The sequence below is a fragment of the Telluria sp. PB2R4 genome, from assembly GCF_059685695.1.
Window position 1 is genome coordinate 1 of sequence record NZ_JCASIC010000001.1, and the last position, 230686, is coordinate 230686.

Annotated in this window: 202 protein-coding genes, 1 tRNA gene, 4 pseudogenes and 3 riboswitches (1 of these 210 cut by a window edge); of the genes and pseudogenes, 124 read left to right on the forward strand and 83 right to left on the reverse strand. The window is 65.3% G+C overall.

Features of this window, described 5'->3' with window-relative positions; all coding sequences use genetic code 11:
* The 11 genes and pseudogenes from AC56LU_RS00005 to pncB form a co-directional block, all read left to right on the forward strand.
* Positions 1-272: pseudogene (locus AC56LU_RS00005) on the forward strand (hypothetical protein); the annotation flags it as partial.
* Positions 269-715, forward strand: coding sequence for a DUF3305 domain-containing protein (locus AC56LU_RS00010; protein WP_497173538.1), 447 nt, complete (start codon positions 269-271; stop codon positions 713-715). The pseudogene AC56LU_RS00005 and the gene AC56LU_RS00010, both read left to right, overlap by 4 nt.
* 11 nt (positions 716-726) lie before the next feature.
* On the forward strand, positions 727-1296 hold the full coding sequence (locus tag AC56LU_RS00015; RefSeq protein ID WP_497173539.1) for a DUF3306 domain-containing protein: 570 nt from the start codon (positions 727-729) through the stop codon (positions 1294-1296).
* Positions 1293-2969 (forward strand): 4Fe-4S binding protein, encoded by a 1677-nt coding sequence (locus AC56LU_RS00020; protein WP_497173540.1) that lies wholly within the window; start codon positions 1293-1295, stop codon positions 2967-2969. The genes AC56LU_RS00015 and AC56LU_RS00020 overlap by 4 nt, the downstream gene beginning before the upstream one ends.
* Before the next feature lie 93 nt (positions 2970-3062).
* On the forward strand, positions 3063-4766 hold the full coding sequence (locus tag AC56LU_RS00025) for an AMP-binding protein (protein WP_497173541.1): 1704 nt from the start codon (positions 3063-3065) through the stop codon (positions 4764-4766).
* A gap of 85 nt (positions 4767-4851) precedes the next feature.
* Complete coding sequence (locus AC56LU_RS00030; protein WP_497173542.1) at positions 4852-5055, forward strand: hypothetical protein; 204 nt, start codon at positions 4852-4854, stop codon at positions 5053-5055.
* Positions 5056-5215: 160 nt separating this feature from the next.
* Positions 5216-5731 (forward strand): GreA/GreB family elongation factor, encoded by a 516-nt coding sequence (locus tag AC56LU_RS00035; protein WP_497173543.1) that lies wholly within the window; start codon positions 5216-5218, stop codon positions 5729-5731.
* A complete protein-coding gene (locus AC56LU_RS00040; protein ID WP_497173544.1) occupies positions 5718-5930 on the forward strand; it encodes a hypothetical protein in 213 nt (70 codons plus the stop codon). Before AC56LU_RS00035 ends, AC56LU_RS00040 begins: the two co-directional genes overlap by 14 nt.
* A 33-nt stretch (positions 5931-5963) precedes the next feature.
* Positions 5964-6629: a universal stress protein gene (locus tag AC56LU_RS00045; protein ID WP_497173545.1), complete on the forward strand. Its 666-nt coding sequence runs from the start codon at positions 5964-5966 to the stop codon at positions 6627-6629.
* Between the two features lie 90 nt (positions 6630-6719).
* Entirely contained in the window at positions 6720-7268 is a 549-nt protein-coding gene (locus AC56LU_RS00050) for an SET domain-containing protein (protein ID WP_497173546.1), read from the forward strand.
* Positions 7269-7277: 9 nt separating this feature from the next.
* Entirely contained in the window at positions 7278-8471 is a 1194-nt protein-coding gene (gene pncB / locus AC56LU_RS00055; protein ID WP_497173547.1) for a nicotinate phosphoribosyltransferase, read from the forward strand.
* 11 nt (positions 8472-8482) lie between these two features.
* On the opposite strand, the gene AC56LU_RS00060 is transcribed toward pncB, so the two are convergent.
* A complete protein-coding gene (locus tag AC56LU_RS00060) occupies positions 8483-10069 on the reverse strand; it encodes a methyl-accepting chemotaxis protein (RefSeq protein ID WP_497173548.1) in 1587 nt (528 codons plus the stop codon).
* A 202-nt stretch (positions 10070-10271) separates the two neighbouring features.
* Here AC56LU_RS00060 and AC56LU_RS00065 point away from each other — a divergent pair, with 202 nt between their 5' ends.
* Both AC56LU_RS00065 and AC56LU_RS00070 read left to right on the forward strand, forming a co-directional pair.
* The gene (locus AC56LU_RS00065) at positions 10272-11021 is read left to right on the forward strand and encodes a GAF domain-containing protein (RefSeq protein WP_497173549.1); all 750 of its coding nucleotides are present in this window, start codon (positions 10272-10274) and stop codon (positions 11019-11021) included.
* An 84-nt stretch (positions 11022-11105) separates the two neighbouring features.
* Positions 11106-11522 (forward strand): DUF4019 domain-containing protein, encoded by a 417-nt coding sequence (locus AC56LU_RS00070; RefSeq protein WP_497173550.1) that lies wholly within the window; start codon positions 11106-11108, stop codon positions 11520-11522.
* Between the two features lie 2 nt (positions 11523-11524).
* Here AC56LU_RS00070 and AC56LU_RS00075 read toward each other — a convergent pair whose 3' ends face one another.
* From AC56LU_RS00075 to AC56LU_RS00085, 3 genes are all read right to left on the reverse strand, one after another.
* Positions 11525-12589 (reverse strand): L-dopachrome tautomerase-related protein, encoded by a 1065-nt coding sequence (locus AC56LU_RS00075; RefSeq protein WP_497173551.1) that lies wholly within the window; start codon positions 12587-12589, stop codon positions 11525-11527.
* A 20-nt stretch (positions 12590-12609) separates the two neighbouring features.
* Positions 12610-13803: a DNA topoisomerase IB gene (locus tag AC56LU_RS00080; protein ID WP_497173552.1), complete on the reverse strand. Its 1194-nt coding sequence runs from the start codon at positions 13801-13803 to the stop codon at positions 12610-12612.
* 88 nt (positions 13804-13891) lie between these two features.
* The gene (locus AC56LU_RS00085) at positions 13892-16117 is read right to left on the reverse strand and encodes a hybrid sensor histidine kinase/response regulator (RefSeq protein WP_497173553.1); all 2226 of its coding nucleotides are present in this window, start codon (positions 16115-16117) and stop codon (positions 13892-13894) included.
* A gap of 198 nt (positions 16118-16315) precedes the next feature.
* Here AC56LU_RS00085 and AC56LU_RS00090 point away from each other — a divergent pair, with 198 nt between their 5' ends.
* From AC56LU_RS00090 to AC56LU_RS00110, 5 genes are read left to right on the forward strand one after another with little or no spacing between them, the layout of a single operon-like run.
* Positions 16316-18700, forward strand: coding sequence for a bifunctional salicylyl-CoA 5-hydroxylase/oxidoreductase (locus AC56LU_RS00090; RefSeq protein WP_497173554.1), 2385 nt, complete (start codon positions 16316-16318; stop codon positions 18698-18700).
* 30 nt (positions 18701-18730) lie between these two features.
* Positions 18731-19585: an enoyl-CoA hydratase family protein gene (locus AC56LU_RS00095; protein WP_497173555.1), complete on the forward strand. Its 855-nt coding sequence runs from the start codon at positions 18731-18733 to the stop codon at positions 19583-19585.
* Position 19586: 1 nt separating this feature from the next.
* Complete coding sequence (locus AC56LU_RS00100) at positions 19587-20753, forward strand: acyl-CoA dehydrogenase family protein (RefSeq protein WP_497173556.1); 1167 nt, start codon at positions 19587-19589, stop codon at positions 20751-20753.
* Complete coding sequence (locus tag AC56LU_RS00105) at positions 20753-21145, forward strand: RidA family protein (RefSeq protein WP_497174193.1); 393 nt, start codon at positions 20753-20755, stop codon at positions 21143-21145. The genes AC56LU_RS00100 and AC56LU_RS00105 overlap by 1 nt, the downstream gene beginning before the upstream one ends.
* 20 nt (positions 21146-21165) lie before the next feature.
* The gene (locus AC56LU_RS00110) at positions 21166-21312 is read left to right on the forward strand and encodes a hypothetical protein (RefSeq protein WP_497173557.1); all 147 of its coding nucleotides are present in this window, start codon (positions 21166-21168) and stop codon (positions 21310-21312) included.
* Positions 21313-21318: 6 nt separating this feature from the next.
* Here the strand turns inward: AC56LU_RS00110 and AC56LU_RS00115 are convergent, their stop codons facing one another.
* Positions 21319-21846 carry a hypothetical protein gene (locus AC56LU_RS00115; protein ID WP_497173558.1) on the reverse strand — a complete coding sequence of 176 codons (528 nt, stop codon included), beginning with the start codon at positions 21844-21846 and terminating at the stop codon, positions 21319-21321.
* A 223-nt stretch (positions 21847-22069) separates the two neighbouring features.
* Positions 22070-22300, reverse strand: coding sequence for a hypothetical protein (locus tag AC56LU_RS00120; protein WP_497173559.1), 231 nt, complete (start codon positions 22298-22300; stop codon positions 22070-22072).
* Between the two features lie 23 nt (positions 22301-22323).
* Between AC56LU_RS00120 and AC56LU_RS00125 the strand changes: the two genes are divergently transcribed.
* Positions 22324-22536, forward strand: a complete 213-nt coding sequence (locus tag AC56LU_RS00125; protein WP_497173560.1) for a hypothetical protein — start codon at positions 22324-22326, stop codon at positions 22534-22536.
* An 81-nt stretch (positions 22537-22617) separates the two neighbouring features.
* The gene (locus AC56LU_RS00130) at positions 22618-22941 is read left to right on the forward strand and encodes a hypothetical protein (RefSeq protein WP_497173561.1); all 324 of its coding nucleotides are present in this window, start codon (positions 22618-22620) and stop codon (positions 22939-22941) included.
* Positions 22942-22977: 36 nt separating this feature from the next.
* Here the strand turns inward: AC56LU_RS00130 and AC56LU_RS00135 are convergent, their stop codons facing one another.
* Together AC56LU_RS00135 and AC56LU_RS00140 are read right to left on the reverse strand one after the other, a co-directional pair.
* Positions 22978-25209, reverse strand: a complete 2232-nt coding sequence (locus tag AC56LU_RS00135; protein WP_497173562.1) for a xanthine dehydrogenase family protein molybdopterin-binding subunit — start codon at positions 25207-25209, stop codon at positions 22978-22980.
* Complete coding sequence (locus AC56LU_RS00140; protein WP_497173563.1) at positions 25206-25697, reverse strand: (2Fe-2S)-binding protein; 492 nt, start codon at positions 25695-25697, stop codon at positions 25206-25208. The genes AC56LU_RS00135 and AC56LU_RS00140 overlap by 4 nt, the downstream gene beginning before the upstream one ends.
* Positions 25698-25870: 173 nt before the next feature.
* Between AC56LU_RS00140 and AC56LU_RS00145 the strand changes: the two genes are divergently transcribed.
* Positions 25871-27856: a diguanylate cyclase domain-containing protein gene (locus tag AC56LU_RS00145; RefSeq protein ID WP_497173564.1), complete on the forward strand. Its 1986-nt coding sequence runs from the start codon at positions 25871-25873 to the stop codon at positions 27854-27856.
* Positions 27857-27862: 6 nt separating this feature from the next.
* On the opposite strand, the gene AC56LU_RS00150 is transcribed toward AC56LU_RS00145, so the two are convergent.
* The 8 genes from AC56LU_RS00150 to AC56LU_RS00185 form a co-directional block, all read right to left on the reverse strand.
* Positions 27863-29230, reverse strand: a complete 1368-nt coding sequence (locus AC56LU_RS00150; protein WP_497173565.1) for an erythromycin esterase family protein — start codon at positions 29228-29230, stop codon at positions 27863-27865.
* A 27-nt stretch (positions 29231-29257) separates the two neighbouring features.
* Positions 29258-30136 (reverse strand): hypothetical protein, encoded by an 879-nt coding sequence (locus AC56LU_RS00155; RefSeq protein WP_497173566.1) that lies wholly within the window; start codon positions 30134-30136, stop codon positions 29258-29260.
* Positions 30133-30834 (reverse strand): phosphoribosyltransferase, encoded by a 702-nt coding sequence (locus AC56LU_RS00160; protein WP_497173567.1) that lies wholly within the window; start codon positions 30832-30834, stop codon positions 30133-30135. The genes AC56LU_RS00155 and AC56LU_RS00160 overlap by 4 nt, the downstream gene beginning before the upstream one ends.
* Positions 30835-30988: 154 nt before the next feature.
* On the reverse strand, positions 30989-31459 hold the full coding sequence (locus AC56LU_RS00165; RefSeq protein WP_497173568.1) for an Hsp20/alpha crystallin family protein: 471 nt from the start codon (positions 31457-31459) through the stop codon (positions 30989-30991).
* Between the two features lie 129 nt (positions 31460-31588).
* Entirely contained in the window at positions 31589-32431 is an 843-nt protein-coding gene (fghA, locus tag AC56LU_RS00170) for an S-formylglutathione hydrolase (RefSeq protein ID WP_497173569.1), read from the reverse strand.
* Between the two features lie 70 nt (positions 32432-32501).
* On the reverse strand, positions 32502-33092 hold the full coding sequence (locus AC56LU_RS00175; RefSeq protein WP_497173570.1) for a chromate transporter: 591 nt from the start codon (positions 33090-33092) through the stop codon (positions 32502-32504).
* Complete coding sequence (locus tag AC56LU_RS00180) at positions 33089-33670, reverse strand: chromate transporter (RefSeq protein WP_497173571.1); 582 nt, start codon at positions 33668-33670, stop codon at positions 33089-33091. The genes AC56LU_RS00175 and AC56LU_RS00180 overlap by 4 nt, the downstream gene beginning before the upstream one ends.
* A gap of 51 nt (positions 33671-33721) precedes the next feature.
* On the reverse strand, positions 33722-33898 hold the full coding sequence (locus AC56LU_RS00185) for a hypothetical protein (RefSeq protein ID WP_497173572.1): 177 nt from the start codon (positions 33896-33898) through the stop codon (positions 33722-33724).
* A gap of 200 nt (positions 33899-34098) precedes the next feature.
* Between AC56LU_RS00185 and AC56LU_RS00190 the strand changes: the two genes are divergently transcribed.
* Both AC56LU_RS00190 and AC56LU_RS00195 read left to right on the forward strand, forming a co-directional pair.
* Entirely contained in the window at positions 34099-34332 is a 234-nt protein-coding gene (locus tag AC56LU_RS00190) for a hypothetical protein (protein ID WP_497173573.1), read from the forward strand.
* 403 nt (positions 34333-34735) lie between these two features.
* Complete coding sequence (locus AC56LU_RS00195; RefSeq protein WP_497173574.1) at positions 34736-36820, forward strand: ATP-dependent helicase; 2085 nt, start codon at positions 34736-34738, stop codon at positions 36818-36820.
* Positions 36821-37126: 306 nt separating this feature from the next.
* Here the strand turns inward: AC56LU_RS00195 and AC56LU_RS00200 are convergent, their stop codons facing one another.
* Positions 37127-37771, reverse strand: coding sequence for a phosphohydrolase (locus AC56LU_RS00200; RefSeq protein ID WP_497173575.1), 645 nt, complete (start codon positions 37769-37771; stop codon positions 37127-37129).
* 121 nt (positions 37772-37892) lie between these two features.
* On the opposite strand from AC56LU_RS00200, the gene glpD reads away from it, so the two are divergent.
* Together glpD and AC56LU_RS00210 are read left to right on the forward strand one after the other, a co-directional pair.
* Complete coding sequence (gene glpD, locus AC56LU_RS00205) at positions 37893-39461, forward strand: glycerol-3-phosphate dehydrogenase (RefSeq protein ID WP_497173576.1); 1569 nt, start codon at positions 37893-37895, stop codon at positions 39459-39461.
* Between the two features lie 54 nt (positions 39462-39515).
* Positions 39516-40130 carry a glutathione S-transferase family protein gene (locus AC56LU_RS00210; RefSeq protein ID WP_497173577.1) on the forward strand — a complete coding sequence of 205 codons (615 nt, stop codon included), beginning with the start codon at positions 39516-39518 and terminating at the stop codon, positions 40128-40130.
* A 117-nt stretch (positions 40131-40247) separates the two neighbouring features.
* Here the strand turns inward: AC56LU_RS00210 and AC56LU_RS00215 are convergent, their stop codons facing one another.
* A complete protein-coding gene (locus AC56LU_RS00215; protein WP_497173578.1) occupies positions 40248-41111 on the reverse strand; it encodes a CheR family methyltransferase in 864 nt (287 codons plus the stop codon).
* Positions 41099-46006 (reverse strand): HAMP domain-containing protein, encoded by a 4908-nt coding sequence (locus AC56LU_RS00220; RefSeq protein WP_497173579.1) that lies wholly within the window; start codon positions 46004-46006, stop codon positions 41099-41101. The genes AC56LU_RS00215 and AC56LU_RS00220 overlap by 13 nt, the downstream gene beginning before the upstream one ends.
* 374 nt (positions 46007-46380) lie before the next feature.
* Between AC56LU_RS00220 and AC56LU_RS00225 the strand changes: the two genes are divergently transcribed.
* Complete coding sequence (locus AC56LU_RS00225; RefSeq protein WP_497173580.1) at positions 46381-47097, forward strand: autoinducer binding domain-containing protein; 717 nt, start codon at positions 46381-46383, stop codon at positions 47095-47097.
* On the opposite strand, the gene AC56LU_RS00230 is transcribed toward AC56LU_RS00225, so the two are convergent.
* A complete protein-coding gene (locus AC56LU_RS00230; RefSeq protein ID WP_497173581.1) occupies positions 47072-47344 on the reverse strand; it encodes a helix-turn-helix domain-containing protein in 273 nt (90 codons plus the stop codon). The genes AC56LU_RS00225 and AC56LU_RS00230 overlap by 26 nt on opposite strands.
* Positions 47345-47501: 157 nt before the next feature.
* On the opposite strand from AC56LU_RS00230, the gene AC56LU_RS00235 reads away from it, so the two are divergent.
* The gene (locus AC56LU_RS00235) at positions 47502-48095 is read left to right on the forward strand and encodes an acyl-homoserine-lactone synthase (RefSeq protein ID WP_497173582.1); all 594 of its coding nucleotides are present in this window, start codon (positions 47502-47504) and stop codon (positions 48093-48095) included.
* On the opposite strand, the gene AC56LU_RS00240 is transcribed toward AC56LU_RS00235, so the two are convergent.
* Entirely contained in the window at positions 48092-50182 is a 2091-nt protein-coding gene (locus AC56LU_RS00240) for a prolyl oligopeptidase family serine peptidase (RefSeq protein WP_497173583.1), read from the reverse strand. The two genes, AC56LU_RS00235 and AC56LU_RS00240, sit on opposite strands and share 4 nt — an antisense overlap.
* A gap of 91 nt (positions 50183-50273) precedes the next feature.
* Here AC56LU_RS00240 and AC56LU_RS00245 point away from each other — a divergent pair, with 91 nt between their 5' ends.
* From AC56LU_RS00245 to AC56LU_RS00265, 5 genes are all read left to right on the forward strand, one after another.
* On the forward strand, positions 50274-53327 hold the full coding sequence (locus tag AC56LU_RS00245) for a CHASE domain-containing protein (protein WP_497173584.1): 3054 nt from the start codon (positions 50274-50276) through the stop codon (positions 53325-53327).
* A gap of 105 nt (positions 53328-53432) precedes the next feature.
* Positions 53433-56882, forward strand: a complete 3450-nt coding sequence (recC, locus tag AC56LU_RS00250) for an exodeoxyribonuclease V subunit gamma (RefSeq protein ID WP_497173585.1) — start codon at positions 53433-53435, stop codon at positions 56880-56882.
* A complete protein-coding gene (gene recB, locus AC56LU_RS00255; RefSeq protein ID WP_497173586.1) occupies positions 56879-60544 on the forward strand; it encodes an exodeoxyribonuclease V subunit beta in 3666 nt (1221 codons plus the stop codon). Before recC ends, recB begins: the two co-directional genes overlap by 4 nt.
* Positions 60545-60548: 4 nt before the next feature.
* Positions 60549-62507, forward strand: a complete 1959-nt coding sequence (gene recD, locus AC56LU_RS00260) for an exodeoxyribonuclease V subunit alpha (RefSeq protein ID WP_497173587.1) — start codon at positions 60549-60551, stop codon at positions 62505-62507.
* Positions 62508-62715: 208 nt separating this feature from the next.
* Positions 62716-63840 carry an RDD family protein gene (locus AC56LU_RS00265; protein ID WP_497173588.1) on the forward strand — a complete coding sequence of 375 codons (1125 nt, stop codon included), beginning with the start codon at positions 62716-62718 and terminating at the stop codon, positions 63838-63840.
* 185 nt (positions 63841-64025) lie between these two features.
* On the opposite strand, the gene AC56LU_RS00270 is transcribed toward AC56LU_RS00265, so the two are convergent.
* Together AC56LU_RS00270 and AC56LU_RS00275 are read right to left on the reverse strand one after the other, a co-directional pair.
* Entirely contained in the window at positions 64026-64994 is a 969-nt protein-coding gene (locus AC56LU_RS00270) for a serine hydrolase (RefSeq protein WP_497173589.1), read from the reverse strand.
* A gap of 335 nt (positions 64995-65329) precedes the next feature.
* Entirely contained in the window at positions 65330-66340 is a 1011-nt protein-coding gene (locus AC56LU_RS00275; protein ID WP_497173590.1) for a sulfate ABC transporter substrate-binding protein, read from the reverse strand.
* A 226-nt stretch (positions 66341-66566) separates the two neighbouring features.
* Here AC56LU_RS00275 and AC56LU_RS00280 point away from each other — a divergent pair, with 226 nt between their 5' ends.
* From AC56LU_RS00280 to AC56LU_RS00315, 8 genes are all read left to right on the forward strand, one after another.
* Positions 66567-67103: a GNAT family N-acetyltransferase gene (locus AC56LU_RS00280; protein ID WP_497173591.1), complete on the forward strand. Its 537-nt coding sequence runs from the start codon at positions 66567-66569 to the stop codon at positions 67101-67103.
* 99 nt (positions 67104-67202) lie between these two features.
* The gene (locus AC56LU_RS00285; RefSeq protein ID WP_497173592.1) at positions 67203-67838 is read left to right on the forward strand and encodes a YcbK family protein; all 636 of its coding nucleotides are present in this window, start codon (positions 67203-67205) and stop codon (positions 67836-67838) included.
* A gap of 115 nt (positions 67839-67953) precedes the next feature.
* Entirely contained in the window at positions 67954-68235 is a 282-nt protein-coding gene (locus tag AC56LU_RS00290; protein WP_497173593.1) for a DUF378 domain-containing protein, read from the forward strand.
* 5 nt (positions 68236-68240) lie between these two features.
* Positions 68241-68717, forward strand: a complete 477-nt coding sequence (locus AC56LU_RS00295; protein WP_497173594.1) for a metallophosphoesterase family protein — start codon at positions 68241-68243, stop codon at positions 68715-68717.
* Positions 68718-68764: 47 nt separating this feature from the next.
* On the forward strand, positions 68765-69442 hold the full coding sequence (locus AC56LU_RS00300; protein ID WP_497173595.1) for a class I SAM-dependent methyltransferase: 678 nt from the start codon (positions 68765-68767) through the stop codon (positions 69440-69442).
* A gap of 51 nt (positions 69443-69493) precedes the next feature.
* Positions 69494-69904 (forward strand): hypothetical protein, encoded by a 411-nt coding sequence (locus tag AC56LU_RS00305; protein ID WP_497173596.1) that lies wholly within the window; start codon positions 69494-69496, stop codon positions 69902-69904.
* A 71-nt stretch (positions 69905-69975) separates the two neighbouring features.
* Positions 69976-70794 carry a transporter substrate-binding domain-containing protein gene (locus AC56LU_RS00310; protein WP_497173597.1) on the forward strand — a complete coding sequence of 273 codons (819 nt, stop codon included), beginning with the start codon at positions 69976-69978 and terminating at the stop codon, positions 70792-70794.
* A gap of 15 nt (positions 70795-70809) precedes the next feature.
* On the forward strand, positions 70810-71475 hold the full coding sequence (locus AC56LU_RS00315; protein ID WP_497173598.1) for an amino acid ABC transporter permease: 666 nt from the start codon (positions 70810-70812) through the stop codon (positions 71473-71475).
* A gap of 38 nt (positions 71476-71513) precedes the next feature.
* Here the strand turns inward: AC56LU_RS00315 and AC56LU_RS00320 are convergent, their stop codons facing one another.
* The 6 genes from AC56LU_RS00320 to AC56LU_RS00345 all read right to left on the reverse strand — a co-directional run bounded on the left by AC56LU_RS00320 (position 71514) and on the right by AC56LU_RS00345 (position 77407).
* Positions 71514-73094 carry a L,D-transpeptidase family protein gene (locus AC56LU_RS00320; protein WP_497173599.1) on the reverse strand — a complete coding sequence of 527 codons (1581 nt, stop codon included), beginning with the start codon at positions 73092-73094 and terminating at the stop codon, positions 71514-71516.
* Positions 73095-73395: 301 nt separating this feature from the next.
* Positions 73396-73734: a hypothetical protein gene (locus AC56LU_RS00325; protein WP_497173600.1), complete on the reverse strand. Its 339-nt coding sequence runs from the start codon at positions 73732-73734 to the stop codon at positions 73396-73398.
* Positions 73735-73944: 210 nt separating this feature from the next.
* The gene (locus AC56LU_RS00330; protein WP_497173601.1) at positions 73945-74376 is read right to left on the reverse strand and encodes a hypothetical protein; all 432 of its coding nucleotides are present in this window, start codon (positions 74374-74376) and stop codon (positions 73945-73947) included.
* A gap of 135 nt (positions 74377-74511) precedes the next feature.
* A complete protein-coding gene (locus tag AC56LU_RS00335) occupies positions 74512-74700 on the reverse strand; it encodes a hypothetical protein (protein WP_497173602.1) in 189 nt (62 codons plus the stop codon).
* A gap of 66 nt (positions 74701-74766) precedes the next feature.
* Complete coding sequence (locus AC56LU_RS00340; RefSeq protein ID WP_497173603.1) at positions 74767-75720, reverse strand: alpha/beta hydrolase fold domain-containing protein; 954 nt, start codon at positions 75718-75720, stop codon at positions 74767-74769.
* A gap of 10 nt (positions 75721-75730) precedes the next feature.
* Complete coding sequence (locus AC56LU_RS00345) at positions 75731-77407, reverse strand: electron transfer flavoprotein-ubiquinone oxidoreductase (RefSeq protein ID WP_497173604.1); 1677 nt, start codon at positions 77405-77407, stop codon at positions 75731-75733.
* A gap of 161 nt (positions 77408-77568) precedes the next feature.
* Here AC56LU_RS00345 and AC56LU_RS00350 point away from each other — a divergent pair, with 161 nt between their 5' ends.
* The 3 genes from AC56LU_RS00350 to AC56LU_RS00360 all read left to right on the forward strand — a co-directional run bounded on the left by AC56LU_RS00350 (position 77569) and on the right by AC56LU_RS00360 (position 80355).
* Positions 77569-78345 carry an SDR family oxidoreductase gene (locus AC56LU_RS00350; RefSeq protein ID WP_497173605.1) on the forward strand — a complete coding sequence of 259 codons (777 nt, stop codon included), beginning with the start codon at positions 77569-77571 and terminating at the stop codon, positions 78343-78345.
* A 73-nt stretch (positions 78346-78418) separates the two neighbouring features.
* On the forward strand, positions 78419-78817 hold the full coding sequence (locus AC56LU_RS00355) for an acyl-CoA thioesterase (protein WP_497173606.1): 399 nt from the start codon (positions 78419-78421) through the stop codon (positions 78815-78817).
* On the forward strand, positions 78814-80355 hold the full coding sequence (locus AC56LU_RS00360) for an HAL/PAL/TAL family ammonia-lyase (protein ID WP_497173607.1): 1542 nt from the start codon (positions 78814-78816) through the stop codon (positions 80353-80355). The genes AC56LU_RS00355 and AC56LU_RS00360 overlap by 4 nt, the downstream gene beginning before the upstream one ends.
* A gap of 2 nt (positions 80356-80357) precedes the next feature.
* On the opposite strand, the gene AC56LU_RS00365 is transcribed toward AC56LU_RS00360, so the two are convergent.
* Positions 80358-80915 (reverse strand): LuxR C-terminal-related transcriptional regulator, encoded by a 558-nt coding sequence (locus AC56LU_RS00365; RefSeq protein WP_497173608.1) that lies wholly within the window; start codon positions 80913-80915, stop codon positions 80358-80360.
* A 141-nt stretch (positions 80916-81056) separates the two neighbouring features.
* On the opposite strand from AC56LU_RS00365, the gene AC56LU_RS00370 reads away from it, so the two are divergent.
* Positions 81057-81752, forward strand: a complete 696-nt coding sequence (locus AC56LU_RS00370; RefSeq protein ID WP_497173609.1) for a CoA transferase subunit A — start codon at positions 81057-81059, stop codon at positions 81750-81752.
* Positions 81753-81784: 32 nt separating this feature from the next.
* Entirely contained in the window at positions 81785-82435 is a 651-nt protein-coding gene (locus tag AC56LU_RS00375) for a 3-oxoacid CoA-transferase subunit B (protein ID WP_497173610.1), read from the forward strand.
* A 71-nt stretch (positions 82436-82506) separates the two neighbouring features.
* Here AC56LU_RS00375 and AC56LU_RS00380 read toward each other — a convergent pair whose 3' ends face one another.
* From AC56LU_RS00380 to AC56LU_RS00400, 5 genes are all read right to left on the reverse strand, one after another.
* The gene (locus tag AC56LU_RS00380; protein WP_497173611.1) at positions 82507-83547 is read right to left on the reverse strand and encodes a S41 family peptidase; all 1041 of its coding nucleotides are present in this window, start codon (positions 83545-83547) and stop codon (positions 82507-82509) included.
* Positions 83548-83801: 254 nt separating this feature from the next.
* Positions 83802-85064: a M56 family metallopeptidase gene (locus AC56LU_RS00385; protein WP_497173612.1), complete on the reverse strand. Its 1263-nt coding sequence runs from the start codon at positions 85062-85064 to the stop codon at positions 83802-83804.
* Positions 85061-85471, reverse strand: a complete 411-nt coding sequence (locus AC56LU_RS00390; protein WP_497173613.1) for a BlaI/MecI/CopY family transcriptional regulator — start codon at positions 85469-85471, stop codon at positions 85061-85063. Before AC56LU_RS00390 ends, AC56LU_RS00385 begins: the two co-directional genes overlap by 4 nt.
* Positions 85472-85620: 149 nt before the next feature.
* Positions 85621-86922, reverse strand: a complete 1302-nt coding sequence (locus AC56LU_RS00395; protein WP_497173614.1) for a dicarboxylate/amino acid:cation symporter — start codon at positions 86920-86922, stop codon at positions 85621-85623.
* Between the two features lie 181 nt (positions 86923-87103).
* Positions 87104-87397 (reverse strand): hypothetical protein, encoded by a 294-nt coding sequence (locus AC56LU_RS00400; protein ID WP_497173615.1) that lies wholly within the window; start codon positions 87395-87397, stop codon positions 87104-87106.
* 204 nt (positions 87398-87601) lie between these two features.
* Here AC56LU_RS00400 and AC56LU_RS00405 point away from each other — a divergent pair, with 204 nt between their 5' ends.
* On the forward strand, positions 87602-88885 hold the full coding sequence (locus AC56LU_RS00405; protein WP_497173616.1) for a hypothetical protein: 1284 nt from the start codon (positions 87602-87604) through the stop codon (positions 88883-88885).
* Between the two features lie 19 nt (positions 88886-88904).
* Here AC56LU_RS00405 and AC56LU_RS00410 read toward each other — a convergent pair whose 3' ends face one another.
* Both AC56LU_RS00410 and AC56LU_RS00415 read right to left on the reverse strand, forming a co-directional pair.
* Positions 88905-89285 (reverse strand): hypothetical protein, encoded by a 381-nt coding sequence (locus AC56LU_RS00410; protein WP_497173617.1) that lies wholly within the window; start codon positions 89283-89285, stop codon positions 88905-88907.
* Between the two features lie 7 nt (positions 89286-89292).
* Positions 89293-90087, reverse strand: coding sequence for a 3-hydroxybutyrate dehydrogenase (locus tag AC56LU_RS00415; protein WP_497173618.1), 795 nt, complete (start codon positions 90085-90087; stop codon positions 89293-89295).
* 138 nt (positions 90088-90225) lie between these two features.
* Between AC56LU_RS00415 and AC56LU_RS00420 the strand changes: the two genes are divergently transcribed.
* The 6 genes from AC56LU_RS00420 to AC56LU_RS00445 are packed head-to-tail and all read left to right on the forward strand — an operon-like array spanning position 90226 to position 96172.
* The gene (locus tag AC56LU_RS00420) at positions 90226-91104 is read left to right on the forward strand and encodes an alpha/beta fold hydrolase (RefSeq protein WP_497173619.1); all 879 of its coding nucleotides are present in this window, start codon (positions 90226-90228) and stop codon (positions 91102-91104) included.
* 32 nt (positions 91105-91136) lie between these two features.
* Positions 91137-91487, forward strand: a complete 351-nt coding sequence (locus tag AC56LU_RS00425) for a RidA family protein (RefSeq protein ID WP_497173620.1) — start codon at positions 91137-91139, stop codon at positions 91485-91487.
* A gap of 14 nt (positions 91488-91501) precedes the next feature.
* A complete protein-coding gene (locus tag AC56LU_RS00430; RefSeq protein ID WP_497173621.1) occupies positions 91502-93754 on the forward strand; it encodes a RelA/SpoT family protein in 2253 nt (750 codons plus the stop codon).
* A 14-nt stretch (positions 93755-93768) separates the two neighbouring features.
* Entirely contained in the window at positions 93769-94575 is an 807-nt protein-coding gene (locus AC56LU_RS00435; protein WP_497173622.1) for an MlaE family ABC transporter permease, read from the forward strand.
* A 17-nt stretch (positions 94576-94592) separates the two neighbouring features.
* Positions 94593-95540: an MlaD family protein gene (locus tag AC56LU_RS00440; protein ID WP_497173623.1), complete on the forward strand. Its 948-nt coding sequence runs from the start codon at positions 94593-94595 to the stop codon at positions 95538-95540.
* Positions 95537-96172, forward strand: coding sequence for a hypothetical protein (locus AC56LU_RS00445; protein ID WP_497173624.1), 636 nt, complete (start codon positions 95537-95539; stop codon positions 96170-96172). The genes AC56LU_RS00440 and AC56LU_RS00445 overlap by 4 nt, the downstream gene beginning before the upstream one ends.
* Here the strand turns inward: AC56LU_RS00445 and AC56LU_RS00450 are convergent.
* Together AC56LU_RS00450 and AC56LU_RS00455 are read right to left on the reverse strand one after the other, a co-directional pair.
* Complete coding sequence (locus tag AC56LU_RS00450) at positions 96169-97125, reverse strand: NAD(P)/FAD-dependent oxidoreductase (RefSeq protein WP_497173625.1); 957 nt, start codon at positions 97123-97125, stop codon at positions 96169-96171. The genes AC56LU_RS00445 and AC56LU_RS00450 overlap by 4 nt on opposite strands.
* An 80-nt stretch (positions 97126-97205) precedes the next feature.
* Complete coding sequence (locus AC56LU_RS00455; protein ID WP_497173626.1) at positions 97206-98135, reverse strand: cation diffusion facilitator family transporter; 930 nt, start codon at positions 98133-98135, stop codon at positions 97206-97208.
* Between the two features lie 134 nt (positions 98136-98269).
* On the opposite strand from AC56LU_RS00455, the gene AC56LU_RS00460 reads away from it, so the two are divergent.
* From AC56LU_RS00460 to AC56LU_RS00510, 11 genes are all read left to right on the forward strand, one after another.
* A tRNA-Val gene (locus AC56LU_RS00460) sits at positions 98270-98346 on the forward strand.
* A 212-nt stretch (positions 98347-98558) separates the two neighbouring features.
* Positions 98559-100469: a threonine--tRNA ligase gene (gene thrS, locus AC56LU_RS00465; protein ID WP_497173627.1), complete on the forward strand. Its 1911-nt coding sequence runs from the start codon at positions 98559-98561 to the stop codon at positions 100467-100469.
* Between the two features lie 67 nt (positions 100470-100536).
* Entirely contained in the window at positions 100537-101058 is a 522-nt protein-coding gene (gene infC / locus AC56LU_RS00470) for a translation initiation factor IF-3 (protein WP_497174194.1), read from the forward strand.
* Positions 101059-101352: 294 nt separating this feature from the next.
* Entirely contained in the window at positions 101353-101550 is a 198-nt protein-coding gene (rpmI, locus tag AC56LU_RS00475) for a 50S ribosomal protein L35 (protein ID WP_026354218.1), read from the forward strand.
* 30 nt (positions 101551-101580) lie between these two features.
* The gene (rplT, locus tag AC56LU_RS00480; protein ID WP_497173628.1) at positions 101581-101940 is read left to right on the forward strand and encodes a 50S ribosomal protein L20; all 360 of its coding nucleotides are present in this window, start codon (positions 101581-101583) and stop codon (positions 101938-101940) included.
* 129 nt (positions 101941-102069) lie between these two features.
* Positions 102070-103086 (forward strand): phenylalanine--tRNA ligase subunit alpha, encoded by a 1017-nt coding sequence (gene pheS / locus AC56LU_RS00485; protein WP_497173629.1) that lies wholly within the window; start codon positions 102070-102072, stop codon positions 103084-103086.
* A 168-nt stretch (positions 103087-103254) separates the two neighbouring features.
* The gene (gene pheT, locus AC56LU_RS00490; RefSeq protein ID WP_497173630.1) at positions 103255-105681 is read left to right on the forward strand and encodes a phenylalanine--tRNA ligase subunit beta; all 2427 of its coding nucleotides are present in this window, start codon (positions 103255-103257) and stop codon (positions 105679-105681) included.
* Positions 105682-105848: 167 nt separating this feature from the next.
* The gene (locus AC56LU_RS00495) at positions 105849-106193 is read left to right on the forward strand and encodes an integration host factor subunit alpha (protein ID WP_497174195.1); all 345 of its coding nucleotides are present in this window, start codon (positions 105849-105851) and stop codon (positions 106191-106193) included.
* A gap of 18 nt (positions 106194-106211) precedes the next feature.
* Positions 106212-106628 carry a MerR family transcriptional regulator gene (locus AC56LU_RS00500; RefSeq protein WP_497173631.1) on the forward strand — a complete coding sequence of 139 codons (417 nt, stop codon included), beginning with the start codon at positions 106212-106214 and terminating at the stop codon, positions 106626-106628.
* Between the two features lie 199 nt (positions 106629-106827).
* A complete protein-coding gene (locus AC56LU_RS00505; protein ID WP_091873377.1) occupies positions 106828-107460 on the forward strand; it encodes a response regulator in 633 nt (210 codons plus the stop codon).
* A gap of 273 nt (positions 107461-107733) precedes the next feature.
* On the forward strand, positions 107734-109275 hold the full coding sequence (locus AC56LU_RS00510; RefSeq protein ID WP_497173632.1) for a CHASE3 domain-containing protein: 1542 nt from the start codon (positions 107734-107736) through the stop codon (positions 109273-109275).
* Here the strand turns inward: AC56LU_RS00510 and AC56LU_RS00515 are convergent.
* Positions 109272-110072: a Crp/Fnr family transcriptional regulator gene (locus AC56LU_RS00515; protein WP_497173633.1), complete on the reverse strand. Its 801-nt coding sequence runs from the start codon at positions 110070-110072 to the stop codon at positions 109272-109274. The genes AC56LU_RS00510 and AC56LU_RS00515 overlap by 4 nt on opposite strands.
* Positions 110073-110333: 261 nt before the next feature.
* Between AC56LU_RS00515 and AC56LU_RS00520 the strand changes: the two genes are divergently transcribed.
* Positions 110334-111029, forward strand: a complete 696-nt coding sequence (locus AC56LU_RS00520) for a response regulator transcription factor (protein ID WP_497173634.1) — start codon at positions 110334-110336, stop codon at positions 111027-111029.
* A 37-nt stretch (positions 111030-111066) separates the two neighbouring features.
* A complete protein-coding gene (locus AC56LU_RS00525; protein WP_497173635.1) occupies positions 111067-112452 on the forward strand; it encodes a sensor histidine kinase in 1386 nt (461 codons plus the stop codon).
* Here the strand turns inward: AC56LU_RS00525 and AC56LU_RS00530 are convergent.
* From AC56LU_RS00530 to AC56LU_RS00555, 6 genes are read right to left on the reverse strand one after another with little or no spacing between them, the layout of a single operon-like run.
* Positions 112431-115796, reverse strand: coding sequence for a pilus assembly protein (locus AC56LU_RS00530; protein ID WP_497173636.1), 3366 nt, complete (start codon positions 115794-115796; stop codon positions 112431-112433). The two genes, AC56LU_RS00525 and AC56LU_RS00530, sit on opposite strands and share 22 nt — an antisense overlap.
* A gap of 16 nt (positions 115797-115812) precedes the next feature.
* Positions 115813-116400 (reverse strand): pilus assembly PilX family protein, encoded by a 588-nt coding sequence (locus AC56LU_RS00535; protein ID WP_497173637.1) that lies wholly within the window; start codon positions 116398-116400, stop codon positions 115813-115815.
* A complete protein-coding gene (locus tag AC56LU_RS00540) occupies positions 116397-117485 on the reverse strand; it encodes a PilW family protein (protein ID WP_497173638.1) in 1089 nt (362 codons plus the stop codon). Before AC56LU_RS00540 ends, AC56LU_RS00535 begins: the two co-directional genes overlap by 4 nt.
* 20 nt (positions 117486-117505) lie before the next feature.
* Positions 117506-118093, reverse strand: a complete 588-nt coding sequence (pilV, locus tag AC56LU_RS00545) for a type IV pilus modification protein PilV (protein WP_497173639.1) — start codon at positions 118091-118093, stop codon at positions 117506-117508.
* Positions 118094-118098: 5 nt separating this feature from the next.
* On the reverse strand, positions 118099-118572 hold the full coding sequence (locus AC56LU_RS00550) for a GspH/FimT family pseudopilin (RefSeq protein WP_497173640.1): 474 nt from the start codon (positions 118570-118572) through the stop codon (positions 118099-118101).
* On the reverse strand, positions 118566-118967 hold the full coding sequence (locus AC56LU_RS00555) for a type IV pilin protein (protein WP_497173641.1): 402 nt from the start codon (positions 118965-118967) through the stop codon (positions 118566-118568). The genes AC56LU_RS00550 and AC56LU_RS00555 overlap by 7 nt, the downstream gene beginning before the upstream one ends.
* A 163-nt stretch (positions 118968-119130) precedes the next feature.
* Here AC56LU_RS00555 and AC56LU_RS00560 point away from each other — a divergent pair, with 163 nt between their 5' ends.
* A complete protein-coding gene (locus AC56LU_RS00560) occupies positions 119131-120795 on the forward strand; it encodes a peptide chain release factor 3 (protein WP_497173642.1) in 1665 nt (554 codons plus the stop codon).
* A 45-nt stretch (positions 120796-120840) separates the two neighbouring features.
* Here the strand turns inward: AC56LU_RS00560 and AC56LU_RS00565 are convergent, their stop codons facing one another.
* Entirely contained in the window at positions 120841-121539 is a 699-nt protein-coding gene (locus tag AC56LU_RS00565) for an outer membrane beta-barrel protein (RefSeq protein WP_497173643.1), read from the reverse strand.
* Positions 121540-121765: 226 nt separating this feature from the next.
* On the opposite strand from AC56LU_RS00565, the gene AC56LU_RS00570 reads away from it, so the two are divergent.
* Positions 121766-123493 (forward strand): methyl-accepting chemotaxis protein, encoded by a 1728-nt coding sequence (locus tag AC56LU_RS00570; RefSeq protein WP_497173644.1) that lies wholly within the window; start codon positions 121766-121768, stop codon positions 123491-123493.
* Positions 123494-123514: 21 nt separating this feature from the next.
* Here the strand turns inward: AC56LU_RS00570 and gcvP are convergent, their stop codons facing one another.
* From gcvP to gcvT, 3 genes are all read right to left on the reverse strand, one after another.
* The gene (gene gcvP, locus AC56LU_RS00575) at positions 123515-126406 is read right to left on the reverse strand and encodes an aminomethyl-transferring glycine dehydrogenase (RefSeq protein WP_497173645.1); all 2892 of its coding nucleotides are present in this window, start codon (positions 126404-126406) and stop codon (positions 123515-123517) included.
* A gap of 81 nt (positions 126407-126487) precedes the next feature.
* On the reverse strand, positions 126488-126868 hold the full coding sequence (gene gcvH / locus AC56LU_RS00580; protein ID WP_497173646.1) for a glycine cleavage system protein GcvH: 381 nt from the start codon (positions 126866-126868) through the stop codon (positions 126488-126490).
* 64 nt (positions 126869-126932) lie between these two features.
* Positions 126933-128051: a glycine cleavage system aminomethyltransferase GcvT gene (gcvT, locus tag AC56LU_RS00585; protein ID WP_497173647.1), complete on the reverse strand. Its 1119-nt coding sequence runs from the start codon at positions 128049-128051 to the stop codon at positions 126933-126935.
* Between the two features lie 61 nt (positions 128052-128112).
* Positions 128113-128213: riboswitch (glycine riboswitch) on the reverse strand.
* Between the two features lie 19 nt (positions 128214-128232).
* Positions 128233-128319: riboswitch (glycine riboswitch) on the reverse strand.
* A gap of 167 nt (positions 128320-128486) precedes the next feature.
* Here gcvT and AC56LU_RS00590 point away from each other — a divergent pair.
* On the forward strand, positions 128487-129059 hold the full coding sequence (locus tag AC56LU_RS00590; protein ID WP_497173648.1) for an ATP-dependent Clp protease proteolytic subunit: 573 nt from the start codon (positions 128487-128489) through the stop codon (positions 129057-129059).
* Positions 129060-129135: 76 nt separating this feature from the next.
* Here AC56LU_RS00590 and AC56LU_RS00595 read toward each other — a convergent pair whose 3' ends face one another.
* Positions 129136-129342, reverse strand: coding sequence for a hypothetical protein (locus tag AC56LU_RS00595; RefSeq protein ID WP_497173649.1), 207 nt, complete (start codon positions 129340-129342; stop codon positions 129136-129138).
* Positions 129343-129593: 251 nt separating this feature from the next.
* Here AC56LU_RS00595 and AC56LU_RS00600 point away from each other — a divergent pair, with 251 nt between their 5' ends.
* The 7 genes from AC56LU_RS00600 (at position 129594) to AC56LU_RS00630 (ending at position 141086) form a co-directional block, all read left to right on the forward strand.
* A complete protein-coding gene (locus AC56LU_RS00600; RefSeq protein WP_497173650.1) occupies positions 129594-131915 on the forward strand; it encodes a DUF1631 family protein in 2322 nt (773 codons plus the stop codon).
* Positions 131916-132036: 121 nt separating this feature from the next.
* Entirely contained in the window at positions 132037-135561 is a 3525-nt protein-coding gene (smc, locus tag AC56LU_RS00605; protein ID WP_497173651.1) for a chromosome segregation protein SMC, read from the forward strand.
* The gene (locus tag AC56LU_RS00610; protein WP_497173652.1) at positions 135558-136787 is read left to right on the forward strand and encodes a cell division protein ZipA C-terminal FtsZ-binding domain-containing protein; all 1230 of its coding nucleotides are present in this window, start codon (positions 135558-135560) and stop codon (positions 136785-136787) included. Before smc ends, AC56LU_RS00610 begins: the two co-directional genes overlap by 4 nt.
* A gap of 7 nt (positions 136788-136794) precedes the next feature.
* Positions 136795-139146 carry an NAD-dependent DNA ligase LigA gene (gene ligA, locus AC56LU_RS00615; RefSeq protein WP_497173653.1) on the forward strand — a complete coding sequence of 784 codons (2352 nt, stop codon included), beginning with the start codon at positions 136795-136797 and terminating at the stop codon, positions 139144-139146.
* A gap of 16 nt (positions 139147-139162) precedes the next feature.
* A complete protein-coding gene (gene galU / locus AC56LU_RS00620) occupies positions 139163-140053 on the forward strand; it encodes a UTP--glucose-1-phosphate uridylyltransferase GalU (protein WP_497173654.1) in 891 nt (296 codons plus the stop codon).
* 11 nt (positions 140054-140064) lie between these two features.
* Positions 140065-140598, forward strand: a complete 534-nt coding sequence (def, locus tag AC56LU_RS00625; RefSeq protein ID WP_497174196.1) for a peptide deformylase — start codon at positions 140065-140067, stop codon at positions 140596-140598.
* Positions 140598-141086, forward strand: coding sequence for a hypothetical protein (locus AC56LU_RS00630; RefSeq protein WP_497173655.1), 489 nt, complete (start codon positions 140598-140600; stop codon positions 141084-141086). Before def ends, AC56LU_RS00630 begins: the two co-directional genes overlap by 1 nt.
* A 113-nt stretch (positions 141087-141199) precedes the next feature.
* Here AC56LU_RS00630 and AC56LU_RS00635 read toward each other — a convergent pair whose 3' ends face one another.
* The gene (locus AC56LU_RS00635) at positions 141200-142957 is read right to left on the reverse strand and encodes a DUF885 domain-containing protein (RefSeq protein WP_497173656.1); all 1758 of its coding nucleotides are present in this window, start codon (positions 142955-142957) and stop codon (positions 141200-141202) included.
* A gap of 225 nt (positions 142958-143182) precedes the next feature.
* Between AC56LU_RS00635 and AC56LU_RS00640 the strand changes: the two genes are divergently transcribed.
* The 3 genes from AC56LU_RS00640 to AC56LU_RS00650 are packed head-to-tail and all read left to right on the forward strand — an operon-like array spanning position 143183 to position 146471.
* Positions 143183-143596 (forward strand): hypothetical protein, encoded by a 414-nt coding sequence (locus AC56LU_RS00640; RefSeq protein ID WP_497173657.1) that lies wholly within the window; start codon positions 143183-143185, stop codon positions 143594-143596.
* A complete protein-coding gene (locus tag AC56LU_RS00645) occupies positions 143597-145066 on the forward strand; it encodes an ATPase domain-containing protein (protein WP_497173658.1) in 1470 nt (489 codons plus the stop codon).
* Positions 145067-145121: 55 nt separating this feature from the next.
* Positions 145122-146471 (forward strand): hybrid sensor histidine kinase/response regulator, encoded by a 1350-nt coding sequence (locus tag AC56LU_RS00650; protein WP_497173659.1) that lies wholly within the window; start codon positions 145122-145124, stop codon positions 146469-146471.
* 5 nt (positions 146472-146476) lie between these two features.
* Here the strand turns inward: AC56LU_RS00650 and AC56LU_RS00655 are convergent, their stop codons facing one another.
* Entirely contained in the window at positions 146477-147688 is a 1212-nt protein-coding gene (locus tag AC56LU_RS00655) for a pyridoxal phosphate-dependent aminotransferase (protein ID WP_497173660.1), read from the reverse strand.
* Between the two features lie 148 nt (positions 147689-147836).
* Entirely contained in the window at positions 147837-149351 is a 1515-nt protein-coding gene (locus AC56LU_RS00660) for a peptide MFS transporter (RefSeq protein ID WP_497173661.1), read from the reverse strand.
* 191 nt (positions 149352-149542) lie between these two features.
* Between AC56LU_RS00660 and AC56LU_RS00665 the strand changes: the two genes are divergently transcribed.
* Positions 149543-150469: an amidohydrolase family protein gene (locus AC56LU_RS00665; RefSeq protein ID WP_497173662.1), complete on the forward strand. Its 927-nt coding sequence runs from the start codon at positions 149543-149545 to the stop codon at positions 150467-150469.
* Between the two features lie 104 nt (positions 150470-150573).
* On the forward strand, positions 150574-152967 hold the full coding sequence (locus AC56LU_RS00670) for a glycoside hydrolase family 31 protein (RefSeq protein ID WP_497173663.1): 2394 nt from the start codon (positions 150574-150576) through the stop codon (positions 152965-152967).
* A 13-nt stretch (positions 152968-152980) separates the two neighbouring features.
* Here the strand turns inward: AC56LU_RS00670 and AC56LU_RS00675 are convergent, their stop codons facing one another.
* Together AC56LU_RS00675 and xth are read right to left on the reverse strand one after the other, a co-directional pair.
* Positions 152981-153616: a LysE family translocator gene (locus AC56LU_RS00675; RefSeq protein WP_497173664.1), complete on the reverse strand. Its 636-nt coding sequence runs from the start codon at positions 153614-153616 to the stop codon at positions 152981-152983.
* 4 nt (positions 153617-153620) lie between these two features.
* Positions 153621-154424, reverse strand: coding sequence for an exodeoxyribonuclease III (xth, locus tag AC56LU_RS00680; protein WP_497173665.1), 804 nt, complete (start codon positions 154422-154424; stop codon positions 153621-153623).
* A gap of 185 nt (positions 154425-154609) precedes the next feature.
* On the opposite strand from xth, the gene AC56LU_RS00685 reads away from it, so the two are divergent.
* From AC56LU_RS00685 to AC56LU_RS00700, 4 genes are read left to right on the forward strand one after another with little or no spacing between them, the layout of a single operon-like run.
* The gene (locus AC56LU_RS00685; protein WP_497173666.1) at positions 154610-155440 is read left to right on the forward strand and encodes an ABC transporter substrate-binding protein; all 831 of its coding nucleotides are present in this window, start codon (positions 154610-154612) and stop codon (positions 155438-155440) included.
* A gap of 3 nt (positions 155441-155443) precedes the next feature.
* On the forward strand, positions 155444-156139 hold the full coding sequence (locus AC56LU_RS00690) for an amino acid ABC transporter permease (protein ID WP_497173667.1): 696 nt from the start codon (positions 155444-155446) through the stop codon (positions 156137-156139).
* 24 nt (positions 156140-156163) lie between these two features.
* Complete coding sequence (locus AC56LU_RS00695) at positions 156164-156859, forward strand: amino acid ABC transporter permease (RefSeq protein ID WP_497174197.1); 696 nt, start codon at positions 156164-156166, stop codon at positions 156857-156859.
* A 19-nt stretch (positions 156860-156878) separates the two neighbouring features.
* Positions 156879-157619, forward strand: coding sequence for an amino acid ABC transporter ATP-binding protein (locus AC56LU_RS00700; RefSeq protein ID WP_497173668.1), 741 nt, complete (start codon positions 156879-156881; stop codon positions 157617-157619).
* Positions 157620-157628: 9 nt separating this feature from the next.
* Here the strand turns inward: AC56LU_RS00700 and AC56LU_RS00705 are convergent, their stop codons facing one another.
* A complete protein-coding gene (locus AC56LU_RS00705; protein ID WP_497173669.1) occupies positions 157629-158174 on the reverse strand; it encodes a DUF488 domain-containing protein in 546 nt (181 codons plus the stop codon).
* A 145-nt stretch (positions 158175-158319) separates the two neighbouring features.
* Here AC56LU_RS00705 and AC56LU_RS00710 point away from each other — a divergent pair, with 145 nt between their 5' ends.
* The 4 genes from AC56LU_RS00710 to AC56LU_RS00725 all read left to right on the forward strand — a co-directional run bounded on the left by AC56LU_RS00710 (position 158320) and on the right by AC56LU_RS00725 (position 161464).
* On the forward strand, positions 158320-158667 hold the full coding sequence (locus AC56LU_RS00710) for a GFA family protein (protein ID WP_497173670.1): 348 nt from the start codon (positions 158320-158322) through the stop codon (positions 158665-158667).
* Between the two features lie 2 nt (positions 158668-158669).
* Complete coding sequence (locus AC56LU_RS00715) at positions 158670-158969, forward strand: hypothetical protein (protein WP_497173671.1); 300 nt, start codon at positions 158670-158672, stop codon at positions 158967-158969.
* 85 nt (positions 158970-159054) lie between these two features.
* Positions 159055-159303 (forward strand): hypothetical protein, encoded by a 249-nt coding sequence (locus tag AC56LU_RS00720; RefSeq protein ID WP_497173672.1) that lies wholly within the window; start codon positions 159055-159057, stop codon positions 159301-159303.
* 209 nt (positions 159304-159512) lie between these two features.
* Positions 159513-159601: riboswitch (cyclic di-GMP riboswitch) on the forward strand.
* An 81-nt stretch (positions 159602-159682) separates the two neighbouring features.
* Positions 159683-161464, forward strand: a complete 1782-nt coding sequence (locus AC56LU_RS00725; protein WP_497173673.1) for a S8 family serine peptidase — start codon at positions 159683-159685, stop codon at positions 161462-161464.
* 63 nt (positions 161465-161527) lie between these two features.
* On the opposite strand, the gene AC56LU_RS00730 is transcribed toward AC56LU_RS00725, so the two are convergent.
* The 4 genes from AC56LU_RS00730 to map form a co-directional block, all read right to left on the reverse strand.
* Positions 161528-162139: a PEP-CTERM sorting domain-containing protein gene (locus tag AC56LU_RS00730; protein ID WP_497173674.1), complete on the reverse strand. Its 612-nt coding sequence runs from the start codon at positions 162137-162139 to the stop codon at positions 161528-161530.
* A 140-nt stretch (positions 162140-162279) separates the two neighbouring features.
* Positions 162280-163026 carry a pseudouridine synthase gene (locus AC56LU_RS00735; protein ID WP_497173675.1) on the reverse strand — a complete coding sequence of 249 codons (747 nt, stop codon included), beginning with the start codon at positions 163024-163026 and terminating at the stop codon, positions 162280-162282.
* A gap of 21 nt (positions 163027-163047) precedes the next feature.
* Positions 163048-165642 (reverse strand): [protein-PII] uridylyltransferase, encoded by a 2595-nt coding sequence (locus tag AC56LU_RS00740; protein ID WP_497173676.1) that lies wholly within the window; start codon positions 165640-165642, stop codon positions 163048-163050.
* 16 nt (positions 165643-165658) lie between these two features.
* On the reverse strand, positions 165659-166495 hold the full coding sequence (gene map, locus AC56LU_RS00745; RefSeq protein ID WP_497173677.1) for a type I methionyl aminopeptidase: 837 nt from the start codon (positions 166493-166495) through the stop codon (positions 165659-165661).
* 234 nt (positions 166496-166729) lie between these two features.
* On the opposite strand from map, the gene rpsB reads away from it, so the two are divergent.
* From rpsB to AC56LU_RS00830, 17 genes are all read left to right on the forward strand, one after another.
* Complete coding sequence (gene rpsB / locus AC56LU_RS00750) at positions 166730-167482, forward strand: 30S ribosomal protein S2 (RefSeq protein WP_497173678.1); 753 nt, start codon at positions 166730-166732, stop codon at positions 167480-167482.
* A gap of 153 nt (positions 167483-167635) precedes the next feature.
* Positions 167636-168541, forward strand: coding sequence for a translation elongation factor Ts (gene tsf, locus AC56LU_RS00755; protein WP_497173679.1), 906 nt, complete (start codon positions 167636-167638; stop codon positions 168539-168541).
* Between the two features lie 140 nt (positions 168542-168681).
* Entirely contained in the window at positions 168682-169398 is a 717-nt protein-coding gene (pyrH, locus tag AC56LU_RS00760; RefSeq protein WP_497173680.1) for a UMP kinase, read from the forward strand.
* An 83-nt stretch (positions 169399-169481) separates the two neighbouring features.
* Positions 169482-170042 (forward strand): ribosome recycling factor, encoded by a 561-nt coding sequence (frr, locus tag AC56LU_RS00765; protein ID WP_497173681.1) that lies wholly within the window; start codon positions 169482-169484, stop codon positions 170040-170042.
* Between the two features lie 143 nt (positions 170043-170185).
* Positions 170186-170950: a polyprenyl diphosphate synthase gene (uppS, locus tag AC56LU_RS00770; RefSeq protein ID WP_497173682.1), complete on the forward strand. Its 765-nt coding sequence runs from the start codon at positions 170186-170188 to the stop codon at positions 170948-170950.
* Between the two features lie 21 nt (positions 170951-170971).
* Positions 170972-171802, forward strand: a complete 831-nt coding sequence (locus AC56LU_RS00775) for a phosphatidate cytidylyltransferase (protein WP_497173683.1) — start codon at positions 170972-170974, stop codon at positions 171800-171802.
* Positions 171803-171826: 24 nt separating this feature from the next.
* On the forward strand, positions 171827-173008 hold the full coding sequence (gene ispC, locus AC56LU_RS00780) for a 1-deoxy-D-xylulose-5-phosphate reductoisomerase (RefSeq protein ID WP_497173684.1): 1182 nt from the start codon (positions 171827-171829) through the stop codon (positions 173006-173008).
* Positions 173009-173011: 3 nt separating this feature from the next.
* Positions 173012-174352 (forward strand): RIP metalloprotease RseP, encoded by a 1341-nt coding sequence (gene rseP / locus AC56LU_RS00785; RefSeq protein WP_497173685.1) that lies wholly within the window; start codon positions 173012-173014, stop codon positions 174350-174352.
* 76 nt (positions 174353-174428) lie between these two features.
* Positions 174429-176765, forward strand: a complete 2337-nt coding sequence (bamA, locus tag AC56LU_RS00790) for an outer membrane protein assembly factor BamA (RefSeq protein ID WP_497173686.1) — start codon at positions 174429-174431, stop codon at positions 176763-176765.
* 22 nt (positions 176766-176787) lie between these two features.
* Complete coding sequence (locus AC56LU_RS00795) at positions 176788-177318, forward strand: OmpH/Skp family outer membrane protein (protein ID WP_497173687.1); 531 nt, start codon at positions 176788-176790, stop codon at positions 177316-177318.
* 45 nt (positions 177319-177363) lie between these two features.
* On the forward strand, positions 177364-178437 hold the full coding sequence (lpxD, locus tag AC56LU_RS00800; RefSeq protein WP_497173688.1) for a UDP-3-O-(3-hydroxymyristoyl)glucosamine N-acyltransferase: 1074 nt from the start codon (positions 177364-177366) through the stop codon (positions 178435-178437).
* A complete protein-coding gene (gene fabZ, locus AC56LU_RS00805; protein WP_497173689.1) occupies positions 178434-178931 on the forward strand; it encodes a 3-hydroxyacyl-ACP dehydratase FabZ in 498 nt (165 codons plus the stop codon). The genes lpxD and fabZ overlap by 4 nt, the downstream gene beginning before the upstream one ends.
* Position 178932: 1 nt before the next feature.
* The gene (gene lpxA, locus AC56LU_RS00810) at positions 178933-179721 is read left to right on the forward strand and encodes an acyl-ACP--UDP-N-acetylglucosamine O-acyltransferase (protein ID WP_497173690.1); all 789 of its coding nucleotides are present in this window, start codon (positions 178933-178935) and stop codon (positions 179719-179721) included.
* Between the two features lies 1 nt (position 179722).
* Positions 179723-180880, forward strand: coding sequence for a lipid-A-disaccharide synthase (lpxB, locus tag AC56LU_RS00815; RefSeq protein ID WP_497174198.1), 1158 nt, complete (start codon positions 179723-179725; stop codon positions 180878-180880).
* A 22-nt stretch (positions 180881-180902) separates the two neighbouring features.
* Positions 180903-181550, forward strand: coding sequence for a ribonuclease HII (gene rnhB, locus AC56LU_RS00820; RefSeq protein ID WP_497173691.1), 648 nt, complete (start codon positions 180903-180905; stop codon positions 181548-181550).
* 24 nt (positions 181551-181574) lie between these two features.
* The gene (locus AC56LU_RS00825) at positions 181575-182360 is read left to right on the forward strand and encodes a TrmH family RNA methyltransferase (protein ID WP_497173692.1); all 786 of its coding nucleotides are present in this window, start codon (positions 181575-181577) and stop codon (positions 182358-182360) included.
* Positions 182361-182411: 51 nt separating this feature from the next.
* Positions 182412-183626: an EAL domain-containing response regulator gene (locus AC56LU_RS00830; RefSeq protein ID WP_497173693.1), complete on the forward strand. Its 1215-nt coding sequence runs from the start codon at positions 182412-182414 to the stop codon at positions 183624-183626.
* A 429-nt stretch (positions 183627-184055) separates the two neighbouring features.
* On the opposite strand, the gene AC56LU_RS00835 is transcribed toward AC56LU_RS00830, so the two are convergent.
* The 3 genes from AC56LU_RS00835 to ppsR all read right to left on the reverse strand — a co-directional run bounded on the left by AC56LU_RS00835 (position 184056) and on the right by ppsR (position 187631).
* A complete protein-coding gene (locus AC56LU_RS00835) occupies positions 184056-186095 on the reverse strand; it encodes a putative bifunctional diguanylate cyclase/phosphodiesterase (protein WP_497173694.1) in 2040 nt (679 codons plus the stop codon).
* A complete protein-coding gene (locus tag AC56LU_RS00840; protein ID WP_497173695.1) occupies positions 186092-186631 on the reverse strand; it encodes a heme NO-binding domain-containing protein in 540 nt (179 codons plus the stop codon). The genes AC56LU_RS00835 and AC56LU_RS00840 overlap by 4 nt, the downstream gene beginning before the upstream one ends.
* 151 nt (positions 186632-186782) lie before the next feature.
* The gene (gene ppsR / locus AC56LU_RS00845; RefSeq protein WP_497173696.1) at positions 186783-187631 is read right to left on the reverse strand and encodes a posphoenolpyruvate synthetase regulatory kinase/phosphorylase PpsR; all 849 of its coding nucleotides are present in this window, start codon (positions 187629-187631) and stop codon (positions 186783-186785) included.
* A gap of 182 nt (positions 187632-187813) precedes the next feature.
* On the opposite strand from ppsR, the gene ppsA reads away from it, so the two are divergent.
* The 4 genes from ppsA (at position 187814) to AC56LU_RS00865 (ending at position 192640) form a co-directional block, all read left to right on the forward strand.
* Positions 187814-190258 (forward strand): phosphoenolpyruvate synthase, encoded by a 2445-nt coding sequence (ppsA, locus tag AC56LU_RS00850; protein WP_497173697.1) that lies wholly within the window; start codon positions 187814-187816, stop codon positions 190256-190258.
* Between the two features lie 196 nt (positions 190259-190454).
* Positions 190455-190877, forward strand: coding sequence for an NfeD family protein (locus AC56LU_RS00855; protein WP_497173698.1), 423 nt, complete (start codon positions 190455-190457; stop codon positions 190875-190877).
* Between the two features lie 39 nt (positions 190878-190916).
* The gene (locus AC56LU_RS00860) at positions 190917-191837 is read left to right on the forward strand and encodes an SPFH domain-containing protein (protein ID WP_497173699.1); all 921 of its coding nucleotides are present in this window, start codon (positions 190917-190919) and stop codon (positions 191835-191837) included.
* Positions 191834-192640: an SDR family oxidoreductase gene (locus tag AC56LU_RS00865; RefSeq protein WP_497173700.1), complete on the forward strand. Its 807-nt coding sequence runs from the start codon at positions 191834-191836 to the stop codon at positions 192638-192640. Before AC56LU_RS00860 ends, AC56LU_RS00865 begins: the two co-directional genes overlap by 4 nt.
* A gap of 1 nt (position 192641) precedes the next feature.
* Here the strand turns inward: AC56LU_RS00865 and AC56LU_RS00870 are convergent, their stop codons facing one another.
* On the reverse strand, positions 192642-194780 hold the full coding sequence (locus AC56LU_RS00870) for a TonB-dependent receptor (protein ID WP_497173701.1): 2139 nt from the start codon (positions 194778-194780) through the stop codon (positions 192642-192644).
* Between the two features lie 112 nt (positions 194781-194892).
* Between AC56LU_RS00870 and AC56LU_RS00875 the strand changes: the two genes are divergently transcribed.
* The 3 genes from AC56LU_RS00875 (at position 194893) to AC56LU_RS00885 (ending at position 197810) form a co-directional block, all read left to right on the forward strand.
* Entirely contained in the window at positions 194893-196068 is a 1176-nt protein-coding gene (locus AC56LU_RS00875; protein ID WP_497173702.1) for a PepSY-associated TM helix domain-containing protein, read from the forward strand.
* On the forward strand, positions 196065-196247 hold the full coding sequence (locus tag AC56LU_RS00880) for a hypothetical protein (protein ID WP_497173703.1): 183 nt from the start codon (positions 196065-196067) through the stop codon (positions 196245-196247). Before AC56LU_RS00875 ends, AC56LU_RS00880 begins: the two co-directional genes overlap by 4 nt.
* Positions 196248-196346: 99 nt before the next feature.
* Positions 196347-197810, forward strand: a complete 1464-nt coding sequence (locus tag AC56LU_RS00885; protein WP_497173704.1) for a Ppx/GppA phosphatase family protein — start codon at positions 196347-196349, stop codon at positions 197808-197810.
* 129 nt (positions 197811-197939) lie between these two features.
* Here AC56LU_RS00885 and AC56LU_RS00890 read toward each other — a convergent pair whose 3' ends face one another.
* Positions 197940-198428: a SixA phosphatase family protein gene (locus AC56LU_RS00890; RefSeq protein WP_497173705.1), complete on the reverse strand. Its 489-nt coding sequence runs from the start codon at positions 198426-198428 to the stop codon at positions 197940-197942.
* Positions 198394-200550: a polyphosphate kinase 1 gene (gene ppk1, locus AC56LU_RS00895; RefSeq protein ID WP_497173706.1), complete on the reverse strand. Its 2157-nt coding sequence runs from the start codon at positions 200548-200550 to the stop codon at positions 198394-198396. The genes AC56LU_RS00890 and ppk1 overlap by 35 nt, the downstream gene beginning before the upstream one ends.
* 158 nt (positions 200551-200708) lie before the next feature.
* On the opposite strand from ppk1, the gene lepB reads away from it, so the two are divergent.
* Positions 200709-201374 (forward strand): signal peptidase I, encoded by a 666-nt coding sequence (gene lepB, locus AC56LU_RS00900; RefSeq protein WP_497173707.1) that lies wholly within the window; start codon positions 200709-200711, stop codon positions 201372-201374.
* A 92-nt stretch (positions 201375-201466) separates the two neighbouring features.
* The gene (locus AC56LU_RS00905) at positions 201467-202648 is read left to right on the forward strand and encodes a multidrug effflux MFS transporter (RefSeq protein WP_497173708.1); all 1182 of its coding nucleotides are present in this window, start codon (positions 201467-201469) and stop codon (positions 202646-202648) included.
* 1 nt (position 202649) lies between these two features.
* Here AC56LU_RS00905 and smpB read toward each other — a convergent pair whose 3' ends face one another.
* Positions 202650-203099, reverse strand: coding sequence for an SsrA-binding protein SmpB (gene smpB, locus AC56LU_RS00910; RefSeq protein WP_497173709.1), 450 nt, complete (start codon positions 203097-203099; stop codon positions 202650-202652).
* Between the two features lie 108 nt (positions 203100-203207).
* Between smpB and AC56LU_RS00915 the strand changes: the two genes are divergently transcribed.
* From AC56LU_RS00915 to AC56LU_RS00925, 3 genes are read left to right on the forward strand one after another with little or no spacing between them, the layout of a single operon-like run.
* Positions 203208-203639, forward strand: coding sequence for a type II toxin-antitoxin system RatA family toxin (locus AC56LU_RS00915; RefSeq protein WP_497173710.1), 432 nt, complete (start codon positions 203208-203210; stop codon positions 203637-203639).
* Positions 203632-203943 (forward strand): RnfH family protein, encoded by a 312-nt coding sequence (locus AC56LU_RS00920; protein ID WP_497173711.1) that lies wholly within the window; start codon positions 203632-203634, stop codon positions 203941-203943. Before AC56LU_RS00915 ends, AC56LU_RS00920 begins: the two co-directional genes overlap by 8 nt.
* Positions 203944-203973: 30 nt before the next feature.
* Positions 203974-205173, forward strand: a complete 1200-nt coding sequence (locus tag AC56LU_RS00925) for a GGDEF domain-containing protein (RefSeq protein ID WP_497173712.1) — start codon at positions 203974-203976, stop codon at positions 205171-205173.
* On the opposite strand, the gene AC56LU_RS00930 is transcribed toward AC56LU_RS00925, so the two are convergent.
* Positions 205170-205688, reverse strand: coding sequence for a DUF4124 domain-containing protein (locus AC56LU_RS00930; RefSeq protein WP_497173713.1), 519 nt, complete (start codon positions 205686-205688; stop codon positions 205170-205172). The genes AC56LU_RS00925 and AC56LU_RS00930 overlap by 4 nt on opposite strands.
* Before the next feature lie 159 nt (positions 205689-205847).
* Between AC56LU_RS00930 and guaB the strand changes: the two genes are divergently transcribed.
* The 3 genes from guaB (at position 205848) to AC56LU_RS00945 (ending at position 209347) form a co-directional block, all read left to right on the forward strand.
* The gene (gene guaB / locus AC56LU_RS00935; protein WP_497173714.1) at positions 205848-207308 is read left to right on the forward strand and encodes an IMP dehydrogenase; all 1461 of its coding nucleotides are present in this window, start codon (positions 205848-205850) and stop codon (positions 207306-207308) included.
* 99 nt (positions 207309-207407) lie between these two features.
* Positions 207408-209018, forward strand: a complete 1611-nt coding sequence (guaA, locus tag AC56LU_RS00940) for a glutamine-hydrolyzing GMP synthase (protein ID WP_497173715.1) — start codon at positions 207408-207410, stop codon at positions 209016-209018.
* A 137-nt stretch (positions 209019-209155) separates the two neighbouring features.
* The gene (locus AC56LU_RS00945; protein ID WP_497173716.1) at positions 209156-209347 is read left to right on the forward strand and encodes a hypothetical protein; all 192 of its coding nucleotides are present in this window, start codon (positions 209156-209158) and stop codon (positions 209345-209347) included.
* 672 nt (positions 209348-210019) lie between these two features.
* On the opposite strand, the gene AC56LU_RS00950 is transcribed toward AC56LU_RS00945, so the two are convergent.
* The 8 genes from AC56LU_RS00950 to AC56LU_RS00985 all read right to left on the reverse strand — a co-directional run bounded on the left by AC56LU_RS00950 (position 210020) and on the right by AC56LU_RS00985 (position 220423).
* On the reverse strand, positions 210020-210448 hold the full coding sequence (locus AC56LU_RS00950) for a Fis family transcriptional regulator (RefSeq protein WP_497173717.1): 429 nt from the start codon (positions 210446-210448) through the stop codon (positions 210020-210022).
* Positions 210449-210570: 122 nt separating this feature from the next.
* Positions 210571-211257 carry an MBL fold metallo-hydrolase gene (locus AC56LU_RS00955; RefSeq protein WP_497173718.1) on the reverse strand — a complete coding sequence of 229 codons (687 nt, stop codon included), beginning with the start codon at positions 211255-211257 and terminating at the stop codon, positions 210571-210573.
* A gap of 14 nt (positions 211258-211271) precedes the next feature.
* The gene (locus AC56LU_RS00960; RefSeq protein ID WP_497173719.1) at positions 211272-212066 is read right to left on the reverse strand and encodes a sulfite exporter TauE/SafE family protein; all 795 of its coding nucleotides are present in this window, start codon (positions 212064-212066) and stop codon (positions 211272-211274) included.
* A 6-nt stretch (positions 212067-212072) separates the two neighbouring features.
* Positions 212073-214949 (reverse strand): insulinase family protein, encoded by a 2877-nt coding sequence (locus tag AC56LU_RS00965; RefSeq protein WP_497173720.1) that lies wholly within the window; start codon positions 214947-214949, stop codon positions 212073-212075.
* Positions 214950-215003: 54 nt separating this feature from the next.
* Positions 215004-215870 (reverse strand): hypothetical protein, encoded by an 867-nt coding sequence (locus AC56LU_RS00970; RefSeq protein ID WP_497173721.1) that lies wholly within the window; start codon positions 215868-215870, stop codon positions 215004-215006.
* Complete coding sequence (trxA, locus tag AC56LU_RS00975; RefSeq protein WP_497173722.1) at positions 215870-216193, reverse strand: thioredoxin; 324 nt, start codon at positions 216191-216193, stop codon at positions 215870-215872. The genes AC56LU_RS00970 and trxA overlap by 1 nt, the downstream gene beginning before the upstream one ends.
* Positions 216194-216293: 100 nt before the next feature.
* Positions 216294-218021, reverse strand: coding sequence for an ABC transporter ATP-binding protein/permease (locus AC56LU_RS00980; RefSeq protein ID WP_497173723.1), 1728 nt, complete (start codon positions 218019-218021; stop codon positions 216294-216296).
* Positions 218022-218047: 26 nt separating this feature from the next.
* Entirely contained in the window at positions 218048-220423 is a 2376-nt protein-coding gene (locus tag AC56LU_RS00985; protein ID WP_497173724.1) for a TonB-dependent siderophore receptor, read from the reverse strand.
* Between the two features lie 161 nt (positions 220424-220584).
* Between AC56LU_RS00985 and AC56LU_RS00990 the strand changes: the two genes are divergently transcribed.
* The 4 genes from AC56LU_RS00990 (at position 220585) to AC56LU_RS01005 (ending at position 227101) form a co-directional block, all read left to right on the forward strand.
* Positions 220585-222066: an aminotransferase-like domain-containing protein gene (locus tag AC56LU_RS00990; RefSeq protein ID WP_497173725.1), complete on the forward strand. Its 1482-nt coding sequence runs from the start codon at positions 220585-220587 to the stop codon at positions 222064-222066.
* 528 nt (positions 222067-222594) lie between these two features.
* The gene (locus tag AC56LU_RS00995; RefSeq protein WP_497174199.1) at positions 222595-224097 is read left to right on the forward strand and encodes a leucyl aminopeptidase; all 1503 of its coding nucleotides are present in this window, start codon (positions 222595-222597) and stop codon (positions 224095-224097) included.
* A 12-nt stretch (positions 224098-224109) separates the two neighbouring features.
* Positions 224110-225087: a thioredoxin-disulfide reductase gene (gene trxB, locus AC56LU_RS01000; protein WP_497173726.1), complete on the forward strand. Its 978-nt coding sequence runs from the start codon at positions 224110-224112 to the stop codon at positions 225085-225087.
* A 55-nt stretch (positions 225088-225142) separates the two neighbouring features.
* Positions 225143-227101, forward strand: a complete 1959-nt coding sequence (locus tag AC56LU_RS01005; RefSeq protein WP_497173727.1) for an aminotransferase class V-fold PLP-dependent enzyme — start codon at positions 225143-225145, stop codon at positions 227099-227101.
* A gap of 40 nt (positions 227102-227141) precedes the next feature.
* Here AC56LU_RS01005 and AC56LU_RS01010 read toward each other — a convergent pair.
* From AC56LU_RS01010 to AC56LU_RS01035, 6 genes and pseudogenes are all read right to left on the reverse strand, one after another.
* Positions 227142-227458, reverse strand: a pseudogene (locus AC56LU_RS01010) (integrase core domain-containing protein); the annotation flags it as partial.
* Positions 227458-227725 (reverse strand): annotated as a pseudogene (locus tag AC56LU_RS01015) (IS5/IS1182 family transposase); the annotation flags it as partial. The pseudogenes AC56LU_RS01015 and AC56LU_RS01010, both read right to left, overlap by 1 nt.
* Positions 227726-227902: a transposase gene (locus AC56LU_RS01020; protein WP_497174200.1), complete on the reverse strand. Its 177-nt coding sequence runs from the start codon at positions 227900-227902 to the stop codon at positions 227726-227728.
* Positions 227903-228000: 98 nt separating this feature from the next.
* Positions 228001-228927, reverse strand: a complete 927-nt coding sequence (locus tag AC56LU_RS01025) for a DMT family transporter (RefSeq protein WP_497173728.1) — start codon at positions 228925-228927, stop codon at positions 228001-228003.
* A gap of 58 nt (positions 228928-228985) precedes the next feature.
* A complete protein-coding gene (locus AC56LU_RS01030) occupies positions 228986-229750 on the reverse strand; it encodes a helix-turn-helix domain-containing protein (RefSeq protein WP_497173729.1) in 765 nt (254 codons plus the stop codon).
* An 896-nt stretch (positions 229751-230646) separates the two neighbouring features.
* Positions 230647-230686: pseudogene (locus AC56LU_RS01035) on the reverse strand (IS3 family transposase); its annotated part runs 167 nt beyond the window's last position; the annotation flags it as partial.

A 230686-nucleotide genomic window follows, 5' to 3' on the forward strand; every position in this document is an offset into this window, starting at 1 on the left:
GCGGCGACGGCACCGACGACTGCAGCGCCGGCATGCCGGCGGCCGCGCCCGCCAACGCGGCGCCGGGGACGGCCGCGGCCGCGCCCGCCACCGGCGCGGCGCCGACCAGCCGCGAGGCCTTGAACGCGGCCAACGTTCCAATCAAGAGCGAGAAGCTGGGTAACGTGGCGCCGAGCGAGGACGTCAAGCAAAGGCCGACGCAGTCCGTGCGGAAGGGCGCGGCCCCGGCGACGGAAAAAGCCAGCACTCCCCAGACGGCGAACAAGCAATGAAAATGGGAAGCATGCCGATCGCGGTGATCATGCAGCGCCGCAGCCTGCAGCACCGCTGGGCCGACGAGGCCTGGGAGGCCGTGGGCGTGGTGCCCGACCGCGGCGAACTGCCGCGCCTGCAGGTGCTGAGCGAAAGTCCCGAGCGCGACTACTACCTGGTCTCCGGACTCGAGCTCGAGCTGTACACCGACGAGAACGACGGCTACTACGAAAACTGCATGGCGCCCGAGTCGAAGGTGTTCGTGCTGTGGCGCATGGAGGAGGGCAAGGCCATTCCCGTGCGCGCCTCGGTCAGCTACCTCGAGGGCACGCGCATGTTCGACTCCGGCGAGCAGGCCGACGGCGTCGCCATGCCCGCCGAGGTCTATGCGTGGGTGGCCGGCTACCTGCGCGAGCATTACCAGCCCAAGGCTGGAAAGCGGCGCGGCCGCGAGCACGGATGAGCGGGGCGGGGATGTCCGACGAAGGATTCCTGCGGCGCTGGGCGCGGCTGAAGTCCACCGGCGGCGATGCCGCGCCGGCGGAAGCGCCGCGCCCGCCGGCTCCGCCCGCGCCGGCTCCGCCCGCGCCCGCGCCTGCGCCCACGGCCCGCTCCGAAGCAAGGCCACGCGCGCCGCTGCCGACGGTGGACGACGTGGCCGGGCTCACGCTTGATGCCGACTTCTCCGCCTTCGTGGCTCAGGGCGTCGACAAATCGGTGCAGCGCCTCGCACTGAAGAAGCTGTTCGCCGATCCGCATTTCAATGTGATGGACGGCCTCGACATGTACATGAGCGACTACAACAAGGCCTCGCCGCTCTCGCCCGCCATGCTGGCCTCGCTCAAGCACGCGCCCGGTGTGCTCGACCGGCTGTTCGGCGAGCGGCAGGATGGCGAGCGGAACGACAGCGCCGATGCGGCGGCACAGGCGCAAGTAACGGAAACGCAGCAAGGGCAGCACAGCGAACAAGCGCACGCGCAGGCGCCGGAGCTCCAACCGGAGCACAAGCCGGCGCAGCAGTCCACACAACAAGGGAACGCATGAACATCCGTTTTACCGATAATCCGCCCATCGAGCCTGTCCAGGACGAGCGCGATGCGCAAGCCAGGAGCGCCGCCGTTGCGGCGCTGGAGGCCATCCCCGTGTTCGAACCGACGATCACGGTCAGCTACCGGTCGGGCGGGCGCACCCTGGTGGTCGGCTCCGCCGAAAACGCCTTGCCCTGGGCCGACCGCATTGCCGGCGCGCTGCCGGTCACCGTCCTGCTGCTCGACCAGCAAGAGACCATGCCGGTGCGGCCCTATCCGGTGCACGTGGCGCGCACGGTCGCCGTGGCCGGCTGGCTGGGCGCCTTCGAAGCGCGCTGGCAGGCGCCCGGCCAACCGGTGCAGCTGGGGCGCTTCGACCTGGTGCTCGACCTCGCCCCGAGCCGTCTGATTGCCAGTCACCAGCGCCCGCACGGCTACTACGCGCCCGGCTACGACGCCGCGGCCCGCCTGGACGCCGTCGAGACCATGCTCGAGATGGTCGGCGACTTCGAAAAGCCCAAGTATTTCTCTTACAAGGAGCGCACCTGCGCCCATGGCCGCAATGGCCAGAAGGGCTGCAGCGCCTGTATCGACGTCTGCTCGGCCCAGGCGATCCTGGGGGACGGCGACAAGATCAAGGTCAACCCCTACCTGTGCGCCGGCTGCGGCGCCTGCTCCACGGTCTGCCCGACCGGCGCCATCAGCTATGCCTTCCCGCCGGCCGCGCTCACGGGCAAGCGCATGCAGGCGGCGCTGCGCTCCTATCGCGGGGCGGGCGGCGAGCAGCCGGTGTTCCTGCTGCACGACCCGGAGCAGGGCGCTGTGCTGCTGGCACAGCTTGGCAATAAGCTGCCCGGCCGGGTGATTCCGCTGGCGCTGCAGCACACGGCCTCGACCGGTATCGACGTCTGGTTCGGCGCGGTGGCCTACGGCGCTGCCGGCATCACGGTGCTTTTGAGCGGGGACGAAGCGCCGCAGTACGTCGCCGCCCTCGACCAGCAGATGGAAATCGCCCAGGCGGTGCTGGACGGCCTCGGTTACGAAGGCCCGCACTTCCAGTTGCTGCGCGCCGACGCGCCGGCGGGACTGGAGGAGCTGGCGGTGGCGCTGCGCCATGCGCCGCGCGGCCTGGTCCCGACGGAACCCGCCGTGTTCCACCTGGCGAACGACAAGCGCAACACGCTCGACTATGCGCTCGAGCACCTGCACCGCCACGCGCCCGTCAAGCCGGAACAAGTCGCACTGCCGCCCGGCGCCCCCTTCGGCGCCATCGAGGTGAACAAGGCGGCCTGCAGCCTGTGCATGTCCTGCGTGGGCGCCTGCCCGGCGGGCGCGCTGCAGGACGGGCAGGGCGCGCCGCTGTTGCGCTTCATCGAAAAGAACTGCGTCCAGTGCGGCCTGTGCGCCACTACCTGCCCGGAAAACGCCATCACCCTGGCGCCGCGCCTGTCCTTCCTGGAGACGCGCAAGCAGGCCGTGGTGCTCAACGAGTCCGAGCCCTTCCACTGCATCCGCTGCGACAAGCCCTTCGGAACACTGCAGATGGTCGAGAACATGCTCGGGCGCCTGGCCTCGCACCCTGCCTTCAGCGGCCACCTCGACCGCCTGCGCATGTGCGGCGACTGCCGCGTGATCGACATGATGGAGCCGGCGGGCGAGATGCGCATCACGGCCCTGCAGCGGCCGTAGGGTGGGCGGCTACGCCGCCCACCCTACAACAGCCCGTACAAACATGGCAAAATGGCCACAGCAGCCATGCCACCCCGCGACCAGGAGACATCCATGACCCCGACCCAGCGCTTTCTGCAGGCGCGCGACTTCCTGCTGCAGCACCGCCTCGACTACGACACCGCTTATCGGGACTACCGGGCGCCCCAGCTCGACGCCTTCAACTGGGGGCTCGACTATTTCGACCAGATGGCCAAGGACAATCACACGCCGGCGCTGTGGGTGGTGGAAGAAGACGGCTCCGAGCAGAAGATCTCGTTTGCCGACATGGCCTCGCGCTCATGCCAGGTGGCCGAATACCTGCGCCTGTGCGGCGTCAAGCGGGGCGACCGCGTGTTGCTGATGCTGCCGAACCGCGTCGAGCTGTGGGAGGTCATGCTGGCCGGGATCAAGCTCGGCGCCGTGCTGGTGCCGACCACCATGCTGGTTTCCGGCGCCGACCTGCAGGACCGCCTCGAGCGCGGCCGGGTCAAGCACGTCATTGCCCAGGCTTCCGAAGCTTCCAAGTTCGACGGCATGGCGGGCAGCTTCACCCGCATCGCCGTGGGGGGCGCCGAGGGCGGCAAGCTCGACGGCTGGCACGATTACGCCGCCAGCCGCGACGTGCTGTCGGTCTTCACCCCGCAGGGCGAGACCCGCGCCACCGATCCGCTGCTGCTGTATTTCACCTCGGGCACCACGGCCAAGCCCAAGCTGGTGCTGCACAGCCACCAGAGTTATCCGGTCGGTCACCTGTCGACCATGTACTGGATCGGCCTGCAGCCGGGCGACGTCCACTGGAACATCTCCTCGCCGGGCTGGGCCAAGCACGCCTGGAGCTGCTTCTTCGCACCCTGGAACGCCGGCGCCAGCATCTTCGTCTACAACTACGAGCGCTTTTCAAGCAAGGCGGCGTTCGACACGATCCAGCGCTGCGGCGTGACCTCGCTGTGCGCGCCGCCCACCGTCTGGCGCATGATGATCAAGGAAGACCTGAGCGCCTGGCGCCCGCCGCTGCGCGAACTGGTCGGCGCCGGCGAGCCGTTGAATCCGGAAGTGATCGAGCAGGTGGAACAGGCCTGGGGCATCCGCATCCGCGACGGTTTCGGCCAGTCGGAAAGCACCTGCCAGATCGGGAACCCGCCGGGCCAGCCGCTCAAGCCCGGTTCGATGGGGCGCCCGCTGCCGGGCTACCGCGTGGCGCTGCTCGACATCGACGACCAGCCGGCGCAGGAAGGCGAGATTGCGCTGATCCTCGACCCGGCGCCCATGGGCTTAATGATGTGCTACGAGGGCGACGAGGAAAAGACCGCCAGTGTCATGCGCGCCGGCCATTACCACACCGGCGACACCGCCATGGTGGACCAGGACGGCTACTACTTCTATATCGGGCGCAATGACGACGTGTTCAAGTCCTCGGACTACCGCATCAGCCCCTTCGAGCTGGAGAGCGTCCTGATCGAGCACGAGGACGTGCTGGAAGCGGCGATCGTGCCGAGCCCCGACCCGCTGCGGCTGTCGGTGCCGAAGGCCTTCGTCACGTTGCGCCAGGGCGTGGCGCCGAGCCGCGAGGTGGCGGCCGCGCTGTTCGCGTTCGCGCGCGAGCGGCTGGCGCCGTACAAGCGCATCCGGCGCATCGAGTTCCGCGAGCTGCCCAAGACCATCTCGGGGAAGATCCGGCGCGTCGAACTGCGCAAGGAAGAAGCCGCGCGCGCGGGCAGCACGGCGCCGGCCGACGGCCAGGGCCTGGAATACCGCGAGGAAGATTTCGCGGCTTGACGCCCATGGGCGCCACGCCCGGCCGGGTTGCAGAAAAAACCAGGTCGTATATACTGGTCGCGTACCCAAGCATGAGTGAGCTGACGTGAGCAAGCACTGCATTTCTTTCGACGATATCGGTTTCGCATCTGGCGCGCAGGCATCGCGTGCCTGCGCGCCCGCCGTCGCTGGTGCATCCACGTTCGCGTCCGCCCGTCGCTGTTCCCAAACCTCGCTGTCGCTCGGACTGAGCGTCTACCAGGCGCGTCTCGCACAACGCTCGACGCGCGATCTCGCCGGCCTTTCCTGAGCTCGGCGAGAGCCGGTAAAGCCATCGGCTTCCGACTCTCCCGAGCCCCATCCACACGTATCGTCCGAGAAGCGGCAGCACCTGCCATTGCAGGTGCCGCGGCACTCCATCATTCCTGTTGGCCAGCCCCCCATGTGGATTGGGCTGGGAAAGGCATGCCATGTGCACCACCACTTACCTCAGCCAGCGAGACCTGGCTGTCCTGACACGCCTCGTGCGCTCACGCATGGGGCACCTGCATCACGCCGACCCGCAGTACGCCGACCCCGCCGTACGCCGGCTCGCGGCGGTCGCCGGATCGTCCGCGCTGCTTCCCGGCTGCGGCGATGCGGCGCCGCGAGTTTCGCTCGGCGCCAGTGTCCGCTACCGGGTCGCCGGCTGCGGTGACGGGGTGCACCGGCGCCTCCCGGACGGCGCCGATACCGATGCCGTCATCATCGCCTGCCCGCAGGACGCCCACGCCATGCTGCCGCGGATTTCGGTGCTCACGCCGCTTGCCATCGGCCTGCTCGGCCATGCCGAAGGCTGCACGGTCGAGATCGACCTGGCGTTCGGACGCAGCGTGCGGCTCGAAATCGTCGAGGTACGGCCGCCGTGCGATGAAGCCGGAACGGGCGGCACATCCGCCCCGCAGGGGCACATCATGCAAGCGGAGAAATGCAATGAAACGGAATGAAACCCAAGCGGTGACGCGGGACGCGGCCATTCAGGTGCGGCAGCGCATGGAGACGCGCGGCAAGCGGCGCCTGGTGAAGCGCGTCCTGGTGCGCAATGCCCAGTGGCGCCGCGTGGTCACCGGGAGCATGGCGGCCGCGATGGCGGCGGCGCTGGCCAGCCTGCTCGTGCTGGGCGAGGCTGTGGCCATGGCGGCCTGACTTCATTGCGGCCTGACTTCATGGAGGCATGATGTGTCGAACTACATTGAGCTGACTGCAGCGGGAGGCGACTCCCATGCGCGCACCGCCGGCCGCGTTCCAGCTGGAACGCTGGAACTCGGCTGGCAAGCGCACCCGTACTGGCCGGTGATCCATAACGCCAAGCGCGCGCTGGCGCAGCTGCGTGCCGGCGGGCGCCCGGTGCTGCTGGTACGGGGCCCAAGGCAGGGGCCATACAGGCACGCCCTGTTCCCGACCGACCTGTCGCCGTCGTCGCTGGAAGGCGCGCGCCAAGCGATCCGGTCGCTGCCGCCGCTGCCGCAGTTGCGCCTGACCCTGCTGCACACCTGCCGCATCGGCGGGGAGGGCAGCATGCGTACGGCGGGCGTTGGCGACGCCACGCTCGAGGCCTGCCGCCGCAGCACGGAACGGGCTGCGCGTGCGGCCGGCCACCGGTTCGTTGCGCAGCTGCGGGCAGGCAACGCCCGCGCGGCGCTGCTGATGCGGGTCGTGCTACTGCGCCAGCCATGGGCGATGACGGTGGCCGCGCACGCCGGGCTGGCGCAGCCCGAGGTGCTGGTGCTGGCCGCTGCGCGTGGCGGCATGCTTGGGGAATGGCGCTGGCGGGCGGACTTGCATACGCTCCTGCGCCGCACGCGTTGCGACCTGCTGTTGCTGCCGCATGCCGTTTGCCGATGAGCGGTAAATGTGCGGCACGCCGGGCGTGATTCGTTACATAATAGTCATCGCCTATACAATAGCAGCTGCATCCGCCAACTCGCCAACCCGATGACCACACGTTCAGCCAAACAAGGCCCGGCAGCATCCGGCGCCGCCGCCTCCGGTCCTTCCTACGAAGTCAGGAACTCTCCCATCCACGGCAACGGCGTCTTTGCTCTCCGGCGCATCGGCGCTGGAGAGCGCATCATTGAATACCGGGGCGAGCGCATCACCTGGGACGAAGCCACGCAGCGCGCGGCCGAGGCGGGCGGCCCGATCAACCACACCTTCTACTTCACGCTGGCGGACGGCCGCGTGATCGACGGCGGCAGCCGCGGCAACGCGGCGCGCTGGATCAACCATGCCTGCTCGCCCAACTGCGAAGCCTTCGAGGACGAAGGGCGGGTCTACATCCACGCGATGCACGACATCGAGCCCGGCGAAGAGCTGAACTACAACTACGCGCTGATCTACGACGAACGTCACACGCCGGCGCTCAAGAAGCTGTTCGCCTGCCGCTGCGGCACGCCCGGCTGCACCGGCACCATGCTGGCGCCGAAGAAGCGCAGTAAAAGGTCCAGTACAAAGCCCAGCCACAGCGACACCGCCACCGCCTGAAAGAAGCCGATGAAGCCCGTCGTCCGCAGCCTGCTCGAGACCGACCTGTACAAGTTCACCATGTGGCAGGCGCTGCTGCACAGCCACCCGGACGCGATCGGCGAATACGAATTCCGGTGCCGGAACCAGCCCGCTTATCCGCTGGCCGAGTTGAAGGACGAGGTCGAACGCGAACTCGACCACCTGTGCTCGATGATGTTCCTCGAGCACGAAGTCGCCTACCTGCGCGGCCTGCGTTTCATCAAGAGCGACTTCGCCGACTTCCTCACGCTGTTTCGCTTCCAGCGCAAGTTCATCGAGGTCGATACCGACGGCCCGCACCTGCGCATCCGCGCCACCGGGCCTCTGGTGCACGTGATGGGCTTCGAGATCTTCGTGCTCTACATCGTCAACGAACTGTATTTCCGCCGCTTCGACCACGATGCGGCGATCGTCGAAGCGCGCCGGCGGCTGGCGCAGAAGATCGACGAGCTGCGCGCCTTCGAACAGGAACCGCCGCGCGCCACACCCTTCGAATTCTTCGACTTCGGCGTGCGCCGCCGTTTCTCCGGCGAGTGGCACGACGAGGTGGTGCAGACGATGGCGCGCGAGCTGCCGCAGTTCTTCAAGGGCACCTCGAACGTCTATCTGGCGCACCGGTACAATCTGGTGCCGATCGGGACCATGGCGCACGAATACCTGCAGGCCTACCAGGCCTTCGGCGTGCGCCTGCGCGACTTCCAGAAGGCGGCGCTGGAAGACTGGGTACAGGAATACCGCGGCGACCTCGGCACCGCGCTCACCGACGTGGTCGGCATGGATGCCTTCCTGCGCGATTTCGATCTGTACTTTGCCAAGCTGTTCGATGGCCTGCGCCACGATTCCGGCGACCCGGTGGAGTGGGGCGAGAAGGCGCTGGCGCACTACGCGCGGCTGCGCATCGATGCGCGTACCAAGCGCATGGTGTTCTCGGACGCGCTCACGGTTCCCAAGGCGCTCAGCCTGTACCGGCATTTCGCCGACCGCAGCATGCTGGGCTTCGGCATCGGCACCAGGCTCACCAACGACACGCCTTACCCGGCGCTGAACATCGTCATGAAGCTCACCCACTGCAACGGGCAGCCGGTGGCCAAGCTGTCGGATACGCCGGGCAAGTCGATGTGTACGGACGAAACCTTCCTGGCCTACCTGCGCCAGGTGTTCAACCACCCCGGCGAGGGCTGACGCGCCTGTCGTTATGCGCCCGCCAGCCGGCGTTGCGGCTTGGCCGGCGTTTCTTCCAGCCGGAAGGTGTTCACCACCGCCGCCAGCTCCGCCGCCTGCGATCGCAGCGACTGCGCCGCTGCGGCCGCCTCCTCGACCAGGGCCGCATTCTGCAGCGTCATCTCGTCGAGACGCGCGATCGACGCGTCGACGCGCTCGATGTCGGCGCTCTGGGCGCCGGTGGCGCTGCTGATGTGGCCCATGATGCCGGTGACGCGGTGCACGCCCTCGACCACCTGGCGAATCGTCTCGCCGGCTTCGCCCACCAGCACGGCGCCGATGCCGACCTTGCTCACCGAGTCTTCGATCAGGGCCTTGATTTCCTTCGCTGCGGCGGCCGAGCGCTGCGCCAGGTTGCGCACTTCACTCGCCACCACGGCAAAGCCGCGCCCCTGGTCGCCGGCGCGCGCCGCTTCGACCGCCGCGTTCAGCGCCAGGATATTGGTCTGGAAGGCGATGCCGTCGATGACCGCGATGATGTCGACGATCTTTTTCGACGACGCGTCGATCAGGCGCATCGTGGTGACCACTTCCTCCACCGCCGCGCCGCCCTTGATCGAGATGTTCGAGGCGGTGCCGGCCAGGTCGCTGGCCTGCTGCGCGTAGTCGGCATTCTGGCGTACCGACTCGATCAGCTGCTTCATCGAGCTCGCCACCTGGGCCAGCGCGGCCGCCTGGGATTCGGTGCGGCTCGAGAGATCGAGATTGCCCGAAGCGATCTGGGACGAGGCCGACGCGATCGCCTCGGTCCCGCCGCGCACCTTGCTGACGATGCCGCTCAGGCCGTCGCGCATGGCGCTCATCGCGAACAGCAGGCTGGATGGCCGGGCGCGGGCGGTATCGACCGGCTGGTGCAGTTCTCCGCCGGCGATGGCGCGCGCCACGGCGGTGGCGTAGGCGGGCTCGCCGCCGAGTTGGGCCACCAGGCTGCGCACCAGCGCCAGCGCCACCAGCACGCATAGCAGGACCGACAACGCGCTCAGGCCGGTAATCCAGTAGCGCGTGCCCGAGGCCTCGGCATGGGCTGCGCGCACTGCCTTGGCGGTACGCGCCTGCAGTTCGATCAGCAGGGAGTCGATGTCGGCCACGATCCGGCGCCGCAAGGGACTGCATTCCTCGACCAGGAAGCTGCCGAAGCCTTCCAGGTCGCCGCTGTTGCGGTAGCTGCGCGGCCGTTCCAGTTCGCGCGCCATGCTCATCATTCCCGCCCGTACCTTGGCGTACTGCGCGTTGTCGCGCAGGACCGGATCGAGACGGGCGAGGGCGGAGAGATACTCGGCCTTGCGCGCGTCGACCAGGTCCAGTTCGCGCCGCGCCGCCGTGTCGTCCTTGAAGATGTAGGCATTGCGCGCCGCGATGCCGGTCTGGGCCAGGGCTTCACGCGCGGCGTACAGTGGCTCGAGTTCGCTGTTTCTGACCGCATCGGCAGTCTCCAGCGCGCGCTCGATGTTGTTGATACGGGAAACAGAGAACCCGGCAAGGATCAACGTGACCGAAAGGATCAGGGCGAATGCCGTGTAAAGCCTTGTTGCGATGCCCAGGTTCGGGAAAAAGTGCATGGTGGCCTGTTGAGGTAAGAGGTCTAGTTATAGGAATGGCAGCAAATTTGCTGAAATTGGGCGCAATTATGTTCTGGCAATTTCGTTTAAGCAACTGAATTTGAGTTTATTGTGTATATCGGAAACTCATCGTCAGAAGGTACTTTTTAAATGAGGGATTTCGTCATTTCGGGTATACTCCGTGCGATAACCAGGATCGATAATGCAGAGCAAGTTTACCGACGAGGATCCGATCCTCACGACCAGTGCCGCAGCGCGCATGCTGGGTGTTGCCACCAGCACCGTGCAGCTATGGATGGAAAGTGGCGCTATCCCCTCGTGGAAAACCCCGGGGGGCCATCGGCGTACGCGTCAAAGTACGATCCAGGCCATGCTGGACCGTGCCGGGCCGCTATCCGGCTCGCTGTCCGGTGAGACGCTGGTCGAGGCCCCGACCGATCCCGAATTCCTCCTCCAGGGGAACGAAAGCTTCCCGACCATCGCGGACGAACCGCGCCGGCTGGCTGCGCTTGCCGCGTCCAGGCTGGTCGACAGCCCGCAGGAAGAGCGTTTCAACCGGATCGTCCGGCTGGCCGCCACCGTGACCGCGTCGCCGATCGCGCTGGTGTCGCTGCTGACCGCCCGCCGCCAGTGGTTCAAGGCGCGCGTCGGCCTGGGTCCGCAGGAAACCCCGCGCGAATGGGCCTTCTGCTCGCACGCCATCCTGCAGGATGCGCCCTTCATGGTCGAAGACGCCGCCACCGACGAGCGCTTCTGCGAGAACCCGCTGGTGCTGGCCGAACCGCACATCCGCTTCTATGCCGGGGTACCGCTGCGCGACCGTTCCGGCCTGCCGATGGGCACCCTGTGCGTGATCGACCGCGAGCCGCGCCGCCTGCGCTCGGCCGAGCTGCAGGCCCTGTGCGACCTGGCCGATATCGCCTCTTCGGAGTTCCAGGCAAAGGCGGCATAAGTCACATGCAATAATGCGCGACAAAGTCGCGCCGCCGTTCCGGTATGCTGGACAATATTGTCCATTTCACACCCGGGAGACGCCATGAGATTTGCCGCCGCCGCGCTGCTTGCCATCGCAGCATTCGTCCAGCCTGCCAGCGCGCAGGAGTCGCTCGCATCGACGCAGGCCGCCACCGCGGCCGCGCAGGCCTGGCTGGCGACGGTGGACGATGCAAAATACGACGACAGCTGGAGCCAGGGCGCCACTGCCTTCCGTGCTGCAGTGACCGGCCAGCAGTGGCTTGATGCCATGCGCGCCGTCCGGGCGCCGCTTGGCGCGGTCAAGTCGCGCAAGCTCATCGCCGCCCAGTACACGCGCAAGTTACCCGGTGCCCCCGAGGGTGAATACGTCGTGGTCCAGTACCTGACCGAATTCGCGGCGAAGACGGCCACCGAGACCGTGACCCCGATGCGCGAGGCCGACGGCAGCTGGAAGGTGTCGGGCTACTACATCCAGTAGACCTAGAACGTCCCGCCCATCAGCTTCCACAACTGGGTCGGCAGGGCAGGCGGCGCGTCCGGCTTGAAGAAGGCCGAATCCTGGATGTGCGAGGTGGTCACGTAGACCGTGCCGTCCGGGCCCTGGGTGAAGGTGTCCGGCCAGCGCAGGCGCGCGTCCTGCACCAGCACCTCGGGCTTGCCCGTGGGGCCGGCGTCGAGGTCGCGCACCTTGACGGCATCGTCCTCGACTGCGCTGAGCAGCATCCTGTTGGTCCCGCGTGGAATCAACAGGCCGTCCGAGACGCCGTTCTTCCCGTATTCCTCGACCTCGCCGCCGATGTCCTCGCCCCGCAGGCCCGCACCCAGCAGGCTGGCGGTGGCGATGCGGTACAGGGTGTCGCCCTTGATCGCCTGCCAGTACAGCCATTGGCCGTCGTCGGACAGCGCGATACCGTCCGCCGAGAACTCGACGCCGCGCCCGTCCGGGCGGCGCAGCACCTTGCCATCGGCCTTGACGTCCAGGCCCTTCTGCATCTGGGTCGAGGGATGGCCGTCGAGAAGGCGCACTGTCTTCCCGTCAACCAGCTCCACTACCAGAATCGCCCCCACCACGCCCGAATCGGTGATGAAGGCGTAGCGGCCGTCGTTTGAAAAGCGCACGTCGTTCAGGTAGGAGCCCTGGGGCGCGGCCGCTTCGTCGAAGGCAATGCTAAGCACCACCTTGTCGCTCGCCAGGTCGATCTGCACCAGCTTGGCCCCGTTGGATACCAGGTGGGCCTGCGCCGGCGCCGCCGGGTCGAGCACCCAAAGGCTGCCGCGGCCGTCCGCCACGATGCTCTGCACGCAGACCCAGTGCTTGTCGGGCGGCAGTTCATCCTTGCGCGCGTTGCGCCAGGCGTTCCATCCTGCGTCGGGGTAGGGGCGCAGCGCGCCGTCCTTGCCGACTTCGGCCACCGACACCGCCGTGTCCTCGGTCCAGCGCGGGAAGTTCACGAAGATGCGATTGTCTTCCGATACCGACACGCCGGTAACCTGGTGCTCGAACGCGGCCACCTGTTCGATGGTCCATGATGCGAATTTGCTCATACCTTTGCTCATGTCCTTGCTCATGCTGCTCCTCTCATGGCGGTTGCGGCGCTCTGGCCGCGCGGCGCACGCGGCGCCTTCTTCCTGGGTTGGGTGGCGCGGCCGTTCCGCCGTTTTTGTTCCTCTTCCTGTTCGTGGCGCAGGCGTTGCTGCAGCATCGCCAGCACTGCGGCCTCTTCCGGCTGCAGGGCGTGCAGGTCTTCCTTCAGTTCCTGCTCGGTGCGTTCGCGCAGGGCTTCCAGCACCGTCCCTTCGAGGTAGGCGTCGAGCACCACCGGGTGCACGTAGCACTTGCGGCACACCGAGGGCGTATTGCCGAGCTTCTCGGCCACCGATTCGATCGCGCGCACGATGTTCTTCTTGGCCTGGGCCTCGGAATCGAATTTCTCGAATTCCTGCAGGGCCAGCGCAGCCAGCACGGTGCCCGACCAGGTGCGGAAATCCTTGGCGGTATAGTCCTCGCCGGTGACCGCGCGCAGGTAGTCGTTGACGTCGCTCGAATCGATGCTGTGGGTCTCGCCGGCGTCGTCCACGTACTGGAACAGTTCCTGTCCGGGCAGGTCGCGCGAGCGGGCGACGATGCGCGCCAGGCGGCGGTCGTGCACCTGCACCTTGTGGTAGACGCCGCTTTTGCCGCGGAAGCGGAATTCGACGTGGCTGCCGTCGATTTTCACGTGGCGGTCGCGCAGCGTGGTCAGGCCATACGACTTGTTGGTGCGGGCGTATTCCTCATTCCCGACCCGCATCATGGTCGCCTCGAGCAGGTAGACGATGGTGGCCAGCACCTTTTCGCGCGGCAGGCCCGGCAGGGACAGGGCGCGGTCGACTTCCTTGCGGATGCCGGGGAGGGCCTGGCCGAAATTGAGCATGCGTTCGTACTTCACCTCGTCGCGCACGGCGCGCCACTTCGGGTGGTAGCGGTACTGCTTGCGGCCCCTGGCGTCGCGGCCGGTGGCCTGCAGGTGACCATTGGCCTGCGGGCAGATCCACACCTCGGTCCAGGCCGGCGGGATCGCCAGCGACTTGATGCGTCCCAGGGTCGCTTCGTCGGTGACCGGGTCGCCGCCGGCGTCGAGGTAGCGGAAACCGTCGCCGGATTGTTCGCGCCGGATCCCGGGCCGGTCGTCGAGGACATACCGCAGGCCGGCGGCCCTGGCGGCGCGGGGTGGATCGCTGAGGGGGTTGTCGGCGCTGCCGTTTGCTTCGCTGTGCATGGTCGGGCTTTCCTCCAATCTGGAGGCCCGATCCTACGCCGAACCGGACGCGGGCGCCGTGCGGAAGCTAACGTTCGGCACAGCTTCCCTAGGCCTTGCCTGCCGAGGCCAGCAACTCGCTCAGCTGCACCGTATTGACCGGCTTGACCATGTAGTGGTCGAAGCCGGCCTCGCGCGCGGCATCGCGGTCTTGCTGGCGGCCGTAGCCGGTGGCGGCGATCAGGGTCGCATCGGCGGTCTGGGAAAGCTGGCGCAGGCGGCGCGCCAGTTCGTTGCCGTCCAGGTCGGGCAGGCCGATGTCGAGCAGGCAGACCTGGGGCGAAAACACCTTGGCCACCTCGATCGCGTCGAGGGCGTTGTAGGCAATCTCGACCCGGTGGCCGCTTGCGGCCAGGAACAGGTTGAGGGTGTGGGCGGCGTCGAGGTTGTCGTCCACCACCAGTACGCGCAGCGGCGCCTGCGCCGATGCGGCATGGCGTACCGCTTCCGCCATGGGCGACTCGGCCTCGTGCTCGAAGCGCGGCAGGCGCACCGTGAAGGTGCTGCCCTTGCCGAGCCCCGGGCTGGCGGCGCTGACGCTGCCGCCGTGCAGCTCGACCAGGCTGCGCGCCAGCGCCAGGCCCAGGCCAAGTCCGCCCTGCGAGCGGTCCGGGGTGCGCTCGGCCTGGGTGAACAGGTCGAACACACGCCCGACCAGCCCCGGCTCCATGCCGATGCCGTCGTCGCTGATGCTCAGCAAATAGTTGTCGCCGTCCAGGGTCAGCGCCAGCCCGATGTGGCCGCCCTCGGGTGTGTACTTGGTGGCATTGCCCAGAAGGTTGGCGACCACCTGCACCAGGCGCTTGTGGTCGCCCTTGACCTGGGCCGCTTCGGCCGGCAGGTCGAGCACCACCTTGTGGCGGCGCGCCGTGATCAGGGGGCGGATCTGTTCGGCCGCATCGTCCACCACCTTGCGCAGGTCCAGCACCTGGCTCGAGATCGACACCAGGCCGCGCGTGACGCGCGAGACGTCCAGCAGGTCGTCCACCAGGCTCGTCATGTGCTCGACCTGGCGCGCGATGATGGCGCAGGTCTGGGTGATCTGGGCGTTGTCCGAGTGCAGCAGCTTGAGCAGGTGGGCGCCGGTGCTGATCGGCGCCAGCGGATTGCGCAGCTCATGCGCCAGCATCGCCAGGAACTCGTCCTTGCGCTGGTCGGCCGCGCGCAGCTCGCGCTCGGCCTGGCTGCGCGCCGCTTCCTTGGCCTCCAGCGCGGCGGCCATCTCGTCGAGGGCGGCGGCCAGGCGGCCGATTTCCTCGTTGCCGTGGCTGATGCCGGAACGCGCCTGCAGCTCGCCGGCGGCGATGCGGCGCGCGGTATCCATCAGCTTGCGCACCCGCTGCACGATCAGGATGTCGCCGGCCAGCCAGGCGGCCAGCATCGCCAGCATGGTGGTCGCCGCCAGGCCCATCAGCGACATCAGCTGGGCCTCGCGCGCCGCCGCGGTAATGGTCTCCACCGGCACGCCGATCGTCACCGTGTATTCCGACAGCGAAGGACCGCCCACGCGCGCGAAGGCATGCAGCCGTTCGATGCCGTCCTCGCCGCGCAGCAGCACCGGGCGCTGCGCCGGGTCGCGCATGGCGGCCAGCAGGGCGGGGCTGATCTTCTTGCCGAACCAGCGCTCGGGGTCGGGGCGGCGCGAGATGAGCTGACCGTTCGAATCGGCCGTCTCCAGGATCGAGCCGAGCGGCAGGTTGATCTCGTTCACGAAAGTATCCAGCCCGGCCAGGTCCATCGCCGAGAACACCACGGCCGCCACCCGGCCGCTGCGGTCGGTGACAGGATAGGTGAGGTTGATCGTGTGGCGCCGGATCACCCGGCCGAACACATAGTCGCCGGCGATGAAGCGGCGCTCGGCGATGGCGCGCCGGAAGTGGCGGCGGTCGCCCAGGTTCACCGGGTGCAGCATCGGCACGGCGCTGCAGCTGACATCGCCGTCGAGCTGGATCAGTCCGAAGTTGACATAGCCTTCGTTGCGGTCAAGGACATCGGCCAGCAGGGCATTGCAGCGGTCGGCCGGGCCCATCAGGTCGCGCACGCTGACCAGGTCGACCAGGATCTGTCGTGCGCGCTCGAGCGACTGCGCCTCGTTGGCGGCGGCCATGCCGGTCAGGCGCTGCAGGTTTTCTTCGGAGGCGCGGATCGCGGCCTCGCGCTCGCGAACGTCGCCCAGGACCGTCATCACGGCGATTGGCGTGATCGCCAGCGCAACCAGCAGCATCAGGCGGCTGCGCAGGCTGTTCAGGCGTAGGCGCTGGAGCAATGGATTCATCAATGATCAGTCGTCGGCAAGATTCGCAGTGGGGCGGTGCACCGGTGCGGTGCAAACGTTTCCACATTGTACTAAATTGTATCGAAATACCATCGCCCCGGACGCACAGCAGCGCGGCGCCCGACAATGCTTGACACCTAAAGCATCTGGCCATGTAAGATATCGGCAACATATCGGCAATGCGGACTGGGAGCGGGAATGAACATCGTGTGCGTGGGCGGCGGTCCGGCGGGCCTGTACTTCGGACTCCTGATGAAGAAACGCCATCCGGATTACGCCGTCACCGTCGTCGAGCGCAACCGCGCCAGCGACACCTTCGGCTGGGGTGTCGTGTTTTCCGACCAGACCCTCGGCCACCTGGCCGGCGCCGACGAAGAGAGCGCACGCGCCATCCTGCAGTCGTTCAACCACTGGGATGCGATCGACGTCCATTTCAAGGGGCGCACCGTCACCTCCGGCGGGCATGGCTTCTGCGGCATCGGCCGCAGGCGCCTGCTGAACATCCTGCAGGAGCGTGGCGCCGGGCTTGGCGTGCGCCTGGAATTCGAACACGAGGTGCGCGACGAAGCGGCCCTGGCGCGCGCCTACGATGCCGACCTGTTGGTGGCCTGCGACGGCGTCAACAGTGCCGTGCGCAGCCGCCATGCCGATGTGTTCCAGCCCGAGGTCGAGCGCCGCCACTGCCGCTTCGTCTGGCTCGGCACCCGCAAGCGCTTCGACGCTTTTACGTTCGCCTTCGAAGAGACCGAACACGGCTGGTTCCAGGCCCACGCCTACCAGTACGACGGCGAGACCTCGACCTTCATCATCGAAACGCCGGAAGAAACCTGGCAGGCGGCGGGGCTGGAAGCGATGGACCAGCAGGAAGCGCTGGGCTTCTGCGAGCGCCTGTTCGCGCGCTACCTCGACGGCCAGCCGCTGATGGCCAACGCGGGACACCTGCGCGGCTCCAGCATGTGGATCCGCTTCCCGCGCATCGCCTGCCGCCAGTGGGTGCATGTCGAGCAGGTCGACGGGCGCCGCGTGCCGATCGTCCTGATGGGCGACGCGGCGCACACCGCCCACTTCTCGATCGGCTCCGGTACCAAGCTGGCGCTGGAAGATGCGATCGAGCTGGCGCGCTGCCTCGACGACCCGGCGGCCGGCCTGGAGCAAGCCCTGGCCGCGTACGAGGACGTGCGCCGCATCGAGGTGCTCAAGCTGCAGAGCGCCGCGCGCAATTCGATGGAATGGTTCGAGAACGTGCGGCGCTACACGGCGATGGAGGCCGAGCAGTTCGCGTACTCGCTGCTGACGCGCAGCCAGCGCCTGTCGCACGAAAACCTGCGCCTGCGCGACCCGGATTATGTCGGCGGGTTCGAGCGCTGGTTTGCCGAACGCGCGGCCGAGCAGGCAGGCGTTCCCGTGCCGCAAGAGGCGGCCCCGCCGATGTTCACGCCCTATAAAATCCGCGGCGTGCTGCTCAAGAACCGCGTCATCGTCTCGCCCATGGCCCAGTATTCGGCAATGGACGGTACGGTCGGAGACTTCCACCTGGCCCACCTGGGCGCCCGCGCGCTCGGCGGCGCGGCCCTGGTGATGGCCGAGATGACCTGCGTCTCGGCCGATGCGCGCATCACGCCGGGCTGCCCGGGCCTGTACACGCCCGCGCATACGGCCGCCTGGCGCCGCATCGTCGACTTCGTCCATGCAAACAGCGACGCCAGGATCGGCGTGCAGCTGGGCCACGCCGGCGCCAAGGGCTCGACCCGGCCGATGTGGGACGGGATCGACCTGCCGCTCGTCGACGGCAACTGGCCGCTGGTCTCGGCTTCGGCCCAGCAATACCTGGCCGGCGTGTCGCAAGTGGCGCGCGAAGCTCTGCCTGCCGACCTGGAACGCATCAAGGGAGATTTCGTCCGCGCTACCGAGGCGGCCGCGCAGGCCGGCTTCGACTGGCTGGAGCTGCACTGCGCGCACGGCTACCTGCTGTCGAGCTTCATTTCGCCGCTGACCAACCGCCGCCTGGACGCCTACGGCGGCAGCCTGGAGAACCGCTGCCGCTATCCGCTCGAGGTGTTCGCCGCGATCCGCGCCGTGTGGCCGGACGAGCGGCCGATCAGCGTGCGCCTGTCGGCCCACGACTGGGTCGAGGGCGGCATCACCCCGGATGATGCGGTGGCGATCGCGCGCCTGTTCAAGCAGGCCGGGGCCGACATGATCGATTGTTCTTCCGGCCAGGTCAGCAAGAGCGAGGCGCCGGTGTACGGGCGCATGTTCCAGACCCCGTTCGCCGACCGCATCCGCAACGAAGCCGGGATCCCGACCATCGCCGTGGGCTCGATCTACGCGGCCGACCATGTCAACGGCATTGTCTCGGCGGGCCGCGCCGACCTGTGCGCCGTGGCGCGGCCGCACCTGGCCAACCCAAGCTGGACCCTGATCGAGGCAGCGCGCATCGGCTACACGGGCGCCGGCTGGCCACGCCAGTACCGGCCCGGCAAGCTGCAGCTGGAGCGCAACCTCGAACGCGAGCGCCAGATGCAGGCGGCTGGCAGTGGTTTGACACCGCAGCAGCTGGCCGCGCGCCTGCTCGAAGGCTGAACTTAACTTATCAGGATCAGGAGTCACCGCATGCACTACTTACCGGGCGACGCGCACCGGCTGCCGGGCAGCCGCGCCACCCTTGCCGGCTACCAGGCCACCCATTTCCAGTTCACCGTGCAAGACCGGGTCGCGACTATTCTTCTCAACCGTCCCGAGCGCAAGAATCCGCTCACCTTCGAATCCTACGCCGAGCTGCGGGACCTGTTCCGCGCCTTGGCCTATGCCGACGACGTCAAGGCCGTCATCATCGGCGGCACCGGCGAAAATTTCTGCTCGGGCGGCGACGTGCACGAAATCATCGGGCCGCTCACAAAACTCGACATGCCCGGCCTGCTGGCCTTTACCCGCATGACGGGCGACCTGGTGAAGGCGATGCGCGCCTGCCCGCAGCCCATCGTGGCCGCCGTGGACGGCGTATGCGCCGGCGCCGGCGCGATCCTGGCGCTGTCCTCCGACATCCGCTACGGCACCGCACGCAGCAAGACCGCCTTCCTGTTCACCCGGGTCGGCCTGGCCGGCTGCGACATGGGCGCCTGCGCGCTGCTGCCGCGCGTGATCGGCCAGGGCCGGGCGGCCGAGTTGCTCTACACCGGCCGCGTTCTGCGCGGCGAGGAAGCCGAGCGCTGGGGCTTCTTCAACCGCCTTTGCGAGCCGGACGCGGTGCTGGCGGACGCGCAGGTCTTTGCGGCGCAGCTGGCGAATGGCCCGACCTTCGCCCACGGCATGACCAAGAAGATGCTGCAGCAGGAGTGGAATATGGGCGTGGACGAAGCCATCGAGGCCGAAGCCCAGGCGCAGGCGATCTGCATGGCCACCAACGACTTCCACCGCGCCTACCACGCCTTCGTGGCCAAGGACACGCCGCGCTTCGAGGGGGACTGACATGGCCGACCGCGACTACCTCGACTGGCCCTTCCTGGAGCCGCGCCACCGCGCGCTGGCCCTGGAACTCGATGCCTGGGCCGGCGAACACCTGACTTACGCGCATGGGAAGGACGTCGACGCCGCCTGCCGCGCGCTGGTTGCCGACCTGGGCCGCGGCGGGTGGCTGCGCCACGCCATCGGCGGCGCGGACAAGCCGATCGACACCCGCGCGATCTGCCTGATCCGCGAGACGCTGGCGCGTCACGCCGGCCTGGCGGATTTCGCCTTCGCGATGCAGGGCCTGGGCAGTGGCGCGATTTCGCTGTTCGGAAGCGAAGTGCAGCAGCAAACCTGGTTGCCGCGCGTGGCAAGCGGCGAGGCCATCGCTGCCTTTGCCTTGTCCGAACCGCAGGCCGGCTCCGACGTGGCGGCGATGGCGTGCGCCGCCCGCCTTGACGGCGACAGCTATGTGCTCGATGGCGAAAAAACCTGGATCTCGAACGGCGGCATCGCCGACTTCTATGTGGTCTTTGCCCGCACGGGCGATGGCGGCGGCGAGGGCGGGCGCGGATCGAAGGGCATTTCCGCCTTCATCGTCGAAGCCGGCACGCCCGGTTTCGAGATCGCCGAGCGCATCGACGTGATCGCCCCGCACCCGCTGGCGCGCCTGCGCTTCGACGGCTGCCGGGTGCCGGCGGCCAACCGCATCGGCGCCGAAGGCCAGGGCTTCAAGGTGGCGATGGCCACCCTCGACGTGTTCCGCACCTCGGTGGCGGCGGCCAGCCTCGGCTTCGCACGGCGCGCCCTGGACGAAGCCCTCACGCGCGCGCGCGCGCGGGCCATGTTCGGCAAGACCCTGGCCGACTTCCAGCTGACCCAGGCCAAGCTGGCGCACATGGCGACCGGCATCGATGCCGCGGCGCTGCTGACCTACCGTGCGGCCTGGATGCGCGACGGGGGCAAGCGCGTGACGAAAGAAGCCGCGATGGCCAAGCTGACCGCGACCGAGACCGCGCAACAGGTGATCGACGCGGCCGTCCAGATGTTTGGCGGGCAGGGCGTGGTCAGCGGCGAAACGGTCGAGACACTGTACCGCGAAATCCGCGCACTGCGCATCTACGAAGGCGCGAGCGAAGTCCAGCTGCTCATCATCGCGCGCGAACTGCTTGCCGGGGAGGCCGCATGATCGAGATTCTGCAACCGCCGGGCTGGGTGCGCCCGAAAGGCTATGCGAACGGGATGGTGGCGCGCGGGCGCCAGGTCTACGTGAGCGGCATGATCGGCTGGGATGCCGAGGGCCGCTTCCAGACCGATGACTTCGTCGGCCAGGCGCGCCAGGCGCTTGAGAACGTGGTCACCGTTTTGCGCGAAGCGGGCGCCGGGCCGGAGCACATCGTGCGCATGACCTGGTACGTGCTCGACCGGCGCGAATACCTCGACGCGGGCGCCGCGCTGGGCGCCGCCTACCGCGACGTCATCGGCCGCAATTTTCCGGCCATGAGCGCGGTGCAGGTGGCGGCGCTGATGGAGGAGCGGGCGCGGGTCGAGATCGAGGTCACGGCCGTGGTGCCGGATTGAACCCAAGCCCGTCTGAGCACATGCCGGAGCACCTGATCACCGACCTCGCCGCGCTCGAAGCCCTGTTCGGCGAGGTGGCGCCGCCGTCCCTTGCTGCGCTGACGCAGGGTAGGACGGACGGTGGAACCTACGACACCGCCTTGCCTGTGCGTCGCCAAACGCTCTAATGACAGCTAGCGCGCGCTACCGAGCTTCTTTTCCACGAACGACAGCCACTTGTCATCTGGATTGGGCCGGCCGCGCACGGTCTCGATGTGCTCGAAGCTGCGCCAGGTTGCAGGCTTGTTGCGGAAAACCAGATAGTGTTCGCCGACGACGAAGTTGGGCCGCAGGACGCAATCCGAATCGTTGTACAGGCGGCCCCCGCCGCGCTGCCAGAACTCCCGATCGCTATGGTCACCCGATGCCGGTCCGGGCCGGGTTTGGCCTTCGGCGCCAATGAGAATAAAACGCTGCTCATCAGGGCCCAGGATGCGCTGCTGGACTTCGAACTCGTACTCCACAGCCGGACGTCCGCCGGACGCGGGGACCGGGGAGGGCCTTGCGCGGACCACCTTGGCGACGGCGACATCGGTGGCCATTGCTAGCAGTTGGTCCGGCGTGACGACTTGCTCGCTTGGAGGGGCATAGCACGCATGGCTGATCGGGCTCACCAACATACCGAGCAGCAGCGCAGCGGCGGCAGATTTTACCGAACCCATGCTCGAACATTGTGTGCTCACTGGTTTCATCCTGTCGACTGAATGACGCATGTTAGCAGCTGACTTGACTGTCAAAATGCTCGCTTTGTCTCGCCAGGGATTCCTTGGTGAGAAAGCGAGTACATTCCACGAAATTTTCTTTGTATGATGTAAGGCCGACTAACAGGAGGCGTCGTCCCATGAAAGCGATACAGTTCAACACTGTATCAAGCGTGCTTGCCGGCTACAAGGATGCAAATTGCTTACCATAAAAATCATCGCTCTTATCCTGATCATTTTTCTTGGAATCCCAAACCAGATCATCGATTACAGGCATCGAAAAAGAAAAGCGTATGAGCATGGGAATGCATGGACGTACTACACGAAGCTCAGCAAGGAAGGCAGCTGGGAAGGTCGGTTCATGATGTGGTCGGGCTACATAGCAATTTATTTTGTCATCGGAACGATTTGCCATGCCTTTTATGCATTGACACGATAATGATGGAAAAGGACGCTGCTGCTGATCTCATGCAGGAGATCGTCAGATTGACGGCTCAACTGAACGTGATTGCCGATATGGTGGAGGGCGTTAGCCCTGAGGCGGAGCGACTCGTCATGAGGCGGCACATTGGTAATTTGATGGCAGCTTTTGATGAAAACCTTTACCGACCGATACTGAAGCAGTATCCGGAACTGGATCCACATCGATAAAGGCTGGTCCGTCAGCCCCGCGAGCGCCGGCCCCGGCGCATTTCTGTTACGGTGGCTTCAACAGGATCGATGGGAGGCCCCATGAACAAGCAGATCGTACGCGTGATCGACAACTTCGAGGATGCCGAGCGGGCACGCCAGGCCCTGCTGGATGCCGGCTTCGACCGAAACGGGATCGACATCAGCCATACCGGCGACGAAGCCGGTCCTTCCGAAGCCAATTTCACGGTGGGCGATTCGCCTGGCGTAAAAGGCGGTACCGACTACAAGGATGTGTACGCGCCGGGGCTGGAGATCGGCAAGTGCGTCCTCACCATTACCGCCGACGAAACGCGGCTCGAATACGCCGCATCGATTCTCGACTACCACGGCGCCAAGGATAACGATCCCGCGCATCGCCATTGAAATGAAACGGGCGGCCTGAGCCGCCCGCCGTCCAGATCAGCTCCAGCTGAGGTCAGTCTTGCTCAGCGGCAGCTGACGCACGCGCTTGCCCGTCGCGGCAAAGATCGCATTGCACACGGCCGGCGCCAGCGGCGGCAGGGCGGGTTCGCCGAGGCCGGTCACCGGATTGGCTGTCTTGATGAAATGCGTCTCGATCCTGGTGGGCGTGTCCGGCATGCGCAGCAGCGGATAGTCGTGGAAGTTGCTCTGCACGATGCGGCCCTTCTCGAGGTTCAACTCCGGGAACATCATGGTCGACAGGCCGTCGATGACCGAGCCTTCCACCTGGTTCTCGGCGCCTGACAGGTTGACGATCTGCGCGCCGACGTCGGCCGCCACCACCACCCGGTCCACCTTCAGCTTGCCCTCGCGCGTCACCGTCACCTCGGCCACCTGCGCCACGTAGCCACGGTGGCTGAAGTGGAAAGCGATGCCCTGGCCCTGGCCGCGCGGGAAAGTCTTGTTGCCCCAGCCGGCGCGCTGCGCCACTTCGACCAGCACGTTACGCATGCGCTTGACGTCGTAGGGCTGGCCGCGTTCGAAGCTGGCGGCCACCAGGTCCTTGTTGCCCAGCAGTTCGAGGCGGAACTCCAGTGGGTCGCGTCCGCCGGCATGCGCCAGTTCGTCGATGAAGCTGTGCAGCACCCAGGAGAACACGCAGCTGCCGGGCGCGCGCCACGGGCCCATCGGCACGCGGGTTTCCAGCATGGTCTGCTCGAACAGGCAGTTCTCCAGCCAGCGGCCGGGGAACTCGTCGGCAGACAGGTTGCCGCCGCTGCCCGGCTGCAGCACGCTCTTGCCCTCGCGTTCGACGCGGTTGGCGAAGGTCACGAAGTGGTTGTGCCAGGCGACTGCCTTGCCGGCCGCATCGACGCCACCGCGCAGGAAGTGGAAGCCGCCCGGGCGGAAGTGGTCGTGCTGCAGGTCGTCTTCGCGGGTCCAGGTCAGCTTGACCGGCGCCGCGACCTTCTTCGCGATGGCGGTGGCCTCGACGATGAAGTCCGAGCTCAGGCGCCGGCCGAAGCCGCCGCCGCTGCGGATGATGTGGAGCTGGATTTTCTCCTTCGGGATGCCGAAGGTGGAGGTGACCAGCGCCTGGCCCGAGCCCGGGTTCTGGGTCGGCGCCCACAGTTCCAGCGCGCCGTCTTCCTTGAGCCAGGCCGTGCAGTTCTGCGGCTCCATGCTGGCGTGCGAGATGAAGGGGTAGCTGTAGGCGGCTTCCACTACCTTGGCGGCCTTGCCGAGCGCTCCCGGCACGTTGCCGTCCTTGCGCACTGTGGCGCCGCCGGCCTTCTTCGAGGCCGCCTGCGCCTGCGCCGTGAAGTCGGCCCAGCTGTGGTTCGCGCCTTCGCCTTCGTCCCACACCACCTGCAGCTCGCGGCGGGCGCGCAGGGCATTCCAGGTCGAGGTGGCGACGATCGCCACGCCCGGACGCAAGCCGTTCAGATTGCCGGTACCTTCGACGATGAAGGCATCCTTCACGCCCGGCATGGCCTTGATGGCATCGAGGTTGGCGCTGAGCGGCTTGCCGCCGAATACCGGGCATTTCGCATACACCGCGTACAGCATCCCGGGCAGGCGCACGTCGATGCCGAACAGCGGCTGGCCACTGACGATGGCCGCGTTGTCCACGCCCCCGACGCGGGTGCCCAGCAGCTTGTAGGTGGACGGGTCTTTCAGCACCACGGCCTTGGCGTCTGGCACCGGCAGCTTCGATGCGGCTCCCACCAGTGCGCCGTAGCCGAGGCGGCGCTTGCTCGGCCCGTGGCTGACTGCGCCATTGGCTGCCGCGCACTCGGCTACCTGCACGCCCCAGGTGTCGGCCGCGGCCTGCACCAGCATCATGCGCGCCGCGGCGCCGAGGCGGTGGAAGTTCTCGTAGTTGTTCGGGGTCGAGGTCGATCCGCCCGCGCCTTGCGGGCCATACAGCGGGGTGTCGAGGTCGCCCTGGACGATGCGCACGTCTTTCCACGCCACCTCGAGCTGCTCGGCGATCACCATCGGCAGCGAGGTCTTGATGCCCTGGCCGATTTCGGGCTGCTTCGAGATCAGGGTCACGCGGCCGTCGCGGCCGATGCGGATGAAGGCGTTCGGCGTGAAGTCCGGCGTGCTCGATGCGCCGGCAGTGGCGGCCAGGGCGCCAGTGGCCGACATGCCGAGCATGAAGGCGCCACCCACGGCGCTGGTGCGCAGGAAGCCGCGGCGCGATGGTGAGTGCAGGTCGTTCATTTCTTGCCCTTTCCATTGGCTGCAGGGGTGGCGGCGATCGCGGCGGCGCGGTGGATGCCGGCGCGGATGCGGGTGTAGGTGGCGCAGCGGCACAGATTGCCCGCCATCGCTTCGTCGATCTGCGCGTCGGTCGGCTTCGGGTGCTGCTTGAGCAGGTGGCAGGCGCTCATGATCTGGCCGGACTGGCAGTAGCCGCACTGCGGCACGTCGAGTTCCTGCCAGGCCAGCTGCAGCGGGTGCCGGGCCTTCGGGTCGAGTCCCTCGATGGTGGTGATCTTCTGCTTGCCCAGGCTGGCGACCGGCGTCAGGCAGGCGCGCGCCGGGACGCCGTCGATGTGCACGGTGCAGGCGCCGCACTGGCCCAAACCGCAGCCGTATTTGGTGCCGACGAGGCCGAGGGTGTCGCGCAGGGCCCACAACAGCGGCGTGTCGGGTTCCACGTCCACGGACTGTGCCTTGCCGTTGATGTGCAGCGTGTATTGACTCATTGAGACCTCGTCGAAAGCGTAAAAAAGCGGGAAGGGACTGGAGCGGCAGCTTGACATGCTAATCGAATCAAGCGCTCTCAACAATATTGACGATTTCTTTAAGGAACGAGACGATGTGGAGAGCCGTACTATGTAATACTTTGTCATCCTGCTGATCAGTGTCGTCACCATTCATGAGCAACCCAGGCACACGCCTGACATCTGCGAACCTGAAGTTGCGGCTGGCCTCCGTGGCTGCCGTGCTCGTGTTCGCCGCCACCTTGCTGGTGACGCTGTCGACCCTGTCGGTTACTGAACGCGGGATGAAGGCCGTGATCGGCGACCAGCAGTTCACCTTGCTGTCGGGCGCCGCCTCGTTCATGGACGACCGCCTGGCCACGCGGCTCGGGCAGGTACAGGCGCTTGCCGCAGGCATCCCGCCGGACATGCGCTCCGACTGGGCCCGGCTGCGGCCCCTCCTGGCCGACCAGGCCCGCCTCTGGGGCGTCGACGAATACCTGAACCTGATCGTCTTCGATGCCGAGGGCGAGATGCGCCTGTCGCTGCGCGACCTGCCCGCCCCGGCTTCGCTCAACGCGCGCGGCACCGATTACTTCGAGCGCGCGCTCGAAACGCGCAAGGGCGTGATTTCGCGGCCTTTCCGCAGCCGCCTCAGCGGCAACCATATCGTGGTATTCAGCGCGCCGGTGCTGGACGCATCGGGGCAGGTGGCGGCGGTGCTGACCGGCAGCGTCGACCTGCGCCGTTCCGGCTTCCTGCGCCAGATCAGCACCCTCAAGCCGGGCAAGACGGGCTACCTGTTCCTGATGACCGCCGATGGCGTGGTCATCGACCATCCCGACCAGTCGCGCCTGTTCCAGCACGTCGGCAGCGTCCCCGGCGTCAACCTGGGCACCGAACGGGCCCTGGCCGGTTTCGAAGGCTGGCTGGAAGCGCACGGCAAGGATGGCAGCGAGTCGATCTATGCCTACAAGCGCCTGCGCACCACCGACTGGATCATGGCGGCGCGCTACCCGAGCGCGGAAGCCTTCGCACCGATGGATGCCATGCGCCATAACGCCTTCTTCAGCGCCGGCGGGCTGGCGCTGGCGGCGGGTCTGCTGGCCTGGGTGCTGATATTCCGGCTGCTGGCGCCGTTGCAGGACTTGCGCGACAACGTCGCGGCGATCCGCGAGGACGGGGCCGGCATCGACGTGCTGCGCGACGGACGCAGGGACGAAATCGGCGAGCTGGGACGCGCCTTCCATGCGCTGATGGCCGAGCGCGAACGGGCCGAGCACGCCCGCGCCGCCAGCGAGAAGCACCTGCGCCTGATCACCGACAACCTGCCAGTACTGATCTCCTACATCGACCGCGAGCACTGCTTCCGCTTCGGCAACGCCACCTATGAAAAGTGGTTCGGGATCACCCCCGAGAAGCTGGTCGGCATGCCGGTGGCGAAACTGCTGGGTGCGGAGACCGAGGCGGACATCTCGCCGCATCTCGAACAGGCATTCGGCGGCCAGACCGTGACCCACGAAGTGCGCATTCCGGTGCGCGGCGACCCGCGTATCCTGCAGGCCACCTATATTCCCGACCACCAGCCCGACGGCAGTGTGGCGGGAGTCTATTCGCTGGTGCACGACATGACCCACGTAAAGGAAGTCGAAGAGCAGTTGCTGCTGCTGGCGCGCGTCGACACCCTGACCGGCATCGCCAACCGCCGCATGTTTGGCGAGACCCTGCACCATGCGCTGGACCGCGCGCGCCGCAGCGGCCGGCCGCTGGCGCTGGCCTACCTCGACATCGACCACTTCAAGAAGATCAACGATACCCATGGCCATGGTGTCGGCGACGAAGTCCTGAGGGAATTCGCGCGCCGCCTGAGCGCGGGCGTGCGCGCCACCGACACGCCGGCGCGGCTCTCTGGCGACGAGTTCGTGGTCATCCTCGAGGAAATCGGTGGCCGCGCGGAGGCAGAGCGCATGGCGGCCAAGATCGTGGAGGGCATGCGGGTGCCGTTCCGCACCAGCGCCGGGGAGGTGGCGGTGTCGACCAGCGTCGGCTTGGCACTGTCGCAGCCGCGCCAGCAGCAGGAAGGCCTGCTGGCGGCGGCCGACAGCGCGTTGTATGCGGCCAAGGGGAAGGGCAGGAACGGCTACGCGTTCTTCGAGGTGTAATGGCGGCTACAGGCCCTGCGGATAGGTCTCGGGCGGCTCGTCCGAATGCCAGCCGCTCGTCGGATCGAGCGGCGTGACCGCGCTGGTGCGGTCGATGTGGATCACCGCGTCGAACTGGCGCGGCAGCTGGGCCAGGAAATAGTGGCTCTGGCGTTCGGTACGCGGCAGGTAGAGCACGCCGATGGCCCGCTCCAGCCGCTCTTGCATCAGCACGTCGCGCGCGGCGCCGGGATCGCGCAGCGGCAGGAAGAAGCGCTCCATGCCGACGCTGTGCAACAGGTGCTCGTAGCTCCCGGGCATGCCGGGACGCACGTGCTTGTGCAGGGCCGGGCCGTCCCATTCCGATGCCGCCGTCACCCGGCCGTCGTAGGTGGTGAAACCGATCAGGCAGGCCTGCAGGCCATAGGCCTTGCGCGCCAGTTCGCCCACGTTCCACTCGCCCTGGCGGCCGATCTCGGTGGCGCGCGCATCGCCGATGTGCGAATTGTGCTCCCACACGACGATCCTGGCCGGCTTGCCGTCGGTCGAGAGGTGGCGCGCGAGCGCATCGAGGGTGTCGGCCATGTGGCTGTCGCGCAGGTTCCAGGACGAGATACGGCCGCGGAACATCGTGCGGTAGTACTCCTCGGCGTTCTTCACCAGGCGGGCGTTCTGCTGCGCATGGAAGAACGCGTCCTCGGGGCTGCAGTTCGGTCCACCCGCGTCGCCGCCGGCCTGCATGTAGTCGAAGGCGCGCTGCTGCAGCTCCTGCAGGGCCGCGATCGCTCCTTGCTGGCACGACTCGGACAGGCCGACCCCGGTGGCGTAGCCGTAATGCTGGCTGTCCTCGCCGTAGTGGTCGAAGCAGGCGTAGCGGCGGCGCGTCGCTTCGGCGGCGACCGGATCGACCTCGTCCAGGTAGCGCAGCACTTCCTGGATCGAGGTGAACAGGCTGTACAGGTCGAGCCCGTAGAAACCCGCCTTGGCGCCGTTCCCTTGCCGGGCGGCGGCGTCGTTGCGCTTGCGGAGCCATTCGACAAAGTTCAGCACCGAGGCGTTACGCCACATCCAGGCCGGAAAGCGCTCGAAGCCGGACAAGGCGGCGCGGCCGTCACGGTCGCCGCCTTCGCCGCGCACGTAGCGGTTGACGCGCCAGGCATCGGGCCAGTCGGCTTCGACGGCGACGGCCGCGAAGCCTTTTTCCTCGATCAGGCGTTGGGTGATGCGCGCTCGCTCGTCATAGAACTCGGCGCTGCCGTGGGTGGCTTCGCCGAGCAGCACGAAGCGCGCATCGCCGACCAGATCGAGCAGCGGGTCGTAGTCGGACGCGCTGCCGGTGAGCGGACGCGCCGCCGCACGCAGCACGCTGGTTTCATGGTCGGTGATGGTCGCCATGGTATGCGGACGATCAGACCAGCTCGGTCAGTGCAGGTAGCGGTTTCCGGCCTGCTCGCCCTGGGAAGCCAGCGGCGCCTGGCCGCGCCCGTCGCCGTCACTGGAGCGCGACGCGCTGCCGCCCATGGCGGTGCGCATGTTGTCGTGCGTGTCCCCGATGTTGGCTGGCAGCTTGTCGGGGAGGTTGTCACTGATGCGGTAGGTCTTGTCGCGCGACATCCCCATCAGCAGCGCCAGGCCGGCGAGGCCGACCAGCAGGCCGCCGGGCGAGCGGCGCATCAGGCTGAGCAGCCCCAGCACGCTGCCGCCCAGCAGGGCCGGATGCGCCGCGCCCGCATCGCCACGGTCCATGCCGCCGCCGAGGCCGCGCAACCAGCCTGCCAGGCCGCCGCGCTCGCTGTCGGCGCCATACCGGCGGCCAGTCTCGTAATCGCGCTCGTAGCTGTCATGGCGTGCCAGCGAGCGCCCGGTCCCGGTGTCGTCCTTGCGGGCGTCGGCGCCTTCCCAGCTGTTCTTCCTTGCACGTTCCCTTGCGGCCTCGCTCGCCTCGGCGCGGGCGCGCTCGGCGCTGTGCTCGAGGTGCCGGGTTGCCTCCTGGGCGCCGTGGCGGGCGCGTTCGAGCATCGGCGCGGCCTGTGCCTGCAGGCGATCGGCGCCGCGCGACAGGGCGCTGGCCGCGCTGTCCTTGAGTCCGACCAGCCGGTCACCGGCGTTGTGCAGGGCATGGTCGACCGTCGCCCCGGTGCGGACGCCGGCAGTGCGCAGCGCGGACGCTGCGCGCGCACGGCGCGCGTGGCCGCGTTCGGGATCGAGCAGGTACATCAGCAGCGCTCCGGCCGCCGCCGCGCCCAGCCATCTCCCCACATTGCCCACATCGGTTCCGGTCTCGGTTGGAATCGGTTTCATATTTGCTCCTTTCTGTTGTTCTGGTTGCCCTGCTGTTCGTTCCATGCCTGGGCCAGCAGGTCCTGCACTTCTTCGTCTTCCGTCTGCCCGAACGCGCGGTAGTACTGCCCCACCGCATGAAAGCGGGGCGGGGCGAGCGGGCAGACGACTTCGTCCGCTTGCGTGGCGAGGAGGCCGACGGTGTCGGGCGCGCCCACCGGCGCGGCCACGACCAGCCGCGCCACCCGCTGCTTGCGTACGACCTGGACCGCGGCCAGCATGCTGGCGCCGGTCGCGATGCCGTCATCGACCAGGATGACGCAACGTCCTGCGAGCCGCGGCGGCGGGCGTGCGCCCCGGTAGAGACGGTCGCGCCGTTCGAGCTCGGCCAGTTCGCGCGCCGCCACCTGTTCCACCTGCTCCTGCGTTACGCCCATCAGGCCTGGCACGCCCGGCTGCAGAACGCACACGCCGCCGCTGCCGATCGCGCCCATCGCGTATTCCTCGTGAAAGGGCATGCCCAGCTTGCGCACAAGCAGGACGTCGAGTTCCGCGCCGAGGGCCCGGGCCACTTCGAAGGCCACCGGCACACCGCCGCGCGGCAGGCCCAGGACGATGAGCCCAGGCTGGCCGGCATAGTGGTGCAGCCTGCGCGCCAGCTGCCGGCCGGCGTGGGTGCGGTCCTTGTAGCCTTCGGTGTCCGGCATGGTGAAGCGCATGGAACGGGATCCAGCAAAAACTGCGAACGTGAAACGGCAAGCAAAAACGAAACAAGCGAAACGGTACAGCGGCCGCGCCGCGCCGCGGCAGGGCGCCGCAACGCGGTACGCGGACCAAGGGGAGCGCTGCACCTGCATCGAGCCGGGCAGGCGCTTACTGGATGGTCAGGCGGCGTGCTTCAGTGCCCTGCTTTTTCGGCAGGCTCAGCTGCAGTACGCCGTTCTCGAGCCGTGCCTGTGCCGATCCGTCGTCGACCTCGGTGGGCAAGGTAAAGCTGCGCATGAACCTGCGTGCGGTGCGTTCAGCATACACCACGGTTTCACCGTCCCGGCGCTCGTTTGCCGAGTGGCATTCCGCCTCGATGGTGATGCGCTGGCCATCCACCGACACCTTGACGTCGTCCTTGTTCACGCCGGGGAGATCGGCCTGGATTTCGTAGGACTTGTCGGTTTCGGTGACGTCCAGGCGCGGCGCCATGACGTCTTCGCCAGCCCATTGCCCACCCTGTGCGAGCGGACTGAAGAAGTCCTGGAACATGCTCTCGACCATGCGTCCGAACTGGTCTTCGACGGATCCCGGACGGTAGGCCGGAAGCGCGGGCTTGCCTCTCCTGATGAGATTCATGATGGCCTCCATGGAAAAAGCGACATTGCCGGCGGGTGCCGGCAATGTATTTATAGGACGGAGGCGGGGAGTTTTCAAGCGAGCAGGGCAGCGCATTTCAGCGCTGCCGCTCCCGCCATGCGAGCGCGGTCAGCCGAGCAGGCGCCGGTGGAAACGCAAGTGATCTTCCACGAAGCTCGAGATGAAGTAGTAGCCGTGGTCGTAGCCGGCATGGCGGCGCAGGGTCAGCGGCTGGCCGACGCGCGCGCAGGCTTGCTCGATGGCCTCCGGATACAGCTGCTCGGCCAGGAATTTATCCGCCAGGCCCTGGTCGATCAGGATCCCGCCCGGGAAGGGCGCCGCGTCCATGGCGGCCATGAGTTCGGTGGCGTCGTACTGGCGCCAGGCGGCCTGGTCCGGGCCGAGGTAGCCCTGGAAGGCCTTCCGGCCCCAGGGGCAGCGCATCGGCGCGGCGATCGGCGCGAACGCCGATACCGAACGGAACAGATCCGGATTGCGCAGGGCCATCATCAAGGCGCCATGTCCGCCCATCGAGTGTCCGAAGATGCCGATCCGCGCCGGATCGGCCGGCAGCTGGGCCAGCACTAGTTCGCGCAGTTCCAGGATGTGGCTGTACATGCGGTAATGGCGCGACCACTGCGGCTCGGTCGCATCGACATAGAAGCCCGCGCCCACGCCGAAATCCCAGCTGTCGGCCTCGCCCGCCACGCCGGCGCCGCGCGGGCTGGTGTCGGGCGTGACCAGGATCAGGCCTTCCTGCGCCGCGACGCGCTGGGCGCCGGCCTTGATCATGAAGGTCTCTTCGGTGCAGGTCAGGCCGGCCAGGTAGAAGAGCACGGGCAGGCGCCGGTCTTCGGCGCCGGGTGGCAGGTACACGGAAAAGCGCATCGGCAGGCCGATCGCCGTTGAATCGAAACGATAGAAGCGCTGGACGCCGCCGAAGCAGGCGTGTTCGCTGAGGAGCTCGAGCATGGTTTCGCGGGATGAGTGGTCGATGCCGCAAGTATGCCCTGCGGCGCCACCGTATGCCAAGGCGTGCCAGTCAGACGAATCCGAGCGCGCCCAGCAGGGCGCCGGCGCCGAGCATCCACAGGAGGTGCAGGCGGGTGCGCCAGATCACCAGGCAGCTCACCGCCGCCAGCACCCAGATCGGCCAACTGCTTTGCCCGTGCCCGGCGCTGGCCAGCAGCCAGCTGGTGGCCAGCAGCATCCCGATCACGATCGGCGCCATGCCGAGGCGGAAGGCGCGTACCGCGCGCAGTTCGCGGTTGCGGTGTCCCCATTGCGCGACCTGGTAGTTGAGGATGGACGAGGGTAGCAGGATGCCGATCATGGTCACGGCCACACCGGCGAACGCGGCGCCGAGGCTGCCCGTGTTCGTGCCCAGGTGCCAGCCCATCAGCGCCACGAACAGCACATTCGGCCCCGGCGCCGCCTGCGCCAGCGCGATCGAATCGCTGAACTGCGACTGGGCCAGCCAGCCCTTGTCCTCGACCAGGAAGCGCTGCATGTCGGCGGTGACGGAAATGGCGCCGCCGAACTGCATCAGCGACAGCATCAGGAAGTGCACGAACAGGCCGAGCCAGTCGCTCGGTCCCATGACCAGTCCAGGGGCCAACTGGAACGCCGTCATGGACGCAGCCTGCGCCAGGCCAGTACGCAGCCGAGTCCGCCGAGGGGAGGGAGGACCCAGACCAGCGGCACGCGTAGCCACGCCAGCAGCACGAAGGCGGCGGCCGCGATGGCGGCCGACCACGGCAGCGGGATCGGGCTCGTTGCCAGCGCGCCGGTCAGCTTGAGACCGGCGGCGGCGATCAGGCCGCTCGATACGGCCGCCATGCCGCGCAACGCGCCGGCCACGGCGGAGTGGCCGGCATATTGCGCATGGAAGGCGGCCAGCACCAGCACCAGCAGCAAGGGCAGTACCAGCAGGCCGGCCAGCGCGGCCAGCGCTCCGGGCAGGCCGAACCAGCGGGCGCCGATCATGATCGACAGATTGACCACGTTCGGTCCGGGCATGATCTGCGCCACGGCCCAATCCTCAATGAATTCCTCGTGCGTCAGCCAGCGCTTGCGCTCGACGATTTCACGCTGCACGACCGCCAGCACGCCGCCGAAGCCTTGCAGGGCAAGGACGGTAAAGGACGAAAACAGGTCGGTGAGCGAGCTTGGACGGGGCCGCTGCGGATCGTCGTTGGGGAGGGAACTCATCCCCGAATTATCGCCGCCCGCGCGCCACCCTGTCCATGCAGGGGTTTGCGCTCAGCCGCCGCCGATCCCGCGCATGACCTTGCCGCTACCGCCACAGTTGGGGCAGGACTTGCCATCGGATAGCTTGCCGCTGCCGCCGCAGGCGTCACATACGTCTTCGCCGGCGCCGGGCGTGCCGGGTTGCGCTTCGTCGCCGGGATTCAGGTCGGGCTCGGGTTGCATGCTCATGGGGTCCTCGCTAGGGTTGGTCGTCGCGGCCATTGTAGGTGGGGACCTCACGAGGTGGCGCAACGCTGGGCCGCGTCAGGCACGGACGTCCGAAAAGGTGAAGCGTGCCTTGATGCGCATCAAATATTGACATTGCGTGCGCTTCCCCCATACTTCGCAACAGCCGCGAACATCCTTTAACCCGAAAGGCCAGGCGCACGATGAATCCTTCCACCAGCTCCTCGAGCAATCCAGCCGACGGCGCCGACGCCGAAGCCCGGCGCGACCTGCACCAGCGCGACATCGTGGATGACGGCGTCGCCCTGATGCGCGTCGCCGGCACCTTGTGCGCTCTCGAATACCTCAAGTCACGGGCCGTCGACGGACGCGTCATTGCGCGGGTGCTGCTCGACCCGGACAAGCGGCGCGGCGGTCCCGGGCTGGCCGTGGCCTGACATTGCGCAGGCCAGGGCGAGCAAGGCCCGGCTTATGCACAGAAATGTCCCGCAAATATATTTATACTCCGGCGTGCCGCATGCACGACAGCGTCGCGTAACCCCTTGATTTGCGGGGCTATCGCCGTTGCCTTCCCAATAGGCAAATTGTTGAAAGCCGCACGGTTGGCCGCCTCCGACGTGTCAAGCCCCTGCTTTTCCACATAGTTATTCACAGAGTTTGTGGATATCCGGAAAAATTTTTAAGTATTAGCGACTTAGCGCGGATTCCGCATGTAATCCATGACCTGGCGCCATGCGAGGTGTGGTCTTCGATCGTGCGGGGGCTTGTATTTTCCGTTCTTTAAGCTTGCGCAAGATAACTGGATAAATGTACAGTACGGCATTTCCACGTTTTCGAACCATGTCCGCCGTCCTTGCTCCGCCCGCCACCGACGATCCCTTCGCCGGCCTGAATACCGAACAGCGCGCCGCGGTCGAGCATGACATCGGCGCGGCCGTCGTGCGGCCCTTGCTGGTGGTGGCGGGCGCGGGCTCGGGCAAGACCAATACGCTGGCGCACCGGGTCGCACGGCTGATCCAGTCCGGCGCCGATCCCCAGCGCATCCTGCTGCTGACGTTTTCGCGGCGTGCAGCCGGGGAAATGAGCCAGCGCGCCAGTGGCGTGCTGCAGCGCCTGCTCGGGAAAAACGGTGCGCAGGGAACGGTCACGCTGCCCTGGGCCGGCACCTTCCACGCGATCGGCGCGCGCCTGCTGCGCGAGTACGCGGGGCGGATCGGCCTGGACGAATCCTTCACCATCCACGACCGCGGCGATTCCGAAGACCTGATGGGCATGGTGCGCCACGAGATCGGCCTGTCGACGACGGAAAAGCGCTTTCCGTTGAAGGGCACCTGCCTGTCGATCTATTCGCGGGTGGTGAACAGCCGCGACGCGCTGGAAAGCGTGCTGCAGTCCACCTTCCCCTGGTGCAACGAGTGGGAAGGGCAGCTGAAAACCCTGTTCGGCGCCTACGTCGACGCCAAGCAGGAGCAGAACGTGCTCGACTACGACGACTTGCTGCTGTTCTGGTCCGAGATGGCGAGCGACCCGGTGCTGGGGGCCGAGATCGGGTCCCTGTTCGATCACGTGCTGGTGGACGAATACCAGGACACCAACCGCCTGCAGGCCTCGATCATCACCGGCATGAAGCCGGGCGGCGAGGGCGTGATGGTGGTCGGCGACGACGCCCAGTCGATCTACGCCTTCCGCGGTGCGACGGTGCGCAACATCCTCGACTTCCCGAAGCAGTTCACCCGGCCTGCCGAGCTTATCACGCTGGAGCGCAACTACCGCTCGACCCAGCCGATCCTGGACGCGTCCAACGCCCTCATCGCCGCCGCCCGCGAACGCCACGCCAAGACCCTGTGGACCGACAAGGCATCCAGCCTCAAGCCGCAGCTGGTGCTGCTCCCGGACGAGGCGGAGCAGGCGCGCTGGGTCTGCAACCGGGTCCTGGAGCACCGCGAAGCCGGCATGACCTTGAAATCGCAGGCGGTGCTGTTCCGCGCGGCCAGCCACAGCGCTGCACTGGAGCTCGAGCTGATGCGCCGGAACATTCCTTTCGTGAAGTTCGGCGGCCTGAAGTTCCTCGAGGCCGCCCACATCAAGGACGTGCTGGCAGTGTTACGCTTCGCCCAGAACCCGAATGGGCGCATGGCCGGTTTCCGGGTGGCCCAGCTGATCCCGGGCATTGGCCCCGCCACCGCGACCCGCCTGCTGGACGCGGTGGGCGAGGCGGCCGATCCGGTGGCGGCGGTGGAAGCGTTCGCCGCGCCCGCCAGGAGCCTCGCCGACTGGACGGCGTTCAGTGCGCTCTACCGGCGCCTGCGCTCGCCCGACCTGCGCTGGCCGGCCGACATCGAGCTGGTCAAGCAGTGGTACTTGCCGCACCTTGAGCGCATGTTCGATGACGCCGTGGTGCGCGCCGCCGACGTCGAGCAACTCAGCGCACTGGCGGGCGGGCACGCCACGCGCGAAAGTTTCCTGGCCGAGATCACGCTCGATCCGCCCGAAGCGACCAGCGACCGCGCCGGCACGCCCCTGCTCGACGAGGATTACCTGATCCTGTCGACCATCCACTCCAGCAAGGGGCAGGAATGGACATCGGTGACGGTGCTGAACGTGGTCGACGGCTGCATCCCGTCCGACATGAGCACGGGGAACAACGACGACATCGAGGAAGAGCGGCGCCTGCTCTACGTGGCGATGACGCGTGCCCGCGAACACCTGCAGCTGGTCGTGCCGAACCGTTTCTTCATCAAGCAGCAGGCGCAAATGGGCGACCGCCACGTGTATGCGGCGCGCACGCGCTTCATCACGCCGGTCATGCTGGCGCATTTCGAGGAAACCACCTGGCTCAGTGCCGACACCCAGCAGTTGCGCAAGCCGGTTCCGGAGAGCGTGCGCATGCTGGTGCGCGAGCGCGCCCGGAACGCCTGGAAATGAGGGGAGATCAGCGCAGCTTGTACGCCGATGCGCGACTTATCCCCCGCCGGGACTTTTTGTAGGAGTTCACCGCACAGTCCACACTGCACGAATCCGGTGTGCTTCCAAGTCGTTGATTTTTAAGAGCTTTCATTTTGCCTGCGGAATGGGCAATTTGTTGAAACCCGCATTCTGACTGGCCTTTTGGCTTGTCAAGTAGTGCTTTTCCACATCTTTATCCACAGTTCTTGTGGATATTGGAAAATGTTCAGTAAAATCAAGTGCTTAGCTTAAATGATTGATACAAGTCAATCTTTTTGAGGATAGCTATGGAGCGGCATGGCCGGCCTCGCGCTTGAGCCGTTCCAGCTCGGCAAGGAAGCGCTCCGCGGCCAGGCTGGGAGGCCAGGGTTCCCATGGGGTACCGCCGAAGACGGGATCCAGCGGATCCTGTTCCAGCACCGGGGCCCGGATCTTCAGCGTGCGCCGGACTTCTTCCCGGGTCCAGCCGGTGACGTGCACCGCTTCGCTTGCCGCGGCGAGGCGGTCGGCCTGCTTGTGCAGCCGGTGCTCCCTCTCGGTCCAGGCCGGCAAGCCGTAGCGCAGGAAGACCATTTGTTCCAGGCGCCTGGTGAGCGCGTGGAAGCCTTCACCCAGGAAGGGCTTGATGACGGAAATGGCATCGAAGCCGAGCAGGCCTTCCTCGGCGTCGTGCAGCAGCTCGCGCAGTTCCTGCAGCGGCGTCGGCCTCGGGGTGATCGCACGGCGCAGCAGCATGACGGTGAGCGAGTGCTGGGCGACGGAGAGCGGCAGCGGCCAGGCCGAATGGCCGCCCCAGCGGTAGGTACGCGCCAGGCCCAGCGCCAGGTCGGCATCGTCCCAGTCGAAGGGTGTCGGGTTGAGCAGGTCCAGCCGTTTTCCCGACGGCATGCGGACCCAGGCGCGCACATCGGCGCTGGAAGGAGTGTGCATGTGGCGATTTTACACACGGGCAGGGCCATTCTTCGCATAATTGATGCGTGCAAAGACGCTGCGCGGCGGAGTCCTTACACTGGATCGGCCAGGTGGGGCCGGCCCACGCACAGGAGGCGGCATGGAAGAGGCAAAGTCAAGGCTGGACCCGCTGGAATGCGACGTGCTGGTCGTCGGCGCGGGCATCAACGGCGCAGGCATCGCGCGCGATGCGGCCGGCCGCGGCCTGCGCGTGCTCCTGTGCGACAAGGATGACCTCGGCTCCCATACCTCATCGGCGTCGAGCAAGCTGATCCACGGCGGCCTGCGCTACCTCGAGCACCGCGAGTTCGGCCTGGTGCGCAAGGCGCTGGCCGAGCGCGAAGTGCTGCTGTGCAGCGCGCCCCACATCATGCATCCGTTGCGCTTCGTGATGCCGCACGATCGTACCCAGAGACCGGCCTGGCTGATCCGCGCGGGCCTGTTCCTGTACGACCGCCTGGCGCCGCGCGCCTTCCTGCCCGCATCCAGGGCGGTCGAACTGGCCGCGCACGCGGCCGGCAGTCCGCTCAAACCTGTTTTCACGCGCGGTTTCGAGTATTCCGACGGCTGGGTCGACGATGCCCGGCTGGTGCTGCTCAATGCGCTCGACGCGCACGAGCGCGGCGCCATGGTGCTCACCCATACCCGCTGCACCGCCTTCGAACGCCACCCGGCGTACTGGATGGCCACCCTGGTGCAGGGCGAGCGCAGCACGCGCGTCCGGACGCGCTGCCTGGTCAATGCCGCCGGCCCATGGGCGGCGCAGGTGGCCACGGCCGCCACGGGCAAGGTTCCCGGGCGCCGCCTGCGCCTGGTGAAGGGCAGTCACATCGTGGTGCCGCGCCTGTTCGACCACCAGTACGCCTATATCTTCCAGCATCCGGACGGCCGCATCGTGTTCGCGATGCCCTACGAAGGCGCGTTCACCCTGATCGGCACCACCGACGTCGAGTTCCAGGGGGACCCGGACGAGGTCGCGATCGGCGGCAGCGAAACCGCCTACCTGTGCGAGCTCGCCAACCGCTACTTCCGGCGCCAGGTGACGCCCGCCGATGTCGTGTGGAGCTATTCGGGCGTGCGCCCGTTGCTGGAGGACGACGCGGCCAGCGCCAGCGCGGCCACGCGCGACTACCTGCTCGGCCAGGACAGCGCGGGCGCGCCGCTGCTGTCTGTCTTCGGCGGCAAGATCACCACCTACCGCCGGCTGGCCGAAGAAGCCGTGGACTGGATCGGCGACGCGCTGGGACGCCGCCAGCCGGCCTGGACCGCCGGGGCCCTGCTGCCTGGCGGCGACCTGTTCGGCAGCACACTCGACAGCCGCGGCGTGCTCGAATTCGAGCGCTGGGTATGCGCGCTCGAGCGGCGCCACCCCTGGCTGCCGCAGGCGCTGGCGCGGCGCTGGGCGCGCGGCTATGGCACCCGGGTCGAGGCGCTGCTGGCGGGCGCCGGCGGCATGGCCTGGCTGGGAGAGGAGGTAGCGCCCGGCCTGTACGCCGCCGAACTGCGTTACCTGATGCGGCACGAATGGGCCGGCTGCGCTGCCGACGTGCTGTGGCGCCGCACCAAGCTCGGCCTGCACCTGGCGCCCGGCTGCGCGGACGCCGTCGATGCCTGGATGCGCGCCGCGCGCCAGGACGCGGGAACGGCATCAGTGGCCGAACCGGCCTGAGTCGGCCGGTAGATCGCGCTATCATGGGCGTTCCAGTCCACTAACGGAATCACCATGCGCCTGTATGTCAGCCCCCGTGCGCCGAACCCGCGGCGCGTCACCATGTTCATGGCGGCGAAAGCGATCGAAGGAATCGAACTGGTCGACGTCGACCTGAACCTGGGCGCCCACCGCGCGGCGGAGTTCACGGCCCTCAACCCCCTGGCGCGCGTGCCCGTACTGGTGCTCGACGATGGCCGCGCGCTGAGCGAGACGCGGGCCATCTGCACCTATCTCGAAGGCCTGTATCCGGAACCGAACCTGATGGGCGTCGATGCCACCGAACGCGCCTTCATCGAGATGGCCGACCGCCGCATGGAACTGCACCTGATGCTGGAGACCGCATTGTGCGTGCGTCACAGCCACCCGGGGCTGGCGGTGCTGGAACAGCCGCAGTTTCCCGACTTCGGCGCGGCCCAGGGTGTCAAGATGCGGACGACGGCGCGCTGGCTGGATGGGGAGCTGGCCAGGCAACCCTATGTGGCCGGGGAGCGGTTTACGATTGCCGATATCACGGCGTTTTGCACGCTCGAGTTCGCGCGGGGCTTATTGAAGTTTCGCCCAGGGCAGGAAGGGATGCCGCATCTGCAGGCGTGGCGCGACCGGATCGCGGCTTCCTACGCGGGTTGAAACGCGACGATTCGGATGATGGTTGAACGCGTGGGCGGGAAACCCGCCCACCCTACAAACAGCCGGTAATTGTAGGGTGGGCGAGTCCCTCGCCCACGCGGTCAGGCAGCCTGAAGATCAGCGCACCCGCTTGTACCACCCGCCATCCGGATACAGCAGCTGGTAATCCTCCACCCCCGCATCGGCCGGCGCCAGCTCGCGGTCCAGTCCCAGCACCCCGAACAGCGACAGGCTGTCGCGGAACAGGCGCAGCACGCGCTGGCGCAGCAGCGGTCCGAAGTCCGGCAGGGCGCGCCGGCAGATGATGCCGTGGAACTCGTTGAACGAGGCATCCGTCACCAGGCTGTACTGCGCCCAGGTGATCCGTTCGCGCAGGCGCGGCAGCAGGCGCGCCTCGCCGCCCGTGATCTCGAAATAGTCGCTCAGGCGTCCGCTGCCACCGCTGGCTTCGTACTGAGGTTGCGCCAGCGTCAGCTGGGCCACCGGCAGGCTCGCGTTGCGCGCTTCCAGCAGCAGCTCGTCGCTGGCGAGCGTGGCGAATACCTCGGTGCGGCCGTACAGCTTTTCCTCGGCCAGCAGGATCGCCAGCGTCCAGGCCTCGGCCACGCCGGCCGGTTCGGCCAGCCAGACCTTGGGCAGGGCGGTCGGGCGCAGGCTGTCTCCCAGCGCCGTGCGCAGGCGGCGCGTGTCCTCGGGCAGGTCGAACAGCGTTGCCTGCGGCACCGCCAGCGTGCGCACCACGTCCTGAGCGGCCCCCGCTTCGTGCAGCACCCGCTCCTGCAGGCTCGAGATGGTCGCAAGCCCGCGGGCCCCGATCAAGGCCACCAGCCGTTCGCGCAGCCTGGGGCGTGCGTAGCCGCGGAAGTCGAAACCGAAGCGCTGGTAGACGGCTTCCAGCAACAGCTCGATTTCGAGTTCCTCAGTAGCCTGGGCGGCTGCAAACCCGGACCAGGCACTCAGCTCGCCCATCAGTGCAGCCAAACGCGCATCATCGACAGCAGCTGGGCCACATCGACCGGCTTGGTGATGTAGTCGGAAGCGCCGGCGGCGATACACTTGTCGCGGTCACCCTTCATCGCCTTCGCAGTCAGGGTGATGATCGGCAGCGAACGGAACTTCGGAATGCGGCGGATCGCCCGCATCGTGTCGTAGCCGTCCATCTCCGGCATCATGATGTCCATCAGGACGATCTCGATGGTCGGGTCCTTCTCCAGCACCTCGATGCCGTCGCGGCCGTTCTCGGCGAACAGCACCTGCATCTGCTGGCGCTCGAGCAGGGTCGACAGCGCAAAGATGTTACGCAGGTCGTCGTCGACGATCAGCACCTTGCGCCCGGCCAGGCCGCCATCAAGCGCGTGAATCTCTTCCAGGATCTTGCGTTGCTGCTCCGGCAGGCTGGCCTGCGATCGGTGCAGGAACAGCGCGGTCTCGTCCAGCAGGCGTTCCGGCGAGCGGGCGTCCTTCATGACGATGGTCTTGGCGTAGCGCTTGAGCTTGGTGACTTCCTTGCGCGACAGCTCCTTCGCGGTGTAGATCACCACCGGCAGGTCGCGCAAGCGCTCGTTGGCGCCGATGCGGTCCAGCAGGTCGAAACCCGAGACGTCCGGCAGGGTCAGGTCCAGCACCATGCAGTCGAAGCGGGAGCTCTCCAGCGCTTCCATCGCCGCGGCGCCGGTCTCGGCCGTCACCATATGGATGTCGGTGTTGCCGATCAGGGCCACGATCGATTCGCGCTGGGCCATGTCGTCTTCCACCACCAGCAGCGAGCGCTTGCCGCCGAGCAGGAACTTCTGGATGCGCTTGAATTCTTCCTGCAGCGCCTCGCGGCTGACCGGCTTGTTGATGTACGAGATGGCGCCCTGGCGTAGCGCGCGCTCGCGCTCGCGCAGCGAGGACATCACGTGCACCGGGATGTGGCGGGTGCTCGGGTCGCGCTTGAGGCGGTCGAGTACCGTGAAGCCGTCGATGTCCGGCAGGTCGATGTCGAGCAGGATCGCCGACGGCAGGTAGTCGCGCGCCAGCGACAGCGCCGAGTCGCCGCGCTGGGTGACGACACCCTTGAAGTTCTTCTCGCGGGCGAAATCGAGCAGCACCTTGGCGAAGCGCTCGTCGTCTTCCACGATCAGCACCGACGGGTCGCCCGGGGTCACCAAGCCGCGGTCGTCCAGTACCGACGAATACTCGACGGTCGAGGCGGTATCGGGCGAATCGGCGGTCGCCACCTCGCTGTTTGCCTGCACCACCGGCTGGTAGGACACGGTGGTGGCGGAAGTGGTCGGCGGCGGCGCCAGGCGTGCCGGCTGCGGCTGGCGCGCCTGTTCGTAATTGACGAAGCCTGCGCGGTTGTACGGCAGGTACAGCGTGAACGTCGAGCCGACGTTGACGGTCGATTCGACGCGGATTTCGCCGCCCAGCAGGCGCGCCAGTTCACGCGAGATCGACAGGCCCAGGCCGGTGCCGCCATATTTACGGGCGGTCGAGCCGTCGGCCTGCTGGAATGCCTCGAAGATCAGCTGCAGCTTGTCGGACGGGATGCCCACGCCGGTATCGCGCACCGAGAAGGCCAGCACCGCGTCGGCGTGCACCAGGTTCGGGTGGTCGTGGGTCCAGCCGCTGTTGACCAGGCTGATGGTCAGTTCGACCTGGCCGTGGCTGGTGAACTTGAACGCGTTCGACAGCAGGTTTTTCAAGACCTGCTGCAGGCGCGTGGTGTCGGTCATCACGGCGGTCGGCAGGTTGTCGGCCAGGCCCACCTCGAAGCCGAGGTGCTTGGCTTCGGCCATGTGGCGGAAGGTGCGGTCGACGTAGTTGCGCAGGTTCGAGAAGCGGTACTCGGACACGTCCAGCGTGACGGTACCGGATTCGATCTTCGACAGGTCGAGAATGTCGTTAATCAGGGTCAAGAGGTCGGAGCCGGAGCCGTGGATGGTCTTGGCGAATTCCACCTGCTTGCCCGACAGGTTGCCCTCGGGGTTATCCGACAGCTGCTGCGCCAGGATCAGGAGCGAGTTCAGTGGCGTCCTCAGTTCGTGCGACATATTTGCCAGGAACTCGGACTTGTACTTCGACGACAGCGCCAGCTGGGTCGCCTTTTCTTCCAGCGCCAGCTTCGCCTGCTCCACCTCGCGGTTCTTGCGTTCCACCTCGATGTTCTGCTCGGACAGCAGGCGCGCCTTTTCCGCCAGTTCCTGGTTGGTCTGCTGCAGTTCCTGCGCCAGCGACTGCGACTGGGTCAGCAGCGATTCGGTACGGCTGTTCGCTTCGATGGTGTTCAGCACCACGCCGATCGATTCCATTAGCTGGTCGAGGAAGGACAGGTGGGTTTCGGTGAAGCGGTCGAGCGACGCGATCTCGATCACCGCCTTGACCTGCTGTTCGAACAGGATCGGCAGCACCACGATGTTGTTCGGCGGGGCCGAACCGAGGCCCGACGAGACCACGATGTAGTCGCGCGGCACGTCGGTCAGCCAGATGCGGTTCTTCTCCAGCGCGCACTGGCCCACCAGGCCTTCGCCCGGCAGGAAGGAGGTCGGCAGCTTGCGGCTGGAACGGTAGCCGTAACTCGCGATCATGCGCAGGCGTGCATCGGTTTCCTGCGAGTCCATCATGTAGAACACGCCGTGGTGGGCCGAGACCAGCGGCGCCAGCTCGGACAGGATCAGTTTGGTCACGGCCTGCAAGTCGCGCTGGCCCTGCAGCAGGCGGGTGAAGCGCGCCAGGTTGGTCTTGAGCCAATCCTGCTGCGCGTTCTTCTGCGTGGTTTCCTTCAGGTTGCGGATCATCTCGTTGATGTTGTCCTTCAGGTAGGACACCTCGCCGCGCGCTTCCACCTGGATGGAACGCGAGAGGTCACCACGGGTCACCGCGGTCGCCACTTCACCGATCGCGCGCATCTGGTTGGTCAGGTTCGCCGCCAGCTGGTTGACGTTCTCGGTCAAGTCTTTCCAGGTACCCGCCACGCCGGACACGTTCGCCTGGCCGCCGAGTTTACCTTCGGTACCCACCTCACGCGCGACGCGCGTCACTTCCGATGCGAACGAGGACAACTGGTCGACCATGACGTTGATGGTGTCTTTCAGCTCGAGAATCTCACCCTTCACGTCCACGGTAATCTTCTTCGACAAGTCACCACGCGCCACCGCGGTCGTCACCGCCGCGATGTTACGCACCTGGCCCGTCAGGTTCGAGGCCATGAAGTTCACGTTGTCGGTCAAGTCCTTCCAGGTGCCGCCGACGCCCGGCACGTAAGCCTGGCCACCCAGCTTGCCCTCGGTACCCACCTCACGCGCCACGCGGGTCACCTCGGATGCGAACGAGGACAACTGGTCGACCATGACGTTAATGGTGTTCTTCAGTTCGAGAATCTCGCCCTTCACGTCCACGGTAATCTTCTTGGACAGGTCGCCGTTCGCCACCGCGGTGGTCACCTCCGCGATGTTACGCACCTGGCCGGTCAGGTTACCCGCCATGAAGTTCACGTTATCGGTCAAGTCTTTCCAGGTACCCGCAACACCCGGCACGTTCGCCTGGCCGCCGAGGCGGCCCTCGGTACCCACTTCACGCGCCACGCGCGTCACCTCCGATGCGAAGGAGTTCAGCTGGTCGACCATGACGTTGATGGTGTTCTTCAGCTCGAGAATCTCGCCCTTCACGTCCACGGTAATTTTCTTGGACAAGTCGCCGTTCGCCACCGCGGTGGTCACGTCCGCGATGTTACGCACCTGGCCGGTCAGGTTACCCGCCATCGAGTTCACGGAGTCGGTCAAGTCCTTCCAGGTACCGCCGACGCCCTTCACCTGCGCCTGGCCGCCCAGCTTGCCCTCGGTACCCACCTCACGGGCGACGCGGGTCACCTCCGATGCGAACGAGGACAGCTGGTCCACCATGACGTTAATCGTATTCTTCAGTTCGAGAATCTCGCCCTTCACGTCCACGGTAATCTTCTTGGACAGGTCGCCGTTCGCCACCGCGGTCGTCACGGCCGCGATGTTACGCACCTGGCCCGTCAGGTTCGAGGCCATGAAGTTCACGTTGTCGGTCAAGTCCTTCCAGGTGCCGCCGACGCCAGGCACGTAGGCCTGTCCACCGAGTTTACCTTCGGTACCCACCTCGCGCGCCACCCGGGTCACTTCCGATGCGAAGGAACGCAGCTGGTCCACCATGACGTTGATGGTGTCCTTCAGCTGCAGGATCTCGCCGCGCACGTCCACCGTAATCTTTTTCGACAAGTCGCCGTTCGCCACCGCGGTGGTCACCTCGGCGATGTTACGCACCTGCGAGGTCAGGTTACCCGCCATCGAGTTGACCGAGTCGGTCAAGTCCTTCCAGGTACCCGCCACGCCCTTCACCTGCGCCTGGCCGCCCAGCTTACCCTCGGTACCCACTTCGCGCGCCACGCGCGTCACTTCGGAAGAGAACGAGGACAGCTGTTCCACCATGGTGTTCGCGGTCATTGCCGCGCGCAGGTACTGGCCCTTCAGCGGGTGGCCGTCGACTTCCAGCGCCATGGTCTGCGACAGGTCGCCCTTCGCCACCGCACCGATGACGCGCGCCATCTCGGTGGTGGGGCGCACCAGGTCGTCGATCAGGGTGTTGACCGAACTGATGATCGTTGCCCAGCCGCCGACCACGCCCGGCACGTCCGCGCGCTGGGTCAGGTGACCTTCGCGGCCGACGACACGCGACACTTCGGTCACCGTCTCCACCATTTTCTGCTTGGTTTCGATGATGTCGTTGAGCGTGTCGGCGATCTTGCCGGACACCCCAGTCCAGTCCGCGGGCATGCGCACCGAGAAGTCGCCTTTTTTCAGCGCCATCAGGGTGGTCAGCAATAGCTTGACGTCCAACTGTTCGCCCATGTCGGTCATGTTGTTCATCGACTAAATCCTTGTTTCGCGTTGGGGTTGAATGTCCGGCGCCGGCGCAGGAACCTGCGACTGCAAACTGTGAAATGCAGAGAAGATACTCTTGTATAGACTCAAGTCAAGCATCGCCAGATGGAAGTAGGGGGGGCAAGGCCGAAAAACCTTGCACTAAGGAAAATTCAGCTCGCGTAATCGGCGCAGCTTAACGCAAAGGAAATATTTGTAGCGCACGATTAGAGGATAAATCGTTGCATTGTAACTACAGCTTTGCGCTCAACACTTAGCACTTTAGTCGAGGGTGTGGCAATTGGTGAGTTTTTACTGAACAAACTCGATTAGCATAAAACCTATTGAACCGCCTTTGTCCTATGATCGACACGTCACTATTGCTGGAGCTGCTTAACGCTGGAGATGATCGCGCCTGGACGGAGCGGCTGTTCAAGCTGGCGCATAGCCTTGGCTTCGAGCAGATGCTCTACGGTGTTGTGCCCTCGCGACATGTACGCTTCGAAAATGCCTTTACGCGCAGCAACTATTCCACGGAATGGCGCGATCGTTACGACGCCAACGGCTTCGCCTACGTCGATCCGACCGTCGGCCATTGCGTGTCGAATACGCTGCCGCTGATCTGGGCGCCTGCCACCTTCGGCAGCGGGGTGCCGGGCGCCCTGTACGAAGAAGCCAGCTCGCACGGTATCCGCAGCGGGGTGACGCTGCCGATCCATGGCCCCCAGGGCGAGCTGGGCATGATCAGCTTTGCCTCCGACCTGCGTCCCGACGCGCCCTTCGAGCGCTCGCTGTTCGAAGTGCTGCCGGCACTCTCCCTCATCCGCGACTACGCCTTCGCCTCTTCGGCCCGCTTTCGCGAGGCCAAGGCGGAACCCGAGCTGCCGCGCCTGACCCGGCGCGAGCGCGAAGTGCTGCAATGGGTCATGGCCGGCAAGTCCTCATGGGAGGTCGCCCGGATCACCAACTGCTCCGAGGCGACCGTCAACTTCCACCTGGCGAACGTCCGTCAGAAATTCGGCGTCAACACCCGTCAGCAGGCGGTCGTCAAGGCGATCTCCCTGGGCTTGCTCACGCCTGAAGATCACCATCGCTGACCCGCCCGTTGACGTAGAGACGCAACAGGATGGCCACCGGAGCCGGGACCGCAAGGCCGGTCTCGAAGCGGCTTCCGCTTGACTGGGTCACCCCGAAACGGCTCCAGAATTTTTCCTGACTTTCGCGTTTCGCAATGCGCAGGCGCCGCAGTTCGTGCGACGTCGATCGGTGCGCGCCTGCCGTCTGCGCCGCATGTTGCGCTTCCAGTTCCGCTGCCAGTGCGTCGCACATCAGTTCATTTCCCATCTCTGCTCCTTTCCATCGGTGGCTATGCAAACCGCAAGTATTCCACCGCTTGCGTGCATAGCTACCTAGCAGTCCTGATAGTTCCGATTTTGCCCGCTTTGCATGAATCTTGTATGCGAAGTGCATAGCTTGATCCACCACAATTTAGGGGCCTAAAATGACGATGCAAATCAAAATCGCAGCACGCCGTGACTTCAAATCCAAAGACCTGTGGGAGATGCATACCCTGCGCGCCAAGGTATTCAGCGGGCGGCTGGGCTGGGAGGTGCCGGTGATGTCCGGCATGGAAATCGACGGCTATGACGCGCTCGATCCGGCCTATATGGTGATGCGCGAACCGGGCGGCCAGCTGCTCGGCTGCTGGCGCCTGCTGCCGACCGAAGGACCGTACATGCTCAAGGATTCCTTCGCCCAGCTGCTCGAAGGGCGCGAGGCGCCGAGCGACGCGCGCATCTGGGAACTGTCGCGCTTCGCCCTCGAGACGGACAAGGAGAACCGCTACGGCTTCTCGGACATGACGATGCAGTGTTTCGAGGCCGTGATCCGCTACGGCATCGAGAACGGCCTGACCCACTTCGTCACCGTGACCACGACCGCGATGGAGCGCCTGACGCGGCGCGCGGGCGTCGTCACCAGCCGCCTCGGCGAGCCGCAGCGGATCGGCATCGAGAACGCGGTGGCATTCTACGTCGACGTGCGCGCCACCTGGGAAGCGCTGTACGCCCGCCGTGCTGCATCGCGGGCGGCTTAAGCGCCCATCAGCTGGCGGCGCAGGAAGGTCCAGGTCATCGCCCACATGCGCGCCGTCTGCGCATTGTCGGCGGCGCCGGCGTGGCCGCCCTCGGTGTTTTCCCAATACAGCAGGTCGTGGCCCTGTTCCAGCATGCGGGCCGCCATCTTGCGCGCATGGCCCGGATGGACCCGGTCGTCGCGGGTCGAGGTGGTAAACAGCACGCGCGGGTAGCGTACCCCGGCCCGCACCTGGTGATAGGGCGAGTAACGGGAAATCCAGGCCCACTCGGCCGGATCGTCCGGGTCGCCGTACTCGCCCATCCAGGACGCGCCTGCCAGCAGCAGGTGGTAGCGCCGCATGTCCAGCAGCGGCACCTGACAGACCGCGGCCCCGAACAGTTCGGGGCGCCGGGTCAGCACGGCGCCGACCAGCAGGCCGCCGTTGCTGCCGCCCATGATGCCGAGCCTGGGCGGGCGGCTGATCTTGCGCGCAATGAGGTCTTCGGCCACGCCGATAAAGTCGTCGAAGGCGCGCTGGCGGTTTTCCTTCAGCGCCGCCTGGTGCCAGCCGGGGCCGAATTCGCCGCCGCCGCGGATGTTGGCGACGACATACACGCCGCCGCTCTCGAGCCAGGCGGCGCCGCTGATCGCGCCATACGAGGGCTTGAGCGCGACCTCGAAGCCGCCGTAGCCGTACAGGACCGTCGGGTTGTCGCCGTCGAAGCGGGCGTCGCCGCGCATCACGACAAAATAGGGTACGCGGGTGCCGTCGCGCGACAGCGATTCGAACTGGTGGACCTGCATGCCCCGGGCGTCGAAGAAGGCGGGCATCGCCTTCAGCCGTTCGCCCTGTCGATGCGCGCCGCGTCCGGCGGCTTCAGGATCGCCGCCGGACTCCATCAGGTACAGCGTGGACGGCTCGGTGAACCCGGTCGCCGTCAGGAAATAGTGGTTCGAGGTCACCCGGTCGAAGGCCCATGCATCGAGGGCGGCATTGCCGCCGCCGGTCGAGGGCGGCGCGATCTCGTGCGCCTGCCAGCGGCCGCCGGCACGGCGCAGCTCGACAAGCCGGTTCCTGACATTGTCGAGCAGCGTGAGCAGCAGGGCGTCGCGCGTCACCGTCAAGCCGTCGAGCGAGGTGGTGGGCGAGGGCGTGAACAGCTGTTCGAACACCGCCTCGCCGCGCAGGAATCCGTCGAAATCGGCGGCCAGCAGCGCGCCGCGCGGGTATCTGGCGCCGCCCGCCTGCCAGTCGGAGCGCAGTTCGAGCACGACCTGGTCGCGCACCGCGAATGCATTGGCATCCTCGGGCTTGGGCAGCTTGAGCAAGCCGTGCGCGCGCCGCACGTACAGCTCGCTGCTGTAGAAGCCGATCTGGCGCAGGACGAACTCGCGCTCGAAGCCGGGTGTGGCGTCGCACCAGGCCGAAGCCGACAGGTCGTCGGCACGCGCCTCGACCACGGTGGTGGCGGCATCGAGCGGCGTGCCGCGCTTCCACTCCTTGACGATGCGCGGGTATCCAGACTCGGTCAGCGAGCCGGGACCGAAGTCGGTACCGACGAACAGGGTGTCGCGGTCGATCCAGGCGACATCGCTCTTGGCTTCGGGCAGGGTGAAGCCATCGGGCACGAAGCGCCGCAGGGCAAGGTCGAACTCGCGCACCACGTGGGCATCGCCGCCGCCGCGCGAGAGCGAGACCAGGCAGCGCTCGCCACCGGGCTCGAGCCAGGTGACGCCGCCCCAGACCCAGTTCTCGCCTTCTTCGCGCGCCAGGACGTCGAGGTCGACCAGGGTTTCCCAGGCGGGCAGATCCTTGCGGTAGTCGTCCAGCGTGGTGCGGCGCCAGATACCGCGCGCGTGACCGGCGTCGCGCCAGAAGTTGTACAGCAGGCCGGCATGGCAGCGGGCATAGGGGATCCGCTCGCTGGAATCGAGGATGTCGCGCAGCCGCTCGCGCAGGGCAGCATGCTGCGGCTGCGCTTCCAGCTCGGTCTCGGTCAGCCGGTTGCGCTGCTCGACCCAGGCGCGGGCGCGTTCGCCATCGACCTCTTCGAGCCACAGGTAGGGATCGTCGGGGATGGGGGACTGGCGGTCGGGTGGGGTCATGGGAGCCGATGTGAATATTGTTGAGTAACTACACCCTGCGATTGCCTATACTAGCAACATCGAACAGGCAGAACCGCACGTCTGGAGCCCCATGCATTCTTCGTCAACCGGCAGTTCGGAACCGAACGCCGCCGCTCATTCCGCAGCCAATGCCGGCGCCAACGCGGTCCGGCAGGGCGCGAGCGCCGCCCCCTGGGTGGCCGGGCTCGCGCTGTCGCTTGCGGTCGGGGCGCTGTGCTACCGGGTGGCCGCCGGCACGGTCGAGGACGACGCGCGGCGCCGCTTCGAGACCGTGGCCGGGCTGGCCCAGGAGCGGATATCGAACGCCATCGCGTCGTACTCCCGGGTGGTGCGCGGCCTTTCGGCACTGCACGCGGCGGACGAGGCGCCTTTGAGCCGGCTGCGCTTCCATCGCTACGTGCAAGGGCTCGACCTGCCGGCGCAGTTCCCCGCGATCGAAACGGTCAACTACGTCGCCCATGTGCCGGACGCCGGGCGCGAGAAGTTTATCGACGGCGTGCGCGCAGACCGCAGCGTGAGGCCGTCCGGCTATCCGCGCTTCGAGATCCGGCCTGCGGGGCGCCGCGCCTCCTACCACGTGGTGACCTGGGTCGAGCCCGACAACCTGCCCGAGGACCGGCTCGGCTTCGACATCGGCGCCCAGCCCTCCGTCGCCGCGGCCCTGGCGGCGGCGCGCGACCGCGGCACCATCAGCGCCAGCGGCAATCCGATCCGGATCGCGCTGCCGACCCCGCACACTGCGCTCGGCATGCGCGAGCCGCTGTATGTCGGCGGCGGCGTGCCGGCCACGCTGGAAGAGCGCCGTGCGCGCTACATGGGCAGCATCGGCATCGCCTTCTCGGTCGACGCGCTGGTGCAGCGGGCGCTCGGCGCCGACGCGCGCCGGCCGGTCTCGCTCAGCCTGTACACCGAGCCCGGGCCGGTCCGCGCAGCAGCGGCGGCGCCGCTGGCGCTGCAGCCGCGCGACCGCCTGCTGATCGGCCCCGACGTACGCGGGCAGCCGGTCCGCAGCGGGCGGCTCCAGGTCCTGCTGCCGATCGACTATGTCGGCACTCGCTGGAAAGCCCATTTCTCGGCCGACCGCGCCGCCATGGCGGCGGGTGCCGACCGCTACCTGCCGCTGCTGGCGTTCGCTTCCGGCTTCGGGGTGACGCTGCTGGGCTTCGCGCTGTTCTTCAACCTGGCGCGTTCGCGCCGGACCGCCCTCGACCAGCGCCTGCTGCTCGACTCGGTGCTGGACAACCTGGACGCCTATGTCTACCTGAAGGACAGCGGGCGCCGTTTCCGCTACGTGAACGCGAAGAGCGCGGCGCTGATCGGCCGGGCGGCAGCCGACATCGTCGGGCGCCGCGACCTCGATGTGATGTCGTCGGCCAACGTCGAGCAAATCTGGGAGCGCGACTGCGCTGCGCTGGCGCAGGGCGAGCGGCACGCCGTCCAGGCCGCCCTGACGCTGCCGGACGGCAGCGTGCGCCAGATGTGGAGCGTGCGGGTGCCCCTGTATCCGGAAGGCGAGATGCCGGCGGTGCTGTGCATCTCGACCGACGTCACCGCGCTGCACGAACTGAAGGCGCGCGCCGACGCCGCCAACCAGGCCAAGAGCGACTTCCTGTCGAACATGAGCCATGAGATCCGCACCCCGATGAACAGCATCGTCGGGATGACCCACCTGGCGCTGCAGTCGCATCCCGACCCCGGGCTGCGCGGCTACCTGGACAAGATCTTCCACTCGGGCCAGCACCTGCTGGGCATCATCAACGACATCCTCGATTTTTCCAAGATCGAGGCCGGCAAGCTCGAACTCGATACCGTCGGCTTCATGCTCGACAAGCTGATGCGCGATGTCGAGCAGCAGCTGGGACAGGCGGCCGCCGCCAAGGGTCTCGGCTTCGACGTCGACATCGCGCCCGAACTGATGCGCCCCCTGCATGGCGACCCGCTGCGCCTGGCACAGGTGCTGCTGAATTTCGCCGGCAACGCCGTCAAGTTTTCCGAGCATGGCCGGATCCTGCTGCGCGCCCGGCTCGAACATGCCTTCGGCCCGGAGCTGCTGGTGCGCTTCGAGGTGCGCGACCGCGGCATCGGCATCGCGCCGGACAAGCTGGCCGGCCTGTTCACGCCCTTCCACCAGGCCGACCCGTCGGCCACGCGGCGCCATGGCGGCACCGGGCTGGGGCTGGTGATCAGCAAGCAGCTAGCGGAGCTGATGCACGGGGAAGTCGGGGTCGACAGCACCCCGGGACAGGGCAGCACCTTCTGGTTCACGGCCCGGCTTGGACTGCATTCCGGGCTCGAGGACGGCGCCGCCGGCCTGGGCGCGGCGCCGGTGCCGCCGGATGCGCGCGCCACGCGCCTGGACGGCTGCGCCGTGCTGCTGGTCGAAGACAACGCCTTCAACCAGCAGGTCGGCCGCGAGCTGCTGCAGCATGCCGGCGCCGATGTGAGCGTGGCGGGCAACGGCGTCGAGGCGCTTGCCGCGATGGGACGCCGGCACTTCGATTGCGTCCTGATGGACGTGCAGATGCCGGTGATGGATGGGCTGGAGGCCACCCGCCGTATCCGCCAGGCCCCCCGGCTGCGCGCTACCCTGGTGATCGCGATGACGGCCAACGCCGGCGTGGAAGACCGCGCGCGCTGCCTGCAGGCCGGCATGGATGAATTCCTGAGCAAGCCGGTGGTGCCGGAGCTGCTGGCGGCCACCATCGCGCGCTGCCTGGGACGCAGCGCGGCCCCGGCGCCCGACGTGGTGCTGGCGCCCACGCCGGGCCCTGGGGCGGCCGCCGGCCTGGTCGACCTGGAATTCCTGGCCATGAGCGCCGGCGGCGATCGTGAGCGGATGCGCAAGTACGCCTTCCTGTTCGTGTCGACGGCGCGCGACGCGCTGGCCGAGATCGACGCCGCCCTGGAACACGGCAACATGGCGGCGGCTGCCGCGGTGGCGCACCGGATCAAGTCATCGGCGCGCGCCATCGGCGCCGGCGGCTTTGCCGGCCTGTGCGAGGAAATCGAGGGCCAGTCCGGGCGTCCGGCCCAGGTCCGGGCGCTGGCGGCGCGCCTGCGCGTCCAGCTGGTGCGCATCGAGCGCGAGCTCGGCGCCCGCGTCGGCGTGCCGGCCCAGGATTGACAGCCGGTTTCCAGGGCTTATCAGGGAGCTAATGCGCACCACCAAGCCTTTCGCCCAGCCGTCAAACCTTGTATCCTTTGCCCCTTGAGCAACCCAAGCATTCCGATGTCCTCCCCGATCACCCCAGGCTTGTTGATTTTGCACGGCAACCAGATGGAATTGCTGCGCAGCGCCATGTTCGACTGGCTGCGCGCGCATCCGCTCGGGCCGCTCGAGCAGGAGACCATCCTGGTGCAGTCGAACGGGGTGGCCGAATGGCTCAAGATCGCCCTGGCCGAGGACATGGGGGTGTGCGCCGCCACCCGCGTGGCGCTGCCGGCGCGCTTCCTGTGGGAAGCCTACCGCGGCATGCTGGGACGCGAGCGCGTGCCCACCCGCGCGCCCTTCGACAAGGACCCGCTCACCTGGCGCCTGATGCGCCTGCTGCCCGCGCTGGTGCACGACGCCAGCTATGCACCGCTCAAGCAATTCCTCGGCGACGGCTGCCCCGAGCGGCGCCTGCAGCTGGCCGAGCGCCTGGCCGACCTGTACGACCAGTACCAGGTCTACCGCGCCGACTGGCTGGCCGACTGGGAAGCCGGACGCGACCAGCTGCGGCGCGCCGCGGGCGAAGCCGTACCCTTGGGACCGGACCTGAAATGGCAAGCCTGCCTGTGGCGCGAGATTCACGCCAGCCTGCCCGCGGCGCAGCGTGTCACCGGCCGGGCGTCGATCCACGACCAGTTCCTGGCCGCGGTGGAGGCGGGCAAGCCGCCGGTAGCGCGCCTGCCGCGCCGGGTGATCCTGTTCGGCATGTCGACCCTGCCGTACCAGACCCTGCAGGCCATCGCGGCGCTGTCGCGCCACACCCAGGTGCTGTTCGCGGTGCCGAACCCGTGCCGCTTCTACTGGGGCGACATCATCGAGGGGCGCGAGTTGCTCAAGGCCGCGCGCCGGCGCCAGCAGCCGCGCGGCGGGCGCGAGCTGGCCAGCGTGCCGGTCGAGGAACTGCACATGCACAGCCACCCGCTGCTGGCGAGCTGGGGCCGGCAGGGCCGCGACTTCGTGCGCATGCTCGACGAATTCGACCAGGGCGAAGGGTCGCGTTACGAGAACCTGCGCGTCGACCTGTTCGACGAATCCGAGGGCGAGACCCTGCTCGGCCAGGTACAGGCCGCGGTGCGCGACCTGCTGCCGCCTGGCGAGCATCCGGCCGCACGCCTGGCAACACCGCCGGCGCGCGACGACCGCTCGATCGAATTCCACATCACCCACAGCGTCCAGCGCGAGGTGGAGGTGCTGCACGACCAGCTGCTGTCCTGGTTCGCGCAAGACGCGAGCCTGCGCCCGCGCGACGTGGTGGTGATGGTGCCCGACATCGACGTATTCTCGGCCGCGATCCACGCGGTGTTCGACCAGCACCGCAGCAAGGACCCGCGCCGCATCCCCTTCGAGATCGGCGACGTGCGCGACCGCAGCGTCAATCCGCTGCTGGTGGCGCTCGAATGGCTGCTGCGCCTGCCGCAGCAGCGTTGCCGCCAGAGCGAGGTGCGCGACCTGCTCGACGTCCCGGCGGTGGCCGGGCGCTTCGGCCTCGATACCGAGGACCTGCCGATCCTGGGCCGCTGGATCGAGGGCTCGGGCGTGCGCTGGGGCCTGGACCGCGCGCACCGCGCCGGCCTGGGCCTGGCCTCGGTGGGGGAGCAGAACGCCTGGATCTTCGGGGTGCGCCGCATGCTGCTGGGCTACGCCAGCGGCGCAGGCGGTAGCTTCGGCGACATCGAGCCGTATGCCGAAGTCGGCGGCCTGGACGCCGCGCTGGCCGGTTCGCTGGCCCAGTTCATCGAGAGCCTGCTGCATTGGCGTGCCGAGCTGGCGCAGTCGCGCACCCCGGCCGAATGGGGCGAAGCTGCGCGCGGCCTGCTGGCCGCCTTCTTCCACCCCGGGATCGAGGCAGACCGCCTGACCCTGGCCCAGCTGAACGAAGCGCTGCAGTGCTGGCTCGAGACCGTCGACAGCGCCGAATTCGGCGAACCGATACCGCTGGCGGTGATGCGCGAATCCTGGCTCGGCCAGCTCGACCAGCCGACCCTGAACCACCAGTTCGTCTCGGGCGGCGTGACCTTCTGCACCCTGATGCCGATGCGCGCGGTGCCGTTTCGCGTGGTGTGCCTGCTCGGCATGAACGACGGCGACTTCCCGCGCCGCGCCCAACAGGCCGACTTCGACCTGCTGGCGCTTCCCGGCATGGCGCGCCCGGGCGACCGTTCGCGCCGCGACGACGACCGCTACCTGATGCTCGAAGCGCTGCTGTCGGCGCGCGACAAGCTGTACGTCAGCTGGGTCGGCCGCAATGTGCGCGACAACAGCGAACAGCCGGCCTCGGTGCTGGTGGCCCAGCTGCGCGACTACCTCAAGAACGGCTGGAACCTCGACCTGTCCGAACGCACGGTCGAACACGCGCTGCAGCCCTTCAGCCGCCGCTATTTCGAGCGCGGCGGCCTGCTCACCTATGCCGGCGAATGGCGCACCGCGCACGGACAGGGCGAGCAGACTGCCGGCGACAGCGACAGCGACGGCGCCGACGCCGGCCAGGCCCTGCCCCCGTACGAGATCGAACCGGGCTTCGTGCTCAAGCTGGGCGAGCTGGCGGCCTTTCTGCGCCAGCCGGCGCGCTACTTCTTCCGCCGCCGCCTGGGCGTGGCGTTCACCGACGCCGCGGTGGTGGGCGAGGACGAGGAACCGTTCTCGCTCGACGCGCTCGAACGCTATTTCATCGAAGACCACCTGCTCGACGACAGCGGGCCGGTCGAGGCATTGCACGAAGTCCGCGCGGCCCTGCACGGCCGCGCCGAACGGCTGGCGCGCGAAGGGGTGCTCCCGATCGGCCTGATGGGACGCCAGTGGCAGCAGGAGCTGGTCGACGGCCTGGTGCCGGTGCGCACGGCCTGGCTCACGCTGGGCGCACGCTTTCCGCACCCTGCGCCGAAGCGCGCCGCAAGCCTCGGTCTCGGCGACGGCCTGGTACTGGACGACTGGATCGACCGCTTGCGTACCGACGGCGACCAGACCGCCTGGCTGATGCAGGCGTCCTCGAAGGTGCTGGACCGGGAAGGGCGCCCGCGCGGCGACAAGCTGATCGGGGCCTGGCTGCGCCAGCTGGCGGCCAGCGCCGCCGGCGCGCCGGTGGCCGGCTACCTGGTGGCGCGCGACGCCATCCTGACCATGCCCGCCCTGAACCCGCTTGAAGCGGCGGCCACCCTGCACGACCTGGCCGCCTTGTGGCGCACCAATCTGGATCGCCCGCTGGGCGTGGCCTGCAAGACCGCGCTGGCCATGCTGCGCGATGGGGCGGGCGACCCGGAGGCACGCCTGGTCTACGAAGGCGGCTACGAACTCTCGGGCGAAGTCGATGAGCTGTGCCTGGCGCGCCTGTGGCCCGACTTCGCGGCCCTGGTGGCGGCCGGCGACTGGCCGCACGTGGCGCGCGACCTGTACGGCCCGCTGGCCGACTGGCTGGAAACCGGCGTGCAAGTGGCGCCGTTGCAGGCGGAATCCGACGGGGGGGCGGCATGAGCCAGCAGCTCGACCCCCTTGACTTCCCGCTGCACGGCACGCGCCTGATCGAGGCATCGGCCGGCACCGGCAAGACCTGGACCATCGCCGCGCTTTACCTGCGCCTGGTGCTCGGCCACGGCGCCGGGGATGGTCAAAGCGCCTATCCGCGTCCGCTGCTGCCGAGCGAGATCCTGGTGATGACCTTCACCCGAGCCGCCACGCGCGAGCTGGCCAACCGGGTGCGCGAGCGCCTGGTGGAAGCGGCGGCCTGTTTCCGCGGCCAGCTGACGATCGCCGATCCTTACTTGCAGGCGCTCGCGGATGCCTATCCCGGCGAAGCCGAGCGTAGCGTGGCCGCCCACCGCCTGGTGCTGGCCGCCGAGACCATGGACGAGGCGGCGATCTTCACCATCGACGCCTGGTGCCAGCGCATGCTGCGCGAGCACGCTTTTGACTCCGGCAGCCTGTTCGACGAAGAGCTGGTGAGCGACGAACGCGCGCTGTTCGAGGACGCCGCGCATGACTACTGGCGCCAGCACATCTACCCGCTGGGCGCCAATGCGCTGGCGGCGGTACGCGAATGCTGGCGCGACGTCGAGGCCCTGAAGGGCGGCGTGCGCGAGCTGGTGTCGCGCACCCACCTGCTGGGCGAATGCGCCCCGGAGCCGCTCGGGGTGCTGGTGGGGCGCGTGCAGGAGGCGCTGCGCGCCGAACTCTCCAGCCTGAAAGAAGGCTGGGGCGCGCGCGCCGACGAGATGGAACGCTGGATCGCCGGCCACCGAGAACGCAATCCAAAGTGCTTCAACGGCAACAAGATGCGCGCCGACTCGCTGGTGAAGTGGTTCGAGGCGCTGCGCGCCTGGGCCCTCGATCCCGTGCAGGTGCGGCCCGACCTGAACGAGACCGCCTGGCGCCGCCTGTGCCCGGACGGCATCGTCGATGCGTTCAGCAAGGACTTCGTGGCCGAGGTGCCGGACTGCTTCGATGCTACCCTGCCGCTGAAAGATGCCCTGGGCCGCCTTGAGCCGCTGTCGCATGCGCTGCTGCGCCATGCCGCCAGCCACATCGCCGGCCGCATGCGCGAGCTGAAGGCGCGCGACCGCCAGTTCGGCTTCGCCGACATGCTCGAGCGCCTGAAGGACGCCCTGGAGGGGCCGAACGGCGAAGCGCTGCGGCGCCGCATCGTCGCGCAGTTCCCGGTGGCGATGGTCGATGAATTCCAGGACACCTCGCCCGACCAGTACCGCATCTTCGACCTGCTGTATCGGGTGGCTGACAACGATCCGGAGCGCGGGCTGTTCCTGATCGGCGACCCGAAGCAGTCGATCTACGGTTTCCGCGGCGCCGACATCCACAGCTACCTGGCGGCGCGGCGCGCCACCGCGGGGCGCCACTACCAGCTGGGCGTCAACTATCGTTCCACCAGCCAGCTGGTGGCGGCGGTGAACCAGTTGTTCCGCCATGCCGAGGGCCTCGACGGACAGGGCGGCTACCCCGCCGGGGCGTTCCGCTTCCGGCGCGGCGCCGATAATCCGCTGCCCTTCGAGCCGGTCGGGGCCAAGGGCCACCGCGAGCGCCTGGTGGGGGCAAGCGGCGCCGAGCATGCGATGTCGGTGTGCTGCGCCGGGACGATGACCCAGGAAGCCTACCGCGAGTATTTTGCCCACCACTGCGCCGAACACATCGTCGGCCTGCTGGGCGACGAGCGCGTGGGCTTCTCGGACGGCGAGCGCTTCCGCCGCCTGATGCCGGCCGATATTGCGATCCTGGTGCGCGACCGGCGCGAGGCCGCCGCCGTGCGGCGTGCGCTGGTGGAGCGCAAGGTGGCGAGCGTGTATTTGTCCGACAAGGATTCGGTGCTCGAGAGCGAAGAGGCGGCCGACGTGCTGCGCTGGCTGTACGCGGTCGCCAATCCGCTCGACGGCACCCTGGCACGCGCGGCCTTCGCCACCCGCACCGCCGGCCTGCCGCTGGGCGAGCTGGCGAAGCTGTCGTCCGACGAAGTGGCCTGGGAGGCGCGCGTCGAGCAGCTGAAGAACCTGCACGGCGCCTGGCAGCGCCAGGGCGTGCTGGCCATGCTGCGCCGCTTTGTCCACGAACTGGGTCTGCCGGCGCGCCTGCTGCGCCAACCCGGGGGCGAACGGCGCCTGACCAACCTGCTGCACCTGGCCGAGCTGTTGCAGGAAGCCAGCGCCCAGCTGGAAGGCGAGCAGGCCCTGATCCGCTGGCTGGCCGAGCAGCAGGGCGGCCTGGGCGAGGGTGGGGATGAGCGCGTGCTGCGCCTGGAGAGCGACGCCGAGCTGGTCAAGGTGGTCACGGTGCACAAGTCGAAAGGCCTGGAATATCCTCTGGTCTACCTGCCGTTTGCCGTCACCGCACGCCGTACCGACCGCCGTAACCGCGCCTTCTTCGAGTTCGTGGATTCCGATGGCGGGCGCCATCTCGACCTGGCGATGGGTGACGAATCGCTCGAGGCGGTCGACCGCGCGCGCCTGGAAGAAGACCTGCGCCTGCTGTACGTGGCCCTGACGCGCGCGCGCCACTACCTGTGGCTGGGCGCCGCGCCGATCAGCGGGCGCAGCAAGAACGAGAATCGCCTGCACGAATCGGCGCTCGGCTACCTGCTTGGCGGCGGCGAAAAAATCGACGCGGAACTGCTGCGCGAGCGCCTGGAACGGCTGCGCGGCGGCGTCGAGGGCATCGTGCTGCGCGACCTGGGCGAAGCCCAAGGGCAAGCGCATGAGCGCACGCTGCTGTCGCGCGAAGACGTGCGCCCGGACCTGCTGGGGGCGCCGCGCTACGACGCCTCGTTCGAGCGCGACTGGACGATCGGCTCCTTCACTTCCCTGGTGCGCCATGCGGTGGCTGTCTTGGCCCCGGCGCCGGCGCCGATGCGGGCGCAGGACCAGACCCTGCTCGAGGAAGCGCCGCAGGCTGCGACGCCGCCGCGCATCGAGGACGCGCCCTGGCACCGTTTCCCGCGCGGTTCGGTGCCCGGCAACTTCATGCATGAGCAGCTCGAATGGATGGCGGGCGAGGGCTTCGAGCGCGCCGGCGAGCCGGACTTCCTGCTGCGCCTCGGCCAGCGGGTCGAGCGCGCCGGCTGGGGCCACCGCCAGGACGATGCGCTGGCCTGGCTGCACGCGGCGGTGACGACCGAGCTGCCGCCGCTGGGGGCGGCCCTCGGCGACCTGCAGGACCCGGTGCCGGAGCTGGAATTCTGGTTCCCCAGCGAGCGACTCGACGTCGCGCAGCTCGACCGCCTGTGCCGCGCGCGCATCATGAAGGGCCTGGAGCGGCCGACCCTGCCGGAGCGGGTACTGCACGGGATGCTCAAGGGCTTCGCCGATCTCGTATTCGAGCACGACGGCCGCTACTGGGTGCTCGACTACAAGACCAACGCACTGGGCCCGGGTGACGCCGCCTATACCCAGGCTGCGATGGAACTGGGCATGGCGGAGCACCGCTACGACATCCAGGGCACGATCTACATGCTGGCCCTGCACCGCCTGCTGCGCAGCCGCCTGGGCAGCGCCTACGAGCCGCGCCGGCAGTTGGGCGGCGCCGTGTTCCTGTTCCTGCGCGGGATCGCGAACGTCGACACGCGCGGCTGCTGCGTGCTGGGCCCGGACCTGGAACTGCTGGACGGAGTCGAACGTCTGCTGGACAAGGGGGAGTAGGGACATGGCCAAGCACGAAGCAGACATCGGCTTGTTGTGGAGCGAACTGGCGCGCCTGAGTGAAACCGGCGAGCTGCGGCGCCTGTCCTGCGCTTTCGCGCGCTTCATCGCCTCACTGGCGGATGGACGACCCGCGCCACCGTCGCTGGTGCTGGCCTCGAGCGTGCTGTCCGAACTGGAAGGGCAGGGGCACAGTTGCCTGCTGCTGTCCGACCTGGCCGCCGGCCCGGCCGCGCTGCTCGGCTGGGAAGACGAACAATGGAAAGACCTGGCGCGCGCCGCCGGGCCGCTGCCCAGGAACGCGCAAGGCTGGGCCCAGATACTCTCCGGCTGCCAGCAGGTGTGGGATGTCGGTGCTTTCGACTACGACCAGCCGCTGGTGCTGGACGGCGACCGCCTCTACCTGCGCCGCTACTGGCGCGACGAAACCCTGGTGGCCCAGGCGGTGCGCGAACGCGCGTCCAGGCGGCGCGAGGTGGACGAAGAAGAGGTGCGCGGCTGGCTCGACATGCTGTTCGCTTCCCAGCCCGGCGCCAACGGCCCCGACTGGCAAAAGCTGGCCTGCGCCATCGCCCTGCGCGGTTCGGTGGCGATCATCACCGGGGGTCCCGGCACCGGCAAGACCTATACCGTGGCGCGCCTGCTGGCGCTGCTGTTCGCCACCGCCCCGGAGGCCGGCAGCCAGCGCATCGCCCTGGCCGCGCCGACCGGCAAGGCGGCGGCGCGCCTGAAGCAGTCGATCGACAAGGCGCTGAACGAGCTGGCCGACAAGGTGGGCTCGCAACTGCCCCTGCGCGAGCTGACACTGCGCATGGGCCCGGCGCGCACCCTGCACAGCCTGTTAGGGGCGCGTCCCGACACCCGCGCCTTTGCCCACCACCGCGGCAATCCGCTCGATGTCGACGTGCTGATCGTCGACGAAGCCTCGATGGTGCACCTCGAAATGATGGCCTCGCTGCTGGACGCGCTGCCGCCGACAGCGACCTTGATTCTGCTGGGCGACAAGGACCAGCTGGCCTCGGTCGAGGCGGGCGCCGTGCTCGGCGACCTGTGCCACAACGCCGGCGCCGGCGGCTACACCGATGCGACGCTGGACTATGCGCTGGCCGCCAGTGGCGAAGAACTGCCTCCCGAATTCCTCGGTGACGCCGGCGCGCTGGCCCAGCAGACCGTGATGTTGCGCCACAGCCGCCGCTTCGGCGGTCCGATCGGCCAACTGGCCCTGGCCGTCAATGCCGGTGACGCCGTGCGCGCCGAAGCCGTGTTGCGCGCGGGCGAGCCGGGGGTGCGCTGGATCGAGAACGCCCAGCAGCAGCAGGTGCTGCAACTGGCGCAATCCGGCTACGGCTCTTATCTGGATGTGTTGAATACGGCTCCAAAGGCCGGATTGAACACGAATCATGATGAATGGGTGCGCCAGGTCCTGCAGCGCTTCGAGTCCTTCCGCATTTTATGCGCGGTGCGCGACGGCGAATGGGGCGTGGCCGGCCTGAACGAGGCAGTCGCCAGGCGCCTGGCCCAGGCCGGGCTGCTGCGCCCGCTCGGCGAGTGGTATGTCGGCCGCCCGGTGATGGTGACCCGCAACGATTACGGTACCGGGGTCTATAACGGCGACATCGGCGTCACCCTGCCGGACCCGGCCAGGGCCGGTGCGCTGCGGGTGTATTTCCTGGAAGGCGACACGGTGCGCAGCGTGCTGGCCACCCGCCTGCGCAATGTCGAAACGGCATTCGCGATGACGGTCCACAAGTCGCAGGGATCGGAATTCCGCCATACCGTGCTGGCGCTGCCGCGCGAGCGCGGCGCCGTGCTGACGCGCGAACTGGTCTACACCGGCATTACCCGCGCCAGCGAACTGTTCACCCTGGTGTCGCCGCCCGGCGCGGTACTGGCCGACGCCATTGCCCAGCGCACCCACCGCACCAGCGGCCTGCGCGGCATGATCGCCCCCACCTCGCGATAAAGCCTGGTATCCGTGTCGCGCCGCCGCGACGCCGCCTTTGACCGAAGCCAAGGATGGTCCGCGGCCCTGCTGCCGCGGTCGAACTCGGCCGTGCTCATGCGGTCTTACTTACGTACAAGAACAAAGTCCGGGCTGCACTTCTGGTGTAGTTTCCACGTAAGCAATCTTTTTTCCTGACACGAGGGCGTCGACCACGCCTGGCGCAACCATGCAGCCAATCGACCAGCAGACGGTATTGCTCTGTCCCATGCCGGGCAGGGTGGCACGGGTGCCAGCCGCATGTGAGGCGCTGCCCGCCTTTCCGTTGGCCAGTCCCTGGTCCCGCTGGTTCGCGCGCACCTTCGATGTCTGGTGGCAGACGGCACTCGTCGCGCTCGCGCTCGGCCACGTCCTCGTCCAGTTCTCGCCAGCATTCGTGCGCTGGATCGAAACCCCGTTCGGCTGGAAACTGTTTGGCCTGGCCTGCATGCCGGGCGGCCTGCTGCTCGACGCCTTGCTGCAGGCGCTGGCCGGCAACACGCCCGGCAAGGCGCTGCTGGGCTTGCGGCTCATTACCACAGACGGGCGTAAGCCGCGCTTCCGCGAAGCGTTCGGGCGCAACATGAAGCTCTGGCGCGACGGTCTTGCCTTCGGCCTGCCGGGCATCAGCCTGGTCATCATGGCGCGCCAGGGCCTGCGGCTGCGCAAGGGCATGGGGGCCAGCTACGACAAAAGCGATTTCGTGGTGCACGCGCAGCCGGTCGGCCGGCTGGCGCAGGGCGTGTTCGGCACTGCCTTCGCCGGCCTGTTCGCCATCATCCTGGTGCTCGATGGCGTCGACCGCCAGGACAGCCGCGAGGCCAGCGCCATGCGCGAGGCGCCGCCCGCCATCTGGATCAACCCCGCCACCGGGCGCATCGCGCGCATCGCGCCTCAGTGGAAGCTGGAGGTGCGCCAGGGAGCGGACGGCGCACCGCAGCACCTGTTCACCCAGCACAGCGGCCGCGCCGCCGTGCTGTTCGCGCACGAGCAGACCGGCGGCCGGGCCCTGCGGCAAGATGCCCAGGCGCTCGCCGACCGCCTGGCCGACCGCTTCGAACTGGCCGACAGCTATTTCGCCGAGTTCCGCGGCAGGCGTTCCTGGGTCGGAAGGGGCCTGCACAAGAAGGGGCCGGAGCGGGTGCAGCTGCGCATCGTCGAGGTCGACGGGCACGCCTGGCGGGTAGTGGTGATGCAGTCGCCGCCGGCCGCCTACACCGACGACCTGGTGCAGGAGCTGAGCGGGGCGCTGTGGGACACCGTGACGCCGCTGCCCCGGCCGAGCTGGCCCAGCGCAGCCAATAAGAGCGCCTGACAATTCCCCCGATTGCTGCGTTGCACCGTCTCGCCGTACGAGCGTACTGTCTTCGTGGTCCGCCACTGCGGCGGTGCGTCGGGTGGCCGCATCCCTTGCACTCGGGGGTTTGTTCGGCGCGCAAAACCAAAGGGGCCTTGCGGCCCCTTTGGTTTCTTTATTCGCTCAGGTTCCTAGCCTCGCGCTTATTTCTTCCTGCGCTTCGGCACCACCTTCGCCTTGCTGCGCTTCTTGACTGCCTTGACCTTGCCGCTGCCGGCCGCCGCCTTGATGCGCGCACGGCTGGAGGTGGCCTTGATACGGGCGCGGCTCGACGACGCCTTGAAGCGCGGCGCCCGGTTCGAAGCCTTGGCGATGCTGAGCGGTGCGTCGCCGCTGATGAAGCGGCGGATATTCAGGGCGTCCAGGATGCGCGCCGACGACGCATTGGCGTTCAGCAGGATCATGGTCGCGTTCTTGCCGCCGGCCTTGATGTTCATGATCAGGCAGCGGCCAGCTTCGTTGATGTAGCCGGTCTTCGACAGGCCGATGTCCCAGCCCTTGGCGCCGACCAGGCGGTTGGTATTGCGGTACTCGACCTCGCGGCCGTTGATGTTGATCAGGTCCTTCGACTCGGTGGACATGCGCGTGATCTCGGCATACTTGCTCGACGCGGCCGCCATCTTGACCAGGTCGCCCGCGGTCGAACGATTGCGCGGCGACAGGCCGGTCGGCTCTTCGATCACGGTCTGGCTCATGCCGAGCACGGCGATCTTCTGGCGCACCGCGGCCTTGAAGCCGGGCATGCCGCCTGGATAGGTGCGGGCCAGTGCATGGGCCGCGCGGTTGTCCGACGACATCAGGGCCAACTGCAGCACGTCGCGGCGCGAGATCAGGGCGCCGACCGGCACCCGCGAGCTGCTGTACTTGACGGTGTCGACGTCGCTGCGGTCGATCTCGATCAGCTCGTCCAGGTCCTGGCGCGCATCGAGCACGACCATTGCGGTCATCAGCTTGGTCAACGAGGCGATCGGCGCGACGCGGTCGGCATTCTTTTCCAGCAAAATCTTGCCGGTGTCATCTTCTACCACGAGCACCGATTGCGAGCCGAACGGCACCGCGAATGCGGCAGCCGAAAACGACATCAATACGGTGACAAACAATTTTTTGAGCATTGTCGGGTTCAGGAATAGGTTGTGTTGAGCGGGAAGGCGCGGCAGCATAAAGAGCGCGCAGTCAACTATCTAGCCGTAGAGCAACTACAAGTGTTGGAAGATAGCATCAAGCCTGGTGCCTGTCTATGGCGCACAGGCAAAAACAAGCTTGTGAACTGGAATTATGTGCAGTTTAACGCTTCAGTTGACACAGCGTCCATGAGAATTGCCAGAGCGAGTACGAATTCCGCGCCTTGCGGCCTCGGCCTTGTGCTCATGCAGTACCCTGAATGACAAAGCCCTGCACACGGCAGGGCTTCGACCAGGCCCCGCAGTGCAGGGAACATATTACTGGCTTATTTCGACTGGTAGATCTTGTCGAACTCGCCGCCATCGTTGAAGTGGACGGCCTGGGCCTTGCGCCAGCCGCCGAACAGCTCATCCACCGTGAACAGCTGGATCGGCTTGTAGTTGGCAGCATATTTCTGCATCACCGCATCGGAACGCACGCGCAGGTAGTGCTTGGCGCCGATTTCCTGGCCGGCCGGCGAGTAGAGGAAGTTCAGGTAGGCGGTCGCTTCCTTGCGCTGCTTGCGGCGGTCGACCACCTTGTCGACCACGGCCACCGGCGATTCCGCCAGGATCGACACGGTCGGGTAGACCACTTCGAAGTTGTCGCCGAACTCGGCGCGCACCATGCTCACTTCGTTCTCGAAGGTCACCAGCACGTCGCCGATCTGGCGCTGGGTGAAGGTGGTGGTGGCGGCGCGGCCGCCGGCGTCCAGGATCGGCACGTTCTTGAAGATGCGGGCGACCAGCTCGCGCGCCTGCGCTTCGTTGCCGCCTTTCTTCTTCAGTGCCGAGCCCCAGGCCGCCAGGTAGGTATAGCGGCCGTTACCAGCGGTCTTCGGGTTCGGGATGATCACCTGGACGCCCGGACGCGCCAGGTCGTCCCAGTTGCGGATGTTCTTCGGATTGCCTTTGCGCACCAGGTAGACCATGGTCGAGTAGTAGGGCGCGGCGTTGTTGGGGAACTTCTTGGCCCAGTCCTTGGCCACCAGGCCACGGTCGGCCAGCATGTCGATGTCGTTGGCCTGGTTCATGGTCACGACCGAGGCCGCCAGGCCGTCGGCGACCGCACGCGCCTGCTTGCTCGAGCCGCCGTGCGACTGCTTGATGGTGACGGTCTGGCCGGTCTGCTGTTTGTAGGCTGCGATGAAGGCCGGGTTGATGTCCTTGTACAGCTCGCGCGCCACATCGTAGGAAACGTTCAGCAGCTCGGCCGGGGCGGCACTCGCCGACAGCGGCAGCGCGGCGCCCAGCGCCAGGGCCAGGAGGAGACGGCGCAGGGGAGAGGTCAGGCTCATGTGTTCTCGCTTTTCAGGATCTTGTGGTAACAAGTTGCATCATCCGCATATGCATCAAAATACGGAACAACAGTTTCGTCATATGCTTAGACGGTGGGAGGGCCTGCGCCGCGGCCGCTGCAGGCACGGGTGTCCGCAGCAAGGTCAGTGGCTTTCAGTGTATAGTCGTGCCCAGCTATTGCGCCGTCGGCGTGGTCTGTTTGTTTTTTTTGCATAGTAATGATTGATGTCCACGAGTTTTGACATTCGCAAGGCGGTACCCGGTGATGCTTCTGCCGCCTGCGCGCTGTTGCGCCGTTCGATCGAGGTCGGCTGCCAGGCCGATCACCAGGACCAGCCTGCCGTGCTGGAGGCCTGGCTCGGCAACAAGACCGCGGCCAACGTCGCCAGCTGGTTCGCATCCCCCAGCAACCACGCCCTCGTCGCCGAACGCGACGGTGCGCTGCTGGGCCTGTGCCTGCTGACGCAGGCTGGCAAGCTGGCGCTGTGCTATGTCTCGCCGGAAGCCCTGCATAGCGGGGTCGGCCGCGCGCTGATCGCCGCCGCCGAGGACCAGGCGCGCGCCTGGAGCATCACCAAACTGCACCTGCACAGCCCCGCGAGCGCAAGCGCTTTCTTCGAGCGCCAGGGTTTTGTCAACGCCGGCAAGGACAAGTCCTGCTGGGGCCTGGAATGCGATTTGCTGTGGAAGCCCCTCGATGTGGCCAGCGAGACCGGCCCGGGCGCTGCCGCGCGCAAGCGCTTCTGCAACTGTAACGGCTGACACCGCCCAACGCCATGCAACAGTCTTGACGAACTCTTCTTTTGTGCGCGAGACGCTTGCTATATAGTAAGCGCCTCCATTGGCTGAGTTCGGTTCGTTATGGCTTCACGTAGAGATTTCCTGCAACAAAGTGCGCGCCTATGCGCCCTGGGCGTCGCCGGCGCCCCACTGATCGCCCCGGCCGGGGCGGCGCCCCATCCCACCGACCTGCAACCCCCGCCCGACCTGTTCGACGCCCAGTTGCTGGACATCGACTTCTGGGTCAAGCCCCGCACGCTGTCGGTGGTGCGCCCGCAGAGCGGCGAGCGGGCCAGGCTGCTGTACTGGAAGGATGGCGAGATCATCGATTCCGCCTACCAGGAGCTGTGCCACATCCTGCGCGACGTCAACGGCCGCGCGACGGCCCCGATCGATCCCAAGCTGTTCGAAGTGCTGTGGGGCACCCAGGCCTTCATTGCCCGCTACGGCATGACCCAGCCGCTCGAGATCCTGTCGGGCTACCGCACCGAGGCGTCGAACAAGCGCCTGGTCGAGGAGGGCGTGCCGGCCGCGCGCAAGTCGCTGCACATGGTCGGCAAGGCGGCGGACATCCGCATCGCCAGCCTGAACGAGGAAGTGCTCGGCGGCCTGATCCGCAGCTTCCGCCAGGGCGGCGTCGGCTACTACTACCGTTCCGGGCCGAAAGGCGGCTGGATTCACGCGGATACCGGACTCAAGCGTACCTGGAAGGGATGATTCCACTGCGGTCGACCCGTGCGAGTGCGACATCGGACTTGGGCTACTATGCACGTATGGCCGGGGCAGGCCGCCCTGGCCATGGTGCTTTTCCAAGGAGGCAATGATGGCAACGATGAATGCTCCCACAATGGACCGCAGGACGGGCGAACGGCGCACCTCTTTGCGCGCCCATGAACGTTCCGCCATGTCGGCACTCGACTACCTGGCGATGGCGCTCCTGATCATTGGCGGCCTGAACTGGGCGATGGTCGGCCTGTTCGACGTCGACATGGTCGCCACCATCTTCGGCCAAGGCAGCCCGGCGACCCGGATCGTCTATGTGGTGGTGGGCCTGGCCGCGCTGTACTCGATCTACACCGCTGCCAAGATGGCAGGCAGCAAGCGCTCGACCTGAGCGGCATGCGGGTCGGGCTGATTTCCGACACGCACGGGTTGCTGCGCCCGGAGGCGCTCGATTTCCTCCGGGGCAGCGACCATATCATCCACGCCGGCGATATAGCCGGCTCCCAATGCGCCGGCCCCGACATCCTGGCGCCCCTGGCGGCAATCGCGCCGCTGACCGTCGTGCGCGGCAATAACGACCGCGGCGCCTGGACGGAGGACATCCCCGAGACCGCCGTGCTGCGCCTGGGCCGGGTCGCCATCTACGTCATCCACGACCTGAAGGAACTGCCGATCGATCCCGCGCACCTGGGCATGCGCGTGCTCGTGTCCGGACATTCGCACAAGCCTGCATGCCAGGAGCGCGATGGTGTGCTCTACGTGAACCCCGGGAGTGCCGGAAGGAGGCGCTTCAGCCTGCCGATCTCGATCGGCGAGTTACTGGTGGACGGCGGGCTGGTGCAGGTGCGCCTGGTGACGCTCGACGTGCAATAGAGGCAGCTCTGCCAGTGGGCGATAATGCGGCAAACCGAGGAGACGCCATGACTACCCACAGCGACGCATCGATCATCGACGCATGGTCACGCAATACCGATCCCTGGACCGCCGCCGTGCGCGGCGGCGAGATCGAATCGCGCGTGCTGGTGACGAATGCGGCCATCGTGGAAGCGGTGCGGGCGCGGGCGCCGCGCACTGGCGTCGACCTGGGCTGTGGCGAGGGCTGGCTGGTGCGGGCCTTGCCCGAAGTGGCGATGGTCGGTGTCGACGCCATCGCCGGGCTGGTGGAGCAGGCGCGCCTGGCCGGCGGCGGCGAGTTCCGCCAGCTGAGCTATGAAGAGATCGCCGCCGGCCAGCTGCAATTGGCGGCCGACGTGGCGGTTTGTAATTTCTCGCTGATCGGGGACGAGGCCGTGCGCGGACTGCTGCGCGCCGCGCCAAGCTACCTGCGCCCGGGCGGGCACCTGCTGGTGCAGACCGTCCATCCCTTGACGGCCTGCGGCGACGCGCCCTATGCCGACGGTTGGCGCGAGGGCAGCTGGGCCGGCTTCAGCGCCGCGTTCGCCGATGCGGCGCCCTGGTACTTCCGCACGGTGTCGAGCTGGCTGGCGCTGTTCGAGGAGCATGGCCTGCACGTGGTCGAGATGCGCGAGCCGCTGCATCCGTGTACCGGCAAACCGGTATCGCTGATCCTGGTGGGCCGGCTGCCAAACACCCCCTGAATCCCGGGTAAGCAAGTAAGATAGGGCTCGTTCCGCTTTTACCTGCATTACATGAATCTTCCACCCGCATCACCGCCGCCACGTTTTCGCCCCCGTCCCTGGACCGCACTGGAAACCCCGCAGGACGTCGAACTCTGGATCGACGAGCACAACCGCGCACTGCAGGAACTGGTCAAGCCGACCGAGACCGGCGTCGGTATCTGCTTCACGCTGGCCGAAGGCGGCAATATCTACCTGCAGACCACGGACGATGCCGTGATCCTCGACGTCGATCCGGATGCCGCGTGGATCGCGCCGCTCATCCATGCCGCCACCGGCGCCGAGCCGCCCCGTGGCCAGGTCTGGGTACTCCCCGACGACCGGCTGGTGCAGCTGATCCTGGGCCTGTCGACGCTGGTCGCGAGCACGACCCTGGTGGTCGGCCATCCGTTCGGATCGCGCGCGCGCAGGGCGGGATACTGAACAAGGCAGTCCCGGCCTTCCCGGCTGGGCCGGTTTGGGTTATAAAGTCAGCTCAACCAGGAGACCAATCGATGGGACAGCATTCGAACAGCGGGGCACGCCGTGCCTGTTTCGGCCTGGCGCTCGTGGCCGCGCTGACTTCACTGCTGCCGGCGGCGCCGGCGCTGGCCGCCGACCTGCTGACGGACGCCAGGGCGCGCGGCACGCTGCGCATCGCGATGGAAGGCACCTACCCGCCCTTCAACTTCAAGGATCCGAAGACCGGCCTCCTGTCGGGCTACGACGTCGACGTCGCGCGCCTGGTCGCCGGCAAGCTGGGCCTGAAGCCGGAATTCGTCACCACCGAATGGGCCGCGATCCTCGCCGGCCTCGCCGCCGGCAAGTACGACGTGATCGTCAGCCAGGTCGGCATGACTCCCAGGCGCGAGCAGGCCTTCGACTTCTCGCGTCCCTATACCTATTCCTTCCCGCAGCTCGTCGTGCGCAAGAACGAGCGCGCCAACTACGGCAGCCTGGCCGACCTGAAGGGCCGGAAGGTCGGCGTGGGGCAGGGCAGCGTGTTCGAGCAGCAGGTCAAGGCGGTGCCGGGCATCGAGGTCAAGAGCTATCCGGCGGCGCCCGAGAACCTGCAGGACCTGGCCTTCGGGCGCATCGACGCCGCGCTCAACGACAGCCTGATGGTGGCTTACCTGCTGAAACACTCGCCGCTGCCGATCAAGGCCGGCGCCCGGGTCGGGGCGCCCGAGCGCATGGGCATTCCCTTCCGCAAGGGCAGTCCCCAATTCAAGGCGGCGGTCGACAAGATCCTGCTCGACGCCACGGCCGACGGCACGCTGAAGGCACTGTCGCTCAAGTGGTTCGGCACCGACGCCAGCCGGCCGGCACCGTAAGGGCGCGCCCGGGACATGGCGGACCTGATCGCGCTGCTGCGTGAAGCGGCGCCGGCCCTCTTGACGGGCGCCGGCTACACCCTGATGTTCGCAGTGGCGTCGATGGTCGGCGGGCTGGCGATCGGCCTGCCGGTGGCGCTGATGCGCATTGCGCCGTGGGCGCTGCTGCGCCTGCCGGCGAGCGTCTACGTCAGCGTCATGCGCGGCACGCCGCTGCTGGTGCAGATCTTCGTCATCTATTATGGATTGCCGAGTATCGGCGTCGAGTTCACGCCGGTGACGGCGGGCGTGCTGGCGCTGTCGCTCAATGCCGGCGCCTACCTGTCCGAAAGCCTGCGCGGTGCGATTCGCGCCGTCAGCGAAGGGCAGTGGCGCGCGAGTTTCAGCCTGGGCCTGGGCTACTGGCAGACCCTGCACCACATCGTCATGCCGCAGGCCTTGCGCATCGCGGTGCCGTCGATGAGCAACACGCTCATCAGCCTGATCAAGGACACCTCGCTGGTGTCGGTCATTGCCCTGACCGAACTGATGCTGGCGACGAAGGAGGTGATCGCGGTGACCTTCCAGCCACTGCCGCTGTACCTCGCGGCGGCCTGCATCTACTGGGCCATGAGCCTGTTCTTCGAGGCGATCCAGCGCCGCGCGGAGCGGCGCCTGAACCGGGCGCACGCGCTACGCTAGGCGCATACGGCGTGCGCAGGAGATGCCGTGGCCGCCTCTTAATCGCTGCGCAGGGCCTGGATCAGTGCCTCGTCGCGTCCGTAGATGTCGGCAGCGAACATGGTGTGGCCGCGATGATCGCTCACCGCCGTGGCATAGAACAGGACGACCGGCACCGGCTCGGCAACTTGAACCGTGCGCGTCGGGCCCGGACGCATCGCCGCCGCGACACGCCCGGCGTCCCAGCCCAGCACGAATTGCGCCAGCTCGGCCGGGCGCTCGACCCGGATGCAGCCGTGACTGAGGTCGCGGCGCGCGCGCCCGAAGAGCGCCTTCGACGCGGTCGAATGGAGGTAGATATTCATCGGGTTGGGCATCGCAAACTTGACTTCCCCGAGCACATTCTTCGCTCCCGGACGCTGCCTGACCCTGGCCGCTCCCGAACGCAGCCGCGCCACGGCATCGTTGCCTGTAGCGGCAAGTACCTGTCCATCCCGCGATAGCAGTTCCATGTCGTTCTGTCGCAGGTAAGCCGGGTTGCGCGCAAGCTTCGGCACGATCTCGCCGATGGCAATGCTTCGTGGCACGTTCCAGTACGGATTGAATTCCAGATAGCGCAACTGGCCGATGAACAGGGGCGTGGGCGTTCCGGCAGCCTTGCCGACGATGATCCGCATCTCGATCGGCTGCGCGCCGCTGTCCTGGGCGCGCGGGAACGCCCACAGACGGTAGGTCGGCAGGTTGACCGCGATGACCGGTCCCTTGGAGAGCGGCGGCAGCCAGCGCAGGCGTTCCAGTGTGAGCGCGAGCTGCGTCACGCGATGGGTGAGCGGCACCGACAAGGCTGCGATCGTATCCGCACCCACTACGCCATCCTCGGCTAGCCCATGGCGCGACTGGAAGCGCCGGACGGCGTCCGCAAGCGCAGGAGTGTACATGTTGTCCGGTTCGGCAGCGGTCTCGGCGCCGAGATCTCCCAGCAGCCGCAGGCGCTCGCGCAACAGCGCCGTGCCCGCATACTCGCCGCCTGCAACGACGGCCGGGCGGTCGGCGGCGGGGAGCGCCGGCCAGTGGGACGCCGCCAGCGCCAGCGTCCGATAGTGCGCAAGCGCCTCCTTGACCCTGCGGTAGAGTGGAATCGCCGGCGCCGCCGTGTCGGCGGCCTGCGCCAGGCGTCCGGCATGCACTGCCAGGCGCAGGTGCTCGGCCGGGTTGAACTCGTCGGATGGCGCAGGCGCCTGGCGGTAAGGCGAGACGGTGCGGCCGAAGTGCAGGTCGGCAAGGTACTGGAGCATGGCGGTCGTGAGCGCGCGCTCGAAGGGCGCTGCATCCCCCGAGCCGCGCAGCGCGTCCAGCTGGCGCACGAGGTCGTCGCTCCGATAATGTCCCGGGTCGAGTCCATGTGCGGCGGCGTCGCCAAGCAGTTCCAGTGCCTGCCGCGCCAGCGCCCGCTCGTGGTCGAGCCAGGCCGGCGCCGCGCCGGTTTCGTGCAGGCGCACCGCCATCGCATGCGCGTCCATGCGGCTGCCGGCGGGCGCCGTGGGCGGCTCTGCCTGGGCGAAGCTCTGGACGAGGCAGAGCAGGGCGCCGCACAGCAGCCGTGCGGCGAAACTGCGGCTTCGGGCGAAAGTATGGGGCATGTGCGCATGGATCGTGATGTGTGATTCTCACCATATGCGCTTGTGGAACGCACAGTCATTGACACAAATCAAAACAGTGCGCGATAGGTCAGTATTTGACTTGTGATCAGACAAAGAAGTCGCTGCGGGCGCTCGGGCTCAGTCAGTCTGGCAGTAAGGGAAGGGTGTAGAAGGGATCGGCAGTTGCCGAGAGCGGACTTGCCGCGAACGCGGCAAGTCCTGGGATGGCGAACCGGGTGCGCAAGTGCATGACGAGGTTCAACTACCTGGTCCTTGCATCGGCCCGGCCCGGGCGCCGAGTCTAGCGGTTGCCGCCCTTGTCGCCTTGCTGCTTGAAGGCTTCCGAGGCCTGCTGGGCGCTTTCGCCCCTGTTCTGGCCGTCCAGGTCGTCCAATGCCGGAGTCCCGCCGGAAGCGTGCTGGCCACCACCCTGCTGCTGGTTGCCGCTTTGCCGTCCCTGCTGTTGGCCGCCTTGCTGCTGACCCGACTGCTGCCCGCCGGACTGCTGGTTGTTTTGCTGCCGGCCACCCTGCTGGCCCTGCTGTTGCCCGGACTGCTGGCTGCCCAGGTCTTTCATCGGATCGTTGACGCCCTTGTCCTGCGTCGACTGCTTCTGGTCTTTACCCTGGTTGCTATTCATGTTCGTCTCCTTGAGTAGGAATGTGGATGACCATCTTAATCCTCCTGCTGACATCGGCAATCGGCGTCCGCGCGGTGTCTTCGTAGGAGCACTCGGACGCGGTGTCCTGCAGGAAAGGCGAGGTGGAAAGCAACGCGCACCGGGGCAAGGCTAGGCTTGCGACGGTGCGCGTCGTGTTGCGAGGTAAAGGACGCTCAGGCGCGCCCGGGATTAACGATGGCCACGCCCCTGTTTGCCGTTGGCCCGGCTCCAGGCTTGCGAGGCTTCCCTTGCGGATTCGCCCTGGCGCGAACCCAGGTCGTCGAGCGCCGGCGTGCCGCCGGAGGCATGCTGCCCTCCTTGTTGCTGGCTGCCTTGCTGCCCCGACTGCATGCTCCCTTGTCGTCCCGATTGCTTATTACCCTTCTGCTTGTTACCTTGCTGCTTGCTAGCTGCTTGCTGCTGTCCCGCTTGCAGGCTGCCGTTCCCCTGGTCCGATTGCCGGGAAGCCTGTCGGCTCTCCCCCAGAACGCCGGACTGCATATTGCCCGGCTGTGGCTGACCGCTGGGAGCGATCTCCCCGCCCGCGGTACTGCTGCCGAGATCGTCCACATCATCGTCGTGGCGCGGTCCCTTGATGCCATGTCCCTTGTTTTCACCCATACCAGACTCCTTGTTTGAGTGCCGATGGCTTGATGATAGACCTCTGGCAGCCATCGACAATCGGAATCCGGCACGCGCCCTCGTAGGACAGTCCGTACAAAGTCATCAGCAATAAGAGAGGTCAGAGACGAGAGGTCAGGGCTTGCCCTGTCGGCGGTTCGCCTCCCCGGGCTGCTGGCGATTCTCTTGCTCGCCCGACTGCATGTTGCCGGGCCGGCTGTGCTCCAGCCGTTCGCGCTGGCGATCGACGTCGAAGTCGTCCAGCTGCACGTCGCTCAAGCTTCTCGTGCCGGAATCCTTATCCTGGGCCTTGTTCTCTGCCATGACAGCCTCCTTGCGTCAGATGTTGTGGAAGCCACATCTTAGGCTGTTCGGCGCGAAAGGAGCGCTTCAAGGCTGCGCCGGCGCCAGGCCGAGCTCGCGCAGGAAGGCATGCGCCGCACTGTAGGCGCCGACGTGTTGCTCGGCCGTAAAGCCGCCGTGTCCGCCACCCTTGACGGTATGCAGCACGTTCTTCACGCCGGCCTTGTCGAGGGCCGCCTTGAGCCGCATGGCGTGCGCATACGGCACCAGCGGATCGGCGTCGCCGTGGATGGTGAATACGGCCGGGCCGCCGGCGCGCACGTAGCCCAGCGGCGACACTGCGCGCGCCAGCGCCAGCCGGTCCGGATCCGGCATGCTGCCGAACCAGGCGACGGCGTAGGAGCGCAGGTTCGGGCCCTGCAGCATGTCGGCCACGTCGGTGATGCCGTACCAGTTGATCACCGCCGCCACCTTCGGCGCCGCGTTCTGGTACGGCCCGCTCCAGCCGGGTTCATTGGCCGCGCACTGGCGAGTCAGCGGCGAGTCGGGCGGCGCCATCGCGGTGGCGAGGGCCAGGTGCCCGCCCGCCGAATCGCCGGTCGTCACGACCCTGGCCAGGTCGAAGTTGTATTTCTTCGCATTGCGGCCCACCCACTGCAGCGCGCACAGCGTGTCCTCGAGCGCCGCCGGGGCAGGCGCCACCTTGGCCAGCCGGTAGCTGACGTTCACGAAGGCGAAGCCCATTTCCATGTAGGGCATGGCGGACAGCGCCGCACCCTCGCGACGGCCGGCGACCCAGCCGCCACCGTGGAAGTACATCACCACCGGCAGCGGCTTGTCGCTCTTCTTTGCCGGGAGGTAGACGTCGAGCTTGAGCTCGGTGCCGCTGGCCGTCAGGTAGGTGAGGTTGGCGTCGATCCACCAGCCGTGGTCGAGCAGGGCGGCGCTGCGCACGCCTTCATCGGCTGCGGCAGCAGCGAACGGTAAGGCGAGCGCACAGCTTAGCAGGGCGGCGCACGGCCGCCAGGTAGCGAACGGCATGCGAGTCCCCTTACATGTTCGGGTAGTTCGGGCCGCCGCCGCCTTCCGGCGTCACCCAGACGATGTTCTGGGTCGGATCCTTGATGTCGCAGGTCTTGCAGTGCACGCAGTTCTGCGCGTTGATCTGCAGGCGGTCCTTGCCGTCGTCAGTCTTCACGAACTCGTACACGCCGGCCGGGCAGTAGCGCTGTTCCGGGCCCGCATACTTGGCCAGGTTGACGTCCACCGGGATGCTGGCATTCTTCAAGGTCAGGTGCACCGGCTGATCTTCGCTGTGGTTGGTGTTCGAGATGAACACCGAGGACAGTCGGTCGAAGGTCAGCTTGCCGTCCGGTTTCGGGTACGCGATCGGCTGGAACTGCGACGCCGGCTTGAGGCACTCGTGGTCGGCGTGCTTGTGGTGCAGCGTCCACGGCGCCTTGCCGCGGAAGACCATCTGGTCGATGCCTGTCAGGATGGTGCCGAGGTACAGGCCCTTGGCCATCAGGGGCTTGAAGTTGCGCGCCACGTGCAGCTCTTCGTGCAGCCAGGATTGTTCGAAGGCGGCCGGATAGGATGCGAGTTCATCGTGCTGGCGGCCTTCGCCCAGCGCAGCGAATGCGCTTTCCGCAGCCAGCATGCCGGTCTTGATCGCGGCGTGGCTGCCCTTGATGCGGCTGGTGTTGAGGAAGCCGGCGTCACAGCCGATCAGGGCGCCGCCCGGGAATACCGTCTTTGGAAGCGACTGCAGGCCGCCCGCGGTAATTGCGCGCGCGCCGTACGAAATGCGCTTGCCGCCCTCGAAGTACTTGCGGATTTCAGGATGCGTCTTGTAGCGCTGGAATTCCTCGTACGGCGACAGGTAGGGGTTCTGGTAAGCCAGGCCCACCACGAAGCCGACCGCCACCTGGTTGTTCTCCAGGTGGTACAGGAAGGAGCCGCCGTAGGTGTCGTTGTCCAGCGGCCAGCCGGCCGTATGGACCACCAGGCCAGGCTTGTGCAGGGCCGGGTCGATCTCCCAGAGTTCCTTGATGCCGATGCCGTAGGTCTGCGGGTCCTTGCCCTTGTTCAGGTCATACTTGGCCATCAGCTGCCTGCCGAGGTGGCCGCGCGAGCCTTCCGCGAACAGCGTGTACTTGGCGTGCAGCTCCATCCCGAGCTGGAAGTCGCCGCCCGGTTCGCCGTCGCGCTTGACGCCCATATTGCCGGTGGCGACGCCCTTGACCGAACCGTCCTCGTTATACAGCACTTCGGCCGCCGGGAAGCCCGGGAAGATCTCGACGCCCAGCGCTTCGGCCTGCTGGCCCAGCCAGCGGGTGACGTTGGCCAGCGAGATCACGTAGTTGCCGTGGTTGGTCAGCATCTTCGGGACCATGAAATTCGGCGTGCGGATGGCCTTGGTCTCGGTCAGGAACAGGACCTGGTCCTCGGTCACCGGCGTATTGAGCGGCGCGCCTTTTTCCTTCCAGTCCGGGATCAGCTCGTTCAGGGCGATCGGGTCCATGACCGCGCCCGACAGGATGTGCGCACCCAGTTCGCCGCCTTTTTCGAGCACGCAGACGGAGACTTCCGAGCCCTTTTCCGCCGCCAGCTGCTTGAGCCGGATCGCCGCCGACAGGCCCGCAGGGCCGCCGCCGACGATGACCACGTCGTACTCCATGGCTTCACGCGGTCCGTATTGTTCGAGGATGTTGGTCGTCTCAGTCATGGTCTTTTAATCAGGTAAAAAATTAAGCACGAGTGTGCACTTTTTTGCTGCCGTTGGCAACGCTGGGCGCCATTTTACGGACATTATTAGATGCGGCAATCTAATACTGATGATTTGTGTAAGATGGTGTCTTCGGTAACGAACTGTGGAAGGGGCGGCGCGTGGGCATCGAAGTCAATTACGAAGGAAAAATCGCCATGGTCACCGGCGCATCGAGCGGCCTCGGTGCGCGTTTCGCCAAGGCGCTGGCCGGCGCCGGGGCCCAGGTGGTGCTGGCTTCGCGCCGCGTCGAGCGACTCAAGGAGCTGCGCGCCGAGATCGAGGCCGATGGCGGCGCCGCCCACGTGGTACGGCTCGACGTGACCGACCTGGGGTCGATCAAGTCGGCCATCGCGCACGCCGAGACCGAGGCCGGCCCGATCGACATCCTGGTGAACAACTCGGGCGTGTCGAGCACCCAGCGCCTGCTGGACGTCACCGAAGACGACTACAACTACATCATGGACACCAACCTGCGCGGCGCATTCTTTGTCGCGCAGCAGACCGCCAAGCGCATGATCCAGCGCGCCAAGGGCGACCCGCGCAAGCAGCACCGCATCGTCAACATCGCCTCGGTGGCCGGCCTGCGCGTGCTGCCGCAGATCGGCGTGTACTGCATGAGCAAGGCGGGCGTGGTGCAGATGACCAAGGCGATGGCAGTGGAGTGGGGCAAGTACGGCATCAACGTCAACGCCATCTGTCCCGGCTACATCGCCACCGAGATGAACGAGGACTACTTCGACACCGAGCAGGGACGCAAGCTGATCGACATGCTGCCGCGCAAACGCACGGGCAAGCCGGAAGACCTCGACGGGCTCCTGCTGCTGCTGGCGGCCGACGAAGCCCACTTCATCAATGGCGCCATCATCACGGCCGACGACGGCATGACGGCGCAGTAATCAGTGATTAAACAGTGATTAAAGTTAGGAAGCAATGAGCAGCAAGCAGTTTGTACCGCAGTTAGTCCATACGATGCGGATTCCCATTCGCTGGGGCGACATGGACGCGATGGGCCACGTCAACAACACCGTCTATTTCCGCTACATCGAATCGGCGCGCATCGCGTGGCTGGAACAGGCCGGGGCCTTGCCAGATCCGGCCGCCTCCAGCGAAGGTCCGGTGATCGTCAACGCCCACTGCAGCTTCCTCAAGCAGCTGACCTATCCGGGCGAGATCGAAGTGTCGACCTGGGTCGGTCCACCGGGCCGCTCGAGCATCGACATCACCCACGAGATCCGGCTGGTCGGGGCCGACGGCCAGGCCGGCGCGCTGCACGCCGAGGGCGGCGCCAGGATGGTCTGGATCGATTTCAAGGCGGAGAAGTCGCGGCCGTTGCCGGACCGGCTGCGGGCGCTGCTGCCGGCCGGATGAAGCAGTTGCCTGTCGTCCGCTTCGACGAAAACCGCCTGGCCATCGAGGACATCGTCGCCATTGCGCGCGGCGCTGCGCACCCGAAGCTGTCCGAAGAACCGGCCTTCCACGCCCGGATCGCGCGCGGCGCGGACTTTCTCGACCGGCTGCTGCGCGAGGACGGCGTCGTCTATGGCGTGACCACCGGCTACGGCGACTCGTGCACGGTGCCGGTGCCGCTGCACCTGGTGCCGGAGCTGCCGCGTCAGCTGTACACCTACCACGGCTGCGGGCTGGGTTCGTATTTCGACGCAGACCAGACCCGGGCCATCATGGCGGTTCGCCTGGCTTCGCTATGCAAGGGCTACTCGGGCGTCAGCGTGGCGCTGCTGGAAGGGATCGTGCGCCTGTTCGACGCCAGGCTGCTGCCCTTGATACCGAGCGAAGGTTCGGTCGGCGCCAGTGGCGACCTGACGCCGCTGTCCTACCTGGCGGCCGTGCTGTGCGGTGAGCGCGAGGTGCTGCGCGATGGCGTGCAGGTGCCGGCGCTGGACGCCCTGCGCGCCGCCGGCATTGAACCGCTGCGCCTGCGGCCGAAGGAAGGACTGGCGATCATGAACGGTACCGCGGTCATGACCGGCCTGGCCTGCCTGGCCTGGGACCGCGCCTCGTATCTGGCCAGGCTCGTGACCCGGATCACGGCGATGGTCTCGTTCGCGCTGGACGGCAACGCCCATCACTTCGACGAAACCCTGTTTTCGGCGAAGCCGCACGCCGGCATGCAGGAGGTGGCGGCGTGGCTGCGCGCGGATCTCGGCTATACGGGGCAGGTGGAAAGCAACGCCAAGCGACTGCAGGACCGCTACTCGATCCGCTGCGCGCCGCACGTGATCGGCGTGCTGGCGGATGCGCTGCCGTTCTTCCGCAGCACCATCGAAAATGAACTGAACAGCGCCAACGACAACCCCATCATCGATCCCGACCACGAGCGTGTCCTGCACGGCGGGCACTTCTACGGCGGACACATCGCATTCGCCATGGACAGCATGAAGAATGTGGTCGCCAACCTGGCCGACCTGATGGACCGGCAGATGGCGCTGCTGGTCGATACCCGCTACAACGCCGGCCTGCCGGCCAATTTGTCGGGCATGACCGGAGAGCGGACGGCGATCTCGCACGGGCTGAAAGCCTTGCAGATCAGCGTGTCGGCGTGGACGGCGGAAGCGCTCAAGCTGACCATGCCGGCCTCGGTGTTCTCGCGCTCGACCGAGTGCCACAACCAGGACAAGGTCAGCATGGGGACGATCGCGGCGCGCGACTGCCTGCGGGTGCTGGAGCTGACCGAGCAGGTGGCGGCGGCACTGCTGGTCGCGGTGCGGCAGGGCGTATGGCTGCGGACGCGGATCGCGGGAGCCGCCGCGCCGCCGCGTCTGGCCGACATGGCGGAACTGGTGGGGCAGGACGTTGCCGCGCTGGTCGAAGATCGGCGGCTGGATACGGAATTGCGAGTGCTCCTGGCGCGGATCCGCGGACAGCACTGGGCGCTGGCCGCGCCTTGATCCTATCTGGCCCCCACCAGCTTGTGCACCAGCTCCGACGAGGTCGACGCCGCAAACTTGCGCATCAAGCTGGCCCGGTGCATCTCCACCGTGCGCGGACTCAGGTCGGTGTCGCGCGCGATCATCTTGCTGGTCTTGCCCTCTACCAACAGGGCGGCGATCTCGCGCTCGCGCGGCGTGAGTTCCGCCGATACCGGCCGCTTCTCGCTGACGTCCTCGAAGGTCCACACGCCCGCGCCCAGCGGTTGCGAAGGATCGAGGGCGCTCCCGGTCACGTGGCACCAGAACAGTTCGCCGTCCGCGCGGCGCATGATGCGCTCATCCGAGTAACGTCCCTTGGCGTTCATGATCGGCACGATGCGGTCCCCGGTGCGCAGGAATTCGTCCATGGTCGGATAGAGCACGCTGAACGATTGGCCGTGCAAGGCGCCCGCGCCGTAGCCGAACATCGCCGCCAATGCCTGGTTGCACGACTGGATCACGCGGTCGATCGAGACGCACATCCCGACCGGCGCATGCTGGAAGATCATCTCGTAATCGATGGCGCAAGGCGGAATCATCTGATCTGGATCGACTACACGGTTCATAGGAAGGCTCGCCCGTAGTTCTACGGTATTGTTATTCGGTACAGCGTATTTTATGCTGAGACTCTACTTTGAGGTACAGAAGAGCTTTGGGCTTAACTTATAAAAGGGACGGGTATGAACAAAGTGTATCCTGATGCGAAGTCGGCGCTGGCCGGCATCGTGGCAGATGGCCAGACCATCGCCGTGGGCGGCTTCGGCCTGTGCGGCATTCCGGAGGCGCTGATCGCGGCGCTGCGCGATTCCGGCGTCAAGAACCTGACGGCGATTTCGAACAATGCGGGTGTGGACGGCTTCGGCCTGGGCCAGCTGCTGGAAACCCGACAGATCAAGAAGATGATCTCCTCCTACGTGGGCGAGAACAAGGAATTCGCACGCCAGTTCCTGGCCGGCGAACTCGAACTCGAGTTCACGCCGCAGGGCACGCTGGCCGAGAAGCTGCGCGCCGGCGGCGCCGGCATCCCGGCCTTCTACACCAAGACGGGCTACGGCACCATCGTCGCCGACGGCAAGGAAACCCGCGAATTCGACGGCGAGCACTACGTGATGGAACGCGCGCTGCTGCCGGACGTCTCGCTGGTCAAGGCATGGAAGGCCGACAAGGCCGGCAACCTCCTGTACCGCAAGACCGCGCGCAACTTCAACCCGAACGTGGCCACCGCCGGCAAGATCTGCATCGTGGAAGTCGAAGAGCTGGTCGAGATCGGCGAGATCGATCCGGACCAGGTGCATACCCCGAGCATCTTCGTGCACCGCATCGTCCACAACCCGACGCCGGAAAAGCGCATCGAGCAGCGCACCGTGCGCGCTTAAGCAAGCGCCTTTGAGAACCCTGGAGACAGAACATGGCATGGACTCGTGATGAAATGGCCGCGCGCGCGGCGAAGGAGCTGCAGGACGGCTTCTATGTGAACCTGGGCATCGGCCTGCCGACCCTGGTGGCGAACTACGTCCCCAACGATATCGAGGTCTTCCTGCAGTCGGAAAACGGCCTGCTGGGCATCGGCCCGTTCCCGACGGAAGCGGAAGTGGACGCCGACCTGATCAACGCCGGCAAGCAGACCGTGACCGCGCTGCCCGGTTCGGCCTACTTCAGCTCGGCCGATTCCTTCGGCATGATCCGCGGCGGCAAGATCAACCTGGCGATCCTGGGTGCGATGCAGGTGTCCGAGCGCGGCGACCTGGCCAACTGGATGATTCCTGGCAAGATGGTGAAGGGCATGGGCGGCGCGATGGACCTGGTGGCCGGCGTCAAGCGCGTGGTCGTGGTGATGGAGCACGTCGCCACCGCCAAGGACGGCTCGACCTCGCACAAGATCCTGAACAAATGCGACCTGCCGCTGACCGGCGTGGGTGTGGTCGACCGCATCATCACGGACCTCGGCGTGCTGGACATTACCGACACCGGCCTCAAGCTGGTGGAGCTGGCCCCGGGCGTCACCAAGGAAGAAGTGCTGGCGGCGACTGGCTGCGAGCTGGACGTCTCGGCGGTCTGAACGAAAAAGCGCGGGGGCGGTGTTCCGGCCCCGCGCGTGTGCCAGCGGCCCGCAGGTCAACTGCGGGCTTTTTATTTCAGCGCGTCGAGGCGCTGGCGCAGCCGCTGCGCATGCCCCTCATTTGCGGGCGACTTCAACAGTTCGGTCAGCGCCAGGCGCTCGGCGGTGCGCAGCGCGTCCTCCGCATCGACCTTCACGTCCGGCACCACGCCGGTGCCTTCCCAGTTGCTCTTGCTGATCGGATTGACCGCCCGGCCGGAGGGGATGAAGGCCGCCAGGTGCTGGTGGATGCGGTGTACGCCGCCCGGATGGGCGCCGCCGCCGGTGGTTTCTCCCACGATCAGTCCACGGCGCAACTGCTGAATGTTGTAGCTGAATTCCTCGGCGCCCGAAAAGGTCGTCTTGCTGGTCAGGACGAAGACCTTCTTGGTGCCGCCAAACTTCTTCCCGGGCACATTTTCCTCGGTCCAGAACGCATCCGTGCGGCCGCCCTCGCGCCAGTACATGTCGTTCAGGTGAGTACGCTTGTCGAACAGGTAGCTGGACAGGTAGGCGACCGTATGCGGGTCGCCGCCGCCGTTATTGCGCAAGTCGACGATGAGCGCATCGGTGTCCGCGACCAGGTTCATCAGCGCGCTCAGCGCGGGCTTGGCGGCCGAAGCCGGCGGAAAGCTGCGCAGGTCGATATAGCCGATGTTGCCGGGCAAGGTTTCCACCTTGCGGATGTCGTAGTTGCGCGACTTGAGGAACACACCGAACTCGCGCTCCTGCTCGGGCGTCGGTCCGCGCTTGCCGCCGTCGGGAGGAAGCGGCCTGGCGTGGTAGCGCACGCCCAGGTGCTTGTCCCCGGTCGGCTGGCGCAGGTCTTCGGTGAGCATCGCCGCGAAGGCGGTGAGATCAGGGGCGCTGCGGTAGGCCCCGCTCTCCTCGCGCGCGTTCAGGCGCTCGACGACCTGGCTGGCCTTGTCCGGGAAGACGTAGATGTCCTTGACCTTTGCGCCGAGTTGGGCGATCACCGCCTTGCGGGTGGCCTCGTCGACCTCCGCCCGGGCCTCGCAGGCGAGGGAGCCGAGCAACACGGGTACAAGCAGAAGGGTGCGAATCGGATTCATGTGGGTCCTATCGAATGAGTAGTGGGTGCAAGAATGGAGACGGCGGGCAAGACAGTGATGAGAGGTTTATTTTCCAATAGAGGGAAATTCTGAATTCTGTCTCCTGGAGTCTATTATTTCCATATCGTAGCAATCAGCTATTCTTTCAGCAATGCGTCATGCATAATCGGAGCAATAAAAAACCGCTGTAACGGCGTCCCGTCCAGCGGCTTCCTAGCCGGGCCAGCATTGCTGCGGGCCTTTTCTTTTCCCTGCTACTTCAGCGACCAGACGTACTGGACGGCGGCCCATGACTCGACCGGTTTGCCCTTGGTGCTTGCCGGCTTGAAGCTGCACTTGGCGAGGGCCGTGCGCGCTGCCTCGTCGAGAGGGGGATGACCGGACGACTTCGTGATTTTAGTATCCTTGACCGTGCCGTCCGTCGCCACCAGGAAGCCAAGAGCCACGGTGCCCGTGTGTTTCTGCGTAATCGAATTGGCGGGGTATTCGGGCTTCTTGCAGCTGTCGAACCTGGCGATCGCCTCCTGATCCGGTTTCGCCAGCGTGGTGCCAGGGGCCGCATGAGCGAACACCGCGGCGCTCATCGCCGCCAGTCCCAGTACGGGAATGGCCGCTTTCCAGTTCAATGCTTGTGTGTCTGGGCGAATCAAGCGTTTGATGCGTGACATAAGATCTCCTCCGTTGGCCGCCTGGGCCAGGTGGTGGGTGGAAAACTGGAGTTTCTCCAGCTCTGAAAGGGCCAGGGCCAGGCGCCGCGGTTCGCCCAGTTGCCGTGCCGCGAAATCGTCGGCGATCTGTTCCCGTTCGACGCGGATGCGTCCCGAGATCCACCAGACCGCCGGGTGGTAGAAGAGCAGGGTCTCGACCACGTTCTGGCCGAGGTTGACCATGTAATCGTGGCGCTTGATGTGGGCCATTTCGTGGGCCAGCAGCGCTTCCAGCAGGTGCGCCGGCATGCCCGACACCAGCGAAGCGGGCAGCAGCACCACCGGGCGCCACCAGCCGGCCGTGACCGGACTCCCAAGGCGTTCGACCACGCGCAGGCGCACCGCACGCGTGACGCCGAACTGCGCGGCGAGACGTTCGGTGCGCGCCTGCCAGGCCGGGTCGATGCGCTCATGGGCGGCGGCACGGCCGATCCACAGCAGGCCCGCCACCATCCGCAAGGCCATCGCGCACGCGCATACCGCCCAGGTGCCCACGATCCAGACCAGCTGCTCGGCGAGCAGGGCGCTCCAGCCCGCGTCGATCGGCGAACCGGCTACCAGCCCGGCGGCGAACAGCACCATCGCATCGCCGCCGCTGCCGCTGCCCTCGAGCAGGCGCAGCGCCAGCTCGGTGGCGGGCCAGGCCAGGCACAGGAACAGCCCGCTGCAGGCGACCAGGTAGCGCGTTTGCGGCTGGCTGTTCCTCAGCACCATCAAGAGCACGGCCGTCGCGCAGCCGATCAGCGCGCCCTGCCAGAGGAAGTGGACCAGCGTCCAGCCGACGCTGGCGACGATGTCGGCGGCGATCATGCCTGCCCCTCCGGTTTGTCCTTGCCGGCGCCGTCTTCGCGCAGCAGCTGTTCGATCTCGTCGCGCTCCTTCTTCGAGATGCCGCTCTTGAGCGCGGCCAGCACCAGGGCCTTGGCCGAACCGGCGAAGGCGCGTTGCATCAGGTCCTTGAGCAGATTGGTCTCGACCGAATCCTGCGCATGCGCCGGGGCGTAGACGTGCGAACGTTCGCTCTCGTCGCGCACCAGCAGGCCTTTGCCGTGCATGATCTGCATCAGGCGCAGCACGGTGGCGTAGGTGACGTCCGGTTTGGTCTTCTGCATGTCGTGGTGCACCTGCTTGGCGGTGCCGGAGGCCATCGGCCACAGCACCTGCAGCAGTTCCAGTTCGGCCGGGGTCGGCTTGGGGGTATCGGGTTTGCGTGGCATGAGCGTCCTCATTGGTTGGTAGGTCTAGAATAGTCTGTCTAGACACGGGTGTCTACAGTTTTCGTGTGCCGTGCATGCTTTATGCGCAAGGGGTAGGGGCGAAAAAAAACCACATCGTGCGATGTGGTTTTTTGGGGGGCAGAGCCGGTTCAGGCGGCGGCGCGCACCGGCTCCAGGTCTTTCTCGCCCTCGAGCGGCACACGGCCGTGCAGCACGGCGTCCATGCGCTCGACGTCCAGTTCCTTCTCCCACTTCGACACCACCACGGTGGCCACGCCGTTGCCGATGAAATTGGTCAGTGCGCGTGCTTCGCTCATGAAGCGGTCGATACCGAGGATCAGGGCCATGCCGGCTACCGGGATGGTCGGGACCACCGCCAGCGTGGCGGCCAGGGTGATGAAGCCGGCGCCGGTGATGCCCGATGCACCCTTCGAGGTCAGCATCGCCACCGCCAGGATGGTCAGTTCCTGCATCAGGGTCAGGTCGGTGTTGGTTGCCTGGGCCACGAACAGGGCCGCCATCGTCATGTAGATGTTGGTGCCGTCCAGGTTGAACGAGTAGCCGGTCGGGACCACCAGGCCGACCACCGGCTTGGAGCAGCCGAGGCGCTCCAGCTTGCGCATCAGGGCCGGCAGGGCGGACTCCGACGAGCTGGTGCCGAGCACGATCAGGAGTTCTTCCTTGATGTACTTGATGAAGCGGAAGATCGAGAAGCCGGTGTACTTGGCGATGGCGCCCAGCACGAAGACCACGAAGACGAAGCAGGTCAGGTAGAACGAACCCATCAGCTTGGCCAGCGGCAGCAGCGAATCGAGGCCGTATTTACCTATGGTGAAGGCCATCGCGCCGAAGGCGCCGATCGGGGCGACCTTCATGACGATGTTCACGACGCCGAAGATCACGTGCGAGAAGTCCTCGATCATCCTGGTCACCGGGCGGCCACGCTCGCCCAGCATCGACAGCGAGAAGCCGAACAGCAGCGCGATGAGCAAGACCTGCAGGATGTCGCCCTTGGCGAAGGCATCCACGAAGGTGTTCGGGATGATGTTCATCACGAAGTCCGTCGTGCTCTGCGTCTTGGCCTTGTCGGTGTACTGGGCGATGGACGAGGCGTCGAGGTGGGCCGGGTCGACGTTGAAGCCGGCGCCCGGCTTGAGCATGTTGGCGACCACCAGGCCGATGGCCAGCGCGAAGGTCGAGACGACCTCGAAGTAGAGCAGGGCCTTGCCGCCGACGCGGCCGATCTTCTTCATGTCCTGCATGCCGGCGATACCGGCGACCACCGTACAGAAGATCACCGGGGCGATGATCATCTTGATCAGTTTGATGAAGCCGTCTCCCAGGGGCTTCATCTTGGCGCCGAGTTCAGGGTAGAACACCCCCAGCAGCACGCCAAGCACGATGGCGAACAGCACCTGGACATACAGGATTTTATAGAATGGCTTTTTCATGGCAACGCTTCGATGAGAAGTTTGTGGTGTTGCCATCTTGTCGGAAGCGCTGCGCCTTATCTATTGTGGATATCCGCAGGCCTTATATCTCGGCCCCGATATGTGGTTTGTGTATCGCGTGATATTTCCGCAGCGTGGTGCGGGAATAGCCTGGGCCAGGCCGGCCAGGGCCGCGAACATGTCATGGGAAGGTCCAGTCCAGCCCCAGCTGCCTGATCAGGATGAAGGTGAGGAGCCCCAGGGCCAGGAGCGATACCGCGAAGACGGCGGCCACCTTGCCGGCCGCGCGCAGCACTGCGCGCCCATCCGTCTCCTTCCCTTTCTGGCCTTGATCGTAATGCCACTTGATGGCGAAGAACATGCCCGTGCATAAGGCGAGAACCTTGAACGTGCCGGCGACGATAGGGAACCAATCCATGATGTTGAACCAATGCAGGTGAAAGAGGAGAAAACGCCGGCGAAGCCATGCCTGCATGGTGTTGCTGTACGTTGAAGGCATTCTACTGAAATGCCATTCCCATACAATCAGACAAAATGTCTCAGTTGAATTCCAATCAAGATGCGGATTTGCCAACCCGGTTGCCGCGCCTGGCCGAACAAATTTATTATTTTGAGAACGTTTGCGAAGGACTATCCCATGGATAATGGCAAGCTCGAGTGATCAATTCGACAGGCCACCATGAAAAAATTTCTGATTGCCGCTGCTGCCATGGCGTTTGCCGGCAGCGCTTTTGCCGCCACCGTCCAGGACGTCGCTGAGCGTTACGTCAAGCTCGTACTCGCCATCGGCGTGCATGATCCCGCCTACGTGGACGCCTATTACGGCTCGCCGCAACTGCAAGAGCAAGTGACCAGGGACCGTCAGGATTTACCGGCAATCCGTGCCGGGATCGAACAGGCGCTCAGTGAACTGGCGCCCCAGCGCGCGCGCGACGCGAGCGAGGCCCTGCGCATCGCATTCCTGAGTAAGCAGCTGCAGTCCATGCTCACCCGCGTGGATATGTTGGGCGGTAAAACGTTCAAGTTCGACGATGAAAGCAGGCGGCTGTATGACGCGGTGTCGCCGCATCATGACCGCGCTTACTACACGCGCATCGTCAGGCAGATCGACAAGATGCTGCCCGGCAGCGGCACGGTCAGCGAGCGGCTAATGGCATATCGCAGCAAGTTTGCCATCCCGAAGGACAAGCTCAAGCCGGTATTCGACGCGGCCATCAAGGCTTGCCGCGAACGTTCGGCCAAGTACATCAGCTTGCCGGCCGATGAAAACTTCGTGCTCGAATTCGTCACCAATAAACCCTGGAGTGGCTACAACTGGTACAAGGGTGGTTCCCAGAGCCTGATTCAGATTAATACCGAGTTCCCGATCTACCTGGACCGCGCCGTCGACCTGGGTTGCCATGAGGGTTATCCCGGCCACCATGCGTATAACGCGCTCCTGGAAAAGACGCTGGTCAATGACAAGAAATGGACGGAATTCAGCGTGTATCCGCTGTATTCGCCGATGTCGCTGATCGCCGAAGGCACCGCCAATGTCGGCATCGACATGGCGTTCAGCGATGCGGAGCGCCTGGCATTTGAAAAAGCGGTGCTATACCCGATCGCCGGCATCGATCCTGCGCTGGCAGATCAATACGCACAGTTGCGCAAACTGACCGCCAAACTCAGTTACGCGGATAACGACGCCGCCATGCACTACCTTGAAGGAAAGTGGAACAAGGAGCAAACCATCGAGTGGCTGGTGAACGTGCAGTTATACCCGCCCGAGAAAGCAGCGCAGAGAGTGTCGTTCTACGACGCCAATCGGAGCTATGTCATCAATTACAACCTGGGTGCGGACCTGGTGCGAGCGTATATCCAGCGCCAGGCCACCTCAAAAGACCCCGACACCGCACGCGCGCAGCGCTGGGCCGCCTTCAAGGAGCTGCTGTCCTCGCCGCGCGTGGCCAGCAGCTTGCGCTGACGAGGCTGGACCGCTCGCGTCAGCCCTCCAGGTCGCCGAGCGACTGCGCGACGCCAAGCTGCACGTCGCGCAGGAAGGCGCCGCCCTGTTCGGACAGCGCAATCCCCGGCGCGGCCAGCTCGACCAGGCACACCAGTGTCTGGCGGAACCACGCCATGTCGGTGCCCATGAGGGGCAGGGCATGGGCGTCGATCAGGTAGTACACCGCGCGGGTCAACAAATTCGGATCGCGTCCGGCGCGGGCGATGCCGGGCGCGAAATCGACGACCTCGCGGTGGAAGCGGTCGGCCAGGGTCTCGAGGATGTCGTTCGAGACTTGCGGCTGGCCGGCGGCCAGCACGACCCGGGCCAGGTCGCGGCAGGCATCCTGCAGCGCGCCGTCGTCGAGATGCTGTGTCATGGCCGCCTTATTGTGCGGCCCAGCCGCCGTCCATGTTCCATGCCACGCCGCGCACCTGGTCGCCGGCGGGCGAGCAGAAGAACACCGCCAGCGCGCCCAGTTCTTCCGGCGTGACGAATTCGCCGGAGGGCTGCTTCTCGCTCAGCAGTGCTTTCTTGGCCGCGTCGTTCGAGAGTCCGTCGCGGGCGGCGCGGTCGTCCACCTGCTTCTGCACCAGTGGCGTCAAGACCCAGCCAGGGCAGATCGCGTTGCAGGTGACCCCAGTCTGCGCGTTTTCCAGCGCGGTGACCTTGGTCAGGCCCACCAGGCCGTGCTTGGCGGCGACGTAGGCCGACTTGCCCGCCGAGCCGACCAGGCCGTGCACCGAGGCCAGGTTGATGATGCGGCCCCAGTTCTTCTGCTTCATGCCGGGCAGGGCCAGGCGGCTGGTGTGAAAGGCCGAGGTCAGGTTGATCGCGATGATCGCATCCCATTTATCGGCCGGGAACTCGTCCACGGTGGCCACGTGCTGGATGCCGGCATTGTTGACCAGGATGTCGACGCCGCCGAACTTATCAAGCGCGAACTGCATCATGGCCTCGATCTCCGCCGGCTTGCTCATGTCGGCGTTGTGGTAGGCGGTCTGCACGGCGAATTCCGCGCCGAGATCCGTATACAGTTTTTCGATCTGCTGTGCGTCGCCGAAGCCGTTGAACACGATGTTGGCGCCCTGTTCCGCCAGCGAACGGGCGATGCCGAGGCCGATGCCCGAGGTGGAACCGGTGACGAGTGCTGTTTTACCGCTGAGCATATTGGTTTTCATGGCGTCCTCTAGTTTGGGGGAGTAATCGGGGTGCTTCCTCAGAATTGGTAGAATTCTAATAGCAATGCCAAGTAAAATGCTGCATTGCTGAAGTAGAAACCCAGCCGAACGAACAATATTGTCATGACGGAGCAGGCGATGAGTGAAGCCAGGTTAAAAAGCGTGCAGTGCAGTTCGCCCGCCGGCCTGCACCGGATGGCGTACAAGGAGTGGGGCGACCCGCTCAACCCGAAGGTGCTGGTGTGCGTGCATGGCGTCACCCGCGTGGCCGACGATTTCGATCACTTGGCGCGCGCCCTGTGCGACGAATACCGTGTGGTGTGCCCGGACGTGGTCGGCCGCGGCCGCTCTGGCCGCCTGCGCGATCCCGAGCACTACACGGTGCCGCAGTACGTGGCCGACATGGTGACCCTGATTGCGCGTGTCACTGAAGACGACCCAGGGGTCGACTGGTTCGGCACCTCGATGGGCGGCCTGATCGGCATGATGCTGGCCTCGCTCGACGAGACCCCGGTGCGCAAACTGGTCATCAACGACATCGGCCCCGTGCTCGACCAGGGCGCTGTGGCGCGCATCGGCGAGTACATCGGCCAGGACATCCGCTTCCCGGATTTCGATACCGGTGCGGCCTACGTGAAGGCGGTGTCGATGTCCTTCGGCCCGCACAGCGATGAAGAATGGTTCAAGCTGGCGAACGACGTGCTGCGCCAGGAGCCGGGCGGCCAGTGGGTGCGCCACTACGACCTGGGCCTGGCCCAGCCCTTCCGCGCCATCACGCCGGAACGCGCGGCGGGCGACCAGGTGGCATTGTGGTCGGCCTGGGATGCGATCCACTGCCCGACCCTGCTGGTGCGCGGCGAGCAGTCCGACCTGCTGTCGCGCGAGACGGCGTTGGAGATGTGCGCACGCGGACCGAAGCCGCGGTTGGTCGAGATCCCGGGCGTGGGCCATGCGCCCACCTTCGTACGGCCAGACCAGATCGCGATCGCACGAGAATTTTTAGTCGGCGGGCCCTGAGGGAATCCGCCAGTTTTTATCAGAAAGCAGCTATGGAAATCAAACGAATCCACGTAGGCAAGCGCCTCTCCGAAGTCGCCATCCACAACGACACCATCTACCTGGCCGGCCAGATCGCCGAAGACACCACCCAGGGGATCGAAGGCCAGATGCGCGAAGTGCTGGCGCATGTCGACCGCCTGCTGAACGAAGCCGGCAGCGACAAGTCGTGCGTCCTGATGTGCCAGATCTACATCGCGGACATGGCGTTATTCGCCGGCATGAACACCGTCTGGGATGAGTGGGTGCCGCAGGGCCACACCCCGCCGCGCGCCACCGTGGAAGCCAAGCTGGCCAATCCCGCATGCCTGGTCGAGGTCTGCATCACCGCCGCATTGCGTTGAGGTCGTTCATCTAGATGGTATCAACCGCATTATTGGGTGACGCCAGCACCCAGCTGGTCCAGGGGCTCGGCGTGGAAGACTGCGCGCGGGTCCAGGCCGCGCTCGACTACGCCAGCGAGATGTACGGCGAGCGCGTGGCCGGCACCGGCCAGAACGCGTTCGAGTTCTCGCTCGGCGTGGCCGGCACGCTGTCTTACCTGAGCACCGATGCCGAGACGCGCATCGCCGGCCTGCTGTGCGAGCTGGCGATGATGGACCCGGCGGTCGCCGGCGCGCTCGAGGAACGCTTCGGCAAGGAAGTATCCGATCTGGTGCAGGGCGTGTACCAGCTGGTCAAGCTGCGCGACCTCACCGCCGGCAAGGAGCCGGTCGCAGGCGGGAAAACTGCGGGCAAGAACGCGGCCCAGCAGGCCGCCGCACAGGTGGAAACCCTGCGCAAGATGCTGCTGGCGATGGCCTCGGACATGCGCGTGGTGCTGATGCGCCTGGCCTCCTGCGCCGCCAGCCTGCGTTATTTCGCCGAACAGAAGCGCTTCGACGACGTCACCCGCGCCTATGGCCGCGAGGTGCTCGACTTCTACGCGCCGCTGGCCAACCGGCTCGGCATCTGGCAGCTGAAATGGGAGCTGGAAGACCTGTCCTTCCGCTTCATCGAGCCCGATACCTACAAGCGCATCGCCAGGATGTTAGAAGAAAAACGCATGCAGCGCGAAGGCTTCGTGGAGTCGTCGATCGCGCGCCTGCAGGCCGAGCTGCATGACGCCGGCATCAAGGCCGAAGTCTCGGGGCGGCCGAAGCACATCTACAGCATCTGGAACAAGATGCGCGGCAAGGAGCTCGACTTCTCCGCGCTGTACGACGTGCGCGCTTTCCGCGTGATCGTCCCGGACGTCAAGACCTGCTACACGGTGCTCGGCATCGTCCACAACATCTGGACCCCGATCCCGAAGGAATTCGACGACTACATCTCGCGCCCGAAGCCGAACGGCTACCAGTCGCTGCACACGGTCGTCACCGCCGAGGACGGGCGGCCGCTGGAAGTGCAGATCCGCACCCAGGAGATGCACAACTTCGCCGAGTATGGCGTCGCCGCCCACTGGCGCTACAAGGAAGAGGGCGGGTCGAACTTCAAGAGCCAGCAGTACGACGAGAAGATCGCCTGGCTGCGCCAGCTGCTGGCCTGGAAGAGCGACGTCGCCGACGTCGTCACGGGCCAGGAAGAACTGCAGAAGGAATGGGTCGAGAAGCTCAAGGCGGCCACGCTGGACGACCGCATCTTCGTGCTGACCCCGCAGGCGCGCGTGATCGAGCTGCCGCAGGGCGCGACACCGATCGATTTCGCCTACCACCTGCACAGCGAGGTGGGGCAGCGCTGCCGCGGCGCCAAGATCGACGGCGTGATGGTGCCCCTGAATACGCCCCTGAAGAACGGACAGACCTGCGAGATCATCACCGCCAAGGGCCCGGCCGGCAGCCAGGGACCGTCGCGCGACTGGCTCAGCCCCGGCTACACGGTCAGCAGCCGCACCCGCTCGAAAATCCGCGCGTGGTTCCACGCGCAGGAACAGGCCGAGACCCTGGCCCAGGGCCGCGCGCTGGTGGAAAAATCGCTGCAGCGCGAGGGCAAGACCGCGGTCAACCTGGAAGCGCTGGCGCACAAGCTGGGCTTCGCCAAGGTGGACGAACTGTTCATCCAGGTGGGCAAGGAGAAGTTCAGCCTGCGCCACGTGGAAGCGGCCCTGCACGACGAGGTGGAAGCGCCGCCCCCGGTCGACGAGGCCGTGGTCTACAAGAGCCGCGCCTCGAGCGTGGAGCAGGGCGCCAAGTCGGGGGTGCTGGTGGTGGGCACCGAAGGCCTGATGACGATGCTGGCCAAGTGCTGCAAACCGGCCCCGCCCGACCCGATCTGCGGTTTTGTTACGCGCGGCAAGGGCGTCTCGATCCACCGCCTCAGCTGCAAGAACTTCGCCGAGATGCGCGCCAAGGCGCCGGAACGGGTGATTCAGACCGAGTGGGGTTCGGCCGGGCTGGAGACGGTGTATCCGGTCGACCTGTTCATCCTGGCGATGGACCGCCAGGGCCTGCTGCGCGACATCTCGGACGTGTTCATGCGCGAGAAGATCAATGTGATCGGTGTGAACACGCAAAGCGCGAAGGGGCAGGCGCGCATGGTGTTCACGGCCGAGATCGGATCTACCGGGCAGCTGAACAAGGCCTTGGCGGCGATTGGCGAAGTAAAAGGGGTGATGGAGGCGCGGCGCCAGTGAGCCGACACGACACCATGCGCCGAACCCTCCACCTCTACGCCAGACCCAGCCTGTGGGGCTACGCGGTCGCACGCTACCTGCGCAGCTGGTGGTACATGGTGCACCTGGGTGCGGTCGCCATCGTGATGGCCCTGTCGCCCTCGACCTATAACCGCGAGAACCGGCTCGCCGCCGCCCGCCACATCCACGCCAGCGCCTGGCAGGTGCTGCCCTGGTTCTCGCTGGCGGCAAGCCTGATCAGCCTGGTCATCATCCGCATCGTGCTGGTCACGGCCAAGAGCTACGGCCTGTCGCACTTCGCCCTGGAGATGGTGGTGCGGGTGCTGGTCCTCGAGCTGATTCCTCTCTCTGCCGCCATGTTCGTGGCGCTGCGCGCCAGCATGGCCTTCGACGCCTCGGCCCTGGGCCTGGCGCGCGCCGGCATGTCGGCGCAGGCCGCCAACGACGAGGCCCTGCGCCGCATGCGGCGCGACATGGTGCCGCAGCTGCTGGCCAACGCCTTCGGGGTGCTCAGCCTGGCGATGGTCGCCAGCGTCATCGTGCTGGTGCTGGCCTACCTGAACGTCTACGGTCTCCTGCCCTGGGGTGTGCAGGACTACACCCGCACCGTCGGCCGCGTGTTCACGCCCGCGGTGACGATCGGCTTCGTGCTCAAGACCGTGCTGTTCGGCCTGGCCGTGGCGCTGATTCCGACCGCCGCCATCCTCGAGCTGCAGCGCTATCCGCGCCGCGTGAACGTCACCGTGCAGCCCGGCGCGCTGCGCCTGCTGTTCGTGCTGCTGGTGATCGAGGCGGCTTCGCTGGCACTCAAATACATCTAGAAAAAGAACAGGACACCATGACTCCACCCTTGCCGGACGAACAGAATCAAGCTGAACCCCAGCACGTCGAACTCAAGGCGATGATCCTGCTGGCGGCGATCGGCATCCTGGTCGCCGCCTTCATCGGCTACGTGATGCATGCGCGCGGCGTGTTCGAGCCGACCCAGCGCCTGGTGCTGGAGGCCGACGATTCGTCCGGCGTCATCCCCGGCATGGACATGACCTTCGCCGGCTTCCCGATCGGGCGCGTCAGCCAGGTCGAGCTGTCCCCCGAAGGCAAGGTACGCATCCTGGTCGACGTGACCAGCAAGGACGCCAAGTGGTTGCGCACCTCGAGCGTGTTCACGCTGGAGTCGAGCATCGTCGGCGAGACCCGCCTGCGCGCCTTCACCGGTTTGCTCACCGACCCGCCGCTGCCGCCGGGCGCTACCCGCACGGTGCTGCGCGGCGACGTGTCGGCCGAGATTCCGCGCATCGTCGCCACCGCCCGTTCGCTGCTGGAAAACCTCGAGACCATGACCGCCACCGACTCGGACATCAACGCCAGCCTGGCCAACATCAGCACGGTCACCGGCCGCATGAACGGGCCGGGCGGGGTGCTGGGCGGGGTGATGGGCGGCGATGCCGAGGCGCGCAAGCTGCGCGAGGCGCTGGACCGCATCAACTCGCTGCTCGGCAAGACCGAGCAGCGCGTGTACGGCAAGGACGGGGTCATGGACGACGCCCAGGTCGCGATGCGCCAGCTGCACGTGGTGCTGCAGGACGCCAGCGCCACCCTGAAGAAGGTCGATGCGGTGCTGGTCGAGGCCCAGGCGGTCGGCGCCAATGCACGCGTGGCCACGCAAGACCTGGGCGCGCTGCGCGGCGAGGTCGACGCCAGCCTGCGCAAGGTGAACCGCCTGGTCGACGAGATCAACCGGAAGTGGCCTTTCGCGCGCAAGAACGAGGAGATCAAGCTGCCATGAGAGTTCCCGCCATCTTCCTGTTCGCGCTGTTGGCCGGCTGCGCCAGCAAGCCCTTGCCGCCCGACTGGCAGTCCGATGCCAAAGGCGCCCTCGACGGCTCGGTGGAGGACTACCTGAAGGGGCATACCGCCGCCGCGGCTGCGCAGTTCCGCAGCGCGCGCACGGCCACCACCAGCACCGGCCGTCCCGACTACGTCGCCCAGGTTGAACTGGTGCGCTGCGCGGCCCAGGTGGCCAGCCTCGACTTCGACGATTGCCCTGGCTATGCGACGCTGGCGCAGGAGGCGACGGCCGAGCAGCGTGCCTATGCAGACTACCTGTATGGCCGCTGGCAGGGCCTGAACGCGGGGCTGCTGCCCGAGCAGCACCGTCCAGTGCTTGCCACCGGCCAGGTCGCGGCCGTGGGCGATCCGCTTGCACGGCTGGTCGCGGCCGGCGCTTCGTTCAAGGCCGGGCGCATCACGCCGGACGGCATCAATCATGCGATCGACACCGCCTCGAACCAGGGCTGGCGCCGACCGCTGCTGGCCTGGCTGGCCGTACAGGCGCAACGCGCCGAGGCGGCAGGGGATGTGCAGGAGGTGCAGCGGATCCGGCGCCGGGTGGCGCTGGCATCCGGACAAGCCGGCTAAGGAAGCACCGGCTCCGCCGCAGGCCGCAACGCCCACGGCAGCATATTGTGAATGGTGGTGGCCGCCAGCGCCGCCTGGCCGGTCGCCACCGCGATCTGGTTCAACCCGCGTGTGACGTCGCCTACCGCGAACAGGCCCGGCACCGTGGTGCGGCAGTGGTCGTCCACCAGCAGCTTGTCGCACTCCACCGTCTCGGCGCCCAGCCCGCTTGCCAGGTCGGAGCGCGCGCTTTCGCCCAGCATCGGGTAGAACACGTCGCAGAGGTAGTCTTCGCCATCCTTGGTGTGCAGCACCGGCTTCATGTCGTCGCTCATGGTGACGCCGACCAGCGGCGAATCGACGAGGCGCACGTTGGCGGCGGCGAGCTGCTGGCGCTCTTCGTCGTTCAGGGTCGATTCCGGCCCGCGCTCGAACAGCAGCACGTCGGCGCTGAAGGTGCGCATGAACAGGGCGTGGCCGACCGGGTTGACTTCGGAGGTGACGACGCCGATGCGCTTGTCCATCACGTCCCAGCCGTCGCACACCGGGCACAGGCGTACCGCGCCGCTGCGCACCGCTTCGTCCCAGCGCTCGACCGGCATGCCGGCGTCGGCCACGCCGGTGGCCAGCAGCACCGTCAGGGCCCGGATCTGGCAGGGTTCGCCGCCGTCGGGCGCCGCGTAATCGGCGACGAACACGCCGTCCTCCAGCCGCAGGTCGAGGATCTCGCCCTGCATCACGCTGCCACCATAGTTGGCGAGCTGGGCGCGCAGGCTCTCGAGCAGCAGCACGCCGTTGATCCCTTCCGGGAAGCCGGGATAATTGTGCGAGACGGGAATCCAGGACAGGCGGCTGTTGCCCTTGTCGACCAGGGCAATGTGGCGCGTGAAGCGGCGCAGATAAACGGCGGCGGTCAGCCCGGCCGGGCCGCCGCCGATGATGAGGGTGTCGAATACGGTACGGTTGCAGTCCATGGGTGGATTATGCTGCCCGCGGCTGCGTGCGCGTATCGGCGCGCGGGCCCAGGCCAGGTAAGAGGGCGCTTACAGCGCGGTCATAGCGACTTGCCCCCGGCCGCCTCCGGCTGCAGGGTGACGTGGTCGATGCCGTGCTTTTCGCGCAGCATGGCGCGCACGTCCGCCAGCACCGCCGGCCACCGCTCCAGGCTGGCGATCTCCAGGTGACCGATCAGGGCAGGGTGGCCGGGCGACATATCCCACACGTGCAGGTCGTGCACGTCGAGCACGCCCTCTACACCCTTGAGGTCGGCGCCGACCTCGAGGTAGTCGATTGCGTGCGGCACGCCCTCCATCAGGAAGTGGTAGGACTCGCGCAGGATGCCGCTGGTCGAGCGCAGGATCAGCAGGGCCACGAAGATCGACAGGATCGGGTCGACCCGCACCCAGCCGGTGAAGTAGATGATGGCGCCGGAGGCGATCGCCGCCAGCGAGCCGAGCAGGTCGCCCATCACGTTGACCAGCGCGGCCCGGGTGTTGATGCTCTGGTTGTCGCGCGACAGGAGCCAGGCCACCAGCAGGTTGATGCAGGCGCCGATGGCGGCCACCACCAGCACCACGCCGCCTTGCACGTCTTCGGGCTTCAGCAGGCGCTGCACGGCTTCCGAGGCGATCCAGGCCACCAGCGCCAGCATCGCCAGGCAGTTCACGAACGCCGCCAGCGCCTCGGCGCGCACGAAGCCGAAGGAGTGGCGGCTCGATGGCGGGCGCCTGGCGATCGCCTGCGCCATCAGCGCCAGGCCGAGCGCGGCGGCATCGGTGACCATGTGGCCGGCGTCGGAGATCAGCGCCAGCGAGTTCGAGATGAAACCGGTGACCACTTCGATGACGGCGAACAGCAGGGTCAGGCCGAGCGCGAAGGCCAGCGTCGCCCCGCTGCGCCCCTCGACGGTATGGGTGTGGCTGGCGTCGCCGTCGAGGTGGGCGTGCAGGTGGTCGGAAGAGGGCGCGGCGCGGTCGGCTGGCATCGTTTTGCGTGGCGTTTTAGACAAGGCCCCAGTGTAAAGCAAACGCTGTTCGCGGTCGCCAGCAGGCTCGCCAGGAAACTTTTTCCGTGACAAGCCTTGCTTAAGGCGTGTGCCTTCCCTATAATGCGGGCATCGGGCGGTTAGTTCAGCTGGTTAGAATACTTGGTCGACATCCAAGGGGTCGCAGATTCGAATTCTGCACCGCCCACCAGAACATCTAGTAAGAGCGAGAAAGGCATCATCGGTTATGACACCGCGAACTACGACTCGGTTGTGGGGGAATCGCTAGACGCGGTATGGTGTTCTTTTGCTCGACACACTGAAGAAAACGCGCCTGGTGCGCGTTTTTTTTCGTCTTCAGAATTCTCGCAGTTTTCAACATCTTCCTACTTACCGGCGCCCAGCGCCCGATTGGAGAACAGCATGCTCAACGTTCGACTTCCCGATGGCTCCAGCCGTCAGTTCGACGGCCCCGTCACCGTCGCCCAGGTTGCCCAGAACATCGCGCCGAGCCTGGCCAAGGCCGCGCTCGCCGGCAAGGTCGACGGCAAGGTGGTCGACACCTCGTTCCTGATCGAGTCCGACGCCGACCTGGCGATCGTCACCGACCGCGACCCGGACGGCCTGGAAGTCATCCGCCACTCGACCGCCCACCTGCTGGCCCACGCCGTCAAGGAGCTGTTCCCGGAAGCGCAAGTCACCATCGGCCCGGTCATCGAGAACGGCTTCTACTACGATTTCTCGTACAAGCGCCCGTTCACCCCGGACGACCTGGCGGCGATCGAGAAGAAGATGGCAGAGCTCGCCAAGAAGGACGAGCCGGTCACCCGCAAGGTGCTGCCGCGCGACGAAGCCGTGAGCTACTTCAAGTCGATCGGCGAAGCCTACAAGGCCGAGATCATCGCCTCGATCCCGGCGGGCGAGGACGTGTCGCTGTACTCGCAGGGCGGTTTCACCGACCTGTGCCGCGGCCCGCACGTGCCCTCGACCGGGCGCCTCAAGGTCTTCAAGCTGATGAAGCTGGCCGGCGCCTACTGGCGCGGCGACTCCAAGAACGAGATGCTGCAGCGCGTGTACGGCACCGCCTGGACCAAGAAGGAAGACCAGGAGCAATACCTGCACATGCTGGAAGAAGCCGAGAAGCGCGATCACCGTAAGATCGGCAAGCAACTCGACCTGTTCCACTTCCAGGACGAGGCGCCGGGCCTGATCTTCTGGCACCCGAAGGGCTGGACCGTGTGGCAGCAGGTCGAGCAGTACATGCGCAAGAAGTACCAGGTGAACGGCTACGACGAAGTCAAGGCGCCGCAGATCCTGGACGTGACCCTGTGGCAGAAGACTGGCCACTGGGACAACTATCGCGAAAACATGTTCACCACCGATTCGGAGAACCGTTCTTACGCGCTCAAGCCGATGAATTGCCCGGGCCACGTGCAGATCTATAACTCGGGCATGAAGAGCTACCGCGACCTGCCGCTGCGCTACGGCGAATTCGGCCAGTGCCACCGCAACGAATCCTCGGGCGCGCTGCATGGCATCATGCGCGTGCGCGGCTTCACCCAGGACGACGGCCACATCTTCTGCACCGAAGAGCAGATCGAGGCGGAAGTGACCGCCTTCCACGCGCAGGCGATGCAGGTGTACGACGATTTCGGCTTCAACAACATCGACGTCAAGCTGGCCTTGAGGCCGGACAGCCGCATCGGCACCGACGAAGTGTGGGACGAAGCGGAAGACGCGCTGCGTTCGGCGCTGCGCGCCTGCGGCGTGGAATGGACCGAGCTGCCGGGCGAGGGCGCCTTCTATGGCCCGAAGATCGAATACCACCTGAAGGACAGCCTGGGTCGCCCATGGCAGGTCGGCACCATGCAGGTCGACTTCTCGATGCCGGGCCGCCTGGGTGCGGAATATGTCGCCGAAGACAACACCCGCAAGGTGCCGGTGATGCTGCACCGTGCAATCGTCGGGTCGATGGAACGTTTCATCGGCATCCTGATCGAAAACTACGCCGGCGCACTGCCGCTGTGGCTGGCCCCGGTCCAGGTTGCTGTGCTGAACATCTCGGATGCGCAGGCCGACTACGTCAAGCAGGTCGAGGCAAAGTTGCGCGCGGCCGGCGTGCGTGTTCACGCTGATTTGCGAAACGAGAAGATTACTTATAAAATTCGTGAGCATTCTGTCCAAAAACTGCCTTACATTTTGGTTGTTGGCGATAAAGAACGTGAAGCAAATACCGTGGCCGTGCGTGCCCGCGGCAATGTCGACCTCGGCGTGATGCCGGTCGACGAGCTCGTGGAGCGTCTTGTGGGCGAAATCGCCGCCAAGACGAAGTAAGCGCGAAGTAAGCAATAATCCGCTACACTAAGCGCCGGTCTACTTTCATACTTTCAAAGGAAACAACATAGCTACTGACAAACAGAATCGCATCAACGGCGAGATTACCCATCCCGAAATGCGCCTGAACGGTGTGGAAAACGAACCGCTGGGCATCGTGACCCTGGCGGAAGCGTTCCGCCTGGCCGAAGAAAAGAACGTCGACCTGGTCGAAATCGCGCCGAACGCGGTTCCGCCGGTCTGCCGCCTGATGGATTACGGCAAGTTCAAGTACTCCGAGCAGAAGAAGGCGCACGAAGCCAAGCTGAAGCAGAAGATCATCCAGGTCAAGGAAGTCAAGTTCCGTCCGGGTACCGATGAAGGCGACTACAGCATCAAGCTGCGCAACCTCATCAAGTTCCTGGAAGAGGGCGACAAGACCAAGATCACGCTGCGCTTCCGCGGCCGCGAAATGGCGCACCAGGACATCGGCATGCGCATGCTCGAGCGCCTGCGCGGCGACCTGGAAGAAGTCGGCCAGGTCGAGCAGTTCCCGAAGCTCGAGGGTCGCCAGATGATCATGATCGTTGCGCCGAAGAAGAAGAAGTAATCTTCGCGCAGTCAGATTTGCCGGGCCGGATCCGGGTGCCAGCGCAGGCTGCACCCGGATCCGGCCCGTGTTCGTTTGTGCGGTCCGCGCCGCATCCGGCCGACAAACCATCCCGCCCCAACAATTCCCCGCAAACCTGTGCTATCATCTGCGGTTCCTGTTTTTCAAAAGCAGGTTGTAGTCGGCAAGTAGTGGCGTCGGCTGCAAGACAAGTGAAAGCAGGCATTCAAGAGCGGCGTTGCCGCCACCTGCAATCCTGTCGTATAGAGGCTGTCCATAAAAGGGCAGATGACTATGCCAAAAATGAAAACCAAAAGCTCCGCGAAGAAGCGTTTTCGCGTGCGTCCGGGTGGTACCGTCAAGTCGGGTATGGCGTTCAAGCGTCACATCCTGACCAAGAAGACCACCAAGAACAAGCGTCAACTGCGCGGCACCCGTAACATCAATGCGTCGGACGTGACCAGCGTCTACCGCATGATGCCATCTGCTTAATCTCACTAATCATCTACTAAGGGAGCTACTATGCCTCGAGTAAAACGTGGGGTTACTGCACGTGCCCGTCACAAGAAAGTTCTTGCCCTTGCTAAAGGCTACCGTGGTCGCCGCAGCAAAGTATTCCGTATTGCCAAGCAAGCAGTCATGCGCGCCGGCCAGTACGCATACCGCGATCGCCGCAACAAGAAGCGCGTCTTCCGCGCACTGTGGATCACCCGTATCAACGCGGCTTCGCGTTCGCACGGCATGACCTACAGCGCCTTCATGAACGGCCTGAAGAAGTCCGGAATTGAACTGGACCGTAAAGTCCTGGCCGACATGGCTGTGCATGACAAGCCGGCATTTGCCGCGATTGTCACCGCTGCCAAGGCCAAGCTGGCTGCCTAATCAGTCAGTCTGCTGGCAAGATCAGCGCCTCTGGCAACAGGGGTGCAAAAAGAGCGGGGCACGGTTGAATAAGCTGTGCCCCGCTTTTAATTATGGCTCCTGCCATCGACAAACAGGAAAAGAACAAGCATGCATACGCTGGAAGAACTCGTCGTCTCGGCCCAGGCTGACTTCACCGCCGCTCCTGACGCCGCCGCGCTCGAAAATGCAAAAGCCAAATACCTGGGCAAGACCGGGCAGATCACCGATCTGATGAAGGGCCTGGGCAAGCTCGACCCGGACGCGCGCAAGGCGCAGGGCGCCCTGATCAACGCCGCAAAAGAAAAAATCGAAAGCGCCTTGACCGCCCGCCGCGACGCCCTGGCCAACGCCCAGCTCGAAGCGCGCCTGAACTTGGAGGCCATCGACGTGACCCTGCCGGGCCGCGGCCGCGCCAAAGGCGGCATCCACCCGGTGATGCGCACCTGGGAGCGCGTCGAGCAGATCTTCCGTTCGATCGGCTTCGACGTGGCCGACGGCCCCGAGATCGAAACCGACTGGACCAATTTCACCGCACTGAACAGCCCGGAAAACCACCCGGCCCGTTCGATGCAGGACACCTTCTACATCGAAGGCAATGACAGTACCGGCAAACCGCTGCTGCTGCGCACCCACACCAGCCCGATGCAGGTGCGCTATGCGCGCACCCATACGCCGCCGATCAAGGTGATCGCGCCGGGCCGTACCTACCGCGTCGACAGCGACGCCACCCACTCGCCGATGTTCCACCAGGTCGAAGGCCTGTGGATCGGCGAAGACATTTCGTTCGCCGACCTGAAGGGCGTGTACCTTAACTTCGTCAAGGCCTTCTTCGAGACCGACGACCTGCAGGTGCGCTTCCGTCCGTCCTACTTTCCGTTCACCGAACCGTCCGCCGAGATCGATATCGCCTTCGGCTCCGGTCCGCTCAAGGGCCGCTGGCTCGAAGTGTCGGGCGCCGGCCAGGTCCATCCAACCGTCGTGCGCAATTTTGGCCTGGACCCGGAAAAGTTCATCGGTTTCGCGTTCGGCTCCGGCCTCGAGCGCCTGACCATGTTGCGTTACGGGATCAACGACCTGCGCCTGTTCTACGAAGGCGACTTACGATTCCTGAAGCAATTTAATTAAAAATGAGTCTCATAAACCTACTGCGCGTTGCAGTTTCGGTCTGCGATGCTCGCTGTACTCACGTACAGCTGCGCTTCTCTACCGAAACTGCGGCCGCTCGCTACGGTTTCTGAGGCTCATTTGAGTGGTGCTAATCCCATAATAAGATAAGCAGGACAAGGCAAAGATATGCAATTCTCCGAAAACTGGCTCCGTTCCATGGTCGATCCGAAGATGACTTCGGATGAGCTGTCCCACCTGCTGACGATGTCCGGCCTCGAGGTCGAGGAAGTCGAACCGGTCGCGCCGCCGTTTACCAACGTGGTGGTGGCCGAAGTCAAGGAAGTCGCCAAGCACCCTGACGCAGACCGCCTCAACGTCTGCCAGGTGGACGTGGGCACCGGCACCCTGCTGAACATCGTCTGCGGCGCGCCGAACGTGCGCGCGGGCATGAAGGCGATCTGCGCCAAGGCCGGCGCCGTGCTGCCGCCGGGCGCCGACGGCAAGCCCTTCGCGATCAAGGTCGGCAAGCTGCGCGGCGTCGAGTCGCAGGGCATGATGTGCTCGGCCAAGGAACTCAAGATCAGCGAAGAGAGCAACGGCCTGATGGAGCTGCCGCTTGATGCGCCGGTCGGCGCCGATATCCGCGACTACCTGGGCCTGGACGACCTGAAGTTCACCATCAAGCTGACTCCGAACAAGGCCGATTGCCTGTCGGTGCTGGGCGTGGCGCGGGAAGTAGCCGCCCTGACCGGCGCGCCGCTGCACGTGCCGACCACGAAGCAGGTGACAGTCAGCACCGATGAAGTCCTGCCCGTAACAATCTCGGCTCCGGACCTGTGCGGCCGTTTCTCGGGCCGCGTCATCCGCGGCCTGAACGCGCGCGCCGCGACGCCCGACTGGATGAAGCAGCGCCTCGAGCGCAGCGGCCAGCGGTCGGTGTCCGCCCTGGTCGATATCTCGAACTACGTCATGCTGGAAGTCGGCCGTCCTTCGCACGTGTTCGACATGAACAAGATCCACGGCGGCCTGGACGTGCGTTGGGGCCGGAAGGGCGAGCAGCTGAAGCTCCTGAACGGCAACACCATCGAAGTCGACGAGTGGGTCGGCGTGATCGCCGATGATAAAGAGATCGAATCGCTGGCCGGCATCATGGGCGGCGATTCCACCGCCGTCACGCTCGACACCACCGACATCTACCTGGAAGCCGCATTCTGGTGGCCGAACGCCATCCAGGGCCGTGCCCGCAAATACAACTTCTCGACCGACGCCGCGCACCGCTTCGAGCGCGGGGTGGACTACGCGACCACGGTCGAGCACATCGAGCGCATCACGGCGCTGATCGTCGAGATCTGCGGCACGCCCGAGACCAAAGTGGGCCCGGTCGACGACCAGGCCGTGAACCTGCCGCAGCGCCAGCCCGTGGCCATGCGCACCGCGCGCGCCGCGAAGGTGATCGGTGTACCGCTCACCGACGAGGTCGTGGCCGACACCTTCACGCGCCTGCAGCTGCCGTTCACCTTCGATGCGGGCGTGTTTCATGTGACCTCGCCGTCCTACCGCTTCGACATCGAGATCGAGGAAGACCTGATCGAGGAAGTCGCGCGCGTGTACGGCTTCGAGAACATCCCGACCCGTCCGCCGGTCGCGCCGTCCGCGATGCTGATCGAGCCGGAAAATACCCGCTCGCTGTTCGCGATCCGCCACCAGCTGGCCGATCTCGGCTACCAGGAAGTCGTCAACATGAGCTTCGTGGAAGCGCAGTGGGAGCAGGATTTCGCGGCGAACGCCGATCCGATCCGCCTGCAGAACCCGATCGCCAGCCAGCTGAGCGTGATGCGTTCGAACCTGGTGGGCAGCCTGCTGGCCAACGTGCGCTACAACGTCAACCGCAAGGCCGGCCGCGTGCGCGTGTTCGAAGTCGGCGCGGTCTTCAAGCGCAATCCGGATGCCGTCGACGGCCCGCTGTCGATCGCCGGTTTCGACCAGCCCAAGCGCGTCGCCGCCATCGCCTACGGCCCGGCCAATGACGAGCAGTGGGGCGAGAAGACCCGTGCAGTCGACTTCTTCGACGCCAAGGCCGATCTCGAGGCGCTGTTCGCCCCGGCCGTCCTGCGCTTCGTCAAGGGCGAGCACCCGGCGCTGCACCCGGGCCGCAGCGCCTTCGTCGAACTCGACGGCAAGCAAATCGGTTTCATCGGTGAGCTGCACCCGCGCTGGCTGCAGAAATACGACCTGCCGCAGGCGCCGGTCGTGTTCGAAGTCGATGCCGAGACGCTGCGCCGTCGCGCCCTGCCGTCGTACACGGAGATCTCGAAGTTCCCCGGCGCCACCCGCGACCTCGCGCTGGTGGTGGGGCAGGGCGTTTCGGCCCAGGAAGTGCTCGATTGCTTCCACGCCGAAGTGGCCAGCAATCCTGGCGGAAACATCGTGCAAGCCGTTGTTTTGTTTGATGAATACCGCGGCAAGGGTCTCGAGACGGATGAAAAAAGCCTTGCTTTCCGCTTTGGCTTGCAAGATACTCAATCGACGCTGCAAGACGATGCCGTGGACGCCATCATGGCGGCCCTGGCCCGTGCGGCACAAGAAAAAGTCGGCGCAAAGCTGCGTGCATGATGTGCTTGCCGGAGTGCTCTACGCGGGTACTTCGGTTGGCCTTCATATCGTTCCAAAACATCGTTTCTTGAAGGTAGGGCTTCAAAATTAATAACAACGACGTTGACTCGGCCGTGTTCCAGGAAGCACTGACGGCCGATCTGCATCATGCGACGCAGGTCGCGCGGATGCGGAAGGACGCAGAGAAGGATTTACCGACCCTCACCAAGGCCGAGCTGGCCGAGCTGCTGTTCGAGCAGGTCGGCCTGAACAAGCGCGAAGCCAAGGACATGGTCGAAACCTTCTTTGACGAAATTCGCAACGCCCTCGAGCGTGGCGAGGCCGTCAAGCTGTCCGGCTTCGGTAACTTCCAGTTGCGCGACAAGCCGCAGCGGCCCGGCCGCAACCCGAAAACGGGGGAGGAGATCCCCATCACGGCGCGGCGCGTCGTGACTTTCCACGCTAGTCAGAAGCTCAAAGGAATGGTCGAGGAGACCAGTCCTCCAAGCAACTCGCTGGCCCGCGCTGCTTGAGTACTACGTAGATAAGCGATGAGCGAACGACCGAACAAGCCTGAGCCTATTGTGCTGCCGATGATCCCGGCGAAGCGCTATTTCACGATCGGTGAAGTGAGCGATTTGTGCGGCGTCAAACCGCATGTACTGCGCTACTGGGAGCAGGAATTTACCCAGCTAAAGCCGGTCAAACGTCGAGGTAACCGTCGCTATTACCAGCACCACGAAGTGCTGTTGATCCGCCGTATACGCGAATTGCTCTACGAGCAAGGCTTCACCATCAGCGGTGCGCGCAACCGCCTCGACGGCCGCGGCCATGAGATGGCGGATGCACCCGAGATCGAGCCGGTGCCAGCCGCACCAACGGTCGACATTGGGCATGTACGTAGCGAGTTGATGGAGATCCTGGCATTGCTCAAACAGGGAACCGGCGCGCCCGGCAACGTCGCCTGACGCCAGCGCCGGCGGCATCCTCCGGCGCACCGAATTCCGGCCGATTTCTTTGTGCCGAGCTCAGCAACTGTGCGCTGTTGATGCCCCGCGCCATAGTGATAGAATGTCACCTGCGGTCATGCTGACATCAACGCATGCAAGCCGGGACGTATGAACGGACCCGGCACTTTCCTGCAAAGGGAAAATATAAGGGAAGACAATGATACGCGTTGCCATTTGTGACGATCACCAAATAGTTCGAGCAGGGTTCAAACAGATTTTCTCGTCGTCGGGCGACTTCGAAGTTGTCGCCGAAGGCGCTACCGGGCGCGAAGCCCTCGACATCGCACGTCGCGAAATCTGCGACGTGCTTCTGCTCGACATCGCTATGCCCGACCAGAGTGGCATCGATATCCTGCGCACTATCCGCCAGGGTCAGCCAAACCTGCCGGTGCTGATCCTGTCCGGCTACCCGGCGCAGCAGTACGCGCTGAACCTGTTCAAGATGGGCGCCAACGGCTACCTGAACAAGGAATGCGAAGCCGACGAGCTCAAGACCGCGGTGCGCACCGTGTTCCAGGGCCGCCGCTACGTGAGCTCGACCGTCGGCGAACTGCTTGCCCAGAGCTTCGACCGCGACCCGAACACGGCACTGCACACCGAGCTGTCCGATCGCGAGTTCCAGGTCTTCCTGCGCCTGGCCAAGGGCGCGACCGTGTCCGATATCGGCAATGCACTGTCCCTGTCGATCAAGACTGTGTCCACCTACCGCACCCGCATCATGGAAAAGATGGGCCTGCAGTCGAACAGCGACCTGACCTATTACGCCATGAAGAACAATTTGCTGGACTAATCTGCAGCACCGCGGCGCCGGTCCGGCGCCCGCTCCTTTCCTGGACGCACTCTCGCGTCGTGCCACAGCGCACCAAATATTTCCAATCGTTACAAAATTTCCTGGGCGTATGCCACACTTTGTATTGCATACGGCCGCGTATACGCGCACACTGGCGCATGTCGGCCACCCAGCATCCGCGTGACCATGGTCCGGGTACCGTCCTCCGCTGCACTGTCGCGCTAACGCGACTATAATCGGCGCGGACGGCATTTGTTGCGCGAAAGGAAGCCCATGTATTTTTCCGCCTTCGACGGCAAGCGCCTGCGCGGCCTGCCGCTCTCAAAGTCCCTGTTGTGCGTGGCCTGTGTGGTCATCCTGGTCGTCAACGCGGTCTTCCTGATCCGTAACCTCGACGACCTGCGCTCGGCCAATGGGCTGCAGGCCCAGACCGCCCGCGTCACCGACGAGCTTCAGTACCTGAACCTGCTGGTGACCGATGCCGAAAGCGGCTTGCGCGGCTATTTCCTGTCCGGTTCCGAAGTCAACCTGGGTGCGCTGCGTGCGGCCCCGCAGCAGATCGACGCCCAGGTACGCGCCCTCGGCGTGCTGCTTGCCGACAGCCCCTCGCAAACGAGAAACCTGGTCCAGCTGCGCACGCTCGTGCAGCGCAAGCTGGCCCTGATGCACCAGTCGCTCGAGGTCTACCGCCAGGGTGGATTGGTCGACATCGTCGCCATTTCCGCCGCGGCCGACGAGCGCGGCCAGATGGACGAAATCCGCCTGCAGGTCGTGATCATGGCGCGCGAGCAGAACGAACTGCTGGCCAGCCGCACCGCAGCCTTTTACGAGCAGTCGCGCCGCACGGTGCTGTCCGGGGTCGGCATCAATGCCCTGGCGATTCTCGTGATCCTGCTGTTCCATAACCTGGTGCGGCGCAGTTTCGGCCTGCGCCTGGAAGCCGAGCACGCGCTGCAACGGACCAACGACAACCTGGAAGCCGTCGTGGCCGAGCGCACCGAGCAGTTGTCGGTGCTGTCGCGCCACCTGATCCGGGTGCAGGAAGAAGAAAAGTCGCGGCTGGCGCGCGAGCTGCACGACGAGATGGGCGCCAATCTGACCGCGATCGGCATGGACATCACGAGCGTCAGCGAACAGCTCAAGGGCTCGCATCCGGAACTGGTGTCGATGCTGGGCCGGGCCCGCAAGACCCTGGTCGACACCGTGCAGCTCAAGCGCCGCATCATCGAGAACCTGCGCCCGAGCCTGCTCGACAATATGGGCCTGTCGGCGGCGCTGCAGAGTTATTGCGCCGACTACGCGCGCGTCACCGCGCTCGACTGCGACGCCCTGGTCGATACCGAGTCCGACCGTGCCGGCCCGATGCAGGCGATCGCGCTGTTCCGCATTACCCAGGAAGCCCTGAACAACATCGCCAAGTACGCCCAGGCGCGCACCGTGATCGTCAACCTGACGCGCGAACCGGATGGCTGGGATCTGGAAATCACCGACGACGGCATCGGCATTCCGGCCGATGCAATGGCCAAGTCCAAATCGCACGGCCTGCTGGGCATGCGTGAACGCGCATTGCTGCTGGGCGGGACCCTGAACGTGGCGCGCGGCGTGAATGGCGTCGGCACCTGCGTGCGCGCCTGGATCCCGCTGGCTGCGCCGGGCACGGAAGGAACGCCCGCCGCGCCGACGATCCTCGAGTGCCCGGATACGACAACGCCGTCCCTGGCGAAGGGGACGGCGCTGGAGATTGCTTCGTCAACCGGGTCCGGCAAGGCGCCCGATGGGGCGCCGGCCAGTCCGGCCAGTTCGGTCAGCTCTTAACGGGCCACGTCCATCAGCAGGCGGTCGTACTCCGACTTGGCGACCTTGTAGCATTCGCCGGCGTATTCTTCCAGGCCTGCACGGTCGAGGACGGTGATGTTGCCGCGGCGGTACTGGATCAGGCCTTCGTCCTGCAGCTTGCCGGCGGCAGCGGTGATGCTTTCGCGGCGCACACCCAGCATGATCGAAATCAGTTCCTGGGTCACCTTCAGCTCGTTGCTGGCAGAACGGTCCAGGCGGTCGAGCAGCCAGCGGCACAGTTTCTGTTCGATCGAGCTGTGGCGGCCGCCGACGGCGTTCTGGGCCATCTGGGCGAACAGCGCGTTGGTGTAGCGCATCAAGAGTTGCGGCAGTGCGCCGCCCTTGTTGAAGGCGTCACGCAGGAACTGGGTCTTCAGGCGGTAGCCGTAGCCTGCGCTCTGGACGACGGCGCTGCAGGTGGCGCGCTCGCCCATGAACAGCGACACGCCGACCGCGCCTTCGTGGCCGACCACCGCGATCTCGGTGGTGGCGCCATCTTCCATCACATACAGCAGCGACACGATTGCCGTGGTCGGGAAATACACGTATTCCAATTTACTGCCATACTCGAACAACTCTTTGCCGAATGGCAGGGGAACCAGTTCCAGTTGCTCGAACAGGGCTTCCAGGTCTTGGCGGGGCAGGGCGCCGAGCAGTTCGTTCTGCTGGGTGCCGCTGTAGCTGACAACGGGGCGGGACGCGGCTTTCACAGTCTCACTCGTGGCTGGGATCTTGTGTTGCACTTTCTGCGTACCACCAAGTTGAGTGTTGTTCATTTTCTGTCCTCTTATCTCTAACATGCGTCGGGTGCGATTGTCTGTTTTTGTTTCCTCATCGCGATGTGTGAACAATAAAGCTATAGTCCGTTGGCGAACATAAGACTGGCAGTCGCCCCTGTGTAGTCTTCGCGCAGGCCATTTTGTCAGCCCAGTCCTACTAGGCAGATTGCCGTTCTGTCATCTGTTTTTCTTTTGCCAGGGAAACGATTTTGCGGCTGCTTCGCGCATAATGTGGCTTTCCTTTTGCCTGGCCCGACGATGCCCCTGTCCCTGCTGCTGGTCGAAGACGACGCCGTGCTGGCCGACGGGCTGCTGCGCACCCTGCAGGCCCAGGACATGCAGGTCGAACTGGTGGGCGACGGGCTCGCGGCCGATGCCCGGCTGCAGGCCGGCCAGTCCGGCACGCAATTTCAAGTAATTGTTCTCGACATCGGCCTGCCCGGCATCGACGGCTTCGAAGTCGTGCGCCGCCTGCGCGCCCGTGGCGCCACTACCCCGGTTCTGTTGCTGACCGCCCGCGATGCAATCGAGGACCGGGTGCGCGGCCTGGAAACCGGCGCCGACGACTACCTGGTCAAGCCCTTCGCGACGGCCGAACTGGTGGCCCGCATCCGGGCGCTGGCGCGGCGCGTGGCGCCGCCCGGTCAGCCCGATCCCGGCCAGCTCTGCCTCGGCCAGCTCAGCCTCGACAGCGCCACCCGCCGCGCCCGCGTCGGCGAGCGGGTGCTCGACCTGGCGGCGCGCGAGTGGGGCGTGCTCGAATACCTGCTGCACAACGCCGGCAGGGTGGTGTCGAAACAGCAGATCATCGACGCCATCGCGCCCTGGGGTGACGACCTGACCCTCAACGCGGTCGAGGTCTACGTCTCGCGCCTGCGCCTGAAACTCGACGGCGCCGGGGTGGCGATCCGCACCATTCGCGGCTTCGGCTATCTGCTCGAGGCCGAGCAGTGATGGGCAGGCAAGCGATGCAAGCCGCCTGAACCGCACCATGTCGAGCATCCGCCTGCGCCTGCTGAAATGGCTGGTCGCGCCCATCCTCGTGTTCAACCTGCTGGCCGCCAGCCTGACCTACCTGCTGGCCTGGACCCCGGCCCAGCTGGCCTTCGACCAGGGCTTGCTGGATGCCGCCACCGGCCTGGCCACGCGCCTGCGTCCCGCTGCCGGCACACCGGCGGCGTTCGACCTGCCCGGCGCGGCGCGGGTGCTGGGGGCGGGCGCGCCGGACGCCAGCTGGTTCGTGGTGCGCGACGCGCGCGGCCGGGTTCTGGCCGGCGACCCCGCCTTCCCGCCACGCAGCGGCGAGGCCCTGGTGCGCGACGACCGCATGCACGGGCAGCCGGTACGGGTCGCCAGCCTGGTGGTGGCGGGCAGCGATGGTCCGCTCGAGGTCGGGGTGGCGCGCACGCTGAGCCAGCGCCACGGGGTCCGCTCGGCCATCGTGCGCGCCCTGGTGCTGCTCGAGGTGTTGTTCAGCCTGGCCTTGGTCGGCCTGGTGTGGTTCTCGGTCGGTAACGGCCTGGCTCCGCTGGCGCGCCTGCGTGCCCGCCTCGACGCGCGCGGCAGCCACGACCTGGCGCCGCTCGAGGACGACGCGATGCCGCGCGAGCTGGCGCCCGTGGTGAACGCTTTCAACGCGCTGCTGGAACGCATCGCCGCCGGAGCCAGGGCCCAGGACGAGTTCCGCGCCAATGTCGCCCACCAGCTGCGCACCCCGCTGGCCGGACTGCGCCTGCAGCTCGAATGGCTGGCCGCCCACCATCGCGACGATCCCGACACCGTCCGCACCGTCGAGCTGCTGTTGCAGGCCAATGAACGCATGATCCGGCAAGCGAACCAGCTGCTCGCGCTCGAACGCGCCGGCCCGGACCACTTCGGGCGGGTGCAGCTTGCGCCGCTCGACCTTTCAAGCGTCGTCGCCGAGTCGGTCCAGTCCTTCGTCGAACGGGCGCTGCGCAAGGACATCGACCTCGGCTTCAACCTCGAACCGGCCCGGATCGCGGGCGAGCACCACATGCTGCGCGACCTGGTCGACAACCTGGTCGACAACGCCCTGCGCTACACGCCCGCGCACGGTGCGGTCACGGTGCATTGCCGTCCCACGCTGGAGGGCGTGCAGTTCGTGGTCGAGGACTCGGGGCCGGGCATCCCGCCGGAAAAGCGGGCCCGGGTATTCCAGCGTTTCGTGCGCCTGGACCAGCACAGCCAGGGCTCGGGCCTGGGCCTGGCGATCATGCGCGAGATCGCCGCCGCGCATGGGGCGCAGGTAGAACTCGGGGATGGATTGGGGAACAGCGCGGGCGGAAGTGGACTCCGGGTTGCAGTCCGCTTTCCGCCCGTTCGACCGGCGCTGGCTCAGTCGGCGCCGGAGGTATAGCTGTAGGAGCGCTTGCGCTTGGAACTGATCGCCGGACGGATGCGCTGCGGTGAGATCGGCACGCTGGCGCCGACTGCGCCGTCCGAACCCTTCTGCACCGCGCCGATGACCACCGTGGTGGCCTTGCCGTCGATCGGCACGCCGTTGGCCAGCACCGGCGACGGGGGCAGGCCGCCGCCCACGAAGGGCGAGGAGCGCTGGCCGCCGCAGGTGCCGTTCACGCCGATCGCGCCGGAGGCATTGAGCAGGTTGACCCAGTAACCGCGCGCTTCGCCGAGCGTGGTGGAGCAGGTGCCGGCGGCCGGCGGGATCGGACGGTTGGTGCTGAAGGTGACCATGCCGCCCGCGATCAGCGCCGAGGTCACGATCTGCTCGCCCTGGCCGTTCTCGTTCAGGTCCATGAACCAGCCGCGCAGGCTGCTGGTGGGCAGCACCGGGGCGTTCGAGCAGGTATTGCGGGCCGAGGTGCTGTAGTTTTCCAGCGCGTCCAGGTCGACGGTGTCGGCATCCGCCGCGGCCGTCAGGCTGTCCTTGTAGACATAGAAGCGGTTGGTGACCTCGGCGAACGGATACTGGCTGGCCAGCGGATGCTCGCGGTCGCCGCTGCCGATCGCCACGTAGACGTGGTCCTGGGCGGCCGCCCGGTTGTCGCGCGCCGCCAGCAGGGCGGGCGCGAACAGGAACTTGCGCCCGCCGCCGCTGGTGGCGGCCACCTTGCGGCCGGTCCAGGCGGTATGCAGCCGCGAAACGCGGTTGGCATCCATGAAGTCCACCCGGTACAGGGCGCCGCCGGTGTCGGCCGCGTAGGCGTAGTCGGGCATGGCGTCGTTGTCCATGTCCACCATCGCGATATCGGCCGCCACCGGGCGCGTGGTCGGGAAGCTGCGCACCACCGCGCCGGTATCGGCGTCGAGGATGTAGATCACGCCGCCCTTGGCGTTGGCGCAGCTTGGCGTCTTGCTGTCGCCGTCCTCGCAGCTGTCGTAGCCGCCGCCCACCACCAGCACCGGTTTGCGGCCTTCGTCGTAGCCCTTGATGAAGGCCACGCTCGGCGTCGACCAGGTCTGGCCGATGCCGGTCATCCCGGCCGTGCAGCCGGTGTCGTTGGTCAGGTTGGGGCAGCCCACCTTCCACTTGAAGCGCGGGTTGCCGACGTCGCTGACATCGAGCGCATAGATCATGCGCCCGCCCCGGCGCATGGTCGGGTAGATCCAGACGTTCGAGCTGGTGGCATCCTGGTAGACGCCGGTCGAGCCGTCGAAGAAGTAGTCCTTGCGGGTCGGGGCGAGGTCCAGTTCCGGCATGTTGGGATAGGCGACCAGCGGCGAATTGCTCTTCAGGCGCGACAGGCGCGGGAAGAATTCGGGCGCCACGAACGCCCAGCGCTCCACGCCGGTGGCCGCGTTGAGGGCGCGCAGGGTGCCGTCGTTGGCGCCGTAGAACACAGTCACGCCGCCCTTGTCGGCGCCGTAGTTGACCGGCAGCGGGCGCGAGTGGATCACGTCGCCGTGGATCGAGGGCCGCGTGGTGCTGGCCGCGCCGCCGCCGGCTTCATTGTTGGTGTCCTCGCCGCGGATGAACTTGACCAGGTTGGTGTCCATGCCGCTGTTGGCGGAGGTCAGGGCGGTGAGGCCGGTGCCGGGCACATGGGTCAGCACGCTGCGGTTGACGGCGCGCGAGGTGGTGGTGCCGGACGGCGCATTCCCCTGGCGCAGGATCTGCGCCGCCGCGCCTTTTTCCACGAACGGACCGTCGGGTGCGTCCGAATACCTGTTGAAGGCGCTGGTGCTGCAGGTGCCGGCCGGGTCGGGCGACAGGCCCAGCCCGCTCCAGTAGGTGCCGCTGTCGCTGCTCCAGTAGCTGGTTGCGCAGGGCGTGACGAAGCCGGTGACCGGGTTCACCGCCACCTTGCCGGCGGCGTCGCCGAGATCGATGCTGCCCTTGTTGTCGATCAGCTGGTAGCGCTTGAGGTTGCCGAACCAGCGCGGCTTGGCGTCGGGGTCGGGGCGGAACATGCCGATGAACACCTGGTTCTCGTTCTGCGAGCGGTTGGTCGCGTTGACCGGCAGGCTGGTGGAGGCGAAGGTGGTGTTGACCGCCTGGATCTCGACCAGGATCTCCTTGAGTGCGTCGACGATGGCTTCTTCGTTCCTGGCGGCGAAGTACTTGCCGCCACCGGCGCGCGCCATGCTCAGCATCAGCGAGGTGTGCTCGGCGTTCTGCTGGGCGTTGTAGACGTCGATCGTGTAGGTGGTGACGTTCGGGCGAATCGTGCTGTTCGGCATGGCCACGCCGCGGCCGTACAGCAGGCGCGCCCATTCGTCGGCATTGCGCGGGCCGGTGTCGCTGCTGAAGCTGCCGGTGGGCAGGTTGGTGATGATGGTGTCGGTCGCGACCACGCTGTACTGACTGTTGGGCGCGGTGCAGACGCCGACGGGACTGGGGACGGCGTTACCGATCTTGCAGCCGTCGGTGTAGCCGGCGCAGGTGCCGCTGAAGGCCGCCAGGCCCGCCGCCGCGGCGGTGGCATTGCCGTAGCAGGCGCTGGTGGTGCCGATCGTGGTCGGGGTGACGACGGTCTGGGTGCTGAAGTTCGGCAGGCCGAGCTGGGTCACGGGTGCGCCATTGAGGGCGGCCAGGCGTGCGCTGTTGGCCGAGCTGTCCGAGGACGGGCCGCTGGAGTTCGGATTGCCGATGAAGATGACGAAGGTCTTGCCGCACAGGTTGTCGGCGGTCAGGGGCGACTTGAAGCGCGAGTAGGTGGTGGTGTAGCCGCCGCTGTCGGCCTTGCTCGCGATGACCGCCGACGGAGAGTAGGCGCTTTCGCCCGCGAAGTAGTTGTACACGTCGTACATCAGGTTGCCGTACGGGGTATTCGAGTTGCGCTTCTCGTCCGGGCTGTTGATGTTGTTGTAGATCGTCGTCAGCTGGGTACTGAAGGCTGTCTTGTTATCGGCGTTCATCGGGCGGATCGCATAGCGGATGAAGCCGCCGTCGTCGTTGGCATTGCCGCCGGTGACGAATTCCATCAGGCCCAGGCTCACCGAGCCATCGAGTTCGGCCAGCACGCGCTTGATCGCGTTCGCTTCCGACTGGCCCTGCGACGCGCCGCCCGGCCACTTCTGGTTCTGGCGCGCCCAGTTCGAGGTGTTGTCGAGGACGATCAGGATGCGCGGATTGATGTTGGCGCCGGCCGAGGCGCCGGTGAAGATGTCGATGTCGTCGGCGCCGGCCGGCAGCGACAGCAGGGCGAGGGCGCCCGCCAGGCCGCAGGCCAGGCGCAGGGCTGCGGTGCGGTGGAAAGCAGGGTGAGGAGCAGCGCGGAGGGTCGGGAAGCGGAACATGGTGAGAATCCTCCGGTCAGGTGGTCGGACAATGATTGGTGACGTCGTCGCGCGCAACGCGCACGCCCACGCCCTGGGTGACTTCGACCCTGGCTTCGGTTTCGATGTCGGTGGCTTCGGCATGGATTTCCCAGATGCTGTCGGCGCAGGCCGAGTTGCCGTCGACCGCGCCGGCCACGCCGAAGCTCTGCGAACTGCCCATGCTGCACACCTGGTCTTCGACCTTGGCCAGGTCGAGCGCGGTGTTCTTGATGACCGGCGCCTTCACGCATTCCGGCGCCGGCGCGATCTTCACGCGCACGTCGTCGGTGCCGTCGCCGTTGGTATCGACGCAGCGCTGGTTGGCGGCGCCGCCGCAGGGATTGGTCAGCACCTGGTCGGGCGTGGAGGTGAAGCGGGTATTGCTGATCGTCTCCTCGATGACTTCGCGGGCCGCCGCCGCCGCCTCGTCGCGCTGCTGCATGTTGCTGACGATTTGCAGGTTCGACTTGCCGACATTGAAGGTGGTCAGGGCGATCAGGGTCAGCAGCACCAGCATGACCAGGGCGGTGATCAGGGTGACGCCGCGCTGGCGGCGGATGCGCATGGTCATGGCAGCGCTCATGGCAATCTCCTTCCGGCCGGGTTGGGCAGCGCCACCTGGGTCTGGAACACGTGGCGCTTGTAGGCGTCGTTGGCGGCGGCGATGGTGTGTGGTTCGCCGTCGGCGTCGCGCCCTAACGTGTAGCTCTTGCGGTCGACGTAGCCCGGCGAGGCCTTGGTATTGCGCGCCAGGACATGCAGGCGCACCGCGACCGCGCTGCGCCAGTTGGCGACCGCGCAGGCCGCGGCGGTGCAGGCGTCGGCCGTAGCCGGGTTGGCCGCGATGACATCGGCAACGCCGTCCGCGGCCAGGTCCAGGCCGTACTCTACCTGCAGGTTCTCGATACCCTCGGCCAGCGGCACGACGGTGCTCCAGGTCGGCGCCGTGCCGGTGCTGCCCAGCTCGAGGCGCTTGAGGGTCGGAATGCCGTCGCCGGCGCGGTTGTTATTGGCGACGTAATAGACATGGGTCAGGTAACGGCGCACCTCTGCCAGGGTGCCGCTGCCGGCCGTCGGGCTGCAGTCGCGCTGGTGCCGGTTCAGGTTGGCGGTCGACAGGCTGAGCGCATAGAAGTCGGTCATGTTGGGCGAATCGAGTTCGGTGGCGTTGTTGCACAGCGAAGCCTGGAAGAAGGGCCCGCCGCTGGACAAGGGCGCGCAGCTGCCCACCCCGGCGACGCAGGTGGCGGTACGGCGCACCACCAGCACGTCGGTGCCCTGGCGCACGTCGCTCAGGCAGGCGGGCAGGGTGGCGCCGTCGTCCAACCCCTGCACCGCCAGCACCAGGCCGGATTTCACTTCGTCGAGGCTGCCGGCGCACACGGCCGGCAGGGCGGCCGGGCTGGCCAGTACGGTGGGGTCGAACTCGGCGTAGTAGCCGGCATTGCGCAGGTCCACGCCCAGCACGTCGATCGCGAAGCGGCCGTTCTCGACCTGGCGGTGGGATTGCTCGATTTCCTGCTGGGCGCGGGTATTCTTCACGAACATCGTGGACAGGGCGGCGAGGATGGCCAGGCCGATGCCCGATGCGATCATCAGCTCGGCCAGCGAGAAGCCGCGGGCGCGGTAAAGGGAAGGGATGGGGCGCAGGGAAGGAATGGGGCGCATGGCGGTCTCCAGTGCCGGGTTCAAGAGCAGCCCGGCAGGCCGATGGCCACGCGCGCCGACACCGTGCGGCGGTGGGTGTCCGCACCGTACTGGTCGCGGCCGCAAGCCTGGGCCGGGGCCTTGGTCGGATGCATGCCTTGCCAGGCCACGGTAATCAGATAGACGGCGGGCGTGCACACGCCGGGAGCGTCGTTCATGGCGCGCACCTGTTCGATGCAGCCGCGCGCGTCCTGCATGGCGCCGGCGTTGGTGGTGCCGCGCCGTTCGGCCGCGCCGGTCAGGGCCGCGCTCCACTCGCACAGGTCGCGCGCATGGCCGGCGGCGGCGGCCGCGCAGTCCGCGCCCACGGTGCTGCCGGTGCCGAGCGGCGTCGTCGTGACGTAATCGCCGGCCATGGCGCTGTTGCCGGTCAGGCGCGACTGCATGTCCTGCAGCAGCACCGCGGCCTGGGCGCGCTGGTAGGACTCGATGGTGCCGACATGGGCCTTGGCCTGGAAGGCCGCCAGGCCGAGCAGGCCGATGGCCAGCACGACCATCGTGATCAGGACTTCGACCAGGCTGACGCCGCGGGCACGGGCGCGGGACGGAAATGAGAGCATTGGATTCATGGCGATCAGCAGGCAGCCTGGGTCTGGTTCGGGCGTCCGGACAGGTCGACCGCGACGCAGCGCAGCTCGCCGTCCGCCTTGGCGGCGATCTCGAACGCCGGCAACGTGCTTCCCTTGATGCGGCCATTGGCCAGGTAAGTGACGACCTCGGGGCCGTCGATGCTGGCCACTGCCACCGCCGGGTGGCTGTGCAGCAGCCGGCTGGCGTTGCCCGGTGCGGCGATGCTCCAGCCGGCCAGCCAGCCGCCGGCGGCGGGCGCCAGTGTGACTTCGGCGTTGCGCTTGATCGCTTCGCTGCGCGCCACGCTCAAGGCGGTATGCAGGTCGGTGGAGGCAGCGCGCGCGCGCATGGCGGCGACCCAGTTGCCGTAGGCGGGCGCCGCGATCGCGCCCAGCACGGCCATGATGACGAGCACCGTCATCAGTTCGGGCAGCGTGAAGCCGCGCTGCCCCTGCACGCCCGCCGGTGGCTTTACCATTTGCCATCCGGCGTGCGGGTGCCGGCCTGGTCGATGCTCAGGGCGCCATCCTGGGCCTGGGTCGAGCCCGTGATCGGGGTGGCGGTGATGGTGTAGGTCTGCGGCGGGCCCGGCAGCACGGTGATGGCGACCTGGTACTTGGCGCTCACCGCGCCTGGGGGCGGCAGGCTCAGGTCGGTGACGCTGGCGGCGTAGCTGCGGGTATCGGCCATGAACTGGGCCTGGGCCTGGCTCAGCTCCATCAGGTAGGACTGGGCCGCGGCACGGTTGCTGCGCACGACATACTGGCTGTACGAGGGCAGGGCAATGGCCGCGAGGATGCCGATGATGGCCACGGCCACCATGAGCTCGATCAGGGTGAAACCGCGCTGGCGCTGGGAGCTTGGGGCAATCATTGTTTCCTCACGGAACTGTAAATGTTGCCCAGTATAAACACTCAAGCTGTCAAATTGCTGACAGAAAACTGACTTCCACCGCGGAGCGATGCGCGCCGTCCACACAAGGCGCTGCGTACCCGGTAAAATCGCGGGTTTTGCAGAATCCTGATTGGCCGAGACCATGTCCACCGATACCGCAGCACCCGGCGCCGACGACGCCCCGGAAATTTCACCAGAAGCAGGCAAGCCGGCCGCCCTGATCGCCCGCGAAGTGGCGCGCCGCCGCACCTTCGGCATCATTTCCCACCCGGACGCCGGTAAAACGACCTTGACCGAAAAGCTGCTGCTGTTCTCGGGCGCGATCCAGCTGGCCGGCACCGTCAAGGGCCGCAAGAGCGGCCGCCACGCGACCTCGGACTGGATGGACATCGAAAAGCAGCGCGGCATCTCGGTCGCGTCGTCGGTGATGCAGTTCGAGTTCCGCGACCACGTCATCAACCTGCTCGACACCCCGGGCCACCAGGACTTCTCGGAAGACACCTACCGCGTGCTGACCGCGGTCGACTCGGCGCTGATGGTGATCGACGCGGCCAAGGGCGTGGAAGAGCAGACCATCAAGCTGCTCGACGTCTGCCGCATGCGCGACACCCCGATCGTCACCTTCATGAACAAGATGGACCGCGAAACCCGCGATCCGCTGGAGCTGCTGGACGAAGTCGAGTCGGTGCTGAAGATCGAGTGCGCGCCGGTGACCTGGCCCATCGGCATGGGCAAGAACTTCCGCGGCGTGTACCACCTGCTGAAGGACGAGATCATGCTGTTCAAGGCCGGCGAGGAAAAGGCCGACGGCGCCTTCGAGATCGTCAAGGGCATCGACAACCCGAAGCTGGCCGAGATGTTCCCGCTCGAGATCGAGCAGCTCAAGATGGAAGTGGAGCTGGTGCACGGCGCCTCGCACGTGTTCGACATCGAGCGCTTCCTGTCGGGCGTGCAGACCCCGGTATTCTTCGGCTCGGCGATCAACAACTTCGGCGTGCGCGAGATTTTGTCCGCGCTGGTCGACTGGGCGCCGGCGCCACGCGAACGCGACGCCACCGTGCGCGACGTCAAGCCGGAAGAGCCGAAGTTCTCGGGCTTCGTCTTCAAGATCCAGGCCAATATGGACCCGGCCCACCGCGACCGCATCGCCTTCCTGCGCGTGTGCTCGGGCCGCTTCGAGAAGGGCATGAAGGTCAAGCATCTGCGGCTGGGCCGCGAAGTGAAATTGTCGTCAGTCGTGACCTTCATGGCCTCGAGCCGCGAACAGGTCGAAGAAGCCTACGCCGGCGACATCATCGGCCTGCCGAACCACGGCAACATGCAGATCGGCGACAGCTTTTCGGAAGGCGAGCTGCTGACCTTTACCGGCATCCCGTACTTCGCGCCGGACCTGTTCCGCACGGTGCGCATCCGCAATCCGCTGAAAGTGAAACAGCTCCACAAGGGCCTGCAGCAGCTGGGCGAAGAAGGCGCGGTGCAGGTGTTCAAGCCGGTGCTGGGTTCGGACTTGATCCTGGGCGCGGTCGGCGTGCTGCAGTTCGAGGTCGTGGCGAGCCGCCTGCTGAACGAATACGGCGTGGATGCGGTGTTCGAGAGCAGCAGCATCAGCAGCGCGCGCTGGGTGTCGAGCGACGACAAGAAGTCGCTGGGCGACTTCGAGAACCAGCTCGGCCACCAGGTCGCCTATGACGCGGCCGGCAACCTGGCCTTCCTTGCCACCTCGGGCGTCAACCTGCGCCTGACCCAGGAACGCTGGCCCAAGCTCACCTTCCACGCGACCCGCGAGCACGCGGCCAAGCTGGCCTGAGGTCCACGGGCGCGCCGGCAGCCTGCCGGCGCGCCCTGAGTTCCATCAAAATCCGAACCCGACACTCCCCCTCACGCCGGTGGCGTTGGAATTGCTGCGGAACTTGTCGGCGCTGCCGTTCATGATGACTTCGCCCTTGAGCGTGGCCTTGTCGTTCAGCTTGTACTTCGCGCCGAGCGCGCCATACGCGCCGGTGCCGGTCTGGCTCCCGAAGCCGGTGGACTTGCCGTCGGCATGGGCTTGCGCCATCTCCGGCGTCACGAATCCATCTTTCGTCACCACGCTCTGGGCAACGCCGAGCTTGCCGTAGGCGGTCAAGCGGTCGTTGACCGGCACGGTGATCTTGGCGGCAAGATAGGTGGTATAGCTCTTGGCGCCGAGCACGCCCGCTCCCACGGCGGCGTCGATGGCGGCCTCCCTGGGATCGTAGAGGTTGGCCTTGTGGAAGCCCCGGTCGCGCAGATGCGAATAGCCGGTCTCCACCGCCAGGTACTCGTTGAACGCATAGCCGAGCACCAGCCGGGGATCGGTACGGAAGCCCTGGGCCTTGAACAGGCGGTCGTTGGGATTGGCGGCTTCGTTGCCTCCGTAAAGCGGCGAGTAGCGCTTGAACCCTGCGGCCAGCGGCCCGAAGCGTCCGGCCGGCTCGGCTGCGAGACGCGGCGGCGGCAGGTCGGCGGGTTGCGCCTGCGCGCTGCCGATGGCAAGGAGTACGGCGGCAAAAACGAAGCCCTTGGCGTTCATGCGATCCTCTTCGAGACGTGGTTGATCGGGTCGAACGGAAGGATACCGCTCCCTACCGAAGCAACTATATCAAATTGGTAAGTGATTGTTTCGTCATGCATATCACTGTTGGTTCGACCACGAAGATGGGGAGCGATCTGATTGACCGCAAGCCGCCCCGATATTGATGCGCGTAGATTCTTTGAATGCGTTTAGGAAATACGCGCGTCAATCATTGGGAGGCATCATGCTGTCGCGACTGAGGATTGGTCCCAAGCTGCTGCTGGCACCCGGCGTCGTCCTGCTGCTGCTGGTGCTGCTCTCGAGTGGCGCCTACTATGCGATGGTGCGCCAGCACCTGTCGCTGCAGGCCATCGTCGGGCCGCGCGCGGTCCAGATGCGCAGCGCCACCGAGCTGGTGGGCCAGGCGCAGCGCGTGCACGCCGACACCTACAAATTGCTCACCTGGTTAGGAAGCAGCTTCTCGCGCCCGCGCATCGACCAGCTCATTGGCGATATCCACCGCCAGCACGGCGCGATCGAACGGGCCTTCGGCGAACTCGCCGTGCGCACGCCGGCGGACAGCCTGGAGCGGCGCCATGCCGAGCAGGCGGCCCAGGCGCACCGACTGTATGTGTTGGCGGCGCGCGAAGTGGTCGAGCTGGCGCACGCCGACCAGACCATCGGCGCCAACGCCATGATCAAGCCCGAGGCGGCGTTCGCGGTGCTGGTGCAGCGCATGGGCATGCTGTCCAGGCTCGAGCGCGACATGTCCGAACAGGCCTCCAACGGGGCCGCCGCCGACTTCCGCATCACGGCCGGCCTGATGCCCCTGGTGGTGCTGCTGGCGGTGGGGGTCTCGCTGGCGATCACGATGGCGGTGCGGCGCGTGCTGCTGGCGGAGATCCGCGGCATCGGCGCCGCCGCGCTGGGACTGGCCAGCGGCGACCTGACGGTGGGCGAGCGAGTGTACGGGGACGACGAGATCGGCGAAACCTCGCGCGCGCTCGACGCCGGCATTCGCAACCTGAACGGCACCCTGCGCACGGTGCTGGAATCGGCGCGCACGATCGGCAGCGCCTCGCGCGACATCTCGCTCGGCAACCTGAGCATGCAGGGGCGCGCCGTGTTCCGCAGCCGCTCGCTGGAAGACACGGCCGCCAGCATGCAGCAGCTGGCCGAAACCGTCACCGTCACGGCGACCAATGCGCTGGCCGCCAACCGGCTGGCGCAGTCGGCTTCGCAGCGGGTGCGCGAGGGCGGCCAGACCGTGGAACGCATGGCGGCGACCATGGCCAGGGTGAGGGAGGGCGCCGCCCGCGCGGCCGAAGTCGCGGGCGCGATCGACGCTCTCGCCAGCGAAGCCGGCACGCTGGCGCTGAATGCCGCCCTGGCATCGGCGCGCAGGGGGGCGCAGGCCGATGCCGAGGATGACGCGCACGTTGCGTACTTTGCCGATGCTGCGGGAGAGGTGAGGGCGCTGGCCCAGCGCGCGGCCGGCGCGGCGCGCGAAATGCGCGAACTGGCGGCGCGCTCGGTCGACGAAATCGAAGGCTGCGCGGCATGGGCGTTGGAGGCGGGCGCCAGCATCGGCGACGCCGCCGGCGCGACACGCGAGATGGAAGACGTGGTCGGCCGCATCGGCAGCGCCAGCGCCGGCCAGGCCGGCAGCCTGGCCGAAGTCAACCAGGCGATCGTGCGGATGGACGAGGTGACCCAGCACAACTGCGTGCTGGTCGAGGAAGCCGCGGCGGCGGCGCGCAGCCTGCAGATGCAGGCGCTGGCGCTGTCGCGCACGGTGGCCGCATTCCGCCTGGGCGAACCGAACGATCAAGCGGCGCCGGCGCCGCAGCCCGAGCTGCAGGACAAGCGCAGCGCGCCGCCCCAAATGGAAAGCGGCGTTTCCCGGGACCTGCCCAGGGAACGCCGCCGTCACGAGCGCTCGCACTTGCGGCTCGCATCGAGCCGCAAGTAGCCATTTCAACGCGTCACGCGATCATTCGTAATCGCTGATCGGCGCGCAACCACAGAACAGGTTACGGTCGCCGTAGACGTTGTCCGCGCGGCCGACCGGCGGCCAGTACTTCTTCTTGCGCAGCGAGGCAACCGGGAAGGCCGCCACTTCACGCGAGTAAGTATGCTGCCAGTCGTCGGCGGTCACCACGTCGGCAGTGTGCGGGGCGCCCTTGAGCGGGTTGTCCATCTTGTCGTACTCGCCGCGCTCGACCTTCACGATCTCGGCGTGGATGGTGATCATGGCTTCGATGAAGCGATCCAGCTCGGCTTTCGATTCCGATTCGGTCGGCTCGATCATCAGGGTGCCCGGCACCGGGAAGCTCATGGTCGGGGCGTGGAAGCCGAAGTCCATCAGGCGCTTGGCCACGTCTTCGTTCGAGATGCCGGTCTTGTCCTGCAGCGGGCGCAGGTCGATGATGCACTCGTGCGCGACCAGGCCGTCATGGCCGGTGTACAGCACCGGGTAGTGCGGCGCCAGGCGGCGTGCGATGTAGTTGGCGTTCAGGATCGCCACTTCTGTCGCCGCGGTCAGGCCCTCGGCGCCCATCATCGCGATGTACATCCACGAGATCGGCAGGATCGAGGCCGAGCCGTAGGCCGCGGCGCTGACCGCGCCGATGCCTTGTTCGTTGCGCACATAGCCGGTCGACAGCTGGTTCGGCAGGAATGGCGCCAGGTGGGCGCCCACGCCGATCGGGCCGACGCCCGGACCGCCGCCGCCGTGCGGGATGCAGAAGGTCTTGTGCAGGTTCAGGTGGCTGACGTCGCCGCCGAAGGCGCCCGGTGCGGCCACGCCGACCATTGCGTTCATGTTGGCGCCGTCCACGTAGACCTGGCCGCCGTGCGCGTGCACGATCTCGCACAGTTCCTTGATGCCCTCTTCGAACACGCCGTGGGTCGACGGATAGGTAACCATGACGCAGGCCAGGTCCTTGCTGTACTGCTCGGCCTTGGCCTTCAGGTCGCCGAGATCGACGTTGCCGTTCTCGTCGCAGGCGGTGACCACCACCTTCATGCCGACCATGCTGGCCGATGCCGGGTTGGTGCCGTGCGCCGACGACGGGATCAGGCAGATGTTGCGGTGGCCTTCGCCCCGCGACTCGTGGTATTTCTGGATGACCAGCAGGCCGGCATATTCACCCTGCGAGCCCGCGTTCGGCTGCAGCGAGATCGCGGCGTAACCGGTGGCGGCGCACAGCATGGCTTCCAGCTGGTCGATCATCTCGCGGTAGCCGACGGTCTGGCTTTCCGGTGCGAACGGGTGGATGCTCGAGAATTCCGGCCAGGTGACCGGGATCATCTCCGAGGTCGCGTTCAGCTTCATGGTGCACGAACCCAGCGGGATCATGGTGCGGTCCAGCGCCAGGTCCTTGTCGGCCAGCGAGCGCAGGTAACGCAGCATCTCGTGCTCGGCGTGGTAGCGGTGGAAGGTCGGGTGGGTCAGGTAGGCGCTGGTACGGGCCAGTTCCGCCGGGTAGGCGTCGGCCACGTCTTCGTCCAGGCCGTCGATATCGACGGCCTTGCCCGCTTCTTCACCACCTGCGAAGACCGAGAACAGCGCCGCCAGGTCGTCGCGGGTGGTGGTTTCGTCCAGCGACACGCCGACGTGGCCGTCGTCGATGCGGCGCAGGTTGATGCCGGCGGCGTCGGCGGCTGCGTGCAGCGCGGCGGCGTCGCCCTTGACCGTCAGGGTGTCGAAATAGGTGGTATTCAGCACCTCGAGGCCGAGCTGCTGCAGGCCGCGCGCCAGGATCGCGGTCTGGCGGTGCACGCGCTGGGCAATGCGCTTCAGGCCGTCGGGGCCGTGGTAGACCGCGTACATGCCGGCCATCACGGCCAGCAGCACCTGGGCGGTACAGATGTTCGAGGTCGCTTTTTCGCGGCGGATATGCTGTTCGCGGGTTTGTAGCGCCAGGCGGTAGGCCTGGTTGCCCTGGGCGTCGACGGTGACGCCGACCAGGCGGCCGGCCATGCTGCGCTTGTATTCGTCGCGGGTGGCCAGGTAGCCGGCGTGCGGGCCGCCGAAACCGAGCGGCACGCCGAAGCGCTGGCTGTTGCCGACGACCACGTCGGCGCCCCAGTCGCCCGGCGCGGCCAGCATGGTCAGGGCCAGGAGGTCGGCAGCGACGACGACCATGGCGCCGGCGGCGTGCAGGTGCTCGCAAGCGGCGCGGTAGTCGCGCACTTCGCCGTTCACGCCCGGGTACTGCAGCAGCACGCCGAAGCAGCTCTCTTCCAGTTTCTCGATCTCGCTCGCTGCGATCACGCGCACTTCGACGCCGATCGGCTCGGCGCGGGTGCGCACCACTTCCAGGGTCTGCGGCAGCACGTCGTCGGCCACGTAGAACACTTTCGAGGACGATTTGCCGACGCGCTGCAGCAGCGTCATGGCTTCGGCGGCGGCGGTGCCTTCGTCCAGCATCGACGAGTTGGCGATGCCCATGCCGGTGAGGTCGGTGATCATCTGCTGGAAGTTCAGGATCGCTTCCAGGCGGCCCTGCGAGATCTCCGGCTGGTACGGGGTGTAGGCGGTGTACCAGGCCGGGTTCTCGAAGATGTTGCGCAGGATGACCTTCGGGGTGTGGGTGCCGTAGTAGCCCTGGCCGATCATCGATTTCATGACCTTGTTCTTCGACGCCAGCGCACGCAGGGTTGCAAGCGCCTGCTCTTCGCTGCGCGGTTCGACGAACTGGCCCAGGTCCATCGTGTCCTTGCGGCGGATGTTCGCGGGCACGACCGCGTCGATCAGGGCTTCGCGGGTGGCGTAGCCCAGGGTCGACAGCATGGCTGCCTGTTCCGAGTCGGATGGACCGATGTGGCGCGGGATGAAGGAATCGCGTGCTTCGAGTTGGGTGAGGCTGGAGCGGGTCATGGTAATGGCCAAGAGAAGGAGCTAGAAGAGAAGTACTGCAGTTGTAGGGTCGGCGGCGAAGCCGCCCACCCTACGAAAAACTTACTCGCCGGTGGTCTTGCCGTAGGCGTCGGCATCCATCAGCTTGTCGTAGGCGCCGGCATCGGCCGGGGCCAGCTTGAACAGCCAGGCGCCGTAGGCGTCCTGGTTGATCGAGTCCGGCGCGTCGGCGACCGGCTGGTTCACCGCGGTGACGGTGCCCGACACCGGGGCGTAGATGTCGCTGGCGGCCTTGACCGACTCGACCACAGCGGCGTCGTCGCCGGCGGTGAATGCCTTGCCGACCTGCGGCAGCTCGACGAACACGATGTCGCCCAGGGCGTCCTGCGCGTACTCGGTGATGCCGACGGTCAGGCTGCCGTCGGCCTCGCGGCGCACCCACTCGTGGGACTCGGTGTATTTCAGGTCGGTTGGGATGTTCATATAAAAGGCTCCGGTAGAGGGTGAGGCGGTAGTATAAATTGGTTTTGTTCTTGGACTGCGGTTCTTAGACTGCCAGAACCTTGCCGTTACGCACGAACGGCAGCTTTACCACCGAGGCGGCCAGCTTCTTGTCGCGGATTTCGACGTGGACGGTATCGCCGACGGCGACGTCCAGCGGCACGCGCGCCAGGGCGATCGCCTGCTGCATGCTCGGGCTGAAGGTGCCGCTGGTGATCTCCCCGGAGTTGCCCGATGCGGCGACGACCTTCTGGTGGGCGCGCAGGATGCCGCCTTTTTCGCGCAGGATCAGGCCGACGAAGTTGGCGTTCTGGCCCTTGGCCTTCAGGGCGGCCTTGCCGATGAAGTCGCGCTCCGAGACCAGGTCGATGGTCCAGGCCAGGCCGGCGTCGAGCGGGTTGACGCTGTCGTCCATGTCCTGGCCGTACAGGTTCATGCCGGCTTCCAGGCGCAGGGTGTCGCGCGCGCCCAGGCCGGCCGGCTTGATGCCGGCGGCGGCAAAGGCGTTCCACAGGGCTTCGACCTGGCTGGCCGGGACGCCGATTTCGAAACCGTCTTCGCCGGTGTAGCCGGTGCGGGCGACCATGACTTCACCGAAGGGGGTGTCGGGTACGATCACGACGTTGAAAGGCTTGAGCGGCTCCGAAGCGGCCTGGGTGCCCGGGAGCACCTGCCATACCTTGGCGCGGGCGTTCGGGCCCTGGACGGCGATCAGCGCGATCGGATCGTTGCCATCACGGCGCTGGGTGATCGTGACGCCGGAATTGGTAGCGTCGTTCTGCTGGCTCATCCAGGCCACGTCCTTTTCGGCGGTGCCGGCGTTGACGACCAGGCGGAACCAGTCTTCGCTGAAGTAATAGACGATCAGGTCGTCGATCACGCCACCTTCGGGATTGAGCATGCAGGAGTACAGGGCCTTGCCCGGGACCTGCAGTTTGTCGACGTTATTGGCCAGCAGGCCGCGTAGGAAAGCGCGCACGTTGGCGCCCTTGAGGTCGACGACGCACATGTGCGACACATCGAACATGCCGGCGTCGGTACGCACGGCATTGTGTTCCTCGATCTGGGAACCGTAGTTGACCGGCATGTCCCAGCCGCCGAAGTCGACCATCTTGGCTCCGAGGGAGCGGTGTGCGGAATTGAGCGGGGTCGCTTTGAGCGTCATGGAATCCTCGGGCAGTGGAAATAGGGGTGCGTGCACTTGCGAACCTGCGCTCGCGGGTGCCTGTATCCCCTCTGTCCTTGGTACCTGAGAGATAGCGGCATGCGCCGCCTGCCCCTTCGGTGGGCCCCATGTCGCGTGGGGCCGCTCTCCAGAGTGTGAGCGGGCCGCGCCGTGCGCTGCCGCTCCCTGACCAGTCCTTTTTGCCTGAGAGTTTGTGGGTAGTGCCCCTTCGGCGGCAGGTGTTCCTGCGCTCTCCCGGTCAAGACTGCGGAGGATATGCCAGCATTGGTTCGGTGTCAACCGACTGGAGGCTTTCGCACTGCGGATTGGCGCTTGCCAAAAAGAATTGCCGCGCACTATTGGGGCACGCGCCCACCGGGCCTGCAGGCATGTTTTGCTACACTTATCTTACATACTTTGCAGTGGGGAAAAACGATGAGCGAAGACAAAGCACAGGAACATGCCAAGGAAACCAAGGAAGCGTGGTTTACGCTGTCAGGCGACGTCAACAGTGACATGGTGCACCGCATGTTCGAAGCGGTGTCGATGATGAACGAGGACGGCATTGAGACGGCCCATGTGCTGGTGCAGTCGAACGGCGGCTATGTGAGCGACGGCCTTTGCCTGCACAACTTCATGGCCAATGCGCCGATCAAGTTCGTCATGTACAACGGCGGGGCGGTGGCCTCGATCGCGGTGATCCTCTACCTGTCCGGCACCGAGCGCTATTGCAGCGAAACGGCGCGCTTCATGATCCACAAGTCGCATGCGACGGCCTCGCCCGGTTCGCGGCCGGATGCGCTGAACATCATCGTCGAAGGCTTGAGGGCCGACGACGCGCGGACCGAATCGATCCTGCGCAAGTGCGTCGAGCTGACGCCGGAGCAGTGGGCGATTCACCAGTATTCCGACCTGCACCTGAACTCGCGCGACGCCAAGGCCGCGGGACTGGTCAACGACGTTCGCGATTTTCGGCCGCCCAAGGGCGGCATGCTGCGCAACATCTGAAATAAAAAGGCCCATCGCATATATGCAGTGGGCCTCTCGACAATGCTGGCTGCGGCAGGCAGCGCCTGCCACGCGATCAGCGTTTCTTGTCGTTCTTGTGGCTCTGGCGGCCGGCTGCGGCATGCTGCTCCGGGGTGCCGCCGCGGGTGCCGCCGCTGCCGGCATTGCCACCCGAGCTGGAGCCCGAACCCGAACCCGACTGCTTGCTGCCGCCCTGGCGGCCGGCTTCGGCGTGCTGTTGCGAGCTGCCGCCTTGCTTCGATTTACCTTGATTCGAGGCCATGTTCATTTCCTTTCAGTGTGGAGGAATGTCTTGCTTGCCGCGCTGTGGAGGCTTGCCGCAGCGTTACCGGTCGAGCCATCATGCGTTCGGTACTGATGAACCGGTATCGGATGCGGGCGTGAACCAGTGTAGGACACTCACCGACGTTCTCAAGGAATGATTGCCGGCAGGGGCCTTTCGTTAACGGCATGCCGCCGGCATCACAACGGATATGCATCTTTCTCATTGCCATATGGAAATAATGTGGCACAATGCTCGAATCTCCTCGTCGAATCGTCACCGCCGTGAACCTTGCCCAGACACCCGCCGCCCGCAAGGCCGCCAGCACGCAGCAGGCGACCCTGGACGAGCTCGTCAGTATCGCGGCCGACCACGCTGCCGACGCCTTGAAGGAGACGGTCACCCGCATGACGGCCGTGCTGCTGGATATGACGAGCGCCGGCAGCGATCCGCAAGAGGCAGGCCGCCGCATCCGCTCCGGCAATCTGCTCCGGGACAATGCCTACGCTTTCGTCCACCTGGCCTCGACCGCCATCGAGCTCGCGCTGCGCAAGGAAATGGCCTTGCTTGCGCCTGCAGCGAAGCCGGTCGCGCATACCCCGCTCACCTTGAGCCTGGTGCCGCTGGAAGAGATGGACAGCCAGCTGGCCTTCGCGGCGATCAGCCGGCCCTTCGACATCCAGCATTCGGAACGCTTGGCCAGCCTGGGCGTGCGCCTCGGCGTGCTGCTGGGGCGCGAACTGGTGCGCGCCAACCACAATCCCTTCCGGCCCGATGTCTTCCTGCGCGCCCTGCGCGAGGCCTGGTGCGAATTCGAGCCGGACCAGGCGGCGCATGGGCTGGTCGTGCCGCTGCTGCGCGCCGGCGTGGTGTTCGACCTCGGCCCGATTTTCGATGCCCTCAACGACAGGCTCAAGCCGGCGCGCGCGCGCGCTGGCGACCAGCGCTTCGCCAAGACCGACGACAGCGCCGCCGCCAAAGCCGCGCGGGCGCGCCGCGACGCGGCCGTGACGCAGCAGCTGCGCCGGCTGTTCGGCGCGGCCGAAGGGGCGGCGGAGGCCGGGCTGGATATACCCGTGATTCCCGACCTGCCGCAGGGCAGCGGCTGGCGACCCAGCGCGGCGCCAGGCTACACCGCAGCCAAAGCCGCGCCGGCATCCGGCGGCCAGCCCATGCCTGCCAGCACAGCGCGCAGGGAAGTCGCCGGGCAGCGCGACGCTGTTCCCGCCCCGGCCGCGGGGACGGCGGCGCCGATCCCCGCGACCCTGATCGCAATGCTCGATGGCCTGGCCAGCGCCGGGCCCGTCCCGGGCGGCCCCGGCGGCGGCGCCGCCGCCCCGCACGAGGTGTTCTACCTGCCGCGCCTGAAACAAAGCCTGCCGCGCGGCAGCCTGTCGCGTGGCGACGAGACCACGCTCGACCTGCTGTCGCGCGTTTTCGAGACCGTGCTGCTGGACGACGCCATTTCGCAGGAGACCCGCGAGCTGATCGCCTTCCTGCAGGTGCCGGTGCTCAAGGCCGCGCTCAAGGACCGCAGTTTCTTCTTCGAAGAGGCGCATCCGGCGCGGCGCATGCTCGACCTGCTGTCGAGCGCCGGTTGGGAGCGCGGCGCTGGTCCAGGCGATGCCGACGACCCGGTCTACCACGCGATGCGGCGCGGCGTCGACAAGGTGCGCCACGAAGCCCGCCCGGAAGCATTTGCCGCTGCGGTGGCCGAGCTGGAAGCCAGCATCGCCGAGCGCGAACAGCTGCAGGCCGAGGCCATTGCCGGCCCAATCGCGCAGGCCACGCGCCAGGAAAAAGCGGCGGCGGCCAGCCGCTCGGCCAGGAAAGCGGTCGAGCTGCGCCTGGCCGGCGAACAGGTGGTGGCGCTGGTCGCTACCTTCCTGGAAGGGCGCTGGACACCGGTGCTCACGCTGGCCTACACCATCGAGGACAGCAAGCCGGGCGCGGTGGACAACGCCACCCGCGCCATGGACGACCTGATCTGGAGCGTCAAGCCCAAGGCCACGCAGGAGGAGCGCAAGGCGCTGATCAAGCGCCTGCCCGGGCTGCTCACCACCCTCAACAAATGGCTCGACGCCGTCGGCTGGCAGGATGCCGAGCGCCTGCAGTTCTTCGCCGCCCTGGCCGACTGCCATGCCACCATCGTCCGTGCTCCGATCGAATTGTCGCCGGAGCGCCAGCTGGAGCTGGCGGTGGAAGCCGCCCAGCAGGACGCGCTTCGTCGCATCGCCCAGGAGCAGGCCGCCGTCGCCGAAGAAGAGGCGGCGCTGGAGCCGGCCGCCGCGGCCCTGGCCGCCATGGAGCGCGGCATGCGGGTCGAGTTCAGCGGCGCCTCCGGCGTGCGCAAGCTGCGGCTGGCCTGGGTCAGTCCGCTGCGCACGCTCTTCATCTTCTCCGGCGCCGGCCGCCAGGAAGCCTTCTCGCTGCCGGCCGAGCGCCTGCTCGATGCCTTCCGCACCGGCAGCATCCGGGTGCTCGCCGCCGAGGGCGTAGTCGGCCGGGTGCTGACCCAGGCCGCGGGCGAGTCCGCCATGAACGATCCTTCGCTCGGGGTACGGGCCGGCTAGCGTCTTTGGGGTGCGCCCGGTATTGAATTGTCGAGTTCGCAAGAGTCATTCTTGGCCGAAATGCAATCAACAAATGGTATGATTGGGCCTTTGACGACTCTCCAGCCCTGACCGAAGCAACGTGCGCCTTTCCTCCATCAAATTGTCGGGATTTAAGTCTTTCGTCGATCCCACCAATTTCCAGGTGCCCGGCCAGCTTGTCGGCGTGGTCGGCCCGAACGGCTGCGGCAAGTCGAACATCATCGACGCCGTACGCTGGGTGCTGGGCGAATCCAAGGCCTCGGAGCTGCGCGGCGAGTCGATGCAGGACGTGATCTTCAACGGCTCGACCTACCGCAAGCCGGCCGGGCGCGCCTCGGTAGAACTGGTGTTCGACAACAGCGGCGGCAAGGCGGCGGGGCAGTGGGGGCAGTACGCCGAGATCGCGGTCAAGCGCACCCTCACGCGCGACGGCACGTCCACCTATTACATCAACGGCCAGCCGGTACGCCGCCGCGACATCCAGGACATCTTCCTCGGCACCGGCCTCGGTCCGCGCGCCTACGCCATCATCGGCCAGGGCATGATCTCGCGCATCATCGAGTCGCGCCCGGAAGAGCTGCGCGTGTTCCTCGAAGAAGCCGCCGGGGTCTCGAAGTACAAGGAGCGCCGCCGCGAGACCGAGAACCGGCTGTCCGACACGCGCGAGAATCTGCTGCGGGTCGAGGACATCCTGCGTGAGCTGAATGCCAACCTCGAAAAGCTGGAAGGCCAGGCGGCGGTCGCCACGCGCTTCCACCAGCTGCAGCTTGAGCAGGAAGAAAAGCAGAAGCTGCTCTGGCTGTTGCGCAAGAATGAGGCGAAAGCCGAGCAGGTCCGCTTCTTCCGCGAGGTCGAAGAAGCGCAGAACGCGCTCGAGGCCCAGACGGCGAAGCTGCGCAACGTCGAGCTGGAACTGGAAAACATGCGCCAGGCGCACTTCAGCATCGGCGACCGCCTGCACACGGCGCAGGGCGCCCTGTACCAGACCAATTCCGAGATAGGCAGCCTGGAGGCGCAGATCAAGTTCGTGGTCGAGTCGCGCACCCGCCTGCAGAACCAGCTCGGCACCCTGGGCGCGCAGCGCGACCAATGGGTCGCGCAGCGCCAGGAATACGAAGAGCAACTGGGCGAGGCGGAGATCACGCTGGAAGAACTCGGCGCGCGCGCCGAAGGGGCCCAGATCGCGGTCGAGGCCCACGGCGAGCGCGTGCCGGAACTGGAAGCCGCCTGGCGCCAGGCCCAGGAGCGCTCGAACGAATCGCGCACCCGCATCATGGCGGTGCAGCAGCGCATCGAACTGGCCAGCGCCCACCAGCGCAATGCCGCCAACATCCTCACCAGCCTGGCCGCACGCCGCGAGCGACTGCAGCAGGAACGCAACGGCCTGAACCTGCCCGACAGCGCCACCCTCGACAACCTGCGCATGCAGGCGGAAGAAAAGCAGCTGGCGCTGGAAGAGCAGACCATGCTGTTAGAGGAGGCCACGGCGCGCCAGGATGCGGTGGAACAGGAACGCAAGGACGCGCACGCGCAGGTCCAGCAGGAATCCGCGGCGAACGCCCAGCTCGAGGCGCGCCTGGCTGCGTTGCGCCAGGTGCAGGAGCGGGTGCAGACCCAGGGCAAGGTCCAGCCCTGGCTCGACAAGCACGAGTTATCCGGCCTGCCGCGCCTGTGGCAGAAGCTCGACATCGAGGAAGGTTGGGAAACCGCCTTGGAGGCCGTATTGCGCGAGCGTTCCGGCGCGCTGGAAATGTCGAACCTCGACTGGGCCAAGGCCTTTTTCAGCGATGCGCCCCCGGCGCGCCTGGCCCTGTATTCGCCGGCGCCCGGCGCACCCGTGGCGGCCGAGATCCCCGGCATGAAGCCTTTCGCGAGCCTGCTGCGCCTGAATGAACCGGGCCTGCGGGGCGTGCTGAACGACTGGCTGCACCACGTCTACGTGGCCCAGGACGCCGCCGAGGCATTTGTCAATCGCGGCCGCCTGCCGCCGGGCGGCAGCTTCGTGACGCGCCAGGGCCACCTGGTCACGTCCTCGAGCGTGCGCTTCCATGCGCCGGACGCCGAGCAGGACGGCATGCTGGCGCGCCAGCACGACATCGACAACATCGGCAAGCAGCTGCGCGCGCAGGCGCTGCTGCTGGATGAAGCCCGCGGGCGCGCCACCCGCGCCGACGCCGCGGCCAGCGAACTGACCCGGCGGCTGCAGGATGCGCGCCAGCGTTCCGCCTCGCTGCAGCGCGAGGCGCACGCACTGCAGATCGAGGTGCTCAAGCAAAGCGAGGTCGAGGCGCGCTTCAACCAGCGCAGCGGCCAGATCGCCGCCGACCTGCTTGAAATCGCGGCCCAGGAAGCCGAGCAGAGGCAAGCCGCAGCCGAGGCGGAACAGGAATTCGAGCAGCTCGACATGGAGCTGGCCGAGTTGCAGGGCAGCCACGAGGACGGCCAGACCGCCTTCCTGGAAAAGGAGCAGCTGCTCGCCGAGGCGCGCCAGAAGCTGCGCGACCTGGAACGTGGCGCGCAAGAGGCGCAGTTCGCCGAACGCCAGCAGCGCAGCAGGATCGAGGAACTGCGCCGCAACATCGCCACCGCCGCCAGCCAGGCCGACCAGGTCGCGGCCAGCCTGGGCGCGGGCAAGCTCGAACTGGAAGCGCTGGAAGCGGGCACCGCCCACGAAGGCCTGCAGGAACTGCTGGACCGCCGCAGCACCCAGGAGCGCGCCCTTTCCGACGCGCGCCATGAGCTCGACCAGATCACCCAGCAGCTGCGCCAGTTCGAAGAACTGCGCATGGGGAACGAGCGCAGCCTGCAGCCGCAGCGCGACCGCATCACCGAGCTGCAGCTGAAGGAACAGGCGGCGCGCCTGAACCAGGAGCAGTTCGCCGAGGCGCTGGCCACCACCGGCGCGGTCGAATCGGAGCTGGCGGAGAAACTCACGCCGGACATGAAGGCGCAGTACCTGCAGGGCGAGGTCACGCGCCTGGGCAATGCCATCAGCGGGCTGGGCGCCGTGAACCTGGCGGCGGTGGACGAGCTGGCGCAGGCGACCGAGCGCAAGCAATACCTCGACTCGCAGAACAACGACCTGCAGGAAGCCATCAATACGCTGGAAGACGCGATCGGCCGCATCGACCGCGAAACCCGCGATCTGCTGCAGGACACCTTCGACCGCGTGAATACCCACTTCTCTGAGCTGTTCCCGATCCTGTTCGGCGGCGGACAGGCCAAGCTGGTAATGACCGGCGACGAGATCCTCGATTCCGGCGTGCAGGTGATGGCCCAGCCGCCGGGCAAGAAGAACGCCACCATCCACCTGCTGTCGGGCGGTGAGAAGGCGCTGACCGCCACCGCGCTGGTGTTCTCGATGTTCCGCCTGAACCCGGCGCCGTTCTGCCTGCTGGACGAGGTCGACGCGCCGCTGGACGACGCCAATACCGAGCGCTTCTGCCGCATGGTCAAGCGCATGTCGGACCATACCCAATTCCTCTTCATCTCGCACAACAAGATCGCGATGGAGATGGCCAACCAACTGATCGGTGTGACGATGCAGGAGCAGGGCGTATCGCGCATCGTCGCGGTGGACATGGAGTCCGCCGCGAATTTCGCTACTGAGGCACAAGCAGCATGACTGATTTACAAATGACCCTGATCGCAGCGGGCGGCGTGTTTGTCGTCGGCGTCATCTCCTACAACAAGTGGCAGGAGTACAAGGCCCGCAAGAGCGTCGAGCGCGCCTTCGCATCGGATCATGACGATGTCCTGATGCACAGCGGCGAGACGCCGCTCGAACGCGACCCGGTCGATCGCGACCCGGTCGAACGCGGCCCGATCGAGCGCCAGGAGCCGGTGCTGGACCTCGGCGCCGAGTCATCCATCGCGCCGCTCGACGTCGTGCCGGGCCAGTCCCGGCTGGACGCCGCCGCGCCCCTGGCCGATGCGTCGACGCCTGCTGCTGCCGCTGCCGCGCCGGCTGCCCCGCGCACGCCCACCACGATCGCCTCGCTGGAACCTGCCGCGCCGCTGCCGGGCACGACACCCCAAACGCCTCCCAGCGAACTGGCCGAAAGCCTGGTCGACCCGCTGATCGACTGCATCATCCCGCTGAACTTCGAAGGCGCGCTGCGCGGCGACAAGATCCTGCCTGCGCTCTCGAAGCTGCGCCGCGTCGGCAACAAGCCGATCCACTACGTCGGCTTCGCCGTCAGTGGCGACTGGGAGCCGATCGTGCACGGCGGTGTGTACACCAAGCTGCAGGCGGGCGTGCAGATGGCCACCCGCACCACGGCCCTGAACGAGATCGAGTACTCCGAGCTGGTGACGCGCCTGCGCGCGGTGGCCGACGAGATCGGCGCCGAGCCGGAAGTGCCGGACATGATCGAGGTGATGAGCGAAGCGCGCACGCTGCACCGTTTCGTCGCCGGCCACGACGCCCAGCTGGGCGTGAACCTGGCCGCCAATGGCGCGCCGTGGGCGATCTCGCCCCTCATCAAGGCGCTCGAAGCCCAGGGCTTCGACGTGCGTCCGGATGGCCGCTTCTCAATGCCGGATGAGCAGGGCGGCGTGCTGTTTACGCTGTCGACCAACGTCACCCTGGGCGCCGACACCACCAACCGCCTGACCCTGCTGCTGGACGTCCCCTGCGTCGCCCCGAGCCGCGATGGCTTCGGCGCCATGGTCAAGTGTGCCAAGGAGCTGACCCAGCGCCTGGACGCGACCATCGTCGACGACTTCGAGCAGCCGCTTGCCGACCCCGCGCTGGAAGAGATCAAGGGCCAGGTGGCCGAGTTCTACCAGGAGATGGAAGCGTCCGACATCCCGGCCGGTTCGACCCGCGCCCTGCGCCTGTTCGTCTGAGGCAGGCATGACGGTCCCACAGGAAGTCCAGGACCGGATGGCCTGGCTGGTCGAGGAACTGAACCGCCATATCTATAACTATCACGTGCTGGACGCGCCGACCATCCCGGACGCCGAGTACGACCGCCTGTTCGGCGAGCTGCAGGCGCTGGAAAGCGCGCACCCGCAGGCGGTGAAGAACGATTCGCCGACGTCGCGCGTCGGCGCCGCGCCGATCCCCGAGTTCAAGCAGGTGACGCACTCGGTGCCGATGCTCTCGCTGAACAACGGCTTTGCGGACGACGACGTCGAGAACTTCGACCGTCGCGTGCGCGACGGGCTCGAAGAAAAGCAGGTCGCGTATTCTGCCGAGCTGAAGTTCGACGGCCTGGCGATCAGCCTGCGCTACGAGAACGGCGTGTTCGTGCAGGCGGCCACGCGCGGCGACGGCTATACCGGCGAGGACGTCACCGCCAACATCCGGACCGTGAAGGTAATTCCGCTGCGCCTACACGGCAGCGAAGAACTGGGCGAAATACCGAGCGTGCTGGAAGTGCGCGGCGAGGTGCTGATGTTCAAGGAGGACTTCGCGCGCCTGAATGCGCGCCAGCGCGACGCCGGGCAGAAGGAATTCGCCAACCCGCGCAACGCCGCCGCGGGCAGCCTGCGCCAGCTCGATGCGCGCATTACCGCCCAGCGCAAGCTGCGCTTCTTCGCCTACGGTATCGGCCGCCTCGAGGGCGCCGAGCTGCCGGAAACCCATTCCGGTGTGCTCGACTGGTTCGACCGACTCGGCTTGCCGGTATCGAAAGAGCGTGCCGTGGTCAGCGGCCTCGACGGCCTGCTCGGCTACTACCGTGGCATTGGTGAAAAGCGCAGTAGCCTGCCCTATGAGATCGACGGCGTCGTGTACAAGGTCGACAGCGTGGCCGACCAGGCCCAGCTTGGCTTCGTGTCGCGCGCGCCGCGCTTCGCACTGGCGCACAAATTCCCGGCCGAGGAAGCGCTGACCACCGTGTCCGCGATCGACGTCCAGGTAGGGCGCACCGGCGCCATCACGCCGGTAGCCCGCTTGCATCCGGTGTCGGTCGGCGGCGTGACCGTCACCAACGCTACCTTGCACAACGAGGACGAAGTGCTGCGCAAGGACGTGCGCGTGGGCGACACCGTCATCGTGCGGCGCGCCGGCGACGTGATTCCCGAGGTGCTGTCGGTGGTGCTGGAGCGCCGGCCAATGCCCGAGCCGATGCGCTACAAGCTGCCCGACACCTGCCCGGTGTGCGGCTCGCATGTGGTGCGCGAGGAAGGCGAAGCGATTGCGCGCTGTACCGGCGGCCTGACCTGCGCCGCCCAGCGCAAGGAAGCGATCCGCCACTTCGCCGGCCGCCGCATGATGGACATCGAAGGCCTGGGCGACCGCTACATCGACAGCCTGGTCGAATGCAGCCTGGTCCACGGCATCGCGGATCTCTACAAGCTGACTCTGGACGACCTGCTCAAGATGAAACGGCTGGCCGACGAGCGCGAGGGCACCACCCCAGAAACCGTAAAGCAGGGCAAGGTCGCCACCAAGTGGGCCGATAATCTGCTCGAAGCGATCGCCGCCAGCAAGACCCCGCCGCTGGAACGCCTGCTGTTCGCGCTCGGCATCCGCCATGTGGGCGAATCGACCGCAAAAACCCTGGCCGACTGGCTCGGACGTTTCGAGCTGGTACGCCAGGCGCCGGAAGCACTGCTGCGCGTATTGCCCGACATCGGCGGCACCGTGGCCGAGGCCATCGCCGAATTCTTCGCCGAAGAACGCAACCAGCGCGCGATCGACGCGCTGCTGGCTGCCGGAGTGACGCCCCAGGGCGAGCATCCACCGAAGGCCCAGCTGCGCGAAAAGCTCGACGAAGTGAAGCTGCTGGCAGCGCTCGGCATCCCGAAACTGACCGAGCCACGTGCGCGCCAGCTGCTGGGGGCTGGGCAGACGCTGGCGTCGCTGGCGCACCTGAACGTGTTCGGTGTGTTCGGCCTGCCGGCCGGCGTTACCGCCGCGCTGGAAGAATGGATGGCGCTGCCCGGCAGCCGGGAACGGCTGGCCGCACTGGCGGCACTGCGCGCCGGGCTGCTGGCCCAGCTGCCGGTCGAAGCCGACGCGCCGGAGGGGCGCCTGGCGGGCAAGACCTTCGTGCTGACCGGGACCCTGCCGACCATGAGCCGCGACGCCGCGGGCGCGCTGATCGAGGAGGCCGGGGGCAAGGTGTCCGGTTCGGTCTCGAAAAAGACCTCTTACCTGGTGGCCGGCGCGGAGGCGGGCAGCAAGCTCGCCAAGGCGGAAGAACTTGGCGTTACCATCCTTGACGAAGCAGGCCTGCTGGCGCTGCTCAACACCTGAGGGAGTAAAAGAAAAAATGACGCTGATTCGTAAAGCAGTCTTTCCTGTCGCCGGACTGGGCAGCCGCTTCCTTCCCGCCACCAAGGCCCAGCCCAAGGAGATGCTGCCGATCGTGGACAAGCCGCTGATCCAGTACGCCGTGGAAGAGGCGGTGGCGGCCGGCATTACGGAGCTGGTCTTCATCACGGGCCGCAACAAGCGCGCCATCGAAGACCACTTCGACAAAGCATATGAGCTCGAATCCGAACTGGAATCGGCCGGCAAGCAGGCGTTGCTCGAAACGGTGCGCGGCGTCATTCCGAAGAACGTCACCTGCATCTATATCCGCCAGTCGGCCCCGCTGGGCCTGGGCCATGCGGTCCTGTGCGCGCGCCCGGTCATCGGCAACGAACCCTTCGCGGTGCTGCTGGCGGACGACTTCATGGATACCGACGCCGGCAAGCGGCCGGTGCTGGCCCAGATGACCGACCTGTATGCCTATGAGCGCTCGAGCATCCTGGCGGTGCAGGACGTACCGCGCGAGAACACCCGCCAGTATGGCATCGTCAGCGCCTCCGGCTACCGTCCGGGCCTCGAACTGGTGTCGGGCATCGTCGAAAAGCCGGCGCCGGAAGTGGCCCCGTCCACGCTCGCCGTGGTCGGCCGTTACGTGCTGTCGGGTTCGATCTTCGGCTATCTGGAAAACCTCGGCACCGGCGCCGGCGGCGAGATCCAGCTGACCGACGGCATCGCCGCCCTGATGCAGGCCGAGCGCGTGCTGGCCTACCGCTACGACGGCCAGCGCTACGATTGCGGCTCCAAGATCGGCTACCTGGAAGCGACCGCCGCGATCGGCCTGAAGCATCCGGAGACCGCCGCCGGTTTCCGCACCTATCTCGCCGGGCTGTGCGAGCAGGGCAAGGTGTGAGCGTGCGTCCGATTGTGCGTCCGATTCTGCGCATGGGCGACCCGCGCCTGCTGCGCGTGGCCGAGCCCGTGCGCGAGTTCGATACGCCCGAGCTGCATGCGCTGATCGCCGACATGTTCGAGACCATGCACGCGGCCAACGGCGCGGGCCTGGCGGCGCCGCAGATCGGCGTCAACCTGCAGTTGGTGATCTATGGTTTTGCGAAGAACCAGCGCTATCCCGACGCGCCGCCGGTGCCGGAAACGGTGCTCATCAATCCCGTGCTCACGCCATTGTCGGAAGAGATGGAAGACGGCGTCGAGGGCTGCCTGTCGGTGCCGGGCCTGCGCGGCAGCGTGCCGCGCTACACGCGGCTGCACTACGAGGGCGTCGACCAGTTCGGCAAGCCGATTCGCCGCGACGCCGAGGGCTTCCATGCGCGCGTGGTGCAGCACGAGGTCGACCACCTGCACGGCATCCTGTACCCGATGCGCATCCGCGACTTTTCGCGCTTCGGTTTCACCGACGTGATGTTCCCCGATCTCGATCCCAGGGCTGACGACTGATGCGCACACGCTTCTTTTTACTGCTGGCGCTGGCGGCGCCGCTGGCCCAGGCCCAGGTGGACCAGCCCCTGTTCACGAAGATCGATGCGGCGCCGAAGAGCGAATTCTGGCTCGACACCGGCTTTGCCACGGCCCACTTCGACAGCGACAAGGACCTGAACGGGGCCAACAAGGGGCTGGGAGCGGAGTACCGCTTCAACGGCGCCACGTCCGCGACACTCGGGCGCTTCTATAACAGCGACCGGCAATGGTCGAACTATGCGGGCGTGATCTGGCAACCGTATGCCGTCGGGCCGATGCGCGTGGGCCTGGCGATCGCGGCCTTCGACGGCTATCCGAACATGCGCGACGGCGGCTGGTTCCCGGCGGCGATCCCGACGCTGACCTATGAGTACCAGCGCGTCGGGCTCAACATCGGCATCATCCCGACCTACAAGGACCGCCTGTACGGCGGGATCTCGTTCCAGCTCAAGTTCAGGCTGCTGTAGCGTGGGCGGGTTTCCCGCCCACGCGGTGACAAACGAAGGCTCCGGTCTCACGCCGGATGATCTTGCTGCAAACTATCACCGCGTGGGCGGCGTAGCCGCCCACCCTACGTCATTCACGACTCCTTCGGGTACGGCGACTTTCCCCCATCCGCAATGAAGGCATCGATCCGCTGCTGCAGCACCGGCAGCGGCACCGAGCCGAGCTGCAGCACGGTATCGTGGAAGTTCCGGATATCGAACTTCGGCCCCAGCGCCTTTTCCGCCCGCGCCCGCGCTTCCTGGATCGCCATCTGGCCCAGGTAATAAGACAGCGCCTGTCCCGGCCAGGAGATGTAGCGGTCCACCTCGGTCTCGACCTCGTGTCTGGCGAGCGCCGTATTCTCCAACAGGTAGGCTTGCGCCTGCTCGCGGGTCCAGCCCTTGGCGTGAATGCCGGTGTCGACCACCAGGCGCGAGGCGCGCCAGGCCTGGTAGCTCAGCATGCCGAAGTGTTCGTAGGGCGTCTCGTAGATGCCCATCTCCACGCCCAGGCGTTCCGAATACAGGGCCCAGCCTTCGCCGAAAGCGGAAATGTAGGCGCGGCGGAAGGGAGGCACGCCTTTCTGCTCCTGGGCCACGGGCATCTGGAAGGCGTGGCCCGGTGCCGATTCGTGCAGTGTCAGCGCCGGCAGGCTGTAGAGCGCGCGTGCCGGCAGATTGTAGGTGTTGACCCAATAGGAGCCCGATCCGCCGCGGCCCGCGGTGTAGAAGGGCGCCTGGTCGTCCGGCACCGGCAGGATCGCGAAGCGGCGGCGCGGCAGGTAACCGAAATACTGGTCGGCCTTGGCGTCGAATTTTTTCGCCGTCCAGGCCGCGTGCATCAAGAGTTCCTTGGGCGTCTTGGCATAGAACTGCGGGTCGGTGCGCAGGAAGGCCAGGAAGGCTGGCAGGTCGCCCTTGAAATCGACCTTCTTCATGGTCTCGTGCATCTCGGCCCGGATCTTGGCCATCTCGGCCAGGCCGATGGCGTGGATCTCCCCGGCGCTCAGGTTGGTGGTGGTGAACTCGAGGATCTTCGACTGGTAGTAGGCTTTACCGCCCGGCATGCTTTCGGCGGCGAGCGTGGTGCGCGCCTTCGGCAGGTAGTCGCTGCGGAAGAATGCCAGCACCCTGGCGTAGGCGGGCTGCACCTGTTCGCGGATGAGCACCGCCGCCTGGGCGGTCAGGGCCGCGCGTTCGGCGGCCGGCACGGCAGCCGGGAAGTTCTTGAACGGGGTGAAGAACACGGTCTCCTCCGGCGTCCTGGCCTCGGCGACCGGCACCAGCGCCACATCGCGCCCCTGCAGGGTGACCTGGGGCGGCGTGAAGCCGCGCGCCAGGCCGGCGCGCATATTGTCCGTTTCCTGCGCAAAATACGCGGGCAGGGCGGCCAGTTGCTTCAGGTAGTTGCGGTAGTCGTCGAGCGTATTGAAGGGCCGGCGCGCGCTGAAAGTGACATTGGTCCAGAACGCGCTGTCGGCATTCACCGGTTGTTCGTATTCGCGGAAGCGCTGGGCGTCGAGCAGGGCGGCGATCTGGGCGCGGTAGACGGCGAAATCCACGCGCTGGCCGGGCGACAGGTCGGCCGGGCGGATGGCGTCGAGTTCCTTCAGGATACTTTCCCAATACAGGCGGCGCGCTTCTTGCGCAGGTGCATCGACCCGCGCCAGCGCCGGACTGACACCCTGGACATTCTCGGCGCGGGCGAGCCGTTCCGTGACGCGCCACTTCCACTCTTTCGTGTAGATTGTCTTGAAGCGCGCATCCGCGCTCGTGGCGGCCTGCGCCGGCGCCATCGTGCACGCGAACGCGATACAGGCGGTCGACAACACCGCACCCAGTTGATTGTTCATGGTCCACCCGTTAATAGTGAGCAGCATTGCTCGGCGGTAGCATCTTAGCGGGGATGGATCAACTTGACACTAACGAAAATGTTTCTGGATCCGCAAAGGCGAACTTACCGGTTTGCTGAAACAGCAAGCTATAATGCGCGTTGCACCGGGGGAAGGGTCCACGCTCCTCCGGGGCGCGTCAGCGCCAGTCCAATAGCCTTATACAACTTTCAGCGGCATTCATTGTTGAACGACGAAGACATGACGAATAGTACGGATGCGCCGGATCCATCCGACGGGAGCAGTGGTTTGCTGCAGCCGTGGCGGCGCATCGCACAGCATCTCTGCCCGTTGATCGGGGAAAGTGGCTTTTGCGCCTTGTTCGGTCGTGCCATCCACGTGATCGGCCCCGAGCATGCGTGGCTCGCGCCCCCGCAGCCTTGCCGCGCGCCGGAGCAGCTCTTTACCTCGCTGGAGGAACGCATGGCCCGCGTGGACGCGGACCGCGCCGCCGCCGCCAACGACGCCCTGTTGCGGACCTTCACCCAATTACTTGCCACACTCATCGGGAAAAGGCTGACCCAGCGCCTGCTGGAGTCGGCCACGGCCACCGTGGACCCGGCGCAAGGCCAGCAGAAGAATGCACAGGAGCAGAAATAAATGACCGACAAAGTAAGCTTGGGAAAATTGGCCACTGGCGTGCCGGGGCTCGATGTTCTCTTGGGCGGTGGGCTGAACGAGTTTTCATTCAACCTGATCACCGGGGCGCCGGGTTGCGGCAAGACCACGCTCGCGCACCAGATCATGTTCGCGCTGGCCAATCCGGAACGCCGCGCGCTGTTCTTCACGGTGCTGGGCGAGCCGCCGCTGAAGATGCTGCGCTACCAGCAGCAGTATTCCTTCTTCGACCCCGACAAGGTCAACACCTCGATCCGCTACGTCAACCTGGCTGCCGACCTGCGTGCCGGCGACTTCAGCGGCGTGCTGGAGCGCATCACGCAGGAAGTCGAGGACTTTGCGCCGAGCCTGGTATTCGTGGATTCCTTCCGCTCGGTGATCCAGACCGGCAAAGGCGGCATCGAGGGCATGAGCGACCTGCAGTTTTTCGTGCAGGAACTCGGCACCCGCATGACCAGCTGGATGGCGACCACCTTCCTGATCGGCGAATACCAGCACAACGAAGCCGAGGCCAATCCGATCACCACGGTCGCCGACGGCATGATCGCCATGAGCCAGGTGCATGACCACAACGCCGTGGTGCGCAAGATCCGGATCGTCAAGATGCGCGGCCAGGCACACATGTCGGGCTCGCACACCTTCCGCATCACCGGCGACGGCGTGCGCATCTACCCGCGCCTGCTGCCGCCGCTGGCAGCCGATCGCGAGCCCGGTGTCCCGGTCGACCAGGACCCACGCCGCATCGCGACCGGCACGCCGGGCCTGGACCAGATGCTGCATGGCGGCCTGCCGCAGGGACACTCGATGCTGGCGATCGGGCCGACCGGCTGCGGCAAGAGCATCCTGGGCTCGAAATTCCTGCGCGCCGGTGTCGAGCGCGGCGAGAAGGGCGTCATCATGTGCTTCGAAAAAGGCACGGCGCGCCTGCGCAACGCCGAGCTGGCAGCCATGATCCAGGCCGGGCAGGTCAGCGTGGTCGAAAGCCGCCAGATCGACATGACGGCCGAAGAGTTCGAGGACGACCTGTTGATGGCCATCGAACGCAGCGGCGCGCGCCGCGTCGTGATCGATTCGCTGTCGGAGTTCAGCCTGTACCTGGCCCCCGAATGCCGGCGCGACCTGCGCGAAGGCGTATTCCGCATCCTGAGCAGCCTGGCCAAGCGCGGCGTCTCCACGCTGGTCACGGTGGGCCTGGACGACCGCTCGGTCGACATGAACTACGCACGCGCCGACATGGCCTATCTGACCGATGCGATCGTGGCCATGCGCTACGCCGAAGAAGACGGACACGTGAAGCGCTTCATCTCGGTGGTCAAGGTGCGCGGCACCTCGCACAGCCACGACCTGCGCGAGTACCGGATCACGGACGCGGGCATCGAGATCGATACCGTTCCGGCGCAGGTGAACGGGGTGTTGTATGGCCGGGCCGGCAGTATGAGGCCGGACGAGTGAGACGAACATGGGGACGTTTAATGAATCAAATGCTGGCTCTCAACAACGTTCCCTGATGGGCGAGGACACCAATTCCCTTGGCCAGATGCTGCGCGAGCAGGACCTGCAGCATCGGGTCGCCGTACTCGAGGCCGAGCTGTCGCAAGCCCGGATCCTGGCGCGCGAGCGCGAGCTTCTCGAAGAACAGGTCGCGCAGCTGCGCGAAGCCAACGAGAACCTCGTGATGGCTACCATCAGCGCGCAATCGCTGCGCGACCTGGCCGAGGCCAACAACCGCCGCCAGACCGAATTCCTCGCCATGCTGGCGCACGAGTTGCGCAACCCGCTCGCGCCGCTGAGCATGTCGGCCAGCCTGCTGCACGGACTCGCCGCCCCGGGAGGGAGCGGCGGCAAGCTGGGTCAGGTGGCCGGGGTGGTGCGGCGCCAGGTCGACCACATGGCGCGCCTGCTCGACGATCTGCTCGACGCCGCCCGCATCAGCAGCGGCAAGATCACGCTGGCGGTGCGCCCGATGGCGCTTGGCGCTGCGCTCGACCAGGCAGTCGAGACGGTGGCGCCGCGCATTCGCGAGCGCGACCAGCACCTGAGCGTCGAACTGCCAAGCGAGCCGCTCGGCATCGAGGGCGATCCGGTGCGCCTGACCCAGGTATTCGCCAACCTGCTCGGCAACGCCTCCAAATATACCGGCGATGGCGGCCACATCCGTTTGCGGGCCTGGCGGCTTGATGCCGAGGTGGTGGTCGAAGTGAGCGACAACGGCTCCGGCATCGCCCCCGACATGCTGCCCCAGATCTTCGACCTGTTCATCCAGGGACCGCGCTCGCTGGCCCGGTCCGAAGGCGGCCTGGGCATCGGCCTGAACGTGGTGCGCAACCTGGTCGGCATGCATGGCGGCACCGTAACGGCGCTGAGTCCGGGCGAAGGCCAGGGCAGCACATTTACGGTGCGGCTGCCGGTTTCCAGCGGCGGTGCCCCGGTGGCCGAGAGCCCGGCCGTGCGCAGCACGGCGGAAGGCGCCTGCCGTATCCTGGTCATCGAAGACAACGTCGATGCCTGCGACACCCTGCGCACGCTGCTCGAACTGGCTGGCCACGAGGTGAGCGTGGCCTACGACGGCCGCGCCGGACTCGAGGCGGCGCAGGCAGGCCACTACGACATCGTGATTTGCGATATCGGCCTGCCCGGCATCGACGGCCTGGAGATCATGGAGCGGCTGCGGCGCGGCGAGTCGGACGGTGCGCCGGTCGCGCGCTCCTTCGCCATCGCCTTGTCGGGCTATGGCCAGGGCGAAGACCGCGAGCGCGCGTTCGGCGCGGGCTTCGACCGCTACCTGGTCAAGCCTGCCGCACCGGACACCTTGCTGGACCTGGTCGCCGAGGCGCGCGAAGTCCTGCACGGCGCCTGAGGCGCTCAGGCGCCAATGATGCGCGCCAGGCGCGCCACCGCTTCCTCGATCCGCTCCAGGCGCGTCGCGTACGAGAAGCGCACGTGCCTGCGCGGCGCCGCGAACCCGAAATCATCCCCCGGCACGATCGCCACCTGCGCTTCGCGCAGCACCGACCAGGCAAAGGCGGTGCTGTCGCCGGCATGCGCGTGCGGCAGGCCTTGAATACCGGCATACACGTAGAAGGCGCCGTCGGGCATCACCGGCACCTCGAAGCCGAGCTGGCGCAAGGCCGGCACCAGGAAGTCGCGGCGGCGCTGGAACTCGCGGCGGCGTTCTTCATAAATGCCCAGTGCCTCCGGCGTAAAGCAGGCCAGCGCCGCCTGCTGGGCCACGGTGGGCGCGCAGATGAACAGGTTCTGCGCCAGCTTTTCGAAGGTCGGCACGAGCGGCTCCGGCACCACCAGCCAGCCGAGGCGCCAGCCGGTCATGCTGAAATACTTCGAGAAGCTGTTCACGGTGATGACGTCCGGGTCGAGTCCCAGGGCGCTGACCGGCTTGTGATCGTAGGACAGTCCCTGGTAGATCTCGTCGATGATGGCGAAGCCGCCGCGTGCCCGCACCGCCCCGAGCATGCCGCGCAGCTGCTCTGGCGTCATCGAGGTGCCGGTCGGGTTCGAGGGCGAGGCCACCAGCACGCCGCGGGTGCGCGCGTTCCAGTGTTCGTCTACATGCGTGCTGCTCAGCTGGTAGCGATCTTCGCTGGCCGCCGGCACCAGCACCGGCTTGCCCCCGAAAGCGGAGACGAAGTGGCGGTTGCACGGGTAGCACGGGTCGGGCATCAGGACTTCGTCGCCGTCGGCCACCAGCGCGGCGCAGGCCAGCAGCAGGCCGGCCGACGCGCCGGCGGTGACCACGATGCGGCGCGGGTCGATGTCGAGGCCGTGCATGGCGGCGTAGTGGCCGCTGATCGCCTCGCGCAGCTCGCGCAGGCCGAGCGAGTCGGTGTACTGGGTCACGCCGCCCTTGATGGCCTCCATCGCGGCGTGGGCCACGATGTCGGGCGCGGTGAAATCGGGTTCGCCGACGCTCATGCTGATGACGTCGGTGCCGCTGCGCTTCATTTCGTTGGCAGCCTTGACCATTTCCATGACGCGGAAGGGTTCGATGGCGTGCACGCGCTGAGCGACTTGCAGGGCGCGCGCGGTGTGGGTTTCGGTGGGTGGGATAAGAGACATGCCGGAATCCTGAAAATCTTGTCCGAGCATCTTACCGTAGGGTGGGCGGCTTTGCCGCCCACGCGTTCAACGCTCCTGTGCATTGACGCGGTTCGACAGTTCATGCGCTGCTTGAACGCGTGGGCGGGGGACCCGCCCACGCTACGAACTACTGATGCGCGTGATGGGTTGCGGTCAATCGCCGCATCAGCGGCAGCGCCGCCAGCGCAATTAGGGTGCAGGCAATCGCCGCCACCCCCAGCTTGTTGAACAGGCTGGTATACACCGGCAGCGTCTGCAACGGATCCGTCATGCCCTCCGGCACCGCGGCAAAGTTCGCCACCACGCCGCCCAGGTACTGTGAAATCCCGACGCCGACGTAATAGGCGCCCATCATGAAGCCGCCCATGCGCGCCGGCACGTAGCGGGCGATCATGGCCAGGCCCAGGCCGCTCACCAGCAGCTCGCCCAGCGAATACAGGCCATAGCCGGCGATCATGATCCAGGACGAGGTCAGCCCGCCGGTGGCGAACTGGCCGGCCACGCCGTAGGTGAAGAAGCCGGCCGCCACCACCGCGAAGCCGAGCGCGAACTTGGCGGCGATCGACAGGTCCTTGCCGCTGCTGCCGGCGCGGGTGTAGATCCAGGCCAGCACCGGGCTCAGGACCATGATCCAGATCGCGTTCAGTGCCTGGAACTGGGCGGGCGACCAGGTCCACAAGTGGGCGCCGAAGACGGTGAAGTCGAGGTCGACGTTGCGCAGCGCGAACAGCGACAGCGAGGTCGACATCTGCTGGTAGAAGATGAAGAAAAACACGGTCTGCAAGGTCAGCACCAGTGCGGCGATCAGGCCGGCGCGTTCGCTCGGTGCGCTGGAGCGGATCAGGTGGAAGAAGATGCCGAGCACCACGAAGCCGGCCAGGTAAACGAAAGCGCGCGCCAGGTCGCGGTATTCGAGGATGACGGCCGAGGCGGCAACCGCCACCAGGCCGCCCGCCAGCACCGCCAGCAGGCGCTTCATGCGCAGCGGCTCGGCGTCCGGCGGCGAGCCGATATGCTGGACAGTCTTGCGCAGCACGCCGACGGTGAGCAGGCCGATGCTCAAGCCGACGCTGCACACGGCGAAGGCCACGTGCCAGCCCAGGTTGCCGCCGTAGACCGCATTGACATGGTCCTTGATCCAGGGCGTGGCCAGCATCGAGAAGGTCGAGCCGACGTTCACGGCCATGTAGTACATCGTGAAGGCGCTGTCCATCTTGGAGTCGTCGCCCTCGTAGATCTTGCGCACCAGGTTGGCGGTGTTGGGCTTGAACAGGCCGTTACCCACGACGATCACGCCCAGCGCCGAGAAGGTCATCCAGGTATTGGTGGTCGGCACCGCCATCAGCGCGTAGCCGAGGGTGAGGATGAGCGCACCGAGGATCATGCAGCGGCGCGTGCCCAGCACCTGGTCGCCGATCCAGCCGCCGATGGCCGGCGCCACGTAGATCAGGGCGGCCGCGGCGCCCCACACCAGGTTGGCGCGGCTGTCCTCGAAACCGAGGCGCTGCACCATGAAATACACGATCAGCGCCTGCATGCCGTAGTAGCCGAAGCGCTCCCACAGTTCGATCAGCGCCACGGTGAGGAATGAGCGGGTTTGGCTCACTGGCTGGCCCGCTTGTGGCGGAATGTCGTTCTTCATCTCGTTCCTTGTATGGATGGCCGCTCGACAGGTGCGGCACGAATCGCGCGATCCTACGCCAGGCGCATGGAACATGCAATCTTGACAGGCCTTGCTGCCAATGCGATAACATGGCGTTTTGCCTGGCGCGAGGGCCGGCATACTTTGCGCGAGGACTATGTATGAGGCGTTATTCCGTTCTGCTGTGTGCCATGGCCCTCGCATCCGCCGCGTCGGCGCGCAATACGCCCGTGGTGCCGGTGCCAGTGCCGCTGGCCGACCACCGGTATGTGTACAGCCCTGCCGCCGCGGCCTTCATGTCCGTCACCGCCGCCATGCGCCCGGTCTCCGCGCAGGACCTGATCCCGCAACTCGATGCGGCGGGCATCGAGCGCGCCGCCGTGCTGTCGGTGGCCTACGTCTACGGACAGCCGGCGCACTCGACCGCCGAGGAATATGCACGGGTGCGGGCCGAGAACGACTGGGCCGCGCGCCAGGCCGCGGAATTCCCCGAGCGCCTGGTGGCGCTGTGCAGCGTCGATCCGCTCAGGGACTACGCGCTGGCCGAACTGGCGCGCTGCGCCGCCAGCCCGGGCTTCGGGCGCGGCATCAAGCTGCAGCCTGCCGCCGGCGGTGTCCAGCTGGACGGCGCGGAGCAGGTCGAGCGCCTGCGCCGGGTCTTCCGCTCGGCCAATGCGCGCGGCATGGCGATCGTGCTGCAGTTGCCTGAAACCGGCACCCGCGAAGCGCGCCTGCTGATCGAGCAGCTGCTGCCGCATGCGCCGGACGTTCCGGTCCAGATAGCCTACACGGGCCAAATTCGAGGCGCAGGCGAAGCCGCGCCGCAGCTGGCCGCGCTGGCGGTGCTGGCCGATGCCGCCGCGCGCCACGACCCGCGCATGCGCCATGTCTGGGTCGACGTGAGCGCGTTCGCACGACCGGGCCTGTCGGCGCTTGATGCGCGCCGGCTGGTGCGGCGCCTGCGCCAGGTCGGCATGGAGCGGGTGCTGTACGGCTCCGACCCCGAGATCGGCGCCGATCAGCGCACGCGCGATGCGTGGGCCGCCTTCCGCAGCCTGCCGCTCACCGACGCCGAGGCGGCGCGGGTGGCGAACAACGTGATGTCCTACCTGCGCTGAGCACTTGCGGGCCCATCATGTAATTTAATTACATTGCCACTTTTTCACGCCGCGAATTTCTGTCATGCTCTCGGTTGCTCTTCAAGACAATCAACCGAGACCCCATGACGAAAACCACGATCGCCCGGCTTCTCCTGTGCCTCCTGGCCAGTCCGTTCGCCTACGCGCAGGACACTGGTCGCCAGATGCAAGGCCACACCCTCAACGCGAACACGCTGGAGCTGGCCACCAACGACGGCCGCTACCTGATCAAGCCGTACTCGGCGCATGTAGTCGAGACGACTTTCATCCCGAATGGCCAGCAGCACGACCCGGCTTCGCACGCCGTGGTGCTGCCGCCGGCCGGCATTCCGGCGACTCTCAAGGCCGAGGGCAACCGGATCGAGTTCGCGACCCCGGGCATCACGGTCGTGATCGACAAGAAGCCGCTGCGCATCAGCTACCTGTACAAGGGCAAGCCGCTGGTGGCGGAAAAGGGCGGCTACGCCAGGGGCGACAAGCTGGAGAGCATCGAATTCGCGCTGGACGACGGCGAGGCCCTGTACGGCGCCGGCGCGCGCGCGGCCGGCATGAACCGCCGCGGCAACCGCTTCCAGCTGTATAACAAGGCCGACTACGGCTATGGCGCGAGCTCGCAACTGCTGAACTTCACGATCCCGGTCGCGCTGTCCTCGAAAAAGTATGCGATCCACTTCGACAATCCGCAGACCGGCTTCCTCGACTTCGACAGCCGCAAGGACGGCACGCTGCGCTACGAAGTGATCGGCGGACGCAAGACCTACCAGGTGATCGCCGGCGACAGCTGGGCCGAGGTGATGGCCAACTATACCGGGCTGACCGGACGCCAGCCGCTGCCGCCGCGCTGGGCCTTCGGCAACTTCGCCAGCCGCTTCGGCTACAAGACCGAAGCCCAGACCCGCGCCGTGGTCGAGCGCTTCGCGGAAGAAAAGATTCCGCTGGATGCCGTGGTGCTCGACCTGTACTGGTTCGGCAAGGAGGTCAAGGGCACGATGGGCAACCTGGCCTGGGACCGCGACAGCTTCCCGAACGCCGAGAAGATGATGGCCGACTTCAAGAAGAAGGGCATCAAGACCATCGTCATCACCGAGCCTTTCATCCTGACGACATCGAAGCGCTGGCAGGAAGCGGTGGACCGGAAGGTGCTGGCAACGGACGCCGCCGGCAAGCCGGCCACCTACGACTTCTATTTCGGGAATACCGGCCTGGTCGACCTGTACACCGAGCAGGGCCGCGACTGGTTCTGGAATGTCTACAAGGAGCTCAAGCGCGGCGGCGTGGACGGCTGGTGGGGCGACCTGGGCGAGCCGGAAGTGCATCCGTCCTGGGTGCGCCACGGCGAAGGGGGCAGGCTCACCGCCGACCAGGTCCACAACGTCTACGGCCACGACTGGGCGGGCCTGATCGCCAACGGCTACAAGAAGGACTTCCCGGACGAGCGCCCCTTCATCCTGATGCGCGCCGGTTATTCGGGCTCGCAGCGCTTCGGCATGATCCCGTGGTCGGGCGACGTCAGCCGCGGCTGGGGCGGCCTGCAGTCGCAGATGGAGATCTCGCTCCAGATGGGCATGCAGGGCCTGGCCTACATGCACTCGGACCTGGGCGGTTTCGCCGGGCCGGTGCTGGACGACGAACTGTACGTGCGCTGGCTGCAGTATGGCGTGTTCCAGCCGGTGTTCCGCCCGCATGCCCAGGACGACGTGGCGCCCGAGCCGGTATTCCGCTCCGAGCGCACCAAGGTGCTGGCGCGCGAAGCCGTATGGCTGCGCTACGCCATGCTGCCGTATAACTACACGCTGGCGTTCGAGAACAGCCGGACCGGCATGCCGCTGATGCGTCCGGTGCTGTTCGAGGAAGACGCGTCCACCGCGCTGTCCTCGACCTACCTGTGGGGCCGCGACTTCCTGGTGGCGCCGGTGGTGGAGCCGGGCGCGACGCGCAAGGAAGTCCACTTCCCGGTCAAGGGCAGCGTCTGGTTCGACTTCCACACCGGCGAAAAGCACCTGGGCGGCATCCTTGAAGTGGTAAAGCCGGTCGAGGCGAACATTCCGGTGTACGTGCGCGCCGGCGCCTTTATTCCGATGGCGAAGGTGGTGCAGAGCACGCGCGACTATTCGACGCGCCAGATCGACCTGCACTACTACCACGATGCGAGCGTCGCCAGCAGTGAGGGCAGCATGTACGACGACGACGGCGAGACTGCCGACGCCTACGCCAGGGGCAAGTACGAGATCGTGCGCTTCGCCGGCAGCCATGCCGGCGGCAAGCTCGAGATCGCGCTGCAGACCGAGACCGGCAAGGCGCAGGCGCCCGCGGAGCGTGGCTTTGCGCTGAAGGTGCACAACGTGGAGAAGAAGCCGCGTGCGGTGACGGTCGACGGGCGAGCGGTGCAGTTCAGCTGGAACAGCAAGCATCACCTGCTGGAAGTGCTGCTGGCGGCCCGCAAGCAGCCCTCGAGCAAGGTGGCGATTACGCTGTAAGCGCCAGGGCGGGTCAGCGCGCGACGATCAGGCGCAGGCCCAGCCCGACGAAGACCGCGCCGGCGACCCGATCCAGCCACATGCCCGCGCGCGGGGTGCGATTGAGCCACAGCCCGATCGCCCCCGAAAAGTAGCCCAGCAAGCCAAACAGCACGACCGCCTGCAGCGTGAAGCTCAGCCCGAGCCACGCGATCTGCCAGTTCGCATCCCCGCGCGATGCCACCACGAATTGCGGCAGGAAGGACAGGAAGAACAGCACCACCTTCGGGTTGATCGCATTGGCCAGCAGCCCCTTGAAGAACAGCCGCCGCGCCGACTCATCCGGGCGCATCTCGCCCGGCGCGCCCGTCGCCTGCGCGCCGCCACGGCTGCGCAAGGCGCCGATACCCATCCAGATCAGGTACAGCCCGCCGGCGATCTTGAGCGCCGTGAAGGCCGTCGGCGAGGCTGCGATCAGCGCGCTCACGCCGATCACCGCCAGCAGGGTATGGATCAGGCAGCCCAATGCGCAGCCGATGCCGAAGGCGATGCCGCGGGCGCGGCCTTTGGCGATGCCGACGCTCAGCACCATCATGTTGTCGGGGCCGGGCGACAGGGTGATCAGGACGGCGGCGGCGAGGAAGCCAAGGAATTGTTCAGGTGTGAGCATGGGATCAGCGCTTGCCCTTTGGCTGGACGATCGCCTCTATGTCCAGCTCGACCCAGGTCGGCGCGTGATCGCTCGGCTTTTCCTTGGCGCGCTGGAACCTGTCGACGCCGGCGGCCCGCAGCGCCGGCGCCAGGGCAGGGCTGAGCAGCAGGTGGTCGATGCGGATGCCGGCATCGCGCCCGAAGGCGTTGCGGAAGTAATCCCAGAAGGTATAGATCACCTGGTCCGGATACATGCTGCGCAGGGCATCCGTCCAGCCTTGCGACATCAGCCGATCAAAGGCCGCGCGCGATTCGGGACGGAACAGGGCGTCGGTTACCCAGCGCTCCGGCTTGTAGACATCGAGCTCGGTCGGGATCACGTTGAAGTCGCCGCACATCACGACCGGCACCTTGGCCTCGAGCAGCTCGGCGCCGCGCTGGATCAGGCGTTCGAGCCAGGCCAGCTTGTAGTCGAACTTGGGACCCGGCGCCGGATTCCCGTTCGGCAGATAGAGGCCGCAGACCAGGATACCCTGGTAGGCCGCCTCGATGTAGCGGCTCTGTTCATCCATCGGGTCGCCCGGCAGGCCGCGCTGCAGTTCCTGGGCCGGGCCGTCGCGGGTGAGGATGGCGACGCCGTTCCAGCTCTTCTGGCCATGCCAGATCGCGTGGTAGCCGGCCTCGCGGATCGCCGCTTCCGGGAACTTTTCCTGCGGCGCCTTCAGCTCCTGCAGGCAGACCACGTCGGGCTGGCGTTCTTCGAGATACTCGAGCAGGGCCGGCAGGCGGGCGCCGATTCCATTGACGTTATAGGTGACGACCAGCATCGACTCTCCATGTGGCTTCGTGAGGTGTTTGCTACTCTACCACGCGCGGATTGATGTTTCGGCAACTGAAGATTTCTCGGCGCTTATAGTCCAGCGCGCATTTTCTTATGGCTAATTGATCGTTCGGCCATGCAAGATCATGCCGTATACTGTTGTGATCGAATTTTTGCAGTCAGGAGCCACCCATGTTCACCCGCCGTCACGTTTTGCTGGGCACGCTCGCCCTGTCCGCCAATCTGCTTGCCGCCACGGCCCATGCCGACCAACTGGCGGATATCAAGAAGAAGGGCGAGATCGTGTTCGGCGTGCTCGGCACCGACGAACCGAACAGCTTCATCGATCCGAAGACCCGCCAGCTGGTGGGTTATGAGATCGACATCGCCGGCGCAGTGGCCAGGAAGATCGGCGTCAAGCCGGTGTTCAAGCAGATGTCGGTCTCGAGCCGCATCCCCGAGCTGCAGCAGGGGCGCGTCGACGTGCTGGCCGCCACGCTCACCCACAACAAGGAGCGCGAATCGCAGGTCGATTTCGCGCTGACCCATTTCGTCACCGGCTCGAAGGTGATGGTGCGCGCAGCTAGCGGCGTCACTGCGCTGCCCCAGCTGGCCGGCAAGAAGGTGGTGACGGTGCGCGGCGGCACCCAGGAAAGCAATATTCGCAAGGCGGTGCCGAGTGCGGAGGTGGTCACCTTCGAGAACACCCAGCAAGCCTTCCAGGCCCTGCGCCAGGGCAAGGGCATCGCCTACGTCAACGATGAATCCTCGCTGCTGGCAGACTACGGCAAGCTGGGCCCGGCCGCCAAGGGCTTCACCATCCTGCCGACCAGCATCGGCATCGAGTCGATCGCGCTCGGCCTGCGCAAGGGCGAGAAGAACCTGAAGGCCGTGGTCGACGAGACCCTGCGCGGCCTGGAGGCCAGCGGCGAGGCCGAGAAGCTGTTCAACGAATGGTACGGCCCGGGCACCCGCGCCAATATCGCGAAACGCCAGTTCAAGATCAGCAGCGACAAGATTTAAGCTTTGCAGTTTTTCGATCCGAGCATCCTGCAATCCGGCCAGTACCACGACTGGCTGGTGCAGGGATTCATCCTGTCGCTCCAGCTGACGGCGGCCAGCTTCGTGTTCGCGCTGCCGTTCGGCGCCCTGGTAGCCCTGATGCGCAGTTCGCACGTGGCGCCGCTGCGCGCGCTCGGCGCCGCCATTGTCGAAGGCATCCGCAACGTGCCGCTGCTGGCGCACCTGCTGTTCTGGTACTTCGCCTTTCCCGAGCTGCTGCCGGAATCTGCGCGCGAATTCCTGTACGCGCACAATCCGGAAGCCGTGTGCGCCGTGATCGCGCTAGCCCTGTACAGCGGCGTGCACATGGCGGAAGACATCCGCAGTGGCATCCGCGCAGTGCCGGCAAGCCAGCTGGAAGCCGCGCGCTCGCTCGGCCTCGGGCGATTTGCCAGCGTGCGCCTGGTGCTGCTGCCGCAAGCTTTCCGCGCGGCGACCCCGCCGCTGCTTTCGCAGACCGTCAACCTGTGGAAGGACACCAGCGTGGCCACCGTCATCGGCGCCGCGGAACTGATGTACCAGGCCGCGCGCGTGGAGACGGCCAGTTTTCGCAGCGTCGAAGCGTTTAGCTTCGCGACCCTGGCCTACGTGAGCGTGTCGCTGCTGATTTCGCTGGCCGCGTATGGCTTCCAGCGGCGCTACCCGGTCCGTCCGGCATGAGGTGCTTTGAACATGCTTGACGCGATGATCGAACTGATCGACACCTACTGGCTGTACTTCCTGGTCGGCCAGTATCCGGAGGGACCGCTTGGCGGCCTGGCGCTGACCGTGCTGCTCTCGCTCGGGGCGCTGCTGCTGGCGATGCCGCTCGGTCTGCTGCTGGGCGTGGCGCGGGTGAGCAGCCGGCGTGCCATCCGCTGGCCGGTAGCAAGCGTGGTGCAACTGGTGCGCGCGGTGCCGCTGCTGCTGGTGGTGTTCTGGGTCTACTTCTTCCTGCCGGCGCTGACGGGCGTGAAGACCGGGCAGGCCACCACCATGCTGATGGTGCTGGTGCTGTTCGACGGCATCTACCTGGCCGAGATCGTCGCAAGCGGCATCCGCGCGCTCCCAAGAGGGCAGCTGGAAAGCGCCCGCTCGCTGGGATTGTCCTACCCGCAGGCGCTGCGCCTGGTGGTGCTGCCGCAGACGCTGCGCCGCGGCCTGCCGTCGATCGTCAGCCAGCTGGTCTCGACCATCAAGGCGACCTCGCTCGGCTACATCATCGGCCTGTCCGAGGTCTCGTTCATCGCGACCCAGGTGAACACCCTGGTGTTCACGCAGGCGGTCGAGGTCTACCTGATCCTGGCGCTGAGCTATTTCGTCCTCTGTTTCGGCCTGTCGCGCCTGGCCTTTTTGCTCGAGCGGCGCATGCAGCGCCGTTCGGTGCAGGCATTGCAATGAACAACAACGGAAGCGAACGATGATCGTTCTCGATAAAGTCAACAAGTGGTACGGCAACGCATCCGACAAGTACCATGCGCTCGTCGATGTGAGCGAACGCGTGGAAAAGAACGAAGTGGTGGTCGTGTGCGGCCCTTCGGGTTCCGGCAAGTCGACCCTGATCCGCACCCTCAACCGGCTCGAGGAAATCGACGGCGGCAGCATCAGCATCGACGGCCGCGACATCCACGCCAGGGGCAGCGACGTCAACGCCCTGCGCGCGGGCATCGGCTTCGTGTTCCAGCACTTCAACCTGTTTCCGCACCTGACGGCGCTGGAGAACTGCACGCTGGCGCCCGTCAGCCTGAAACGCGCGAGCTTGAAGGAAGCGCGCGAAACCGCCATGGGATTGCTGGAGCAGGTGGGGCTGGCCCACAAGGCCGATGCCTACCCGAACGCGCTCTCGGGCGGCCAGCAGCAGCGCGTGGCGATCGCCCGCGCCCTGGCGATGCGCCCGCCGATCATGCTGTTCGACGAGCCGACCAGTGCGCTCGATCCGGAAATGGTGGGCGAGGTGCTGGGTGTGATGCGTTCGCTGGCGAAGCAGGGCATGACGATGGTGTGCGTGACCCACGAGATGGGCTTCGCGCGCGAAGTCGCGGACCGGATCCTCTTCATGAGCGAAGGCCGCATTCTGGAGCGCAGCGCGCCGGAAGACTTCTTCACCAGGCCGCAGCACCCGCGCGCGCAGCAGTTCCTGGCGGACCGCCGGCGCGACTGATCCACGCCACTACGCGCTGTCTGCCGGCCCGGCGGCCGGTTCGGGTGGGTAGGTGATGTGACGGCCCTCGACATGCGCGAAGGGCGTGAGCGTATGCGGCCGGGTTTTCCCCTTGTTGATGATGTGCTCCGCCGGAACCCCGCGCACCGCCAGCGCATCGGCCACCAGCGAGCGGTGGCAGCGCCACGGCACCGCTTCCGCGCACATCAGCGCGCAGCGGGTCGATTGCGCCATGCGGGCGACGATGTCGACGTGCTCGTTGAACTCGCTCGATTCCATGTGGTCCGCATAGCCGCGGAACGAGGCATTGCGCCAGGCGCCGTTCGGCGTATCCTTGCGCGCCTTGCGCAGCCCCCCGAGTTCGCGGATGTATTCGTAGCCGATGCCCGCCTGTGCCAGCGACGCCGGCAACTGGTCCTGCCCGAACTGCGGGTTGTGGCGCGACCTGGGGACGGTCCGGATGTCGAGCACGCGCTCGATGCCGTGCTCGCGCAGCAGGTTGACGAATTCTTCGATCGGCCGGCTCGAGTGGCCGATGGTGTAGACCGTGTCCATCTCCTTTAGCTCCTCCACGTCTGGCGTTCCCATTGTCGCGCATCCGCTCGGTGCACGGCGCGTCCCTGGGCCTGCCAAAAGCGGCAGCCGACCATGACGGATATGGTAGGGTATCCGGGTTCGACAACAACGACAGGAGACCGGGATGATCTATCAGGGAAGCTGCCACTGTGGCCGGGTAGCATTTGAAGCGGAAGGGGAGATCGACAGCGCGCTGGCCTGCAACTGCTCGATCTGCAGGCGCAAGGGCTCGCTGCTGTGGTTCATCCCGCGCGACAAGCTGCGCTTGACGACGCCCGAGGAGGCCGCCAGCACCTATACCTTCAACAGGCACGTCATCAAGCACCGCTTTTGCCCGACCTGCGGCATCCATCCGTTTGGGGAAGGGGTCGATCCGAAGGGAAATGCCATGGCGGCCGTCAACCTGCGCTGCGTCGAGAACCTCGACCTGGACAGCGTTCCGGTGCACCATTACGACGGCAGGTCACACTGATCATGAAAAATCGGATTACTGCGGCTGTCATCGACGAAGACACCATCTTGCTTGACGGTCGCCGCTTGCATGGCATCGGTGAAGTTGGCGCTGCGCTGGCGTCGGCTCTGCAAGCCGATCCAGACTTCATTCTCGTCATTGAATCGAAGTCGAGCGATCATTACAAAGCGATCGGTACGATCATTTATGCGAGCCAGCGCGTTGGCGTGCCGGTCGAGAACCTCCGGTGGACCACGGACGATGGTGATGTTGTGTCGTTTGATGAACTGAAAGCCCGGAATTCCGCACCGCCCGCCGGATAGAAACGCCTCGGTCGATTCCAGTACCGGTCGACGCCCGCCAGGCCGTACAATACGGGCCTTGATCCCCGATACCTCGAGCACCAGTATGGAAAACATCGACCAGCGTTACCTCGTCCAGCAAAACAAGCGTACCGACGAGGGCAAGAAGCCGCCTGTATTTGCCAAGGTCATGCGTGGCAAGGACGGCAAGTTCGAAGGCGTTTCCTTTATCAGGAACAAGGAAAAAGCGACTGTCATGACGATCGCGGACGCCGAGGAAGTCATCCGCTGGGCGGGGCAGAAGAAGGGCAATGCCCAGGAATACGATACCAGGATTATCTGCGTCGGCCAGTAATAGCGCAGCGCAGAAATTAACTGAAAGTACAAGATTGGAAATGAAGTTGTCGATACTGGAACAGCTGTGAACATGCTGTTAACAACAGGCTTTGCGCTGGCATGGCGCGACGTCTGCTCCCCCCGACGTGGGGGAATTGCACACAAATGCAGCAACTTTGTTTAAAACCAGTTGTCACCTGGAAAGACGCTGGCTATACTCGGTTCATTATCTGAAAACGGCAAACTCCGCGAAAGCGGAGGACGCAAAGTCAACGGTCTAACGGGCGCTCGCGCCCAATGACGGCAGGACTGCCAGAACCGATTCGCGCCGGCACCCGTGTGCCTGCCGTTCGCTTGCTCGCGATCCTGTCATCTATTTAATAACAGGATACGCAGCCATGAACCTCCACCCAGTCAACTTCCGCAAGACCGCAGTCGCTCTCGCCTGCGGCATCGCTTCGCTGGCCTGTGCTTCGACAGCACTTGCCGCGCCACCGGGTGAGTTCGCCCGTGGCCGCATCCTGGTCGAGGCACGTGCCGGCCTCGCAGACGCCGAGTTCGACAAAATCATCAAGTCGCATAACGGAAAAGGCCGCAAGCTTGGCCACAGCCGCCTGCATGTGATCGACCTGCCCCCAGGGCAGTCGGAAGAGGACATGGTTGCCAAGCTGTCGCGCCGTCCCGAATTCAAGTTCGCCGAACTCGATCGCAAGGTCCCGGTTGCCTTGGCCGTGAATGATCCCTACCTCGGCAGTGCCTGGCACATCAACAAGATCGGCGCACCGGCCGCATGGGATAGCACCCAGGGCGCAGGCGTCACGATCGCCGTGCTCGATACTGGCGTGAACGTGGCGCATCCGGACCTGAAGGACCGCATGACGGCAGGTTTCAATGCCCAGGACAACAACACCGATGTCACCGACTTGTGCGGCCACGGTACCGCCGTTGCCGGCACGGCGGCGGCCAGCACCAACAATGCAATGGGTGTTGCCGGCGTGGCCGGCGCGGCTCGGATCATGCCGATCCGCATTGTCGTCAAGGACAGCACCGGCTGCAGCGCCTACTTCAGCGCCATCGCCAGCGGCATCACGTTTGCGGCCGACAACGGTGCGCGCGTCGCCAATATCAGTTTCGTCGGCATCGCGGGAAGCTCGGCGGTAAAGAGTGCCTCGCGCTACATGAAGAGCAAGGGCGGCCTGGTATTTGTCTCGGCCGGCAATAACAACATGGACGAAAACGTCGCGCCCGACAACGCCTTCGTCATCGTCTCGTCGACCGACGGCAACGACAACAAGTCGAGCTTCTCGAGCTGGGGCAGTTTCGTGTCGCTGTCGGCACCTGGTACCGGCATTTGGACCACCAATAACGCGCTCGGTTACTCGGCCTGGAACGGCACCTCGTTCGCGAGCCCGGTAGGCGCCGGCGTGGCTGGGCTGATGATGGCCGCCCGCCCCGACCTGAGCGCGGAACAGGTCGAAGCCTTGCTGTTTTCCACTGCGGCCGATCTTGGCGCCGCCGGGCGCGATCCGGTGTTCGGCTACGGCCGCGTTGACGCCGCGGCCGCCGTCAGTGCGGCACGCGCCTATGTCGCGCCGGTCGACGGCATCGCCCCAGGCGTCGCGATTGCCGCGCCACTGGGCAGCAGCACAGTGTCCGGCCTGGTGCCGGTCAGCGTCAACGCCAGCGACAACGTGGGCGTGGCCCGGGTGGAGCTGAAGGTCAACGGCACCGTCGTCGCGACCGACAGCGCGGCGCCGTACAGCTTCAGCTGGAATTCGGCCGGCGTCGCCAACGGCATGAACAGCCTGGTGGCCGTCGCCTACGACGCCGCCGGCAATGGCGGCAGCTCGGCGGCAGTGTCGGTGAACGTGGCCAACGGCACGACGTCGGTGGCGAAGGACACCACCGCGCCGGTGGTGGCCATCAATAATCCGGTCAACGGGGGCAGCGTCAGCGGTCCGGTCGCTGTGAGCCTGAGCGCCTCGGACAACGCGGGCGCCGCCGGCATCACGACCACCCTGCTGATCGACGGCAAGGCTGTGGCGACCGGCAAGGGTGGTGCGCTGTCGTATAACTGGAATACCAAGAAGGCGACCAAGGGCCTGCATACTGTGTCCGCGAGTGCGCGCGATGCGTCAGGCAACACCAGCAGCAGCAGCGTCAGCGTGACGGTCCGCTGATCGTAGTGGTGAAAGCAAATGGCGCCGGTGACGGCGCCATTTTTTTGCCTGTGCCGGGCGCGATCAGCGGCGGCGGCGACGCAGCATGAACCCGGCAACACCGGCGCCGAGCAAGGCAAGCGTGGCCGGTTCCGGTACCTCGCCACCGCCCGGGGTGCCGGAGCCGCCCGGTACATCAATGATCGTGATGTGGCTCAGGCGGCTCAGGGGCAGGTTGTCAATGTCCGTGCTGCTGAATGTCAGCAAGGCAAGGTCGGCGATGTTCATGAAAACATAGGTATCGGGGGTGGTGTTGCCGCCGCCCTGGCCAGCGCCGAACTTCAGGAGGAAATAGCTGGGAGACCCGCTAAATGTGCCAGTACCGGCAGTGCCGCCCTCGTCGGGATTGGCGAGGATGGCTTGCCAATCAATCGTGTAGGCCGCCGAACCGTCCGGGGCGGTGTCTCCGTCGGTGATGAAGGTGTCCGCTACCGAGTCGCCCTCGACTTTTGCCCACGCATAATTGGTCAGGTTGACACCAAACGCGGTGTTGATCATCCCGATCTCTGTAGCGATATTCGAGTTGCCGGCGTAAGGACCACTGCCCGGATCCACGGTGATGACAGCTGCCATTGCGTTGCTAACGGTAAATGCTGCCGCAACCAGAGCACCACGAACCAGTTTGCTGTATGACATATATCCCCCTGTTTTAGAAGTGTGTCGGGGTACATGCAAGTAGTATGCCGTCGTTTGTAAGTGTTTGATCTTACTGAAAGTAGTTCATACTGTTGAGTCAAAGTTACAGCCGACTGTAAATATTCCCGACAGGGGCGAGCTTAAAACTGCTCATCCGGACGCAAGTAGCGCCATTGGCCCGGCGGCAAGTCGCCAAGTTTCACCTTGCCAATGCGCACGCGCTTCAGGCCGAGCACTTTCAGGCCCACCATGTCGCACATGCGCCGGATCTGGCGCTTGCGGCCTTCCTTCAGGGTAAAGCTGAGCTGGTCCTCGTTCTGCCAGCGCACCTTGGCCGGCAGCAGCGGTTTGCCATCCATCCACAGGCCGTGGTTGAGCTTGCGGAGCTCGGTATCCGGCAGCGTGCCCGGCTTGCTGTACTGCACCCGCACGAGGTATTCCTTTTCGATTGCGGTGTTCTCGCCGATGAGCTGCTTGGCGATGCGGCCGTCCTGGGTCAGCACCAGCAGGCCGACCGAATCGATGTCGAGGCGGCCGGCCGGCACCAGGCTGCGCAACTGGGTCGGATGGAACTGCTCCGGCGACGGATCGTCCGGCCAGCGGTTCTCCGGCTTGATCAGGGCGACCGCAGGCGTGTAACCATCCTCGGCCTGGCCGCTGACGAAGCCGACCGGCTTGTTGATCAGGACGGTGACCCGCTTGGACTGCTCGGCGGCGGCCTGGCGCTCGACCGTGATCTTCTGGTGCGGCAGCACCTTGCTGCCCAGTTCGGAGACGACCTGGCCGTCGACGCGCACCCAGCCCTTGGCGATCCAGTCATCGGCTTCGCGGCGCGAGGACAGGCCGAGTTCGGACATACGTTTGGAGAGGCGGACAGGTTCGGTCATCGGGAATGCAAATAAAAAAGGTTAAATCTTGAGGGCGTCAAGTAAATCGGTCTCGAGCTGCACCTGGCTGCGCGGATTGTTCAGCGCGGCGCCGTCGATCAGGAACACGTCCTCGACGCGCTCGCCAAGGGTCATGATCTTGGCGGTATGCAGGTTGATGCGGTAGCGCGTCAGCACGCTGGCGATCGCGTACAGCAGGCCGGGACGGTCGTTGGCGGCCACCGACAGTACGTGGAACTGGCCGCGCTCGTCCGGTCTGAGGTCGACGGTCGGCGTGACCGGGAACGTTCGCGACAGGCGCGACAGGCGCCCGCGCGTGGGCGGCGGCAGGGCTTCCTGCGTCACCAGCAGGGCGCACAGTTCGTGCTCGATCAGGCTGATGATGTCGCGGTAGCTGCCGGCGAAGTTGTCCTCGGTGACGAGGAAGGAGTCGAGCGCGTAGCCGTGGCGCGTGGTGTGGATCTTGGCGTCGAGGATGCTCAGGTTCTTGCGGTCGAAATAGCTGCAGATGCGCGCGAACAGGTCGGGCTGGTCCTTGAGGTACACGGCCACCTGCAGGCCGGCGCCGATCGGCGCCAGGTGTGCCTTGACCACCGGCCTGTCGCTGTCGACCTTGTCGTGCAGGGCGCGCGTCTGCCAGGCGATGTCGGAGGCGTCGTGGCGCAGGAAGTAGACCACGTCGAGCTGCTTCCACAGCGCCTCGTGGGCGTCGGCCTGCAAACCATACAGGCGCAGCGTGGCCTGCGCTTCCTTCTGGCGGGCGCGCAGTTCGCGGTCGGCGCTGTGCACCTCGCCGCCCAGCACCCGCAGGGTCACCTTGTACAGGTCTTCGAGCAGCTTGGCCTTCCAGGCGTTCCACACCTTGGGACTGGTGCCGCGGATATCGGCCACGGTCAGCAGGTAGAGCGCGGTCAGGTGGCGCTCGTCCTTCACCACCGCGGCGAACGCGGCAATGACGTCCGGGTCCGACAAATCCTGCTTCTGCGCCACCGTCGACATGGTCAGGTGCTGCTGGACCAGGAACACCACCAGTTCGGTATCTTCCTCGGAAATGCCGTGGCCGCGGCAGAAGTCTTCCGCGTCCTGCATGCCGAGTTCGGAATGGTCGCCGCCACGGCCCTTGGCGATGTCGTGGAACAGGGCGGCCACATACAGCAGCCAGCGGTCGCGGAAATCGGCGATCAGCCCGCTGCAGAAGGGGTATTCGTGCGCGTGTTCCGGCATCGTGAAGCGGCGCAGGTTGCGCACCACCATCATGATGTGCTGGTCGACCGTATAGACGTGGAACAGGTCGTGCTGCATCTGGCCGGTGATGCTGCGGAAGGCCGGCAGGTAGCGGCCCAGCACGCCCATGTCGTTCATGCGCCGCAGCGCGTGCACCAGGCCGCTCGGCGCCTGCAGGATGCGCAGGAACAGGGCCTGGTTGGCCGGGTCGGCACGGAACGCTTCGTCGATGACGTTCCGCGCATGCCACAGGGCGCGGATGGTGCGCGCCGTCATGCCCTTGATGTCTGGGCGCTCGGTCATCGTGACGAACACCCCGAGCACGGACGGGGGGAAGCGCTCGAAGGTATCGTCGCGGGCGATGTCGATGAAGCCGTTCACTTCGTTGAAGTGCGCGTGGAAGTCGCCGCCGATCGGTACCGAGGCGCAGGGGCGCGGGAACAGCTGGGCCTCGATGTTCTGCAGCATGATGGTGTTCAGCTGGGTCACCACCTTGGCCGCCCAGTAATAACGCTGCATCAGGAATTCGCTGGCGCGGCGCCCGTCGGCGTTGTCCAGGCCAAAGGTGCGGGCGATCGCGGTCTGCACGTCGAACACCAGGCGGTCTTCGCGCCGATTGGTCTGCAGGTGCAGGCGCACGCGGATGTCCTTGAAGGCGTATTCCTTTTCCATCAGCTGGCGCGCCTCGGTGCGCGTGATCAGCTTGGCGCGCGCCATCTGGCTCCACGATTCGGCCAGGCCGGCGGCCTTGGCCACCCACATGATCACCTGCAGGTCGCGCAGCGCGCCCGGGCTTTCCTTGACGTTCGGCTCGAGCGCGAAGGCAGTGTATTCGTACTTGGCATGGCGCAGCCGCATCTCGGCGGTCTTGGCCTGGAAGAAGGCCTGCGGGTCGAGTGCGTCGCGGTGGCGCCGGCGCATTTCCTCGAACAGGGGTGCGTCGCCGGTCACCAGGCGCGCTTCCAGCAGGCTGGTCTGCACGGTGATGTCGGCGCGCGACTCGACCAGGCATTCGTCGACGGTGCGGATGCTGTGGCCGATTTCCAGGCCCAGGTCCCAGAACAGCTGCACCAGGGTTTCCAGTTTCGCCTGGGTGAGGGCGTCGGCCGGCTGGCCGAGCAGGATCAGGAGATCGACGTCGGAATAGGGGAAGAGTTCGCCGCGGCCATAGCCGCCGACGCCCACCAGCGCCGTGTTGGCGGGCAGTCCTGCCGTGCGCCAGGCGTCGGTCAGGATGCCGTCGACGCAGGTGCGCAGGCCGCGCAGCAGCTTTTCGGGCTTGCCGTCCTGGTGGAAGGCGTCGATCAGGGCCTGGCGCTCGGCCTTCAGTTCGGCTTTCAAGCGTTGGCGCAGCTCCGTGCGCGAGCTGTCGAGGAGCGCGGGCTGGCCCATGTCCTTGTCCCTTCGGTCAGGCCGGAACCGCGGCGCCCTGGTTCAGCAGCGGCAGCACCATGGCGGGCGGCTGCGGGCTGCCGGCCGACATGGTGAGCACCTCGACGCCGGTCTCGGTGACCAGCACCGTGTGTTCCCACTGCGCCGACAGGCTGCGGTCCTTGGTCTTGATGGTCCAGCCGTCCGGCATTTCGCGGATCTCGCGGCGGCCGGCGTTGATCATCGGCTCGATGGTGAAGATCATGCCGGGCACCAGCTCTTCGCCGGTGCCCGGGCGGCCGTAGTGCAGCACCTGCGGCTCTTCGTGGAACACGCGGCCCACGCCGTGGCCGCAGAATTCGCGCACCACGCTGTAGCCGTGCTTCTCGGCGTGCTGCTGGATGGCATGGCCGATGTCGCCCAGGCGGTTGCCGGGCTTGACCCTGGCGATGCCCAGCCACATGCACTCGAAGGTGATCTCGGACAGGCGTTTGGCCAGGATGCTCGGCTCGCCGACCAGGAACATGCGGCTGTTGTCGCCGTGGAAGCCTTCCTTGGTGATCGGGGTGATGTCGATGTTCAGTGCGTCGCCGCTCTTGAGCACGCGGTCGCCCGGGATGCCGTGGCAGATCACGTCGTTGACCGAGGCGCAGATCGAGCCGGGGAAGGGCGGGTAGCCCGGCGGCGCGTAGTTGAGCGTGGCCGGCACCGTGCCCTGCACGTTGATCATGTAGTCCTTGGCCAGGCGGTCGAGCTCGCCGGTGGTGACGCCGGGTTTCACGAAGGGGGTGATGTAGTCGAGCACTTCCGAGCCGAGCCGGCAGGCGACGCGCATGCCTTCGATTTCTTCCGGGGTCTTGGGGATGGAGGCCATGGAATGTTGATCCTGCAAATAATGGTTGACCCGGGGTCGGGTGGTAATTGCATCATTATAAGGGATGGCGGACCCCTTGAAAACAATGTGAAATCCGGCTAGAATCTCGGGTTGCTCGTATTCGCATCGAGCAATGTTGTAGAAATTACTTTTTAATTGAAATCGCGAACGTGGCCGCCAAAGGGTGCCTGCTAGGTGACTGGCCACGTTCAAGACCCAACCCTGGAGAATTACATGTCCGTTACTATGCGTGAAATGCTGGAAGCCGGTATCCACTTCGGCCACCAGACCCGTTTCTGGAACCCGAAAATGGCGCCGTTCATCTTCGGTCATCGCAACAAGATCCACATCATCAACCTGGAAAAGACCATGGCGATGTACCAGGATGCGATGAAGACCATCAAGCAGATCTCGGCCAACCGCGGCACCATCCTGATGGTCGGCACCAAGCGCCAGGCGCGCGACATCATCGCCGCCGAAGCAGCGCGCGCAGGTGTGCCGTACGTCGACCAGCGCTGGCTGGGCGGCATGCTGACCAACTTCAAGACCATCAAGACTTCGATCAAGCGCCTGAAGGACATGGAAGCCCTGATCGAATCGGGTGAAGTCGAGAAGCTGTCGAAGAAAGAAGCGCTGATGTTCTCGCGCGAACTGGTCAAGCTGCAGAAGTCGATCGGCGGCATCAAGGACCTGGGCGGCGTGCCTGACGCGATCTTCGTCGTCGACGTCGGCTACCACAAGGGCGCGATCACCGAAGCCGGCAAGCTGGGCATCCCGGTCATCGGCGTGGTCGATACCAACCACTCGCCAGAAGGCGTCACCCACGTGATCCCTGGCAACGACGACTCGTCGAAGGCAATCACCCTGTACGCACGCGGCGTCGCCGATGCAATCCTGGAAGGCCGCGCCAACGCCACCAACGAAGTCGTTGAAATGGTCAAGGCTGCCGGCGGCGACGAATTCGTCGAAGTTTCCGAGCAGGCATAATGTAGGGCAGGCCGAGCCTGCCTGAGCATCAAAGGGGGCGCCGAGCCGTGGCACGAGCCCCCCTTTTTTTAAGCACGACGCTTAGCAATAAATTATCGCCCGGGTGTCCATGACACCCGCGCTATCTACATCAAACAATTGGGAGAATTCAACATGGCAGCTATTACCGCAGCGATGGTTGGTGAACTGCGCGCGAAGACCGACGCGCCAATGATGGAATGCAAGAAGGCACTGACCGAAGCCGAAGGCGACATGGGCCGTGCCGAAGAGATCCTGCGCGTCAAGCTGGGCGGCAAGGCATCGAAGGCCGCTGCCCGCGTGACCGCCGAAGGCGTGGTCGCTGCTTACATCTCCGGCAACGTCGGCGCGCTGGTCGAAGTCAACAGCGAAACCGACTTCGTCGCCAAGAACGAAGAATTCCTGGCCATGGTCAATCTGGCAGCCAAGCTGGTCGCCGAGAACAACCCGGCCGACGTCGCCGCCCTGGCAGCGCTCCCGCACGACGGCAAGACCTTCGACGACGTGCGTACGGCACTGATCGGCAAAATCGGCGAGAATATGTCGGTCCGCCGCTTCCAGCGCTTCGAAACCACCGCCAAGCTGGCGTCGTACCTGCACGGCACCCGCATCGGCGTGATGGTCGAGTTCGACGGCGAAGACCAGGTCGGCAAGGACGTGGCGATGCACATCGCCGCCATGAAGCCGGTCGCCCTGTCGTCGGAGTCGGTGCCTGCTGAAATGATCGAGAAAGAGCGTTCGGTTGCCCAGCTGAAAGCCCAGGAAGACGCCGACAAGGCCGCCGCCGAAGGCAAGCAGCCGCAGTCGGCCGAGATCGTCGCCAAGCGTATCGACGGTTCGGTGCAGAAGTACCTGAAGGAAGTCTCGCTGCTGAACCAGGCATTCGTGAAGAACGACAAGCAGTCGATCGAACAGATGCTGAAGGCCTCGAACGCCAGCGTGAAGGCATTCACGATGTACGTCGTCGGCGAAGGCATCGAGAAGAAGGTGGACGACTTCGCAGCAGAAGTCGCAGCCCAGATGGCTGCCAACAAGCAGTAATCAAGAAAGCGGGCCGAAAGGCCCGTTTTTGCAGGGTGGTGCCGCGCACACCACCCGCCAGCCATCTGTCGTTGCAGATGAGGCCGTGCTGACCCGCGGCCGGACCCGAATTCGAAACACAACATAGGAGCCGCTTCATCATGACAAAACCAGCCTACCAACGAGTCCTTCTCAAACTGTCTGGCGAAGCGCTGATGGGTGACGACCAGTTCGGCATCAACCGCGCAACCATCGACCGCATGGTCGCCGACGTGGCGGAAGTGGCGAAGATGGGCGTGCAGGTGGCGATCGTGATCGGCGGCGGCAACATCTTCCGCGGCGTGGCACCGGGCGCCCAGGGCATGGACCGCGCCACCGCGGACTACATGGGCATGCTCGCCACCGTCATGAATGCGCTGGCCCTGGCCGACTCGATGCGCCATGTCGGCATCACCGCGCGCGTGATGTCGGCCATCAGCATCGAGCAGGTGGTCGAGCCCTACGTCCGCCCGAAGGCCCTCCAGTACCTCGAAGAAGGCAAGGTCGTCGTGTTTGCCGCCGGCACCGGCAACCCTTTCTTCACCACCGACACCGCGGCCGCGCTGCGCGGCGCCGAAATCTCGGCCGAGATCGTCCTGAAGGCCACCAAGGTCGATGGCGTCTACTCCGCCGACCCGAATAAAGACCCGAGCGCCACGCGCTACAACTCGATTTCCTTCGACGAGGCGATCTCCAGGAACCTGCAGGTGATGGACGCCACCGCGTTCGCGCTGTGCCGCGACCAGAAGCTGCCGATCAAGGTGTTCTCCATCACCAAGCCCGGCGCCATGAAAGCCGTGATCATGGGCGAAGACGAGGGTACACTGGTACACGTTTGAACGACGTTTGAATCACGTTCAGGAATCTCGAGATTCCCGTCTCGGGAATCTCGCATCAACATCAACAAGAACAGGAGTGCAGCATGTCCTTAGCTGACGTCAAGAAGAACGCGCAGGAGCGCATGAACAAGTCCATCGAGACCTTGCGGGCCAACCTGGCCAAGGTCCGTACCGGCCGCGCCCACGCCGGCATCCTCGATTCCGTGATGGTCGAGTACTACGGTTCGCCCGTGCCGCTGTCGCAGGTCGCCAACCTGACCCTGATCGACGCCCGCACCATCGGCGTGGCGCCGTTCGAGAAGAAACTGGCGGGCACCATCGAAAAAGCGATTCGCGACTCCGACCTGGGCCTGAACCCGTCGTCCCAGGGTGACACCATCCGCGTGCCGACCCCGCCGCTGACCGAAGAGCGCCGCAAGGAAATGGTCAAGCTCACCAAGTCGGAAGGCGAGGACGCCAAGATCGCCGTGCGCAACATCCGCCGCGACGCCAACGAAGCGGTCAAGAAGATGGTCAAGGACAAGACCGCGTCGGAAGATGACGAGCGCCGCTCGTCCGACGAGATCCAGAAGCTGACCGACAAGTTCGTGGCCGACATCGACAAGCTGCTGGCTGAAAAAGAAAAAGACATCATGACGGTGTAATACCGGGCCAGGGGCGTCCGTGCCCCGCCCAGGCGGACCGGCCCCGGCATGCGTGCTGCGGCCGGTCCGAGTCCCTTTAAGACCGGTCGACGCCGCATTTACTGAACGAGCCAAATGCGCCGCCGGCCCTGCTGGAAACCAAGATGTTCAAAAGTTCGACCACTGCCATTCCCGAAGCGCCGAAGGTGCCGCGCCATATCGCCATCATCATGGATGGCAATGGGCGCTGGGCCACCAAACGTCTGCTGCCGCGCGTGGCCGGCCACGTCAAGGGCGTGGAGGCGGTGCGCGGCGTCGTCGAATACTGCGTCGAGCGCGGCGTCGAATACCTGACGCTGTTCGCCTTTTCGTCCGAAAACTGGCGCCGTCCGGCCGAGGAAGTCTCGCTGCTGATGCGCCTGTTCGTCACCGCGCTCGAGCGCGAAGTGGCGAAGATGCACGCCAATAACATCCGCCTGAAAGTCGTGGGCGACCTCAGCCGCTTCGATGCCAAGCTGCAGGAAATGATCAGCGCCGCCGAGCGCCGCACCGCCAACAACACCCGCCTGACGGTCAGCGTGTGCGCCAACTATGGCGGCCGCTGGGATATCATGCAGGCAACGGGCAAGATGGTGGCGGCGAATCCCGGCGTGTCCGAATTCACCGAAGAGATGCTGGCGCCGCACCTGGCGATGGCGTATGCGCCCGAGCCCGACCTGTTCATCCGTACCGGCGGCGAAGAGCGCATCTCCAACTTCCTGCTGTGGCAGCTGGCGTATTCCGAGCTGTACTTCACCAAGACCTTCTGGCCCGATTTCTCGAAGGCCTCGCTGGACGAGGCGATCGATTCGTTCCAGCAGCGCGAACGCCGCTTCGGCCAGACCGGCGACCAGGTCGCGCAGAAGTCCGACACCCCGTCCAGGGCCTGAACCCGACGTACACCACCGACAATGCTGAAAACCCGGATCCTCACCGCGCTCGCACTGCTGGCAGTCTTGCTGCCAGTCCTGTATTTCAATAACTACACGGCGTTCGCGGTGGTCGCTTCCGTCTTCTTCGGGGCGGCGATCTGGGAGTGCTTCCGCCTGTTCAATCCGGAGACCGGCAAGGCCCCGATCATCGCGGCCTTCTGGACCGCCGCCTTTGTCTACGCCTTTTTCGTCTCGCCGAACCCGAACCCGGTGTTCTGGTTCGCGATCAGCGTGCTGGTGTGGGTCCTGCGCTTTGCGCCCTCGCTCAAGCTCGGCCTGCCGCCGCTGAACAGCACGTCCAACACCTTCCTCAGCCTGATCTATGCGATCTCGGTGGTAGGCTGCTTCGCCGCCATCGTCGAGATGTACCGCCTGTCGCCGCTGTACCTGCTGTCGGTGCTGGCCATCGTCTGGGCCGCCGACATCTTCGCCTACGTCTCGGGCAAGGCCTTCGGCAAGCGCAAGCTGGCGCCTTCGATCTCGCCGGGCAAGTCGTGGGAAGGCGCGATCGGCGGCTGCATTGCCGTGCTTCTGCTGGTGCCTCTGAGCATCGTGGTGGGCGGCGACGCCATGGCGGGCACCTTCGCCGCGCGCGTACAGGCCAGCCTCGGCTGGGCCGTGCTGCTCGCGGTGCTCATCCTCATCGTCGCGGCCAGCGTGGTCGGCGACCTGTTCGAATCCCAGCTCAAGCGCCGCGCCGGCATGAAGGACAGCAGCAAGCTGTTGCCTGGCCACGGCGGGGTGCTGGACCGCGTGGACGCACTCGTCCCGGTCCTGCCACTGGCAGCCCTGATCGGCGCCTGGCTCTGAAGCAGCACAACCAGGAATCACACCATGCAACGCATTACCATCCTGGGCGCCACCGGCTCGATCGGCGCCTCGACCCTTGACGTTCTCGCCCGCCATCCCGACCGCTACCGTGTCTACGCCCTGAGCGCCCACGGCCGGGTCGAAGAACTGGCCGAGGCCTGCCGCCGCTTTAGGCCGGCGCGCGCGGTGGTCGGCACCCCGGAGGCGGCGGGGCGCCTGGCGCAGTTGCTGGGCGAAATGGGCCTGGATACCCAGGTCGAGCATGGCGAGGATGCCCTGTGTGACATCGCGGCCAGTCCCGAGACCGACACCGTCATGGCCGCCATCGTCGGCGCCGCCGGCCTGGCCCCGACCCTGGCAGCGGCGCGCGCCGGCAAGAAGGTCCTGCTGGCCAACAAGGAAGCCCTGGTGATGTCCGGCCAGCTGTTCATGGACGCGGTGCGCGAACACAAGGCCACCCTGCTGCCGATCGACAGCGAGCACAATGCGATCTTCCAGTCGCTTCCCGCTACCTATGCGCGCGACCCGGGCGCGGCGGGCGTCGCCAAGATCCTGCTGACCGCCTCCGGCGGCCCCTTCCTGCAGCGCGCGGTCGAGACCCTCGGCGAGGTCACGCCGGACGAAGCCTGCAAGCACCCGAACTGGGTCATGGGCCGCAAGATCTCGGTAGATTCCGCCACCATGATGAACAAGGGCCTCGAAGTGATCGAGGCCCACTGGCTGTTCGGTGCGCCGGCCGACCTGATCGAAGTCGTGATCCACCCGCAGAGCGTGATCCACTCGATGGTCTCGTACACCGACGGCTCGGTGCTGGCGCAGCTGGGCAACCCCGACATGCGCACCCCGATCGCGCACGCGCTGGCCTTCCCGGAGCGGATCGCCTCGGGCGTGCCCCAGCTCGACCTGACCGCGATGGCCGCGCTCCAGTTCCACCAACCTGATTTCAATCGCTTCCCCTGCCTCAAGCTCGCGTTTGATGCTCTCCGCGCCGGCGGCACCGCCCCAAGCCTGCTCAATGCCGCCAACGAAGTGGCGGTGCAGGCCTTCCTCGAGCGCGAGATCGGTTTCCGCGACATCGACCGCGTGATCGCCGGGGTCATGGACAGCGTGCCGCACGGCCCGGCGCCTTCGATCGAGGCGGTGCTGGAACAGGATGCGCGCGCCCGCGCGGCCGCGCAGGCCGCGATCGCCCGCATGCGAGCCTGAGCCATGAGCCTGCTCTACACCATCCTGGCCTTCGCGCTGGCCCTCGGACCCCTGATCGTCCTGCACGAACTCGGGCACTACCTGGTCGCACGCGCCTGCGGCGTGAAGGTGCTGCGCTTCTCGATCGGCATGGGCCGCGTGGTCTGGTCGCGCCGCTTCGGGCGCGACCAGACCGAGTGGGCGATCTCCCTGCTGCCGCTGGGCGGTTACGTCAAGATGCTCGACAGCCGCGACCCCGAAACCGCGCCCAAGGACGAATCCGAGCTGCACCGTGAGTTCACCCGCCAGAACGTCTGGCGCCGCATCGCCATCGTGGCGGCCGGCCCGCTCGCCAACTTCCTGGTGGCCATCGCGCTGATGGCGGCGCTGTTCATGCACGGCGTCGAGGAACCCTCGGCGCGCCTGCGTACCGCGCCGCAAGGCACGGCGGCGCAGCTGGCCGGTGTGCGCGGCGGCGACACGGTGGTGGCGGTGAACGGCAATCCGGTCCAGTCCTGGGCCGAGCTGCGCTGGCAGATCGTGCACGCCACCGTCGACAAAACCGAGGCGCGTCTCGAGCTGCGCGCACAAGGTGGCGGCAGCTACCATGCCACCATCCCGCTCGAGCGCATCGCCCGGCTCGACGTCGAAGGCGATGTCGCAAAGGACCTGGGCCTGGACCTGTGGCGCGCCCGCGCCCGCATCGAGAAGGTGCTGCCGGGCGGGGCAGGCGAGCGCGCCGGCCTGCTGGCCGGCGACCTGGTGCTGCGCGCCGACGGCAAGCCGGTCGAGGACGGCATGGCCTTCACCGAAACCATGCGCGCCGCAGGCGGCCGCGCGGTTCCGCTCGAGATCGAGCGGGGAGGGCGGGTGGTGGCCCTGACGGTGACGCCGGAGAAAGATGCCGCCAGCGGCCGCGGCGTGGCCAAGGTGCTGCTGTCGCAGCCGGTCGAGATGGTCACGGTGCGCTCCGGCCCGCTGGAGGCGATCGCCCGCGGGGCCGAGCGCACCTGGGAGACCAGCACCATGACGCTCAAGATGATCGGCCGGATGATCACCGGCGAAGCCTCGTGGAAGAACGTCACCGGCCCGATCACCATTGCCGATTACGCGGGGCAGACCGCGCGCATCGGACTGGCCACCTATTTGCAGTTCATCGCATTTATTAGTATTAGCTTAGGCGTAATGAATTTGTTACCGATTCCGGTTCTGGATGGTGGCCATTTACTGTATTATTCGCTGGAAGTTTTGACCGGGCGCCCCGTGCCTGCGCGTGTCGGAGAGTTCGCACAGCGCTTCGGAGTCGGCCTGCTGTTCATGCTGATGGCGCTCGCCGTCTTCAATGACCTGGTGCGGTTGCTCTAGCGGTTGCCCAATCAGGAACCGCGCGCCGGGAAAAGAATATGTATGTATGTTGTCCAATGACCCAGAAATACAGCCAATGAATTTACAACGAGATCGTTTTGCCCTGCCGTTCATCCGTCGCAGCATGATTGGCGCAGCCGTGCTGGCCATCTGCGCCGGCAATGCGCTTGCCGCCAGCCCGTTCGTGGTCAAGGACATCCGGGTCGAAGGCATCCAGCGTACGGAAGCGGGCACCGTGTTCAGCTACCTGCCGGTGCGCGTGGGCGAGACCTTCGACGACGCCAAGGCGACCACCGCCATCAAGGCGCTGTTCGCTACCGGCTTCTTCAAGGACATCCGCCTGGAAGAGGAAAACGGGGTGCTGGTGGTGCTGGTCGAAGAACGTCCGGCAATCTCCACGGTGGACTTCACCGGCACCAAGGAATTCGAAAAAGACATGCTGGTCAAGGCGCTGGGTGAAATCGGCGTCGGCGAGACCAAGATCTTCGACAAGGCCGCGGTCGACCGCGCCGAGCAGGAACTCAAGCGCCAGTACCTGTCGCACGGCCTGTACGGCGTGAAGATCACCACCACCGTCACCCCGATCGAGCGCAACCGCGTGACGATCATGTTCAACGTGGACGAAGGCGACGTCGCCAAGATCCGCCAGATCTCCTTCGTCGGCAACAAGGCCTTCTCGGACAAGGAGCTGCGCGAAGTGCTGCAGCTGTCCAAGTCGGGCTGGCTCACCTGGTACTCGAAGGCCGACCAGTACTCCAAGCAGAAGCTGACCGGCGACCTCGAGTCGATCAAGTCCCTGTACCTGAACAACGGCTATCTCGAAGCCAACGTCGAATCGACCCAGGTCTCGATCACCCCGGACAAGCGCGACATCTACCTGACCATCAACATCACCGAAGGCGAGAAGTACACCGTCTCGGGCGTGAAGTTAGAGGGCGAGATGTTCGGCCGCGAGGAAGAGTTGAGCAAGCTGATCCTGCTCCAACCGGGCAAGACCTACTCCGGCGAGCTGATGGAAGCGACCAACAAGCTGATCTCGGACCGCCTCGGCTCCTTCGGCTATGCCTTCGCCAACGTCACCGCCAACCCCGAGATCAACCGCGAGAAGCGCGAAGCCAGGTTCACCTTCTTCATCGACCCGGGCAAGCGCGCCTACGTGCGCCACATGAACATCTCGGGCAATACCGTGACCCGCGACGAAGTGATTCGCCGCGAATTCCGGCAGTTCGAGAGCTCGTGGTACGACGCCAACCGCGTCAAGCTCTCGCGCGACCGCGTCGACCGCCTCGGCTACTTCAAGGACGTGAAGGTCGAGACCCCGGAGTCGCCCGGCACCACCGACCAGGTGGACGTCAACATGGTGGTCGAAGAAAAGCCGACCGGTAACTTCATGATCGGCGGCGCGTTCTCGCAATCGGAGAAGTTCACCTTCACCGCGTCGATCTCGCAGGCCAATTTCGCCGGCAGCGGCAATACCATCGGCCTGGAGCTCAATACCAGCAAGTACAACCGCACGATCGCGTTCTCGCAGACCAATCCGTACTTCACGGACGACGGCATCTCGCGCTCGTTCCAGCTGTACCTTCGCACCATGAATCCGCCGGCGGTCAACCTCGGCCTGTACAAGGTGCGCCAGACCGGCGGCACCATGACCTTCGGCGTGCCGTTCTCGGAATCGGACACCGTGTTCTTCGGCGCCGGCATCGAAAGCACCCGGATCGAGACCGACGCCACCTCGCCGCAGCTGTACCGCACCTTCGTGGCGCAGAACGGCGGCCCGGCGGACGGCATCGGCGACGCCCGCACCAACGCCATTCCGCTGACCGCGGCGTGGGGCCGCGATACCCGCGACAGCGCGGTGACCCCGACCCGCGGCCGCTACCAGCGCGCCAACCTCGAGGTCGATGCGCTGGGCGACTCGAAGTACTACCGCCTGGTGTACGAACACCAGTGGTGGCGTCCGCTCACGCGCTGGATGACACTGGCCTTGCGCGGCGAGTTCGACTACGGCAAGGGCATCGGCGGCGCCAACTACCCGGTGTTCAAGAACTTCTACGCCGGCGGCATCGGTTCGGTGCGCGGCTACGAAAGCTCGTCGCTGGGCGTGGTCGACCCGAACTACTACGATGCGATCGGCGGTTCCAAGCGCGTGATCGGCAACGTCGAATTGCAGTTCCCGTTCCCGGGCGGCGGCACCGACCGCAGCCTGCGCTGGTTCACCTTCGTGGACGGCGGCCAGGTGTTCCAGGAACAGTCCAAGATCCGCCTGGACCAGATGCGCTACTCCGCCGGTATCGGCCTGTCGTGGATTTCCCCGGTCGGTCCGCTGAAGTTGAGTTATGCTAAGCCCCTGAACTCCTTGCCGGGAGACAGACTGGAACGCTTCCAGTTCCAGATGGGTACCGGTTTCTGACCGGGACGAATTACGGAGAACGATGTTGAATACGCTGATAGCCAGGTTGCCCCAGTATTTGCCCAAGGCGCTGCTGCTGGCCGTGCTGTGCGCAGCGCCGCTGACCCAGGCCCAGGCCCAGAGTTCGGGCCGGATCGGCTTCGTCGCCACCGAGCGCCTGATGAGCGAATCGAAGATGGCCAAGACGGCCGACGCGCGCATCCAGGCCGAATTCTCGAAGCGCCAGAAGGTGGTCGAGGAAACCGTCGTCAAGCTCAAGCAAGCGTCGGAAAAATTCGACGGCGAGGCGGCCGGCTTGAACGACGTCGAGCGCACCCGCCGTGCGCGTGAGCTGCTGAACATGGAAAAAGACGTGCAGCGCATGCAGCGCGAGTTCCAGGAAGACCTCATGCAGCGCAAGAACGAAGAGCGCGCCGCCATCGCAACGCGTGCCTACAAGATCATCGAGCAGGTCGCCGAGCAGGAGCGGCTCGACGCCGTCCTGGCCGAGGCCGCATGGTCCAGCCCGCGCATCGACATCACCGACAAGATCCTGAAGCTGCTCGACAAGTAAGTCGGCAGGCAAGGCCCTTGCAACAGTAAAAAGACGCATCACATTTTGACTGACACCCGACATCCCAACACGGGCATTCGACTGCAGGACCTGGTCGATCGCTTCGGCGGACAACTGGTGGGCGACCCGGACATTGCCGTCGCGGCCATCGCGCCGCTCGACAGCGCGGGCCCCTCGCACATCAGCTTCCTCAGCAACAGCAAGCTGCGCGCCCTGGCGGCGCAGAGCCAGGCGGCCGCGCTGATCCTGTCGCCGCTGGACGACCCGAGCGTTGCCGCGACCTACGAAGGCGCGCGCATCGTCACCACCAATCCCTACGCCTATTTCGCCCGCGCGGCGCAATACTTCGTCTCGCTCGCCGAGACGCCGAAGGCGCCGGGCATCGACCCCAGCGCCGTGGTGTCGCCTGGCGCGATCGTCGATCCGACCGCCCACGTCGGACCGCACGTGACGATCGAGGCCGGCGCGGTGATCGGCGCCCATGCGGTAATCGACGCCGGCTGCTTCATCGGCCTTGAAGCGCGCATCGGCGAAGGCACCCACCTGTTCGCGAATGCCACCTTCCACGCGCGCTGCGTCATCGGCGCACGCGGCGTGATCCATTCGGGGGCGGTGATCGGCGGCGACGGCTTCGGCTTCGCGGTCGAGGGCGGCAAGTACATCAAGATTCCGCAGACCGGACGCGTGCTGATCGGTGACGACGTCGACATCGGCGCCAACACCACGATCGACCGCGGCGCGCTGGCCGACACCGTCATCGAAGACGGGGTCAAGCTCGACAACCAGATCCAGATTGGCCACAACTGCCACATCGGCGCGCACACGGCCATGGCCGGCTGCGTCGGCGTGGCCGGCAGCGCGAAGATCGGCAAGGGTTGCACCTTCGGCGGCGCCGCCATGGTGCTGGGCCACCTGGAAATCGCCGACAACGTCCATATCTCCTCGGGCAGCATGGTGTCGCGCTCGGTGCTCGAGCCGGGCCAGTACACCGGCTTCTACCCGCTGGCCAAGAATGCCGAGTGGGAACGCAGCGCGGCCATCGTGCGCAACCTGGGCTCGATGCGGGAGAAGATCCGCACCCTCGAAAAAGCAATCAAAACTCTCACAGAACAAAAATGACCACTCCAGAGATCAAGACCCTCGACATCAACGGCATCAAGGAATACCTGCCGCACCGCTATCCGCTGCTGCTGGTCGACCGCGTGCTCGACGTCGAACTGGGCAAGCGCATCACCGCCATCAAGAACGTCACCGTCAACGAAGAATTCTTCAATGGCCACTTCCCGCACAAGCCGGTGATGCCGGGCGTCCTGATGATCGAAGCGATGGCGCAGACCGCCGCGATCCTGTCCTTCATGACCATGAACGTGAAGCCGGACGAGAATTCGGTGGTGTACTTCGTCGGCATCGACAACGCGCGCTTCAAGCGTCCGGTCGAGCCGGGCGACCAGCTCAAGATGGACATCGAGATCCTGCGCGTGTCGCGCGGCATCTGGAAGTACAAGGCCGTGGCCAGCGTCGACGGCAAGGTCGCGGTCGAGGGTGAGCTGATGTGCACGATCCGTGCGAACGATTCGGCTGCAACACCTGGTGCAACGCCTGCGGGGCAGTAAAATGAGCAAGATTCATCCAAGCGCGATCGTCGACCCCAAGGCCGAGCTGGACAGCTCGGTCGAGGTCGGCCCGTATTCGATCATCGGCCCGGACGTGCGCATCGGCGCGGGCACGGTGGTGGGCCCGCACGTGGTCATCGAAGGCCATACGACGGTCGGCAAGGACAATAAATTTTTCCAGTTCTGCTCGATCGGCGCCGCGCCGCAAGACAAGAAGTGGAAGGGCGAACCGACCCGCCTGGAGATCGGCGACGGCAACACCATCCGCGAATTCGTCACCATGAACCTGGGCACCGCCCAGGACGAAGGCGTGACCCGCCTGGGCGACGACAACTGGATCTCGGCCTACGTCCACCTGGCGCACGACTGCCAGGTCGGCAGCCACACGATCTTCTCGAACAATGCGCAGCTGGCCGGCCACGTGCACGTGGGCGACCATGCGATCCTGTCGGGCTACGCCGGCGTGCACCAGTTCTGCAAGATCGGCGCGCATGCCTTCATCGGCATGTACACCAGCCTGACCCAGGATGTGCCGCCCTTCGTGCTGGTGTCGGGCAACCCGGCCGGCCAGCGCGGCGTGAACATCGAAGGCCTCAAGCGCCGCGGCTTCACGCGCGAGCAGATCGACGGGATCCGCAGCGCCCACAAGCTGGTCTACCGCTCCAACCTGACGCTCGAAGAATCCAAAGGCGCGTTGCTCGAGCTGGAAACGCAGCAGGCCGCCGCCGCGGAGGACATTCGTGCGATGCGCGAATTCCTCGGCAGCGCCACCCGTGGCATCGTTCGCTGAGATGACGCCTTCGGAGATCTCGCTAGCGATGGTCGCCGGCGAGGTGTCCGGCGACATGCTCGCCGCGCGCCTCATGGCCGGACTGCGCCCGCAGCTGCCGAACGTGCGCTTCCACGGCATCGGAGGACCGCGCATGCTGGAGCAGGGCTTGAGCAGCGACGTCCCGATCGAGACGCTGACCGTGCGCGGCCTGTTCGAGATCATCCCGCGCTACCGCGAGATCAAGGGCATCCAGAACCGCCTGCGCGACCGCTTGCTGAGCGAGCGCCCGGCCGCCTTCATCGGCGCCGATTACCCCGGCTTCAACCTCGGGCTGGAAGAGCAGCTGCGCGCCGAGGGTATCCCGACCGTCCACTTCGTCAGCCCGCAGATCTGGGCCTGGCGCGGCGGGCGCATCAAGAAGATCAAGCGCGCCGTGTCGCACATGCTGGTGATCTTTCCCTTCGAGGAAGCGATCTACCGCGCCGCCGGCGTGCCGGTGACCTATATCGGGCATCCGCTGGCCGAGCTGATTCCGCTCGTCCCCGACGTAGCGGCCGCGCGCGCGGAACTGGGCATCGCGCCGGATGCGCGCGTGGTGACGATCATGCCGGGCAGCCGCATGGGCGAGCTCAAATACCTGGCCGAGCCGTTCGTGGCGGCCGCGAAGCTCCTCGCGCAACGCGACCCGAACCTGGTGTTCATCGCGCCGATGGCGGGCGAGCGCCAGCGCGCCTATTACACCGAGATCGTGAACCGGGCCGGCCTGGGCGAGGTGCCGGTGCGCCTGGTCGACGGCGCATCGCACGCAGCGATCGCAGCAGCCGATGCGGTGCTGGTCGCCTCCGGCACCGCGACGCTGGAAGTGGCGCTGTTCAAAAAGCCGATGGTGATCGCCTACAAGGTGATGGGCGCGTCGTGGCAGATCATGCGCCACATGGGCTACCAGCCCTGGATCGGCCTGCCGAACATCCTGGCGCGCGAATTCGTCGTTCCGGAGTATCTTCAACATGCCGCCACGCCCTTGGCGCTGGCCGATGCGGTGCAGCGCCAGCTGGACGACCCGGCGGGAAACGAGGCGCTGGCGCGGCGCTTCCTGGACATGCACCACAGCCTGCTGCGCAACAGCGCGGAAGCGAGCGCGGATGCGGTGCTGCGTGTGATAGGTCGTAAGAAGTGAGCGTAAGAAGTGAGCGCAAAAAATGAGTAGAAAGAAGATTAACTTCTATCCCGGCCTGCCGCCCCGGCTGCGGCCGTTCACCGACGCCGACATCGTCTGCGGCGTCGACGAGGCCGGCCGCGGCCCGCTGGCGGGGCCGGTGTTCGCCGCCGCCGTCATTCTCGACCCGCGCCGGCCGATCGACGGCCTGCGCGATTCCAAGAAGCTGACCGAGGCGCGCCGCGACGAACTGGCGCCGAGAATCAAGGAACACGCGCTGGCGTGGGCGATCGCCGAATGCTCCTGCGAAGAGATCGACACGCTGAACATCCTGCATGCGACCATGCTGGCGATGCGCCGGGCGGTCGAAGCGCTCTCGATGCTGCCGACCATCGCCCTGATCGACGGCAACCGCTGCCCGCCGATGGCGATCCGGGCCCATGCCGTGATCGAAGGCGACGACAAGTGCCACGCCATCTCTGCCGCCTCGATCCTGGCCAAGACCGCGCGCGACGCACTGCTGGTGCAGCTACACGCCCAGTATCCGCAGTACTGCTTCGACCAGCACAAGGGCTACTCGACCGCGCTGCACCTGGAGCGCCTTCGCCTGCACGGCCCCTCGCCGGTGCACCGCCGCTCGTTCGCGCCGGTGCGCGAACTGCTGCAGCCGGACCTGTTTGCATGCGCATGAGGTTCGGCTTATGAAGAGCGATCGATGAAACACGTCAGTTCGCGCGACAACGCGTTCTACAAGGAGCTCAAGGGGCTCGCCACCAGTTCGCAGGCGCGCCGCAAGGCGGGCCTGAGCCTGCTCGACGGCGTGCACCTGTGCCAGAGCTGGCTCGAGCTGCGCGGCGCGCCCGCGCACTGCGTGGTGTCGGATGCGGCGCTGGCCAATCCCGAAGTGGCCGCCATCGTCGCACGTTGCGAGAGCTTGCATGGGCCGGTGACCGCGCTGCCGGACCCGCTGTTCGGCGCCATCAGCCAGGTCGAGAACGGCGTGAACATCGCGTTCGTGGTTGAATCGCCCAAGCCCTCCAGGGCGCCCGGCCTGGTCGAATCGAGCGTGCTGCTCGACGGCGTGCAGGATCCGGGCAATGTCGGCTCGATCCTGCGCAGCGCCGCGGCCAGCGGCATCCGGCAGGTCTACTGCAGCCCGGGTACCGCGTTCTGCTGGTCGCCGAAAGTGCTGCGCGCGGCAATGGGCGCGCACTTCGTGCTCGACATTTTCGAAAACATCGAACTGGCGCCGCTGGTGCGCGACGCCCGGGTGCCGGTGCTGGCCACCAGCGGCTACGCGGCGCAGCAACTGTACGCGATGGACCTGCGCCGGCCGGTGGCCTGGGTACTGGGCCATGAAGGGCAGGGCGTGTCGCAGGAGCTGCTGGATCTCGCGACCCACCGCGTCGCCGTCCCGCACGCGGGCAAGGTCGAATCGCTGAACGTGGCCGCCTGCGCCGCGGTGTGCTTCTTCGAGCAGCTGCGACAAACTCAGGCATAGACGGGGGCGCGGCCTTCAGGGTAATCTGAGGGCTGAATGAATGGAGTAGAGATGGACATCGCGCATTTGCATTTCCTGGTGGCGGAAGCCGACGCCGCCCAGCGCCGGACGCTGGTCGAACTGCTCGGCCAATTGGGCGCGCGCCGCGTGACCGACGTACCGGACGGCCACCTGGCGCTGCAGCGGCTGGAAGCCGGCTTCTCGCCGAAGGTCGACGTCGCGATCGTCGACCTGGCCTTGCCGGGGATGGATGGGCTCGAGCTGATCCGCAGCCTGGGCGCGCTGGGTTCGCCCGGTTCGTCTGCCGAGGGCGTGCGCCTGATCGTCACGGGCGCGCAGCCTGCCAGCCTGCTGTTTTCGGTCGAGACGCTGGCCCAGGCCTACGGCGTCGAGCTGCTGGGATCGATTGGCAAGCCGGTCACGTCGGCCAAGCTCAAGCCGCTGCTCGACAATTACACGCCGCTGGCGCACCGGAGCGACGCGCCGGCGGGCCCGCGTTTCAGCTTCCAGGAAATCGGCATCGGCCTGCAGAAGCGCCAGTTCGAACCCTACTTCCAGCCCAAGATCGAGCTGGCGACCGGCCAGGTGAAAGGCCTGGAAGCCTTTGCGCGCTGGCGTCATCCCGAGCACGGCGTGCTGGGTCCGGGCGCCTTCATCGATGCACTGGAGCAGAACAGCCGGATCGATTTCCTCGACTGGAGCATGATCGAGCTGTCCGCCGAGCGCTGCCGCTGGTTCCAGGACCAGGGCATCCCGGTCCCGATCAGCATCAACCTGGCGCCCGAGACGCTGGCCAACCCGTCCTTCGTGCGCCAGATCACGGCCTGCATCGGCCGCCACCGCATCCTGCCCGAGTACCTGACCTTCGAGATGCCGGAGTCCTCGGTGCTGAACACCGACCCCGAATTCATCGAGCGCCTGGTGCGCCTGCGGATGATGGGTTTCGGGCTGGCGATCGACGACTACGGCACCGGCCGCTCGAACCTGCAGCTGCTGGCGCGCATTCCCTTCACCGAACTGAAGATCGACCGCAGCTTCGTCGACGGCGCCTCCAAGCGCCGCCCGCTGGGCACGGTCTTGCGCTCCTGCCTCGGCCTGGCCCACAGCCTGGACCGCATGTCGGTCGCAGTGGGGGTGGAGACGCGCCAGGACTGGGACTTCCTGCAAAACCTCGGCTGCACCTACGCCCAGGGCTACCACATCGCCAACCCCATGGAAGCCGCCGCCTTCCCCGGCTGGCTCGAAGACTGGCGCCACTTCTTCTAAAAATTCGACGCCGTAAAAAATGGGGTCAGAGTCGAATTGCCAAGCAATTCCCCAGAATTGCCCGCCATTCGACTCCGACCCTCATTACCGGACAGCTCTTACCCTAAATCCAAATTGGGGTCAGAGTCGAATTGTTTGACAATTTTTGATAATTGCCCAGTAATTCGACTCTGACCCCATTTGTTTTTGTCGAAAAACGGAGCGTATTTCGACGAAGTTTTATTCGTTCAATTGATCTAGCAAAGTTAATGCACCCAAGCGCAAAACTCGCCCCGTTTGTTCGACAAAATATTCAGGGTCAGGGTCGAATTAATGGGGAAGATATGAAAGTTTCCCGATAATTCGACTCTGACCCTCATTGTTTGATCGATACGCGCGATGGAAAAGACGAGGGTCGGGTGCGATTAACTGGCATTTTGCAGAAATTGCTCAGCAATTCGACTCTGACCCCACGGTGGCCTCGGCCGCCGACCCCAGGCTGGCCTGGGCCGCGAGGACTTCGGTGACGGCGTCGCGGTCGAGCGGGCGATAGTAGAAATAGCCTTGGACGAAGTCGCTGCCCATGTCGCGCAGGATGCTGACCTCGGCGCTGGTTTCGACGCCTTCCGCCACCACGTCCAGGCCGAGCGTGCGCGCGAGCATCACGACCACTTCGGCAATCTGGCGCTTGTCCCCATGCAGGTCCATCGCGCTGACAAAAGAGCGGTCGATCTTCAGGGTGTCGATCGGCAGCCGGCGCAGGTGGCTCAGCGACGAGTAACCGGTCCCGAAGTCATCCAGGCTGAGGCGCACGCCGAGCTGTTTCAGCTGCATGAAGATCGCCAGCGCGTGATCGGGATCGGCCATCACCGCGCTTTCGGTCAGCTCCAGCTTCAGGGAACCGCCGGCAACGCCGGTCTCGTCCAGCACGCGCGCGACCACGTCGACCAGGTCGCCATCGTTCAGCTGGACGGCCGATACGTTGACGCTCATGCTCAAGGGCTCGCTCCTGCCGCATTGCCAGGCCCGCAGCTGGCTGCAGGCTTCGCGCAAGACCCAGCCGCCGATCTCGCCGATCAGCCCGATTTCCTCGGCCACCGGAATGAACTCCACGGGCGAGATCAGGCCAAGGACCGGATGGCGCCAGCGCAGCAGCGCTTCGAAGCCGCGGATCAGCCCATCCTGCGGCGAGACGATCGGCTGGTACTGCACGAACAGCTGCCCGCCCGGCAGCGCCAGGCGCAGCTCCGCTTCCAGCGTTAGGCGGCGCAGGGCGCCTTCCTGCATGGTCTGGTCGAACATCATCCAGCGCGCACGCCCGTTCTGCTTGGCGTGGTACATCGCGATGTCGGCGTCGCGCAGCATCACCTGGACATCGCTGTAGCCGGTCGAACTCATGGCGATGCCGATGCTGGCCGTGACGTAGACCTGCTGCTCGCCGATGCTCAAGGGATTGGCCAGCGTCTGCAGCAGGCGCTCGGCGACCCGGATCGGGGTCGCGGCATCGTGCACGTTGTCGAGCAGGATGGTGAATTCGTCGCCGCCAAGGCGCGACACCACGACGTCGCGTTCGACGCCGCTGTCGCGCGCCACCAGGTCGGTCTGGCGCAGGCAGGCGGTGAGGCGCTGCGCGGTCGCGACGATCACCTGGTCGCCCGCCTGGTGTCCCAGGCCATCGTTGATCGCCTTGAAGCGGTCGAGGTCGACGAACAGCACGGCGAACTGGAAGCTCGGATGGCGCTGCGAGCGCAGCAGGAAGTGTTCGAGCCGGTCGAGGAACAGCCTGCGGTTGCCGAGCGAGGTCAGCGGATCGTGGAGCGCGTCGTGCACCAGGCGCTCCTGCGCCCGGCGGCGTTCGATCACGCGTCCGAGCTGGGTGCCGATCTGCGCCATCAGGCGCAGCATGGAGTCGTCCGGCGTCTGCAGCTCGCGGCTGAAGAATTCGAGCACTGCCACTACCTCGCTGCCGATCATTACCGGGAAGGCGAACAGCGACGACAATCCCAGTTGGGTCAAGAGCGGCATGCGCGGATAGCAGGCGGCGTCGGGGGCGCCGGCGTTGGCCCAGGCCGGTGCGCCGGTCTGCAATACCCGGCCCGGCAGGCCGACATCCGGCGAAAACACGATTTCCTCGGTCAGGGTACGCAGGCTGTCGAATGCACCGGCACTGTCGTCGTGCCAGATGGCGGTGGAGTCGAGTTCGCCGGGGCCGTTTTCCGGCGCGAGCAGCAGGTGCCCGAGCGGCCAGCCGGCGAAGCGGCAGACCGCTTCCAGCGCATGGCGCATCGCGTCCTCGACCCCGGCAGCTTCGTTGGCCGCTGCGGCGATGCGTTCCAGCAGGGCGATCTCCTGCTGGCGCTGGAACAGGTCGCGCAGGCCGCGTTCGGCGATGGCTTCCGCTTCCTGGCGCGCGGCCGTTTCGCGCTTGAGGCGGCGCTGCAAACGCGCGATCTCGGCATCGAGCGAGGCTGCCGCGGGTGCCGGAATCACGCGCTGAACCGCACGTGGAACACGCACTTGTCGGCGCCGTGGTGCATGCACGCCGGTTGGCTGATCTGCGCCTGCTCGCCGTAGTGGTCGGCCGCGCCTTGCATGAACCCCTCGGCCAGTGCGCACAGGCGGCGTGCCGAGTTGTAGCCGATGACCAGGGTGGCGCTGTCGCTGGTGTCGAAGTCGAATACCGGCGGGGTGGCGCCCGGATACAGCTTGCGCACTTCAGGGTGGATCAGGCTGTTCAGGGTGAGCAGGAAGCTGCGGGTGCTTGCGTGGGTGCCGAAGAACTGCGGGTAGCGCTCCACCAGCAGCGGCATCGCGCGCCGCCCGAACCAGCGCAGCACGTCCTGCGGCGGAATCTGCAGGGCGCTGGAGGCCACCTCGACCAGTCGGACCACCTGCCCGTCATCGTAGCTGCCGAGGGAGGTATAGGCGCCGTCGAGACCGGCGTCATCCAGCAGGCGATCCCAGGTCGCCTCGCCGAAATCACGGCTGACCGCCTCTTCGAGCAGATTGAAAACGATGCCCTTCATGCAAACTCCCGCAAACAAATAAAGTGTGAGAATTCTACATGCTTTGGCCGAATGTATCCGGCGGGAAACTAAATTATTACCGGAATTGACGATACGGCGCGATTGCTGTTGCATGGAGCTGACAGGACATGCGCTTGCCAAGCTCCGGGCATCAGTACTCGCGGCGGTCCGGTTTGATTTCTTGCAGGATGGTGGTGGCGATTTCTTCGATCGATTTCGTGGTCGACGACAACCAGCGCACGCCTTCGCGCTTCATCATCGCTTCGGCCTCGTTCACCTCGTAACGGCAGTTCTCGATCGAGGCGTATTTGCTGCCGGCGCGGCGTTCGTTCCGGATCTGCGACAGGCGCTCCGGCGTGATCGTCAAGCCGAACAGCTTCGATTTGAACGGCGGCAGCGAGGACGGCAGCTTGCCGCGCTCGAAGTCGTCGGGGATCAGGGGATAGTTGGCCGCCTTCAGTCCATACTGCATCGCCAGGTACAGGCTGGTTGGCGTCTTGCCGGAGCGCGACACGCCCACCAGGATCACATCGGCCTCGGCCAGGTTCTTGTGCGACTGGCCGTCGTCATGCGCGAGCGAAAAGTTGATCGCTTCGATCCGGTTCTTGTACTCCTCGGTGTCCACCGCATTGTGGATGCGCCCGATCGTGTGCGTCGACTTCACGCCCAGTTCCTGCTCGAGCGGCGAGACGAAGGTCTGGAACAGGTCCATGTGCATGCCCTTGGCCGCCCGGATCACGCTGGACAGGTCATGCGTCACCAGGGTCGAGAACACGATCGGCCGCTGGCCGTCGCGCGCGAAGCTGTCGTTGATGCGGCGTGCTGCCTCGTGCGCCTTCTCGACCGAGTCGATGAAAGGCAGGCGGATCTGCCGGAAGCGCATCTCGAATTGGCTCAGCACCGCGTGACCGAAGGTCTCCGCCGTGATGCCGGTGCCGTCCGACACAAAGAAGACGGTGCGCGAGGAGGGGGGAGTGGAGGCGCTGGTATCTTGGGTCATGGTGTCTGAATGCTAAGTCTTGCTGCTAAAGTTGCAGCATGCTCTCACGGTCACGGGGTAAAATGCTCGGCAACGGGTCTGCATTGTGCTGCACGACGGCCAGAATAACAAGAACACCCCGTCGCCCAGCGCTGCATGAAGCTTCCCCAAAGGTTTCTATCATCAAGTAAGGGTGTACCACCATGACCAACCTGTCTGTTGCAGCATTGAAGGAGCCTGATCAAGCGTCACGTGCGGTAAATCGTACCTACGTAGCATCGTTCGAGAACCTCCGCATGACCGACGTCGAGTCGGTCGGCGGCAAGAACGCGTCGCTGGGCGAGATGATCTCGCAGCTGGCGAATGCCGGCGTGCGCGTGCCGGGCGGCTTTGCCACCACGGCCGATGCCTTCCGCGATTTCCTCGATCATAGCGAGGGCGGCCCATCCCTCGGCCAGCGCATCGCCACGCGCCTCGAAGGCCTCGACATCGACGACGTCCGTTCGCTGGCAAGCGCCGGCGCCGAGATCCGCCAGTGGATCGTCGATACCCCGTTCCAGCCGCGCCTGGAACAGGAAATCCGCGAATTCTACGAGCGCCTGGTCGCCGGTTCCGAGACCGAAGTCTCGTTCGCCGTGCGTTCCTCGGCCACCGCCGAAGACCTGCCGGACGCCTCGTTCGCGGGCCAGCAGGAATCCTTCCTGAACGTGGTCGGCATCGACAACGTGCTCGAAGCCATGAAGCACGTGTTCGCCTCGCTCTACAACGACCGCGCCATCTCCTACCGCGTCCATAAAGGCTTTACCCACGCCGAAGTGGCGCTGTCGGCCGGTGTGCAGCGCATGGTGCGCTCCGACACAGGCGCCTCCGGCGTCATGTTCACCATCGATACCGAATCGGGCTTCAAGGACGTGGTGTTCGTCACCTCGAGCTACGGCCTGGGCGAGACCGTGGTGCAGGGCGCCGTCAACCCGGACGAGTTCTACGTGCACAAGCCGATGCTCGCGCAGGGCAAGCTGCCGGTCATCCGCCGCAACATCGGCTCCAAGCTCATCAAGATGGAGTTCACCAACGAAGCCAAGGCCGGCCGTTCGGTCAAGACCGTCGACGTGCCGATCGAGATGCGCAACCGGTATTCGCTGAACGATTCCGAAGTGGTCGAGCTGGCCAAGTACGCCGTCATCATCGAGAACCACTACGGCCGTCCGATGGACATCGAGTGGGGCAAGGATGGCCGCGACGGCAAGCTGTACATCCTGCAGGCGCGTCCGGAAACCGTGAAGTCGCAGCAGTCGGCCCTAGAGACCCAGCAGCGCTTCAGCCTGAAGGGCTCGGGCACCGTGCTGACCCACGGCCGCGCCATCGGCCAGAAGATCGGCGCCGGTCCGGTGCGCGTGATCCACGACCCGAGCGAGATGGAACGCGTGCAGCCGGGCGACGTGCTGGTGGCCGACATGACCGACCCGAACTGGGAACCGGTGATGAAGCGCGCCTCGGCGATCGTCACCAACCGGGGCGGACGCACCTGCCACGCGGCGATCATCGCCCGCGAGCTGGGCGTGCCGGCGGTGGTCGGCTGCGGCGACGCTACCGAGGTGCTGAAAGACGGCACCTTTGTCACCGTCTCGTGCGCCGAGGGCGACGAAGGCAAGATCTACGACGGCCTGCTGGAAACCGAGATCACCGAAGTCTCGCGCGGCGAACTGCCGCCGATCCCGACCAAGATCATGCTCAATGTCGGCAACCCGCAGCTGGCCTTCGACTTCCAGTCGGTGCCGAACAACGGCGTCGGCCTGGCGCGCCTCGAGTTCATCATCAACAACAACATCGGCGTCCACCCGAAGGCGATCCTCGAGTACCCGAACATCGATGCGGACCTCAAGAAGGCGGTCGAGTCGGTGGCACGCGGCCACGCCTCGCCGCGCGCCTTCTACGTCGACAAGCTGGCCGAAGGCGTGGCGACCATCGCCGCTGCGTTCTGGCCCAAGCCCGTCATCGTGCGCCTGTCGGACTTCAAGTCGAACGAGTACAAGAAGCTGATCGGCGGGTCGCGCTACGAGCCGGACGAGGAAAACCCGATGCTGGGCTTCCGCGGCGCCGCCCGCTACCTGGCCGAAGACTTCGCCGAAGCCTTCGAGATGGAATGCCTGGCCATGAAACGCGTCCGTAACGACATGGGCCTGACCAACGTCGAGCTGATGATTCCGTTTGTGCGCACCCTGGGCCAGGCCGAGAAGGTCATCGACCTGCTGGCGAAGAATGGCCTCAAACGCGGCGAGAATGGACTGCGCGTCATCATGATGTGCGAAGTACCGTCCAACGCCATCCTGGCCGAGCAGTTCCTGGAATTCTTCGACGGCTTCTCGATCGGTTCGAACGACCTGACCCAGCTGACCCTGGGCCTGGACCGCGACTCCGGCATGGAGCTGCTGGCCAAGGACTTCGACGAACGCGACCCGGCGGTCAAGGCGATGCTGTCGCTGGCGATCAAGGCTTGCCGTGCGCAGGGCAAGTACATCGGCATCTGCGGGCAGGGACCGTCGGACCATCCGGACTTCGCGCAGTGGCTGGTGGAGCAGGGGATCGAATCGATGTCGCTCAATCCGGACTCGGTGATCGATACCTGGCAGAAGCTGGCAGGGAAGTAAGGCAGTGCCTATGCGCGAGCGATAATCGTGAACCGGAGGCCTTACTTTCCTGTATAGACCTGCTACACTGGCATGGATAAATCCTTGCCGGAAAGTACACAATCATCAAGCGCACCGACCCCATCGAACCCTCGTCGCCTCTTGCAGGCCGCGGGGGTTTTTTACTTTTCGAAACCAGAACCAAGGAGACAAACGGATGACTGACTGGATGTTCTGGCTGGTGGCCGCCGGGGTCCTCGTGATCGCCGAGCTGTTCACCGGCACCTTTTACCTCCTGATGATCGCCATCGGCGTCAGCGCCGGTGCGCTGGCCGCATGGAGCGGTGCGAGCGGCCCGGTGCAAACCATGGTTGCCGCCGCGGTCGGCCTGGCAGCCACCGCAATCCTGCACCGCAGCCGCTTCGGCAAGCCGGCCCGCAGCGAGGCCACACGCGACCGCAACGTCAACCTCGACATCGGCCAGCGTGTGGCCGTGGCCGCATGGCAGGACGGCCGCGCCCGCGTGATGTACCGCGGCGCGCTGTGGGACGTCGAACTCGGCCCGGGCGCGCTGCCCGAGGCGGGCGACTACCGCATCGTCGAAGTGCTCGGCAACCGCCTCGTCGTGGTCAATTCATAAGACTACCTAATAATTATTACTCATCTATAAGGGATGCTCATGGAATTCTCCTTCGAAATAGTAGCGCTGGTCATCTTCATCATTGCGCTGGTATTCATCTTCAAGACCATCAACGTGGTGCCGCAGCAGCACGCGCTGGTGGTCGAGCGCCTGGGCAAGTACCACGCCACGCTGGCCCCGGGCCTGAACATCGTGGTGCCCTTCATCGACCGCATCGCCTACAAGCACAGCCTCAAGGAAATCCCGCTCGACGTGCCGCCGCAGGTCTGCATCACCCGCGACAACACCCAGCTGCAGGTCGACGGCATCCTGTACTTCCAGGTCACCGATGCGATGCGCGCCTCCTATGGCTCGTCGAACTACATCCAGGCGATCACCCAGCTGGCCCAGACCACGCTGCGCTCGGTGATCGGCAAGATGGAGCTGGACAAGACCTTCGAAGAGCGCGATCACATCAACACCACCATCGTCAACGCGATCGACGAGTCGGCCGCCAACTGGGGCGTCAAGGTGCTGCGCTACGAGATCAAGGACCTGACCCCGCCGGCCGAGATCCTGCACGCGATGCAGCGCCAGATCACCGCCGAGCGCGAAAAGCGCGCCCTCATCGCCGCCTCGGAAGGCCGGCGCCAGGAGCAGATCAACATCGCCAGCGGCGAACGCGAAGCCGCCACCCTGCGCTCCGAAGGCGAACGCCAGGCCGCGATCAACCGCGCCCAGGGCGAAGCCAGCGCCATCGTCGCCCTTGCCGATGCCAGCGCCGCCGCGCTGCGCCAGGTGGGCGCCGCGATCCGCGAGCCGGGCGGCATGGATGCGGTCAACCTGCGCGTGGCCGAGCACTACGTCGACGCCTTCGGCAACCTGGCCAAGACCAATAATTCGCTGATCGTGCCGGCCAACATGGGCGACATGAGCAGCGTGATCGCCAGTGCGCTGCAGATCGTGAAGTCGCAGAAATGAGGGTCGTGGTGATCACCGGCGCCTCGGATGGCATCGGCGCCGAGATGGCGCGCCAGCTGGCGGCGAAGGAGGGCGCCGGGATTGGGCTGGTGCTGGCCGCCCGCAACGCGGCGCAGCTGGAGGCGGTGGCGGGCGAATGCACGGCCCGCGGCGCCCAGGTCCTGGTCGTGCCGACCGACGTCGGCGTGCAGATCCAGTGCCGCCGCCTGGTGATCGGCGCGCTCGAACACTTCGGCCGCATCGATGTCCTGGTAAACAACGCGGGCCGCTCGGCGCACGCGCTGTTCGAGGAAGTCGAGGACCTGTCCTGGTACGAAGAGCTGATGCGGGTGAACCTGTGGGGCGCGGTCTGGTGCACGCAGGCCGCGCTGCCTGCGCTGAAGGCCTCACAGGGGAAGATCGTCGCGGTGTCCTCGCTGGCCGGCCTGGTCGGCGTGCCGGGACGGACCGCCTACAGCGCCACCAAGTTCGCGATGACCGGCTTCTTCGAGGCCTTGCGGGCCGAGGTGAAGGGCTACGGGGTGAGCGTGACGACCGCCTATCCGGGCGTGGTCGCCACCCGCATCCGTCACCGCGGCTTCAATGCGCAGGGTGAAGAGGCTGGCGTGAGCGGACTGGATGAAGCGGGCGCCATGCGCGTCGAGGAGTGCGCGCGCCTGATCATCGATGGGATGGACGCGCGCCGGCGCGAAGTCGTCATGACGGCGAAGGGCAAGCTCGGGCGCTTCATCAAGCTGTTCGCGCCCGGCCTGGTGGAGAAGATGGCGCTGGCCGCCCTGAAAAAAGACGTCCAGCCGCGTTGAACTAGAAGTCGACGGTCGCCGACACCACCAGGCTGCGCGGCGCACCCTGCACCAGGTAGCCATAGCCCGGATAGCCGCCCGCCGACGCCCAGTAGTTCTTGTCGGTGACGTTGTCGATACGGGCGCGCAGCGTCACGTCGCGGTCCATGAAGCGCAGCAGGTAGTTGGCGCCGATGTCCAGGCGCGTCCAGGACGGCAGCTGCTGGGTGTTCGCATCGTTGGCGTACTGCTTGGCGGTGTATAACACGCGCGCATTCAGCGCCAGGCCCTGCACGCCCGGCACGTTCCAGTCGGCCCCCATGTTCAGCTGGGTCTTCGGCACGCCGATCACGTCCTTGCCGCTGCTTTCCTGTTCGGCGTCGAGCAGGGTCAGGCCGCCCAGCAGGCGCAGGCCCTGCGCCGGCACGCCGAACACGTTCAGCTCCAGCCCGCGGTTGCGCTGCGCGCCGTAGATGCCGAAGCGGTTGTCGACCACGGCGCCGCTCGGACGCGAGGTGGTGAACACGGCTGCGCTCATGCCCAGCTTGCCGCCGTCGTACTTGACCCCGGCTTCCTTCTGGCGCGAGACGAAGGGCGCGAACACCTCGCCCTGGTTGACGATGTTGACGCCCGAGGCGACCGGACCCTTCTGCAGGGCTTCCGAGTAGTTGGCGTACAGCGAGACATCGTGGCGGGGCTTGTACACGATGCCCGCCACCGGGGTCAGTTCGCCCTTTTCGTAGGCGGCGTTCGGCGCGCCCGTGTTGTAGTCATAGCCGTAATCCTTGATCTTCTGGTAGCGCGCACCCACCGTGAGCAGCACGCGCTCGTCCAGGAAGCCGAGGGTGTCGGCCACCGCGACGCTCGACACGATCGTTTTCTGGGTCAGCAGCGGATCGTTCATGTTCCCGCCGGTGAAGAAGCTGCTGGACGGCGCCGCGACATCGACCGGGCGATACAGGTTCGACGGGAAGCCGGCGAAATCGCTGAAGGCGTAGGCGTTGTTCGACTCCGCATGGAAGGTCGAGGCCGTGGCGCTCAGCTTGTGGGACACGGCGCCGGTCGTGAGCTCGGTGCGTACGCCGATTTCGCCGGTGCGCACGTCGTCTTCGCGCACGTTGTCGAAGCGCGTCATCGTGGTATTGCCATTCGCGCCAGTCACGGTGGGCGAGGAGATGATGTTGGATTCATCGCCCTTGCGCATGCCCAGCGCCGCCCAGGCGGTGGCGCCGCCCGGCAGGTCGGCCTCGGCGCGCAGCGTGCCGAAGGTGTCGCGCTCGCCAGAATAGGTCCAGGGCTGGGCGTAATTGATGTCGCTGTTCGGTGCGGCGGGGATCGGCAGCGCGTCGCTCACGGTGACGCTCGGGCGGGCACCGCGCAGCTGGTGGTCCTGGTGACCAAGGTCGGCCGACAGCCGGAAGCCGCGGCCGCGGTAGTCCACGCCCACCGAGTAGACGCTCAGTTCGCGGCTTTCGCGGTCCACCGCCGTGTCGCCGTCGCGGCGCACCGCATTCACGCGCACGCCGAAGCGCTCGCCTTCGCCGAAGCGGCGCGAGATGTCCGTCGCCGCATACGCCTGCCCGCCGGTCTCCACGCCGGCCGTCACCTGGGTGAGCGGCGCATTGGTGGCGCGCTTGGGCAGCAGGTTGATCGAACCGCCGATGCCGCCGCCGCTTGGCGGCGCGCCGTTGACGAAACTGTTCGCGCCGCGCAGCACTTCGACGCGCTCCAGCAGTTCCGAGGCCACGAACTGGCGCGGCAGCAGGCCGTACAGGCCGTTGTAGGCCATGTCGTCCGAATACACCGGGAAGCCGCGGATCATGTACAGCTCCTGGTAATTGCCGAAGCCGCGTGCGGTGCGCACCGCCGGGTCGTTCTGGACCACGTCGGCGACGCTGCGCGCCTGCTGGTCCTGGATCACGCCGAGGGTGTAGTTGGTGGTGCTGAACGGCGCATCCATGATGTCGACGTTACCCAGCAGGCCAAGGCGGCCGCCGCGGGCGACCTGGCCGCCGGCGTAGGCGGACGGCAGGCCCTGGGCGGAGGCGTCGGCCGAGGCGCTGACGACGACGGTGGCGACGGGTTCGGTGGTGGTGTCCTGTGCTTGTGCGGCAAAGACGGCAGCGGCGAGGGCGATCGGGGTCAGGCGAAGCAGTTTCATCAGCGGAGGGTCGTTTCTTATTGAGAATGATTGTCATTCTAACCGTTTTGGCTTGCGCCTGTAAATGAGAACGATTATTATTTGCGGAACTTTACGATTCGGCGTCTCTCTCATGTCATCAAGCAAGCTGCGCCTCTGGAGCTGGATCCACAAATGGAGCAGCCTGGTCTGCACCGTCTTCATGCTGCTGCTGTGCCTTACCGGCCTGCCGCTGATCTACCACCACGAGATCGGCCACCTGCTCGGCACCGACGTCGAAGCCCCGGCCCTGCCGCCCGGGATGTCGGCAAATGCGCCGCGCGGCAACATCGACGCCGTGCTGGCCTCGGCCCGGGAGCTGTATCCCAACAAGATTGCGATGTACATGTCGCAGGAAGACGACGAACCGGCGATCTGGAACGTCACGCTGGGCGACCATCCGACCGACGAACATTACAAACCGATCGCGGTCGACGCCCGCACGACGAAAGTCATCACCGAGCCGGCCTTCGAGGGCGGCGCCTTCATGTCCACCATGTTCCGCCTGCACGTCGACCTGTTCGCCGGCCTGGCGGGCAAGCTGTTCCTCGGTTTCATGGGCCTGCTCCTGATCGTCGCGGTCGTCAGCGGAGTGGTGCTGTACGCCCCCTTCATGCGCAAGCTCGATTTCGGCGAGGTGCGCCGCGAACGCAGCCGCGTCATCCGCTGGCTCGACCTGCACAACCTGCTCGGCATCGTCACCCTGGTCTGGGTGTTCGTGGTCGGCGCCACCGGCATGGTCAACACCTGGGCCGACCTGCTGCTCAAGCACTGGCAGAACACCGAGATCGCCGAGATGCTCGAGCCCTACGCGGGCCAGCCGAAGGTCGCCAAGCTGGCCTCGATCCACGACGCCATCCTGAGCGCGGAAAAAGCGGAGCCGGGCATGAAGGTGGCCTTCGTGGCCTTCCCGGGCACGCCCTTCGCCAGCCCGCACCATTACGGCGTGTTCATGCGCGGCGACGAAGCCTTCAGTTCGCGCCTGTACAAGCCGGTGCTGATCGACGCCGCCACTGGCGAGATCACCGACCGCCGCGAGCTGCCCTGGTACCTGACCGCGCTGCTGCTGTCGCAGCCGCTGCACTTCGGCGACTACGGCGGCCAGGGCATGAAGCTGCTGTGGGCCTTGCTCGACATCGCCACCATTTTCATCCTGGGCAGTGGGCTCTACCTGTGGCTCAAGCGCAGCCGCAAGGCCCGGTCCGTCAGTAGCGACAAGCCTGCGCTTCAGGATGTGCCGGCCCTGGCACGCTCCCCTGAGGCGCCATGATGCGCACCCGCACCCAGATCTGGGCCATGCCGGTGCTGCTGGCCGTTCTCACGGTGATCGGCCTGCTCGCCGCCCTGTTCGGCGACGGGGTCTGGGACCTGGTCTCGAGCGTCACCCTGGGCGCCCCGGTCGCGGTGGGCGCCTGGTACGCCCTGCGCCGCACGCCTTCGCGGCACTGAAACGCGCCGACGCTGCGCTGACGCTGCGCTGACGCTGTATACTTCGCCAACACGGCGGCCCGGTTGGCGGAGCCGCCGCGAACCAGCGAGAGAGCGCCTATGTTTGCAGCAGTGGACCTGGGGTCCAACAGCTTCCGGCTTCACATCGGCGAACCGGCGGGCAGCCGCATGCACATCGTGCGCACCGCACGCGACCCGATCCGCCTGGCTGCCGGCCTGGACGCGGACCAGATGCTGACCGAGGCGGCGATGCGCAGCGCCGTCAAGACCCTGCAGGACTTCCGCGCCATCCTCGACGAATACACGCTCGACGCCGTGCGCGTGGTCGCCACCAACACCCTGCGCGTGGCGCGCAATGCCGAGCAGCTGCTGCCGCGGCTGGAAGCGGCCATCGGCTATCCCGTCGAGGTGATCTCGGGCGAGGAAGAAGGGCGCCTGATCTACATGGGCGTGGCGCGCGCCATCGACAACCCAAGCGAACGCCGGCTGGTGGTGGACATCGGCGGCGGCTCCACCGAAGTCATCGCCGCCATCGGGCCCGAGATCAACCTGGTCGAATCCTTCGGCATCGGCACCCATCCGCAGACCGCCGCCTTCTTCGCGGACGGCCGCGTCACCGCGCAGGCCTTCGAGGCCGCCGTCACCGAGGCGCGCGCCCGCTTCGAGGATGCGGCCGGCCTGTACAAGGCGCAGGGCTGGGATGCCGCCTACGGCTCCTCCGGCACCATGCGCGCCATCAACGAGGTGATCGGCAGGAATGGCATCGGCGACGGCAGCATGTCGCAGGCCAGCCTGCATGCGTTGCGCGACATCCTGCTCGAACTGGGCCACGTCGACGCCTTTACTCTGCCCGGCATCAGGAAGGAGCGAGTGCCGGTGATGGCCGGCGGCCTGACGGTCCTGATCGCCGTGATGCAGGAACTCGGCATCGATCGGCTCACCGCGATCAACGCCGGCCTGCGCCTGGGCGTGCTGTCCGACCTCGAGCTGCGGGCCAACCGGCGCGACCGCCGCGACGCCGCGATCCGCGCCTGCATGCGCCGCTTCGGCGTCGACAGCCAGCGTGCGCTGCGCACCGCGCACATCGCCTCGGCGCTGTACGACCAGCTCGACCCGGCCGATGCCCAGCACTACCTGTGCTGGAGCGCGATGCTGCACGAAGTCGGGCTGCAGATCTCGATGACGGGCTTTCACAAGCACGGCGCCTACATCGTCGAACATGCCGACCTGCCGGGCTTCACCACCCGCGAGCAGCGCCTGATGAGCAACCTGGTGCTGGGCCAGAAGGGCAACCTGCGCAAGATCCGCGAGGCGCTGCAGGAGCCCGATGTGGCCAAGGCAGTGCTGGCGCTGCGCATGGCGGCGGTCTTCATGCACGCCCGCGCCGACGATGACCTGGCGGGGCTGCGCGTGCGCATGCGGCAGCGCATCGAACTCGAGCTGCCGGCCGGGCTGCTGGCCAGGCACCCGACATTGGCGCCGTGGCTGCAGAAGGAAGTGGAGGCGTGGAATGAAGTGGGAATGGCGTTCGTGGCGCGTAGGGTGGGCGGCTCCACCACGTAACATGATCGCTTGCGGCGCGGATGCCGCCCACGCGTTCAAACCGACGATGAATTGTCGGTGACGCTGTTCACCTGGATTTGAACGCGTGGGCAGGAGACCTGCCCACCCTACGATTGAGTCGCTGCAGATCTAGCGCAGCTGCCCGATAAAATCCGGCCCCACCACCAGTTTCACGTAAGGCAGCCCATTGCTGCCCTTGAGGCTGATCCAGAACACCCCCGCCTTCCGGATCCGCCAGTCCTGCTTGCTACCGGCCAGCAGCAGCGACGCCACCTGCCCGAGCAGCGGCTGGTGGCCGACGATCAGCGCCGGCTGGCGGTGCGCCGGCCAGCCCGCGGCCTCGATGATCGCTTCCGCCGTCGAATCCGGGGCCAGGCTGTCGACCAGCTTGAAGTTGCGTCCCAGCGCCTGCACCGTTTGCACGCAGCGCTTCGCCGGGCTGCTCAGCACCCGCACGTCGTCCGGGAGCTGGCGGTGCAGCCAGGCGCCGACGCGCGCCGCGTGGCGCTTGCCCTTCGGCGTCAGCGTGCGCCGCAGGTCGAGCTCGTAGTGGTCGCCAGCTTCGCCTTCGGCGACGTGCGGCTCAGCCTCGGCGTGGCGCCACAGGATCAGGTCCATCCTCGTTCTCCTTGTTGGTGTGCAGGCTGGCGCCGAGCGTTTCCATCAGGTCCTGCTGGGCGCTGATCGACTTCTGGCTGCCGCGGGTCTTCTTGCGGCGGTAGTGCCCGTCGCTGCCGAGTTCCCAGGCATTGACGTTGTCCTTCAGGTAGGGATGCAGGCCCTCGCGCAGCACCCGGCGCTTGAGCGCGGGCGAGCGGATCGGGAAAGCCACTTCGACGCGCCGGAACAGGTTGCGGTTCATCCAGTCCGCGCTCGACAGATACACGTCGTGTTTCAGGTCGTTGCGGAAGTAGAAGATGCGCGTGTGTTCCAGGAAGCGGCCGACGATCGAGCGCACGCGGATGTTCTCGCTCAGGCCGGGCACGCCGGGACGCAGCGAGCAGGCGCCTCGCACGATCAGGTCGATGCGCACGCCGGCCTCCGAAGCTTCGTACAGCGCCTTGATTACCGAGTCGTCGGTGAGCGAATTCATCTTGGCGATGATGCGCGCCGGTTTGCCGTGGCGCGCGAGCGCCGCTTCGTCGCGGATGGCGCGCACGATCTCCTTCTGCAGCGAGAACGGCGCCAGCCACAGGCTGGTGAGCTGCTTCGGGCGCGTCAGGCTGGTGAGGTGGATGAACACCTCGTTGACGTCGGCCGTGATCTCGTCGTCGCTGGTGAGCAGGCCGAAGTCGGTATAGAACTTGGCGGTGGTCGAGTTGTAGTTGCCGGTGCCGAGGTGGGCATAGCGCCGCAGGCCGTTCTCTTCGCGGCGCAGCACCAGCGCCAGCTTGGCATGGGTCTTCAGGCCGACCACGCCGTAGACCACCTGGGCGCCGGCCTGCTCGAGGCGCTCGGCCCAGTTGATGTTGGCTTCCTCGTCGAAGCGCGCCATCAGTTCGACGATGACGGTGACTTCCTTGCCACGCAGGGCGGCGGCGATGAGCGCTTCCATCAGGTCCGAGTTCATGCCGGCGCGGTAGATGGTCTGCTTGATCGCCACCACGCAGGGGTCGGCCGCGGCCGACTGGACGAAGTCGATCACCGGCTGGAACGATTCGAAGGGGTGGTGCAGCAGCACGTCCTGCTTGCGCAGGGCCGCGAAGATGTCGGGGCCGGTGAGCTTGGCCGGGTAGCCCGGCGTGAAGGGCTTGAATTTCAGCTCCGACTTGTCGTTGGTGTTGACGACCTCGAGCATGCGGCCCAGGTTGACCGGACCGTCCACCGCGAACAGGCGCGAACGGTCGATCTGGAACTGGTCCAGCAAAAAATTCGCCAGGTGGGGCGGGCAGGAATGCGCCACTTCGAGGCGCACCGCGAAGCCGTAGTTGCGGCTATGGAGTTCGCTCTGCAGGGCCTGGCGCAGGTTCTTGACTTCGTCTTCGTCGACCCACAGGTCGCTGTTGCGGGTGACCCGGAACTGCGAGTACGACACCACGTCGCGCCCGGTAAACAGGTCGGCCATGTGGGCCTGGATCACCGAGGACAGCAGGCAGTACGACGCGCCCTTCTTATCCGACAGGTCGTCGGGCAGGCGGATCAGGCGCGGCAGCACGCGCGGCGCCTTCATGATGGCGATGCCGCTGCCGCGCCCGAAGGCGTCCTTGCCCGCCAGTTCGACGATGAAGTTCAGGCTCTTGTTGACCACCCGGGGGAAGGGGTGGGCCGGGTCGAGGCCGATCGGGGTGAGCAGGGGGCGGACTTCCTTGTCGAAGAAAGCCTTCACCCAGGCGCGCTGCGCGGCATTGCGCTCGCCCCGGCGCAGCATGTGGATGCCGTTCTCCGACAGGCGCGGCAGGATCTCGTCGTTGAACAGCTTGTACTGGCGATCGATCAGGCGCCGGCACTCGGCGCTGGCGCGCTCCAGGGTGGCGGCCAGCGCGTGCGGAATACCGTTGTGGCCGGCCTCCATCTGGTGCTGGGCCAGCAGGCTGGCCACACGTACTTCGAAGAATTCGTCGAGGTTGCCCGACACGATGGTGATGAAGCGCAGCCGTTCGAGCAGCGGAACGGCAGGATCTTCGGCCTGGGCCAGCACCCGGCGGTTGAACTCGAGCAGCGACAGCTCGCGGTTCAAAAAGGCGCCGCCTTCGGGAATGTTCCTGGCCTCGGTTTCCAGGGCCTTCTGTTTCATATCCATGGTCTGCGTCGTAGTGTCGGCGCAAACAGTTTAGTTGGTCGATATGACAACGGCATTACACGCGGCATGCCGGACACCGGGTTTGCCGATTAAGCATCGTTAAAGGCGAGCCGGGTATAAGGTTCTCATCATTATCATAACAAGAGAGGAACTACGCCATGAAAGCGTTCGTGCGGGCCAACAAGGGTTTCCTGATGTTCATGTTTCTGTTCGGCGTGTTCCGCACCGCGGTGGCCGACTGGAATCCGATCCCGTCCGGTTCCATGCGGCCCAACCTGCTGGAGGGCGACGTGGTCTTCGTCAATCGCCTGGCCTACAACGTCAAAGTGCCGCTGACCGATGTGGTCATCGCGCGCACCGGCGAGCCGCTGCGCGGCGATGTCGTTACCTTCACCTCGCCGGCGGACGGTACCCGCCTGATCAAGCGGGTGCTGGCGCTGCCGGGCGACCGGGTCGAGATCCGCAACGAGCGCCTGGTGATCAACGGCGTCGAGTCGCACTACACGGTCGAGGAAATGGTGCAGGAGACCACCGCGGAAGGGCGCATGGACGCACTGCGCCTGAGCGAGACCGTGGACGGACGCGGCCACCGCATCCAGGTCCTGCCGCAGCGGCAGGTAGCACGCGACTTCGGGCCGGTGACGGTGCCCCGGGATGCCTACATGATGTTGGGCGACAACCGCGACAACAGCGCCGATTCGCGCTACATCGGCTTCGTGCCGCGCCACTTGCTGATCGGGCGCGCCGAGCGCATCCTGGTCTCGGCCGACTACCAGGGCAACTGGATGCCGCGCACCGAGCGCTTCGGGATGTCCTTGCGCTGAAGCATCCTGTTCCGTAAAACCCAGTACAATTGCGTCCCCTCCGGACGCCTGCCTGCCGCAGTGCCGGTTCTTAGCATTCACAAGGCACTGCCATGCATCGACTCCTCACCACCATCCTGGCCTGCCTCGGCATGATCGGGGCTCTCGCCATCGACACCTATTTGCCGTCGATGCCGGCGATCGGCGTCGAGTTCGGCGTCGGCCCGGTGGCGGTGCAGCAGACGCTGAGCGTGTTCCTGTTCACCTTCGCCTTCATGATGCTGTTCTACGGCACCCTGTCGGATTCCTTCGGGCGGCGCCCGGTGATCGTGGGCGCGCTGGTGCTGTACACGCTGTCCTCGGTCGGCGCCGCGCTGGCCCCGAGCTTCGGCTGGCTGCTGGTGTTCCGCGCGCTGCAGGGCGTGTCGGCCGGCGCCGGCTCGGTGATCGGCCAGGCCATCGTGCAGGACCGCTTCGAGGGCGCCCAGGCGCAGAAGATGATGTCGCACATCATGATGGTGTTCGGCCTGGCGCCGGCGATCGCGCCGGTGCTGGGCGGCTGGCTGCACGTCAGCTTCGGCTGGCGCTCGAACTTCGTCTTCCTGGCCCTGTTCGGCCTGGCAATGATCCTGACGGTGATACGCATGCTGCCGGAAAGCCTGCCGGTGGAAAAGCGCCAGGCCTTCCATCCGGCGACGATTGCCGGCAATTACCTGATGGTGCTGCGCAACCCGCAATTCGTGATGCTGTCGCTGGCGCTCGGCCTGGCCTTCGGCGGCCTGGCGCTGTACATCGGTTCGGCCGCCAACTTCGTGATGGATATCCTGGGCCTGCCGGAGACCGCCTTCGCCTGGATGTTCATCCCGCTGATCGGCGGCATGGTGCTGGGATCGGCCTGGGGCGGCAAGCGCGCCCACAAGGCGCCGCCGGGGCGGCTGCTGCGCATCGGCTACACCACCATGGCGGTGGCGTCGGTGCTCAATGTCGGCTACAACGCCCTGTTCCCGGCCAGCGTGCCGTGGGCGGTGCTGCCGCTGGCCGTGTTCACCTTCGGCCTGGCGGTGGCCATGCCGGGCATCCAGCTGGCGGCGATGGGCCTGTTCCCGGCCAACCGCGGGCTGGCGGCCTCGATGGTCGGCTTCATCCAGATGATGTCGTTCGCGCTGGTGTCGGGCCTGGTGGCGCCGCTGCTGTTCGGGAGCGCGTTGAAGCTGGCCGGCGGCGCAGCGGTCGGCTGCCTGCTGAGCTTCCTGATGTGGCGCCTCAGCCAGCGCTTCGCCAGGCCCGCCGCCTGAATCAGCGGCGGTTCTGCTTCATCGCGGACGCCACTTCACGCTTGGCGTCGCGATCCTTCTCGGTAGAACGCTTGTCGTGCTGCTTCTTGCCCTTGGCCAGGCCGATCTCGCACTTCACGCGGCCGCCCTTGAAGTGCAGGTTGAGCGGCACCAGCGTGTAGCCGGAACGCTCGACCTTGCCCACCAGCTTGTCCAGCTCGTTGCGGTGCAACAGCAGCTTGCGCGTGCGTACCGCCTCGGGATGGCTGAAGCTCGACGCCGTGTTCAGCGCGCTGATGTGGGCGCCGAACAGGAACAGCTCGTCGCCGCGCACGACGACGTACGCTTCCTTGATCTGGACCTTGCCTTCGCGGATGGCCTTGACCTCCCAGCCCTCCAGCACGATGCCGGCTTCATACCGGTCCTCGATGAAGTAGTCGAAGAAAGCTTTTTTATTGTCAACAATACTCATGAAATAGCGAAAATCCGCGTCTCGGTTAAACTACTGCTGTGACGCCGGCAGTACCTACTGCATGGCGCAAAATGCAACTCGTCCAACATCATAACAAACGGTTGACCAATGGCAGTAGTGCACAAATCAGTTTTTCTCGGGTATAGCACCGAGCAGATGTTCGACCTCGTCGCCAAAGTCGAGGACTATCCCAAATTCCTGCCCTGGTGCGGCGGCGTGAAGATCATCGAACGCAGCGACGACAAACTGGTGGCCAGCCTTCAAATCAACTTCCACGGCGTGAAGCAAAGCTTCACCACCTCGAACCACAACAACCGCCCGACCCAGATGAAGATGCACCTGGTCGACGGTCCGTTCAAGGTGCTCGAGGGAACCTGGAACTTCAAGGCCCTGCGCGCCGACGCCTGCAAGATCGACTTCGAATTGCATTACGAGTTCTCCAGCATCATCCTGGAACAGATCATCGGGCCGGTATTCGGCATGATCGCCAACACCATGGTCGATTCCTTCAGCAAGCGCGCCGAGGCGGTGTATGGTTGAGGTCACGGTGTGCTACGCCACCGCGCACGACGAGTTCCTGCGCTCGATCACGGTCGCGCCGGGCGCCACGATCGGCCAGGCCATCGAGATCAGCGGCGTGCTGGAGGCGTATCCGGACATTAACCTGAGCACCCAGCCAGTCGGTATCTACGCCAAGAAGAAGACGCTCGACACGGTGCTGCGCGACCGCGACCGCATCGAGATCTACCGGCCCCTGGTGGCCGATCCCAAGGATTCACGCCGCCGCCGTGCGGCCAAGAGAGATGTCGGCGCGCAGCCTCGCGACCCTGCGCCGCCGGCCTGACGCCATCGTTTTCATGCGCCTGCCTGAGCCATGCTGATTACCGTAAGCCTCTTGCTGGTCACCTGCGCACTGTCGGCGGTCATGCTGCTGGTGCTGACCTCGCTGGTCGACAGCAAGGTGGCCGGCATCCGCGAATGGGGACTGGCGAACGCGGTAGCGGTTGTCGCCCTGCTGCTGTTCGCGGCGCGCGGCGTGCTGCCGGACCCCGTCAGCATCGAGCTTGCGAACGCGCTCCTGCTCCTGAGCGCCAGCCTGATGCTGGCTGGTTTCCGGCTCTACATGGGCCTGCCGGTGCCGTGGCGCCTCCTCGCAGCGGGCAGCCTTGCCGCCTTCGCAGGCGTGGTGGTGTTCCACCTTGTTCATGATTCGCTGGCGCTGCGGGTGGTCGCGATGTCAGCCTATCACGCGGCCATCTGTTTCGGCATCCATGCCAGCCTGCCGCGGCGCGCCGACGGTCGCCTGCGCTATGCCAACGCCTTCACCCGGACCGCGGCCCTGCTGCTGGGGCTGGGGCATTTCGGCCGCGGCGCCTTCTATGCCTATGACGCCTACGCGCCGGCCGCTTTGCTCGATCCGGGCATCGCCAACCTGGTCTTCTTTGCAGTCGGCACCCTGGCGATGCCGGCCCTGAGCCTGGGCGCGGTGATGATGGCCAACGCGCGCGTGCTGGATGCGGCTGCGTACGCCGCCGACCACGACCACCTGACCGGCGCCCCCACGCGCCGCGCTTTCCTGGAAGTGAGCGAACGCGAACTCGCGCGGGCGCGGCGGCACGGCAGCGGACTGGGACTGCTGCTGGTCGACGCCGACCACTTCAAGCGCATCAACGACACCTACGGCCACGCCGTCGGCGACGCAGTGCTGCGCGACCTGGTGACGCGCACGCGCGAGGTGATCCGCAAGATCGACTATTGCGCGCGCCTCGGCGGCGAAGAATTCGGCGTGCTGCTGCCGGACGCCAGCTTCGAGACGGCCAGGGCAGTCGCGGAACGCCTGCGCGCGGCGCTCGACCGTCCCATCGAGGGTAAGCCGGGCGCCGCCTATACCGTCAGTATCGGCCTGGCGATGCTCGACAAAGGGGAGGATTTCGCCGGCCTGATGGGCCGTGCGGATGCGGCCCTGTACGCGGCCAAGGCCGGCGGCCGTAACCGGGTGGAGTGTGCGCCGCGGGCGGGCGCGGAGACAACTCCCAAGCCGGGCGGCGCGACGGTCATTCGCCTGCGGCCTTAACTAGACTGGCGGCACTGCGCCAGCGCCTTGTTGACCCTGGCCAGCTGGGCGGCGCGCTCGTCGTCACTGATGAAGCTGCGCTCTCCCTTGGCGTCGAACTTCGCGATGCGGGTCCCGGACTCGACCTGCGCACGCATCTCGCGCGCATCCCGGCAGTGTTCGGCCAGGTCGCGGCGGCGCTGTGCCTCCAGCGCATCTTTCTTGTTCTGCTCATCGCGCAGTTTGGCGCGTGCGCGGAAATCCTCTTCACGTTCGGCAAGGTTTTTCGCTCCCTTGACGGGCGCGGCCGGGGTCGGCTCCGCCGGGGCCGCCGGGGTGGCCGCTGGGGTGGCCGCCAAGGCCCGACCCGGCGCCTTCAGGATCTTGTGCGGCGGCGTGGACGGCGGCGGTGGGAGGTCGGAGAAATGGCGTACGCCATTCGCGTCGATCCACGAATACTGGGCATGGGCCAGGCCGCAGCCCAGCAGCAGGAGGCAGGCGGCAAACGGGCGGAGGAGAGAGGTCGAGGACAGCATAAAAGTTTTCCTTGGGTAACGAACAGATTTCCTCATGCTTGGCGCGCGCTGTCAATTGCAGACGAGCGAAACCGTTCTTCGCCGGCGATATTTAGGCATGGCTGCGACAGTTTTTTCCAGGTTCTGTATAATTCGCTTTTGCGCCTATAGGAAAATGCTATGCGTCTACTCCAAAAAGCACTCACGTTCGATGATGTGCTGCTCGTCCCGGCCTACTCCAATGTTCTTCCGGCCAACACTTCCCTTCGCACCAAGCTGACCCGGAACATCACGCTGAACATCCCGCTGCTGTCGGCCGCGATGGATACCGTGACCGAGGCACGCCTTGCAATCGCGATGGCGCAAGAGGGCGGCATCGGCATCATCCACAAGAACCTGAGGCCGGCCGACCAGGCCCGTGAAGTAGCGCGCGTGAAGCGTTATGAATCCGGGGTGCTGCGCGACCCGATCACCGTTCCTCCCACCATGAAGATCCGCGAAGTGCTGGCGCTGTCGCAACAGCACGGCATCAGCGGCTTCCCGGTGGTCGAGGGCAAGCAGGTGGTCGGCATCATCACCAACCGCGACCTGCGTTTCGAAGAAGACCTGGACGCCGAAGCCCGCGCCAAGATGACCCCGCGCGAGAAGCTGGTCTACGTCAACGAAGACGCCGACACCGAAGAAGCCAAGCGCCTGATGAACAAGCACCGCCTCGAGCGCGTGCTGGTGGTCAATGACGCCTTCGAGCTGCGCGGCCTGATCACCGTCAAGGATATCCAGAAATCGCACGAGCACCCGCTGGCCTCGAAGGATTCGCAGGGCAAGCTGCTGGTGGGCGCGGCCGTGGGCGTGGGCGAACGTGACGAAGAGCGCATCGAACTGCTGGTCGCCGCCGGCGTCGACGTGCTGGTGGTCGACACGGCGCACGGCCACTCGCAGGGCATCCTAGACCGCGTCAAGTGGATCAAGGACCGCTTCCCGCACGTGGACGTCATTGGCGGCAACATTGCCACGGCAGCGGCAGCGAAAGCGCTGGTCGAGTACGGCGCCGATGCGGTCAAGGTCGGCATCGGCCCGGGCTCGATCTGCACCACCCGCATCGTGGCCGGCGTCGGCGTGCCGCAGATCACCGCGATCTCGAACGTGGCCAAGGCACTGGAAGGCACCGGCGTGCCCTGCATCGCCGACGGCGGCATCCGCTTCTCGGGCGACATCTCCAAGGCACTCGCCGCAGGCGCGCACACCGTTATGATGGGCAGCATGTTCGCCGGCACCGAAGAAGCGCCGGGCGAAGTCATCCTGTACCAGGGCCGCAGTTACAAATCCTACCGCGGCATGGGCAGCCTGGGCGCGATGGCCGAAGGCTCGGCCGACCGCTACTTCCAGGAAGCGTCGAGCAAGGCCGACAAGTTCGTCCCGGAAGGCATCGAAGGCCGCGTCGCCTACAAGGGCAGCGTGCTGGCGATCATCTTCCAGCTGGTCGGCGGCGTGCGCCAATCGATGGGCTACTGCGGCTGCGCTACCATCGAAGAACTGCGCGAGAAAGCCGAGTTCGTCGAGATCACCTCGGCCGGCATGCGCGAATCGCACGTGCACGATGTGCAGATCACCAAGGAAGCGCCGAACTACCGCTCCGAATGATTAGTCAAACGGCGCCTGTGCGCCGTTTTTTGTATTCGTAGGGTGGGCAGGGAACCTGCCCACCCTACGCGACCCCGACCACGAATACTGTTTCTGTCCATGCATTCAAAAATCCTCATCCTCGATTTCGGTTCCCAGGTTACCCAGCTGATCGCCCGCCGCGTGCGCGATGCCGGCGTGTTTTCCGAAGTCTTCCCGTATGACGTCAGCGACGAGTTCGTCCGCAACTACGGTGCCAGCGGCATCATCCTGTCGGGCAGCCACAACTCCACGCTCGAAGGCGACTCGCCGCGCGCGCCGCAGGCCGCCTTTGAGGCCGGCGTGCCGGTGCTGGGCATCTGCTACGGCATGCAGACCATGGCGGCCCAGTTGGGCGGCAAGGTCGAAAACGGCAAGGTGCGCGAATTCGGCTACGCCGAAGTGCGCGCCCGCGGTCATACGGCCCTGTTCAACGGCATCAACGACTTCGTCACCGATGAAGGCCACGGCATGCTGCGCGTCTGGATGAGCCACGGCGACAAGGTGCTGGACATGCCGCCCGGCTTCAAGCTGATGGGCTCGACCGACAGCTGCCCGATCGCCGCCATGGCCGACGAGGAGCGCCGCTTCTACGCGCTGCAGTTCCACCCGGAAGTCACCCACACCACGCAAGGCGAAGCCATCATCGGCCGCTTCGTCCACGAGATCTGCGGCTGCAAGTCGGACTGGAACATGCCCGACTACATCGGCGAAGCGGTCCAGAAGATCCGCGAGCAGGTCGGCACCGACGAAGTCATCCTCGGCCTGTCCGGCGGCGTCGACTCGAGCGTGGCCGCAGCCCTGATCCACCGCGCCATCGGCGACCAGCTGACCTGCGTGTTCGTCGACCACGGCCTGCTGCGCAAGGACGAGGGCAAGATGGTGATGGACATGTTCTCGAAAAACCTCGGCGTGAAGGTGATCCGCATCGATGCCGAAGACCAGTTCATGGGCCACTTGGCCGGCGTGACCGACCCCGAGCAGAAGCGCAAGATCATCGGCCGCGAGTTCGTCGAGGTGTTCCAGGTCGAGGCGGGCAAGCTGACCAATGCGCGCTGGCTGGCGCAGGGCACCATCTACCCGGACGTGATCGAATCGGCCGGCAAGGGTAAGAAGGGCCAGACCATCAAGAGCCACCACAACGTGGGCGGCCTGCCGGAGACCCTGAACCTGAAATTGCTGGAGCCGCTGCGCGAGCTGTTCAAGGACGAGGTGCGCAAGCTCGGCGTGGCGCTGGGTCTGCCGCATGACATGGTGTACCGTCACCCGTTCCCGGGTCCGGGCCTGGGCGTGCGCATCCTCGGCGAGGTCAAGAAGGAATACGCCGACCTGCTGCGCGAAGCCGATGCGATCTTCATCGAAGAGCTGCGCAATACGCCGTTCGAGCTGCCGGCCGTGGCCGGGATCGATCCGGGCAAGGCGCCGGTGAACTGGTATGAGGCGACCAGCCAGGCGTTTGCCGTGTTCCTGCCGGTGAAGTCGGTGGGGGTGATGGGGGACGGGCGTACTTATGAGTACGTGGTGGCGCTGCGTGCGGTGCAGACGCTGGACTTCATGACGGCGCAGTGGGCGCATTTGCCGCACTCGCTGCTGGGGAAGGTGTCGAATCGGATCATCAACGAGGTGCGTGGGCTGAACCGGGTTGTGTATGATATTTCGGGGAAGCCGCCGGCGACGATTGAGTGGGAGTGACCTGAGAGTTCTAAGTAACTGATTTTGAAATAAAAAACCGGAGCCGTTGATTATCTTGAGTGAATGATCAACGGCTCTATGATTTTCTGCCACCTAGCCCCAAGCTAATCATCGGCACAGCTCTTGAGGTCAACAAGATGATCTGCGCGCCGGTGGAAGCGCAGGAGCAGGCGCAAGGCGCGAGCGCAGCTGGCCGTGAATCCGACGAGACCTTCCTGCGCACGACAACACTGGCACGCAAGGGCGTCCTGAACGCGGCCGACCTCGAAATCCGCAGGGCGAGCTGCCTGGCCTGGCCGGACTGCTCGGTTCCGGCCGCACTGAGATGACATGCCTCTCTTTACCAACCTTTGCCGATAGGCCAATGGTTGCTCGTTATTCTTCGGTACCGGTTGGGTTCGCGCCTAGGGACGCTGCCTTGGTCTTTTAAAATCAAAGGTTTGGTATCGGCAGCTTGCGTCCAGGCCTTAATCTAACTTTTTATGGACGTTTAGTTGCAATTTGTCCATACTTGCGGTACTGAAGTATTGATCAGTGGATAAGTGCGATGAGACCAATAAGACCATTCTGCAGCACGACGTTTGAGTCCCTTAAAGCTGCCGACCGTGCCACTTTTCCATCCCCATCTGCCGCGGCACTCCTTAAAGCTGTCCAGAAACAGGGCGCTAAACTCGAATGTACCGATCAAGGCAATATCGACCTGATCCGCCAGTATTTATGCGCTGGGCTATAGCGCAGCAGCTTGATCGGCTTAACAATCTCTTAGTAGATCACCGTAAGCTAAGCAGCAGTGAGCGTAGCGAGCTTCTCTCTGGTGCAGAGGAAGCCTAGCTGGCGCTGTTTCAGGTAAGCAGCGAAATATTGTCGGGCGAGTGGGCGTGGAGGCATTAATATCCTATAAAGTCGGTCGCCATCTACGATTCCACAACTAGCATCCTCCGATAGCGTTATTCCGCGAGCTGGCAACTAGTCGCGAGCGCTGGCTGAGACTCGATCGAATGTCATGCTGCCTTGCTATACTGGTTGAGCTTGTCCTCCGCATAGGCTAGCGCTTTTACCGGCGTATGTTGGAGTTGCCAGTCGTAAAGAGTGACGACACATGCGAATTGTTGGCAGGCTTTGGCGTCGACGCGATACTGGCCCGCCGCGCCGCTAGTGAGCGCCTGTGCGGCAGCAGCTTCCAATTCCTCAATTGGCAAATCCTGTCCTTGCCCATAACCGAGCTGCTGCAATATTCCAGCCGCGAGTGCAACACGCATGAGTAACTGCAGCGAGAAAAACGATCCTACGCCAGCCGACAACGCCTCAATGTGAAGGTGGAGTTGGAGGGAAAAGCCGTCGCGAATATCTTTGGGGAGGGGCTGCAGCTCTTTACTGTTGGTTTGCCGTTGTCGGTTGGATTGGCGCAGGCGTACGGTCCAGTTGTTCACATCGATTCCATTAATAGATGTTGTTGTACCGCCTTGATCGCAGTAGTCGAGGTACTTCTCAAGATGGTGGGGCGCTCAATGAGGCCGAGGGTCCATGTTTCTGGTGCAACCTATTACTGGCCCTAGGATAGGCCGAGTCTTTGGTTAGCGGGCACTGCGACGTCGATGAGTTTTGGCTTAGGCAAATCGAGCGTGTTCATCAGTTTGACAAAGCTCGTGCAGTCCCGTCCGACCAGACGCTTGTTATGGCGCTTTTCCCATCCGATGCTGGACACGGTGTGGCCTTGGTAATCGTGACCCGGCCAGACCTTCGTCTCGTCTGGCAACTGAAAAAGCTTGCACGTAATGCTCTGGTAAAGAGTTGCCGCGTCGCCACTCTGGAAATCGGTGCGGCCACAGCCGTCGATCAACAATGTGTCGCCTGTGAAGACATTTCCACGCCATAGAAAACTCATACTGCCGGCGGTGTGACCGGGCGTATGCAAGGCGTGTATTCTTTCGCCGGCGCCGAATAGCACGACTGCGCCGTCTTCGAGTTGGACCTCGGCCTCGTGGATACCGCAGCCACTTGGCGTGGCGGCCTTTGCCCCGGTTAGCATGCGCAGCGCGCCTGCAGAGGTCACGTGATCGGCGTGGGTGTGGGTTTCGAGAACATAGGCCAGCTGCAAACCAAGACGTCCAAGCAGTGCCACATCGCGCTCGACATGCCGGGCGACGGGGTCGATGATGACGGCATCAAGACCGTCCGGGGCAACCAGGATATAAGTAAAGGTTGACGATTCGGTATCGAACAGCTGGATCGGGTACATGAGTTCCTCAATAGTCAGGTGTGCAGTAGCGCGCCTGCGAGCATAGTAACTGCGGTGAGCGCTGCGAGCGCAGCGAAGGCTTTGTGTACGCTCGCGTCAGAGAGCCGACTGGCAAGCGCGCGTCCGGAGAGCATGCCTGCCAGCGTGCCGATGCAAAAAGGCAGCGCCAGTTGCCAAGCCAGAGCTCCGTTAACAACACCGGCCATAACACCGCTTAACGACACAAGCGCTACCACCGTCAGCGACGTCGCCACGACAGAGGGCATAGGAAGATCGGTAAAGCGGAGCAGGGCAGGGACGACCACGAAGCCGCCGCCCACGCCTAGCAGGCCTGAGAGCAGGCCGGCAATAGTGCCGGAAGCGCACAGGACACGCGCGCAACGAGAGGTCCAACGCAGGCGGCCGGTGACTGCATCGCGCCTGCAAACTGGCTGGTGCGTGCCCGTTGATGGACGTCCCGAGCTGCGCTGCCAGCTGTTGCGCGCCACGTGCAGCAGGATTAGCGCGAACAGAAATGTTAGCCAGCGGTGGCCGACATGCTGCGCGGCCCACAGACCGACAGGCGCGAGCAAGATGCCACTGCCAGCGATCAAAAGCGCGGCCCGGTAGCGCACGACTCCATCCCGCAAACCAAGCGCGGCGCTGGTGGCGGCACCCATCCCTACCGCGATTAGCGCGATCGGGCCAGCTTCGATCATAGTAATGCCAGCGCCGAATACGAGCAGGGGTACTGCCAGCACGCCTCCGCCGGCACCTGTAAGCGCGAGGATGAGTCCGACTGCCATTCCGAGCAAAGCGGTAAGGACCATCCTGGTTTATGCGGACGGCTTGTCCGAGACAGCGAGGGCAACTAAGTCGATCGCTGCGAGTCCTGCAAGATCTTTGCCACTATCGCCGACGAAGGCAGCCCGGTTTGGCCTTTGCCTGAGCAGCCAACGGTTTGCGACAGCCTTGACGTCGCCTGCCGTACAGTTCAGTACACGGGTGCGGAAGCGGGCGCGGTCGGCCGCGCTGATGCCGCGACGTTGCAGATTCAGGGACAACAGCACGGTGTCGAACGGTGAGGCTGGGCGGTCGAGACCCTTTACTACGGAGATAATGGCCTGTTCAATTTGCTCGTCGTGGAAGCTCGCAGTCACTAGGCCCTCAACGGACGCTGCGAAGTCGGCATAGGTGTCTGCCAATCGCGGATCGCGGAAGGATCTCATCCCAAAGACGGCAGCAGCGGGGGAATAAGTGGCCGTACCTCCGTAGGCGCCGCCTTTCTCGCGAATCGCGGTATGCAAGAACTGGTGGGTCAGTAGTTCGGCCGCCACCGCTAGCGCGGCGGCGTCCGGATGGCGCTCGTCTGGTACAGCCCACGCAATGTGGCAGTGATTCACTTGGCTCGGTGCGTGCAGGGCGCAGTTCGATGGAATATCGCCTGCGGCTGTCGGTGCTCCGCCAACGACGCTCGCGGCATCTCTGGCTGGCACGGTGATGAGCTCGGCCAGCGCTACGGCATCGTCGCCGCTGCCGGCACATAGCGTAGTGGCCGGGCAAGCGAGCACGAGATCGTGGATACGTGCCAGTTCGCTGGCGACCCAGGCGACGCCTTCGTCGCTGGCGACGCGGGCCTGGAGGCCCGTAACAAAGGGTAGGTAGCCGACGCCCGCCGTCGCATTCTCGAAATAGCGGAGACGAGAACCTGGGGCGCCTGCAGCTACGTTCGCGTAGTGGTCGCCCATCTGAGCCAAATTCTTGATTCGTTGCTGCGCCATTTGTGTGCACAGGAAGGCGATCCGCGGAAATTCGTCAAATCGCGGATCGCCGATATATGTCTGGATTACGTCGGCGATACCTTGCTGCTCTTCGCGCAACCCACTCGCCTGGAAGCTAAGGGCCAACCTGAGCATCCCATCGTTCAGTGCCGGGGACAGTTGCAGGCCAAAGGAGGGAGTAGCCTGCTGCCGCCACGCATCGGCGTCACCATAGCTGAGCTGGCCAACGCCCAGGTTACTGCGCAGGTCTACGTACAGCTGCAGCCATGGCCAATCCTGCTCTGCCAATGCCGTGACATCGTATTGCACGCGTGCATAGGATATCCCGTTGGAAGCGATCGATACGATATGGTGGCTGGACATCGGGTCAAGCGGCGGTAGGGGCTGTGGGTGGGGCGACACATCGCGTGGAGTAATGCGTGGTAGGACGGAGGAATCAGTCGGCTGTCCTTGCAGTGCCAGCAGCGCGGCGCTATCCGCTTCGATGCGTGTGCGGTCGGTCTCGCTCAATCCCGCCAGGTCACGGGCCAGACGCTGGGCTTCCGCCGTATCGCGATTCGCAAAGTACTCGGGATCTGGAACAATGGTAGCCGTCAAGCGTGCAGGGGACTCAAGTAGCTCGCGCACTAAATTATTGAAATAGCCAGGCGCGGCGATCTGCTGCTCCAGATTGACCAGCGCGCGCTCGCCGTCGAACGCGTCCAGAACGTCGCCACCGCGCATCGCTACCGGTACCGCGTTCAGCATACGCATCAGGACATTCGGCATATTGCCTGATGCCGTATTGCGCTGCTGGTAGCGTATATTGCGTAGCGCTGCCCGTAATACAACCCCCGGTACACCGTTCTTTGCGGCTTGCTCAAGCGCACTCCACAGGCGGATCTGAGCATCAGTTACCTGGTGCTGCTTTAGGCCTTCCATCCCAAGGTGGAAGGCAAGCTGGCGTGGACTGTTGTCGACGCCGTTCATACGCGATGGACGTCCGTAGCCAGCCGACTCCATTGCTTTACGTAATGGCGCGGAGGCATCGCCGAGCAGTCCAGCTTCCAGCAAGCGGGCTTGCTGGAATGTCGCGCTATTCGCGGACTCGCCGAGGACCCAGGTGAACTGGATGCCGAATCCATCGTCTCGACCGGCCTGCGCCGGCACTTTGATGGACGTCTGGCGCGGGGCTTCGAGCCTCGCCAGTTGCGGCATCTTCTGGGGCGCGCTTCCGGTAAGCCGGTCCATAACCCGTTCGCCAATGCGTCTTTGGATTTCCCGGGCAGGAAGCGGTCCGGCCGTCATAAATACGGCTTGGGACGGATGGTAATGCTTGCTATGGAATTCCTTGAGCGCGGCATGGGTGAGATCCGGAATATGAAGCGGATCGCCGCCGGATACGACTTCATAGGTGGTTCCCCGGAGCAGATTCGCAAGCAAGCCCTGGTACAAGGCCCTGCCTGGATCGGCAAAGGCCCCCTTCATCTCGTTGAATACCACCCCCTGATAGCTCAGTTTGCCGTCTTTGAGCACATGACGCCAGCCTTCCTGCAGAAAGTTAAGGTAATCGAGCTTGGGGAAAAAGGTGGCGTCGAGGTAGACGTCTAGAAGGTTGAAATAGTCGCGCGTATCGGTGCTGGCGAAAGGGTAGACCGTGCGGTCAGCATACGTCAACGCGTTCATGAAAGTGGCCGTAGAGCGACGCATCATGGAGAAGAAGGGGTCGCGAACCGGATAACGCTCTGAGCCCGACAGCGCGAGGTGTTCGAGAATGTGGGCTCGGCCGTCGCTGCTATCCGGGACAGTGGGAAAGGCCACTAGGAAGGCCAGATCGGCCGCATCGTTTGCCAGGTGAATGTGGCGTGCGCCCGTCGAGGGATCGCGATATTCCTCCAAAGTGGCTTGGAGTGAGGGGATGGAATGGGTGCGCAGCAGTTCGAATTGGCTCATGATCTATCTCGGAAAACGACGCGACGGCTGGGCAGCCGCCGTTTGAGGGGTGACTCAGGCGGCCTTCAGCAGCTCCAGCAGCAGGTCAGTCGCGAAACGGTTTGCCTCTTTATTGGTATTACGATCCACCTGGGTCTTCGTGCGAATCTTGAGTGCGTCATCGGGATAGTGTTTCTCCAGCAGGTCGAAGACAGTCACAGATTTCTGCAGTTCTGGATTGTCCTTGAGGTAAGTGTCGAACATCTCTTTCAAATGCGCGTGCAATATTGGCTCGTAATCGGACCGCCAGCCTGCATCGATTGCTGAAATCAGCGCGCGTGCCTGCACCCATGTGCGCAGCGTGTCGTACACCACGACCGGAGACGTAGTCGGATTCCAGGCGGCCGTTTCGGCACATCGCAATAGGGCGATCACCTGCTCGTCGGTTGCCTCGTCCGTCGCACCGGTAGCAGCGCGCCGTGCAATTCGCCATTGCTGAGCTGGCAATTCCTCGGCGGCAGCTACCTTCAGGTGCAACTGCTCTACTGCGGCAACAGCTTGCGCAGCCGCTTCGGCCGGTGCATTCAGACGGGACTTAAGGTCTTCAAGCAGTCGCAAAATAAAGCGGCTTCCAACCGGCTGCAGGTCAGCTCCTGGACGGACCACTTGCAACAGACGAGCGCCGAACGTAGCCGCGTTCTCCGGAGAACCGCTACCTTCGGCGAGCTTATCGGCCACGAGGGCAAGCCATTGGGGCAAGCCAAGTTCGGCTTCCCATCCGGTGGGATCGGGATTTTCGAGGAGGCAGCCCACTAAACTTCCTTGTTCGCCAGACCAGCGGAAGGCACCTGGAACAAGACGCTTCGCGACTGCATGGCCGGCGAGACGGCCGATCAGTGCAGTTTGGGTTTCTGTACTGCCATTAAACGCGCTCGTCATCATTACGCCTCCAAGTGCTGGTCGACCAGCGCGGCGAGACGAGTCTTCGAGGTCAGGCCCAAAACCCGTTCGCGTTCGACGCCATTTACAAACAGAAGAAGGCTAGGCAGGCCGCGAACATTGCACTGTTCGGAAACCGCACGGTTTTCATCCGAATTAACTTTTACGACGCGGATTTCGGGATACTCGTCCGCCAGTCCGCTGAGGATCGGGGCCAACGCACGGCATGGTCCACACCATTCGGCCCAAAAGTCGACAAGCACGACGCCAGGTGCATTCAGGACATCGGCCTCAAAGGAGGTGTCGGTCGCGTTGATGATGTTCATGCTCATATGCCTTCTCTTGAAAAATTAGGTTGCGTGATTCCAGCCAAGGCAGAATATCAGCCTTGGCGGGAGCAATTCGGTACGGATCGCTGTGTTTCCGTCAGGCGGGCTGAGGAAGCTTTTCAGTACAGTTTTCGGTGTCCGCCTGAATTTCGAGGACCCGATCATGGAAGCGTGCCAGCTCGGCACGATGAGCAACACTGATAATGGTCGCTTTTGGAAGTGCTTCGGTCAGCGCGGTATACAGGCGAGCTTCTAGATCCGGATCGAGCGCGCTAGTTGCCTCGTCCAGGAACACAAAGTCCGGGCCATGCAGCAGCACTCTTGCGAAGGCTACCCGCTGCTGTTCGCCGCCGGACAGCTGCTGCTGCCAATTGTCGACGGCATATAGGTCGGAAATACGATGGTCAAGACCGCAATAAATCAGTACTTGTTTGCAATGTGCATCGTCAAATGTATCTTGGGGATGCGGGTAGCACATCGCCTGCTTGAACGGACCACTAGGTAAATAACTGCGCTGAGGGACGAACATTAGTTTGGCATTCTCAGGGAAGCTTACGTTACCTGCGCCGTAAGGCCACAACCCCGCAAGTACACGCAAGAGAGTACTCTTACCCGCACCAGATGGGCCGCGAACCATCCAACGTTCGCCGGGCGCAAAGCGCAGCGGTCCAATTTTTGTCAAAAGGCGTTCGAGCGGATCGCGTACCGTCAGCACCCCGGTCGTCAGGACAGCCGTCGGCTTATACTCCAGGTTAAATCCACTCTTGGACCGCTTCGCCTTGTGAATCGCCCACTGCAGGTCGCGTACGCGATTAGCATAAGCCAGCCAGTTGGCGTAGCTTTGGTAGGCTTGGGAGAAGAAGTTCAGCGAGCTACTCAGCATACCGTATGCCCCAGTAACCCGCGTTATTCCACCCATTGTGATTTCGCCTGCCAAGTAACGCGGTAGTGCTGCGAGAATGGGCAGTCCTGTGAGGAGGTGGCCATAAGCCGATTGCGTCATCATGATCTTAGCCTGCCGGCCGACAAGGGAAACTGTATTGAATCGGATCCTTGCAAACAGCCGGGTCAGCCTAGAATGCTCGGTTTGCGCGCCGCCATAGAAGGCAATTTGCTCGGCATTTTCGCGTACTTGCATGGCGGCAAAACGATAATCTGCCTCCACTCCCTGCCGTTCCATGTTCAAGCCGATCATGCGTTTACCGACCCAGTGCACCAGCGCCAACAGAGTGAAGTTATAGAAAAAAGCCACGAACACCATATAACCTGGGATGGCGAAATCAGTGCCACCGAGACTGAATCGCAGGACGCCCGACAGTCCCCATAGCAAAACCGAGTAGGTGACGATGTTGACGATCACATGCAGGAAATTAAGCGAGAGTGTGAGCGTCTGGTCTGTAAACATTTTGACGTCCTCGGCGATTCGCTGGTCGGCGTTATTCAGCACGCCTTCCCGTTCGATCGCGTAGAACGCATGCGCGCTGAGCCACTCACGTTGTAACTTGTCGGTCAGCCAAGTCCGCCACCGTAGGTCGATAAGGTTTTGCAGCGCCGAACTAATCACCGTCGTTGCGCCGATGAATAGCCCAGCCGCCACCGTCCATGCCATGACAGGCCAGATCCGTTCCCAACTCATGCTGATCAGTGCGTCAGTCACGTCACCGGACAGCTTGTTGGCCCATACGTGAACCTTGACCGCACCAAACATGATGAGCAGAACGGTTGCCAACATCAGATAGGCCTGCCAGCTCCGGGATTCGCGCCAGAAACTGAAAACGAGGGTGCGAAGCCGGGGCCTGGACGGATCCTGCAAGTGTTCACGCATACATTCTTTCTTCTAAAAATTGGTTCTTACTTGAAACTGCGTTTTACTGTCAGCATGAATTCACGCCCGGGTTGCAGCGGTACAAAGCTATTGCTGACTGCAGTCGAGTACAAGGTCCGGTCGAACAGATTCTTGACCCCGAAGGTCGTGGCCCAAGGGCCACTGCTGTAACGCAGGCTCGCGTCAACCTGGGCCTGGCCAGGGATGCGGAATTGATAGCGCGCATCTGAAGACCCCAATGACCAGCTGCTGGCGTTGACACCCAGACCTACGCCAAATCCTTTAAGCGCGGCAGATTGAAAGTCGTACAACGTCCACAAGCTTATCTTGTGCTTGGGTTGGCCCGTGTACACAGTCGTGGTGCTGGCGACGTCCTCAATTTTGGAATACGTGTAATTGAACACAGCGTCCAAACCAGGGGCAAGGCGACCCTGAGCATCGATCTCAGCGCCTCGTGTGCGTTGAGCATCGCGCACGTTAAAGCAGTTGCCAGGCTGGAAGAACACCAAGCGATTCGCCTGTTGCATCGAGAACAAACTTGTCGTTAACGAGAAACGGCTGTCGAGTAAGTCGAACTTCGCACCGACTTCGCGATTCCGCGTCTCGCTGGGAGGCACAATACCGCCACCGCACTGAAGCGAAGTCTGCGGGACGAAACCCTGTGCGTAGCTCGCATACAAGGCAGTCTTGTCAGTGAGTTGATACACAATACCGGCGCCGGGAGTAGTCGAATAAAGTGTCTTTCCAGCGGTGGTGCGCACGGTATTAGACGGGTAGGTAGTGAAGGCTGAATCTCCGATCGTATAACGATTGCGTCGCAAATTAAGAAGCAGGTTCCACTTTTCGTAAGAGATCAGATCTTGAGCATAAACCGCTTTTTGCTTCTGTCCGTTAGATGACCGGGCAGCAAGGGTCGGGGTAATCGTGCGCAAATCCTGGAAGTTAAACGGCGTTGATGAATAGACCGGGACACTCAACGTAGGACCAATGGTTTCTTCCTGCGAGTAATCGAAGTCGATGTGGTTGTAGCCGACAGAGAGCTTGTGCCGCAGCGGCCCGGTGCGCAGGGCAAGTCGCAAGTAGTGATCGCCGCTGGTCGTTGTGTCGCTTCGTAAGGTTCGCGCCGCAAAAACGCTCATATTTGGCCGAGGCGCGTTTAGCGCCGCGCCCGTCGCGTAGCTGAAACCTGCAAACGACGGCACGTGAAGGTCGAAATTTTCCCTGGTATGCTGCACGCGGCTGATAAGCAAAGCGTTTTCGCTGAGTTTTTGTTCCAGCTGATAGTAGAGCCGATGGTTACGGACGTCGAAGCCGTCGTCCGGATGGCCCAGCAGGCGGTCGGGACGAGGCAGGATAGTCCCGTCGCGCAATGCAAAGGTATAGTCCATTACTGGGCTGTGTCCTTTTGTGTATTCGGCACTAGCAGTGAAATCGGTACGGCTGTCCTTCCAGCGAAGGGCTTGCAAAAATGCCTTGTGTTCACGGCCGTTAAAGCCAGCCTCGCTGCGTTTTGCATCCGAGATGCTGGCAATAGTACGGTAAGTCAGGCGCTTGTCTTCGCTGAGCGGTCCCGACAGATCCAAGGCCGCAGTCTTATCCTGGCGGCTGCCGTATTGCAACGTCAGGTCACGGATCAGGTCGGCCTGTGGCTTTTTGATCACGATATTGACCCCGCCTCCAACCGAGTTGCCGCCTGACAAGATCGCCTGCGGTCCCTTCAGTACTTCGATTCGCTCGACGGAATAAATACCTCGGGTGGTCGCGTGCGAATCGGTGACGCCGTTCGAGGTCGAGGATGCGCCGAAGCCGCGGATGCCGAAGGTACTGGTGTTCTGGGGGCTCTGGTTGAAAGTAACGCCACTGACGTTGCGTAGGGCGGTCGTCACATCAGTGACCTGCTGGGTTTCCAGCACCTTACTGGTGATGAGCGTGACAGAGCCAGGGACCAGGTGCAGGTTTGTGCCACTGCGGGTGGCGGTATCGGATCGGCTAGCCTTGAAGCTGGTTTCTGCTTCGTCGCGTTTGGCGGTAATTACTACTTGCAAGGCCGTGACCGTCAGGTTGCCAGCAGGGTCATCGTTCATGACGTAGCCAGTTCCGGAAAGTGCCTTTGCTACTGCGGCGCGAGCAGTCATGCTGCCATTTACAGCGTCTGCCCGAGCCTGCGCTAACGCACTACGGTCGAAAATAATTTTCTGGCCGCTGATGTTCTGGATGGCATCGAGCGTCTGAAGCAGCGGGCCGCTTTTCAAATTGTACTGATTTACCTGTACGGTGGTAGCTATAGACGCTGCCTCCTGAGCGAATGCAGATGACACTGCCCCGCTCAGTGCGAATACGCCCGCTAACGCAGCGGGAATAAGTGACAAGCGAGGGGCGAAACTTGATTCGTTCTGGAACATGGTAAGCGCCTTATAATTTTGTGGTGGGTGGTAAGTAATATAGATAATTAATTTCTGTCATACTAGCGTCATATCGATACAGTCATGGTGGATATCCTCCGATCTGTACCACTCGATTTGTCAGTACAGAATTAAAATCACTTGCAGTATAGGAGCGCCATATGCCCCGGGGACGTACAAGCCATCATCCTGTCATCACACTCAACAAACTGGCACTCGACCAAGTAACCAGCCAACATGATCGCTTGTCTCTGGTAGACCGAATCTTCGATATGGTCGTTGCGCAAATCCGCGCGGGAAAGCTCGCCGCGGGCCAGCGCCTTCATTCAGTCCGGCAGCTCTCCGATGCGTGCGAAGTCAGCCGCGACACTGTCGCGCGCGCATACGACAAACTGGTTGCGCATGGTCACCTGGAGTCTCGACCGGGATCGGGCTTTTTCGTCAAGCTCAAGGGGAATCCTGCACGAGGTGCGGCTGAGAGTGTAACGACACAGCCATTGCCCGAATGGTGGCGCTTTCGCTTGCTGCAGCCGACGAACGGCCTGGAAAGCACTACTGGACTAGGTTCATTACCGCCAGATTGGCTGGACGAGGAGGGCTTAGGCAAGGCTATGCGTGCAGTTGCGCGTGCTAGTGTGCGCAACCTGACTGGGTATAACGACGTGCTGGGATATCTGCCGTTGCGGCAGCAACTGGAAGCCAAGCTGCGTGACGTCCAGATCGAAGCGCCGGTGTCGCGTATCATGGTCACAGCAGGTGCGACCCATGCCACGCAGCTGGTCGTACAGGCCTTGCTGCGCACGATCAACGAGCACGTGTTGGTGGAGGATCCTGGTCCCTTCCTCGTGCGCGACCGCTTGATGGCTTCTGGACTAGAGTTGCTCGCCGTACCGCGCGAGGCCGATGGCCCAAACCTGGAAACGCTCCGCGAGCACTGTATTCGATTCCGGCCGCGGTTTTTCTTCTGCAGCTCTGTTGTGCACAATCCCACGTCGAGCCATATCTCTCCGCACAAGGCGTTCCAAATCCTGCGCCTCGCCGAAGAATTCGACCTTACGATCGTGGAGGACGACAGCTACTCTGATTTGCTTCCGCCAGCCGATGCAGCGGCCGCCATGCGCATGGCAAGCCTCGACCAGCTCAATCGTGTGATCTACATCGGCAGTTTTTCTAAGACAATCGCGCCCGGCCTGCGCGTCGGTTACGTATGTGCCAATGCGAAAGTTCTGGAGTGGCTGCAAATTTACCGGACAGTTGGAGATATCGCAGGAACGTCGGTCAACGAGCGCGTGGTCTACCAGCTGCTGTCGCAGGGCGGCTACCGACATCATTGCGCACAACTGAGAAGCCGGCTCGACGAATGCCGACAGCCCGTCTTCGAAAAGCTGAGTGCGATGGGATGTACCTTCGAGCAGCGGCCAAGCGTAGGTATGTATGCCTGGGCGAAGTTGCCGGGGCAGGTGAACGCCATGGCCCTTGCCGATGCACTGCACAAGGAGGGCCACTTAATGGCGCCTGGTGAATTGTTTTCGCGTAGGGATGAATACCGTTCCAAAATGCGTTTTAATATTAGTCGCACCTTAGACAGCCCAGCGTTGCCAGCCATGGCCCGTCTGCTGGAAGCTCGGAGGAAAGACCGGTAACGGACTGCTGGCCTGGAAAGCAATGCGCCCAGAAAGTCCGGCCTCTGTTTTATGTGAACGATCGCGAGCCGCGAACCAGGGCAGGGCATTGCTGGGCTTGACATTTTCACTGAATGCCGGGTAGGGCATTAAGACCAGCATCTTGGCGAAATCTCACAATCTCAGAAATAACTCATAAGTATGGGTTCTTCTCAAGCACCAGGCAAGCCATGCTAGGCGCAGCACCGTCAGCAGTACGCCTCGGGTCTGTCGTCCTGAAGTACGCCACACTTTAATGCCCAAGTCCCCGGAACAGGAGTGGCTGCGCTCGACAAAGAGCAGTCCACAAACATCCACTTCAAAAGCACGGCAAATCGTCGTCGCGTCGGATGCCGCTGCGATACCGATTACTTGCGCCGCCCTTGCTAAACCGTACTGCTCATCCAACCCACACAGGTCGAGGGAATTGTGATCCTGCGTATGGCCATCTGCAGGCCGGTACGCACTAGCATGCAAGCTTCACCTATGGAGGCTTGATTGAATCTTACAATAAACCCCGCCTATGGCCAGTATGGAGAACGAGGTCTGGAGCACGCTGAGGCTGGTTGTATCGTAGTCGGAATTTATGAAGGCGGCTTAATGACGCCACAAGCGAAGGCTTTGGACAAGAAAGGCGCTGTGCGCCTGGCTATCGAATCGGGCGACATCAGCGGCAGGCCGGGCACTACGCTCATGCTGCGCCAGCCTCAAGGCACGGCGGCGCAACGCGTTCTTCTAGTCGGTCTGGGCAAAAGCGCTTTGAAAGAGAAATCGTTCAAGCAGGCGGTGCGTGAAGCGCTCGTCTGCCTGTCCCGAATCGGCGCGCGCGACGCAGTGTTAGCGATGCCTCTGGAGCAGGTCGAAGGTCGTGATATCTACTGGGTGTTGCGCTACCTCGCGCAAGCCGTCTGCGAGCTCGATTACCGTCCCGACCACTTGAAGAGCGAGAAAGAAGAGCGGCCGGCGGGGGTGAACGAGCTGGTATTACCGATGGTGGCGAGCGATGCTACCGCGCAGACCCTCACTCAAGCGCTTGCGACGGCCAAGGGTAGTCTGTATGCGCGCGAATTAGCGGATCTGCCTCCCAACATCTGCACGCCTTCCTTTCTGGCCGCACATGCCGGGGAACTCGCCAGCGACTACGGATTCGAGCTGGAGGTACTTGGACCGGTGGAGCTGGCCGAGCTAAAAATGAACAGCTATCTCGCGGTAGCTGCTGGCAGTGCCCAGCCGCCGGCGATGACCGTATTGCAGCATCGCCGTGGGAAAACGGGTGACGCTCCCATCGTGCTAGTCGGCAAGGGACTGACCTTCGACTCGGGCGGCATCTCGATCAAGCCCGGCGCAGCGATGGACGAAATGAAATACGACATGTGCGGCGCAGCGGCTGTGCTCGGCGTGTTCCGCGCGATCGGCGAACTGAAGCTGCCTTTAAATGTCATCGGTATCATCGCAGCGTGCGAGAACATGCCATCTGGGAGCGCAGTCAAACCGGGCGACATCGTTACATCGATGAGTGGCTTGAGCATTGAGGTGCTAAACACTGACGCTGAAGGCCGCTTGGTACTGTGCGATGCGTTGAGCTATGCAGCGCGCTTCCAGCCGCAGGTAGTGATCGATATCGCTACTTTAACCGGGGCCTGCGCCGTGGCCTTGGGACAACACAACAGTGGTCTGTTCACCCGAATGGACGCTGCGCACGACGAACTGGCGACCGACCTACTGGAAGCAGGCCGCGATACCGGTGACCATGCTTGGCGCATGCCACTCGACGAAGCATATGGCGAGCAACTCAAGTCGAACTTCGCCGACCTTGCGAACATCGGTACCCCTGGCGGAGGCGCCATTACGGCGGCAGCGTTCCTCGAGCGCTTTACCCGTGGTCAGCTCTGGGCCCACCTGGACATTGCCGGAACCGCTTGGCGTACGGGTAAGGAAAAGGGGGCCACGGGACGGCCGGTACCTCTCCTGACTCACTACCTTTGCAAGCGCGCTGCCTTGCAATCTGTATAAGAAAGGCGAGATATGGGAACCACGACGAAACACGCCCGACTCCTGATTCTCGGCTCCGGCCCGGCCGGCTACAGTGCTGCGGTTTATGCGGCACGCGCGAACCTGCATCCCGTGCTGGTGACCGGAATGGATACCGGCGGCCAGCTGATGACCACTACCGACGTGGAGAACTGGCCTGGCGACCCGCTCGGAGTGCAAGGTCCAGAGCTCATGCAGCGTATGCAGCAGCATGCACAGCGCTTTGGCACCGAAATTGTGCACGATTTCATTCATACCGCAAAACTAGATGAGACTCCTTACCGCCTGATTGGCGAGTCCGGGGTCTACACCTGCGACTCGCTGGTGATCGCGACGGGCGCCTCAGCCCAATATCTCGGTCTGCCGTCCGAACAGGCCTTTCTCGGACGCGGCGTATCGGCATGCGCCACGTGCGACGGATTTTTCTATCGTGGCCGGGATGTTGCAGTAATCGGCGGAGGCAATACGGCGGTCGAAGAAGCGCTCTACCTGAGCCAGATCGCCAGAGTAGTGACCTTGGTTCACCGGCGTGAGAGCTTTAGGGCGGAACCGATCCTGGTCGACCGCCTGTACGCCAAGGTCAAGGAGGGCAAGGTGCGCTTGGTGCTCGACAGCGAGCTGCATGAAGTGCAGGGCGATGAGGCCGGTGTCACGGGCGTAATATTGCGCTCGCGTTCCGGTACGCTGACGCCCCTGCACGTGCATGGAGTGTTCGTGGCGATCGGGCACAAGCCGCAGACCTCGTTATTCGCGGGCCAGCTGGAGATGGCCGCAGGCTATCTGAAGACCCGTTCAGGAAGTGAAGGTATGGCTACCATGACCTCAAAGCCCGGTGTTTTTGCCGCTGGCGACGTGCAGGACTCCATCTACCGCCAAGCGATCACCAGTGCGGCCTCCGGATGCATGGCCGCTCTCGACGCCCAGCGCTACCTCGAGACTTACGTGACTTATCCGGAGCTGGTAGCTGCCTGAGCGATTCGGCGCACCTCACCTCACTTTTTCATAAGGCTACCTGGAACCTGTTTTGATGAATACTGACCTTTATTTCGATAGCAACGCGACGACGACTGTCCTTCCGGCTGCAGTGGACGCCGTCATGCGTACGCTGATCGACGGCTTCGGCAATCCAAGTAGCGCGCATTCAGTAGGGCTGCGCGCGCGAGCGGTGCTTGATGACGTGCGCAATCGCGCTAAGCGCTTGCTCGGTGTTGGCGATGGGCGGCTAATGTTCAACAGCGGCGCGACTGAGGGAATACAGACTGCCGTGCTTTCAGCGCTAGTGTCAGTCAGGGAAAAACGCGAAAGTGGTATGCCTGCAGGAAGCTTGCTGCTTTATGGTGCTACCGAACATAAGGCCGTACCGGAAAGCCTTGCGCATTGGAACCGTGTGCTTGGCCTAGGTCTTGAACTACGCAGTATTCCAGTCAATGAGCGAGGCGTACATGATCTCGATGCACTTGCACGCATGGCACCGGATGCAGCTCTGGTGTGCACTATGGCCGCGAATAACGAGACCGGTGTGATTTCCGATATCGATGGTATCGGTGCGGTACTCGAACACTGCCCTGCCTTATGGCTGGTGGACTGCGTCCAGGCGTTGGGCAAGCTGCCGGTCGACCTGGCACGGACTCGGATCGACTACGCGCCGTTCTCCGGACACAAACTCTACGCCCCCAAAGGTGTAGGCATGTTGTACGTGCGCATGGGTGCACCTTTTACACCACTGATGATGGGCGGGGGGCAGGAAAACGGACTGCGTTCCGGTACCGAGAACATGCCCGGCATCGCTGCGCTCGGCGCTGTCCTGGCCGAGCTGGAAAATGGGACGGTATTCCGCACCATCGGCGAGCTTGCGGAACTGCGTAACACTATAATGGCGGCCTTGTCGTATAGTTTCCCCGGCATCGTCTACAACACTCCGGTCAATAATTCGCTGCCAACCACCCTGAATTTCTCGGTACCGGGTATAAGCAGCGGCCAGCTGCTGGACGTCTTGGATGCAGCTGGTATACACGTCTCCGCAGGCAGCGCCTGTTCCGCAGCGAAAGGAGCGTCGTCGTATGTCCTGGAGGCGATGGGACTGCCCGCTTGGCGTTGCGAGAGCGCGGTGCGTTTGTCATTCGGGCCAGCGACCGGACTCGCCAAGATCACGGACGCTTGCAAGCACATTATCCGTTGCGGAGACGTACTGCGGGAAAGTGGCATGCTAACTGACGTATCCACGGAGCGTCTCGATGGCGTCAAGCTGGTGAGCGTCGGCGGCGTGCATTCTTGGTTACTGATGGATGCCGCAAGTGGGCTGGCGCTTGCGATCGATCCCAGCGCCGAGTCCCGCACCTACATCGAGACAATCATGAAGAGGCACCAGCATTCGCTGGTAGCGGAACTGTCGACCAAAGACGCCTCGAGTTGGGCACTCGATAGCGACACGTTTTTCCTAGGGCAATGGCGGGTGACCAGGATTTTCGCCGGTTCTGAGGCGATCTGTTATCTCGTAGAGGGCAAGGATCAGGTATTCAGGCTAGCGTTCACCGGCAGTCTTCGTGCAAAGGATCTAGATGCAGTGCTCCCCGCCCACATCCTGTTGTGCAGTAGTGACGGTCAGATTGACGTCCTGGCGCCCGTGGGACGTGAGCTAAAAGGAAATGAAGCTCCGGAGATGCATCTCGACGCCGATCGATTGCATGCCCTGATCAGCGCGCATCCCGACACGATACTGGTCGACGTGCGCGAGGCCTGCGAACACCTTGCCTCCCGACGTGAAGGCCTGATGGCGCACGCCGTCAACCTGCCGCTTCCGCAGCTCGTCAATGCCTTACCGACTTGGCTGGCATGCCGAGAGCAGACGCCGATCGTCTTCATTTGCCGCAGCGGCAACCGCAGTGATCGTGCGGCACGTTGCCTACGCAGGCTTGGCTATGACGCCGCGTACCAAGTTAAAGGTGGGCTGGCCATGGCGGGCGAATCTCTGCACACGGAAGTCTGACTGAACCGTCCCGGCTTTCGTGGAGGCCGGTTAGTGTGGGTCAAGCCGGGATGGCTTGACTGCTCAGTTGCCTATAATAGTTTGCTCAGCTTCAGCTGGCGGTATATATCCGAGCTGCTCCAGTGGTCGATGAAAGTTGAACCAGGACACCCATTCCAGCGTGGACAGTTCGACGGCCTCACGCGTTTTCCAGGGAGCGCGGCGGTGGATCTATTCAGCCTTTTAAAGCCTATTGTCTCGGCCAGGGCGTTGTCACAGCTGTCGCCATTGCGGCCCATAGACGGCTCGATGCCGGCTTCTGCTAGACGCTCGCTGTACTTTGGATACGTATTGCAAGCCCCTGTCGTTATGATGGAGAGCCGCGAATCGTGCACGTGCGCCCCCGGGATACGGGCGACCAAAGGCAATCCACCCTGGTCGACCAACACGTGATGTTTGCAGCCGAGCTTGCCGCGATCAGTTGGATTCGACCGGTATGCTTGCCGCCGAATAGCGACGGGACGCTGGCAGCATCGATGCTTGCACGGTCCCACATGATCTGGTCTTTTCGCGGAGCCGCCGAAGTAACGCCTCATGGAGGCTCTGCCATACGCTGGCTTGCATCCACTCATGCAGCCGACGCCATCAGATCATGCCGCTACCGCACCCAAGCTCACGCGGCAGATATTCCCAAGGTATCACAGTCTTGAAAACGAACAAAATCCCCGTCATGACCGCTCGGTCATTAACGCGTGGTCGGCCCTTTCGTACAGGGCGCGTGTACAGGAATCTGAGCTGCGAAAAGAGGCCACAGCTCGTCAGGCACTAGTGCTTTTACTATGGCATCAGTCCTGCTAAGAACGGACCTGTTATGCTAACGCAGGCTGTTACGTACGAACGCTACGAAATCAAAGCGGAGTCTAGTGAGACGCTTCAAGTTGCTTAGGTCGGTGTACGGCTGCGCACGAAACGACCCCTGCCACGAGAAAAGCCATTGCCGCACCCTCGGTCATAGTTGGCCAGCGCTGCTCCCACAGAAAGCCATATAGCGCGGCGAATACGGTTTCGAATACGATCATCTGCCCTGTCAACGTTAGCGGCAACGCACGGCTGGCATAGTTCCAGAAGCCGTTACCGATGACCGAGCAAAAGATCGCAACACTTATTACTACCGCTCCAAAGTACGTCCAAGCTGAGCTGCTCTCGACAGAAGCACCAAAGAAAAATGCGGGTATCGCGAGCAGGATCGCTTGTAGGCCGGTGACGAGACCGGTCAGAAGACTCCATTCATGTGACGAAATGGTGTGCAGCTCTGCCAGCCAGTAGCTATTGCCGACCGCATAAATTGTCCAAGATACAAGCGCGCCTATCGCGCAGAGTAAACCCACGAGAGAGCCATTATTTGGCGTCGACAACGATTGCCAGCTTATGCACAGAAGCCCAGCGACGCTTAGGCCGAGAGACGGTATCAGCTTTCGCAAAGGTACAGCGTGTTTGTCAAGGCTGCCGACGACTGTGACTACTACTGGGAGCAGACCGATGACGATGGAAGTCATGGCAATCCCTCCTTCTTGCACCGCTTCTGCTAGAAACACGTAATAGATGATGTTTCCCGTAAGGCTCAGCCATATCAAGGCTTTCCACTCTCTCCATGAAACACGTGCAGCCAAGCTACGCCATAACGGAGCTACAAGTAGTAACGCAACAACACCGTAGGCCAGATAACGGCCCGCAGACAGCTGGAGCGCCGTAAATCCTGGAGTAAGTTCCGGAGCTAGAAATACCAATCCCCACAGTGCACTAGCCATGATGCCAGCAGCGATACCAAGCGTTTTATTAGCGACCACATTGATCTCCTGAAAGCAGAGATGATGAACGTGCGCCGTTGTTATTTCTTTGCGTATCCTACTGAAGTTTATGCCTAGTCTCCTGCTGACGCTGACGGTAAGCTGCTGGAGTAGTGGCGAGGTTCTGACGCATAGCGCGCGTCAGTGCACTTTGGTCTGCAAACCCCGTGCTGAGTGCAATCTCGACAATGGTCCGATTTGTACGTGCAAGAAGTTCACAGGCGAGGCCAAGACGTTTTTGGAGTAGCCAGACACGCGGAGTGGTGTTCAATTCCTCCTGAAACAGCGCATGGAGACGGCTGATGCTCATACACGCATATCGTGCCATGGAGTCTGTAGTCCAGGGCAGCGCTGGATTCGCTTCAATCTGAGCGAGCAGGACAGCCAACCGGGATGTTGCCTGGGGAGCTCCCAGCACCATGGTATCGAATAGTAGTGGGAGCCAGCCTTGAAGCTGCGCTGGACTGACTGTTCCCACCTCGACGCTGATTTGCATGAACTCGACCAGCTTACGCGCTGCTGCCCCAATTTCAGTGAAGGGCGTATCGATCAGGCGGTCCCATGCACCGCCGATGAAAACCGATAGATCGACATCCAGAATAAGAGAGCGATTGTCACCGACGCCGTGCTGCGAATGCCAAGCTTCTGCCGGTACGATGGCGGCGTGTAACGGAGTCAATAATTTCTGGGATGCTTCGACAGCAACGTGAATTTCGCCCGACACCGGTAACACCAGCTGCACGAAGCTATGCTGGTCGGATGTCTCTTGCGTATCGTAGCTTTTGATCTCGACGCCGACGCGTGAAGTGTCAATAATGCCCACTGGAATATGCTTAAAGATGATCTGCCTTCAGTCTAGCATGCACGCTGTCAGGTTGTCTGGACCGCCTCGCATGCGTTGATGGCTGCTTTTGGCCGGCATGGTTTTGGGAAATCCCAATGTAATGTCAATGTTTCTATAGCGAAAATTTGGTTTTGTTAGACGCTCTTAGTTTTAGTCGATGTTCTGACCAGGCTTGTGGTGGCGTCCCGATGTTTTGGGCGATGTTGAAAAGATCGCTTTCGTCGTCTTTGTTTAGCACCTTCTTAGTCTCACCCCGAATGTACTCAAGCACGCATCCCAAGTCGCGAACGCATCACGCCGAGTTTTTCCTGTCGACGAGTGGCGGCGAAACTTCGAAATGGCGGTATCTACGCGCGCTACAATAATCTTCGGATCCGCCGAGGGGAGTGACGCGCCGAAAAGCGCTCCAAGCCTTTCTCAGCGAGCGCTATGATCTCTCCGTGAGGCGAAAGTTCCAATCCGCTACCGTATTCGCAAACGATCTCATTCATTGCTTTCCTGAACGTCGCTTGGCCTGTGGCTTGTTTGAACTGGCTGTAATGCGAGCACAATCATTAACTGGTGGTGATACCCCTTAGTGCCAGCTGAGGCATGGTCGAACAGAAACTCGATGACGTCAAACACCTCGTCTTAGTCACACGACAAGATGTTATTCTCGAAAGGCCAAACCCCGGTTTGCGTGAGCGTCCCATAATATACAACGGAAGGTCTGTGCCGACGTTGCCATCGATCACGTCCCGATCGACGCAAGTGTCGCCAAACCGCTCCTGGATCAGGCCCTCGGCAACTAAGCTCTTATAGGCGCTCACAAACAACGCCACAACCTGGGAGGTGCCCTCGCTTGACGAATTAGATCAAGAACACCGTTCAGGAACCGCTAACGCATCAGGAACGGTCATCCGCACGACCTTGCCG

Coding starts and splice junctions, on each gene's coding strand:
- pheT (WP_497173630.1), top strand. CDS start 103,255: ATGCAATTCTCCGAAAACTGGCTCCGTTCCATGGTCGATCCGAAGATG.
- AC56LU_RS00230 (WP_497173581.1), bottom strand. CDS start 47,344: ATGGGAAATGAACTGATGTGCGACGCACTGGCAGCGGAACTGGAAGCG.
- AC56LU_RS00510 (WP_497173632.1), top strand. CDS start 107,734: ATGTATTTTTCCGCCTTCGACGGCAAGCGCCTGCGCGGCCTGCCGCTC.
- AC56LU_RS00795 (WP_497173687.1), top strand. CDS start 176,788: ATGTTGAATACGCTGATAGCCAGGTTGCCCCAGTATTTGCCCAAGGCG.
- AC56LU_RS00235 (WP_497173582.1), top strand. CDS start 47,502: ATGACGATGCAAATCAAAATCGCAGCACGCCGTGACTTCAAATCCAAA.
- AC56LU_RS00955 (WP_497173718.1), bottom strand. CDS start 211,257: ATGTACCCGATCCAGCTGTTCGATACCGAATCGTCAACCTTTACTTAT.
- AC56LU_RS00415 (WP_497173618.1), bottom strand. CDS start 90,087: ATGAAAACCAATATGCTCAGCGGTAAAACAGCACTCGTCACCGGTTCC.
- AC56LU_RS00925 (WP_497173712.1), top strand. CDS start 203,974: ATGCTGATTACCGTAAGCCTCTTGCTGGTCACCTGCGCACTGTCGGCG.
- AC56LU_RS00180 (WP_497173571.1), bottom strand. CDS start 33,670: ATGAGTTCCCTCCCCAACGACGATCCGCAGCGGCCCCGTCCAAGCTCG.
- AC56LU_RS00165 (WP_497173568.1), bottom strand. CDS start 31,459: ATGAATCTCATCAGGAGAGGCAAGCCCGCGCTTCCGGCCTACCGTCCG.
- AC56LU_RS00325 (WP_497173600.1), bottom strand. CDS start 73,734: ATGAATAGCAACCAGGGTAAAGACCAGAAGCAGTCGACGCAGGACAAG.
- AC56LU_RS00060 (WP_497173548.1), bottom strand. CDS start 10,069: ATGCACTTTTTCCCGAACCTGGGCATCGCAACAAGGCTTTACACGGCA.
- AC56LU_RS00500 (WP_497173631.1), top strand. CDS start 106,212: ATGAGCGAACGACCGAACAAGCCTGAGCCTATTGTGCTGCCGATGATC.
- ispC (WP_497173684.1), top strand. CDS start 171,827: ATGCAACGCATTACCATCCTGGGCGCCACCGGCTCGATCGGCGCCTCG.
- AC56LU_RS00445 (WP_497173624.1), top strand. CDS start 95,537: ATGAGAGTTCCCGCCATCTTCCTGTTCGCGCTGTTGGCCGGCTGCGCC.
- AC56LU_RS00650 (WP_497173659.1), top strand. CDS start 145,122: ATGGGCGAGGACACCAATTCCCTTGGCCAGATGCTGCGCGAGCAGGAC.
- bamA (WP_497173686.1), top strand. CDS start 174,429: ATGAATTTACAACGAGATCGTTTTGCCCTGCCGTTCATCCGTCGCAGC.
- AC56LU_RS00655 (WP_497173660.1), bottom strand. CDS start 147,688: ATGTCTCTTATCCCACCCACCGAAACCCACACCGCGCGCGCCCTGCAA.
- AC56LU_RS00200 (WP_497173575.1), bottom strand. CDS start 37,771: ATGCACACTCCTTCCAGCGCCGATGTGCGCGCCTGGGTCCGCATGCCG.
- fghA (WP_497173569.1), bottom strand. CDS start 32,431: ATGCTCGAGCTCCTCAGCGAACACGCCTGCTTCGGCGGCGTCCAGCGC.
- AC56LU_RS00565 (WP_497173643.1), bottom strand. CDS start 121,539: ATGAACGCCAAGGGCTTCGTTTTTGCCGCCGTACTCCTTGCCATCGGC.
- AC56LU_RS00300 (WP_497173595.1), top strand. CDS start 68,765: ATGACTACCCACAGCGACGCATCGATCATCGACGCATGGTCACGCAAT.
- ppsR (WP_497173696.1), bottom strand. CDS start 187,631: ATGACCCAAGATACCAGCGCCTCCACTCCCCCCTCCTCGCGCACCGTC.
- AC56LU_RS00530 (WP_497173636.1), bottom strand. CDS start 115,796: ATGTTCCGCTTCCCGACCCTCCGCGCTGCTCCTCACCCTGCTTTCCAC.
- frr (WP_497173681.1), top strand. CDS start 169,482: ATGTCCTTAGCTGACGTCAAGAAGAACGCGCAGGAGCGCATGAACAAG.
- AC56LU_RS00945 (WP_497173716.1), top strand. CDS start 209,156: ATGATCTGCGCGCCGGTGGAAGCGCAGGAGCAGGCGCAAGGCGCGAGC.
- trxB (WP_497173726.1), top strand. CDS start 224,110: ATGGGAACCACGACGAAACACGCCCGACTCCTGATTCTCGGCTCCGGC.
- AC56LU_RS00100 (WP_497173556.1), top strand. CDS start 19,587: ATGGCCGACCGCGACTACCTCGACTGGCCCTTCCTGGAGCCGCGCCAC.
- AC56LU_RS00705 (WP_497173669.1), bottom strand. CDS start 158,174: ATGGACACGGTCTACACCATCGGCCACTCGAGCCGGCCGATCGAAGAA.
- lepB (WP_497173707.1), top strand. CDS start 200,709: ATGAAAGCGTTCGTGCGGGCCAACAAGGGTTTCCTGATGTTCATGTTT.
- gcvH (WP_497173646.1), bottom strand. CDS start 126,868: ATGAACATCCCAACCGACCTGAAATACACCGAGTCCCACGAGTGGGTG.
- AC56LU_RS00535 (WP_497173637.1), bottom strand. CDS start 116,400: ATGAGCGCTGCCATGACCATGCGCATCCGCCGCCAGCGCGGCGTCACC.
- AC56LU_RS00090 (WP_497173554.1), top strand. CDS start 16,316: ATGAACATCGTGTGCGTGGGCGGCGGTCCGGCGGGCCTGTACTTCGGA.
- AC56LU_RS00400 (WP_497173615.1), bottom strand. CDS start 87,397: ATGCAGGCATGGCTTCGCCGGCGTTTTCTCCTCTTTCACCTGCATTGG.
- AC56LU_RS00695 (WP_497174197.1), top strand. CDS start 156,164: ATGATCGAACTGATCGACACCTACTGGCTGTACTTCCTGGTCGGCCAG.
- AC56LU_RS00555 (WP_497173641.1), bottom strand. CDS start 118,967: ATGATTGCCCCAAGCTCCCAGCGCCAGCGCGGTTTCACCCTGATCGAG.
- AC56LU_RS00270 (WP_497173589.1), bottom strand. CDS start 64,994: ATGCTCAAAAAATTGTTTGTCACCGTATTGATGTCGTTTTCGGCTGCC.
- AC56LU_RS00870 (WP_497173701.1), bottom strand. CDS start 194,780: ATGAAACTGCTTCGCCTGACCCCGATCGCCCTCGCCGCTGCCGTCTTT.
- AC56LU_RS00305 (WP_497173596.1), top strand. CDS start 69,494: ATGAATCTTCCACCCGCATCACCGCCGCCACGTTTTCGCCCCCGTCCC.
- lpxA (WP_497173690.1), top strand. CDS start 178,933: ATGAGCAAGATTCATCCAAGCGCGATCGTCGACCCCAAGGCCGAGCTG.
- AC56LU_RS00665 (WP_497173662.1), top strand. CDS start 149,543: ATGGCCCTCGCATCCGCCGCGTCGGCGCGCAATACGCCCGTGGTGCCG.
- uppS (WP_497173682.1), top strand. CDS start 170,186: ATGTTCAAAAGTTCGACCACTGCCATTCCCGAAGCGCCGAAGGTGCCG.
- AC56LU_RS00915 (WP_497173710.1), top strand. CDS start 203,208: ATGGCAGTAGTGCACAAATCAGTTTTTCTCGGGTATAGCACCGAGCAG.
- AC56LU_RS00160 (WP_497173567.1), bottom strand. CDS start 30,834: ATGCGCTTCACCATGCCGGACACCGAAGGCTACAAGGACCGCACCCAC.
- AC56LU_RS00525 (WP_497173635.1), top strand. CDS start 111,067: ATGTCGAGCATCCGCCTGCGCCTGCTGAAATGGCTGGTCGCGCCCATC.
- AC56LU_RS00040 (WP_497173544.1), top strand. CDS start 5,718: ATGAAACGGAATGAAACCCAAGCGGTGACGCGGGACGCGGCCATTCAG.
- AC56LU_RS00140 (WP_497173563.1), bottom strand. CDS start 25,697: ATGAGTCAATACACGCTGCACATCAACGGCAAGGCACAGTCCGTGGAC.
- AC56LU_RS00355 (WP_497173606.1), top strand. CDS start 78,419: ATGCGGATTCCCATTCGCTGGGGCGACATGGACGCGATGGGCCACGTC.
- AC56LU_RS00920 (WP_497173711.1), top strand. CDS start 203,632: ATGGTTGAGGTCACGGTGTGCTACGCCACCGCGCACGACGAGTTCCTG.
- AC56LU_RS00150 (WP_497173565.1), bottom strand. CDS start 29,230: ATGGCGACCATCACCGACCATGAAACCAGCGTGCTGCGTGCGGCGGCG.
- AC56LU_RS00265 (WP_497173588.1), top strand. CDS start 62,716: ATGCAGCCAATCGACCAGCAGACGGTATTGCTCTGTCCCATGCCGGGC.
- AC56LU_RS00450 (WP_497173625.1), bottom strand. CDS start 97,125: ATGGACTGCAACCGTACCGTATTCGACACCCTCATCATCGGCGGCGGC.
- AC56LU_RS00420 (WP_497173619.1), top strand. CDS start 90,226: ATGAGTGAAGCCAGGTTAAAAAGCGTGCAGTGCAGTTCGCCCGCCGGC.
- xth (WP_497173665.1), bottom strand. CDS start 154,424: ATGCTGGTCGTCACCTATAACGTCAATGGAATCGGCGCCCGCCTGCCG.
- AC56LU_RS00965 (WP_497173720.1), bottom strand. CDS start 214,949: ATGAGCCAATTCGAACTGCTGCGCACCCATTCCATCCCCTCACTCCAA.
- galU (WP_497173654.1), top strand. CDS start 139,163: ATGACGCTGATTCGTAAAGCAGTCTTTCCTGTCGCCGGACTGGGCAGC.
- guaA (WP_497173715.1), top strand. CDS start 207,408: ATGCATTCAAAAATCCTCATCCTCGATTTCGGTTCCCAGGTTACCCAG.
- AC56LU_RS00825 (WP_497173692.1), top strand. CDS start 181,575: ATGAAACACGTCAGTTCGCGCGACAACGCGTTCTACAAGGAGCTCAAG.
- AC56LU_RS00855 (WP_497173698.1), top strand. CDS start 190,455: ATGACTGACTGGATGTTCTGGCTGGTGGCCGCCGGGGTCCTCGTGATC.
- AC56LU_RS00570 (WP_497173644.1), top strand. CDS start 121,766: ATGCTGTCGCGACTGAGGATTGGTCCCAAGCTGCTGCTGGCACCCGGC.
- AC56LU_RS00520 (WP_497173634.1), top strand. CDS start 110,334: ATGCCCCTGTCCCTGCTGCTGGTCGAAGACGACGCCGTGCTGGCCGAC.
- AC56LU_RS00275 (WP_497173590.1), bottom strand. CDS start 66,340: ATGAGCCTGACCTCTCCCCTGCGCCGTCTCCTCCTGGCCCTGGCGCTG.
- AC56LU_RS00125 (WP_497173560.1), top strand. CDS start 22,324: ATGATGGAAAAGGACGCTGCTGCTGATCTCATGCAGGAGATCGTCAGA.
- AC56LU_RS00115 (WP_497173558.1), bottom strand. CDS start 21,846: ATGGGTTCGGTAAAATCTGCCGCCGCTGCGCTGCTGCTCGGTATGTTG.
- rpsB (WP_497173678.1), top strand. CDS start 166,730: ATGTCCGTTACTATGCGTGAAATGCTGGAAGCCGGTATCCACTTCGGC.
- AC56LU_RS00720 (WP_497173672.1), top strand. CDS start 159,055: ATGGAAAACATCGACCAGCGTTACCTCGTCCAGCAAAACAAGCGTACC.
- AC56LU_RS00025 (WP_497173541.1), top strand. CDS start 3,063: ATGACCCCGACCCAGCGCTTTCTGCAGGCGCGCGACTTCCTGCTGCAG.
- AC56LU_RS00905 (WP_497173708.1), top strand. CDS start 201,467: ATGCATCGACTCCTCACCACCATCCTGGCCTGCCTCGGCATGATCGGG.
- AC56LU_RS00070 (WP_497173550.1), top strand. CDS start 11,106: ATGAGATTTGCCGCCGCCGCGCTGCTTGCCATCGCAGCATTCGTCCAG.
- smpB (WP_497173709.1), bottom strand. CDS start 203,099: ATGAGTATTGTTGACAATAAAAAAGCTTTCTTCGACTACTTCATCGAG.
- AC56LU_RS00980 (WP_497173723.1), bottom strand. CDS start 218,021: ATGCGTGAACACTTGCAGGATCCGTCCAGGCCCCGGCTTCGCACCCTC.
- rnhB (WP_497173691.1), top strand. CDS start 180,903: ATGAGTAGAAAGAAGATTAACTTCTATCCCGGCCTGCCGCCCCGGCTG.
- AC56LU_RS00710 (WP_497173670.1), top strand. CDS start 158,320: ATGATCTATCAGGGAAGCTGCCACTGTGGCCGGGTAGCATTTGAAGCG.
- AC56LU_RS01005 (WP_497173727.1), top strand. CDS start 225,143: ATGAATACTGACCTTTATTTCGATAGCAACGCGACGACGACTGTCCTT.
- AC56LU_RS00135 (WP_497173562.1), bottom strand. CDS start 25,209: ATGAACGACCTGCACTCACCATCGCGCCGCGGCTTCCTGCGCACCAGC.
- AC56LU_RS00505 (WP_091873377.1), top strand. CDS start 106,828: ATGATACGCGTTGCCATTTGTGACGATCACCAAATAGTTCGAGCAGGG.
- AC56LU_RS00310 (WP_497173597.1), top strand. CDS start 69,976: ATGGGACAGCATTCGAACAGCGGGGCACGCCGTGCCTGTTTCGGCCTG.
- lpxB (WP_497174198.1), top strand. CDS start 179,723: ATGACGCCTTCGGAGATCTCGCTAGCGATGGTCGCCGGCGAGGTGTCC.
- AC56LU_RS00610 (WP_497173652.1), top strand. CDS start 135,558: ATGACTGATTTACAAATGACCCTGATCGCAGCGGGCGGCGTGTTTGTC.
- AC56LU_RS00435 (WP_497173622.1), top strand. CDS start 93,769: ATGCGCCGAACCCTCCACCTCTACGCCAGACCCAGCCTGTGGGGCTAC.
- rseP (WP_497173685.1), top strand. CDS start 173,012: ATGAGCCTGCTCTACACCATCCTGGCCTTCGCGCTGGCCCTCGGACCC.
- tsf (WP_497173679.1), top strand. CDS start 167,636: ATGGCAGCTATTACCGCAGCGATGGTTGGTGAACTGCGCGCGAAGACC.
- gcvP (WP_497173645.1), bottom strand. CDS start 126,406: ATGACCCGCTCCAGCCTCACCCAACTCGAAGCACGCGATTCCTTCATC.
- AC56LU_RS00285 (WP_497173592.1), top strand. CDS start 67,203: ATGGCTTCACGTAGAGATTTCCTGCAACAAAGTGCGCGCCTATGCGCC.
- AC56LU_RS00865 (WP_497173700.1), top strand. CDS start 191,834: ATGAGGGTCGTGGTGATCACCGGCGCCTCGGATGGCATCGGCGCCGAG.
- AC56LU_RS00080 (WP_497173552.1), bottom strand. CDS start 13,803: ATGCACAGCGAAGCAAACGGCAGCGCCGACAACCCCCTCAGCGATCCA.
- AC56LU_RS00095 (WP_497173555.1), top strand. CDS start 18,731: ATGCACTACTTACCGGGCGACGCGCACCGGCTGCCGGGCAGCCGCGCC.
- AC56LU_RS00280 (WP_497173591.1), top strand. CDS start 66,567: ATGTCCACGAGTTTTGACATTCGCAAGGCGGTACCCGGTGATGCTTCT.
- AC56LU_RS00390 (WP_497173613.1), bottom strand. CDS start 85,471: ATGCCACGCAAACCCGATACCCCCAAGCCGACCCCGGCCGAACTGGAA.
- AC56LU_RS00495 (WP_497174195.1), top strand. CDS start 105,849: ATGCGGAAGGACGCAGAGAAGGATTTACCGACCCTCACCAAGGCCGAG.
- AC56LU_RS00860 (WP_497173699.1), top strand. CDS start 190,917: ATGGAATTCTCCTTCGAAATAGTAGCGCTGGTCATCTTCATCATTGCG.
- AC56LU_RS00630 (WP_497173655.1), top strand. CDS start 140,598: ATGCGCACACGCTTCTTTTTACTGCTGGCGCTGGCGGCGCCGCTGGCC.
- rpmI (WP_026354218.1), top strand. CDS start 101,353: ATGCCAAAAATGAAAACCAAAAGCTCCGCGAAGAAGCGTTTTCGCGTG.
- AC56LU_RS00295 (WP_497173594.1), top strand. CDS start 68,241: ATGCGGGTCGGGCTGATTTCCGACACGCACGGGTTGCTGCGCCCGGAG.
- AC56LU_RS00370 (WP_497173609.1), top strand. CDS start 81,057: ATGAACAAAGTGTATCCTGATGCGAAGTCGGCGCTGGCCGGCATCGTG.
- AC56LU_RS00515 (WP_497173633.1), bottom strand. CDS start 110,072: ATGAACAACACTCAACTTGGTGGTACGCAGAAAGTGCAACACAAGATC.
- AC56LU_RS00735 (WP_497173675.1), bottom strand. CDS start 163,026: ATGACCGAACCTGTCCGCCTCTCCAAACGTATGTCCGAACTCGGCCTG.
- AC56LU_RS00990 (WP_497173725.1), top strand. CDS start 220,585: ATGCCCCGGGGACGTACAAGCCATCATCCTGTCATCACACTCAACAAA.
- recB (WP_497173586.1), top strand. CDS start 56,879: ATGAGCCAGCAGCTCGACCCCCTTGACTTCCCGCTGCACGGCACGCGC.
- AC56LU_RS00035 (WP_497173543.1), top strand. CDS start 5,216: ATGTGCACCACCACTTACCTCAGCCAGCGAGACCTGGCTGTCCTGACA.
- AC56LU_RS00590 (WP_497173648.1), top strand. CDS start 128,487: ATGAGCGAAGACAAAGCACAGGAACATGCCAAGGAAACCAAGGAAGCG.
- AC56LU_RS00380 (WP_497173611.1), bottom strand. CDS start 83,547: ATGAATCCGATTCGCACCCTTCTGCTTGTACCCGTGTTGCTCGGCTCC.
- fabZ (WP_497173689.1), top strand. CDS start 178,434: ATGACCACTCCAGAGATCAAGACCCTCGACATCAACGGCATCAAGGAA.
- recC (WP_497173585.1), top strand. CDS start 53,433: ATGTCCTCCCCGATCACCCCAGGCTTGTTGATTTTGCACGGCAACCAG.
- AC56LU_RS00175 (WP_497173570.1), bottom strand. CDS start 33,092: ATGACGGCGTTCCAGTTGGCCCCTGGACTGGTCATGGGACCGAGCGAC.
- AC56LU_RS00075 (WP_497173551.1), bottom strand. CDS start 12,589: ATGAGCAAATTCGCATCATGGACCATCGAACAGGTGGCCGCGTTCGAG.
- AC56LU_RS00960 (WP_497173719.1), bottom strand. CDS start 212,066: ATGGTCCTTACCGCTTTGCTCGGAATGGCAGTCGGACTCATCCTCGCG.
- AC56LU_RS00885 (WP_497173704.1), top strand. CDS start 196,347: ATGTTTGCAGCAGTGGACCTGGGGTCCAACAGCTTCCGGCTTCACATC.
- pncB (WP_497173547.1), top strand. CDS start 7,278: ATGAAGCCCGTCGTCCGCAGCCTGCTCGAGACCGACCTGTACAAGTTC.
- AC56LU_RS00405 (WP_497173616.1), top strand. CDS start 87,602: ATGAAAAAATTTCTGATTGCCGCTGCTGCCATGGCGTTTGCCGGCAGC.
- rplT (WP_497173628.1), top strand. CDS start 101,581: ATGCCTCGAGTAAAACGTGGGGTTACTGCACGTGCCCGTCACAAGAAA.
- AC56LU_RS00065 (WP_497173549.1), top strand. CDS start 10,272: ATGCAGAGCAAGTTTACCGACGAGGATCCGATCCTCACGACCAGTGCC.
- AC56LU_RS00085 (WP_497173553.1), bottom strand. CDS start 16,117: ATGAATCCATTGCTCCAGCGCCTACGCCTGAACAGCCTGCGCAGCCGC.
- AC56LU_RS00635 (WP_497173656.1), bottom strand. CDS start 142,957: ATGAACAATCAACTGGGTGCGGTGTTGTCGACCGCCTGTATCGCGTTC.
- ppsA (WP_497173697.1), top strand. CDS start 187,814: ATGACCAACCTGTCTGTTGCAGCATTGAAGGAGCCTGATCAAGCGTCA.
- AC56LU_RS00020 (WP_497173540.1), top strand. CDS start 1,293: ATGAACATCCGTTTTACCGATAATCCGCCCATCGAGCCTGTCCAGGAC.
- AC56LU_RS00540 (WP_497173638.1), bottom strand. CDS start 117,485: ATGCGCCCCATTCCTTCCCTGCGCCCCATCCCTTCCCTTTACCGCGCC.
- ligA (WP_497173653.1), top strand. CDS start 136,795: ATGACGGTCCCACAGGAAGTCCAGGACCGGATGGCCTGGCTGGTCGAG.
- AC56LU_RS00985 (WP_497173724.1), bottom strand. CDS start 220,423: ATGTTCCAGAACGAATCAAGTTTCGCCCCTCGCTTGTCACTTATTCCC.
- AC56LU_RS00315 (WP_497173598.1), top strand. CDS start 70,810: ATGGCGGACCTGATCGCGCTGCTGCGTGAAGCGGCGCCGGCCCTCTTG.
- AC56LU_RS00120 (WP_497173559.1), bottom strand. CDS start 22,300: ATGGCAAATCGTTCCGATGACAAAATAAATTGCTATGTAGCCCGACCA.
- gcvT (WP_497173647.1), bottom strand. CDS start 128,051: ATGACGCTCAAAGCGACCCCGCTCAATTCCGCACACCGCTCCCTCGGA.
- AC56LU_RS00145 (WP_497173564.1), top strand. CDS start 25,871: ATGAGCAACCCAGGCACACGCCTGACATCTGCGAACCTGAAGTTGCGG.
- AC56LU_RS00430 (WP_497173621.1), top strand. CDS start 91,502: ATGGTATCAACCGCATTATTGGGTGACGCCAGCACCCAGCTGGTCCAG.
- AC56LU_RS00670 (WP_497173663.1), top strand. CDS start 150,574: ATGACGAAAACCACGATCGCCCGGCTTCTCCTGTGCCTCCTGGCCAGT.
- AC56LU_RS00345 (WP_497173604.1), bottom strand. CDS start 77,407: ATGACTGAGACGACCAACATCCTCGAACAATACGGACCGCGTGAAGCC.
- AC56LU_RS00340 (WP_497173603.1), bottom strand. CDS start 75,720: ATGCCGTTCGCTACCTGGCGGCCGTGCGCCGCCCTGCTAAGCTGTGCG.
- trxA (WP_497173722.1), bottom strand. CDS start 216,193: ATGAACATCATCAACGCGACCGACACCTCCTTTGAGGCCGATGTCCTG.
- AC56LU_RS00715 (WP_497173671.1), top strand. CDS start 158,670: ATGAAAAATCGGATTACTGCGGCTGTCATCGACGAAGACACCATCTTG.
- AC56LU_RS00010 (WP_497173538.1), top strand. CDS start 269: ATGAAAATGGGAAGCATGCCGATCGCGGTGATCATGCAGCGCCGCAGC.
- glpD (WP_497173576.1), top strand. CDS start 37,893: ATGGAAGAGGCAAAGTCAAGGCTGGACCCGCTGGAATGCGACGTGCTG.
- AC56LU_RS00185 (WP_497173572.1), bottom strand. CDS start 33,898: ATGAGCATGCAACCCGAGCCCGACCTGAATCCCGGCGACGAAGCGCAA.
- AC56LU_RS00365 (WP_497173608.1), bottom strand. CDS start 80,915: ATGATTCCGCCTTGCGCCATCGATTACGAGATGATCTTCCAGCATGCG.
- AC56LU_RS00595 (WP_497173649.1), bottom strand. CDS start 129,342: ATGGCCTCGAATCAAGGTAAATCGAAGCAAGGCGGCAGCTCGCAACAG.
- AC56LU_RS00685 (WP_497173666.1), top strand. CDS start 154,610: ATGTTCACCCGCCGTCACGTTTTGCTGGGCACGCTCGCCCTGTCCGCC.
- AC56LU_RS00290 (WP_497173593.1), top strand. CDS start 67,954: ATGAATGCTCCCACAATGGACCGCAGGACGGGCGAACGGCGCACCTCT.
- AC56LU_RS00725 (WP_497173673.1), top strand. CDS start 159,683: ATGAACCTCCACCCAGTCAACTTCCGCAAGACCGCAGTCGCTCTCGCC.
- pilV (WP_497173639.1), bottom strand. CDS start 118,093: ATGAATCCAATGCTCTCATTTCCGTCCCGCGCCCGTGCCCGCGGCGTC.
- AC56LU_RS00195 (WP_497173574.1), top strand. CDS start 34,736: ATGTCCGCCGTCCTTGCTCCGCCCGCCACCGACGATCCCTTCGCCGGC.
- AC56LU_RS00455 (WP_497173626.1), bottom strand. CDS start 98,135: ATGCCAGCCGACCGCGCCGCGCCCTCTTCCGACCACCTGCACGCCCAC.
- AC56LU_RS00245 (WP_497173584.1), top strand. CDS start 50,274: ATGCATTCTTCGTCAACCGGCAGTTCGGAACCGAACGCCGCCGCTCAT.
- AC56LU_RS00880 (WP_497173703.1), top strand. CDS start 196,065: ATGATGCGCACCCGCACCCAGATCTGGGCCATGCCGGTGCTGCTGGCC.
- AC56LU_RS00550 (WP_497173640.1), bottom strand. CDS start 118,572: ATGGTAAAGCCACCGGCGGGCGTGCAGGGGCAGCGCGGCTTCACGCTG.
- AC56LU_RS00890 (WP_497173705.1), bottom strand. CDS start 198,428: ATGGACCTGATCCTGTGGCGCCACGCCGAGGCTGAGCCGCACGTCGCC.
- AC56LU_RS00740 (WP_497173676.1), bottom strand. CDS start 165,642: ATGGGCCAGCCCGCGCTCCTCGACAGCTCGCGCACGGAGCTGCGCCAA.
- AC56LU_RS00830 (WP_497173693.1), top strand. CDS start 182,412: ATGGACATCGCGCATTTGCATTTCCTGGTGGCGGAAGCCGACGCCGCC.
- AC56LU_RS00155 (WP_497173566.1), bottom strand. CDS start 30,136: ATGAAACCGATTCCAACCGAGACCGGAACCGATGTGGGCAATGTGGGG.
- AC56LU_RS00410 (WP_497173617.1), bottom strand. CDS start 89,285: ATGACACAGCATCTCGACGACGGCGCGCTGCAGGATGCCTGCCGCGAC.
- AC56LU_RS00110 (WP_497173557.1), top strand. CDS start 21,166: ATGCCGGAGCACCTGATCACCGACCTCGCCGCGCTCGAAGCCCTGTTC.
- AC56LU_RS00930 (WP_497173713.1), bottom strand. CDS start 205,688: ATGCTGTCCTCGACCTCTCTCCTCCGCCCGTTTGCCGCCTGCCTCCTG.
- guaB (WP_497173714.1), top strand. CDS start 205,848: ATGCGTCTACTCCAAAAAGCACTCACGTTCGATGATGTGCTGCTCGTC.
- pheS (WP_497173629.1), top strand. CDS start 102,070: ATGCATACGCTGGAAGAACTCGTCGTCTCGGCCCAGGCTGACTTCACC.
- AC56LU_RS00840 (WP_497173695.1), bottom strand. CDS start 186,631: ATGAAGGGCATCGTTTTCAATCTGCTCGAAGAGGCGGTCAGCCGTGAT.
- AC56LU_RS00220 (WP_497173579.1), bottom strand. CDS start 46,006: ATGAACAACATGACCGACATGGGCGAACAGTTGGACGTCAAGCTATTG.
- recD (WP_497173587.1), top strand. CDS start 60,549: ATGGCCAAGCACGAAGCAGACATCGGCTTGTTGTGGAGCGAACTGGCG.
- AC56LU_RS00775 (WP_497173683.1), top strand. CDS start 170,972: ATGCTGAAAACCCGGATCCTCACCGCGCTCGCACTGCTGGCAGTCTTG.
- AC56LU_RS00560 (WP_497173642.1), top strand. CDS start 119,131: ATGTCCACCGATACCGCAGCACCCGGCGCCGACGACGCCCCGGAAATT.
- AC56LU_RS00660 (WP_497173661.1), bottom strand. CDS start 149,351: ATGAAGAACGACATTCCGCCACAAGCGGGCCAGCCAGTGAGCCAAACC.
- AC56LU_RS00875 (WP_497173702.1), top strand. CDS start 194,893: ATGTCATCAAGCAAGCTGCGCCTCTGGAGCTGGATCCACAAATGGAGC.
- pyrH (WP_497173680.1), top strand. CDS start 168,682: ATGACAAAACCAGCCTACCAACGAGTCCTTCTCAAACTGTCTGGCGAA.
- AC56LU_RS00050 (WP_497173546.1), top strand. CDS start 6,720: ATGACCACACGTTCAGCCAAACAAGGCCCGGCAGCATCCGGCGCCGCC.
- AC56LU_RS00210 (WP_497173577.1), top strand. CDS start 39,516: ATGCGCCTGTATGTCAGCCCCCGTGCGCCGAACCCGCGGCGCGTCACC.
- AC56LU_RS00360 (WP_497173607.1), top strand. CDS start 78,814: ATGAAGCAGTTGCCTGTCGTCCGCTTCGACGAAAACCGCCTGGCCATC.
- AC56LU_RS00970 (WP_497173721.1), bottom strand. CDS start 215,870: ATGATGACGAGCGCGTTTAATGGCAGTACAGAAACCCAAACTGCACTG.
- AC56LU_RS00600 (WP_497173650.1), top strand. CDS start 129,594: ATGCTCGAATCTCCTCGTCGAATCGTCACCGCCGTGAACCTTGCCCAG.
- ppk1 (WP_497173706.1), bottom strand. CDS start 200,550: ATGGATATGAAACAGAAGGCCCTGGAAACCGAGGCCAGGAACATTCCC.
- AC56LU_RS00395 (WP_497173614.1), bottom strand. CDS start 86,922: ATGAAAAAGCCATTCTATAAAATCCTGTATGTCCAGGTGCTGTTCGCC.
- AC56LU_RS00240 (WP_497173583.1), bottom strand. CDS start 50,182: ATGACCCCACCCGACCGCCAGTCCCCCATCCCCGACGATCCCTACCTG.
- AC56LU_RS00440 (WP_497173623.1), top strand. CDS start 94,593: ATGACTCCACCCTTGCCGGACGAACAGAATCAAGCTGAACCCCAGCAC.
- AC56LU_RS00385 (WP_497173612.1), bottom strand. CDS start 85,064: ATGATCGCCGCCGACATCGTCGCCAGCGTCGGCTGGACGCTGGTCCAC.
- AC56LU_RS00335 (WP_497173602.1), bottom strand. CDS start 74,700: ATGGCAGAGAACAAGGCCCAGGATAAGGATTCCGGCACGAGAAGCTTG.
- AC56LU_RS00130 (WP_497173561.1), top strand. CDS start 22,618: ATGAACAAGCAGATCGTACGCGTGATCGACAACTTCGAGGATGCCGAG.
- AC56LU_RS00645 (WP_497173658.1), top strand. CDS start 143,597: ATGACCGACAAAGTAAGCTTGGGAAAATTGGCCACTGGCGTGCCGGGG.
- AC56LU_RS00675 (WP_497173664.1), bottom strand. CDS start 153,616: ATGCTCACACCTGAACAATTCCTTGGCTTCCTCGCCGCCGCCGTCCTG.
- AC56LU_RS00700 (WP_497173668.1), top strand. CDS start 156,879: ATGATCGTTCTCGATAAAGTCAACAAGTGGTACGGCAACGCATCCGAC.
- AC56LU_RS00190 (WP_497173573.1), top strand. CDS start 34,099: ATGAATCCTTCCACCAGCTCCTCGAGCAATCCAGCCGACGGCGCCGAC.
- AC56LU_RS00375 (WP_497173610.1), top strand. CDS start 81,785: ATGGCATGGACTCGTGATGAAATGGCCGCGCGCGCGGCGAAGGAGCTG.
- AC56LU_RS00015 (WP_497173539.1), top strand. CDS start 727: ATGTCCGACGAAGGATTCCTGCGGCGCTGGGCGCGGCTGAAGTCCACC.
- map (WP_497173677.1), bottom strand. CDS start 166,495: ATGGCCTCCATCCCCAAGACCCCGGAAGAAATCGAAGGCATGCGCGTC.
- AC56LU_RS00425 (WP_497173620.1), top strand. CDS start 91,137: ATGGAAATCAAACGAATCCACGTAGGCAAGCGCCTCTCCGAAGTCGCC.
- thrS (WP_497173627.1), top strand. CDS start 98,559: ATGCTCAACGTTCGACTTCCCGATGGCTCCAGCCGTCAGTTCGACGGC.
- AC56LU_RS00330 (WP_497173601.1), bottom strand. CDS start 74,376: ATGGGTGAAAACAAGGGACATGGCATCAAGGGACCGCGCCACGACGAT.
- AC56LU_RS00730 (WP_497173674.1), bottom strand. CDS start 162,139: ATGTCATACAGCAAACTGGTTCGTGGTGCTCTGGTTGCGGCAGCATTT.
- AC56LU_RS00320 (WP_497173599.1), bottom strand. CDS start 73,094: ATGCCCCATACTTTCGCCCGAAGCCGCAGTTTCGCCGCACGGCTGCTG.